The following is a 230,686-nucleotide window of genomic DNA, read 5'->3' as shown; positions in this document are numbered from 1 at the left end:
CGGGCGGCTATCCGGCGTAGGTCTCGAACTCGGCGACCTTGGGGGTACCGGTCGAGCCGACGATCTCGAAGGTGATCTTCTTCAGCGCGGTGCGGGGCACGGTGATGGCACCCGCTCCGCTGCCGGAGGTGAGCACCGCTCCGGTGTCGCCGTTGAGGACCCGCCAGGAGCCGATGGCGCCGGTCGAGCCCGCCGCCTCACGGATGGTGATCGCGGAGACGGTGGTCGCGGAGCCCCACTTGACGGAGACCGAGCCGGTCGACCCGGCCGGCGACCAGTAGGTGCCCAGGTCGCCGTCCCGGACGTTGCCGTAGCTCGTACCGTCGGCCTTGCTCGTACCGTCGGAACCGGCCCCGATGCTGAGGTTGGTCCCGCCGGGGGTGGTCGGTCCGGGTGTCGGGGTGGTGGGGGCCGGTGTGGTCGGCTGCGGGGTCGTGGGGGTCGGGGTGGGCGTCTGCGGCGAGCAGTTGCCGTTCGACACCTGAAGGCCCTTGCCGGCGCCCGCCGTACGGCCGACGACATCCGGCACGCAGCCGGCCGAGTCGAGGGTGAAGGCGTACGGGATGGCGATGGTGGTGTTGGACTGCGGGTCCGGCCCGGCCGGGTTGTTCTCGGAGCCGCGGGCTGACCAGGTCACGTTGTCGAAGACGTTGCCGCTGACCTGCCAGTAGCCGGCGGCGTCCGTGTAGAAGGTGCCCAGGACGTCCTTGGAGTCCTCGAAGTAGTTGTTGTCGACCTTGGCGTGGGCCCCGGCGCGGGAGTTGATGCCGGACTCGTTGATCCGCAGGTAGTGGTTGTTGTACATGTGGGCGGTACCGCCGCGCAGGAGGGGGGCGCGCGAGTCGATGTTCTCGTACAGGTTGTGGTGGTAGGTGATGAAGCCGTTGGAGAGTTCGGTCTCGCTGGACCCGACGAGGCCACCGCGTCCGGAGTTGCGCAGGATGCTGTACGACAGGGTCACGTACTGGGTGTTGTCCTTCATGTCGAAGAGGCCGTCGTAGCCCTCCGACTCGCCGCCCGAGGCCTCCAGGGTGACGTGGTCGACCCAGACGTTGCGGACGTCGCTCTCCATGCCGATGGCGTCGCCGCCGTTGGAGATCGGCGAGCCCGACTTCTTGACGTTCTTGACGGTCACGTTCTGGATGACGATGTTGCTGGACTCGCGTATGTGGATGCCGAGTTGGTCGAAGACGGCGCCGGCGCCGACCCCGACGATGGTGACGTTGCTGATCTGCTTGAGCTCGATCACGCCGGCGGCGGTGTTGCAGCTGGTGCCCGACACCTTGGCGGTGTTGGCGTGGTTGACGGTTCCCTCGACCTCGATGGTGATCGGGGTGCTGCTGCTGGCCCGTGCGCACAGGGCCGCGTGGATCGCGGTTCCCGTGGTGGCCCGTACCGTCTGCCCGCCCGCGCCGCCGGTGGTCCCGCCGTTCTGGGTCGCGTAACCGGTGGGGCCGCCGGTCGCCGCCGCCGAGGCCTGGGGCATCGACAGCACCACACCGGTCGCGGCCGCCAGGGCCAGGGTGGTCAGTGCCGCGTGGAGCCGAAGTGCGACTGGTCGTTTCATGCTCGCCGTCCTTTTCGTCTTCGAACGCTGGGAGTTGCTCGCGTAACGCCGTTCGGGCCAGAGGGAAAACACAGAAAGAAAGCGCTTTCTCGCCGGGAGAATAGGGTCACCCCGAGGGACTGGCAAGGCTCCGCGCAAGACCGCTCCCGGGCCGTACGGGCCCGCCCTCGCAAGGGTGTCGGGACGTTCGCCGGTCCGGTCGCACCCCGTGGGCGGCCTCACCAGGGGATGTTCCGCTCCCTTGCCACCGTGATGATGATCAAGTAGCGTTCTCCGACGTGAACACCGGACCGGCGATTCGACGCCATGCACAGACAGGCTATCCGGTGGACGACTGACCGCTCCGCGGGTGCGTCGAAAGCACCCCCACGGTTCGGCACGCGGACCCCCCAGTGCGCAAGCACTGCGAGTCCCCTTCGTGTCGAACCAACAGCGAGGTCATCCACATGGCAGTCACGTTCAACCACACCATCATCGCCGCCAAGGACAGCAACGAGTCGGCGCGCTTCTTCCGGGAGCTGCTGGAACTCCCCGAAGCGCCGTCCTGGGGCCCCTTCGTCAACGTCCAGCTCGCCGACGGCGTCCTCATCCAGTTCGCCGCGCCCCCGGTCGACATCCAGATGCAGCACTACGCCTTCCTCGTCGACGACGAGCTCTTCGAGCGGGCGTACGGGCGGCTCCGCGAGCAGGGGGTCGAGCACTGGGCCGACCCGCAGATGACGCGGCCCGGCGAGACCAACACCGAGCACGGCGGCCGCGGGGTCTACTTCAAGGACCCCGCCGGGCACGCCTTCGAACTGATCACGCGGCCGTACCTCTAGGGGTCCGGGCGTTCGGGCCGGTCAACGGCCGGTCGGGCACCCCGCTCGGGGTGCCCGACCGGCCGGGGGCGGGCTCAGTCGAGGAACTCGCCGTCGCGGGCCACGACGACACCGCCGTGCACCACCATGTCGCGCCGAGGCATGTCCACGACGACCTGCGGCAGGCACTCGCCCCGGACGAGCACGAAGTCGGCCGGGGCCCCGGCCTCGAAGTCGGCGTGCGCCAGACCCATCACATCCGCGCCCCCGTGCGCCGCGACGGTGTGGCAGTCCGTCAGCTCCTCGTCGAGGCGCACGTCCGTCACCCACCCGAGGATGTGCGCGCGGTGCATCATGTCGGCGTTGCCGAACGGGCTCCACGAGTCGCGCACACCGTCGGATCCGAGCCCGACCCGCACCCCGTACTCGCGCAGCCGGGCGATCGGAAGAACCAGCGAGTCCGACGGCGCGACCGTGGTCAGGGCGATGTCCTGATCCCCCAAGTCCTCGGCGATGGAACCGAGCTCACGGTCCGTCAGGCCGGGCAGGCAGAAGACATGGCTGACGGTGACCTTCCCGGCGAGGGAGAGGGCGCGCGTACGGTCGACGATGCCGCGCGCATGGCCTTCATGCCCTTCTCGCCGCGATCGTGCAGATGGATGTCCACCCCGACGCCGTAGCGGTCCGCGATGCCGAAGACGACGTCGAGCTGGTCGTCGAGAGCCTGGTCGAAGCCGATCGGGTCGATGCCGCCGATCATGTCGATGACACCCTCGCGCGCCGCCTTCTCGAGCAGCGCGGCCGTACCCGGAGTGCGGATGACACCGTGCTGCGGGAAGGCCACGATCTGGACGTCGAGCGCGTGCCGCAGCCGCTCGCGCGCCTCCGCCACCCCCTCCACCCCGGCCAGGCCGTAGGCAGGGGCGACATCGGCGTGGGCGCGCATCGCCCGCGTGCCCCGGGAGACGGCGTGGGACATCAGCCCGTACGCACGCTCCACGACGGGGCGGCGCCGGCTGTGGAACAGCTCCACGTCCTGGGCGACGTAGTCGGCGATGCCGCTCGCCGGCCGCCGCGACACCCAGGACCCTTCCCAGGTCGTCTTGTCGGGGTGGATGTGGGCGTCCACGAGCGACGGCAGCGCGATCCGGCCGCCTCCGTCGACGACCTTCGCTCCGCGCGGCGCGGGACGGTCCGAGACGCGTCCGTCGACGACCACGATGTCGGTGGCCTTCGCCGCGCCGAACGGGCGCACATCGCGGAACACCACGGTCCGCGAGCGGTGCCCCGGGGCGCGGGTCGACGCCTCGGTGGAGACGGACGCGGACGCCGTCGCGGCCTGGGCGGGCGCGGCGGTGGCGGCGGCCGTCGCCGTGGCACCCGCCAGCGCGGCGGCGCCGGCCACCATCGTGCGACGGGAGAGCGGGCCGGGGGAGGCCGGGGACGACTGCATGGGAACTCCTTCGGGAGACATGTCGGCAAGGGGAGGAGGCCAGGCGAAAGCGAGCCGCGGCGGAGCCGCGCGCGGCTCCGCGCTGTGTGCGGGGTGGGTTGCGGGGTGGGTTGCGTGGTGGGGGAGGGGAGCGGTGGGGCAGGAGCGGTGACGCCGAGGGCGAGATCCTTGGCGCGGGCCGGCCCCGGCCGCTGCGTGCTGTGGCGGGCTGCGGGCGACTGGTGCGCGGGTGGCGGGTGAGGTGCGACGGGTGAGGGGCGCGGCTCAGGGGTCCGAGGCCGCAACCTGAGGGCGCCCCGGTCCGTACGCGCTGCCGCTGCCGCTGCCGCTGCCGCTGCCGCTGCCGCTGCCGTCGCCGTGTCGCGTCCGCCTCGTGGCGTCCGCGCCCCGCTCAGACCCGGAGGCCCGCCCGTACCACTCCCACCGGCTGCCTCAGCACGCCGAGGTCGGTGAGCGGGTCGCCGTCCAGGAGGATCGCGTCGCCCGCGTAGCCGCGGGCGAGGCGGCCCGCCGTGCGGGCGAGGCCGAGGAGGCGGGCCGCGCCGGTGGTCGCCGTGCGGATGGCGTCGAGGGCCGACAGGCCGGCGGAGTGCATCAGCTCGACCTCTCCGCCGATCGGGTCCACCACGCCCCCGGACGAGTCCGTTCCGGCGGCGAGCGGGACGCCGAGTTCGTGGGCGGCGAGGACCGCCCTCTTGAGGACCGGGAGGTAGGTGCGTCCTCGCTCGGCGAGGACGGGGTCCGAGGACTCGGCGAGTCCGGCGATGGCGGTGAGGGTGGGCGTGAAGTAGGTGCCCCGGCGCCGCATTTCGCGCAGCGTGCGCTCGCCGACGAACGCTCCGTGCTCCAGCGAGCGGATGCCCGCCGTCACGGCGTCGTGGCAGCCCTGCTCGCTGTAGCTGTGGCAGAGCACGCCCTTGCCGCGTCGCCGGGCCGCCGCGACGATCTCGGCGAGCTGCTCGTGCGAGTAGACCTGGGCGAGCGGGTCCTGTTCCGGGAGCCCCGCGCGTTCGTTGACCCGGGTCTTGATCACGTCGGCGCCGCGGGCGAGGTTCACCTCCACCACACGGCGCAGGGCCTCGGCCGAACGCACTCCGTCCTTGAGGCGGGCGAGCGGGGTGAGGTCGGGGTCGGCGAGCACGGTGTCGCCGAGGTTCGGGGTGACGAAGACTCCGGCGGCCTTCAGCCGGGGCGCGAGGGCGGGGCTGTGCCGGGCGAGCTCGCGGACGGCGATGTCCTGGTAGAACGAGGTCGAGCCGCTGCGCGCGCTGGTCGCGCCCCCGCGGACGGCGTCGCGGGCCTCGGCGGCGGTGCTGAGGTGGATGTGCGCGTCCACCAGGCCCGGCAGGATCCAGCGGCCGTGGGCCTCCAGCACCTCGACGCCCCGCGGTACGGCGACGTCGTCCCGGCGGCCGGCGGCGCGGACGGTCCCGTCCTCGATGACGACGACGGCGTTCTCGGTGACCTCGCCGGTGGCGGGGTCGAGGAGGGTGCCGCCCCGGATCACGAGGTGGCCGGGGCGTGCGGGGGTGCCGGGGGCGGGGCGAGCCGAGGCGGCGGCTTCGTCACCGGCGGCCGCCGCCGGGCCGGCCGCGGCCAGGGTGCCGGCGAGGGCGGCCGCTCCGGCGAGGACGCCACGGCGGGTCAGCTTGCCGGAGGGCGGCGGGAGGGCTTCGACGCACATGGGGGTGCTCCTTGGGGAGTGGGCCGACGGCTTCCCCGTTTTGTATACCAAGCCGAAGGTGGTGGACAAGGGGAGTGATCACCTCATCCGGAAACACCCGTTCCGTACCGTCCTCGCTCGTCGGAGGGGTGCGCGATCGCTCGTCTTGGTATACGAATGACCTCAGGCGGCTCCGTCCTGCTCTCCGAAGAGGGAGCGCAGGGCGACGGCCCTGCTGTCCCGGACGTGCAGCAGCGTGCTCGCCGCCGCGGCCTCCGCGTCCCCGGCCGCGATGTGCCGGTACATCTCGGCGTGCTGGGCCCGCATGTGCGCGGGCTCCTCGCGCAGGCCGAACACCAGCCGCAGCTGCCAGCTCAGCTGCTCCATCGTGCGCGCCAGCAAGGGATTGCCCGCCATGGCCACGACGCTCTCGTGGAACGCCGTATGGGCGGCCACCTCACGGGTCCCCTCGTCCGCGGCGGCCGCCGACTCGGCCTGACGGAGGGTGGCCTCAAGGGTCGCGAGCCCCCCGGTGTCGCCCGCCGCGCGCGCTCGCGCCGCGAGCCGGGACGCCTGGACCGTGAGCGGTTCCCACACCTCGTACAGGTGCTCCACGTCGGTGCGTTCCAGGCGCCGTACGCGCACGCCGCTGTGCGGGAGCAGCTCAAGGAGCCCTTCGGTCACCAGGGCGCGCAGGGCTTCGCGTACCGGGACGCGGGACATGCCGAGCTCCTCGGCGACCTCGCGCTCGACGAGACGGGCGCCCTGCGCGTACCGCCGGTCGACGATGCGCTGGAGGACGGCCTCACGCGCGCGCGTGCTGAGTGGCGTCGGCGTCGTTGCCTCGGGCGGCGCCGATGCCGGAGCCGGGTCGGCTCCGCCCCCCTGCTTCGTCGCCGAGCCGGTCCTGTGTCTGTCCGCCACCTGTTCCGACCTCTTCCGTCGTGCGTTCGGGGTGCCCGGGCCGAGGATACGTCGGGCCGTCGGCGGTCACCGGTCAAGCCGTGGAGGTCTGTTGGTCCGCCGTGCGGGGCCTCGGCTGTGGTACTGCCTTACAGGGACATCGTCAGATGTGGGATGAAAAACCGCATTGCCGCGAAAGGTGCCATCTGTGTCGCAGGAAGAACAGAGACCGGACGGTCGCGGAGCAGGCGCCGATCGGGGCGGCCGGGAGGCGCTGCCGGTGACGGCGGACCTGCCCGGACGTCCCGACAGTCACCGTCGTGCCCGCACCGACCGGATCGTGTTCGGCGTCAGCGCCGTCCTCACCCTGGCCTTCGTCGTGTGGGGTGCCACGGCCACCGAGAGCCTGGAGGACGCGTCCAGCACCCTGCTCGACGGGCTGATCCGCAACGGCGGCTGGGCGTTCATGCTGGCCGCGTCCGGCTTCGTCGTGTTCGCGCTCTGGCTGGCCATCAGCCGCTACGGCCGGATCACGCTCGGCCAGGAGAGCGAGGGTCCGGAGTTCCGGACGGTGTCATGGATCGCCATGATGTTCAGCGCCGGTATGGGGATCGGTCTGATGTTCTACGGCGTGAGCGAGCCGCTCGCCCACTACGGCACCCCGCCGCCCGGCACCCACCCCGTCGACTCGGCCGAGCGGATGCAGACCGCCATGGCCACCACGCTCTTCCACTGGACGCTCCACCCGTGGGCGATCTACGCCGTCGTCGGACTCGCCATCGCGTACTCCACGTTCCGGCGGCGGCGCCGGCAGACCATCAGCGCCGTCTTCGTCCCGCTGATCGGTGAGCGGGCGGCGTACGGGGGGCCCGGCCGCGTCATCGACATCCTGGCCATCTTCGCCACCCTCTTCGGCTCCGCCGCCTCGCTCGGTCTCGGCGCGCTCCAGATCGGCAGCGGCTTCGAGGAGCTGGGCTGGATGGAGAAGACGGGCACCGGGCTGCTCGTCGCCATCATCGCCGTACTCACCGTGGCCTTCGTCCTCTCCGCCGTGTCCGGTGTGGAGAAGGGCATCCAGTGGCTCTCCAACATCAACATGGTGCTCGCGGGGGTGCTCGCCCTGTTCGTGTTCATCGCGGGCCCCACTATCATCGTGCTCGACCTGCTGCCCACCTCGATCGCCGCCTACATCGACGACCTGCCGCAGCTGGCCGGCCGGACCGAGGCGACCAGCGGTGCCGACATCCACGACTGGCTCGGCAGCTGGACGGTCTTCTACTGGGCCTGGTGGATCTCGTGGACGCCCTTCGTCGGCATGTTCATCGCCCGGATCAGCCGGGGCCGCACCATCCGCCAGTTCGTCGGCGGCGTCATCCTGGTGCCGAGCACCGTCAGCCTGGTGTGGTTCGCCATCTTCGGCGGTACGGCGATGAAGCTCAGCGAACAGGGCGAGCTGGCAGGGAAGACGACTCCGGAGGGACAGCTCTTCGGAGTGCTCCAGGAGTTCCCCCTGACCGGCACCATGAGTCTGCTCGTGATGATCCTCGTCGGCATCTTCTTCGTGTCGGGCGCGGACGCCGCCTCGATCGTCATGGGCACGCTCTCCCAGCGCGGCGCCTTCGACCCCACCCGCATGGTGGTGGTGTTCTGGGGCGTGGTGACCGGGGCGGTCGCCGCCGTCATGCTGCTCATCGGCGACGGCCAGGGCGACGCCCTCGCGGGTCTGCAGAACCTCACGATCCTGGTGGCGGCGCCGTTCGTCCTGGTGATGATCGGCATGTGCGTGGCGCTGATGCGGGACCTCCGCAAGGACCCGCTCATCGTCCGGGGCGAGGTGGGCGTGGAGGTCGTCGAACTCGCCGTCATCGCGGGTCACGCACAGTACGACGGCGACTTCGAACTGCGTATCGGCCCCGGCACCCAGGACTCCGACGGGAGCTGAGCGACGGCCGCAGCCGTGGCGGGTCCCCGCGTCAGGCCCTGCCCGCCGCCTTCTGGGTGCGGCGGGACAGGGAGTCGACCACCACGGCCGCCAGCAGGACCGAACCGGTGATCATGAACTGGACGGCGTTGCTGACGCCCATGATGTTCATGCCGGACTGGATGGACCCGATCACCAGCGCGCCCAGCAGCGCGGACCACACCGTGCCGCGGCCGCCGAACAGGCTGGTGCCGCCGATGACCGCGGCGGCGATCACGTTCATCAGGAGGTTGCCGCCGCCGGAGGTCTGGCTCGCGGACTGGATCTGGCCCGCGAGGAAGAGGCCGCCGATCGCCGCCATGGTCCCGGCGATCGAGAAGACGCTCATCCGGACGAACGGCACACTGATGCCGGCCCTGCGCGCGCCCTCGATGTTGCCGCCGACCGCGAAGACACGGCGGCCGTACGTGGTGCGCCGGAGCACGAAGTCCAGGACAACCAGCAGGATCAGGAAGATCAGCAGCGCCAGGGGCAGGCCCTGGTACTGGTTGAGGATGTACGCGGTGGCGAAGGCGATGGCCGCGATGACGACCGTACGCAGGACGATCTCGGTGACCGGCCGGAACGGCACCCGGGCCGCCCTGCGCCGCTGGGCGTCGAGCAGCGAGGCCGTGAGGAACAGCCCGACCCCGACCGCCGCCGCCACGTAGGCGGCCGCCGGGCTGTGGTAGATCGTCGAGTAGAGCTTGGAGACGATGCTCTCGCTGGGGATGTTGACCGTGCCGCTGCTGCCCAGCACCTGCAGCATCAGCCCGTTCCAGGCGAGGTTGCCCGCGAGGGTCACCACGAACGCCGGTACGCCGACTTTCGCGAAGAAGAAGCCCTGGATCAGCCCCACGGCGGCGCCGCCCGCGATGGCGACCAGCAGCGCCAGCCACTCGTTCATGCCGTTCAGCACGTTGAGTACGGCGAAGATCGCGGCGCACAGACCGCTGACCGACCCCACGGAGAGGTCGATCTCGCCGAGCAGCAGGACGAAGACGATGCCGACCGCGATCATGCCCGTGCCGACGATCTGCTGGCTGAGGTCGGAGAGGTTCTGGGCGGAGAGGAAGGTGCTGTTCAGACTGCCGAAGACCGTCCAGATGATGATCACGGCCAGGACGACGGGCAGCGACCCCAGCTCTCCGCTCCGCATCTTGCGCCGGAACTCGCCCACGTACCCCTTGAGCCCCTCCTCGCGGACGAGGAGACGGGTGTCGACGGCGGGCAGGGCGCCGGGTGCCGGTTCCTGCCCGTCACCGGCCCCGCCGGAGGGGCCGCGGCCCGAGTCGCGTCTCATCGCTCCTCCTCGCGCTTGCGGGACTGACGGCGGGTGACGGCGCTGTCGGTGGCCCCGGTGATCGCGGAGATGATCTCCTCGGTGGTCGTGGACCGCTTGTCGAAGAAGCCGTTGTTGCGGCCGAGGCGCATCACCGCGATCCGGTCGGCGACCGCCATCACGTCCACCATGTTGTGGCTGATCAGAATCGTGCCGAGGCCCTGCTCCCGGAGCCGTTCCACCAGGTCGAGGACCTCGGCGGTCTGCTCCACACCCAGGGCGGCGGTGGGCTCGTCCAGGATGACGACCTTCGGCGCGCCGATCAGCGAGCGGGCGATCGCCACCGTCTGGCGCTGACCGCCGGACAGCGAGGCGACGGGGATCCGGACGCTCGGGATGCGGATGGACAGGGTGTTGAGAAGCTCGCGCGCCCGCTGGTCCATGCGGACCTCGTCGAGGATGCCGAAACGGCGCAGCTCCCGGCCGAGGAACAGGTTGGCGACCACGTCGAGGTTGTCGCACAGGGCCAGGTCCTGGTAGACGGTGGCGATTCCGAGGTTCTGGGCGTCGTGCGGCCGGCTGATGGAGACCGGCTTCCCCTCCCAGGTGATGACGCCCTCGTCGGGCGGGTTCACCCCGGCGATCGACTTGACGGCGGTGGACTTGCCGGCGCCGTTGTCGCCGACCAGCGCGACCACCTCGCCGGGGTGGACGTCCAGGTCGAAGTCCTTCAGTGCCTGGACCGCGCCGAACCGTTTGGAGATGCCCCGGAGTGAGAGCACGGGTGACTCCGGCAAAGGAACCGCCTCCTCCGCTCGCCCGCTCGCGCGGGTCCGAGCCCCGCCGGGACGGCAGTCGTCCGGGCGGGACGTCCCGGGCGAAGCGCCCGGGACGGAAACGCCGTGCCGCTACTGGAGGCCGGCCTCCTTGCAGGCCGCGGCATACGTCGGGGTGCAGATCTCCTGGACCGTGTAGAGGCCGTCCTTCACGACGGTGTCCTTGATGTTGGTCTTGTCGACCACGACCGGCGTGAGCAGATTGGCCGGGACCTTCTGGCCACTGCCGCTGGTGACGGTGGTGGGCACCAGGTCGGCCGGCAGCTTCTTGCCCTCGGCGAAGTCGACCGCCATCGTGGCCGCGATGTCCGCCTCCGGCTTGTACGGCTTCATGATGGTGATCGTCTGGGTGCCGAGCAGGATCCGCTGGATCGCGTCGAGCTGGGCGTCCTGGCCGGTCAGCGGCACGTTGATGCCCGCCGACTTGAGTGCGGTGGCGATACCGGCGGCCAGTCCGTCATTGGCCGAGTAGACACCGACGATCTTGTCCTTGCCCAGGGCGCTGATCGCGCCGGACATCTGCTGGTTGGCGTTGTTCGGGTCCCAGTTCGGCGTGTCGTACTCCTTGCCGATCTTCACCTTGCCGTCCAGGACCGAGTGCGCGCCGGCCTTGAACTCCGCCGCGTTCGGGTCGGTCGGCGACCCGTTGTGCATCACGATCACGCCGCTTCCGGCCTTGTCGCCGAGCGCGTCGAGGAGCGCCTTGCCCTGCAGCTCACCCACCTTGCGGTTGTCGTACGAGACGTACGAGTCGACCGGGCCCTGCGCGAGTCGGTCGTACGCGACGACCTTCACACCCGCGTCATGGGCCTTCTGCACGGACGACTGGATCGACTTGGCGTCCACGGCGTCCAGGATGAGAACCTTGTCGCCCTTGGCGAGCGCCGTGTTCACCTGCTGTTGCTGGGTGGTGGCGCTCTCGGCGGCGTTGTAGTAATCGATCTGGGCGTCCGGCGCCAGTTCCTTGATCTTGGCCTCGATGTACGGCCGGTCGAACTTCTCGTACCGCGTGGTCTTGCTCTCCGGCAGCAGCAGGCCGATCTTCACGTCCTGTCGCGCCGCCGACGCCGCGTCCGGCTGGACGGCCCCGCTGGTCGCGACCGCGCCCAGACAGAGGGCCGTGGCTCCGGCCAGGGCTATCGCGCCCCGCAATGTACGGGTCATGGGAGGCTCCTTCCGTACTCCCGCCTTCCCGCCGCCTCGGGAAGGCGGGAGCAGGGATGCACATGTGGCCTATATATCGACATTAGCGGCAAGCTGGGGACCGGCAAGCGGGTGAACCGGCGACGGCACGCCCGGGCCGGGTGTGCCGTCGAGGGTCGGCCGGGCAGTGCGGCGCCACCCGGTGCGGCACGCTTGGCGGCATGCCGACCACGCGCACACTGCACTCCCGGGACCCGCTGGCCCTCGCCGTCACCGATTCCGTCGTCACCGGTGACCTCGACGCCCTGCGGGCCCTCCTCGCCGGGCATCCCGGGCTCGCGGGCGCCCGGGTGGTCGAGGACCGCGAGGGATGCGGCCCCGGTGGACGGAGCCTGCTGCATCTGGCCACGGACTGGCCCGGCCACCGGCCGAACGGCCCCGAGACCGTCGCCGTCCTGGTCGCGGCGGGCGCCGACCCGGACGCCCGCTTCACCGGCGCCCACCGCGAGACGCCCCTGCACTGGGCCGCGAGCAACGACGACGTCCCGATGATCGACGCGCTGGTCGCCGCCGGGGCCGACATCGAGGCCGACGGCGCCGTGATCGCGGGCGGTACACCGCTGGCCGACGCGCGGGCCTTCGGACAGTGGAACGCGGCCCGCCGGCTGCTCGAACTCGGCGCCCGCCCGACCTTCCAGGACGCCGCCACCCTCGGCTTGCTCGACCTGGTCGAGGCGCGTCTCGCCGCCGCCCCGCAGCCCTCGCCCGAGGAGATCACGCAGGCCTTCTGGGGCGCCTGCCAGGGCGGCCGACTCCCCACCGCCGCACGCCTGTTGGACTCCGGCGCGGACATCGACTGGATCGGCTGGGACCGGCTCACCCCGCTCGACATCGCCCGCGCGGAGCAGGCGGAGGAGGTCGTCGGGTGGCTGGAGGACCGGGGCGCACGGACCCGCGCCGAGCGCGAGGCGGCTGGCCGCACATGAGCCCCGCCGCCCGGGGCCTCGCACGTGAACTCCCGTGCGGGGCAACGCGCGTCAGGGCCCCCACCACCCCCGGGAGCCTCAGTACACGTCCCGGACGTACCGCTTGTCGGCGGCCAGCTGCTTGACGTACACCCCCGCCGCCTCCTCGTCGAGGCCGCCGTGGGCGACGGCGATGTCCCGCAGCGCCCGGTCGACGTCCTTCGCCATCCGGGCGGCGTCGCCGCAGACGTAGAAGTGGGCGCCGGACTGCAGCCACGACCACAGCTGCGGGCCGTGTTCCCGCATCCGGTCCTGGACGTAGACCTTGGCCCGCTGGTCACGCGAGAAGGCGGTGTCGAGGCGGTCCAGGGTGCCGTCGGCGACGAGCCCGGCCAGCTCCTCCTCGTAGTAAAAGTCCGTGGCGCGGTGCTGCTCGCCGAAGAAGAGCCAGTTCGGGGCCCGGTGGCCGAGCGCCCGGCGCTCGTCGAGGAAACCGACGAAGGGGGCCACGCCCGTGCCGGGGCCGACCATCACCATCGGAGTCGTGGGGTCGGCCGGGGGCCGGAAATGCGGGGCGCGCTGGACGAAGACCGGGACGGGGGCGCCGGGTTCGGCGTCGGCGAGGAACGGTGAGCAGACGCCCTTGCGGGCGCGACCGCGAAGGTTCTCGTAGCGGACCACCGAGACCGTGAGGGACACCTGGTGGGGGTCGGTGAGCGGGCTGGAGGAGATCGAGTACAGGCGTGGTCTGAGCCGGCCCAGCACATCGGCCCAGTCCTGCGCCGCGGCGCGGACGGAGTGCTCGGCGAGGACGTCCACGGCCTGCCGTCCCCAGGTCCACTGGGCGAGCCCGTCCTTGTTGTCGGGCCGGAGGAGCCGCTTCAGGTCCCGGTCGCCGGTCCGTTCGGTGACGAAGCCGAGGAGGGCGGGGGCGACCCGGGTGATGTCGAGGTGCCGGTGGAGGGCCTCGCCGAAGGCGACGGGGCCGAGGCCCGGGAGCTCCACGGGGGAGCCGGCGTCGAGACCGGTGACGGCCAGCCATTCGGCCACGAGCTCCGGGCAGTTGACGGGCTGGACCCCGAGGGCGTCGCCTGCCTCGTAGCCGAGCGGAGCCCCGCTACCGCTCTCGCTCGTGTCGAAGGTGAAGCGGCGTACCTCCTTGCCCGCGCCCGGCAGGCTGAGGAGCCGGTTGCCGACGAGCCGGGCGGGGGTGGTGGCGGGCCCGGAGCGGCGGGCGGGCGCCGGGGCGGGGGCGACGGACGGCGGTCCGGCCGACGGCGCCCGCGTCGTGTCGGACAGACCGGCCAGGACCTGGTCGAGCCAGGCGAGGGCGGAGGGCTCGTAGTCGGGTTCGCAGTCGGTACGGGGTGCCAGACGGACGCCCCCGAGCTCGTCCAGACGATCGTCCAGGCGCCGCCCGTGGCCGCAGAAGTCGCCGTACGAGGAGTCCCCGAGAGCGAGGACGGCATAGCGGCGCCCGTCGAGGCGCGGGGTGTCGGGCGCGGCGAGCGCGTCCCAGAAACCGGAACCGTTGTCCGGTGCGTCACCGTCCCCGAAGGTGCTGGTGATCAGCAGCAGATCGGCGGCGGGCGACAGCGCCGTCAGATCGGTCTCGTCCATGCCCGCGAGCGCGGCCCGGTGACCGGCCGACAGGAGCCGCTCGGCGGTGGCGGCGGCGAAGTCCTCGGCGTTGCCGGTCTGCGAGGCCCAGAGCACCACGACCTCGCGCCCCGCCGTGTCCGCCCCGCCGGTCGCGGGGGCCTGCGGAGCACGGGAGTACATGCCGGCCAGTACCCCGTTGACCCAACGGGCGTGGTCCTCGCGGAAGGGCGCGCCGGACGGCAGTACGGGGACACCCGGCGTACCCGTCTCCAGGCCGGCCAGGAACCCGACGAGATACTGCCGCTCCTCGGCGCTGAGGACGGGCGGCGGGGCCGGTTCCAGACCGAAGGCGGCGGCGGGGCCGGTCGGCAGCCCCCCACTGGGGATCACCATCCTCGGAACCACGGCCGAAGGCGCCATCGCCGTGACACTCGCGGGCGCCGCCACTGTGGGGACCACGGCGGAGGGCACGACGGCGGCCGGGACCGCCGACTTCGTCAACGCCACCGCGCACACCTTCAGCTCGGGCTGGAAGGAGAGCGGATCGACGGCGTCGCTGGTGACGGCGTTGACACACAGGTCCGCACCGAAGAGGTCGCTCCAGTGGAAGGGGGCGAAGCAGCTGCCCGGCGCGACCCGGTCGGTGACGACCGCGGGGAGCACGGCCCTCCCGCGCCGCGAGGCGATCTCCACGGGGTCGCCCTCCGCGATGCCGAGCCGCCCGGCGTCCTCGGGGTGCAGTTCGACGAACGGCGCCGGGTTGAGCTTGTTGAGCTTGGGGACCTTCCCGGTCTTGGTGAGGGTGTGCCACTGGTGCTGGAGACGGCCGGTGTTGAGGACGAACGGATAGGCGTCGTCGGGCATCTCGGCGGGGTCGATGTGCGGCCGCGCGTGGAAGACGGCCCGCCCGCTCGCCGTGGGGAAGACGGGCCCCTTCCCCTGCCCCTCCTCGTCGGTGCCGGTGCCGGCGTCGTGGCCGGCCACGTACCGGATCGGGTTCCGTGCGGGGCCGCCGCTCGCCGCGGGCCACTGGACCGGGGTGGTCCGCAGCCGCTCGTACGACACCCCGGTCAGGTCGTAGCCGGTCTTCGGGTTCCCGGCGCGCCTGATCTCCTCGAAGATCTCCTCGGCGCTGTCGTACGCGAAGGCCTTCTCGTACCCCATCGCACAGGCGACGCGGGCGATGATCCGCCAGTCCGCGAGGGCCTCGCCCGGCGGGTCCACGGCGGGCTGAGCAAGGGTGAGGGTGCGCTCGCTGTTGATCAGTACGCCCTCGGACTCGGTCCACAGGGCGGCGGGCAGCACGACGTCCGCGTACGCGTTGGTCTCGGTGTCGGCGAACGCGTCCTGGGTGATCACGAGGTCCGCGGCCCGCAGGCCCGCGACGACGGTGGCACGGTTGCCGACGGAGGCGACCGGGTTGGTGCAGATGATCCAGCACGCCTTGATCTCGCCGTCCGCCATGCGCCGGAAGAGATCGACGGTGCCCCGTCCCGAGCCGTCCTCGCGGATCGTGCCGGGCGGCAGGTCCCAGAGTTCCTCGGTGAAGGCCCGGTCCTCGGCGACCAGGACCGAGCGCTGTCCGGGAAGACCGGGGCCCATGTAGCCCATCTCGCGTCCGCCCATGGCGTTGGGCTGGCCGGTGAGGGAGAAGGGGCCCGAGCCGGGGCGGCAGATCGTGCCGGTCGCCAGATGCAGGTTGACCAGGGCGTTGGTGTTCCAGGTGCCGTGAGTGGACTGGTTGAGCCCCATGGTCCAGCAGCTGGTCCACTCGCCCGCCGTGCCGATCCACTCGGCGGCGGTACGGATGTCGGCCTCGGGTATGCCGGTGATACGGGCCACGGTGGCGGGCGGGTAGTCGGCGAGGAAGGGGGGCATCGCCTCCCAGCCCTCGGTGTGCGCGGCGACGAAGTCGGGGTCGGTGTGTCCGTTCTCGTGCAGCAGATGCAGCAGCCCGTTGAGGAGAGCGAGGTCCGTACCCGGCTTGATCCGCAGGAAGAGGTCCGCCTTGTCGGCGGTGGCGGTGCGGCGCGGGTCGACGACGATCAGCTTCGCCCCGGCCTTGACCCGCTCCATCATGCGGAGGAACAGGATGGGATGGCAGTCGGCCATGTTGGAGCCGATGACCAGGAAGACGTCCGCCGTGTCGAGGTCGTCGTAGGAGCCGGGCGGCCCGTCGGCTCCGAGGGAGAGCTTGTAGCCGGTACCGGCGCTCGCCATGCACAGCCGCGAGTTGGACTCGATCTGGTTGGTGCCGATGAAGCCCTTGGCGAGCTTGTTGGCGAGGTACTGCGCCTCCAGGCTCATCTGGCCGGAGACGTACAGGGCGAAGGCGTCGGGCCCGTGCTCGTCGACGATCGCCCGCAGACGGCGGGCCGTCTCGGCGACGGCCAGGTCGGTGGCGGTGGGCACGGGCTCGGCACCGCGCTCCTCCCGGACCAGCGCGGTGGCCAGGCGCCCGGGGGCGGCGAGCAGGTCGGCGGTGGTGGCGCCCTTGGTGCAGAGGCGGCCCCGGTTGGCCGGGTGGTCCTTGTCGCCCGTCGCCTTGAGGACCGTACGGCGTCCGTCGGGCCCCGCGCCGATGTCGAGGAGCATGCCGCACCCCACACCGCAGTACGAGCAGACGGTCCGCACCTGGTCGGGCGTACCGGCCCGGGGGGCCGGCGTGTCCTGTGGGGTCACCGGGGCGCCTCTCTGTGGAACCGTTCGAGCCCCGACCGTACGAAATGCCCGTTACACCTGTGTCAACCGCGCCGATCATGGTCCGTAACACCGGTCACACAGTGGTCCGAGGCCCGGTGTGAGAACCCCGGTACGCGCGCGTGCCGGGGCCTGTCGACCGGTGGCGCGGGAGCGGGAGCCGAGGGCACGAGCCGATGTCGCGAGGTGCTGCCCCGGCCGGTGTCGCGAGGGCGGGTCACGAGCCGGCGTGCCCGGCGGCGTCGGTGCCGTCGGTGGCACGCAGGAGTCTGAGGAAGGCCTTCAGGCCGGTGATGATCTCCTCGTTGTCGGTGAGGCGGTTCACCGTCGCCTCGAACTCCCGGGCCAGCGCGGCGATCTTCCGGTCGGTCTCGTCGGCTCGCTGGTGAGCGGAGAGGCCGACGGCGTCCACCGTACGGCGGAGCTCGGCGAGGGCCCGGTACTGCTCCTCGGCCTTGCCGTCGAGCACCGTCGCCCCGCTCTCCAGAGCGGCCACCCGCCCGGTCAGCGCCACCACGTCGTCACGCGGGAAGGTCACGTCCCGCAGCAGGACGCCGAGCCGGCGGCGCAGCTGCCCGAAGTACGCCCCGGCCGGCCTGAAGAACGTGCTGAGGAGGAAGAGACCGGCGAACCAGGAGCCCGCCTCGCGCCCGGTCGCGGCGGCGACGGCGAGGGCCACGCCGGCCGTCACCACATGTCCGGCGACGGCCACCCGCAGCATCACGCGCGCGATGCGCCGTGCCTCGGTGTCCCGCTCCTCGGAGACGTCGAGGCCCTTCTCCCGGCTGAGCGCGATCTCGGCCAGCACGGCATGGGCGCGGAAGTACAGGTTCCAGGGGGCCGTCAGGAGCAGCAGGAGCCAGAGCAGGCCGAGCGCTCCCGCGCCCACGGCCAGGACCGCGCCGGGCGGTGCCCCCAGCGCGTACGCCAGCACCAGCGCGCCGACCGCGAGCCCCGCCACCACGAACGCCCCCACGACCTTGCTCATGCCGCCCCCTCCGCACCGGTTCACACCCTGGCGACATGCTCCCGCCGGGCGCCGCTCCCGGCATGAGTACCGCTACTCAGATCTCCGCCGGGGCCCGGTCCGACGGTGGCGGGGCGCCGTGGCCCGTGGGACGATTTGTAGGAAGCACCATGAGCCCGCGCCGGGAACGCTTCGCGGGGCGCGCGGAGCATCACGCCGCCGGGAACACGAACCGGCGAGGACTCCTGTGGGACGAAGAGGGCGCCATGCCTGTCATCACGGAAACCATCGACATCTCCCGCAGGCCCGCGGAGGTCTTCTCCTACGTGACCGACCCGACGCATCTGCCGCAGTGGCAGGAGAGCGCCGTCTCGGTCCGCAGACTGGGGAGCGAGCCGTTCGCGGTCGGCTCCAAGGTGGCCGTCACGCGGCGGCTCGGGCGGCGGGAGTTCACCTCGACCATGCAGATCATCGAACTCGATCCGCCGCGGCACTGGCATGTGCACGGGATCGACGGTCCCGTACGCGGCGACATCCAGGGCACGATCGAGCCGCTGGACGACGGCGAGCGCTCACGGCTGACGCTCTCCCTCGACTTCGAGGGGCACGGCATCGGCAAGGCCCTCGTCCCCCTCGTCGTCCGGCCGCATGTGCGGAAGGAGATGCCGAAGGACGAGCGGACCCTCAAGGGCATCCTGGAGAGCGGCGCGGTCTCGTGAACCCGGGGCTCCGAGCGTCGGGGTCCGGTCAGCCGGCGGAGACCGGCCGTTCGAAGAAGGTCTCCAGGGAGACCGTCGCCTGCGTGCCGCTCACTCCCTCGATCGCGTACAACCGCCGCAGTACGTCCTGGAGTTGGACGGTGGTGGAGGTGCGCACCTTCACCAGGACCGAGGCGCTGCCGGCGATGACGTGGGCCTCCTGGACCTCGGGGATCGCGGCGAACGCGTCCGCGGAGTCCCCCATCCAGACGGTGGAGTCGACCATGACGAAGGCGAGCACGTCCCGTCCGAGCGCGGCAGGGTCGACGTCCACGGTGGTCCGTCGGATCACCCCGCGCTCACGCAGTTTCCGTACCCGCTCGTGCGTCGCTCCCGCCGACAGCCCGACCGCCTTGCCGAGCGCCGCGTAGGCCTGTGTGGCGTCGCGCTGGAGCTCGGCGATGAGCGCCCGGTCCGTCTCGTCGACGATCCCCTCCGTCATTCCCATGCCGAAACGATACCTCGTCCTGCCATGGCAAGATCATTCCATATGTCGTTCGGTGCATCGCGGACAGCGGTGAGGCTCCGGCGCCGAACGGCGCGGAGCCTCACCGCCGGGGACGGGCCCGGACCGGACGTCAGCTGATCGCCAGCGGGTCCCCCGGCGCGAGCGCGGCCGCGATCCGCTCGGCGACCACCTCCGCCTGGTTGCCCTCGGGCGTGGTCGCGGTCTTGGTCGCGTTGACCGCGATGGCGAGACGCTTGGAGGGGAGGTACGCCTGGATGGCCGCGTACCCCGAGAACGAGGGGTTCTGCAGGACCCAGCCGTTGACCACGATGACACCGAGACCGAAGTGCTTGGCCTCGGTCTGCTTCAGGCAGATCGTCTCGGGACAGGTCCTGGTCCCGCCGCCGAGGCCGACCGTGCCCGGGTTGAGCAGCGTCCGGTACGAGCGGGGGGAGAGCAGCTCGCCGCTGCCGATGGCCCGTGCCGACGTCGCCAGATCACAGATGTGGGTGGTGATGACCGCGCCGGGCGCGGTGGTCCACGACGGGTTCCAGAAGGTGGACTCCTCGTACAGGCCCCGGTCGGAGGTGAAGGCGTGCAGGGCCGGGCGCGGGATCTCGGGCGTGAAGTTGTTCTGTGTGTTCCGCAGCCCCAGCGGCCCCGTGACCTTCTCCTTCACGAGCCGGTCGATCCGCGTCCCGGTGATCTTCTCCAGCGCGGCGACGAGCAGCACGTAGTTGGCGTGGGAGTAGCTCCAGCTCTTGCCCGGCTCGTACCAGAAGGAGTGGCGGAGCGGGAAGGCGACCAGTTCCTCGGGCGTCCACGCCCGGAAGGGGTTCGCCACCAGTTCCTTGAGGAAGTCCGGGTCGGTGACGTAGTCGTGGAGTCCGGTGGTGTTGCTCGCCAGCATCCGCAGGGTGATCCGGTCGGCCTCGGGAAGGCCGGGCAGCCAGCGCTCCACGGTGTCGTCGAGCCGGACCCGCCGCTCCTCGACCAGCCTGAGGAGGGTCGTCGAGATATGGGCGAAGGCCACGGAACCGGCACGGAAGTGCATGTCCGGCTGGGCCGGGACACCGGTCATGGACTCGCCGAGCGCGTCGGTGAGGACCTCGCGACCGTCGATCGTCACCCGTACCTGCACGGACTTCAGAGCGAGGTCGGCCTTGGCCTTGCGGGTGATGTCCAGGACCTGGCGCGCCGTGCCGTCGAGGCGGCCCTCGGTCCGTACGCAGTCGGATCCGCCATGGCCGCCCGGTCCCTCGGCGAGCGCCGGTGCGACGGCGGTCGTCTGGACCGTGAGGGCGAGAAGGGCGGCGCAGAGCAGAGCCCTGCGGGACCGCGCACGCGGGCGCGTGCGCGGGGAGAGGGGGGTGTCTGTCATGCCCCGCACTATGGAGGGGAGAAGAGCGTCCCTGTCGCCGAACACTCCGCGAGTCGTGTCAGACCCGCCCACGTGGGGCAGACGGCAGGGCCATCGGGACGCGTCACGGGGCGGGCGCGCCGCGCGGGGGAGACGGGTCCTCCGCCCGTACGGCCGGGACGACCACCACGATCACACAGAACGCGATGAGCGTCTCGGCCCAGAAGAACGCCAGGTAGTCGAGCAGGCTGCCGATCGGCGGAGCGCCCGGGGCCGTGTTGCGGAAGGCCGCGAGGGCGAACAGCGTGGCCGCCATCCAGCCCAGGGCCGGCCAGGTCAGCCCCATTCGCCGCCGCACCAGGTGCCAGCCGCCCATGAGGACCGCGACGGCGAGCGCCCACATCGCCAGCATCATGAACACCGAGAAGACCAGGACGCTCCGGGAGCGCGCGACCTCCGCCGCGAAGACGGCGGTGCCGCGGATCTCCGAGGTGTCGACGGCCAGGGAGAACAGGGCGTCCCGGTTGACGAGCGTCATGCGCACGGGGACGCTCTCACCCCCCTGCACGGCCCCGAACTCCAGCTCCGTCTCGTAGGCGTCGAACGGATAGTCCGTGATCGCTCCGCCCGTCAGCGCGACGGGCACGTCGACGGTCGCGATACGGCTGTGGGCGGGGAACGTCAGGTCCCCGCGCACGGAGGACGAGGTCTGCAGCGTCAGATCCTCGGCGGGGGAGACCCCGCCGGCCTCCGCGAGCGAGCCGCGCGGGGTGACGAGGACGCGTAGGACCAGCTCCCGGCCTGCCGCGTCGACGCGCTGCACCGAGGCGTCGATGTCGATCCGGTCGGCAGCCCGGCCTCCGGCGGTGTGGCGGGTGTCCAGGTCCTGGCGTTCGCCGAACTGGAGCCAGAGCCCGCAGAGAGCGGCCGCCGCGACGGCGAGGAGCACGAGGGCGGTGCTCAGCGGGCCGCCGGGGGCCCGTGGGTGACGTCGCTTCAGGGACACGACCGCGCTCCGGGGTGGGGTAGGGGGTGAGGGGAAGGAGGAAGAGGTGGGGGAAGGGGAGAGCGCGGGTCAGGCGGCGGGCTTGCCGGGCTGCTCGTGGGTCGCGCAGTGGATGCCGCCGCCACCGGAGGCGATGGTGTCGATCTGGATCTGCACGACGTCCCGCTTCGGGAAGTGCTCCTGGAGGATGCCCCGTGCCCGGTCGTCGGCCGCCCGGTCACCGAACTTCGGCATGAAGACGGAGTCGTTGGCCACATAGAAGTTGGCGTACGTCGACACGAAGTCGTCGCCCTCGCCGGTGATCCGGTCGAGGTCGGGCTGAGGCAGATCGATGATCTCGAAGCGCCGGCCCCGCGCGTCCGTCGCCTTCTCCAGCACCGAGCGGGCCTGGTCCGCGGAGCGCGACCAGGAGTCCGGGGGCGAGCCGGGGAACGCCTGGTCCAGGAGCACCACGCCGGGCGCGGTGAACCGCACGAGGCTGTCCACGTGCGCGTCGGTGATGTCCTCGCCGCGCACACCGGCCAGCCAGACCACCTTCTCCACGCCGAGGGTCTCGATCAGCTCGTCCTCGATCTGGTCCCGGGTCTTTCCCCGGTTGCGGTTGTCGTTGACGATCGAGCTCTCGGTGACGAGGAGGGTGCCCTCGCCGTCGGTCTCGAAGGAGCCGCCCTCGGCGACGAGCGGGGCCTCCTCGCGGGGGATGCCGTACTTGCGCAGCAGCAGCCGGCCCACCTGGGCGTCGTTGGTGTGCTCCTGCTTGTTGCCCCAGCCGTTGAAGTTGAAGTCGACCCCGAGGAGCTCGCCGCCGTCCTCGACGAAGACGGGAACGGTGTCGCGGGCCCACAGGTCGTCGACCGGGAGAGGGATCACCTCGACCCGCGAGCCGCAGGCCCGCTGCGCCGCCGCGACCTGGTCGCGCCGGGCCATCATGACGACGGCCTCGTACTCGGCGACCGCGCGGGCGATACGGGCGATGTCCTCCCGTACGTAGGGCAGGTCGTCCCCCCAGACGGAGGCGAGCGCGGGCCACGACATGAACGTACGGGTGTGGCTGTCCCACTCGGCGCCGAAGTGGCGCTCACCGCTCTCGGATGCGGGCCGCGCCGAGCCGGTGGCCGGCCGGGTCGAGGAGCCGGACCCGGCCGGCGTGGATTCGCCGGGTCCGCAGGCCGCGGCGCCCAGGGCGAGGGCGCCGCCGATGCCTGCGAAGGCGCGCAGCGTCGCACGGCGGGAGGGAGGGAGGTGGGACACGTGTGCTCCGATCATGGGCTGGCGAGACTATCCAGCGGCCGCGGGCGGATCGAGATGACGCGCGCGGTGTGCCGGGATTCGCGGGCCTGGGCCTCACACGGGAGACCGGCGTACGGGGTGTGCGGAGCCGGGGTGCCCGAGACGTGAGTGGGGGTGGGCCGTGGCCTCACTCTGGCACTGACTGGATTTTCAGTCAAATGACGGCCTCGGTGCGGTGGGCCGCCCCCGCCCGATCGGCGCACGGACGCGACGAGCTCGGCGCCGGGGACCGCGGGGGCGGAAACGCGGGAGCGTTCGGCGGCAGGAGGGGCGTAAGCGGGGAAGGGCGGCCGTGGAGATCACCGCGCCCTGTCGTCCGGATAGGGTTCACCGCATGGCGTCTCGCAGTACACAGATCCTGGAAGCGGCCGCCCGGGTCATCGCCCGGCGCGGGGTCCGCGGGCTTCGCGTGGAGGAACTCGCCGCGGAGGCCGGGGTCTCCACCGGCCTGATCTACTACCACTTCAAGGACCGCACCGGGATCCTGCGGCACACCCTGGAGTTCATCAACGACCGCGCCGAGCGGTACACGACCGAACGGGATCCCGAGGCGGAGCCGCTCACGGCCCGCGAGGAGCTCGACGAGGTCCTCCTCCTGGAACTCCAGGACACCCCGGAGGTACGGGAGAACAGCTCGGCCTGGGGTGAACTGCGGGCGAGCGCCGTCTTCGACCCCGTCCTGCGCGAGGACCTGGCCCGGGCGACCCTGGTGTGGGTCCAGGAGGTGGCCGCGCTGCTGGGCCAGGTGCGGCCGATGGCGCCGGCCGCCACCCTCGCCGCCGCCGCGGAACGGCTCACCGCCCTCCTGGAGGGTCTGAGCATGCGCTGGCTGAGCGGCGGCCTGGCGATCGACCACGCCCGCGCCCTCCTGCGGGAGGCCGTCGACGTGGAGCTGACCGCCCTGCGGAAGCCGTAGGCCACCACCGGGACGGTGCGCTCTCGCGTCCACCGGCCGCAGCCGTGGGGACGCGCCCCCGCGCGCCGGACCACCTCTGTTACGCCCGTTGAGGCGAGCACGAGTCGCGACCCCGTACATATCGGGACAGGATGGCATCTCGTGGCCCCGGAGAGGCCGTCCGGGGCTCTCCGCAGGAAGGGAGACCGTGAGGATCCCTTCTCCGAGGAGGCGGGAATGGCTGAGCTCATCGTCATCGGATACGACGACCCCGAGGTGGCCGGGCGGGCCTTCGAGACGGTGCAGGACCTGCAGCGGGACTACGTCGTGCACCTGAACGGTCTCGCGGTCGTCTCCGTGGACGCCGAGGGCCGGACCCATGTCGACACCAGCAGCCGGATCGTCGGCGTCTCCGCCGCATCCGGGGCCCTGTGGGGAGCGATCTTCGGTCTTCTCTTCCTGCTGCCCGGGGTCGGGCTGCTGACCGGAGCGGCCCTCGGCGGCCTGGTCGGCAAACTCAGCAAGTCCGGGGTCGACGAGCGGTTCCGCCGGCAGGTGGCCGACCTCCTCACGCCCGGTTCGGCCGCCGTCGTGATCATGGCCTCGAAGCTCACGGACGACAAGTTCACCGTGGCCATGCAGCCGCACGGCGGCACCGTCCTCAAGACCTCGCTCAGCGACGAGGACGAGAAGGAACTGGCCGAGCAGCTCGCCGGCCCCCAGTAGCCGGCCCCCGTAGGGCGCCCCACCCCGCCCCACCCCCGGAATCCGCCAGGAAGGTACCGCCATGGAACCCGCGCTCAGCGGCGACGTACTCGCGAAGCTGCGCCAGCCCCGCCCGTACCCCGCCGTGTCCCTCGTGATGCCCACCCACCGCCGCGAGCCGGACAACGCCCAGGACCCCGTCCGCCTCCGGAACCTCGTGGCCGCGGCGGAGAAGGCGGTCAAGGACGACCCGGCGGTGACCCGCGAGCGGCGCGAGGACGTCCTGGACCAGCTGCGCCGGGCCGTGGCCGAGGTCGACCTCGCGCACGCCGAGGACGGTCTGGTGATCTTCGCCGCCCCGGGCGAGCACTACGTGTGGACGGTGGCCCGGACGGTCCCGGAACGCGTCGTCCTCGCCGACACCTTCCTCACCCGGAACCTCGTCGCGGCCCAGGCCGCCGAACAGCCCACCTGGGCGCTCGCGGTCGCGGCCGACCGGGTCTCGCTGTGGAGCTGCAGCCCCGAACGGGTCACCGAGCACACCGGGGACGGCTTCCCGCTCGTGCGCAGCCTCGAAGACCCCGACGCGGAGCGCGAGGAACGCGTCGGAGACCTGCCCAGCACCTTCCAGGACGAGGCCACCCGCCAGTTCCTGCGCGAGGCGCACACCGCGCTGAGCGCCGTCCTCGCCTCCGAGCCGCGCCCGCTGTACGTGATCGGCGAGCCACCCGCCCTCGCCCTGCTGGAGGAGACCGGGCCGCTCCGGCCGGGCGTGACGCCCGTCCACCACGGAGGGCTCGCGCGGGGACCGTCCGCGGCCGTCCGGGAGGCCGTCGAGCCCGCCAGGACCGCCCGCGAGGCCGCGGCGGCGACGACCGTCCTGGCCGAGCTGGACGCCGGCCGCGGCCGCCGTGAGTTCGCCGGAGGCATCGACGAGGTGTGGCAGGCCGTGAAGGAGGGCCGGATCCGGCTGCTCGCCGTCGAGGACCACTACCGGACCGTCGTACGGGACGAGGGCGGGCACCTGGAGCCCGCCGAGCCCGGCGAGGCCGAGACGCGGGACGACATGGTCGACGAGATCGTCGAAAGGGCCCTCGACACGGGGGCCGAGGTCCAGTTCGTCCGCGACGACACCCTCCTCGACATGGGCCGCGTCGCCGCCGTCCTGCGCTATTGACCCGCGACCCACACCCCACGACCAACGCCCCACGACCGCGATCGACGACCGACGATCACGACCGCACCACGGAGACGGAAGAGGACTCATCCTGTGAACCCCACATCGGCGAGGACGAGGCGGTCGGTGCGCGCACGGGCGGTGAGCGCGGCCGCCGCCGTCGTCGTCACGGCCCTCGGCGCGACGGCCCTCGTCTCCTGCGACACCGGGAACGACGACACCGGTGGCACCACCGTCAGCGAACGCCCCACCGCACCCGACACGGCCGGCTTCTCGGGCGAACTGCCCTCCTCCGTCGCCTCCTCGGCTTCCGAGGTCGTCGAGTCCGCCCGTGCCTCCGCCTCCTCGGCGGCGGCCTCGGCGTCCGCGCGGGAGGCCGAGCGCAAGGCGTCCATCGGTGCGGAGATCGAGCGCTCGCGCCGGCAGGCCGAGGAGGTCCTGAAGGACGTGCAGGGCCGCGGCAACGCGCTGGGCGAGGTCGGTATGACCGGCAAGCCCCGGGCCGACACCGGAGGTGTGCTGACCGTCGTCCTGACCATCACCAACAAGACGGACGAGGAGGCCTCCTACGCCGTACAGGTCGACTTCCTCGACCCCTCGGGCAAGGTCGTCGAGACGCAGTTCGTCGGCGTCGAGGACCTCGAACCGGGGAAGCGCGAACAGCCGTTGGTGATCAGCAGGCAGCCTCCCGAGCCGGTGCTCACCCCGAGGCTCACCAAGGCGCAGCGGTACTGACTCAGGAGGAGAGCGGTATGTCCGAACTCATCGTCCTCGGCTACGAGGATCGAGCCGTCGCGAACAGGGCCTTCGCCGCGGTGCAGAAGCTGGAGGACAGTGATGTGGTCGAGCTGACCGGCATCGCCGTCGTCACGGTGGACGCCGACGGGGAGACCCATGTGGACACCCCGGCCCGGAGGGAGGGGAGGGTCGCCCTCTCCGCCACCGCCGGTGCCCTCTGGGGCATGGTCCTCGGCATGATCATCCTCACCCCGGGGATCGGCGTGGTGGGCGCCGCCCTCGGCGGACTCATCGGCAAGCTGAGCCAGACGGGCGTCGACAACAAGTTCCGCGAGAAGGTCCAGTCGCTGCTGGCGCCCGGCTCCTCGGCCGTCGTGGTCATGGCCTCGAAGGTCACCGAGGACAAGTTCGCCGCGGCCGTGGAGCAGTTCGGCGGCACCGTGCTCAAGACGTCGCTGTCGGAGGAGAGCGAGCGGCAGCTCGCCGAGCAGCTGGCGGGCCCGGACCCGATGGACTGACCCCGCCGGCACGGAACTGGGCCACCCCGGGACGGGGTGGCCCAGTTCCGTGCCGTGCCGTCAGAACTCGACCGCGTCGCGGATCAGCGGGCAGGTCATGCAGTGGCCGCCGCCGCGGCCGCGGCCGAGTTCGGCGCCGACGATGGTGATGACCTCGACGCCCGCCTTGCGCAGCAGCGTGTTGGTCTGGGTGTTCCGGTCGTACGTGAAGACGACACCGGGTTCGAGGGCGACGGCGTTGTTGCCGCTGTCCCACTGCTGCCGCTCGGAGGCGTACACGTCCCCGCCGGTCTCGATCACCCGGAGCCGGGGCAGCCCGAGGCTCTTGGCGACCACGTCCACGAAGGGGGTGCCCCCCTCGTCGGTGATCTCGACCCCGGGAGCCTGGTCGCCGGGCCGCAGCGTGAAGGTGTGCACCGCGTCCATGATCTTCGGGTAGAGCGTGACGATGTCACGGTCGGCGAAGGTGAAGACGGTGTCCAGGTGCATGGCGGAGCGGAGCTTCGGCATGCCCGCGACGACGACCCGTTCGGCGGCGCCGTTCCTGAACAGGGAGGCCGCGACCTGGGTGATGGCCTGCCGGGAGGTGCGTTCGCTCATGCCCATGAGGACGACGCCGTTGCCGACGGGCATGATGTCGCCGCCCTCGAAGGTGGCCTGGCCCCAGTCCTGTTCGGGGTCGCCCCACCAGACCGCGGCGTCCCTGTAGCCGGGGTGGAAGGTGTAGATCGCCTTCATGAGGAGCGTCTCGCCGTGCCGGGCGGGCCAGTACAGCGGATTCAGGGTCACGCCGCCGTACAGCCAGCAGGTGGTGTCGCGGGTGTAGAGCGTGTTCGGCAGCGGCGGCATCAGGTACTCGCGGGCCCCGGTGGCCTCGCGGGCGAGGGCGACGTACCCCGAGCGGAACTCCTCGGGCAGGTCGGCCGTCGACAGACCGCCGATGAGGTACTCGGCCAGCTCGCGCGGCGGCAGGGCGTCCAGGAAGGCGCGGGTGTCCTCGATGAGACCGAGGCCGACCTCGTTGGCGATGATCTTCCGGTCGAGGAGCCAGGCCCGTCCCTCGGGGATCGCCATCGTCTCGGCGAGGAGTTCGTGCAGCTCCACGACCTCGACGCCCCGCTGGGTCAGCTTGTTGACGAAGTCGGCGTGGTCGCGCTGGGCGTTCTCCACCCACATCACGTCGTCGAAGAGCAGGTCGTCCGAGTTGGTCGGGGTGAGCCGGCGGTGGGCGAGCCCCGGGGAGCAGACAAGGACCTTACGGAGCCGTCCGACCTCGGAGTACACGCCGAGCGCGGGTTCGACGGAAGCGTCGTTGCTGGTCATGCGGGGCCTTTCGGTGCGGGTGGCGAAGGGGCGGAGGGCGAAGGGGCGGAGGGCGAAGGAGGGAGGGCGAAGGAGGGAGGGAGAGCCGGAGCAGGTCGAGGGAGGGGGATCAGAGGCTGATCCAGCCCGCCGCGAGCGCCACGATCCCCATCACGGCGCCGACGATCGAGACGGCGAGGATCACGAGCTCGCGCGGGGAGAAGAGCCGCCTGCCCTGCTCGCGCCGCGCCTTGACGAAGAGGAAGGTCGCGGGCGCGTAGAGGATGAAGGAGACCAGGACGAACTTGAGCCCGGCCGCGTACAGCAGGAACGCCGTGTACACCGTGGCGAGGACGCCGACGACCAGCTCCCGCCGGGTGCTCTCGCCCGCGACGTTCTCCTGCGCGGGTCGCAGGGCGATCTTCACCGCGAACGCGGCGGCGAGCAGGAACGGGATGAGGCTGAGCGCACTGGTCAGGTCGAGGGCGAAGTTGAACGCGTCGTCGGAGAAGGCCGTGACGACCAGCACGACCTGACTGAGGGCCGTGGTCATCAGCAGGGCCGGGACGGGTACGTCGTCGCCGCTGGAGCGGCTCAGGAAGCGCGGCATGTCCTCGTCCTTGGCCGCCACGAAGAGCACCTCCGCGGCCATCAGGGTCCAGGCGAGATAGGCGCCGAGGACGGAGACGATGAGGCCGACGCTGACGAAGACCTTGCCCCAGGTGCCGACGGCGGCCTCCAGGACGCCCGCCATGGAGGGCTGGCGCAGCTCGGCGATCTCGCTCATCGGCAGGATCCCGTACGACACGATGGTCACCGAGGCGAAGACGGAGAAGACGCTGAGGAAGCCCAGGATCGTCGCCCGGCCCACGTCCTCACGGCGCTTGGCGTGCCGGGAGTACACGCTCGCGCCCTCGACGCCGAGGAAGACGAAGACGGTGGCGAGCATGGTGCCGCGGACCTGGTTGAACAGTGAGCCGGCGTAGTCGGCGCCACCCCAGTTGTCGGCGAAGACGGACGGATCGAACGAGAACAGGGCCAGGATGACGAAGACGATGATGGGCACGACCTTGGCCACGGTCACGATCCGGTTGATCGCCGCGGCCTCCTTCACCCCGCGCCGGATGAGCAGGAAGAACGCCCACAGTCCGGCGGAGGACAGGATGATCGCGAGAGCGGTGTCGCCGTCGCCGAGCGCCGGCCAGATCGCGCCGATCGTCGACATGATGAGCACCCAGTACGTCACATTGCCGACGCAGGCGCTGGCCCAGTAGCCGAAGGCCGAGAAGAAGCCCAGGTACTCGCCGAAACCGGCCTTCGCGTACGCGTAGACACCGGCGTCCAGGTCCGGGCGGCGCACCGCGAGCGCCTGGAAGACGAACGCGAGCATCAGCATGCCGAAGCCGGCGATCGCCCAGGCGATCAGCGCGCCCGCGACGCCCGTCTCCTGTGCGAACCGCCGTGGCAGGGAGAACACGCCGGCGCCCACCATGGATCCGACGACCATCGCGGTGAGCGTGACGAGGGTCAGCTTGGCCGCGGGCGGTGCCCCGGCGGTGGCGGCGTCTTTGCTCGTATCGGCGTTCGACATGGCCTACCTCGATGGCGACTGGAGGGGTCCTCGGGCGACTTGCTGTTCCGAGCGGAATCTAGCCGTATTGGGCGCTTTTGTCGCAATAGTGGAATGCGTCCCCGTGTTGCGCCGGCGGGGCTGCGGCCGGGTATCAGCGGGCTCTCGGCCAGGCCGTCCGAATACAGGTGTTCGCCTGCTTAAACCTCCCGCGAAGCAAGATCGCCGTTTCGAGGTAATGCCCTCGGTCCGATGGGGTGTACCGGGTGTACGGACCGTTACTGTTCCCCGGGATCTGGACGGATTCCCAGAGATTTCTCCTCCCTTTTCCTCTTTCTCCTCTTCACCGACCGGGGCACCCGTGCGCCGGTCACCACCCCCTGCGAAGGAGAGCCCGCCCCATGACCGCAGACACGAGCCCGGACGCACAGCTGGACCGGCCGAAGCAGTCCAGCCTCAGCACCGCGGCTGCCCGGAACCTCGCCACGACCACCAAGTCCGCCCCGCAGATGCAGGAGATCAGCTCCCGCTGGCTGCTGCGGATGCTCCCCTGGGTGGAGACCAAGGGTGGCGCCTACCGGGTGAACCGCCGGCTCAGCTACACCGTCGGCGACGGGCGCATCGAGTTCGTCCAGGACGGTGCCCACGTCCGGGTGATCCCCCGTGAGCTCGGCGAACTCGCGCTGCTGCGCGGCTACGAGGACGAGGAGGTGCTGAACGTGCTGGCCGGCCGGTGCGTCCAGCGCGACTTCAGCGCCGGCGAGGTGCTGGTCGAACGCGGCACCCCCGCCGAGCAGATCCACCTGATCGCCCACGGCCGGATCAACCAGTCCTCCCTCGGCAAGTACGGCGACGACGTGGCCGTCGCGGTGCTCGCCGACGGTGACCGGTTCGGTGAGAACGCCCTACTGGACGCCGACGCCCGATGGGACTACACCGCCACCGCCGAGACCTCGGGCACCCTGCTCACCCTCTCGCGCGCCGAGTTCGCCGCCGTGCTGGCCTCGGCGCCGGGCCTCCAGGCCCACATCGAGGAGTTCAGCTCGCTCCCGCTCCAGCGGCAGAACCGGCACGGTGAGGCCGAGATCGCGATGTCGGCCGGCCACGTCGGCGAGGTCGCGCTGCCGGGCGCCTTCGTCGACTACGAGCTCAAGCCGCGCGAGTACGAGCTGTCCGTCGCGCAGACCGTCCTGCGGGTCCACACCAGGGTCGCCGACCTCTACAACGGGCCGATGAACCAGACCGAGGAGCAGCTCAGGCTCACCATCGAGGCGCTGCGCGAGCGCCAGGAGCACGAGCTGATCAACAACCGGGAGTTCGGCCTCCTCCACAACGCCGACTTCAAGCAGCGGATCCAGACCCACTCGGGCCCGCCGACCCCGGACGACCTCGACGAGCTGCTCTGCCGCCGACGCGGCACGAAGGTCCTCCTCGCCCACCCCAGGACGATCGCGGCGATCGGGCGCGAGTGGAACGCCCGCGGACTCAACCCCGGCACCGTCGACCTCGAAGGCCGGCAGGTCCTGAACTGGCGGGGCGTCCCGCTGCTGCCCTGCAACAAGATCCCCATCACCAAGGAGAACACCAGCTCGATCCTCGCCATGCGCCTCGGCGAGGACAACCAGGGCGTCATCGGTCTGCGTCAGACCGGTCTCCCGGAGGAGTACGAGCCCGGTCTCTCGGTCCGCTTCATGGGCATCAGCGAGCAGGCGATCATGTCGTACCTCGTCACCACGTACTACTCCGCCGCCATCCTCGTGCCCAACGCGCTGGGCGTCCTCGAGAACGTGGAGATCGCCCGCAGGCACTGAGGGGCGTCCTGCCTATCGGGCCGGGCTCGCGGCGTGATCGACAAGACACCCCCAGGCGCTGTCCCGCGGCCGCCACGGCGGCCACGAAGAGACCGGACCCTCCCGGGCCCGCCGAGTGTGCCCGGGACCCCGGTCGGCCCACCCCCTCACCAAGGAGTCACGGATGCCCGAACCCGGGCTTTCCCCTCTGCAGTCGAGCCTGCCCACCGCCGCCGCCCACTTCGGGACCCACGTCCTGGCGCGGGCCGCGGCTCCCGCGGACACCGTCCCGGCCGCAGACCCCGTCCCGGCCGCCGAGGCCGCCCCTGCCGCCGGGGCCGTGACGGCCGCCGTGGCCACGCCGCACCACGCCGATCTCGGATGGATCCCGCGCGGTCCCTCCGGTCTCGGCACGGCGGGCCTGTCCCTGGCCCGGCACGTGGAGGCCCCGGCCCCGCCGGAACCGACGGCGCCCGCCCCGGTGGAGGGCCGGCCGATCCCCGGCCTCTACTTCCACCCGGTACCCGAACCCGACCCGGTGCGGGTGGACGAGGTCAGCCGCAGGATCAAGTCCTGGGCGCTCGACGAGGTCCAGCTGTACCCCGACGACTGGGAGGGCGAGTTCGACGGCTTCTCCGTCGGGCGCTACATGGTGGCCTGCCACCCGGACGCGCCGACCGTCGAGCACGTGATGCTCGCGACGCGTCTGATGGTCGCCGAGAACGCCGTGGACGACTGCTACTGCGAGGACCACGGCGGTTCGCCCATCGGCCTCGGCGGACGCCTCCTCCTCGCCCACACCGCCCTCGACCCGCTGCACACGACGAAGGAGTACCAGCCGCTGTGGGCGGAGTCGCTGCACGCGGACGCCCCGCGGCGCGCCTACCGCTCCGCCATGGAGTACTTCGCCGGCCAGGCCACCCCCTCCCAGGCCGACCGGTTCCGGCACGACATGGCCCGGCTGCACCTGGGCTATCTCGCCGAGGCCGCCTGGGCCGAGACGGACCACGTGCCGGAGGTGTGGGAGTACCTGGCGATGCGGCAGTTCAACAACTTCCGCCCCTGCCCCACCATCACCGACTCCGTCGGCGGCTACGAACTGCCGGCGGACCTGCACGCCCAGCCGGCCATGCAGCGCGTCCTCGCGCTCGCCGGGAACGCCACCACCATCGTGAACGACCTGTACTCGTACACGAAGGAACTGGCCAGCCCCGGCAAGCACCTGAATCTGCCGGTGGTGATCGCCGAGCGTGAGGGCGTCTCCGACCGCGAGGGCTATCTGAAGGCGGTCGAGGTCCACAACGACCTCATGCGCGACTTCGAAGCCGAGGCCGCGGCCCTCGCCGCCGCCTGCCCCGTCCCGACCGTGCTGCGCTTCCTCAGGGGAGTGGCCGTGTGGGTCGACGGCAACCACTACTGGCACCAGACCAACACCTATCGCTACAGCCTGCCCGATTTCTGGTAAGAAATGGAATTATCTGTGACCAGCACCGAGTTCACCACCGTCAACGGCGCCTCCGCGTTCGTCCCCTCCCCGGCGACGCCGTACCAGGGTGACATCGCCCGTTATTGGAACAACGAGGCCAGGCCCGTGAACCTGCGCCTGGGCGATGTGGACGGGCTCTACCACCACCACTACGGCATCGGCGACGTCGACCACGCCGCCCTCGGGGACACCGAGGACAGCGCGTACGAGAAGAAGCTGATCGCCGAGCTGCACCGGCTGGAGTCCGCGCAGGCCGAGGTCCTCCTGGACAACCTCGGTGTGATCGGCCGTGACGACACGCTCGTGGACGCCGGCTGCGGCCGCGGCGGTTCGAGCGTCATGGCCCACCAGCGTTTCGGCTGCAAGGTCGAGGGCGTCACCCTTTCCTCCACGCAGGCCGCGTTCGGCAACAACCGCGCGAAGGAGCTCGGCATCGACGACCACGTCCATGCCCAGGTCTGCAACATGCTGGACACGCCGTTCGAGAAGGGCAGCATCGCCGGCTCGTGGAACAACGAGTCGAGCATGTACGTCGACCTGGACGACCTGTTCGCCGAGCACTCCCGCTTCCTCAAGGTCGGCGGCCGCTATGTGACCATCACCGGCTGCTGGAACCCGCGGTACGGCCAGCCCTCGAAGTGGGTCTCCCAGATCAACGCGCACTTCGAGTGCAACATCCACTCCCGCCGCGAGTACCTCCGGGCGATGGCCGACAACCGGCTCGTGCCGCAGGCCGTCATCGACCTGACGCCCGACACCCTGCCGTACTGGGAGCTGCGCGCCACCTCGTCCCTGGTCACCGGCATCGAGGAGGCGTTCATCAACTCCTACAAGGACGGCTCCTTCCAGTACGTGCTGATCGCGGCCGACCGCGTCTGAGCCGCCGCTGACGGCCGGCGGCCTACCGGCCGAGCGCAGGGCCGGGTCCGTCGTACGACGGACCCGGCCCTCCCGGTATCGGTGTCAGGCGGTCCGGCCGGCGTCCCGACGGCCGCCCACGCCGCCGAGGAACGCGGGGGCCAGGGCGGCCGCCGCCGTGGCCACGTCCCGCAGGGGGACGGCGTCCATCCCCGGTACGGAGGCGAGGAGCGTACTGGAGAGGCAGGCGTTCTCCGGCCGGGACGCGTAGCGGCCCGAGGCCCGGGGGACGGCCCGCACCAGTTCGGGAGAAACGCCCAGGGAGGCGGCGATCACCCGGGCCCACTCCGCTCGGGAGACGCGGTCCGGGCCGCCGAGATGCAGGACCGGGGGCAGGGCGCCGGGCTGAGCGAGGAGCATGGACGTCACCGCGGCGACGTCTTCGACGAGGACCGGGGTCGTCCACTGGTCGTCCGGTGCCTCCACCGTCTCGCCCCGCGCCAGCCGATGGGCGCAGGACGAGAAGAAGTTCAGCCACTTCTCGCCACCGGCCGGCTCGTGGCCGTAGACGAGGCTGACACGGAGGACGGTGGCCGGGGCGGCCGCACGGGAGAGCAGCAGCCGCTCGGCGTTCCGCTTGGCCGCCCCGTAGGCGTTCGCGGGGGCGACGGGCGTGGACTCGACGTTGTGCGGCGACGAGCCGTCGAACACGTTGTCCGTCGAGATCATGACGACACGGTCGAGGCCCGGCAGCGCGGCGATGTTCCCGGTCGCCGCCGCGTGGGCGGCGGCCGCCTCCTCGGGGTGCGCCTCGCACCAGGTGACGTCGGAGGGGCCGTGGACCAGGACGACCGCAATGGGTCCGACCGCCGGCACCACGCGCGCGCATGCCGAGGCGTCGGTGGCGTCGAGCGCGGTCCAGCGCGCGCCGTACGTCTCGGGAGCGACCGAGGGCCGCCCGCGGGAGGCGAGGGTCGCGGAGTGCCCCTCGGCGGCGAGCCGGCGGGCGATCTCCGTACCGACGAAACCACTGCCGACGACGAGGACGTCCAGCGGCGCGTCCGGCGCGGGCTCCGAGAGGGAGGTCAACGGACTGCCGCCTTCCACGGACGGACGGGATCCCCGAGCCGGCGGGACACGAGCCGCCCCATGCCGACGAGTCCGTGGTCGTCGTCCTCGGCGCCCAGGACCACCATGGCGTCCACCTCGTCCGCCGACAGGCCGAAGCAGCCCTGGCGCAGGAGTTCCTCCACGAGGAGCTCCCGGTAGCGTTCGCCGATCGCGAGCGCGAAACCGCCCATGAGGACGTAGCGGCGGACCCCGATCGCGGCGAACACCGCGCCGACGGCGGCGGCGAGAGGGACCAGGGTCGAGCGCAGCACCGAGGTGACGAACGGGTCGCCGTTCCGGACGGCGGCGGCGATCTCCGGATTGGTGAGGCTCGCCGGGTCGGCCGCTCCGGCGCGGGCCGGGGCCGAGTCCGCGTACGCCGGGGGATCGGCGACGGCCGCCCGCCGCACCGCGGCGAGGACCCCGCGTCCCGACGCGATCGCCCCCAGATGCCCGCGCCCGCCGCAGTCGCACAGCGGGGCGTCGGGCGAGCGGTCGTACGTCCAGTGGCCGAGCTCGCCCCCGTGGCCCTCGGCGTCGAGGAGGACGTCGCCGTCGCGGAACACCTTGTTCCCGATACCGGAGCTGACGGTCAGCAGACAGAACGGGGCGGACTCCTCCGTGCCGTACCGCCAGGCCGCAGCCGTGAGGTCGTTGACGACCACCACCGGCACGTCGAGGCGGGAACTCAGCAGGGCCTGGAGCGGCAGCGGCTCGCCGCCCTCGCCCCAGACCGTCGGCGCGCCGAGGACCGTTCCGTCGCGGCCGACCGGGCCGGCGAAGGCGATACCGAGCGCGGGGCCCGCGCCGGGACGCCCGTCCCGCGCCCGCCCGGCCTCGCGCACGATCTGCTCGATCACACGGTGCTGGAGCGCGGCGACGGACTCGCCGGGGTGCGCGGCCATGCCGTCCACCGGCATCCGCCGCACGTGCGTGAGACGTCCGTCGCCGAAGGCGCCGACGCGCAGGGTCGTGCCTCCGACATCCATGACGGTGATGTCACCCGTCAGCGGCGTCATGCAGGGCCTCCTCGAAGACGAGCAGGGCGAGGTCGGTGTCGGAGTCGTTGCTCAGACCGTGCTCGCCGAACGGTGCGTTCACGACGATGTCGCCCGCCTCGACGCGGAACTCCTCGCCGTCGCGGTACATGAGGCCGCCGCCGCTGAGGACGATGTACGTCTCGCGGTCACGGCCGTGGCGGTGGCGTCCGATCGAGGTCCCCGGGGGCAGGACTGCCAGGTCGACGAAGTCCGCGCCGGAACCGGCACCCCGGGCGAAGACGCGGTGGGCGAGGATCGTCCCCTCGCCGCCGTGGTCGTGCGGCTTGGCGGACAGGAGCTCGCGCAGATTGACCCGCTGCACGGTCACGGCCGGATCCCCTCCTCGGCGTGGCGGGCCCGCAGGGCGAGGTCGTCGAGCGCCCGGGCGAGGACCTCGCGCGGCACGTCCCCGAGCTCGTCGACGAACGTCGCCTTCCCCACGGCCGTGGGGACGACGAGATGCAGCTTGCGGCCCCGCCGCTCCCAGGACTCCTCCAGGGCGCGGGTCATCAACTCGGGTGTGCAGGTGGCGGCGTCGAAGACGGGCAGCCCGATGCGCGTCAGCAGCCCGATGATCCGGTCGCAGCCCTCCTCGTCGAGCAGCCCGAGCCGCAGGGCCAGGCACGCGGAGAGCGCCATGTCGACGGCGACGGCCTCACCGTGCTCCAGACGGTGGTCCCCGGCCGTCTCGACGACCGGACTGAAGGTGTGCCCGAAGTCCACGAGCCGGGCGAGCTGGTGCTCCCGCAGGTTCGGGCAGAGCTCCTCCATCATCAGCCGCATGGAGGTGCGCAGGACGTACGTCTCCACCTCAGGGGGCGTGGGCGGTGCGCCGGTCCGGCGGAAGGCCTCCGGATACCGCTCCAGCGTGCGGAACAGCTCCTCGTCCAGGATCACGGCCATCTTCACGATCTCCGCGAGACCGCACCGGATCTCCCGCACCGGCAGAGTGCCGAGGAACGCGGGATCGCTGAGCGAGGCGTGCGCCGGATGGTAGGCCCCGAACATGTTCTTCGTGTGGAGGGCGTTGACGCCCGTCTTCACCCCGACGCCCACGTCGACCTGCCCGACCAGGGTCGTGTTGACCCGGACGTAGCGGATGCCCCGCGCGTACATGGACGCGGCGAAGCCCACGACGTCCGAGACGATGCCACCGCCCAGGGCCAGCATCACACCGTGCCGGTCGAGCCCCGCGGCCTTGGCGAGCGAGCACACCCGCTCCGCCGTGGCCAGGGTCTTGTTCCGCTCGCCGGTGTCGATGGCGTGGACCGTCCAGGACCCCGGGGCCAGCGTCGCCTCCAGATAGCCGCGCAGCGCCGCCCCGTAGAGCCGGTCGACCGTCGGCCCGAGGAACGCGACCACCCGCCGCCCGCCCACCGCGCGCGCGAGCGCCGGATTGCCGGGGGAGAGCACCCCCGGGACGAGGTCCGCCCGGTACCCGGTGCCGTCCGGTGCGAGCAGACTGAAACCGTCGGCGTCCTCCCGTACACCCGAAAGCCGTTCGTGGTCAGCAAGAACCCGGCTTGCCATGTCTCTCCTCGGTAGTCACTCGGTGTGCTTCCGGCCGTTCCCCGAAGATCCGGGCCAGATGGTGGACGAGCGGCGCCCCGGTCAGCTCCTCCAGGGAGACCGGACGTCCGTGCTCGTCGGACATCGGCAGGCACCAGTTGGGGTGCGCCGCCGCGGTGCCCGGCAGGTTCTGCGGCCGGCGGTCGCCCGTCGTGTCCGGGAGCCAGACGCCGATCATGCGGGCCGGGGTCAGACACAGGTACGCGTGCAGCGCGGCGACCTCCCCGGCGGGATCGGGCAGCAGCCCCAACCGCCGCAATTCGGCGATCCAGCCGTCCCGCTCCTCCGCCGCCTCGGCCTTCTCCTGTTCCCGGGGACGGGTCAACAGGCCCAGCGAAGAACGCAGTTCGACATGCTCCCCGCTCAGCCACGCCGCGGTGCTCGGCAGATCGTGGGTGGTCAGCGTCGCCAGGCAGTTCTCCCGCCACCGCTCCGGAGGCAGGGGACCGAGCCTGCCCTCGGAACCGCCCTCGTACTCGAAGCGCTGCACCGCGGTCCCCACGACGCCGCGGCCGGCCAACTCCTCGCGTACACCCGGCTCGACCGTTCCCAGGTCCTCCCCGATGACGAACGCCCCGGCGGCCTCGGCCTCCGCCGTCAGGACCGCCAGCATCGCGTCACCGTCGTAACGGACGTACGTGCCCTCCGCGGGCGGCCGCCCCTCGGGCACCCACCACAGACGGAACAGCCCCATCACATGGTCGACGCGGAGCGCGCCCGAGTGCCGCAGCCCGGCCCGCAGCAGCCCGGCGAACGGCCGGTAGCCCTCGGCGGCCAGTGCGTCCGGGCGAAAGGGAGGCTGCCCCCAGTCCTGGCCCCGGGGGTTGAAGTCGTCGGGCGGGGCGCCCACCGACATACCGTCCGCGAGGCAGTGCCGCAGCGCCCAGGCGTCCGCCCCCTCCGGGGCCACGCCCACCGCGAGGTCGTGGACGAGCCCCACCTTCATGCCCGCCGCGCGCGCCTCGCGCTGCGCGCCGGCGAGCTGTTCGTCGGTGATCCAGGCCAGCCACAGGTGGAAGTCGACGGCGCCGGACAGCACGCGCCGGGCCTCGGCCACCGCGGCCGACCGCGGGTCGCGGAGCGCGGCGGGCCAGGAGCGCCAGGCCGGGCCGTGTACGTCGGCCAGGGCGCACCAGGTGGCGAAGTCCCCGAGGGCGTCGCCCTCCCTGGCGACGAACGCGGCGAACGCCGCCTCCCGCCCCGGGCCGCGGGGCACTTCGAACACCTCGCGCAGGGCGCGCCGCTTCAGCTCGCGCACCTCCTCCCGGCGGATGAGCGAGTCCCCGGCCAGGACGGCGGAGTTGAGGGCCGCCGCCCGGGACGCGAGCGCGCCGACCCGTCGGCGCGGTCCCTCGGGCAGGTACGCGAACTCCGGAACCGCTTCCACACGCACATGCATCGGGTCCGGGAAGCGCCGGCTGCTCGGCCGGTACGGCGACGGGTCCGGCAGGGGCCCCGGCTCCATCGCGTGCAGCGGCCCGAGCTGGACGAAGTCCGCCCCGAGGTCCCGGCCCGCCCAGGAGGCGAGCTCGCCGAGGTCCCCGAGGTCGCCCATTCCCCAGGACCTGCGGGAGAGCAGGAAGTACGACTGGACGAGGAAGCCCCAGGAGCGCGGCGGAACCGCCAGGCGCTCCGGCGCGACCAGCAGGACCGCGCTGTCCCGCCGCCCCGCGTGTTCGACGTGAAGGGTGTGGCGGCCCACGGGCAGCGGCTCGTCCAGGGCGCGGGCCCGGCCGTCGGCGCAGAGGACCTCGGCACGGGCCCCGGCGGGCAGGACCGGCCGGGGACCACCGGGGCCCCTCACCACGACGCACGGCGGTACGAGACGCCCCGCGCGCTCCGCCCGGCGCGCGTCGAGCGCGGCGTTGGCGGCGGCCGGCGTGGAGGCGTCGACACCGCAGGACGCGAGCACCGCCACCAGGGTGTCCCGGGGGACGGTGACCTCCCTCCCGCGGTCCGTGCGGTAGCCGGTCGCCACCCCGAGCTCCTCGGCCAGGCGGATCAACGGGTCGCTCACGAGGCGCCTCCCATCGGCGTCACGGCCGCGCCGAAGAGACGCTCGAGCACCGAGGCCACACCGTCCTCCTCGTTGGCGGGGGCGATCTCGTCCGCGACCGCCAGAAGCGCGGGATGGGCGTTCGCGACCGCCACCCCGTGACCGGCGAGCGCCAGGAGCGGGATGTCGTTGGGCATGTCGCCGAAGGACACCGTCTCCGCGGGCGAGCACCCCAGCAGGTCCAGGGCCAGCGCGACACCGGTGCCCTTGGTGATGCCGTACGGCAGCACCTCGACCATCCCCCGCACGGAATGCACGACCGTCACCTCGCCACCGCACAGACCCCGTGCCGTCTCGGCGAGTTCGTCGTCCCCCACGGTGCGGTGATGCAGGACGAGCTTGTCGATCGGCGCGTCCCACAGCAGGTCGCGGTCGGAGGTGACGTCCCAGCCGTGGCGGACGCGCTCGCCGAACCCCGGCGTGACCTTGAACCGGCTCTCGGGCGGCGAGGTGACCACACCGAGTTCCAGCCGGCCGAGGACGGCCTCGACACGCTCGACGACGGAACGCGCCAGGGCCGTGTCCAGCGTCGCCGAGGCGAGCAGCCGGTCCTCTCCGGCGTCGTACAGCTGACCGCCCTGTCCGCAGACGGCGATCCCCGTGTAGCCGAGGGACCCGAGGAGCTCCCGGCACGCGGCGGCCGGACGGCCGGTGACGACCAGATGCCGGGCCCCCGACGCGGCCACGAGAGCCAGCGCGCCCAGCGTCCGCTCCGAGACGGTCAGATCGCCCCGCAGCAGCGTCCCGTCGAGGTCCGTCGCCACCACACGGTAGGGAGGGTTCTCCGGCACCGCGACGTCGTCCCAGGTCACTCGGCCGTCGGCGAGGGTGAGCCGGAGGACGAGACCGCCCCGCGGGGAACCGGCCCGGACCTCGCCCCGGAAGACGCCGTCGGCATCGCGCCGCAGCGCGGCGAGCCCCGTCGACCCGCTTCCGGGCACGGGCTCGTCCGAGACGGCCGCCTCCGCCGCCGACTCGGCCGGGTCCGGGCGCCCGAGGCCGGCCGGCCGGTCCGGCGCGGCGGGCGGCAGCCCGTCGGCCTCGACCACCACATCGACCGCGACCAGCCCCGGATGGTGATACTCCACCCGGTGCGGCGCGCCCGCGGAGGCGGGGGAGACCCGGCAGCGGGTGCGGACCGGGGCCATCAGGTCGTCCCGGTCCGCCGCCCTGGCCAGTTGGGCGCAGCGGACGAAGTCGGCCCGCCGGTACGCCGCCGCGAACAGCCGCTCGTACACGGCCCCGTCGAGCTCCGCGCACCGCCCGTAGGCCGCGGCGTCACCGAGTTCCCCGGCCCGCCGCGCGATCGCGTCGCGGTGCGTGGTCCAGGACTCCTCGTCGAGCAGGTCGAACCAGCCGTACCGGACCGCGTCCCGGGCCGGCAGGCTCCGGGGGACGTCGTCCAGGAGCTCCCGGAAGACGTCCAGACGGCGCCGCGCGCTCTCGCTCCAGGTGAAGCCGCGGGCGGTCCGCGCGGCGGCGGCCGAGAGCCGGGCGTAGTCGGCCGGTGCCTCCCGGAACATCCGGGCCGCCTCCCGGATCCGGTCCGCGAGGAGACGGGCGAGCTCCCGGTCGTCGTCACGGAACGAGCCGCGTACGGCGAAGCCGGTCGCCCCGGGATCCTCCGGCGGCAGCGCGTGGCCGAAGTGGGCCGTGGTCCGCTGCGCCGTGGCGATCGGCACCGCGCCGCAGGCCATCGCCTCGGCCTGGGCGATGAGGAAGCCGTCGAGTTCGAACTTCGACGGATAGACGCAGAAGTCGGCACAGGCCGCCTCCTGGAAGAGCACGTCCTCGTCGACCAGCCGCCAGTCCAGACGCACCCGGTCCGGGTGGGCGTCGGCCACCCGCTGGAAGTACGCGTTCGCCGGCGGCGCCTCGGTCATGCCGCCCGCGCCCGTGGCGCAGCGCAGCACGAAGCTGACGTCGGCGCCGCCGTCGAGCACCTCCTCGACGGCCCGGACGAGCTCCAACTGACCCTTGTGATGCACCGCGTACCGTGCCGCGTGGTAGAAGACCGGCCGGGCGGGATCGAGTCCCATCGACCGCAGCACCGCGTCCCGGTCGACCGCCGAGGGGTCCCCGGCCAGCCAGTGGTCCGACACCCCGCAGCCGCCGTCGAACAGCTTGCCCGCGTGCTCGCGCAGCAGCCCGGAGACCGGCAGCGACCCGACGTACCGCTCCATGGGGGTGTCGGCGAAGGTGCTGTAGTAGTCGCGCTGGCCGGGTGAGACGAAGTCCACGAGGTCGGCGTGGGCGAGGATCTGCGGGAAGACGCCCACATGGTCCGGCCCGTACTCGGTGTGCAGCCGGGTCGCCGCGAGGGACCGGACCATGGCGGCGGCGGGGGAGTCCTCGGGCGGCGGCACGTCCTCCCACGCGTCCAGGCCCGGGGTCGGGCCGTCACCGCGGGCGGTGGTGTCGATGCCGAACGCGTCCAGCAGGGCTTCGAGTTGGGGCCGGTAGACCTTCTGGGTGATCGGCGCGTTGGCCGCCACCGTGCTGACGCACCGCCAGCGGGGGTCGTCGCGCAGCACCAGCGGGACCAGGTAGTGGTAGGAGGGTTCGAAGCCGTGGACGACGGCGGGCTCCGCACGAGATGCCGGGGTGTGGGCCCCGTCGCCGAACCACTCCCGCAGGAAGCGCAGCCCGGCCACCTGGAAGACCAGGGGCTTGAAGTACGACAGGTCCCGGCCCTCGGAGCCGGGCGGCGGATAGAGCCGGTCCGGCAGCAGGTCCAGCTGGGCGTCGGACAGGAGGTACACGTCCACGCCGTCGAGCCGCAGCCGGTGGGCCCGCGTCGTCAGCGCCAGTGGAACCTCGGACGGCCGGCCCGGCCAGGCCTTGGGGTCCAGCACCAGCGGCACCGTGTGGTCCCTGCGGTAGCCGAGGTCCTCGATCGGGTGCGTCTCGCGCAGCCGGTCGAGATGTCCGTGCGAGGGCGTGACGATCGAGACCCGGTGCCCCCGGGACGCGTACTCGCGCGAGAGGTTCCACACCAGCGGTGAGAGACCCCCGCGCATCAGCCGGGTGTCGAAACCACCGCACTCGTAGGAGAAGTTGATGATGTGCATGTCTGTGCTCCCTCAGCGTGCGGCGTTCGGCGCCGGCTCGACGCGCTGGACGAAGCCGTCCTCCAGGACGACCGCGGAGTCGACGTCGGCCCCGTCGGGCACGACGGCGCCGGGCAGCAGCACACTGCGCCGCACCCGCGCCCCCGCCCCGATCCGCACCCCCGGGAAGAGGACGCTGTCCTCGACCCGCCCGCGGCTGACCAGGTCGAAGGGGACGACGGAACGCTCGACGCCGGGAGCCCGCTCGACCCAGGAGCGGGCGAGGCGGGGCGAGACCGTCCAGGGAAGCGCGTCCACCGGCAGGGCGGCCCCGGGCCGCGTCATGGCGAGATGGGCGCGGTGGTAGCGCTCCACCGTCCCGATGTCCTCCCAGTGACCCTCGACCCGGTGTCCGAGGATCCGTTCGCCCGCCGCGAGCATCGCCGGGATGACGTCCCTGCTGATGTCGTGCTGCCAGTCCGTGCCGTCGAGCTCCCGGAGGAAGCGCTCCAGCACCTCCGCGTCGAAGACGCAGAAGGCGGCGAACACCAGGTCAGTGGTGGGGTGTTCGGGCTTCTCGACGAAGCCGGTCAGGTACCCGTCGGCATCGAAGTCGACCATGCCGAAGAGATGCACCCAGCGCGGGTCGATCCGCTGGTACGCGAGGGTGAGCGCCGCCCGCCCCTCGATGTGCCGCCTGATCAGCGGCCCGTAGTCGAAGCGGTAGACATGATCGGCGTGGAGCACCATCACATGCTTCGTCCCGGCACCGAAGATGTGGTCGCCCTTGCGGATCAGGGCGTCGGCCGTGCCGCGCTCCAGGGGCCAGGTGCGCTCCGGCAGCAGCGGGGGCAGCTCCCCGCCCGCCGCGCGGTAGGCCGCGTCGTACGGCCCGAAGTGGACCCGGAAGCCGGGCGAGACACCGTTCCAGGCGGTGCGCAGATCGTCCATGAGCCGGCGCTCCTCGTACTGCGAGAGGAGCAGCACCTCACCGATGCCCGAGTCCCGCGCGTTGGCCAGGCTGAAGTCGATGAGCCGGCACGCGCCGCCGTACGGCACGAGCGGCTTCAGCCGGCCGGTGCCGAGGCGGCCCATGCGCTCGCCGCGCCCACCGGCCAGCAGCACGGTGCGGACGGAGTCGTACTCAGCCATGACGCACCACGTCCCAGGCGACCCGGCCGTTCGACAGGGTCAGGAGCAGCCGGGCGTCGGAGCCCGCCGGCGGCCTGGGGCCCGAGAACTCGCCCTCGGCGGTACGCGTCCACCGGGTGACCTCGGCCTCCGCACGGCCGTCCGGAGCACGGGGGGCCGGTACGACCAGCTCGACCCGCTCCGCGTGAGGGAGCCGGTAGACGAGCCCCTCCCCCCGAGGCAGGCACCGGTCGCGCAGCGCCGCGCGCGGGCCCGGTGGCACCGCCTCCGGCCACCGCCGCAGCACCTCCTCGCAGAGCGCGAAGTCGGCGCGCTCCCACGCGGTGCCGAAGAGGCGGTGGGCGAGCGCGTCGCCGACGGGGCCGAGACGTTCGACGGCGGCGAGGTCCCCGGCCGTCACGGCGGCCGCGAGCACCTCGTCGGGCCGCTCCGACCAGACCCGGTCCGGCAGGAGATCGAACCAGCCGTGGCGCAGGGCGTCGTCGGCGGAGAGCTCGGGCGCCGTGCCCCGCCACAGCTCCTCGAACACCTCCAGGTGCAGATCGGCGCAGCGCTCCCAGGTGAAGGCGCTCGCCACCTCCCGCGAACGCGCCGACAGGGCGCGGTACTCCTCGGGCCGGTCGTGGAAGAGCCGTACGGCCTGGTGGAAGCGGTCCACGAGGGCGTCGGCGAGGAGCGAGTCCTCCTCGGCGAACGAGCGGTTGACCGAGAAACCGGTCCCGGTGTCCCGCGGAGCGGCATGCAGGAAGTGCGCCATGCCCCACTGCGCCGTGGCGACGGGCACGGCCCCGCAGGCCATGGCCTCGCCCTGGGCGATCAGGAACGTGTCCATCTCGAACTTGGAGGGGAACACACAGAAGTCGGCGGACGCCGCGTAGGCGAAGACCCCGCCCTCGTCGACGCGTTCCCACTCCAGGTGCACGCGCCCCCGATGCCTCTTCGCGACGTCGTGGACGTACGGGTCGGCGATGCCGGTCGGCGAGATGCAGCGCAGGACGAAGTTGGCGGCGAGGCCCTCGGAGAGGACCTGGTCGACGGCCCGGAACAGCTCCACCTGGCCCTTGTGGTGCACCGCGTACCGGGCGTTGTGGAAGAACGTGGGCAGCGCGGGGTCCAGGCCGAGCCCGGAGAGCACCTCGGCCCGGTCCACCGCCCCGGGGTCCCGAGCGAGCCAGGTGTCGGATATCGCGCAGCCGCCGACGAACTGCTTGTGCGCGTTGCGGCGGACCGTGCCGGCGACGGGGAGCGCGGCGAACAGCTCCTCGAACGGGGTGTCCCGGAAGGTGCTGTAGAAGTCCCGCTGTCCGGGGGAGAGGAAGTCGATGCGGTCCGAGTGGTCGGCGACCAGGTCGTAGACCGTGAGATGGCCGGGCCGGTACTCGTAGTGGAGATGGGTGCGCTCCTGGTACTGGCGCTGGGCCTCGTGCTCGCCGGCCGGCAGTGGTCCGGGCTCGTCCGGCAGGGGCGGGGCGCCGAGCTCGGCGAGGAGCCGGCGGACCTCGGGGGCGTACACCTTCTTCGTGATCGGCATGTTGCTCTGCACGGTGGTCACCACGCTCTTCAGCGGGTCGCCGCTCAGCGCGGGCGGCAGCAGGTAGTGGTAGTACGGCTCATGGGCGTGGACCACCGCGCGTTCGTCCGCGAACCAGCTGCGGAGGAAGCGCACGCTGTCGACCTGGAAGACGAGCGGCTTGAAGAAGGTGAGGTCGTTGCCCTTCGCCGCGTACGGCGGGTAGAAGGTGTCGGGCAGCCGGTCCAGGTACTCGTTGGACAGGAAGTAGAGGTCGACACCCTCCAGGCGGATGCGGTGGGCCGTGGTGCGCAGTTCCACGGGCACCTCGCCCGGAAACCCCTTCCACACCTCGGGGTCGAGGACGAGGGGAAGGGTGTACCGGTCGTCGTAGGGGAGGTCCTCGACCGTGTGCCGACCGCGCAGGTCGTCCAGGCGTCCGTGCGCGGGCGTCACGATGGACACGCGGTGGCCCCTGCGGGCGAACTCCCGGGAGAGGTTCCAGAGGTACACCGAGGTGCCGCCCTGGAGGAAGGTGTGGTCGAACCCGCAGCATTCGAAGTACGTCTCGATGATGTGCAGGGGTTCCGCGGTCGCGTCACTCACGTCAGTACCTCGTGGTGGCTAGGGGGCGTCTTGCCGACCGGGCCGAGCGCGAGCGCGTGGCGCAGGTCGATGGCGGCGTGGTACGGCCGGGCGTGCGCGAAGTTGTAGTCCAGCTCGTGCAGCAGTCGGCGCAGGTAGAGCAGCCGGCGCAGCGGCGCGTCGGACAGGACGGGGGGCCCGGCCGGGCCGGACGCCTCGGGCAGACCGGGGATCCCGGGCAGGTCGGGGAACTCGGGGAGGACGGGAGAGAGCAGCAGTTCGACGACTCTCCGGCGCCAGGTGTCCGCCGCCTCGAAGACGAGGAGGAGCACGGAGCGCTGCTCCGGAGGCAGTCCGGGGGCGCCGTCCAGGGCGCCGAGCATCGTCTCCGTCGAGTCGACGCCCAGGATCCGCGCGCTCTCGAACGCGGCCTCGTCGGCGCTGAAGTACTCCAGGGCGCGCTGCAGCGCGACGACGTCCTCGAGCGGCGACTGCTCGGCCCAGCCCGGATCGTCCGGACCCGTACCGGGGGTGGAGATGTCGATGAGCCGCGGCGGGTCCCACAGCAGATGGGACAGGTGGAGGTCCCCGTGGCACGGCCCGGCGGACCAGCGGGTGTCCGAGGTGTCGAAGGCCTCCCGCAGCCGCTCGATCTCCGAGGTGATCGAGCGGAACGCCCCGGCGAGCGTCGGCGAGGGCAGCCGTGGTTCGGTCCTCGCCCGCTCCGCCAGCGCGGCGGTCCGCTCCTCGGCGGCGCGCAGCGCGCGCCGCACGGGGTAGTCGGGCGGGGCGGTGCCCCCGCCGAGCCGAAGCCGCAGATCCTCGTGGAAGGCGCCGAGGAAGCGGCCGGCCGTGTGCAGCGGGTCGGCGAGGGGAGCCAGATGGCGGTGGACGAGGTCCTCGACGGACTCCTTCGGGCCGGTCCCCGGGAGGGGTTCCCCTTCGGTGCCCGGGAGGAGCTTCGGCCACAGCGAGCGGAGGTTCTCGCGGAGCGGCGCGTCGATGCCGCTGCCCGGGGCGTACGCGTAGATCACCCCGAGCGGGAGCCGCTCCTCCCCTCCCGGCGGCAGATAGCTGTAGTCGCCGAACCAGCGCGGGGTGCGGCCGCTGTCGTTCATCAGCCGCAGCAGCTCGGGTTCCCGTACGTCCGCCCCCAGCGTGCGGTACGTCTTGTGGAGGTGCGGAAGACCGTCGATGTCGATGAGCGAGAGCGAGTTCGAGGACCACCCCTGCTCGAAGGGCAGTGGTTCCACGCTGTCGACGGGGGTGCCGCGGCCGCGGAACTCCAGGTGTCCGCCGCGAACGGTCGGGAGCCGCCCGCCGGCCGCCACGAGCCGGACGCAGGCCCGGTCGAAGGCGGTCGTGCCCTGGGCCTCGCCGAGGCGGCCGGAGCCGTCCCCGCTCACGGGGACGAGGAGCCGCCTGCCGTGCGCGGGACCTCCGACGGGGGAGACGACGAGGAGCGTCGCCCCGGGGGCGAGGACGGCCTCGTCGACGCGCTCGTACCCGTCGGCCCGGCGTACGTCCTCCGGTATCCATGCGGCGCCGCGCAGCAGTTCGCGGAGCCGGGTGTCGCTGGTCACGCCGTTCGTCAACTCCCGGTCATCTCGTATCTGGAAAGCCCGCGCCGCCAGAGCGACAGCGCGGCGAGCAGGGCGAGACCGGTCACCACGGGAAGCCACCGGACCAGGCTCGTGTCACCGTCGAGGAGGTAGACGGCGGGCGCGTATGACGTGAAGGCGAACGGCAGGACCCAGGTGAGCAGCACGCGCAACGACGGGTGGTAGAGGTCGAGCGGATAGCCCGCGAACTCGGAGACCTGGGTGACCGTCTGCATGGCCGGCATGCTCGTCACGGTCCAGAAGGACAGCGAGGCGAAGAACAGCTTGACGGCGCTGTGGACGAGCGCACCGCACAGGATCATCACGGGGACCAGCGCCCATTGCAGCGGCGTCGGGTCGATCCCCAGATGGGAACCGGCCCACAGCACCAGAACGGCACCGACGACCACCTCGCCCAGACCGTCGGGGTGGAAGAAGCGCTCCGACAGGAGCGAGAACAGCGGATCCACCGGACGGATCAGATAGCGGTAGAACTCGCCCCGCTGGATCAGCTTGCGGCTCAGCTCCCACAGCTGGTCGGTGAACAGATGGTCGATGCCGCGCGGCAGCAGGGAGCAGCCGAGCAGGAACAGCACCTGAAGGTACGACCAGCCCGCGACGGCCGGAACATGGCTGAAGACCAGGGTCACCGCCACGGCCTGGAGCCCCACCCGGATCAGGAAGGCCCCCGAGCCCAGGACGAAGTCGAGCCGGTAGGCCGTGAGGCGGTGGAGGCCGACACCGCCGAGGAAGAGGGCGAGCCGCAGATATCTGTGCGCGGTCCCGGTCATCCGCCCAGCACCTCCAGCCGGGAGGCGGCGGACCGCCACAACGCGGCGCACAGCAGGACCAGCCCCGCGGACCAGCCGAGCTGATGGCCGAGGACCTCGGCCGCGCCGCCCACCCCCTCGTACCGCCCCAGGAGGAGCGTGAGCGGGCCGTCCGCCATGGCCCGGAAGGGCAGGATCATGGCCAGGGTGTGCAGCGGTCCGGGCATCAGCGCCAGGGGAACCATCTGGCCGGCGAAGAAGGCGACGACACCCTGCTTGACCATGCGCACCCCCCAGGTGTTCGTGGTGAGGAAACCGGCCATGCCCGTCAGGAGGTTCACGCAGAACGCGATCACGGCCGAGAGCACCGTGGAGCCGAGGAAGAGCGCCGCGTCCACCGGTCCGGGGGTGGTGAGGGGGACGAACGCGGCGAAGAGCGCGAGGAGCGGCACGCCGACCAGGACCGCGTTGGTGCCGACGACGGGAAGGCTGGCGGCGAAGCGGACCAGGGGGTAGCTCACGGGGCGGACCAGCATGACCGCGATGTCGCCGCGGTAGACCTCCGCCGCGACCTCGTCGTCGACGCGGTTGGCGTGGATCACGCTCAGGACCTGCGCCACCACGAGGTAGGTGGTGATGCTCTCCGGGGTGAAGCCGCCGGGCCCCGGGCCGGGCGACCCGGCGTACACCGCACGCCAGAGGAAGACGGTCACCGCGGCGCCCGCGGCGGCGGTGACTCCGGTGATCAGGAAGGTGGTGCGGTACTGGAGCAGGGTCTGGAGCCCGCTGGTGGCGAACGGCAGGTAGTGCCCGGCGCGCCGGGCTCCGGTGCGGAGCGGAAGCCTCACGGGGCACCGCCGTCCGAGACGGCCCGGGCGCGAAGGTCCGGGGCCGGATCGGCTCCGCCGTCCGAGGACGCCCGGGCGTGGCCGTCCTGGGCCGGATCGGCTCCGCCGTCCGACGGTGACCCGGTCTCGTCGTCCCTGACGGCGGGGACTCCGCCGTTCCGGTAGGTCTGGCGGAGCACGGTCTCCAGATCGGGTTCGGGGGCGTAGCAGTCGACGAGATCGAAGTGGTCGAGGAGGAAGGCGAGCACCTGCCGTGAGCCGAACGCCCCGGCCGGGTAGTCGACGCGGATGCGCCCCTCCCGGGTGACGCCGGCCGTCGCCCCGGGCAGCCCCGCCTCGATCCGGAGCGCCGCGGCCTCCACGGCCGGGCCGCCGCGGTGGTCGAAGACCACCGAGCGCCGGTCGGCCCGGCGCAGCAGTTCGTGCAGGGTGCCCTCGTGCACCACCCGGCCGCCGTCCACGACCAGGGCGTCGTCGCAGATCGCGGAGATGTCGGACAGGTCGTGGCTGGTGAGCATCACGGTCGTGCCGAGCTCCGCGTTGGCCCGGTTGATCAGCGTGCGGACGGCTTCCTTCAGGACCATGTCCAGACCGATGGTGGGCTCGTCCCAGAAGACGACCTTCGGGTCGTGCAGCAGGCTGGCCGCGATCTCGGCGCGCATCCGCTGACCGAGGCTCAACTGGCGTACGGGGGTGGTGCCGAGGGCGTCGATGTCGAGGAGGTCGCGGTAGAGGGCGAGATTGCGCCGGTAGACCGCGTCGGGGATCTCGTAGATCCGGCGGAGGATCTGGAAGGAGTCCGGCACGGAGAGGTCCCACCACAGCTGGCTCCGCTGGCCGAAGACCACCCCGATGTTCAGGGCGTTGCGCCGCCGGTGCCGGTACGGCTCGACGCCGTCCACCAGGCAGCGGCCGGAGGTGGGGGTCATGATGCCGGTGAGCATCTTGATGGTGGTGGACTTGCCGGCCCCGTTGGCCCCGATGTACGCGGTCTTGGAGCCCGCGCGGACGTGGAAGGAGATGCCGTCGACCGCGTGCACGGTGCGGAAGTCGCGGGTGAAGAGGGTCGAGAGGCTGCCGAGGAGTCCCGGCCGCCGTTCGACCAGGCGGAAGTCCTTGGTGAGGTTCTCGGCGACGATCACGAGGTCACCTCCTCGAGCGCGCGTCCGAGGAGACGCACGCCCTCGTCCAGGAGCGCCTCGTCCATCGTGAACGGGGGCGCCAGCCGGATGATGTGGCCGCCCACCGAGGTACGCAGTCCCAGATCGAGCGCGGTGGTGTAGACGGCGCGGGCGATCTCCGGGGCGGGCGTGCGCGAGGAACGGTCGCGGACGAACTCGAGCCCGTGCAGCAGCCCGATGCCCCGGACCTGCCCGAGGACGTCGAACCTCGCCTGCAGCGCTTCGAGTTGCTCGGTGAGGCGGTCTCCGAGGACACGGACCCGGTCGATCAGCCGGTCGCGCTCGACGATTTCGAGCGTCGCCCGTGCGGCGGCGATGCCCAGCGGATTGCCGGCGTAGGTCGAGGCGTACGCCCCCGGCGGAGAGGCGGCGGGCGCGCGGAGCAGCTCGCTCCGGCCGGCCAGCACGGCGAAGGGGAAGCCGTTCGCCATGCCCTTGGACATCGCGACGAGATCGGGCTCCACCCCGACGCGTTCGGAGGCGAGGAAGGCGCCGGTGCGGCCACCTCCGGTCAGCACCTCGTCGGCGACGAGGAGGACGCCGTTGTCCCGGCAGGCCTCGGAGATCCGCTCCCAGTAGCCGGCGGGCGGCACGACGACTCCGGCCGCGCCGAGGACCGGCTCGAAGACGAGGGCCGACACATTCGGCTTCGACGCGATGTGGCGGGTGACGAGGGTGGCGCAGCGGACGTCGCAGGAGGGGTATTCGAGCTCCAGCGGGCAGCGGTAGCAGTACGGCGAGTAGCCGAGGACGCTGTTGCCGGAGAAGGACTGGTGGCCGACGTCCCAGTGGACCAGCATGCGGACGCCCATGGTCTTGCCGTGGAAGCCGTGGCGCAGGGCGCCGACGCGGTTGCGGCCGGGCTCGGCGGTCGACTGGACGACGCGGAGCGCGGCCTCCACCACCTCGGCTCCGGTGGAGAACAGGGCGTAGGTGTCGAGGTGTTCGGGCAGGAGCCGGGCCAGCAGTTCGAAGAAGGCGGCCCGTTCGGGTGTCGAGCTGTCGTGCACGTTCCACAGCAGGTTCGCCTGGCGTGTCAGCGCCGCCACCACCTCGGGATGGCCGTGACCGAGGGACTGGGTGAGGGTGCCGGCGGCGAGGTCGACGTACTGGTTGCCGTCCAGGTCGGTGAGGACCGCCCCGCGTCCCTCGGCGAAGACGCGTCTCCCCAGCGCCGCCTCCTCGGAGGCGCCGGGAGCGAGGTGCCGTGCCTCTCTGGCCAGCTGTTCCTGCTGGTGACCTGACAACGGTGCCCCTCCGGAGTGGATGAACTGATGTGGATATCCGGTCAGTTGATCGATTCGCGGTGTGAGTGAAGCACTCCGGCGGGACTCGTAGCAAGCCATTGCAGAAAGTTTCAGAGAGAGCTTGCGATGCGTAGTCCGGCTCTGCTTGAGTTCGGCGGTAGGACCACAGACATATGCCTCGATCACGAGGAGGGACCGTGCACAGACACCCCCGTACCGCGCCCGACCGAAGGCAGACGATGTGAAAGCCCTGGTCCTGGCCGGTGGAACCGGCAGTCGACTGCGCCCGTTCACCCACTCCGGGACCAAACAGCTCCTGCCGATCGCCAACAAGCCCGTGCTCTTCTACGGCCTCGAGGCCATCGCGGCGGCCGGCATCCGCGAAGTGGGCCTCGTCGTCGGCGACTACGAGGACGACATCCGTCATGTGGTCGCCGACGGAACGGACTTCGGACTCGACATCACCTATGTGCGCCAGAGCCGGCCGCTCGGCCTCGCCCACGCGGTGGCCGTGGCAGGCGACTTCCTCGCCGACGACGACTTCCTCGTCTACCTCGGGGACAACTACCTCCAGGACGGCATCGCCGGCTTCGTCGCCCGCGCCGCCTCGCAACCCGCCGCGGCCCGGCTGCTCGTCACACCCGTCCCCGACCCGAGCGCCTTCGGAGTGGCCGAGGTCGACGAGGACGGACTCGTCACGGGCGTCGAGGAGAAGCCCCCGAGCCCGCGCGGAGACCTCGCGCTCATCGGCGTCTACGCCTTCACCCCGGCACTGCACGAGGCGGTGCGCGCGATCCGCCCGTCACCCCGGGGCGAACTGGAGATCACCTCCGCCATCCAGTGGCTCGTCGACCGCGGACACCAGGTACGGGCCGAGAGGACCACCTCCGTGTGGCGTGACACCGGAAGCGTCGACGACATGCTGGAGGTGAACCGGCACGTCCTGGACGGCCTCACCGGACGCCTCGACGGCAAGGTCGACCAGGACAGCGCCGTCGTGGGCCGGGTCAGCCTCGCCGAGGGCGCCGTGGTCCGGGGATCACGGATCACCGGGCCCGTCATCATCGGCCCCGGGAGCGTCATCAGCGACGCCGTCATCGGCCCGTACACCTCGATCGGCGCCAACTGCCGGGTGCGGGAGAGCTCCATCGAGGCCTCGGTCCTGCTCGACGGCGCCGACGTCGAATGCGCCGGCCGCATCGAACGCTCCTTCATCGGCCGCGGCGCCGTCGTCGCCGCACCCCGCTTCCCCTACGCCCATCGACTCGTCCTCGGCGACCACAGCAAGGTGCACCTCACCCCATGACGCGACGCATCCTCGTCACCGGCGGCGCCGGCTTCATCGGCTCGGCGTACGCCCTCCACATGCTCGGCCCCGCCGGACCGCCCGACGTGTCCCTGACCGTCCTCGACAAGCTCACCTACGCGGGCGACCCGACCCATCTGGAGCCGCTGCGGGACCACCCGCGATTCCGCTTCGTACGCGGCGGCGTCGAGAACGCGCCGCTGGTCGACCGGGTGGTGCCGGGGCACGACGAGATCGTGCACTTCGCCGCGGAGTCCCATGTCGACCGGTCCATCGAGGACGGCGCGCCCTTCGTCCGGACGAACGTCCTGGGCACCCAGACCCTCCTCGACGCCGCCCTGCGGCACGGCGTGGCGACCTTCCTGCAGATCTCCACGGACGAGGTCTACGGATCGATCGACACCGGCGCCGCGACGGAGGAGGACCCGCCCCGGCCCACCTCCCCGTACGCGGCCTCGAAGGCGGCCGCGGACCTCATGGCGCTGGCCTACCACCGGACCCACGGCCTGGACGTACGCGTCACCCGGTGCTCCAACAACTTCGGCCCGCGCCAGTACCCGGAGAAACTGATCCCGCGCTTCGTGACCGCCCTGCTCGCCGGGGGCGACGTCCCCCTGTACGGCGACGGCTCCCAGGTCCGCGACTGGCTCCACGTGGACGACCACGTGGCCGCGCTCGAACTCGTCCGCACCCGCGGCCGCGCCGGCCGGGTGTACAACATCGGCGGCGGCACGGCCCTCACCAACCTCGAACTCACCCGTCACCTGTTGGAGTTGTGCGGCGCCCCGGCCGACCGCGTCACCCGGGTGACGGACCGCAAGGGACACGACAGGCGGTACGCCGTCGACGACACCCGGATCCGGCGGGAACTCGGATACCGGCCCCGCGCCGACTTCGACCGCGCCCTCGCAGACACGGTGCGCTGGTACACACCGTGACCGGACGCGCCCGGCCCGCCGCCACGACCGTGGCGCACGCCCCGCCGGGAGCGACCGGCCCCGGCCGTGTGGACGCACCGACACCACCCCTACGGGAAGGGACCCCGCAGTGAATCGAGCACACGCCCCCGCACGGGCCGTGCGCACCCGCGGGCGACGCGCCGCCCGCGTCGCCCTCGCCACCACGGTCGCCCTCATGGCCACCGCGGTCACCGCACAACTCCCGGCGTCCGCCACCCACCGGACCCCGCCGCCGCCCTCCGACCGCGCGCTCGCCGCCCAGCCCGCGCGGCACGACCTCACCCGCGAGCAGTTCTACTTCGTGCTCCCCGACCGCTTCGCCAACGGGGACACCTCCAACGACCGGGGCGGTCTCACCGGCAGCCGTACACAGACCGGCTACGACCCCACCGACAAGGGCTTCTACCAGGGCGGCGACCTCAAGGGCCTCACGGGAAAGCTCGACTACATCAAGGGCCTCGGCACCACCGCGATCTGGATGGCGCCGATCTTCAAGAACAAGCCCGTCCAAGGCGTCGGAAAAGACGCGTCCGCCGGCTACCACGGCTACTGGATCACCGACTTCACCCAGGTCGACCCGCACTTCGGCACCAACGAGGACCTGCGGAAGCTCATCGCGGCCGCCCACCGCAAGGGCATGAAGGTCTTCTTCGACGTCATCACCAACCACACCGCCGACGTCATCAGGAGCGGTGAGAACGCGTACGGCTACCGCTCCACGGGCGCCTACCCTTACCTGGACAGCACCGGACGGCCCTTCGAGGACACGGCCGTGACACCGGAGGTGACCGGGGAGAGCTTCGCCTACACCCCCGTGGTCCCCGAGGCCGAGCGCGACGTGAAGAAGCCCGCCTGGCTCAACGACCCGGCGATGTACCACAACCGGGGCGACTCCACCTTCGTCGGTGAGAGCGGGCTGCACGGAGACCACACCGGCCTCGACGACCTGTGGACCGAGCGCCCCGAGGTCGTCCGCGGCCTCGCCGAGATCTACCAGAAGTGGGTCGAGGACTTCGACATCGACGGCTTCCGCGTCGACACCGTCAAGAACGTCGACATGGCGTTCTGGACCCGATGGGCCACCGCCCTCGACGCCTACGCCGCGAAGCGGGGCCGCGAGGACTTCCTCATCTTCGGCGAGGTCCTCTCCTCGGACCCCTCCGTGACAGCCCCCTACGTCACCAGGGGCAGGCTCGACGCCACCCTCGACTTCCCGCTCCAGCAGGCCGTCCGCGGCTTCGCGTCCCTGAGCGGCCCCGCGTCCGACCTCGGCGCCGTCCTCGCCCAGGACTACCGGTACACCACCGACAAGGCCAACGCCTACGAGCAGGTCACCTTCCTCGGCAACCACGACATGGGCCGCATGGGCGGCTACCTGCTCAAGGACAACCCGGACGCCGACGGCGGCGAACTCCTCGGCCGGGCCCGCCTCGCCAACGAGGTGATGTTCCTGACCCGCGGCAACCCCGTGGTCTACGCCGGCGACGAGCAGGGCTTCACCGGCGCCGGCGGCGACAAGGACGCCCGCCAGACCCTCTTCGCCTCGAAGGTCGCCGACTACCTCGACGACGACCAGCTCGGCACCGACCGCACCCACGCCACCGACGCGTACGACACCGGGCACCCGCTCTACCGCTCCATCACCCGCCTCTCGCGCCTCACGGAGGAGCACCCCGCGCTCCGTGACGGCGTCCAGATCGAGCGGTACGCGGACCGGGGCGCGGGCGTGTACGCGTACTCCCGGATCGACCCCCGGGAACGGACCGAACACCTCGTCGCGGTCAACAACGCCGCCGAACCGAGGACGGTCACCCTGACCACCGGCACCGCCCGCACCCTCTTCGCCCCCCTCTACGGCGACACGAAGGCGCTGCGCAGCGACGGCGACCGCCGGGTCACCGTCACCGTGCCGGCGCTCTCGGCCGTCGTCCTCAAGGCCCGCAACCCGATCGAACGCCCGCGCACCGCGCCCGCCGTCACCACGGTCGCCCCCGCCGCCGGAGCCACCGGCGACGTGGAGATCTCCGCCGAGATCAAGGCGGGAGCGGGATCGGAGGCCGCGGGGAGAGCGGGATCGGGAGCCGGCGAACTGAACCGCGTCGTCTTCGCCGCCCAGGTGGGCAACGGCCCCTGGCAGGTCCTCGGCTCCGCCGACCACGCCCCCTACAAGGTCACGCAGCACCTCTCCGACCAGGTGAGGGAGGGCACACCGCTCCGCTACAAGGCGGTTCTCGTGGACACCCGCGGACGGACCACGAGCGACCTCGCCTCCTCCACCGCCGGAGCCCCCGCCGCCCCGGGCCGCCCCAGCGCCGTCGACCGCGACCACGCGGTCGTGCACTACCGGCGCCCCGACGGCGACTACACCGGCTGGCGGCTCATCTCCGGGACGGCCACGGCCGGGTTCACCGGCCGGGACGCCTTCGGCGCCTTCGCGTGGGTCAAGGTCGACCCGACCACCGGAACAGTCCCGTACACCGTCGAGAAGGACGGGGTCACGGACGGACCCCCGCGCACCGTGGAGCTCGGCCGCACCGGGGAGGTGTGGATCGAACAGGGCGGTGCGGGCCAGTCCGAGACGGTCCCGGACGGGGTCTACCCACCGCAGGACGGCACGAAGGCCGTCATCCACTACTACCGGCCGGACGGCGACTACACGGGCTGGGGACTGCACACCTGGACCGGGGCCGCGACCCCCACCGACTGGGCGAAACCACTCGCGCCCGTGCGCCGGGACGCCTTCGGCGCGGTCTACGAAGTGCCCCTGGCCGACGGGGCGGCCTCGCTCAGCTACATCGTCCACCGGGGCGACGAGAAGGACGTTCCCGGTGACCGGTCGCTGGAGTTCGGCTCCCACGGCAAGGAGGTGTGGCTGCTCGGCGGCGCCACCGGCTACCTGCTGCCCGGCACCCGGACCGCCCCGGACCTCGACCTCTCCCGGTCGAAGGCCACCTGGCTCGACGGCACCACCCTCGTCTGGGACGTCAAGGCCACCGACTCCACCAGCCAGCAGCTCGTGTACGCCCCCGAGGGGAGCATCACCGTCGAGGACGGAGCCCTCTCGGACGAGGGACGGTGGCTCCGGCTCGTCCCGGCCGTCCTGACCGACGAACAGCGGGCCGGCCACCCGGACCTCGCACGCCACCAGGCCTTCACCGTCGATCCCCGGGACCGCGACCGGATACCGGAGGCCCTGCGGGGGCAGCTCGTCGCCACCCAGCGGAACACCGGGGGAGCGCTCCTGTCCGCGACCGGGGTGAGCACCGCCGACCCGCGCTGACACCGCGCACCGCACAGCACGGTGCCCCTCGGACCGCATCCGGTCCGAGGGGCACCGTGCTGTCGGTTCCCGCTCCCGTGGTGATCAGCCGCGCCGCAGCACCTCGCCCCGGGCACGCACGAGCCGCGGGGCGCGCAGCTCCCGTGCGAGCAGCCGGCCGGCCACCTCGTCGGGCGAGTGCTCCGCCGCGAGCGCGCGCACGCCGGCGATCAGCGCGGTCACCGACCGCTCGTCGAGCGGACCCGCTCCGTCGAGGAGAAGGTCGAGCGCGAGGTCGACGGGCCCCGCCGTCCCGCCCGCGGTCTCCTCCTCGGGAGCGTCCCCTTGGCCGGCCCGGCGCAGGGCCGCCGCCTCGGCGGGCGGGAGGAGCGCGGCGTACCCGTCGAGCTCCTCATCGGACGCGACGAGGAGAAGGTGCTTCGCCAGCAGCGCCGCCTCGGCGAAGGGCTCGTGGACCGCGAGGGGCGCGAGCGTCACCGCCGGGAGCCCGAGCACACAGCCCGCGTGCAGCAGGATCTGCCGGACGCGCGCGGACGCGGGATCGTCGGGCAGCAGCGCACCGGTCCGGGACAGGAACCGCGCCACGACGCCGAGCGCCGCCTCCGTGTCCAGGGTCTCGCCGCCGCGGAAGTACCGGCCGAGGTAAGCCCGCCACCAGGCCAGCTGCACCCCGTAGAGCTCCGCCACCAGCTGCTCGTAGGAGGACTCGGGCACCAACCCCTGCCCGGTCACCTCGCGGAGGGTCGGTACGAGTTCGCGGTACACCAGCCGCAGCCAGGTGTGCGGCGAGCGCTGTACGCCCCAGCACTGCTCCTGCGCGTGGTCGGCGAGGAGCTCCTCCACGCCCGTCGCGCCGGCGATCAGGTCGCGGCGGACACCCGACGCGGTGACCTCGAAGCCGTACAGGTGGTCCTCGGACAGCGGGGGACGCGGTACGGGCAGCACGTCGTCGACGAACCGCTCAAGGGCCGCGAAGTCACGGAGCAGGGCCTCGGAGGCCGGCGGCGCGATCCGGGGGTGGAGCGGGTCGACGAACCGCCCCTTGATCTTGGCGATCTCCTCGGACAGGGCCTGGTAGAGGAAGACCTTGTCGAAGCGGTAGCTGAAGGACAGCCCGATGTACGGGAAGACCGTGCACCCTCGGCACTCCGGACGGAAGCCGACCTCCTCGTCCCGGACCCGCAGGAACTCCTCGTCGCGGACCAGCTCCGCGAGGTCCCGGTCCCACAGGACGGAGTTGTCGAACGCGTGGTAGCAGGGGAGGACGAGGCGCCCGTCCGGGCCGACGGTCAGGATGCGCTTGTTGGCGGAGCAGTGCGTCGGAGCCGTCGGGTCCTGTGCCTCCACGTATTTGCGGAAGTGCAGGTTGATCAGCGAGAAGGGCTCGTAGAGCAGGCCGAGCAGCAGATCGGGTATCGAGCCGTCGGCCGGTCCCGGCACCTCCTCGGGACGGGCCGGCCCACAACCGCCGGCCCCGCCGGCGACCGGCTTGCCGTTCTGCTCGATCACCTTGAGCTTCCTGGCGGTACGCCGCACGTCGCGCACGGTGTCCTGCTCGTCGAAGTACTCGAACATGGTGGAGAGGTAGATGGTCACCCGGTTCTCCCGGGCGAAGCGCAGCAGCTCCGGCACCTCGTCCACGTTCTCTCGGGTGACCACGCAGATGAGCTTCAGATTGCCCGAGCCGGAGGCGACGACACCCCGGATCACGTCCAGTGCGCGGTCGAGGGTGGGCACCCCGCGGATCGCCCGGTACCGCTCGGGGCGGAGCGTGTCGAGCGACACGTTCATGGTGTCGACGTACGGCACGATCGCGTCGATGTGCTTGGCGAACCGGATGCCGTTGCTGGTGATCTCGACCGTCATGCCGAGGGACTTCGCGTGCTGGACGATGCCGTCGATGTGCGGGTGGAGCACCGGCTCGCCGCCGGTGAAGTCGACGTACCGCACACCGAGCGCGTGGAGTTCGTCCAGGATCCGGCGGCCGCCTTCGAGCGTGAGCTCCTCGTAGCCCTTGAACTTGTCGTCCTGCCAGACGTTGCAGTACCCGCACAGGGAGTTGCAGCGGAAGGTGATGTAGAACCGGGCCGACTCGAAGGAGCCCGCCACGGGCGGGGCGATGGTGGTCACGGGGTCTCTCCGTAGGGAAAGGCGGGAACGGGCGGCGGGAGGTCCCGGGCGCCCGGCGGGAGCGGAAGCGGGGGCGGGGGCGGGGGCGGTTCGGTCACGGCAGCGGGGCTCCCCGCGCGACGGTCCACAGCTCGTACCACTCCTCGTGGGTGAGCCCGGGCGCCCGGGTCACGGCGTCACGGCAGGCCCGGATGCGGCTGGGGCGGGTGGTCCCGATGACGGGCGCGATGCCGGCGGGGTGCTTCTGGAGCCACCACAGCAGGATCGTCTCCGGTGTGGTGCCCCGGCGTTCCGCGAGGCGGCTCACGAGCCGCCCGGCCGGTGTCGCCCCGGGGTCGCCGAACCGTCCTCCGGCGAGCGCCCCCCAGGCCTGGAGCCGGATGCCCCGCTCCCCGCAGTACTCGGTGGTGCCGGTGGGGAAGCCGACCCCGGCCGCCGCCGGGGTGTTCACCAGGACACCCTCCTCGACCCAGTCGCGGCGGTGGAGACTCATCTCCAGCTGGTTGACGGTCAGGGGCAGGCCGAGGTGGGACTGCAGCCGCGCGATCTGCGGCGCGCTCATGTTCGACACCCCGAAGCGGCGCACCAGACCCTGACGGTGCAGCGAGGTGAGGGTCTTCGCGATCTCCGCCGGGTCGGCGAGGGGGTCGGGCCGGTGGAGCAGGAGGACGTCGACGAAGTCGGTCCGCAGCCGGGTGAGGCTCTCCTCCACGCACCGGGCGATGGTCGGGCCCCGCAGGTCGTACAGCCCCGGACGGCCGTCCTCGGGGAGGCGGATGCCGCACTTGGTCTGCAGGGTGATCCGTTCGCGCAGCCCGGCCGCCCGGGACAGCACCTCGCCGAAGACCGCCTCGGACTTGCCGTACCGGTAGATGTCGGCGTGGTCGAACGCGGTGATCCCCGTGTCGAGCGCCGCCTCGACGGCTGCCTCCGCGTGGGCGATGTCCTCGGGGCCGTACGGGGTGGTGTCCCAGCCGCCGCCGAGACCCATGCATCCGTACAGGGGGCGGGTTTCGGTCAGGATCACGGGGTCGCTCCCGTCGTCATGGCCTCCGCGAGCAGCTCGGCGAGGGCGAGGACCGGGAGCTGGGTGTTGGCCGCCGGAACCGTCGGCAGGACGGACGCGTCCGCCACACGGAGGTTCTCCACCCCGTGGACACGGCCCTCGCCGTCCACCACCGCGGCGGGATCTCCGGCCGGCCCCATCGCACAGGTCCCGACGGGGTGCCAGTACGTGCCGAGCCGGGCGCGCAGCTCCGCCTCGGGAAGCTCGTGCGCGGGCGGGCCCGGGGGAAGCGAGGCGAGCTCCTTGAAGGGGGCGGACTCCGCGAGCCGGCGGGCGGATTCGAGGCCCGAGCGCAGCACCGCCAGATCGTGGCCGCCGGCGTCGGAGAGGAACCCCGGATCGATGAGGGGCGCCGCGGTGTGGTCGGCCGAAGCCAGCCGCACACTGCCCCGGGAGACCGGCTTCATGAGGAAGGCGGACACCCCGGCCTCGTACTCGCCCGGCGGCAGCGAACCGAAGAGCGGCGCGCCTGCGGAGGGAAGGACGTGCAGGTCCCACTCGCCGGCGGGGGAGAGGCCGCTCGCGATCCTGAGGAGGACCCGGCTGACGTACAGCTCACCGCGTGCGTCCTTCGCCGCCAGCGCCGCGTTCAGCTCGGGTGTCGGGACGAGCGGCAGGAACACCCCGGGCTGGTCGCTGAGGTTGGCCCCCACACCGGGAAGGTCCACGGCGGGGGTGACACCGGTGTCGCGCAGGTGGCCGGCGGGGCCGATGCCGCTGCGCAGGAGCAGGGCCGGTGAGCCGAAGGTCCCGCACGCCACCACGTACCGGCCGCCGGTCACCGTACGCGGACCGGCGCCGTCGTGGACGACGACCCCCTCCACCCGGCCGTGACGGACGATCATCCGGTCGGCGACGGCGTCGGCCAGCACGGAGAGGTTCGGACGACGGCGGGTGTCGGCGTCCAGATAGGCGAAGGCGGCGTTCCACCGCCGCCCGTCCACGGCGTTGATCAGCGGGGAGCCGTAGCCGGGGGAGCCGGGGCGAGCCATGTCGACCTCCCCGTATCCGAGTGCGCGCGCCCCTGCGAGGGCCGCGTGACTCCACGCCGAGAGCTCGTTCCCGGGCACCCGGCGCAGCCCCATCCGGTCCACCGCTCTGTCGCGGTACGGCTCCATCGCGGCGGCGGTCCAGCGGGGGCCGCCGGCCCGCGCCCACTCGTCGTGGTCGGCCGCCGAACCCCAGGTGTTCCAGCAGCCGTTGACGCAGGAGGAGCCGCCGAGGACTCGGCCGCGGATCCGGTGGGCGGGCGCGTGCTGTTCCCAGACGTCGTCCCGCGCGAGCGCGCGGGCGTTGAGCGTCTTCCGGGGCCAGTCGTCCGGGCGGGGGCCGTAGTCGGGGCCCGCCTCGACGAGGCAGACGGTGCGTCCGGGGTCCTCGCTGAGGCGTGAGGCCAGCACGCAGCCGGCCACGCCGCCGCCCAGGACGACGACGTCGTAGGAGGCGGCCGCGGGCGGGGCGGAGGTCATCGCACCGCCTCCGCCGGGCCAGGGCCACCGGCCCCGGCGCCGCCGGTCCCGGCGGAGCCCGTCAGTTCGGCGACCTCCTTGAGCAGCCCGGCGCGGTCGATGGCGTCGCTCCCGGTGGCGGGCACGGTGCACGCGTACGCTCCGGCCACCGCGCCGTAGAGGGCACAGCGGTCGAGGGCCTCGCCGTTCAGCCGGCCGAAGAGGAAACCGGAGGCGAACGCGTCGCCCGCGCCGTTGGAGTCGATCACCGGCTCGCGGGGCGCGACGGCCGGCACATGGACGAGCCCGTCGGCGGTCAGCACGTACGCGCCCTCGGCCCCCGCGGTGGCGACGACGACCTCGGCCCGGCCCCGTTCCAGGATCCGCCGCATGGTCCGCTCCGGGTCGGGCAGTGCCGTGGTCGAGACGAAGACGAGGTCCGAGCCGTAGGCGAAGGGCTCGTGGTACGGGTTCTCGCCGTCCCAGTTGTGGAGGTCCGTGGAGACGGTGAGGCCCGCTTCGCGCAGCTGCGGAAGGGTGAAGGCGCAGGGGTACGTGATGGAGACATGGGCGTGGCGGCTCGCCGACGCGAGGGAGCGGACCAGTTCCTCGGGCAGCCGGTCGGACTCCTGGGAGCGGCTGTCGTCGTAGAGCGAGAGCCGACGGCCGTCGGGGCCGACGAGGTTGACGGCCCGCTTCGTCCCGCCGGGCAGGGGCACCTCGGTGAACCCGATGCCACGGTCGCGGTGGAAGGCCCTGATGAGGTCGCCCGAGGGGTCGTCCCCGATCATGTCGAGGTGGTGCGTCCGCAGGCCGAGGGCGCTCAGGCCCAGTGCCACGAAGTCGCCGGTCTGTCCGGCGCGGGTCTCGATGCCCGGCCGGATCATGTAGCTGTCGGCGTACGGCAGGGGGAGTTCGGGCACGTACACGATCGTGTCGACGCCCGATCCTCCGAGGACGAGGACGTCGTACTGGCTGCTCATCAATGTTCCTCTCGTGCACGAGGGATGGCGGCCAGCCTCTGCGCGGGCTTCGCGGGCGGGCTGACAACTGCCTGTGACCGCTGGTGAGTTAAGCAGCCGGTGACGCTCTCAGCAAGATCTTGCAGAGTGTTTCAGCAAGCAATTGCGGACGTTCGCACGCCTCGGCCCTCCGGCCGGAAACTGTGTGCGTGGTATGGACCTGACAAGTGAGCTGTCGCTAACGTGACTCTCGCGTTCGCTTGAGAGCGCTCTCAACGCCTGCTCCCCCACTAGGAGGCACACTGTGAAACGCACTTCCGCCGTGCGCGCGGCCGTCGCGGCCCTCTTGCTCACCGTCGGACTCGGCGCCGGATACGTGGCCCCCGCGAGTGCGAGCCCCGCCGCCCCCGCGGCCTCGGACGGACTTCTCGACGCGATGCGCCAGGACTTCGGGCTCACGGCGCGGCAGGCCGAGGAGCGGCTCGCGGCCGAACGCACGGCGGCACGCGTGGAGTCCGAGGCGAAGAAGGCGGCGGGCGGCTCCTACGGCGGCTCCTGGTTCGACACGCGCACCGGACGGCTCGTCGTCGCGCTCACCGACCGCGCCGAGGAGGCGGACGTCCGGGCGCTGGGCGCCGACACCCGGATCGTCCGCCACAGCGCCGGCGAACTCGACCGCGCCAAGGCCCGGCTCGACACCCGCACCGCCCCCGCCGGTGTCGCCGGCTGGCACGTCGACTCCCGCACCAACAGCGTCGTCGTCACCGTCGTCGGCGCCGAGCGGAACGCGCCCGCCGTGCGCGCCTTCGTCGAGCGGGCGCGCGAGACCGGCCCCGTCACCGTCGCCGAGACGGCGACCGCACCCCGCACGTACGCCGCCGGAACCGTCGGCGGCGACCCGTACTACACCGGCAACGTCCGCTGTTCCATAGGCTTCTCCGTGCACGGCGGCTTCGTCACCGCCGGGCACTGCGGCCAGGCCGGAGCGGCGGTGCGGGGCTGGGACGGGTCCGCCATGGGCACTTTCCAGGGCTCCTCGTTCCCCGGCAACGACTACGCCTACGTGAGCATCCACAGCGGCTGGTGGACGGTCCCGGTCGTGCTGGGCTGGGGAGCGGTGCCGGACCGGCTCGTACGGGGCTCCGCCGAGGCTCCGGTGGGCGCGTCCATCTGCCGCTCCGGCTCCACGACCAAGTGGCACTGCGGCACCGTCCTCGCCAAGAACGAGACGGTGAACTACAGCCAGGGCGCCGTCTACCAGATGACGAAGACCAGCGTGTGCGCGGAGGGCGGTGACTCCGGTGGTGCCTTCATCAGCGGCGACCAGGCCCAGGGCGTCACGTCCGGCGGCTGGGGCAACTGCTCCTCCGGCGGCGAGACCTGGTTCCAGCCCATCAACGAGATCCTCGGCCGCTACGGGCTGACGCTCCACACGGCCTGATCCCGCGCGCGGCCCGGTGCGCACACCGCTCGGTGTCGCACGGGGGGCGTGAGGCCGGACGACCTCACAGGAAATGCACGTCGTACTGGTCCTGCAGTGGCAGAAGCTGATCGAAGGTCTCGAGGCCGTGCTGGATGCGGCCCAGGGACCGGAAGTAGCCGAAGCGGTCGACTCCCGGTGTCAGGACCACGAGCAGTTCCGTGGTCGAGCCGGGAGCGGCACCGAAGGAATGCGGCACCCTGGGCGGGACGGAGACCAGTCCGCCGACGGGCACGGTCGTCGTACGACCGTCCAGGGTGAACCGCGCGGAGCCTTCGAGCACGTAGAACAACTCGGTCGACCGTGCGTGGTAGTGCGACCTGGCGCCGGCCGCACCCTCGCCGAGGACGAGACGATTGGCCCCCAGCGCGCCCTCCGTGTCGCCCGCGTCGGCGAGGAGACGGAACCCGCCGCCGTGGGGGAGCCGTACCTCCTCGGCCTCCTCGGGGCGTACCACCAGCGCCTTCCCGGTCTCGGGCATCGTTCCTCACTCCTTCGTCATGGATCTCCGGTGCGGGTTCCATTCGAGCCCGGGAAGACGTTCCGCACCACAGGCGGTTGTCGACGACAGAAATCACCGTTCGTGATGAATGGGCCGGGCAGGGATCGAGAGGGACGGACAGCCTCATGGAGCTGCGCCAGCTGCGGTACTTCGTGGCCGTGGCGGAGGAGGGCGGCTTCGGGAAGGCCGCCGAACGCCTCGGCATCGTGCAGTCGGCGGTGAGTCAGCAGATCCGGCGGCTCGAACGCGAATGGGGCGTGGTGCTCTTCGAACGCACCACCCGGCGTGTCGGTCTCTCCGGCGCGGGTGAACGGCTCTTGCCCGAGGCCCGCGCCGTACTCGCGACCGCCGAGCACGCCGCGCGCGTGGCCGCCGACATCACGGCCGGCGACGACGGGATCCTGCGCCTCGCCGCCATCCACGGCCCGGGCGACCGCATCGACCGCGTCCTCGGTGAACTCGCCACCGGCGCACCGCGACTGCAGGTGCGCCTGTACCGGCTGCCGGTCGCCGGCAGACTGGCCGCGGTGCGTGCCGGAGAGCTGGACGCGGCCCTGGTCCGGGCGGTCCCGAGCGCGCCCGGGCTCGAACTGCTGCCGCTGTGGAGCGATCCGCTGTACGTCGCACTGCCGGAGAGTCATCCGCTCGCGGCCGAGCGGGAGCTCCGCCTGGAGCAGCTCGCCCGGCTCCCGCTGCGACTCTCACCCGGGGGCAACCCGCCCTTCCACGAGCTGGTCACCGGCGCCCTGCGCGCCGTCGGGTCCCGGCCCGTCCCGGGGCCGCCGTTCACCGATCTCCGGGCCACGCTCGCCGCGATCGGTACGGCGCGGGCGGCCTCGTGGACCCTCTTCTACGAGGTGCGCGGGGTGCCGTCGGCCCCTCGGGTGGCCGTCCGGCCGCTCGCCGGCCTCGCCGTGACCACGTCGCTCGCCGTACGGCCGGGTCCGCCGGGGCCCGCGCTGCGGCATCTGCTGCGATCCCTGCGTGCCGTCGAGCGGAAGCGGTTCAACACCCTTGTACGCGAGGGTGGTTGACGAAAGGTCTGGACCAACCTACGGTCTGCTGGAGCGCGCGCCATGCCCAGGACCATCCCCCCCACGTCCCCAGGAGCACGCATGCCAGGCTCTCGCATCGCCCGTGTCCTCGGAGCGGGCCTCGCCGCCCTGCTCGCGGCCGCCGCCCTCACCGCCCCCGCCACCGCGGCCTCCGCCGCCCCGTCCGCCGCGGCGGCGGACACCTGTGCCCTCAAGCCGAAGCCCACCGGCAAGGTGCTCCAGGGGTACTGGGAGAACTGGGACGGCGCGGCCAACGGCGTCCACCCGCCCTTCGGATGGGCGCCCATCGACGACCCGCGCTTCGCCGCCCACGGCTACAACGTCATCAACGCCGCCTTCCCGGTGATCCGCTCGGACGGCACGGTGCTGTGGGAGGACGGCATGGACAGCACCGTCCGTGTCGGCACCCCCGCGCAGATGTGCAACGCCAAGGCGGCCGGAGCCACCATCCTGCTGTCGATCGGCGGCGCCGCCGCGGGCATCGACCTGAGCTCCCGCGCCGTCGCCGACCGATTCGTCGAGACCGTCGTGCCCATCCTGAAGAAGTACAACTTCGACGGCATCGACATCGACATCGAGACCGGCCTGGTCGGCAGCGGCAGCATCGGCACCCTCTCCACCTCGCAGGCCAACCTCGTGCACATCATCGACGGCGTCCTCGCCCGCATGCCCGCCGGCTTCGGACTGACGATGGCGCCGGAGACCGCGTACGTCACCGGCGGCAGCGTGGCCTACGGGTCGATCTGGGGGTCGTACCTCCCGATCGTCAAGAAGTACGCCGACAACGGGCGCCTGTGGTGGCTCAACATGCAGTACTACAACGGCAGCATGTACGGATGCTCGGGCGACTCCTACTCCGCGGGAACCGTCGCCGGGTTCGTCGCGCAGACCGACTGTCTGAACCGGGGCCTCGTGATCCAGGGCACCACCATCCGGGTGCCGTACGACAAGCAGGTCCCCGGCCTGCCGGCCCAGCCGGGCGCGGGCGGCGGCCACATGGCGCCGTCGCTCGTGGCGCAGGCGTGGAACCACTACGGCGGTGCGCTCAAGGGCCTGATGACCTGGTCGGCGAACTGGGACGGGTCGAAGGGCTGGACCTTCGGAAACAACGTGAAGGCCCTCCAGGGCCGCTGAGTCCGGCCCCGGAACGAGCGCGTGCCGTGCCCCGGACCGAGGATCCCGCACCAGGGACCTCTGGCCCGGGGCACGGCAGTTGTGCTTTGCTGGCCCCATGACCCTGCTCGTGATGCGCCGCCACGTGGACTACGTGCGCGTCACGACCACGGCCTGTTCCGGCTGACCCGAGGCCCTCGTCCCGGCAGCCGGCCGTCGCCCGCGTGCGACCACCGTGCCCCCGTCCCACCCGAGCGCCACCCTTCGACGGCCCCCGTCCGGGCCCGTCGTCACGGGCGCGAGCGGCCTCCCTCGGCAGCCGATCACCAGACGCGCGCACCCGACTTCAGGAGGACCGATGAGCGTCCGCAACGTCCCCGACGCACCCGCCCCCGCACCCGCCCCTGCCGACGCCGACACCAAGTCCGCGACCGGACCCGGCGCCCCCGGCGCCCCGGACCCGGCCGCCTTCGCCGCCGAGTGGGAGGACTGGCACCGCACCAAGGACGCCCGGCTCGCCTCCGAGCACGGCTTCCTCGCCATCACCGGACTGCACTGGATCTCCGACGAACCGCAGCGCTTCCCCGGCGTCCCCGGGGCCTGGCGGACCGGACCCGACGGCGTCACCGTCGCACTCGACGAGGGGACCGAGTTCGTCGTCGACGGCACCGCGGTCCGGGGTCGGTACGACTTCGGGGTCATCCCGGAGCGCGGGGGCGTCGACGCGGTCTGGGGAGACACCGTGATCGAGGTCGCCAAGCGCGGCGGCCACGACGTGGTCCGGCCGAGGCACCCCGGCCACCCGCTGCGGGCGGACTTCGCCGGAACACCCGCGTACGCGCCCGATCGCCGCTGGGTGGTCACCGGCCGGTACGAGCCCTTCGCCGAGCCCCGTCCGACCACCGTCGGCGCCAGCGTCGAGGGGCTGCACCACGTCTACGACGCACCGGGCCGGGTCGTCTTCCGCCTCGACGGCCGGGAGCTGAGCCTGACCGCCTTCAACGGACACACCCCCGGCACCTTCACCGTGCTCTTCACCGACGCGACCTCGGGCGTCACCACGTACGCGGCCAACCGCAGCCTGCGGGTCGAGGCGCCCGGACCCGACGGCGAGGTGGTGCTCGACTTCAACCGCGCCACCAACCTGCCCTGCGCCTACACCGACTTCGCGACCTGCCCGCTGCCCCCTGCCGAGAACCGGATCCCGCTGGCCGTCGAGGCCGGGGAGAAGATCCCCCACGAGCGCCGTCCGGTCACCTTCTGAGCGCCGGGCCCCGGCCGGCCGGCTCCCCGCCCGGGGGAACGGCCAGCCGGTTCAGGGCCGCGGCGGTGAGGGCGGTGATCGCGGCCGGCAGGGCCGTGCGCACGTCGGGAGCGAACAGCGGGGAGTGGTTGGGCGGGAGGCGGCCGCCCGAGGCCGCCCACTGCCGTGGGCTCGCGGTGCCGACCATCCAGTAGACGAGCGGAACGTCCTTCTCGCCGTGGAGCGCGACGCCCGCCTCGCCGTACAACGGGAAGTCCTCCGAAGCCATGGACGGCGGCCAGTCGGCCACGCGCTCCGAGCCGAGGAGGACGGCATGGGCGTCGCGTACCGCCCCTGTCGCGGCCGGATCGCCCCACAGGGCCGGAGTGCGGGACACGGTCGTGATCTCGGGTTCGCGCGGACAGGCCGAGGCGGCGCACTCCGCCCGGCAGATGCGCTCCACCGCGCCGAGCGCACGGTCGAGGGAGGCGTCCGTCAGCGCCCGCACCCCGATGCCCAGCGCGGCCGTGTCCGGGACCACGTTCACCGCCGTGCCCGCCCTCAGGGTGCCGACGGTGAGGGTCAGCTGGTCCGCGGGGGCGCTCTCGCGGGACACGATCGTCTGGAGACGGGTGATCACGGCCGCGGCCGTCACCACGGGGTCCACGGCGAGGTGGGGGGTCCCGGCGTGCCCCCCGCGCCCGTGCAGGACGACGTCCAGGGCGGTGCTCGCGGCGGTCAGCGGACCGTACGGAGTGCCGTGCGCGACCATCCCGGCGGGCAGCGGTGCCGCGTGCTGGGCGAGGACGACGTCCGGTCGGCCGAAGCGTCCGTACAGTCCGTCCTCCAGCATCGCGCGGGCACCCGTGAGCGTCTCCTCGGCCGGCTGGCCGAGGACGACGACGGTCCCCCGCCAGTGGGCGGCCGTCCGGACCAGCAGGTCCGCCGTCCCCGCCGCGGCGGAGAGATGGAGGTCGTGGCCGCAGGCGTGCATGGCGCCGTTCCCGCTCGCGTACGGCAGTCCGGTCCGCTCCGTCAGGGGCAGGGCGTCCAGTTCGGCCCGCAGATAGACCCGGGGGCCCTCGCCGTTGCGCAGGACACCGGCCACACCGTGACCGCCGATGCCCCGGGAGACCTCCATTCCCACGGCCGCGAGCCGGTCCGCGAACAGCGCCGCCGTGCGGCGTTCCTCGCCGGACACCTCCGGTGAGCGGTGGACGTCCAGATAGAGGGTGAGGGCGGGACGCACCGCCGGCCCGGCCGAGGCGAGGGCGGGGTGAAGGGGTTCGGGCCGGTTCACACGGGGCTCCAGGGGGAGTGGGCGCGCCGCTGGCGTTCCGTGCCAGCGAAGTGCGTGCGGGAGACATGCCGAACGGTGAGCGGGGAGCGGTGGAATGAGGGATGTACACCCCCGGTCGGTCCCGTGCGGGACCGTGGTCATGAGGAGGCGCCATGAACAAGGACCTGAGCACGCTCGCCGACGAGATCCTCGAGCTCGAGGCCGAGACCTTCGAGATCTCCGACTACTCGGACGCCAGCGAGGTCGTGCTCGCCGGTTCCACCAGCACCAGCTCGACCTCGACCTGCAGCTCCACCACCAGCACCACCTCCTGCTCGGCCTGATCGACCGCCCCACGGCCGGATCGCGGCCGGAGACGCGCCCGGTGTCCGCTTCCTCGGACACCGGGCGCCTTCCGTCGCGCACGTTCCACGGTCCGCTCCGCTACGGGAACGGATGCGGGACCCCGCGGATCTCGTCGTCGGTGAGGTCCTTCGCGCGATGGCCCCCACGGCGCAGCGCCGTGCGCAGCCGCGGCATCAGCGGCGCCCGCTGCCGGTTCCAGCCGAAGTCGATCGGCAGCAGCCCCGGCACGAGGGTGCTGACCGTGCACAGCCCCATCCGCTCCTGCTCCGGGGTGGTCTGGTCGACGACGATCACGTCGTGTCCCGCCTCCGCGAGCAGCTGCGTCACGGCCCGGACATCGTCCCGCAGATCGCCGGTGCGAGGCCGTCCGGTCGCCTCCCAGTCCCGGTAGACCTCGTCGAAGGGGCGCACCGCGAGGGGATCCAGATAGCCGCGCGCGTGCTCCGCCATCCGCGGCAGCCCGTACAACTGGGCGTGGTCCTTGAGATGACGGACCCGGTGGAAGTCCTCGGCCATGGCCTCCAGTTCGGATCGGCGTTCCCGGGTCTGGCGGGAGAGGTGCGGGATGTAGGTGAGCACCTCCGACAGCGCTCCCTCCACGGCCGACCTGGGATCCAGGGAGGCCGCCGCGGCGAAGGAGAGGGTGCCGAGGCCCCCGTCGCGGCGGACGGCCACCGCGGTGACCACGGGCACGGGCAGATCGATGCGGTTGTCCAGGACGTGGACGTCGTACCCCTGGAGCGCCGCGCGTTCCGCCATGGCCGCGGCGGTCCGGCTCCCGACGGTGGCCAGGTCGATCTCGGTGAGCCGGGCGTCGCCGTACCAGGCGTTCAGGAAGGCGTCGCGTTCGACGAGTTCGAGGAGTCCGCCCAGGGCCGCCTCCTCGACGCTGCCGCCGATGGCGCAGCCGTTGGAGCACTCGAAGACGAAGTTGTCGGACGCGAGACCGGCGCTGTAGTACACCAGCCGGGAGGGCACCAGGACCGGGCGCTCGTCGCGGAGCGACCAGCCCCACTCCCAGGGGATCGCGCGGTCCGGGTCGAACGGGTCGACCAGCGGATCGTCCCGGTAGGTGCGCGGGTCGTAGAAGCCGCACACGGCCGGGTCGACGGCATCGTCCCGCAGCTCGTTCCACGACCCGGTCACGGGTGTGCGCGGACCGCGCCGATGCGTGCCGGCGTACCGCTCGAGACCCTCGAGGAAGGCCAGGGTGCGGCTGGTGGAGAAGGTGTTCTCCTGCCCGCTCCAGGTGACGTCGTTGAGACCGGCGTACCCGCGGACGAAGACGCTCCCGGCGACCGGAGCGGTCGTCGGGGAGGTGACGCTGATCCAGGTGCCGCCGCCGAGCGCGCCGCAGACCGGATTGGCCAGGGCCTCGCGCGGGAGGGGGTACGAGGACGCCGGCCGCAGCCGGTACGTACCCGGGTCGGGCTTCTGCCGCTGGACGAGGTCCATCGCGCGGGGCCCGGCCGGGACGGCCGCCGGGGCGCAGTCGGGGCAGAGCGGATCGGCGAGCAGCGGGTACGTACGGACCGCGAGCGTCGCCAGGTCGAGACGGGACACCTGGGGCAGCGCCCGGTCGGCGGGGTCCGCCGCCGCGGGCTCGGCGCCGGGACCGTCGAGGACCGCCCCGCAGAGCGCCGCGACCGCGTCGTACACATGGTCGGTGAACAGCGGCCACCTGCCGGCCGGGCGTGGACCCTCCGGACCGCCGGTCTCCAGCGCGTCCCGCTCGCTGCGGCTGCGCAGCCGCTGCCAGCGCAGCGCCAGACAGCGTCCGCAGGCGGGCGCCGTCCCGTCGCCGCCCCAGGGGCCGACGAGCACGGCGGACGCGGTGAGGTGGACACGGGCTCCGGCGCGTTCGGCCGCCCAGGGGTCCGGGGCTCCCCGGCCGCCGAGCGGGGCGGCGGCGTCCGTGGCGCCGACCGGGACGACGGGCAGGTCCCGGCCGAGGCGTCCGGCGAGCGCGGACCGGAGCCCGGCCCGCGCCTGCTCCATCGGCAGCGGCAGAGTGCGCTCCGCGGTGCTCATGACGACCTGGTCCAGCGGAAGGTCTTCACCGCGACCGCACCGAAGACCACGGCGAACACGAGGAGTCCGACGCAGCCCACCCACACGTCCGAGGCGTCGCCGCGGCCGGCCAGCGCGTGGGAGACGGCGTCGTTGAGGTAGCGCAGCGGCATGGCCAGGGAGACCTTCTGCAGCCAGGACGGCATGGAGTCCAGCGGGAAGAAGGACCCGGACAGGAACGCCATGGGCAGCATGAGGAAGTTGGCGACGGCCGCGACGGACTCGGGGGTGTTGGCGAAGGACCCGATGATCACCCCGAGCAGCAGGAAGGTGGTGATGCCCAGGATGAGGACCGGGATCAGCAGCGGCCAGCCGGAGGCCGGCCGCAGGCCGAACACCGGCAGCATCGCGACCCCGACGAAGAGCAGCGACTGGACGGCGCCGACGGCGAGGGCGATCGCGTAGCGGGAGCCGATGACGGCGGAGAGCGGGGCCGGGGACATCCGGATCAGCCGCAGGATGTCGTCGGTGCGCCACTGCATCAGGGTGAACGCGATACCGAAGACGGCGGCGTTCGCCACGCCCCAGGACAGCACGCCGGCCGCGGTGTACGAGAGGTAGGACAGACCGCTCTCCTCGACGGCCTGGCCGCGGAAGATCAGGCCGAAGACGACGAGGAAGAGGAGCGGGAAGGCGAACGTGAAGAAGAGGGTGGTCCTGTCGCGGACCTGGGCCCGGTAGCCCGCCCCGGTCAGTGCGGCGTAGGCGCTCATGATCACGGCTCCGTGGTCTCGGCGTTCGGGTGGCCGGAGCGTCCGGCACCCGAGAGGCGGGCGGTGAGATCGAGGTAGACGTCCTCGAGGCTGGCGGTGCGGGTCTGCACACCGTCGAGTCCGGCGATCCGGTCGACGGCGGCGAGGACCCGTCCGGCCGCGTGGGTCTCCAGGACGAGGGAGCCCCCCTCGACGGTGACCCGTTCGACGCCCTCGATGGCCGCCGCCCGCCCCTCGTCGAGCCGGCCCAGGGGAAGCATGAGGCGGCTCGGGGCGCGCGAGGCGCCGACCAGACTGTGCGGGGAGTCGGTCACGGCGATCCGGCCGTCCACCAGGATGGATATCCGGTCGCAGAGCGCCTCCGCCTCGTCGAGGTGATGGGTGGTGTAGACGATCGTGCGGCCCTCCGCCTTCAGCCCCCGCAGCACCTCCCACAGGGCGCGGCGGGCCTGCGGGTCGAGGGCGGCGGTCGGCTCGTCGAGGAAGATCAGCTCGGGGCCGTGGACGAGGGCGGAGGCGATCGCGAGGCGTTGCCGCTGCCCGCCGGAGAGGTTCTCGACCTGTACCTTGCGCTGCTCGGAGAGGCCCACGGATTCGAGGGTGGCGTCGACGGCGCTCCGGGGGGCTCCGTAGAGCGCGGCGACGGTGCGCAGATGCTCGACGGCGGTCTGCCGGACGAAGAACGCCGAGCTCTGGGTCTGCACGCCGAGCCGGGGCAGCAGCGCGGTGTTGCGGGGCCAGGGCGACTCGCCGAAGAGGGCGACCGTACCCGTGTCGGCCCGGCGCAGCCCCTCCATGATCTCGATGAGGGTGGACTTGCCCGCACCGTTGGGACCGAGCAGACCGAAGAACTCGCCCCGGCGGATCTCCAGGGAGACGTCGTCCACCACCCGGCGGTCTCCGTACCGTTTGGAGACCCCCTGGACCTGGACGGCGGCGGTCGGCGAACCGCCGACGGCGGATGTGGTTGGCATGGCCTGTACCTCACTCATGTGGTGCGTGGATCCTTCTGGTCGGGGAGTGGCGGGGGAGCGGACGGGAGAGGCGGGGAGCGGCGTCCCTGCGTCCGCCCGGTCAGCCGAACAGGGCGAGCACCAAGGCGCAGGTGGCCGTCGCGACGAGGAGCACCAGGACCGTCGAGCCGATCGCGTACGCCGTGTAGATCCGCCGGGCCCGCACCGGATAGTCCGCCGCCTCGGCCGCGCCGCCGCGCCGCAGCGCCAGATAGGTCCGGGTCTCGGGGGCGAGATGGGCGGTGCCGAGAGCGTGGCCGAGCATCCGGTAGCCGTCGAGCGGCGGCAGCGGTACCAGATTGCTCAGCGCCTGGACGGTGCCGAACACCAGCAGCCCGGCGAGCGGCGTCCGCTCCGGTGCGCCGGCGGGGAGCAGGAGCCACCAGACTCCGAAGGGCAGCAGGAGCACCATGTTGAGATGGGCGCCCGCCCCGGCGATCACCAGCTTCGCCCGACGGCCGGGCAGGAAGAGGTAGTTGTCGACCGTGCAGTAGAGCAGCGCGGCGGGGAACCGCCAGCGCAGGCCGATCTCGGCGACGTGGCCGCCGTAGTGCTGGGCGGCGACGCCGTGCGCCAGCTCGTGGAGGGTGATGCTCAGCCAGAGGAACAGGGCGACACCCATGAGCGCGGCGGGCTGCCGGACCAGCTCGGCGGTGTCGTCGAGCAGGACGTCCGACCGCCACGCGAGCGCTCCCAGGAGGACCGGCACGGCTGCGAGGAGGGGGAGCTGGACGGTGGGGCGGAGCACGGGACGCAGGACGCGGTGGAGCCGAGCGGTGGTCGCGTCGGCGTCGGCGACCATGGGCCGGGAGCCGCGCCACAGGGTGTCGGGGGGTTTCGGCGCGGCTGCCGGGGTGGGCGGATCGGGTGCGCCGGCCAGCAGCCCCCGCGTACCGAGGAGGCCGAGGAGCCGGTTCCAGTGCTCCTCGCCGAGCCGGCGGCCGAAACGGTCCGCGTACGCGGGCGCGACGTCGTCGAGGTTCCGTGTCCCGTCGAGGAGGGAGATGAGGAAGTACTCCTTGACCCCGACCTCGAACGCGGCCCCGGACAAGGGGTGTCTGACGAGATGCACGGTGCGGGGGCCGCGGAGCAGGGGCGGGCCGAGGAGCACGCCGGACCGGAGCGCCGGACGGTAGGCCCGCGCCGAGGTGGCGGTCATTCGTCGGCCGCCTTCGCCGCGAGGCCGTCCGGCGCGCTCACGGAGACGTCCGCCGCCTCCACCGCGAGGCCGTCCGGCGCCCCGGCGTGCGGGTCCCTGAGGACCTGGCCGAGGACGAAGGCCAGATAGGCCTCGTCGCGGATCGTCACATGCAGCCGGTTGTTGGTCATGTGCATGTACGGGGAGAGCAGCCGGGGCAGCACCGCCGGCACATGGGTGAGCGGCTCCATCGGCACGGCGTCGGCCGGCTCCGCGCGCACCTGCCCGGTGTCCTCACGGGCGGGGCCCTCCCGGACCGGGAAGACCAGCTCGCCCCTGATGGCCAACTCTTCAATACGGCCTCGAAGCTGAAGGCAGTGTTCCGCCCAGCCACGCAGGAAGGAGGGGAGCCGCCCCAGCTCGCCGGTCGCGACCGCGGCCCGGACGGCGGCGAAGCGGCGGCCCAGGGCGGGCGCCATCTCCGTGTAGTTCCGCTCGTACTCCTTCGAGCCGATGAACCCGGTCCCGGGGAAGGCGCGGTGCCAGAACTCGTAGTATCCGTCCAGGTAGTCGGCGAGCCGGTCCTCCTCCGGCAGGAAGCAGCTCGCCATCACCATCATCAGCTGGGCGGAGGTGCCGAGCAGGACCGTGCGCAGGTGCAGGTTCATGGTGCGGAAGGCGTCGACGACCAGTTCGCTGGAGTGGCGGAAGTGCCACTCGGCGAGCTCGACACCGGCCGGACCGCCGTACTTGGCGTACTCGGGGGCGTACGGCTCCTCGCTGAAGGTGTTGTTCGGCCGCAGTCTCATCCTGCCGTCGTCACCCATGAAGCGCCCTCGGTCCTCCCCGGGGAACTCTATGTCGAACAGGGCGTTGTAGAAGTCCTTGAGGAAGCCGGCGTCGACCTCGTACAGGGCGGGACGGCTCCTGAGGAAGGCGGTGAGCGCCTCCTCCGCCCGGCGTCGGACCTCGGGGGCCGCCGCCTGGCTCGCGGGCCGCAGCCGCAGCCGCACGTGCGGGCCCTCCAGCCAGTAGTTGATGAAGAAGTGGCCGGTGATCAGCCCCTCCTCGGTGAGCCGCGCGACCAGCGGGCGGACGCAGTCCACCAGCATCGGCCGGGGACTGGCGGCGTAGAAGACGTGCAGTGCGATCCACGCCCCCGGCTCCCGGGGCGCGGAGCCGGGGTGGGCGGAGGAGGACGCGAAGGAGTGCGGAGGGGTGGAGGAGGGGGCGGGGGCGGACGCGGGGGAGGAGCGGGGGGAGATCAGTTCCGGCATGTCGGGCCGTCCTCGGTGCGGTGGCGGGAAGTGAAGGTCTCGACGGCCAGTTCGGCCACGTGCCGGCCCTGCGCGGACGTCAGGTGCAGGGCGTCCTCGGCCGGGAGCATCTCGCGCAGCGTCACCCCGGTACCCGGCTCCCGGTCCACCAGGGCGTCGAACGCGGTCAGTGACAAGGGGCTGTCGAAGTCCACGTACACGGGCTTGGCGCCCGGCGCCCGCCGGCCGTCGCGCAGCACCGTGGCGAAGACCTGGTCGGGCAGGCCGTGCGCGCGCCGCCAGCGCCGCCACTCCAGATACCAGGAGGCCTCGTCCGTACCCGGGCGGCGGACCGGCAGCACCGTGGCGTCCGCCGTCCAGCTGCGGCGGCTGAGGACGATGTCGCCGTGCACCACCCGGGGTCTGCGGGTGACCCCGTCGACGGCCGGCCCTTCGGGCACCCCGCCCCACACGTCGGTCGGCGTCATGGTGCTCGGCGACAGGAGCAGCAGGGTGCGGGGGATCTCGGGCAGGGCCACCGGCACCAGATAGCCGAGGTAGACGGGCACGACCTCGCGGTCCAGTCGGCGCGACCGCAGAACGAGCCGGTCGGCCCGCTCGTCGTGCTCCAGATACAGATCGTCCAGCTGCAGCCTGGCGTCCTCCGGCACCGTGGCCGTCTCGCCGGGACAGACGATCTGATGGTCCGTCATTCTGCCGTGCAGATTGAGGTTGCTGGTGACCGGACCCCCGGTCAGCTCGGCGAAGACCGCCCCTTCGGGCTGTCGAGCACGCAACTCCGCACGCAACTGCGCAGAGAGATCCGCCCCTTCGGGGACCCCGGGGCCCGTCACCTCGTCGTACACATGGGTGAAGCGGCTGAAGGGGAAAGCGAGTCCGCCGTAGGAACGGTTGAGCACCACTCGGCGCCGGGGCTCCGCGCCGCCCGGGGAGGGAGGCGGGGAGGGCAGGGCGATCTGGAGGTGATGACTCTGCGGCACGAAGTCGCCGAGGAGCGAGTCCAGTTCCGCCGACACGGCGGCGAGCAGGTCGTCGGGCAGGTGCAGTTCGTCGTCGGTGCCGTGACCCTCCCACAACGCCCGCATCCCGGCGACGAATCGACGCCGCGCCTCGTCCAGACTCCGCAGCTCGGGGCGGCCCAGCCAGTTCTCCTCGGGAACGTACTCGCCGTGCTCGTCGAACGCCGTGCGCTTCCCCGTGAACGAGACGTACTGGTCGAAGACGTCCTCGTGGAAGTCGTGCACGAGGCCCAGCAGATCGTCGCAGCGCCCGCCCCGCCCGTAGCGGGCCACGAAGAAGCCGTGCAGGGTGATGCGGTGGGGCAGGGTGAGGTCGAACATCGGCAGCACACCCTCGACCGCGCGCAGCGCCCGGCCCGTGGCGCCCGCGAGGAGCCCCGCGTCGCAGCGCAGATCCCGGCCCGCGCCGACGTCCTCGTAGAGCAGGGTCCGCGGCAGGGTGGGCTCGGCAGACCCCAACTCCCTCTGGACATCGAGCAGTCGTGCGCGCAGATCGCGCAGCAGGACGCGCCGTTCGGCGAGTCCCGCGGCCGGGTACGCGGCAAGGAGGCCGACCGGACCGTCCAGGGCGTCCGCGACGGAGTCGGCCCACGGCGCCGCCAGGTCGCGCAGGGCCCACTGGAAGGAGCGCAGCGGGTCGGGGCTGTGCACATCGGTGCGCAGACACGGCACCTGGACCATGCCGAGCTGGAGCAGTGCGGCGGCGTACCGCTCGCACTCGGCGGCGTCGGCGCCGTGCTCGGACCGGAGCCAGGCGACCAGATCGCGGTGCCGCAGCCCCGTACGGTTCCCCAGGAACGCGAGCAGCCGCTCCAGGGTGCCGCTGCCCCGCAGGTAGAACAGCCGGTCGCGGACGGAGTCGAAGGTGACGGAGGCGTCGTCGTCGCCGCTCGTCACCCACTGCCGTACGTAACGGATCCGGTCCTCGTCGCGCCCCCAGCCCGGGGACAGGACGACGGGCAGGTCCTGACGGCGCACGGGATCGGCGAGGATCAGCTCGGCGAGACGCCCCAGGGCGACGACATTGAGTCGCACATGACCCGTCCACTCCTCCCCGATGCGCACGGAGGCGCCGCCTTCGTCCGGGCCGCCGTGGAAGACCCCGGTCGCGACCGGGGTGAACGTGCTGAACGGGCTGGTCTTGCAGGCCGTGCGGTACAGATACGTGAGCGCCGACCGCTCGATCTTGCGCATCCGCCTGCCCGGCTCGACGCCCGTGACGGAGCCGGTGCCGGGGTTCGTCCCGATGCTCGTACCGGCGGTCGTACCGGCGCTCGTACCGGCGCTCGCGGTGGCGAGATAGGCGTCGAGCCTGCCGTCGAGCGTGGGCGAGGCGAGGAGCAGCCCGCGGCGGAACCGCTCCTGGGACAGTGCCGAGCGCAACTCGGAACGTGCCGAGCGGAGTTCCTCCGCGAGGACGACGGGGCCCCGGGCGAGGAGGTCGCGATGCCGGACACGCTCGTCCAGCCACGCGGAGACGCGGGCACCGGCCGACGCATCGAGACCCGTCACCAGCCGTACGGAGGCTCCGGGGTCGGCCGGCAGCCGGTTGTTGAAGATCTGGCGACGCAGGGAGAGGAGCGCCCGGCGAGCCTCGTCGCCGTCGGCGTCGGCGGCCTCGACCAGGGAGTGCAGCGTGTCGCTCAGGGCGGCGCCCCCGGCGCCGAGCCGTTCCTCCCCGGCCAGGACCTCGTCGGCCCAGGCACGGGTACGCGGGCAGCGCAGCCCGTGCACGGTCTCCACGGGAAGACCGGCGGCCCGCAGCAGGAAACGCCGGCCCACCTCCCACGAGGCGGGGCGCGGGCGTGCCGTTTCGGTGGTCGTCAGTGTCATCGCGGATCTCCCCTCAGGCGATCTCGTGGCGGAAGTCGGCGGGCCCCGGGCGCTCGTTGCCCAGCGGCATGATGAGCAGGGGAGCCTCGGCGGTGTCGCGCAGACCGAGCCTCTCGACGAACGACACGTTGTCGAAGCCCAGAGCCACCCCCGCTCCGAGCGACAGGGCGGACGCCGCGAGGTAGAACGTCTGCGCCACCGCGCCCGCCGTGCCGACCGCCAGCCGGTAGCCACGGTCCCCGACCGCGTCGAGGACCGCCGAGGTCCGCACCGTCGGCACCAGGACGACGCCCGCCTGCTCCAGGTTGTAGTTGGCCAGGAAGTAGTTCTCCTGGAGGAACACCCCCTGCGGGCCCGGGACGACGAGCGAGAGATCGCCCGCGTCCGGGTCGTAGACGTACGCGCCGGGCGGGATGCCCGCGACATGGTTCACGAAGGCGTACAGGCGGACCTGCCGCGGCGCGCCGTCGGGAGCGGCCTCCCCGCCCAGCGAGGTGGCCGCACAGGCCGCCAGCACGGCGGACAGCTGACCGGGCGTCACCGGTCGCGCCGCGTCGAAGCGGCCGAAGCTGCTGCGCCGGCTCCGCAGGACGTGGCGGACCGGCACGTCGGGGAGGACGGGAGCGGGCAGCGCGACCCGGGTGCCGCCCTCGGGGACGGGGCGGGCGGCCGCCGCGGCGAGGGCCCCGGGCGCGGGCCGGTCGCCCGCCCCGGCCACCGTCGCCGCGTGCATCGCGAGCACCGTGGGGAACCGGACGACGGTACGGGACCGCTCGACGTCACGGTGCCGCACCGCCGGGTCGGGGCCGGTCACCTCCGCCGTGCGCGGCGCGGCAGCGCCCTCCCAGCGCAGCGGTACGACGGCGAAGACGCTCTCCTCCTCGCCGACGGCGCCGAGCAGCCCGTTCAGCCGGGGCTCGTCGAACCACAGCACGGGCGCGGTGCGCAGCCCGTGCGCGGCGGCCCAGATCCGCCAGGTCTGGACGAGCGTCCCCACGTCGGTGCAGACCACGTGATAGCCGAAGCTGTTGTACTTGAACGCGGTCTGCCAGTACTTCACGCCGAGGAGCAGGTACTGGTCGGTCTCCCGCGCCTCGGCGGGCGCGTCCGCGCCCAGCGCCTCCCGCACCCTGTCCGTCACGTCCCCGGTCAACAGCCGCTGTACGGCATGTCGCTGGACGTCGTAGTAGTGGATGCCGGGGGTGAGCGGTCCGGACGGACCCGACACCCAGTGGACACCCACCGGATAGAGTCCGCCACCGCCCGCCGTACCGCGGGACCAGTTGGCATGGGTGTGGAACGGCAGCCCGGACAGGTCGCTGTTGGCCTGGACGCCCAGTCGGCGGCCGGTCAGGCCGTACGAGTCCTTGAGCATCGCGGACAGCAGCGGCAGCGTGAAGCCGCGCTCCCCACCGGACCCGCGCTCCCCGGACCCGTCGGCCTCCGCGGTCGTGGGGAGGAGACCGGTACGGGCGGGCGCGGCGGCGAGATCGTCCCCGTCGGGCAGGGCGTAGGACTCGGCATCCGGGTAGAACTTCCCCCTGCGTGGGCCGTCGGGCCAGTCGGGGACGAAGTCGGCGGGTTCCATCGGGACGCGGCCGCGGTGCAGCACGGCCTCGGCGTACTCGTGGGCGTACCCCATGGGGGTCGTCTCCTTTCGGACGGCGTGCGGGAGGTGCGCCGCTACGGGAAGGGGTGGGGTGCGGGGTTGAGACCGGCGGCGCCCAGGGCCGCACGCATCCGGGGCATGTGCCGGGCGCGCTGCCGGGACCAGCCGAAGTCGATGGGAAGCAGTCCGGGCACGAGCACCTTCACGGTGTGCAGCCCCAGGGCGCGCTGTTCGGGCAGCGTCTGGTCGACGACCACCACGTCGAAGCCGGCGGCCGTCACCGCGCCGACCGCGCGCAGCAGGTCCTCGCGCAGATCCGGGGCCACGGCGGCGCCGCGGGAGTCCGGCCACACGATGTCGGAGACGGCCAGCGGCGGACGGGGCTCCGGCTGCCGCAGCAGGAAGTCGGCGTGCCGCCCCATCTCCGGGACGCCGTAGACCAGGGGATGGTCGTGGAGGGTGGTGACCCGGCTGAAGTCCGCGGCCATCACCCGCAGTCGGGTCTCGTCGCGCCGGGTCCGGCCGACGAGGTTGACGGCGTCGGTGGCGATCTCGCAGAGCGCCGAGTCCAGGGCCGACTCGGGGTCGAGTCCGGCTCCGGCCCCGAAGCACATCCGGCCCACACCGCCGTCGACGCGCTCGGCACACGCGGTGACCACCGGCACGGGAAGATCGCTCCGGGTGTCGAAGAAACGGGCCCGGTAGCCGTACATGGCCAGCCGGTCCACCATGTGCCGGGTGCTCGCCCGGACGCTGGTGGACGGGTCGATCTCGCGCAGCGGGACCTGCCCGTACCAGGCGAGCAGGAAGGCGTCGCGCTCGATGACCTCCATCAGCCCGAAGTAGACGGCCTCCTCCGTACCGCCGCCCGACGCGCAGCCGTTGGAGCTCTCCTGCACGAACCGGTTCTCCAGACCCGGCGCGTGGTAGTACGCGAGGATCTCCGGCACCGCGCGGGGCTCGGAGTCCCGCAGCGACCAGCCCCACACCCAGGGGATCTCCCGGTCCGTGGCGAACGGCCGCACCCGCGGGTTGTCGCGGTGGAACGCGTCCGCGTACAGACCGGTCTCGCGAGGGTCCACGGCAGCCGGTCCGAGCGCGTCGAGGGACGCCGTGAGACGGGCGGTCCGGGTCCGGGCGCGCATTCCCGCGTACCGTTCGAGCCCTTCGAGGACCCCGATGCGCTGGCTGCGGGCGAAGGTGTCGGAGTGGCCGCCCCAGAAGGTCTCGCGCAGGTACTCACCGGAGCGGGAGGAGAAGCAGCCGACGGTGGCCGACGTGGTGGTGGAGGCCACGTCGCAGACGACGGAGGGGCCGATCGCCCCCCAGTGCGGGTTGGCGAAGGCGTCCACGGGCAGCCGGTAGTCCTCGATCCGGCGGACCCGGAAGACCCCGGGCCGGTACTTGGGCGCCGGCCGCAGCGTCAGGGCGGCCGCCTCGGCGGTGTCCGCGTCGGGCGTCCCGCACGAGGGGCACTCCGGGTCGGGCACGAGCGGATGGCTCCGTACGGTCATCGCGTCCAGGTCGAGGAGATGGACCACGGGATACGGACCGGGCCGCGGCCCCCGCTCCGCGAGCCCCGCCACCAGGGCGGCCACGGCGGTGGCGGCGAAGGCGACGCCGTACGGCCAGTCGCCCGCCGCCCGGGTCTCGGCCCCGAGCTCGAGGCCCTCGCGCAGCGGCACGGAACGCACCCCCTGCCAGCGTCGCTCCAGACAGGTCGAGCAGCCGCTCGTGCCGTCGGCCGCGGGCCACGGACCGATGAGGACCTGATGGCCGTAGAGATGTACGGGGAGGGGGCGTTCCGGCGCGCCGGTCGACGAGCGGCGGGACCCCGGCCCGTCCGGCGCGACCGTTTCCGCGTACGCGTCGCCGACACCGAGGGGGGTGACGGTCGGGTCCGGCTCCAGGCCGCCCGATGCGGACCCGATCTCGTCCAGCGCCGCGCGGAGGGCGGCCTCGAACCGCAGGGAGTCCCCGGCCCGCGCGGACGCGGCGGCCCGTGCGGAGGCCTCGGGCTCGGTGGTGGTCGCGGCTTCCGGCGGAGCCGCGGCGGTGCCGTCCTGCGGAGCCGCGGCCGCCGCTCTCGGTGGGGCCGTGCCCTCAGCTCTCATCGGAGGCCGCCCGGGTGAGCAGCACGCGCACGGTGTGGATGCCCGCGGACGGCAGGTCGGCGGCGTGCGTCGGGACGACCAGGGCGTCCCGGCCCGCGGCGGCGAGGCGCTCCAGGACCCGGGTCCACTCCACGGGCGCGTCCGGCCCCGGAGCCGCCTCGCTTCGCGTGACCGGTACGAGCGCCGCGTCCAGATCCCGGAGCACCGGATCGCCGTCGTCGGTCTCCACGCCCTCCGCGGCCAGTTGAGCCGCCCCGAGGAGGTCCCGCACCGCGTCGACGGCGGCCGAGGTCAGGTCCAGGGCGGCGCCGACCGCCCAGCGGCCGGCGCCGTCGCCCGTCGTCCTCGCCAGCACGACGGAAGCTCCGGAACGTGCCCGCTCGCCGAGGTCGAGAAGCTCGGCGGTGAGGCCGAGCAGGCGCGTGGACCGGAGCAGGAACGTCGTCTCGGGGTCCTCGCCGAAGACCTCGGGCGCGATCGCGGCGACCTCCGCGGAGCCCCGGACGGCGCGGCGCAGGGCGTCGTGGGCGAGCGCCGACAGCAGACCGGCCGCCGCCGCCTCCGGCAGGTCCGTCCCGGCGCCCGACCCGGCCCGGGTCGGTTCGAAGCGACGGTCGGCGTTGTCCTGCCCGAAGGGACGCACGGCGCCGGAGGGCACCCGTACGGCCTCCTTGGTGATCAGGGACACGGCCGGGGTCCAGGAGGCACCACCACCGGTGCCGCCCGTTCCCGACGCGACGGTGAGCAGATCAGGGGCCACGGCCGGGAGGGCGTCGAGCGGGCCGGTCCGGGCGGCGGCCGGCACCACGTGTTCGGCGTAGACCACCGCCGCCGCGTTCAGTGCCCGCAGCCGGGCCCCGGCGGTGTGGTGCACGTCGAAGGCGGTGATCGTACGGGTGCCCCGCGCGCCCAGCCCGAGGACGACCGAACCCACCTTGAGGGGAGTCTGGGTGAGCGGCTCGTCGGCGTACGACGTGAAGACGCCGGTGAACGGGCGGACGAGCGCCGAGCGCCGCTCCAGTGCGGCGAGCGGCCCCTGGGCGGCATCGTCGTCGGGGGCCGTGGCCACCGTCGGCAGGAACGCCGGGCGTGCCGGAGCCGACGCGAGGTCGACCGGTTCGGGAAGGCCCGCGGGGGAGGAGCAGAACGGGCAGCGCGGGTGGGGGAGCAGCGGCTCTGACGCGACGTCTAGGCTCGCCATCGACTGGACGAGCACCCGGTCCCGGGTCTCGGCCGGCAGCGCCCCGGTGACCAGGCGGAACACCTCGTATCCCAGCAGGTTCCCGAGCATCGCGGCGAGCGGGCCGGCCGGCTGGGCCCCGGGCGTGCCGGTGCCGAGCGCCAGGGCGCTCCACAGGGCGGCGGCGTCCGAGGCGGCCGTGCCGCCGGCGCCGAGCCGAAGGGCGGCGCAGGACCAGCAGGACGCCGAGTCGGGGGTCATCGTCGGGCCGACCACGGCCGAGCCGCCGAACGTCCAGGCGGGCAGCAGCATGCGGCCGCGCGGCACGCCCTCCCGCAGCAGCGGCAGCACGACGCCCGGCACGCCGGGCCCGGCGGCGGCCACCACCACGTCGTACCCCTCGTACGCCGCCCAGCCCTCACGGTCCCCGCTTCGGCCCGCGTCCGGCCCCGCCAGCAGGGGCAGCGCGACGGGGCAGCCCTCCTCGGACAGCGCGGCCGCCTCGCCTCGGACGGCCGCGAACTCCTCGCGCGTCACTCCGCCGCCGCCCTCCCCGAGGGAGCGCTCGACACCGACGGTGGCGCAGCCGTTCCGGATCAGGGACAGCACGCACCACCGCGCCACCGGACCGTCGCCGACGACCGCGACCCGGGTGGCCCGGAAGCGGGCGAAGCGGGTCTCGGGGGCGTCGCCGTAGTGGTCGATGTAGGCGATCTGCCGGGCGAACCGGTCCGAGACGGCCGGAGGGACCGCCGGTGGGGCGGCCGGCTCCTCCGGCGCCGGGACGGGACGGGCGAATCCGCGCGCGTAGAGCGCCTGCACCAGCTCGCCCACCATCGCCTTCTGGAGGTCGCCGAACCCCCGGCATATCTCCTCGACCGCTCTGCTTCCGTCCAGATACGGCACGAGGAGGGTGGCGAACCGGTAGCCGGACTTGGCGGTGAGCTGGAAGCCGCCTTCGGCGTTGTGGAAGATCACGCCGCCGGGGGTCTGGGTGAACAGGACATCGCGACGGACTCGGGGCCGGGTCGCGGCGATCTCCGCGTACGACGTAAGGGTCATGCGTGCGTCACACCTCTCGTTGCGGGCGAGATGGAGCCCGGGGTGGTGGGCCTGCTGCTCGGGATGGTGCGGGGGTGGTGCGTGCGCCGAGCCGGTCGGCGTGCGGGGGCCGGGGGTCGGTGCGGGGTCGGGCCGGTGGGCGGTCGGGGTGCGGGGTCGGGCCGGTGGCCGGTGCGGGCGGGGCCCCGCCGTCAGCGCAGAGCGGCCGGCCTCGTAGCGCCCGGCTGCGGGAACTCCCCGTGTCGGGGCGGGCGCAGGAGGGCGGGGGTGTGTCCTGACGCGGAGCCCGCCGCGCGGCGCGCGTGCGCGCGCAGCAGGTCGTGCGTCCAGAAGGCGCCGGGCTGGCCCTCCTCCAGGAGACCCGCGTCGAGGAGCTGCTCGATGACCTGTTCCGCCGTCTCCTCCGGAAGCCCGAGGGCGGCCGCGCCCCGCGCCGTGGTGAGCGCTTCGTGGGGCGAGGCGGCGAGGCGCAGATGCGCTTCGGCGAGCGCCGGCGGGAGCCGTCTCAGGGCCTCGTCCAGCCGTTGCGGCACGGACATCCGGGGGTCGTCGGCGAGGCTGAGCCGGCCGACGGGGTCGTGCCGGAGCCAGGCGGCGTAGTCGGCGAGCCGCAGCCGGGGCCGGGTGAGCAGCCGGGCGGCGGCGATCCGCAGGGCGAGCGGATGATGCCCGCACGCGGCCGCGAGGGGCAGCGCCGCCTCGGGCTCGGCGGCGATCCGTTCCCGGCCGAGGACCGTGGTGAGCAGCGCCTGCGACTGCTCGGGGTCGAGGGCGCCGAGCCGGTGAACGGTGCCGCCGTGCGTGGCGACCAGCGCGGCGAGTCCCCTCCGGCTGGTGACGATCGCGGCACCGCACGGGTACGCGGTCAGCAGGGGGCGTACCTGATCGGGGTGGACGACGTCGTCCAGGACGAGGAGGACACGGCCGCCGCCGGTGCCCGGTCCGCCGGGCAGTGTGCGACGGAGCTGGTCGGCGGCCTCCTCCGCCCCGCGGGGGGTGCCGTCGGGGTGGGTGAGCGGCACCAGGGCGCAGCCGTCCGGAAAGTGACCGCTCACCAGATGGGCGACGTGCAGCGCGAGGGCGGTCTTGCCGATGCCGGGTGCGCCGGAGAGTACGGCGAACGGCGCCCGCTCGGAGCTCACGCCCATGTCGCAGGAGGTCAACAGGCTTGCCAGGGAGTCGACTTCGTGTCTTCGGCCGATGAAACCCGGCACGGTGGGAAGCGTCCCGGACCCCGGTACGGGCGCGGGCACGGGAGCCGCGGGGAGAGCGACCGATGACGGCGGGGGCGTGGTCGGGGACGGCGGGAGCCGGTCGGGTGCCGGAGGGGGCGCGGCCGGGGCCGGTAAGAGGGCGACGGGCGGCGCGGCGAATGCCGGCGCGCCCCGGCTCCCGCGTGTCCCGTCCTCGGGGCCGAGGTCCTCGCCGCGGAGGATCGCCAGCTCCAGCCGCTGGAGTTCGGCCCGCGGATCCACTCCGAGCCGCTCCCGCAGATGACCCTTGACCCTGTGGTACTCCGTCAGGGCCTCGGTCTGCCGTCCCGTTCGGTACAGGGCCACGATCAGCTGCTCCGCGAACCGCTCGTGGGCCGGGTATACGCGCGTAACCTCCCACAGATCAACGAGGGCTTCGCGACATCGGCCGTACTCCAGCTCGATGTCGCAGACCCGCTCCAGGACCCTGAGCCGCTCTTCCGCGAGGCGCGGTACCTCGTCCCGGTGCAGCAGGTCGGAGGGGACGTTGGAGAGCAGGGCTCCCTGCCACAGGGCGAGGGCGGTCCGCAGGGTGTAGAGCTCGGACTCGGCGTCCGACGCGGCGGCCCGCTCGACGAGTCGGCGGAAGTGGAGCAGGTCCAGCGTCTCGGCGTCGGCGTCGACGCGGTACCCGCCGGCCACCGCGACCACGGCCTGGTTCTCGACGCCGTATTTGGCGAAGAGCCGCCGCAGCCGCAGGACACAGCTCTGCAGCGCGGTCTTGGCCGTCGTGGGGTGTTCCTCGCCCCAGACGACGTCGCGCAGCCGGTCGGCGGAGACGATGGAACCCGGGCGGAGGAGCAGCGCGGCGAGGAGCGCCGTCGGCTTGGAGGGCGGGAGCACCACCACGTCCCGCCCGTCGGTGACGCTCAGGGGCCCGAGCAGTTGGAATCGCACCGTCGTGTTCTCGCCTTCCTCGTCCACTCGTGCCGGATGGAGTCGTGCGGCCGTGGCCGGGGGCGAGGTGTCGGGGGCCGGGCGGGTGCAGCGGGCATGGCGAACCACCGGGGGAAGGCAGAGGGGAGGGGCGACGCGCTGGGCGGCTGCGGCCGGGAGGGCGGCCTGGGCGGGGGGTGCGAGCGTGGGGCGACCCCGGTCGGGGGCGAGGTCAGGAGGAAGGTACAGGGGGCGCGCCGGAGAGGGGATGGGGCCTGCGTCCTTCCGGACATCCGCCGTCGCGTGGTTGACGGTCCGGTACACCGCGTGCAGCGCTCCGTGGGGGAGGAGAGGCAGGGGAGACGGTGGTGAGGTCATGGCGCCCTCCGTCCCTTATCCGGAACCGGGGGCGGGAACGAGCCGCCACCACCGGAAGATCGACGAGGAGGTGCACCCGGGGCGAAGAATGGCCGCTTTCCGACCGTCCGGGGTGCGCCACGGTGGCCGGGAGGGGCGGTGCCGCCCCGGACCCGTACCCCTGGGGGGTTTCGCTCGCTCCGGATCGTCGCATGGCGTCCGGCCGTGACCAGCGTGAACGACACGTCTCACCGGAGCGGCCCCCGCGCGAACAGGCGGCGAAGCCAATGAGTTCAGGCCAACAGCGGGCGGGCAGGAGCGGGAAGCGGCCGTCCCGCACGAGAGTCCCCGCGCCCGGCCGACGAGGCGGAGCATGAGGACTCTCTGTGAGGTGCCCGAGGGAGAACCCTCGGCAGCGTTGCCGGCCCGCGTCAGCGGTAGGCGTCGAAGAACGGACGCTCCACCTCGCGCCACGGAGAAGGGGCGGAACTCCCGGTCCACGCCACGATCGGCCATTCCTCCGGGCTCCGCGTCGTGTCGGCCAGCCAGTGGTACGAGGCCTCCGTCACCGACTCCCCCAGAGGAGGAAAGAGATCGAGGGGGCGTCAACCTTATGCGGAATAAGGGTATTTGACGCTTCTTCAGTTATTCGCGAGAAAACCCTGTGATCGGCGTCACGCACTCCGGCCGTGATGAATCCGGGCCCGATTCCGCTTGATCACCCGGCGATACACGCCGTTTCGAAGGGGAAGGGTGATCAGGAATGGACCGCGAAAACCTGACGCTGTCCGCGGCCGACATGGGGCGTCACGCGTCCGCGTTCGTGGAGCGCGCCACCGCGCAGGCACGGCTGCCGCTGGACTACACCGCGGCGAGCCTGCGCCTCGTCGACCGCCTCGTCGACGGGCTGCGGCGGGGCGGCGCCGGACGGGAGGACGTGGCCGGGCCGCTGCTGGGCATCGGCGCCTACGTCGGCGAGGTTCTGGCGCGCGAGGGCGGGGCGGTCTGGGTGGACATCCCCCCGGGGCACCTGCTGTGGACCGTCTTCGACCACCCCGTCGGTTCGCGGATGCCGGACGGCCGGGTGTGGAACCCGCTCGGCCGGACCGTGAACCGCTTCGAGGTCGGACCGCGGGAATCCCTGCAGACCTACTTCCTCACCCTGCACGGACGCAGACCGCCACGCACCCGCAGACGGGGTGTCCGCGCCCCCGACGGACTGGCCGGGGAGCGATGCTGACGGTCTGACAGGATGACGGTAATCCGGTATACGGCGGCGACCGGAGGTTCGCGAAGGTACGGGCTGTGAAGAGGATCGTGTGGACGAGGGGACGGGGCACACGCCCACCACGGCACGCGACGCGGAACTCGGCTCGGCCGTCGCACGGGCCCAGCGGGGCGACGAGGAGGCCTTCGCCCACGCGTACCGCACGGTGTACCCCGGCCTGCTCGGCTATCTGAGGGGCATCGTCGGCGAGGACGCCGAGGATGTCGCCTCCGAGGCCTGGCTGGAGATCGCCCGCGACCTCGGGCGCTTCCGCGGCGACGGAGCCGGCTTCCGCGGCTGGACCGCGACCATAGCCCGGCACCGGGCACTCGACCATCTGCGACGGGTACGGTCCCGCCCCCGCCCCGCCCTGTTCGACCAGGACGTGATCGAACTGCCCGCATCCGCGGACACCGCGGGGGAGGCCCTGGAGACCCTCTCGACGGAGCGGGCCCTCGCGCTCGTCAGGGGACTGCCGCGCGAGCAGGCCGAAGCCGTGCTGCTCCGGGTCGTCGTCGGCCTCGACGGGCCGGCGGCCGCCCGGGTACTGGGCAAGAGACCCGGTGCGGTACGGTCCGCCGCGCACCGGGGCCTGAAACGACTGGCGCGGGAACTCGACGGAAGAGGGAGGTGACGGGATGTCCGACGAGCATCGGCACGAGGCCCTGGAGGAGTCTCTGCGGGCCGCGCTGCGCGGCGGCCGGGCAGTGACGGGCGGCGGAAGGTCCGGGGACACGGCGTGCGGAGAGGCCGAGAGGAACACCCTCGCCGCCTTCCGGGCGGCGCGCGACGCCGGGCTGCACGCGTCCCGTCGCACGCGCCGCCGCGACGACTGGACTCCCGGCGCGGCGCGCCGACTTCGCCGGCGTTCCCTGAGGACGGCCCTCGCCGCGCTCCTCGCGAGCGTGACCCTGGGCGGGGTGGCCATCGCGGCCGTGGACCTCCCCGCCCCCTTCGGGGACGACCCGGTCCCGACCACGCCCGCCCCCGCCACCACCGGGACCACCGCCCCGCCGGGCGCCGGCACGACGCCACCCGGCCCGACTCCCGCACCCGCAACCCCGCCGGAACGGCCCGCGACACACCCGGGCCACGCCGGGAGCGGGGAGCCCACAGCGAAGCACGGGTCCGGAAACGGCCCGAAGAAGGAGCCGCGGCACGGACCCGAACACGGATCGGCGAACGGACTGAAGAAGGGGCTGAAGAACACGGCGAAGAACGCGCCCGAGAAGGGGCCCGAGAAGGGGCCCGAGAAGGGGCCCGAGAACGGGCCGGAGAACGGTGCGGGCCACTCCAAGCCCTGACGCCCTGACGCCCTGACGCCCTGACGCCCTGACACCGTGGCGAGCCCGGCGCCGCGAGGGCGCCGGGGTGATGCCGATGACGTCGTGACCCCCGGGCCGCCCCGCGCGCTCAGGCGGGAGCGAAGAGGTCCTCGGACGTGTCGTGGAGGACGAATCCGTTGTCGAGCCGGACGCGGACCCGTACCGGGATCCGCCCGTCCCGATAGGCGATCCAGGCGGGCTCCAGCGCGCCGACCTGTTCCTCCAGCTGCGTCCTGCTCCCCGGGGGCATCTGATGGCCGAAATCGTCGAGGAGGGACTTGAGCCGCAGGTACTCGCGGACCTCATGGCTCTCCTGCCGGTCGTCGCGCACCTCCTCGACCGTGCCCGAGGTGCCCGCGGCCAGGCTCAGGAACCCCACGACGGCACCGGACTCGCCCGGGGACTCCGCGGCCGCCGTGAGCTGTCCCGCCAGTTCGAGTTCCACCGTCAGCGTGACCCGCTGACCCTCTTTCAGCGTCACCGGCTCCGCACCTCCTCACCGACACGACCCGTGAGGCCCGCGAGGGCGAGGGCCCTGGCGACCGCCGGCAGATCCCGCGGCTCGTGGTCGGGGTCGACGGGGAGCAGCCGTTCCAGCAGGAGCTCAGGGTCCAGCCGGTGCGCCTCGGCGGCGGCCAGCAGGCTGTCCGCGTCCGGCCCGCCGAGGGCGTCGTCGAGATGGTCCGACAGCTCTCCCCGCACCTGGCTCCGGTCGACGAAGCCGCTCATGCCGCAGTCCAGGCCGTCGTCGTCGAGGTCCCCGGGGTACGGCGCACGGGACCAGACCCCGTTCTCGTACCAGTACACGCAGCCCAGTTCGTTGCCCTGGAGCCGGTCGCGGAGCTCGTCGTACGGGAGCCAGTCGGGGCCGCCCGCCAGCATGTCGATCGGCGGCTCGTGCCACTTCACGCCGCTCGACTCGTCCTCGCCGTAGAGCACGAACCTGCCCTCGCCCATCCGGGACATGGTCCACCAGGTGCAGCCGCAGTCGTCGTAGTGGAGCCCCTCGCCGTCGATCCAGCGGCCGGTGCGGTAGCCGCTGGTGCGCTGCTCCTCCGCGGTGGTCGCCCCGATCGCGGCGAGCAGCGCCCAGCGCGCCCAGAGCGCCTCGCCGGAGGGAAGGTCCGCCGGCGTTCCCGGACGGTGAATGGTCATGCGTGCCCCGTGTGTCGTCGTGCGGAGGGTGATCGCGGCAACCCTACGGCCTGCGGCCGCTCCGGCCTCCCGTGACGCCGGTGGCCGACGGCGTGCGCCGGGCCGCCGCCGCTCGACGGGAGCATCCGGGCGAACTGCGGCGACGGCCGGACGCCGAGCTCCTCGTGGAGCAGCCGGCGGAAGGCGCGGTAGTGCCGTACCGCCTCGCTCACGTTGCCCTCCGCGAGATGACCGGAGACGACCGCGCGGTGGGCGCTCTCGCGCAGGGGTTCGCTCCGTACGCTCGTCAGGGCGGCCTCCAGGGCGAGGGCGTGCAGTCCCTCCCGGGCCAGTCGCTGGGCCAGCGCGTCGAGGGCGTGGAGGCGCAACTGCCGCAGCCGTTCCCGTTCGAACACCACCCAGTCCTCGTCCCAGCCGGCCAGCAGCTCGCCCTCGCCGAGCAGCACCGTCGGGACGGGGCCGTTACCCGGCGCCCCCGACGCGCGCACGACACGCAGCGCGGTCTCCGCCAGGACATGGGCGTGCACCGTCACGGTGGACGCCAGCGCGATCGAGTCCCGGCCGCAGACGACGAGGGTCCGGTCGCCCCGGGGCAGCTTGCACAGAGTGCTCCGCAGGCTGCCCCGCGCGTGCTCCTCGGTGGCGTCCGGCCAGAGGCTCTCCGCGAGCACCGTCCGGCTGACACACGAGTGGAGGCCGACCAGGGCCAGCAGACGTCGCGCGTTCACGCACACGTCCACGGCATCGGAGCCGTACATGAGACGGAACCGGCCGAGCAGCTTGAGACAGGGGGGAGAGACTGATTCCGAGCGGTACATCTGCCCTCTCAGAGGGTGTGTACGAGAACGTGGGGAACCCGAGCAGTCATCTCCATCGTACGTCTTCGGGCGCCGCGTGCCTCAGGGAGCCACGTAGCGGAATTCCGGCCCGTAGGTCTTGCCACTGCCGTCGGGAAGCGGCCGCCGCATCAGATCCCGCGCGGGGTCCTGCAGGGTGCCCATCTCGCGCACGGCCGATTTCAGCAGTTGTCTCGCCGTGGTCGGATCGTCCTGCCGCCACGCCTGTTCCAGGAAGCGGAGCATGCCGCTGTAGGAGCGGTTGAACGTGTCGAGGAGTTCTGCCGTCGCGGAATCCGGCGCGGACGGACCGGTGCGCGGCCAGCCCCCAAGAGGAACGACGCCCATGGGGAGGGTGCCGGGCATCGGTATCGCCGCCCCCTGGAAATCCCACGTGCCGGGACAGCCGGGCATCTCGATCAGCCTGCGTCCGTGGAAGAGCTCCAGGAAGGCGTAGTAGTGGGCGAGCTCACCGTCCTCCGCCGGGTGCGGATTCTCGGGCGACGCCGACGTGCCCTCGCCCTGTTCCTTGATGACGGCGACGGCCGACTCGACGGTGGCCGGTGAGTCGAGGGCCACGAGGCTGTTCCCGGAACCGTGATGAGCCATGTTCCGCGTCAGCTGCCGGGCGCCGGTGATCATTTCAGGGTGGGCCCGGAAGGCGTCCAGAATCGCCGAGTAGAACGCCCCGATCGACGTGTACGTGACCTTGGCCTCCACGATCGGGTCGTCCGGCTCCTCGATGCGCGCGTACATCTTCAGGGAGTCCTTCGTCAGCCCGCCGAGGAACACGGAGAGTTCGGGCCGCACGCCGCCCGGCAGCGGACCCGGGTACGCCGGCACCACCGCCGCGTCGGCGAGCACGGGGACACCGCCGATCGTGGTGAGCAGATTGCACGCCAGGCCGAGATGCGACATCTCGTCGAAGACGATCGCGTGCAGGGTGTCGAAGGCCTGACCGTCCCCGCCGGTGTCGTCGATCGACCACATGCCGCACAGATACGGGGGGAGGGTGGCGAGTTCCAGCAGAATCGCCTGCTGCACCGCGTCCCGCGACCAGTCGACGTCGCGACGTTCCGCGGGCAGGTCCATCAGTTCGACGATCCGGTTGCTCCGGTCGGACAGAAGCGGGTTCACCACATGACTCCCTTCGGACGAGTCCCCTCCACCTTGAGCGTGGACATCGTGCGTCACCCCACCGTCATCGCCGCGACCGGGACATCATCCGGGCGAAGCCGGCGGACGGCTCGGCGCCGAGTTCCGCGCGCAACAGACGCCGAAACGCCTGGTAGTGCCGGAGCGCCTCGATCAGATTGCCCTCGGCGAGATGCGCGGAGACCACTGTCCGGTGGGGGCTCTCGCGGAGGGGTTCGATGCGGATGCTCGCCAGCGCGGCTTCGAGGCCGAGGGCCGGCACACCCTGCCGCACCAACCGCTCCGAGAGCGTGTCGAGGGCCCGCAGCCGAAGGTGGCGCAGCCATTCCCGTTCGAGGACGACCCAGCCGTCGTCCCAGTCGGGAAGGAGGTCTCCGCGGTTCAGCAGTCCCATCAGGACGGGGTCGTCGCGGAGGGGCCCCTGGGCCCGCACGACACCGAGCGCGGTTTCCGCGAGCGCGTGGGCGTCCACATGCACGCCCTCGGCGACGGCGACCGAGTCCGCGGTGCAGCGAAGCAGCGTGTGATCGTCCCGGGTCAGCTTCCAGAGAGCCGTGCGCAGGCTGCCCCGCGCACGTGTCTCGGGGACGTCCGGCCAGAGGGTCTCCGCGACGACCGAGCGACAGACCTGCCGCCGCAGTCCGACGAAGGCCAGGAGACGCTGCGCGCTTCCGCAGAGGGGGACGGGCTCTCCGTGGAATTCGAGCCGGAACCGACCGAGCAGCCGCACGTGGGACATCTCCACCGCTATCACCCAGCACCCATGGTAGGTCGGAGGACCGCCCGCGGCTCGCCGATCGCCGGACGGAAGGGGGCACGAAAGGGGAGGATCGGGCGGGGGGCCGCCCGCCGCTCCGTACACGTGCTGCATCACCGCTCGGAAGGGAACGACCATGCCCGACCTCCGCCTCGGCGTCCTCGGCTACGGACTGCGCGGCTCGCTCGCCCGTACGGCGCACCGCCCCGGCGCCGGATCACGGGTCACCGCCCTCGCGGACCCCGACGCCCGGGCCCGTGCGGACGCGGCCCCGGCCTTTCCCGACGCACGGATCTCCGCCGACCACCGCCGGGTCGTCGAGGATCCCGACATCGACGCCGTCCTCGTCCTCACCCCCGACCACACCCACGCCGACCTGGCCCGCGAGGCCCTGAAAGCGGGCAGGCCCGTCTTCGTCGAGAAGCCCCTCGCCGTCGACATCGACAGCTGCGACAGCGTCCTGCGCACCGCCTACGAGACGGGCACCCGCCTCTACGTCGGACACAACATGCGCCACATGCCCGTGGTGCGGCTGATGCGGGACATCATCCGACGGGGCGAGATCGGCACGGTCAAGACGATCTGGGTCCGCCACTTCGTCGGCTACGGCGGCGACTGGTACTTCAAGGACTGGCACGCCGAACAGCGCTGCACCAACGGACTGCTGCTCCAGAAGGCCGCCCACGACATCGACGTCCTGCACTGGCTCGCCGACGGGTACACCCAGCGGGTGCAGGCGCTCGGCGACCTCATGGTCTACGGCGACAACCCGCACCGCCGCGCCCCCGGCGCACCCAAGACGGACGACTGGTACACGAAGGACGGCCACTGGCCGCCGCACACCCAGCGCGGGCTCAACCCGGTGATCGACGTCGAGGACGTCTCCCTGGTCAACATGCGCCTGGACAACGGCGTACTGGCCGCCTACCAGCAGTGCCATTTCACCCCCGACTACTGGCGCAACTACACCGTCATCGGCGACGCCGGCCGTCTGGAGAACTTCGGCGACGGCCCCGGCGCGGCGGTCAGGGTGTGGAACTCCCGCCGCTCGGGCTACCGGGCCGAGCCGGACGCCGAGTACCTCGTACCCACCCTTGAGGACAACGCCGGACACGGCGGCGCGGACCCCCTCCTCATCGACGAGTTCGTCCGCTTCGCCCGCGAAGGCGGCCGCACCGACACCTCGCCCGTGGCCGCCCGGATGTCCGTGGCGGCGGGTGTCCGCGCGACCGAATCCCTGCGTACGGGCGGCACGCCGCACGCGGTGCCGCCCCTCGACCCGGAGCTGGCCGCGTACTTCGCGCGCGGCCAGACCGGCCGCCGAGAAGCACGGCCGGGGCGCCGATGACGGCGTAGCGAAGCCGTTGTCAGACCCGTTCCCCAGGCTCGGCCCATGAGCGTCTCTCTATTGCTCCGCACGCCGGACGACACCCCTGACCGCTGCCGAGCCGGCCGCCCTCTGACCTGTCCGCCGAGCACGCGCACCTCGGGTGCGTGACCCACATCACTTTCATCGTTCTCGGCTTTCCGTTATCGACCGCGCGCATCAGGCTCTCCCAAGCGCAAACATCTCCAAGGACGGGACGGTCGGCGTGCGGCAGAGCACAGGAATCGAGCGGGACACAGAGCTGGTCCTGGCGGCACGGAACGGTGACCCCTGGGCGCGGGACCAGTTGGTCGCCGCCCACCTGCCCCTGATCCACACCACCGTGGCACTCGCCATGAACGGCCGCCACGGTGTCGAGCACGTCGAGCACGTCGTACGGGAGACGATGGCGCGCGCCCTCGACGGCCTGCCCACCCTGACCGACCCCGGAGTGTTCCGCACCTGGCTGGTCGCGATCGCCGTGGACGGGATACGTCGGCACCGGCACGCGCAGCCGGCCGGCTACACGTCCGGGGACGCCATGACCGCCGGGTCCCCGCAGGCGACGGGGCACGCGTACGAGATCACCGAGGCGGCCCGCTGGCTCGACCCGGACGACGGCGAACTGCTGGCCCTGTGGTCGTTGGAGTGCTCGGGCGAACTGTCCCGCTACGAGACGGCGGCCGCGTTGCGGTGGCCGGCCGAGGAGACGGCGGCCCGGTTCGAGGGGGTACGGGCCCGGCTCGACGCCGCGCGGGTCGTGGCCGGCGCCCTGGACGGGGGGAACCCGTCCTGCCGCTCGCTCGGACAGCAGGCGGCGGGCTGGGACGGCCGTCCCTCCGCCCCGTGGCGCGATCACCTGGCCCACCACACCCTCGGCTGCGCGCACTGCTCCGCGCGCTGGAACGGACTGGTCCCGGCGGAGGTGCTCCTGGCGGTCACGTCGCCCGAGGCTTCGGCCCAGGCGGCGGAGCCCTCGTGGGGGTCCGTCACGCCGACGCCCGCGCCCCCGTACACCACCGGCCGGCGCGGCATGTACATACCCGCCCAGCCCGGCGCCCCGGAGCCGTACGAGACCACCGGTCACTCGGACGCGTACGCGCCTTCCGGTCACTCGGACCCGTACGAGACTTCCGCTCACTCGGACGCGTACGAGACTTCCGGTCACTCGGACCCGTACGCGACCTCCGACCCCTCGGACCCGTACCGCACGTCCGACCCCACCGAGATGCTCGACGCCGTCGCGCCGGCCACGTACGCCCCGGCGGCAGACATGACGGAGCCGTACCTGCTGGCCGGAGCGTCGTCGGATCACGCCCGCCCCCACATGTCCCGGCACGCTCCCGCCTCCCCGGCGCCCGGACGGCACGGCTCCCGCGCCGCCCTTCGGCGCCGGCGCCAGACGCAGGAGCGGGGCCGGCGTCGGGCCGTCATCGCTGCCGGGGTCGTGGTCATGGCGGTGACGGGTGGGGCGTTCTCGCTGCACGCGGGCCGAGGTGGGGACGACGAGAGCCTCGAAGCGAGCCGTCTGACGGCCCCCGGCCTGGACCTGCCCCTCGCCCACGACCCGTCCACCCACTCCGGGTCCCCGTCGGCGGCGCCGACGGACCCCACCGCCTCACCCGCTGCCTCCAAGTCCGCCGCCGCACGTGCCTCCGCGTCGGCGTCGCCCGGCGCGCGGGCCACCACCGCGAAGCCCCGCCCGGCCCGCACCACCGCGCCCGCCCGGGTGAAGACGACCCCGCCCCGCACCACCGCGCCCACGCAGGGCCCGCCGTCGACCGGTACGGGCAACGGGAACAACGGCGGCACGGGTTCGGACACCGGCTCGGGTACGGGCGCCGGACCGCAGAACGACCAGGGCCAGAGCTCCGCCGTCGACCAGGTCATCGCTCTGGTCAACGCGGAGCGGGCCAAGGCGGGCTGCGGCCCGCTGACCGCCAACGCGACCCTGACGAGGGCGGCCCAGGGCCACTCCGACGACATGGCCGCGCGCGACTTCTTCGACCACACCAACCCCGACGGCGCCGGTCCCGGGGAGCGGGTGACGGCCGCCGGATACCCGTGGTCGACCTACGGCGAGAACATCGCCATGGGGCAGAGCAGCCCCGAACAGGTCATGGAGTCGTGGATGAACAGCCCGGGCCACCGCGCGAACATCCTCAACTGCTCCTTCAAGGAGATCGGCGTCGGCATCCACTCCGAGGGCGGCCCCTACTGGACCCAGGTCTTCGGCGCCCGCTGACCCCGCCGCCCGACCGTTCCACCGCCCCACCACACTGCCCCGCCGCCATGGCGGTTCGGTACCCGCCGCCCCTGCCGGACACCCGGCAGGGGCGGCGCCATGAGGCGAGCGGGAAGGCTCGCGGTCCGGTCCGGGTCACCAGGCGACGGGGCCCGCGAGTTCGGTGACGGGTTGCCGTCGGGCGGCGGGGAGGCCGAGGCGGGCGCGGGCCCGGTGCACCGCGGCGAGTTGGTCGCCGGCGGACGGGCCCCAGTCGAAGAGTTCCAGGGCCTGCTCCGGCGTGGCCAGGACCCGGATGTGGGTACGGCCGGTGGCCGGATCCACGGGCGGCGGGCCGAGGCGGGTGAGGACGGAGGCGTAGCGGACGCGGGCGCACGGCTCCTCGGGATCCGAGAGGTACCCGACATACCCGAGGTCGCCCAGCTCTGCCGCCGCCTCCTCGGCCGCCTCGCGGCGCAGCGTGGCCTCGGGGTCGTCGTGGTCCTCGGCCTCGGGCGTACCGCCGGGAAGGCAGGCGGCGCCGGTGTCGGGTTCGAGGAGGACCAGGACCCGACCGTCCGGGGCGAAGGCCCAGGCCCAGGACTGGCGGACGGCGAGATGCTCCGGCACGGGAGCGGCATGGAAGGGGTAGTGGTGCCGGGCACGGGAGGTCCGCAGGATGCCGGCGGTGTCGAGGACGGTCGGGGCGATCGGGTGGCCGTCCTCGAGGAGCACCGCGCCGCCGGCGTTGATACGGGCGCGGAGCGCCGCGAGGGCGCGGCGGGCGTCGCGCGGCGCGAGCAGCCCGGGCAGGCCGGCGGGCTCGACGAACTCGATGCCCGTGATCTCGTGATCGGGCAGCCGCACCGCGGCGATCCGCTCGTCGCTCCATGTGCCGCCGTCGAAGACGTGCAGGAGCTCGCCGGGAAACCGCATGGACGCCGGTGCGCCGACGCTGCCGACGGAGACCCAGTCGACGGCGAGGCCGCGGTCGACGGTCAGGGTGACACCGAGCTCCTCCTGGAGTTCACGCGCGGCGGCGCGAGCCGGCGGTTCGCCCTTGTCGACGGCGCCACCCGGAAGCAGACAGGTGTCGAGGTAGTCGACGTGCTGTACCAGGACATGGCCGCGCTGGTCGGTGATCAGCACCGAGCAGCCTGCCCAGAGAGCACCCGAAGCACGGAGGGTTCCGTACTCCTCGTCGGTCAGCGTAGGTCCCGCCGACTCGTCGGGCGTGGAGGTGGTCGTCATCTTTCTCCGATCAGTGAGTGTCAGGGAGTGGGAGTGGCATTGGGCGTGGGCGTGGGCGTGGGCACGGGGGTGCCGGTGAGTTCCTCGGCCCGGCGGGCCAGCAGCGGGGCGAGACGGGGATGGACGCCCCGGCCGCACACCTGGAGGAGTCGGCCGAGCGCCACGAGCTCGCCCGCCCGCCCGGCGGGCGTGTCGAGGACGTGGGCGAACTCCCACCGGATGCGCGCCGCGGTGGCGGGTGCGGCGAGGGAGTAGGCATGGAGGAGGCCGAGGTCGTAACCGACGGGCAGCCGTCCCCATTCCTCCCAGTCCAGGATGACCAGCGGGGGGTCGGTGAGGTTCGCCCAGTGCACATCGGAGTGGCCGGTCGTGTAGTCGTGGATCCGGAGGGGGTCGATGCCGAGGAAACGGCGGAAGTTGTGGTCGATCCACCGCTGCTGTACGGATTCCCGGAAGGTCGGCACCGTCGCGAGCGTCGCCAGCGCGGTCCGAAGGTCGGCCCACCAGGCGTCCGGAAGGACGACGTCCCGGTCGAGCGCGGGGCCGCCTCCGGTGACCGCCGGCGCGGTGACGTACTCGGTGAGCTCGGCACGGTACGCGTGGTCGCCGCTGGTCCGGTCGCACAGGTCGCGCAGCCGGGGCCGAGGCACCGAGCGGGGCACCAGCGTGTCCGCGAGCGCCGTGCCCTCCCACGTCCTGCCGCCCTGCTTCGCCACCGGAGTGGAGACGACCCGCAGCCAGCTGTTCCCGGCCCGGTGACCGAGGGCGCGCCCCCGTCGGACCCACACCTCCGGTCCGGACGCCGTCACCAGCAGAGCGCGGGCCGCCGACGCGTGGGCGCGCCGCATCCGTACCTGCTTGTCTCGGCCCGACGGCGCCGCGAACACCGCCTCGTACTGTGCCTGTCCGACGTTCCTCACCTGCCCTCCTCGGAGACGACGTGAGCCGGGCCCCGTTCGGCCGGAGTGGGAAGAAGCGCGTCACGTCCCGGCCACTGCACCACAAGACGGCAGTGTTCCTTCTCGACGACATCGCCAGGAGGCAGACGGTGGAAGGGAGTTCCTGCCGGGTGCACGGTCAGGACGGGGTCGCCGCCCGGGCCGCCGTCACCGCGTACGTCCCGGTCCCAGTTCCTCACCGCGTCCGCCAACCGCGCGGCGAGGGTGGGGTCTTCGTCGCCGAAGGCGTGGACGAACCACTCCCATGCGCGTTCCTCCGGCACGATCGCGTCGAACCCGCCGCGCGGGACCAGATGGGCGGGAGCCCCGAGGGCGGCGTCGCCCTGGAAGACCGTGACCCGCCCGTCGCCGGCCTCCGCGAGAAACCGGCGGGTGCGGCGCACCACGTACGCGTCGATGTCGCTGGTGAGGACCCGACCGCCCGGGCCGACGACCCGGGCGATCGTCGTCGTACGCGGCCTTGAGGCTCGTCTCGGGCGAGAACCGGTGCCGGGGCACCGACCGCAGCGCCTCTCGTACGGCAGGGGAGGGGGCCCAGCCACCGGCGATCACCCTCTCCGCCATGGCGTGCCGCCGGCGGACCGCTTCCGCCGGCTCGCCCGGCACCGGCGGCCGGACGGTGTCGAGCGGGTACTCGTGGACGGGTGGCAGACCGGGCAGAACCCCGGGCCACACCGCGTCGAGCGCCTGGGCGGAGGGGACCAGGACATCTCCCAGGCATCGATCACGACCGCGCTCCGGGTGAGTTGACCGGGCAGGGCCGAGCGGTCGGTCGGATCGGCTTCGGTGTCCTGGGCGGCGAGCAGCCCGGCCGGAGTCGCCCGTTCGCCGGGGTGCTGGTCGAGGTGGGCGGTGACGAGGGCAGGGATGTGGGGGAGGGAAGGCGGCATGTCAGGACCTCGCAAGCTTGTGGCGTGACTTCGGGGTCGGGCCGGGCCGGGCCGGGGCGGACGCGGGCGGGTGGGTCGCGTCCTCGTGGTCGTCACGGCAGGGGGAATCACCGGTCATGCGCGTGCCTGCCCCTCGTCGAGCCGGTCGCCCGGTTCGCTCGTGTCCCCCTTGGTCTGGGGCGGGACCGAGGGAGCCGCGAACTGGCGGGCCTGCAGCTCGTAGGCCTCCCGGAACGCCCCGGTACCGACGGCGGGATCCATGAGCGCGGAGAAGCTCCCGTGCTCGATGACCCGGCCCTCATCGAGGACGTAGATCAGGTCGGCGTGGCGCACACTGTGGAGGCGATGGGTGATCAGGACCACCGTCTGGCCCGAGCCGGCCAGCTCGTGGATCTGGTCGAAGACCCGTTGCTCGGCAGCGGGGTCGAGCGCGCTGGTGGGCTCGTCGACGATCAGGACGGCGCCGTCGCGGTACCGGGCGCGGGCGAGACCGATCTTCTGCCACTGCCCTCCGGAGATCTCCTGGCCGCCCTTGTACCCGCGGGCGAGCAGGGTGTTCAGACCGCGCGGAAGTCCGCCGACGACCTCGTCGGCGCCCGCGTACGCGGCGGCGGCCTCGACGCCTCTGCCGTTGAGCTCGCCCGGCCGGCCGATGCCGATGTTCACGCGGGCGGTGAAGGGCCAGCGGTAGAAGTCCTGGGCGACCATCGCGACCCGGTCGAAGATCTGGGCGCGATCGGCCTCGGCGGTGCTCACGCCTCCCCACAGGACCCGGCCCGCGTCGGGGAGGCGGGCTCCGCTCAGCAGACGTACCAGCGTCGACTTGCCACTGCCGTTGCGGCCCACGAGTGCGACGGTCCTGCCTCGGGGGATGACGAGGTCGACCTCCCGGAGGGACGGCTCGTCGGCGCCGGGGTAGGTGAAGGTCACCTTCTCGAACCGGATCTCGTCGGGCCGACCGGGCAGGTCGAGCCCTCCGGTGGGGATGGCGCGGCGCACGGCCTCGTCGCACAGGGTCTCCAGGTCGGCGACGAACAGGGCCTCCTCCTGGACGTCGGTGACCCGCAGGACGAGATCGGTGATGCTCGCCGAACCGGTACGGATCGCCAGGACGGCGGTACCGGCCACGGCGAGGTCCATCTGCTCCTTCCACAGCAGCAGCCCGAGGACGCCGTAGGCGGCGACGGTGGCGATCCCGCGTGCCGCGTCGGCGAACAGGCCGGTGCGGGCGCCGATCCAGGCGAGCCGGGTCTGCTCGCGCTCGCTGGTCTCCGCCATCTGCCGGAAGTGCTGCAGAAGGAAGGGCGCGACGTCGTGGACCCGGACCTCGGCGGCGGCCTGCTGGTCGATCAGGAGCCGGCTGATCAGCTGGGCCGCCCGTACGTGCTGGACGAAGCGGTGCCAGCTGACGTACCGGTGGCGGGCCATGGTCAGCGATCCCCACGCACTCGGCAGCGCCATGCCGATCAGGAGCGGGAGGAGCGCCGGGTGCAGCACGGTCAGGACGCCTGCCGCGGCGATCAGGGAGATCGCGGAGGCGACCACGGCGGTGCAGTAGACGACCATCCGCCGGGCCGACTCGGCGCCCCACTGGGCGGAGTCCATCAGCTTGTGGAAGGCGTCGTCCTCGATCGCCTCCAGCTCCACCCGTGCGACCAGGCCGAGATAGCGCTCGGTGGCCGCCCTCTGGACCTTCGGCTCCAGGATTCCCGTCGCCGCCGTCGAGGCCGACCTGCACGCCGAACCGAGTACGGCGAGGACGGCGACCAGCGTGAGCGACGGCAGCGCCGCCCTCAGCCGGCCCGTGATGTCGCCCGGCGCTAGGAGCTCGACCAGCAGGGCGTTGACCGCGATCAGGGAGACGGCCTGGGTGATCCCGCGGGCGATCTCGCCGACGGCGACCGTGGTGAGCGCCCGCGGGTCGGCCTGTCGGGCCAGCCGGACGGCGACGGCGACCTGCCGGGGCAGGGAGAGCGCCATCGCCCGCAGGCTGAGCCTGAGCCAGGCACCGTTGTGGGTGCCCCATCCGTAGTCGTAGGTGAGTTCTCCGCCGAAGAGCAGTTGCTCCGAGGGCGAGGGACCGTCGGAGGCGGTCGACGTCGGGGCGCCGGCGGCGGAGTCGGTCCCGGAGTCGATGTCGGGGCCGGTGCCGGCACCGGACCCGGGGTCGGTGCCGGTCATGCCCCCCACCTCGTATCCGGACCTGCGGCACGGAACGCGCCTGCGGCGCGACGGCCGGGCGGCGCAGTGACCGGGAGCCGTTCGGGGCGGGGCCGGACGGCAGGGGGAAGGGGAGCCAGAGGGGTGGGGAGGGAAGTGGGCAGGGGGTACACGAAGGCCTCCGGTGACGAGGAGTGGGGGTGTCGTGAGGCTCAACGACGATGCCCGGCGTGTCGAACACATGTGTTTCGGACGCGACGTGAATCCCGTGGCCAGGCGAATGCCCGTTCGTGCCGGGTACACCGACCCCCGCGAACCCGGGTCCGTGCCCACCGACGCGCTTGGCCGAAAACAGGGCTGTTTGTGCCGGGGTTCTCTGCTGCCCGGCCGGTGCTTCCGCCGGGTGGCGGCGGCACCGGGCGGCCAGGGCTGAGCGTCAGGGGGCGAGGGTGGCCACCGGCTCCAGGCCGTAGGTGCGGGCGTAGCCGTTCTCGATGCCCACCGGCAGGTCCACGACGTCGAAGTAGCGCTCCCAGAAGGGGGTTTCGCGCAACTTTCACCACTCGGCGACGCGGCGCACGCGCTCGGACTGCGCCTGCTGGAGATCCCGCTGCCGCTGCCCCCGGTGACGATCGGGATGGTCTGGAGAAATAGCCCTGCCGGGCCGGATGCCGCTGCCGCTCGACGTAGATCCCGGGTGCGGGCGCTGCCGTGTACGAGCGTGGGACGCTCCCGCGTACGAGCGTGAGACACCCCCGCGCACGAGCGTGGGACCCTCCCGTCAGTGCCCCGCGCTCACCTTCACCAGCGCGATGGCCACGCCGAGCACCGCGTCGACGAGCCCCGCGAGCACCGCGAGGATCCGACCGCCGCCCATGCGCAGTCCGCCGACGAAGCCCCACGCGAACAGCGAGGCGACGGCCAGGAAGACCGCCGTCCGGAGCGCCGCAGAGAGACTCATGGCGCCGAGCGCGGAGAGGGCGATCATCACACCCGGGGCCACCGCGCAGGTCAGGAGCGGACTGCTGACGTACAGCATCCGGCGGAGTTCACGGCCCGTGGCGAAGCCGCGGTGCACCGTGCGGTGGGCCTGCTGGTCCGCGGCGAACGCGGCCAGCCACAGCGCGAGGGCCGTGGTCAGCACCGTCGCGGCCGCCCCGGCAGGCCCGGCGTCACCGAAGGAAAGGCCCACGATGACGGCGATCATCGTGATCGTCGCGTAGATGCGTTCCTTGAGCCGTTCCGCCAGCGCTCCGGCCTCCGCCTCCGATGGTTCCCCCGACCTCGTCTGGTCCGCCACTCGGTCCCCTTGCTCCGCCACGTCGCCCTGCCCCGCCGTTCTGCCACGGAACGGGCCACCAGAATGCCGTCCGGCACCGGCCGAATCCGGTAGCCACCCCGCGCGGTCCGAAGCGTCGGCCGCGCCTGATGCTGCACTCCGAAGCAACAGCCGCACCCCGCACCGTCCGGGAGCATCGGCCGCGGCCCGGGCCGCGCCCGTCCGGGGCGCGGCCGGGCAGCCGTCAGTGACCGCGCCGGCGCAGCTCCGGTGCGGTGAGCGACGGCGGGGCGTAACCCGCGTCCCTCGCGGCGAAGTTGGTGCCCGGCGGCACGATCTTGTCGATCCGGTCGAGGACGTCGCGGCTCAGCCGGATCTCGTCCGCGCCGAGCTGGCTCTCCAGCTGCTCGAACGTGCGGGGGCCGATGATGGCCGAGGTGACCGCCGGGTGTTCGAGGACGAAGGCGAGGGCGAGCTGGATCAGGGTCAGGCCGGCCTCCTCGGCGAGCTGGGCCAGGGCCTCCGCCGCGTCGAGCTTGGCCGCGTTCTCCGCGGACCCGATGTCGAAGCGCTCGGCCTGGCGGTCCGCGCGGCTGGAGCGGGGCTGGTCCGCCCCCTTGCGGTAGCGGCCGGAGAGCCAGCCGCCGGCCAGCGGGCTCCAGGCGAGCACACCGAGTCCGTACCGCTGCGCGACCGGCAGGACCTCGCGCTCGATGCCCCGGGCGAGCAGCGAGTACGGCGGCTGCTCGGTGACCACGCGTTCGCGACCGCGGCGCTCGGCGAGCCACTGGCCCTCGACGATGGCGGACGGCTCGAACGTCGACGTCCCGATGGAGCGGATCTTCCCCTGGCGTACCAGGTCCGTCAGGGCACCGAGCGTCTCGTCGAAGTCGGTGTCCGGCTCGGGCCGGTGGACCTGGTAGAGGTCGATCCAGTCGGTGCCCAGGCGGCGCAGGCTGTTCTCGACCTCCCGGATGATCCAGCGGCGCGAGTTGCCCTGTTCGTTGGGATCGTCGCCGAGGCTGCCGTGGAACTTGGTGGCGAGGACGACATTGTCCCGGCGGCCGCCGGTCAGGGCCTTGCCGACGATCGTCTCGGACTCGCCGGCGGAGTAGACGTCGGCGGTGTCCACGAAGTTGATGCCCGCGTCGAGGGCGCGGTGGATGATCCGTACGGAGTCCTGGTGGTCGCTGTTGCCCCGGGCGCCGAACATCATCGTTCCCAGGCACAGCGGGCTGACCTTCACGCCCGTACGGCCCAGATTGCGGTACTGCGTCATCGTGCACTCTCCTGCATGAGGTGATCGGTGGGTCGGGGATCGGCGGGGTCCCGATCGGTGGGGTGGGGGTCGGCGGTGTCCGGGTCGGTGGGGTGGGGCTCGGTGGTGACGGGGTGCGCGGCCCCGTCCCGGAAGGCGTCCCACAGCCGGCGGTACGGGCCGTCGGCGGCGAGCAGCTCCTCGTGCGTGCCGGTCTCGGCGATCCTGCCCCCGTCGAGGACCACCACACGGTCGGCGCGCGCGGCGGTGGTGAGCCGGTGGGCCACCACGACGGTCGTACGACGACGGGTCAGCGCGGTCGTCGCCGCGGTCACCCGACGTTCGGTGGCCAGGTCGAGCGAGGCTGTGGCCTCGTCCAGCAACAGCACGTCGGGGTCGACGAGTTCGGCCCGCGCCAGGGCGATGAGCTGACGCTGGCCGGCGGACAGGTTCCGGCCCCGTTCACCGACCTGCTGGAGATAGCCCCGGGGCAGCGCGGCGACCATGTCGTGCGCCCCGACGGCCCGAGCCGCGGCCTCGACGTCGCGGTCCGAGGCGTCCGGACGGCCGTACGCGATGGCGTCGCGCACGGTTCCGCTGAAGAGGTGGGGCTCCTGGGGCACGACCCCCAGCCGGCGGCGGTACGCCGTCAGGTCGAGCTCGCGCAGGTCGTCCCCGTCCACCCGGACGTGCCCCGATGAGGGGTCGTAGAAGCGGGCGAGGAGTTTGACGACTGTCGACTTCCCCGCTCCCGTCGTGCCGACCAGTGCGACGGTCTCTCCCGGAGCGACCCGCAGGCGCAGGTCGCTCAGCACCTCGCGGCCTCCCGGGTAGGCGAAGGAGACGCCGTCGAACTCGATCGCGCCGCGCAGCCGGCCGACCCCGCGCGGCCGGTCCGCACCGGGGGTCCCGGCCGGGGTCCGCATGAGCGTCCGCAGCCGGGAGAGGCCGATGACGGCCTGCTGGTAGCCGTCGAACACCTGGGACAGCTGCTGGACGGGGGCGAAGAACAGCTCCACGTACAGCAGGAACGCGATGAGCGTGCCCGCCGTGAGCTCGCCGGCCGTCACCCTGCCCGCTCCGACTGCGAGGACGGTGGCCGCGGCGAGCGTGCCGAGGAACTCCACGAACGGGAAGAAGATCCCCATGTACCGCTGGGCGCGGAGCCGGGAGTCCCGGAAATCGCCCGCGAGCCGGGCGAAGTGCCGTGCGTTGTGCTCCTCACGGCGGAAGGCCTGGGTGACCCGGATCGCGGCGACGTTCTCCTGGAGGGCGGCGTTGACGATGCTGACGCGCTCCCGTGCCTCCCGGTAGGCCGGTACGGAGTGATGGCGGAACACGGCGGTCGCGACGGCCAGTACCGGGACCGCGGTGACCAGGACGAGGGCCAGGCCGGCGTCGATCACGAGCAGGGCCGTGAGCACGCCCACCACGGTGAGACCGCTGACCACGGCCGTGATGAGCCCCGTCTGCATGAACGTGGACAGGGCGTCCACGTCCGTCGTCATCCGGGTCATGATCCGGCCGCCCGGCTCGCGCTCGTAGTAGTCGAGGCCGAGCCGCTGGAGCTGAGCGAACGTCTTGACCCGCAGCGTGTAGAGCAGACGCTCGCCGGTCCGGCCCGTCGTCCGGACCTGGAGGACGCCCACGGCCCAGTTCGCCGCCACCACGACCGCGGCACCGGCCGCGGCCGTCAGCAGAGCGCCCCCGGCGCCCTGGGCCACACCGCCGTCGACCCCGTGCCTGACCAGCACGGGTACGGCGATCTGGGCCAGCGCGTCCAGCGCGACCAGAAGCAGTCCGAGGAGCAGCGGTGCCCGGAAGGGGCGCAGCAGCCGTCCGAGACCGAGCTCCGGTTCGGCCGCGGCGACCATGTCCACGGGCAGCCCGGGATCCGCCTTCGGCAGGGGCAGCCGGGCGAGTCCGGCCAGCACCTCCGGATTCGGCGGCGCGGAGCCGAGCAGCCCGCCCCCACCCGGAGCGCCCCGGCCCGGTCCGGCCGTCGCCGCGGCCTCCGCGAACGCCTGGGCCGCGCGGACCGAGGCCTCGCCGCCCTCGTCGTCGGACGCGTCGTCCTCGTCCCGCCGCCAGAGCGCGGCCGTGACCGGCGCCGCGGCCCCGGCGACGGTCGGGGACCCGGCGGAGCCGGAGGCGGTGGCGGCCTCCTCCACCGTCCCGGAGGGATGCTCCGGAGCGGCGGACAGCAGGGAGCGCAAAAGCGGTGAGCGAGAGCGCAGTTCGTCCAGTGTGCCGGTGTCGACGACCCGGCCTTCGTCCAGGACGGCGATCCGGTCCGCCAGCTCCAGGGTGGAGCGGCGGTGCGCCACGATCAGCGTCGTGGGCCGGTGCGCCGCCGTCCGCAGGGCGTCGTGGATCTCCGCCTCCACCCGGGTGTCGATCGCCGACGTGGCGTCGTCGAGGACCAGCACGGCCGGCTCGCGGAGCAGCGCCCTGGCGAGGGCGATCCGCTGCCGCTGACCGCCGGAGAGCGTGAGTCCCTGTTCGCCGACGACCGTGTCGTAGCCGTGCGGCAGCCGTTCGACGAACTCGTCGGCGCGGGCCAGCCGTGCCGCCGCGCGGATCCGGTCCTCCGCGGCGTCCGGCAGGCCGTACGCGATGTTGGCCCTGATGGTGTCGGAGAGCAGGAACGACTCCTCGAACACGAAGCCGATCCGGGAGCGCAGGGCGTCCAGGGACAGGGCGCGCACGTCGTGGCCGCCGACCCGGACCCGGCCGCCGCCCACGTCGTAGAAGCGGGGGAGCAGGGCAGCCGCCGTCGACTTGCCGGAGCCCGCGAGGCCGATGAGGGCGACGGTCTCGCCCGGCCGGACGTCCAGGGAGAAGCCCCGCAGGAGCGGCTTCCCGCCGCCGTACGCGAAGGTGACGTCCTCCCAGGAGACGGCCGGCGGGTCGGCGGGCGGCTCCACCGGGTCCGGTGCCTCGGCCAGACCCGGCGTCTCGTAGATGACCTCCATGACACGGACGGCGCCCGCCCGGGCCGGCTGCCACACGGTGAGCAGGGTGGCCAGCTGCCGCACGGGCGTGACGAAGGAGCCGAGATACGTGGTGAAGGCGAGGAACGTGCCCAGCGAGATCCGGCCGTCCAGCGCCATCCAGCCGCCGAGCGCGAGCACGGCGACCTGCCCCAGGGCCGGAACGGCCTGGAGGGCGGGGTTGTACCGGCTGGTGTAGCGCACGACTCGCATACGGGAGGCGAACAGCCGGCGCGCGCGACCGTCCAGACCGGCCAGCTCGCGCTCCTCCTGACCGAACCCCTTCACCACCCGCACGCCGGTGACCGTGGCCTCCACGGCGGACGCGACCTCCGCGGCCTCCTGCTGGGCGTGCCAGTTCGCCGGGAAGAGGTCCCGACGGCTGCGGAAGGCGATCATCCAGAGCAACGGTCCGACGACCAGGGCCACGGCGGTCAGCAGCGGAGACAGCAGCGCCATGAGGACCACGGAGGCCAGGAACATGAGGACGTTGCCCGTGAGGTTCGGCAGGAACTGCAGCAAGGTCTGGATCAGGGTGATGTCCGAGATGGAGCGGCTCACCGCCTGACCGGTCCGCAGTTCGTCCTGCTTGGACCCGCCGAGCCGTACGAGTGAGGCGAAGGCGTCGTTGCGGAGGTCGTACTGGACCCCGAGCGACACCCGGCCCGAGCGGTAGCGCCGGGTGAAGCTCGCACCGAACCGGACGGCGCCGAGCGAGATCAGCAGGACGAGCCACGGCGTCAGCGACCCGGCCGTGCCGGCGGAGACCGCGTCGACTATATGGCGCAGGACGAGCGGCAGCGTGGCCGTCGCCAGGGCGGCGACCACCGCGGCGCCGTACGCGAGGGCGAGATCACGGCGGTGGCGCAGGCAGTAGCCGAGGAGCCGCCGTGCCCAGCCGGGCGGCCGGGGCCCCTCGGGGCCGGCCGCCGTGGCGGCGACCGGCTCCGACGGGGGCCGAGCCGACGGGCGGTCCTCCTGCGGACGTTGCTCCGACGAGGGCCGCTCCGGCGGGGCCGGTGGGGGACAACCGGTCACCGTGCGTCCACCAGCGCGACGGCGTCACGACCGGCGTCGGCACCCTCGCCCGGGGCGACCCCGGCCTCGGACGCCGGCGCGTCGAAGTACTGGTTGGCCGGGCGGGCCAGACCGTAGTGCTCGCGCAGGGTCGTCCCCTCGTACTCGGTACGGAAGAGACCGCGCTCCCGGAGGATCGGCACCACCCGGTCGACGAACCGCTCCAGACCGGACGGCAGCACCGCCGGCATGATGTTGAAGCCGTCCGCGGCACCGCTCTCGTACCAGTGCTCGATCGTGTCGGCGACCTGCTCGGCGGTTCCGGCGAAGGTACGGTGCCCGCGCCCGCCGCCCAGCCGTCCGATCAGCTGGCGTACCGTCAGGCGCTCACGCCGGGCGAGATCCAGGATGAGGGTGTAGCGGCTCTTGGCGCCCTCGATCTCGTCCTCGGTGGGAACCTCGGCGGGCAGCTCGCTGTCGAGGTCGAGATCCTCCGGAGGGATCCGCAGCCGCTGCGCGAGCTGGCGCTTGGCGTACTCGGGCGAGATCAGCCGGTCCAGCTCCGCGTCGAGCTCCCGCGCCTCGGCCTCCGTGTCGCCGATGACCGGAACGATCCCCGGCAGGATCTTGATCCCGTCCGGGTCGCGGCCGAAGGCCACGGCACGCCGCTTGACGTCCTGGTAGAACGCGATGCCGTCCTCCAGGGTCTGCTGCGCGGTGAACACGGCCTCCGCGTACCGCGCGGCGAACTCCTTCCCGTCCTCGCTCGACCCGGCCTGCACGAGCAGCGGATAGCCCTGGGGCGACCGCTGTACGTTCAGCGGTCCGTCGACGCGGAAGTACGCGCCGCGGTGGTCGACGCGCCGCACCCGGTCGGCCAGGGTGTGCACACCGCGGTCCTTGTCGGCGATCACGGCGTCGTCCGACCAGCTGTCCCAGAGCTTGGTGGCCACCTCGACGAACTCGGCCGCGCGCTCGTAGCGTTCGTGGTGCGGGGGAGTGTCGTCGAGGCCGAAGTTGCGGGCCGCCTCCGCCCCCGCCGTGGTGACGATGTTCCAGCCGGCCCGGCCGCCCGACACATGGTCCAGCGAAGCGAACCGCCGGGCGAGGTTGAAGGGCTCGTTGTAGCTGGTCGAGGCGGTGGCGATCAGCCCGATCCGGTCGGTGACCGCGGCCAGCGCGGTCAGCAGGACGGTCGGCTCCAGCTTGCTCGACGGACGCCGCCCCGGGTCCCCGAAGAGGACCGGGCTGTCGGCGAGGAACACCGAGTCCAGCTTGCCCCGTTCGGCGATCCTGGCCAGATTCTGGTAATGCGCGATGTCGGTACCGCCCCGGGCCGGGCTCTCGGGCAGCCGCCACGCCGCCTCGTGATGGCCCACCGACATCAGGAACGCGTTGAGATGGAGGTGCTTGCGGACGCGCGCACCGTCCTGAGTGCGGCCGGAGGCGTGCTCAGACGTTCGGGACATGGGACTTCTCCTCCTGGGATTCGTTCGGGTCGGCGGACGGCGTCGTCACACCGAGCGCGTTGAGCAGGGCGTCCCGGTACCCCTGGAACCGGGGATCGCGCCGGCTGCGGGGCGTGGGCAGGTCGATCGGGATGTCCAGCGAGATCACGCCGTCCTCCAGGACGAGCACCCGGTCGGCCAGCTCGACGGCCTCGTCGACGTCATGGGTGACCAGCAGCACCGCAGGCCGGTGGCGCTCGTAGAGTTCGCGCAGCAGACCGTGCATCTTGATCCGGGTCAGCGCGTCGAGCGCGCCGAACGGCTCGTCCGCGAGCAGCAGTTCGGGATCGTGGACCAGTGCCCGTGCGAGAGCGGCCCGTTGCTGCTCTCCGCCGGAGAGCTCGTGCGGCCAGGACCTGTCGCGTCCCGCGAGCCCGACCTCCGCCAGGGCGGTCAGCCCCCGCTCGCGGGCGCCGGGGCCGCGCAGCCCGAGCACCACGTTGTCCAGCACGCGCAGCCAGGGCAGCAGACGCGAGTCCTGGAAGGACAGCGACACCCGCTCGGGTACGACGAGTTCTCCCGTCCCCTCCACCCCGTGGTCCAGCCGGGCCACCGCGCGCAGCAGCGTCGACTTGCCGGACCCACTGCGCCCGAGCAGCGCGGTGAACTCGCCCGGCGCGAGGTCCAGATCGATGTCCTTGAGTACGGCACGCTCGCCGAAGCGGCGGACGAGTCGCCGCGCGCGGACGGCCGGTGGGGCCTTGGTCAGCCCGCCAGGGTGCGTCGCCACGAGAGGGCCCTCCTCTCGACGGCGCGGACGAGGGCGTCGGAGGCGAAGCCGAAGACTCCGTACGCCACCAGGCCCACGATGATCACGTCGGACTGGGCGTACTGCTGGGCCTGGAACATCATGTAGCCGATGCCGCTGGTCGCGTTGATCTGCTCCACCACGATCAGGCCGAGCCACGAGGAGGTCACCCCGAGGCGCAGGCCCACGAAGAACCCCGGCAGCGAACCCGGGACGACGACCTTGCGTACGAACCGCCACCGGCTCAGCCGCAGGATCTCGGCCAGCTCCACATGGCGGCTGTCGATGCCGGTGAGCGAGGCGTAGGTGTTGATGTACATGTTCACGGCCACGCCGAGGGCGATCACCGTGACCTTCATGTCCTCGCCGATGCCGAGCCAGAGGATCAGCAACGGCAGCATCGCCAGGGAAGGGATGGCCCGTTTGATCTGCAGAGGCCCGTCGACCAGGTACTCCCCCGTGCGGCTGAGACCCGCCACGACGGCCAGCGTGACTCCGGCGACGACGCCGAAGAGGAGTCCGAGCCCCGCGCGCTGGAGGGAGATGAGCACGTTCCCCTGGAGCCGGCCGTCCGCCACCAGCTCGACAGCGGTGGAGACCACGGTCCACGGGTGGGAGAGGATGCGGGGGTCGAGTACCCCGGCGGTCGAGGCGGCCCACCAGGCGGCGATGAGCAGGGCCGGTCCCAGGAGTCGGCCGAAGGGCACCGGCCGGCCGGGACCCAGCCGTCGCCTTCGGCCGGCACCGCCCCTGCCCGGCTTGCCGCCGGTGGCGGTCCCGGACCCCGGGTGGGCGCCGGGCGGCAGGCATCCGCTCGGCTCCGGAGAGGTGAACGGTGTGGCCAGGGGCGCCGTGCGGGGGGCGTGGGCCAGGTCGAGCCCGCGGGAGGTACGCGCGGGGGTCAGCGCCTCGGTCATGTCCCCTCCCGGTACCGGGCGTCGACGGCCTGGGCCGCCAGGCCCTCGAAGCGTCGGTCGAAGAGCTGCGTCACGTCGAAGCGGGGGACGAAGCCGCCCTCGGCCAGCAGATCCGCCGTCTCCTGCTCCCAGGCGATCGCCTCGTCCCAACGCGCCGGGAAATAGGGTCTGTTGAGCGAGGTCACGATGCGCTTGCCGTCCTCGCGGCTGACGCCCTGGTCCTTGACGTAGTACGCGTCGATCCAGCGGTTGGTGTTCTCCCACGCCCACACCGACCCCCGCGCCCAGAGCGGAACGAAGCTGCGGACCGCCGCGGCCTTCGCGGGATCGTCCAGCACCTCGGCGGGAGCCCACAGCACCGTCAGCAGGTCGACGACGTCGGTGCGCACGTCCCGTGCGCCGTCCTTGCGGTACTGCGCCAGGTACTTGGTCAGCGTCGGTTCGCCCAGCGGGGCGACGTCGACCTGCCGGGACTGGAGAGCGGTCAGGAACTGCGTACTCGGCAGCGCCACCAACCGGACGTCCTTCGTGGACAGTCCGGCCTCCTTCAGGGCGCGCAGCACGACCACGCCTTGGGCCTGGCCCTGCGAGAACGCCACCTTCCTGCCCCGGAAGTCCTCCACCCGTCCGATGGGGGAACCGGGGGCCGTGGCGAAGACATACGTCGGCTTCCTGCGCAGCTGCACCGCCACGATGCGGGCCTCCACCCCGATGGCATGGGCCTGGATCGGGGGAATTCCGGCATTGGTCGCCAGGTCGATGGAACGCGCCCGGAATCCCTGGATGATGTCCGGACCCGCGGACAGGTTCGGCCATTCGGACACCGCGAACGGGAGTTCCTTCAGCAGACCGGACTCGGCGAACTGGATGCGCGAGGTGCGTACGGCCACGGAAAGCGACGTACCCGAAGGCGGGGGAGCGGTGGAAAGCGCTTTGACGGAAGCGGAATGGACGGCGGGGCCGGGCGGTGGCGCGCATCCGGCGACGCCGAGAGCCGCCCCGCCGGCCAGGGCGAGGAACCCTCTGCGGCCCAGACGGGGATGGGCGGGGATGGATGACATGGTGATCCTGTTCCGAAGAAGTGCGGGCGGGGGGAGAAGGAAATCGGGCGGGGCGTGGTTCAGATGGAGAGATAGCCGCCGTCGTGGAAGAGCAGAGGGCGCCGACCCGGCTCCTGCCACGATGCGAGGACCCGTGCCACGACGATCCGGTGGTCGCCCGCGGGCACCAGGTCCTCGACGCGGACCCGGAGCCAGCCGGCGACGTCCGAGAGGACCGGCTCCCCCTCGGGGAGGCGCCGCCAGGCGGTGGGTTCGGCGAAACGGTCGATGCCGCTGGTCGCGAAGCGCCTGGCCAGATCCTCCTGGTCGGAGCCGAGGAAGTGGATGACGGCGGTACGGGCCTGCTCGACGTGCGGCCAGGACGACGACGACGTGGCGACGCCGAAGGAGACGAGCGGAGGAGTCAGGGACAGAGAGGTGAGTGATGTCGCGGTGAAGCCGACGGGCCCGTGACCGGCGTCGGTGGCGATCACGACGACGCCGGCCGGGTAGGCGCGGAACGCCTGCTTGAAACGGTCGGGGGCGAGATCCGCCGCGGGGTGCGAGGACAGGGAGACGGACACATTTCCTCCATGACGAAGAAGGGCATGGCGGGGCGGCGGTGAGAGACGGCGGGGAAAGAGGCCGTCGGGCCGACCGGCCTCACATGGGCAGGGAGTGGCGACGGCGCGAAGGAAGACGGAAAAGAGCGCACGTGAGTCCGCGACGGCGGATCAGGCCCTTTTCACAGGAAGGTGCGGGAGAGCGTCAACAACGCTTTCCGGCGCGCTGCGCGGCGGACTGTCCGGCAGGCCTTTCGGCCCGAACGGCGTCGGCACGGTCGGCACAGCCGGATCCCGGAACGGAGAGCGGCAGGGGGCGACAGCATCGTGCCGTGTGGGGCACGATCCCTGAAATCCCTCGCCGGCTGCTCATGAATCCATTTTCCGTTCTGGGCTCGGGCCCGGTCAACAATGCAACTCTCTGAATTAAGTCGGACTTCCAGCTGCGGGGGCCGTGCCCCCGCCGAATTCCGCCCGCCCCCGTCAGGAGACGGCGGGCAGCGCCGGCCAGGGCCCGAGCGGATCGTCGTAGAGCGCGCCCAGGGCCACGGCCGGCCCCGCCGTCGCCAGTACGGACCCGGTGAACGAGCTCGGTACGACGCGGTGTTCGGGGTCGTCGCACACCCACGACCGGTCGGCCACCTCGGCCCGGAGAGCGGCGAGGCACTCCGGCAGCCGCCCCGCGCCCGGCTCGACCACGACGAGCACCTCCGGGTCCAGCATGTCCAGGAGGACGGCCGCGGCCCGCCCCACGAGCCGAGCGCGACGCAGGAACAGCTCCCGCGCCGTCGCGTCCCCCGCCACCGCCCGGTCCAGCAGCGCGGGGAAGGACGCCACCGGAAGCCCCGCCGCCACGGCCCTCCGCACCATCTCGGGCTCCGACACCTCGGCCTGGAGGCATCCCGGGACGCCGCACACGCAGGACGACGAGCCGCCGCCACCGGCGCCGACGGGGAGATGCGCGACGTTCCCCGCTCCCGAACGCGGCCCCTGATGCACGGCGCCCGCGGACACGAACGCCGCGTCCACCACCGCCCCCACGAAGAGCAGCACCGCACTCTTGCGCGTTCCGGCCTGCCCCACCAGCTGCTCCGCCCGGGCCAACGCCCGGGCGTGGCTGTCGACATGCACGGGAAGCCCGGTCGCCTCGGCGAGCACACTCCGTACCGCCACATCGCGCCAGCCCAGTTGCGGGTGCCGCACCACCACGCCCGCCTCCGGATCGACCCACTGCCCGGTCGCCGCCCCCAGGGCGAGCACCGTCCTGCCCGCGCCGTGCGCCGCCACCAGGCCGGGCAGGCGCTCCGCCAGACCGCCCAGTACCCGCCCGGGATCCGTCACATCGTGCGGATGCCGCTCCTCGGCCACGATCCGGCCGCTCAGATCCATCAGCGACAAGGTCGCGTGAGTGACGGCGATATGGGCTCCCGCGACCAGATACCGGCCGGCGTCGACCTCCACCGGAACATGCGGACGGCCCAGGCCGCGCGGCCCCGTGGTCTCCTGGCGCTCGCGGATCAGCCCGCGGCTCAGCAGCACGCCGCAGTGGCCGCTGACCGCGGCGGGGGAGAGCCCGGTCAGCCGGGCCACGGTGCTCCGTGCCACCGGCCCGTGGTCCAGGATGGCCCCCATCACCGCCCCGGCACCCGACGCGCGGCGTGCGGCCGGGGCCGCGGGCGGGATCTCCGAGCGCCGCAGTGGCGCGGAACGTCGGACTGCGGTGGGTGGTGAACTCTCCACGGGGGGCCTTCCCGGTCCTGTGCGGCGGCGCGGACGGACGGATCCGGAGGCCGGAACGGCAGGCCGGAGCCGTCGGGGGCGCTCCGCCGGGGACCGGCGGGAACGCCACTTCAGGGGGTGCGCGGCGGCGTGGGGCCGAGAGAGGTGGAGGTGCCGTCCGGAGCGGGGCTCCGGACGGAGACGGGAATCAGATCCCGGTCGGAGAGGGGGCACCCGGCTCCGTGTCCACGCCGTGGTTCACGACCACTGACACGCGGCGGAGCACACACGCTTCAGGTCGACATGACCTCGAGTGGTGAGAAGCGCGGATCGGTGCATGGCGCGCAACATAACCGTGAGCGCGCGGGCCGGTCAAACCTTTGCCCGGATGGTGGACGACTCGTCCCGAGGAGTGGGCATACCGCGCTGCGGGTGCGCGGAGAAGCGCCCCTCCGTCCGTACGGCACCGACCCGCGCTCGCCCTGTGGCAGGTGGCAGGTGGCAGGTGGCGGGCGTACGCGCCATGGCGTGCGTGCGTCCGCCCGCCGCTCAGCGTGGTGTCGGGTCCAGCAGGGCGAGTTGTTCGGCGGCGCTCCTCTCGATGGTGCCGGCCAGGTCCTTCGCGTCGTCGGACGTGCCGGAGGCGCGTTCCCCGGCGCAGAGCGACCGGGTCTGGGTCAGGTGGGCGCGCATGCTCTCCCCGAAGAGCCGGTCGAGCTCCTCCCCGGTGCTCCTGGAAGCCCTTTCAAGGGTGTCGAGGGGGACCATCCCCGGCATGTTGTGCCCCTCGTGGGGGCGTGTGTCGGGGACCCCCGAACGCTCCAGGAGGCCGCGCAGACGCGCCAGTTCGCCCTTCAGCCTCGCTCCCGACGCCGTCGCGAGCCCGGCCAGGGCCAGGTCGGCGGTCCGGGCCGACGCGAGGTCGGCGAGACGCTGGGCCCGCTCGTCCATGGGGATCATCAACTGGATCCAGGCGGTGTCGGTGGCGTTGAAGGCCACTACGCGCGGCGGACCGGCCACCGGCTGCTGGACGCAGCCGGTGGCCAGCAGGGCGGCGAGCAGGGCCGTCCGCGGGATCAGAACGTACCGGCGGAGTTGCACTTGGCGCTCTGCACGATGCAGTTCCTCACCCGGTGTCCCAGGGCCGCGTCGTCCCAGGCGTTGAAGAAGTCGCCGTGGATGGAGGACGCCAGGCCCGAGGAGAGCGAGAAGCCGGCCGCGCTGCCGCTCGTGGGGTAGCCGATGACGAAGGAGACGGAGGGGATGGCGATCGGATGGTCTCCGCCGCACGTGCCGTTGTAGGTGAACGCGACGTGCGACTTGTGGTCGGGGCTGTCGAGGTGCTTGCCGTCCCAGCAGTCCGGGAAGAGCAGTTGGTACACGAGCTTGGCGGTCGGTGCGCAGACCGGCCAGTTGCCGTCGGCGCTGCGGCCGATCTCGCCGCCCTCACCGGCGCAGAAGAACTGGTTGGCCGAGCCCGCCGGGGTGGGCACCTGCGACTTGGCGTTGCCGGCGATCATGCGGAAGCCCTGGGGGAAGGGGACCGTCGCCGAGGGGTCGGGGAGCCGGGAGCCGTAGTAGACGATGACGCCCTCGGGTTCGACGGCCCTGCCTCCCTCGTAGAGGGTGGGGATCCAGTACGCGGAGAGGTCCTCCGGCGGGGTGCAGCTCGTGCCGGTGTGGGCCCGCAGGCTCTGCGGCGTGGTGAAGGCGTCGGTGCTCCTGTTTCCGAAGAAGCTGTGCATGTGGGACGCGCCGGGCAGGCCGGGGACGACGATCGGGTCGTCCGGCGCGGAGTGGCTGTAGGTGCAGGTGGCGTTGAACTCGGGGACGCGGACCGCGCCGGCCGGGACGGCGGCGGGTGTCATCGCCCGGAACTGTGCGAGCTGGGCGTTCCACGCGGTCTGGTCGACGGCCACCCACCCGGGCGCCGCGCCTCCTCCTCCGCTGCCGAAGGAGAACCAGTTGATGTTGACGAAGTCGCCGGGGGTGGAGCTGCGGAGTACGGCGAACACCGTCTGCGGGCCCGCGGGGTGCGTGGTGACGTCGGCCGTCCGGGTGGCCCAGTTCTGCCAGCCTCCGGTCGAGCTGATGGGGAACGAGGTGAGGAGCGGTCCGGCCGGCGCTCCGGTGCGCAGCTCCACGGTGCCGGTCCCGGTGGCGGATGCCACGCGGGCCGAGACCGTCAGGGGGCCGGCGGCGCCGAGGTCGACGCCGTCGAAGCGCATCCAGTCGCCGTCGGCGAGGAAGGCGGCGTTCTGTCCGCCGCCGGTGTCGGCGGTCGCCTCCACGGCGACGCCGGACTGGGCGGCGTAGGACTCGGCCTGGACGACGACGGTCGCGGCCCAGGCGGGCCGGGTGGAGAGGGTGATGCTGAGGGCGGCGGCCAGGACGACCGCCAGCGCCCCCGCCAGGAGGGTGTACAGGGGTACGGCGTGTCTGCGCATGTCACTTCCTTACGGACGTGGGGTGCGGGGTGGAGGGGCCGGCTACTGGTAGACGCGCACGTAGTCGACGAGCATCTTCGAGGGGAACGGCGTCGTGGAGTCGGTCGGGCCGGGCCAGTCGCCGCCGATCGCGAGGTTCAGGATCATGTAGTGCGGGTGGTCGAAGATCCACGGCCCGCGGGTCCGCTCCACCTGCTCCTTGTCGAGCGTGAAGACGGTCCGTCCGTCGAGGCTGTAGACGATCCCCTTGCTGTTCCAGTCGGCGGTCCAGGTGTGGAAGTCGTCGGAGAAGTCGGCGTCCTGGGGCAGCCGGTACGGCGCGCCGATCCCTCCGCCGCCGTTGTAGGCGGGGGCGTGGACGGTGGAGTAGGCGGTCTTCACGTCCTTGCCGAGGATCTCCATGATGTCGATCTCCCCGTTGTACGGCCACGGCCGGCCGGTCAGGAAGTCGCCGCCCATCATCCAGAAGGCGGGCCAAAGACCTTTGCCCTTGGGCACCTTGACGCGCGCCTCGACCCGTCCGTAGGTGAACTGGAAGGTGGCGCCCGTGTTCATCCGGGCCGAGGTGTACTGGCAGGTGGTGCTCCCGGTCAGCGGGTCGGGCGGGCACCCCTGACCCGGGGTCGCCTCCTGGCGCGCCTCCATGACGAGGTGGCCGGCGCCGTCCAGTGCGGCGTTGCGGTGGTCGGTGTAGTACTGCAGCTCGGCGTTCTGGCCGGTGCCCGGGTCGGCCCGCCACTTGGCGGGGTCGGGCCGGCCCCCGGCCGCGCCGTCGAACTCGTCGCTCCACACGAGCCGCGGCGGGTTCGCCGGATCGGCGGGCAGCGGCGGGGCGGGGATCGGCGCGCCGCCGGAGCCGTACACCTGGAACTCCCACAGGGAGTAGCCGTAGGCGGTGGCGCGTTCGGTCCCGTACATCCGGACGTGACGGCCGGTGCCGGAGACGGACAGGGTCTGCTTGAAGCCGGTGCCGGTGGTGGTCGAGTAGACCGGTGTCCAGTTGGTCCCGTCCGGGGAGACCTGGATCTGGAAGGACTTGGCGTAGGCCGGGTCCCATTGGAGGACGACCTTGTGGATCTGGGCGGTCGCGCCCAGGTCGACGGAGATCCAGCCGGGGTCGGTCCAGCCGGTGGTGGGGCTGGTGGCCCACCGTGAGGCGGGGTCGCGGTCGAACGCCCGGGCCGGGGTGCACTCCCAGCAGTTGGAGTCGGCCTGCGAGGAGGAGGCCGCGCCGGGCCGGCCGTACGAGAGCAGGGTGTCCCCGCCGCCGGGCTGGTCGCCCTCGGTGGTCCGTACGGCGAAGGACCAGAGGGAGTAGCCGTAGGCGGTGGCGCGCTGGGTCGCGGCCAGCCGGACGTAGCGGCCGGTGCCGGCCACGGTCAGGTCCTGGGCGCCGCCCGTGCCCGTGGTCGTGTCGTAGACCGTGGACCAGGTGGCGGCGTCGTTCGACAGCTGGATCCGGAAGGCCTTGCCGTACGCGGCCTCCCAGGCGAGCGCGACTCCGCAGACGTTCTTGGCGGAGCCGAGGTCGATCTGGATCCACTGGGAGTCCGAGAACTCGCTGGACCAGCGGGTGCCGGGATCGCCGTCGACGGCGTTCTGCGCGCCGAACGGGCCTTCGGTGCTGGACGCGGTGGCGGGCCTGCCGCGTGCGGCGTCCACAGTGCCGCAGCCGGCCGCGGCGTGGGCGGGTGGGTCGGGAAGTGCGGTGAGGCTGAGCAGGGTGGCCGCGACGGCGACGAGTAAACCGAGGCGGCGGAACAGTGGAGGCACGGCAGCTCCTCAGGAGGGGGAAAGTCGGGGGAGCGCTCCCTGAGGGGTGAGAATGGGCCGGTCCGGAACGACTGTCAAGGGCTTGGTTCACGGGCCTGAAACGCTGTGGACTCCGCCGTGTTGCTCGATGGAACGGTTTCTCGGAGGGTCGGCCCACAGCCGTCTGGTCGGCCGGGACGGGCCCTGCCTGGGAAAAGAACTCCGTTCCGTGCGGCGGGCGTTCACCGTGATGCGGTGCAACAGCGTGTCTCGAAGGTGGCGTTGACACGAGAGTCGTCCGGACGTCATCCTCGTCGGAAAACGCTCCCCGAAGCCCCTGGGGTACCGCCGACCGAACGGACCGGGATGAAACGACCCACGCTGGAAGTGGTCGCCGCGCGCGCGGGGGTGTCCAAGTCGAGCGTCTCCCGTGTCGTCAACGGCGAGGCGACGGTGGCGCCGGAGATCCGCGACGTCGTCATGCGGGCCGTACGCGAGCTCGGGTACGTGCCCAACGCGGCCGCCCGGAACCTGGTGACGCGCAGGACCGACGCCGTGGCCGTGGTCGTCTCCGATCCCCCGCAGGGCGTGGTCTCCGACGATCCCCTCTTCGCCACCGTCGTGCGTGCCGTCAGCAGGGAACTGGAGGCCGCGGGCAAGCAGGTCGTGCTCATGCTGGCCGAGTCCGACCGGAGCCGCGCCCGGGTGGAGCAGTACGTCGCAGGCGGCCATGTGGACGGCGTCCTGCTGATCGCCCTGCACGGGACGGATCCGCTGCCGGCCGCGCTGGCCAGGACGGGCCTGCCCACGGCCTCGTTCAACCGCACCAACGCGCCGGACGTCCCGTACGTGGGGCTGGACAACGCGAACGGCGCGGCTCTGGCGGTCCGCCACCTGCTGGAGCGGGGCCGGCGCCGGATCGCCGTCATCACCGGCCCGCTGGAGCTCTACGAGTCCCGGGAGCGCCTGGACGGCTACCGGGCCACCCTGCACGGCACCGGACGCCGGTCGATCGTCGCGCTGGGCGACTTCACCCGAGTCTCCGGCGCGGAGGCCATGCGGCAACTCCTGGACGACGACCTGGCGTTGGACGCGGTGTTCGCGAGCAACGACCTGATGGCGATCGGAGCCCTGCGCACCCTGCGGGAGGCGGGGCGCCGGGTCCCCGAGGACGTCGCCGTCGTCGGCTTCGACGACATAGAGGCCGCCGCGTACACCACGCCGGCGCTGACCTCCGTGCGCAGCCCGATGGCCGACCAGGCCCGGGCGACGGTCCGGCTGCTCCTGGGGCTCATCGAGGGCGGTCCGAGGGAGCCGGTGATCATGCCGAACGAACTCGTGGTCCGCGAGTCGACCTGACCGCGACGGTCAGCCGGCATCCCCGGAGAGTGTCCGGTGCAGCGCGGCCAGGCCGTCCCGGTAGATGCCGTGGAACAGATCGACGGCCTCGTCGTCGGTGATGCCGTTCGGGGTGAACGAGCCCGACCACTCCACGCGGGCCGTGTCCTGCCCGGGTACCGCGTGGACGGTGAGGGTGGAGAGGTAGCCGGTGACGGGGAACGGGGCCCGGAGGATGGAGTAGCTGTAGCTCCGTGCCTCGTGGTCGAAGGACTCCAGGCGCTCGACGATGACGCCGCCGTCCTCGTTCACGAGGGTGCGGACGCGTCCGCCCTCGCCGAGTGCGCTGGTGGGGATGTACGGCAGCCAGTCGGGCAGCGAGTCGAAGCCGCCGATGAGCCGCCAGACGCGGTCGGGTGTCGCGGGAATGCCGAGGGACGCGGTCGTGGTGGCCACGGAGATCTCCTGGGGAGTTGTCGGGGCGGGTTGTCGGGGGAGTGAGTGAGGGAGCGTGGGCGGAGGCGGGGCTCAGACGGTGGGGACGGGAGCGTTCCGCGCGATGAGACCCTCCGTGCGCAGGTCGTTCCAGAACGCCCCGGGGACCGTCTCTACGAGCGCCGCGACGTCCTCGGCGATACGGCTGGGCTTCGTGGCGCCCGGGATCGCGGCGACGGTGGCCGGGTGGGCGAGGGAGAACTGCAGCGCGGCGGCCTTGATGCCCACCCCGTGCCGCTCGGCGACGGCCTTGATCCGCCCGACCCGGTCGATGACGGCGGCGGGGGCCTTCTGGTACTCGAAGTGCGTTCCCCCGGCGAGGATCCCCGAGCTGTACGGGCCGCCGACGACGATGTCGACGCCCTGGGCGGCGGCGGCCGGAAGCAGGCGCTGCAGGGCCCGTTCGTGGTCGAGGAGCGTGTAGCGGCCGGCCAGGAGGAAGGCGTCGGGCTTCGGCTCGTCCAGGTCGAGGGTGAGCTCCAGCGGTTCCACCCGGTTGACGCCCAGGCCCCATGCCTTGATGACGCCCTCCTCGCGCAGTCGCTGGAGGACGCGGAAGGCTCCGGTGCGCGCCGTCTCGTAGGCGGCCAGCCACTCGTCCCCGTAGAAGTCCTGGGCGACGTCGTGCACCCACACGATGTCGAGCCGATCGGTCCCGAGGCGCTTCAGGCTGTCCTCGACGGAACGCAGTGTGGCGTCGGCGCTGTAGTCGTTGACCATCTTGTTGGGGCGGCCGTGCTCGAAGAGGCCGCCCTTCTCGCCGAGGTCGCGGGAGGCGGGGTCCTCGGTCTCGTCGAGGACGAGGCGGCCGACCTTGCTGCTGAGGACGAAGGCGTCGCGGGGGTGCCGGGAGAGGATCTCGCCCAGTCGGATCTCGGAGAGGCCGGCGCCGTAGAAGGGGGCGGTGTCGAAGTAGCGGACGCCCTGGTCCCAGGCCGCTTCGACGGTGGCGGCGGCCTCCTCGTCGGGGATGGCGCGGAACATGTTGCCGAGGGGAGCGGTGCCGAAGCCGAGAGTGCCGGGGAGGAGGGACGAGAGGGTCACGGAAGATCCTTTTCATGGTGATGGGCGAGTTTCGACCACTGAACAGCCGATCCGTCGGCTGAACGGCTGATCCGTCCGCCTTGTGTCTCCGAGGCTAGGATCTCCACATGAGACTGTCCAAGACTCACTCGGACTCACTTCAGACCTTTGAGGTCCCACATGCTTGACCTGCGACAACTCCGCTATTTCGTGATCGTCGCCGAGACCGAACACGTCGGGCGCGCCGCCGAGCGACTCCACATCTCCCAGTCGCCCCTCAGCCGGCAGATCGCCCAGCTCGAGAAGAACCTGGGCCTCACCCTCTTCGAGCGCAGTCAGCAGCGCATCAGGCTGACCTCGGACGGTCATGTCTTCCTGACCGAGGCCCGCGCCCTGCTGCGTCACGCGGACCGGCTGGAGAACCTCGGCCGACGGCTCGGCCGGGGCGAGGAGGGCGGGCTCTGCATCGGGTACGTTGCCGACGCCATGCACACGGGTGTCCTGCCCACGGCCCTGCGCACCCTGCGTGAGGAGCGCCCGGGGATTCACGTGGCGCTGTACGGCCAGGAGTCGGCCGAGCAGTTCGAGGGCCTGCGCCAGCGCAGCCTGGACATCGCCCTGGTGCGCACGCCCCCGCCCGAGGACGATCCGGACCTCGACACCTCGCCCCTGCTGCGGGACCCGCTGCTGCTCGCCCTGCCCGCGGACCACCCCCTCGCGGGCCGGGCGGAGGTGACGCCCGAGGAGCTGGACGGTGAGCCGTGGATCGCGGTGGGCGACCCCCAGGAGCCCGGCCGGCGCGACTCGTTCGTCGCGTCGTGCGCCTCGTACGGCTTCACTCCCGACATCCGTCTCGACGCTGCCGATCCGCTCACCGCACTGGGGCTGGTCGCCTCGGGCCTCGGCCTCGCGCTGATCCAGCGGAGCATGATGCGCGGGACGACCGAAGGCGTCGTGGTCCGCGAACTTCCCTGGTACGGGGGATCGGTGCGGCTCTGGGCGGCCTGGCACCGGGTCGACCTGCGCCCCGTGGTGGCGTCGTTCCGCGAGACGGTGCTCACCGGACGCGAGGACGTCACCGGCCGGGACACTGCCTCCTGAACGGGCGCACCCGTACGTGTGAGGCCGGGGTCACGGAGTCACGATCGGGAATTCGGGTTCAGGGGTTTCGAGGACCCCGAGCAGATGGAGGCTGCCGCGGCGCCCATCGCGGTGGCGGCCGCGACGAAGCCGCGCCGGTTCATCGGAGTCATGGCAGGGTGACGCCCTTCTCGGTCGGGGCGCCCACTATTGCAGTTCGACTGCAATACGAGTCAAGGGGTGTGCGGCCCGAAGCCGAGGAGCGCCCGCAGCGTGCGGCCGATCGCCGCACGGGCCGCCGCCTCGTCCAGCCCCCGGCGGGACCGCAGATGGTCCCAGACCGCCCACGACGAAGAGGCCTCCAGCGCGTCGAGCAGCCCCCCGGCCGCTTCGGCGTCCGGCACCCGGCCCAGCTCCGGCGCGAACATCACGGCCAGGTCCGCGCGGAACCAGGCGTCGCCCTCCGCCATCACCCCGCGGAGGCCGGGCGAGTGCGGTTCCAGGCCGAGACCGATCTTCCGGATCGGTGTCATCACCTCGTACATCCGGCTCCGCTGCGCCAGGAGCGCGCCCACCTTGCGCTCCGCCTCCCACGCGGGCGGCACCGGTTCGGCATGGGCGAGCCATCGCTCGGCCTGCCGCCGGGCGGCCGCCACGTACAGCGCCTCGCGGTCGGCGAAGTGCACGAACACCGTGCGCTCGGACACTCCCGCACGCTCGGCGATCGCCTTCCGGGTGGGCTCCTGGGCGGCCTCCGAGAGCAGCCCGAGCAGCGCGTCGAGCAGCGCAGCGGACGTCCACTCCGGGTCCCGCCGACGCCGCCCCCGCGCGCCGCCGTCCGCAGGTCCGGTGCTCTTTCCCGCCTCTGTGTCGCTCACCGGCCCATCGTGGCAGAAGGCGGGAAGGCGATGCTCTCCGTCCGGGACCACGCCGGTGTCCGTCCCGCTCGCGCGCGGCTCCTCCGGCCGGGCATCGACACCGCCGGCGCTGCGCCAGGGGTGCCGTCCTGGCGTCGGTCCGTCAGGGCCCTCGTGTCCCGGCGCGGACGTGCAGCGTGGTCGTACTCGTGCCGTGCGTGTCGTCCCCTCCGTACGCGACGACGATCACCCGGTCGCCCTTCGGCGGGACCGGCGTGCGCAGGGTCGCCAGGCCCAGCTCGTCCAGGGGGACCGTGCCGAGGGACACCCCGTCCGCGGTGAAGGTCACCGTGCCCCGGGGCGGGGGCCCGCCGGGGACGGTCGGTGCGATGCGGACCGTCAGGTCCGTGAAGCCGTCGACCGGGGTGGACGCGGCGGCCGCGGGGGAGTCCTTCCGGCGCGAGGAGTACGAGCGGACGCCCGCCGGGGCCACGACGAGCGTGCCGTCGCGGGTGACACGGAAGCCGCTGCACACGCCGTGCGCGGTCCGTGGCTGGTAGTCCCTCGCGGGAGTGAGGACGGCGGTCAGCTGGCGGGGGCCGCGGGCCGTGCCGTCGAGGGCCGCGATACCGAGGAGGTCGCTGTCCGCGTCGGCCGCGCCGAGCGCCACGGCGAACCCGCCCACGACGAGGGTCCGTGTGCCGCGCCCCGTCAGGAACCGGTCGCAGGACCCGTCGTAGCCGACGGTCCCGTCGGCGTGGACCGTGTACGAGAAGTCGGCGGCCAGGCCGGGGGCCGCGTGGAACGCGTACCCGGCGGCCGGAAGGAGCGTGAGCCGGTGCACGGTGCCGGGGGACAGGAAGGAGCCCGAACCGGCGTCCGACACGCCGACCGGCAGCAGTCCGTGGGAGAGGGACCGGCCGTCGACGGTGACCGTGCGCCCCTGGATCGTGAGGGTGTTCCCGGTGGCCTCGGCGACACCGGCTTCCGCCGCCTCCAGGGCGAGCCCGACCCGCCCGTCGGGCGCGACGGAGAAGCCGAGGCCACCCTCGGCCGTGCCCGCCTCGACCAGCAGCCGGTAGGTCGCGGAGGGCAGCAGAAGCACCTCGTGGACCCGTTCCGATGACAGCGGCGCGGCGCCCGGCAGAGCCGGGGTGAGCGCGTGGTCCAGGGCCCGGGCGTCCACGGTGACCCGCACTCCCCGCACGGTCAGCCGGCGCCCGCCGCGACCTTCGAGGAAGGCGTCGTACTCGGGCGCGAAATCGAGGGTGCCGTCCTCGCGGACGTCGAAGGAGAGGGCGGCCGTCGTGCCGTCGCCCAGGCGCAGCCCGTAGCCCGTGCCCGCGGGCAGCGGCACCTCGGGCGGCGGTTCGGCGGCCCCGTCGACGAAGGCCTTCCAGGCGGTGTCCCCGTCCCTGTGACCGGCCCCGTAAGCGTCCCCGCCCCCGTCCCGGAAGACCGCGACGACGGGGAACGTCAGCTGTGAGGTGTCGAGGGTGATGAGCGGCATCGGCTCTCCCGGGGAGGGGCGGACGGGGCGTCGGACATCGGCTCAGAACGGCGTGGGGCCCTGGATCTCCAGGCGTGGGACGGTCTCGATCCGGGTCGGCGTCCGGGCGGGCCGCAGCGGCACCCCGGTGACCCGCTCCCACCGCAGGAGCCGCCGGTCCCAGCCCGCCGACAGGAGCTCGGACTCGTCCTTGGTCGTCGTCATGGACCAGATGCCCGTCGTGTGCGCGGGCAGGACCGCCCCGATACGCTGCCCGGTCCGGTCCCAGCGGTGCAGCGTGCCGTTCGCGCAGGCCGCGGTGATCTCGCCGTCGCCGGTGAGCAGCACGCACCGCACCGGCGCCCCCGCCACGAGCGGCCCCCCGAGGGGCCGGTCCGCGCCGCGGCCCCACCGGCGCACCGTGCCGTCCAGGCCGCCGGACGCGAACTCCCGCCCGTCCGGGCCCACCGCGAGCGCCTGCACCGGACCGTCGTGTCCGCGGAGCGGTTCGCCGAGCGGCCTGGCTGATTCACGGTTCCAGCGCCGTACGGTGCCGTCCTGACCGGCCGTCACGATCAGGTCCTGGTCGGGTGTGAGTGCCACCGCCCGCACCGCGCCGAAGTGCCCGCGCAGCGGTTCGCCCAGCGGGCTCCAGGTCGTCCGCTCCCAGCGGCGGACCGTGCCGTCCCGGGACGCGGTGAGCAGCTCGTGGCCGTCGCCGGTGAGGGCCAGACCGAGGATCGGTCCCGCGTGGGCCGCGAAGCGTTCGGCGAGGGGTTCGCCGGTCGTCCGGTCCCAGCGCCCCACCGTGCCGTCGGCGCCCGCGGACACGACCTCCCGGTCGTCGGCCGTCAGCACCATGCCCCAGACGGTCCGCTCGGCGTGCAGCGTCAGGGGCCCGGCCAGCTGCAGCCCGGTCAGCCGCTCCCAGCGGAACAACTTCCCGTAGGCGTCCACGCCGACGACCTCCGCCTCGTCGGAGGTGAGGGCGATCACCGTCACATCCGTGCGGATGGTGAACCCCGATCCCTCGGACCCGGCCCGTTCGACATCGAGCAGGGCCGTCCCGGATCCGCCGGTGCCGGTGGCCTCGGTACGGATCCGTCCCGGCCGGCGGCGCGGGCTGCCCGCTCCCGCGTTCACCGCTGCCCCCTCGGCGGAACCGCTCCGTCGAACGCGAGGGCGCTGGAGGCCTCGCCCCGCCCGGCGCGCACGCGCCGCCCCGTCCACTGGAAGACCCGGCCGTCCTCACCGCGGGCCACCACCGGCACCCGGGTGACCGTCACCCCCGAGCGGGGGATCTCCTCGTCGCGGAACGACACGCGCTTCACCTCGGGCTCCAGGATCCGTCCGGCCGCCTTGACCTGCGGCAGCCGCGTGCCGTCCGCCGCGAAGCGGGGGATCTGCCCGCGCCGCAGGCAGACGGCACCCGAACCGGCTTCGAGCGGTACCGGCACCAGCGGGATCCAGTGCGCCGGCACGGGCGTGAGCAGCCGGTAGGCGAGCGCCGCCGGGTCGGTCGGTGGCACCTGTGGCTCCGTGTCCGGTGGTTCGTCGGCCCGCACCCGGGGCCGTCCGGTGGCGCTCTGCACGATCCGCTCGATCGCGAAGCCCAGGTTGGCCATCTCGTCGCGGGCGAACAGCACCTCCTCGACGGCGGTGCCCTCCAGCCGTGCCGAGGCGGTCGGCAGCAGGGGCAGCAACGGCGGCCCGGGGTTTCCGGTCCGGGCGTCCGTCAGCCGGAACACCGACCACGCCTCGTGCTCGGCCGGTTCGATCACCGTCGTCTCCTCGAAGGTGTCGACGACCGAGAGCCGGGCGATCCGGTGGAGCGCGCTCGCGGCCAGGTCCAGCGGGATCATCCAGTGGTCGTTGCCGTAGATGTTCGCGAACTCGACGACGAGGAGCCGGGCCAGGTCCGGCACCCCCGCCCCGACGGCGGGCAGATTGACCCGAGCGTCCTCGAACTCCCACCAGCGGTCCGCGGGCATGCCCGGATACGTGACGCGGGTGGGCAGCACGCCCTTGACGGTCCCACCGGTCGGCGCGGGCAGCGGCGTCGTACCCGCGTCGAGGTCGAAGTGGTACGCGTCGGCGGCGCCCCCGGTGAACTCGGGCGCCGTCAGCGTCACGGGCCGGCCGGCCGGCTCGGCCGTGACCGCGAACCGGTGCTCCAGCCGCTCCCGCGCCCAACTCGAAGGCGCCGGCGGCCCGTACCGCTCCGCGAACCACGCGAGCCAGAGCTCGGCCGCCCGGTCGAACGCGGCCTGCTGCGCCCCGGAGAGCCCCGAAGGCCGCCAACCGCCGTCCAGGTGTCCGGCGAGCGCGACCCCGTCGGGCGCCCGGCCCGCGAGGACCTCGCGCAGGGCCCGCCCGCCGGGGTCGCGGCGGAGCGGATCCTCATCGGGCCGCGCCGGCGGCCGGGGCAGCGGCGCCTTCGCCAGCACGGCGGCGTCGATGCTCTCCAGGGCGGCGTCCGACAGGCTCTGGGTGCGCAGGGTGTCGAGGAAGCGTCGGCCGGCCCGGGCCGAGGCCCGCAGGGGCAGCGCCGTCACGGCCTCGCCCGGTGCGGCCCCCGCCTCCGTGAGGAACTCCAGCGGCACCCCCTTCGGCAGGGGTACGTCCGTGCCGGTACCCGAAGGCCGGAACGCGTCCAGCGGGGTGCTCTCGGTGGAGATCTCGCACCACACCGGCGAGCCGCCGTCCTCGCCCGCGAACTCCGCGAGCTGCCACTGCCGGGCGAGCAGGAACAGCGGGTCGGCGACCCGGGCGGCCAGCGACTCGTCGAGCTGCCCGCCGGTGCCGCTCGGCCGTACCACCGGCTCCAGGCGGTGGTACTGGTCGAAGGCCATGACGTCGAACATCGTCAGGACTCCTTCTTGATCAGCTGTGCCACGATGGCAGCCAGCTCCGGCCGTTTCATCACGCTGAGCAGATTCACCGAGGGCTGTGTCCCCATGGCACCTTCGGGCAGGTAAGCGGCCGGGAGGTACCGCCCGAGCCAGCCCAGCGCGTCCAGGTCCACGAGCCGCAGTTTCGCCAGGTCGAGCGCCTCGTCGACGGTGGCGGCCAGCACGTCCGGAGTCCATGGCACCCCGACCGCGGGCGGCACCGCCAGCAGTACGGCCTGCGGAGCCCGCGCCCCGGGCGCGTCGTAGTGGAACGTGGCACCCGCCGTGTGCCGTTGAGCGGGGATCAGCTCCGACCACGCGTCGACCACGAGCACGGCCGCCTTGTCCGTCCCGAGCGGCCGGTCCGGGCCGTGCACCACCAGACCGGTGGCCGGAGCGTCCTCGTCCTCCGGCCTGCGCAGCGCGCCCACCCACCGGTCGCCCGGCGCGAAGGGCACCTGCCCGATCCGGGGGGCGTGTCCGGTACCCGTCGCGGCGGCACCGGTGTGCAGCAGGAGATCCGCCAGGGCGCCGGTCCCCGGCCGTACCGTGCCCATCAGTTCCACCCAGTCGCCCGGCACCAGCCGGGAGTCGCCCCCGCGGTCGAGCCCGGAGCCGAACGAGGCGTCCAGCGTGCCGGCGGCGGGCGCCGCCGACCTGCCCACCGCCCGGAACCCTGGTCCGAACACCGCCTCCAGGACCGCGGCCGGGGCCCCGGGGCCGCCCGCCGCCGTCGCCTGACCGGCGAGCAGCAGCCGCTCCTCCGCCTCGCGCACTGCGGCTGCCAGCTGGTCGGCCCGCTCCCCGGCCGGTCCGGCCGGCGGCCCGGTCACCCCGTAGGCGGCGAGCTGCTCCAGGTCCTTCGCGTCCGCCGCCGCCCGCAGTCCGGTCAGGGCCTTCTGCGCGCGAGCCGTGAACTCCGCGTCCGCGGCCGGGGGAGGGGGGTTGTCCGCCGGCGCCAGATCGGCCGGGGTACCGGGCCGGGAGGCCGAGAGCACGGCGGCGACCGTCGAGCCGAGGGCCTCCACCTGGGCGATGTCCAAGGTGGTACGGGCCCACCCCGAGTCCCGGCCGGAGCGGAGGACCGGAACGGCGTCGACGGGCACGCTCGACGGCCGCTGCGCCAGGAGCGCCCCTTCCAGCACGATGCGCAGCCGGCCCGCGGCGGCGAGCGCGACCACGTCCAGGGCGCAGTGCCGGGCGAGCGGCCAGGCGTGCTCGGTGACCGTCGCGGGGCCCGTCCCCGCCTCCTGGCCCGGCCGCAGCCACTCCGCGCGCAGCCTGATCCGTTGGGTGGCCCCCAGCTGGTGCCCCGCCCAGGTGTCGAGCAGGGGCTCGGCCTCGGCCCTCGGCCGGGCGGTCTGCTGTGCGCCGTCCCAGCCGGCCGCCCGGGGCGAGCCCTCCGGAACGACCACGAGCACCCGGTGACCCACCGAGATGCCGCGCCGCGGAGTGTCGAGGACCTGGGGCCGCGGCGGCGCCTGCCCACCCGCGGCCAGCGACTCCACCGTGGCGCCGGCCCGGTCCGGATTGCCCTGGGTCAACTGGTGGACGCTCTCGGCGAGCAGCAGGTCCCCGACCGCGTCTAGGTCGTCGTCGAGCGAGGCCAGGTGGCGCCGTACGGCTCCCTCCTCGGCGTGGGTCATCGGCGGTCCGCCCGCGTGCGCCTTCAGATGGGTGACGACCTCGTTCACGGGCACCCCGGCGAGCCGGGCGCCGTCCGTGACGTCGTGGGCGCCGATGAACTCCTGCGCCTGCGCGCCCGGGTGCTGCACGTTCTGCACCGACCACTTGGCCCGCAGCGGCGCGATGAACCGGTCCAGCTCCAGCGGTGCGTCGGGCAGTTCCCGTTCGTCGTGCAGTCGCCGTTCGAGCCGGTAGCCGAGCAGCGCCCCCAGCGGCTGGCCCTGGGCGACCCCGTCGAGGACGGTCATGGCCACCCGCATCCGCCGCGAGGAGAGGTCGACCGCGAAGGCGCCGGCGTCGCCGGGGTGCGACAGATTGCCGCTGTGCAGCACGGCGGCGGTGGCCGCCTGCGGGAGCGAGGGGGCCAGCACCCAGCCCCGGCTGCGCGGCACGTCGAGCGGCGACAGGTTCTCCACCCAGCCGTACGCGCCCAGCTGCACCCCCGTCGGACGTCGGCCGCGCAGCGCGCGGAGCCGGGCGGTGGGGAGGGATCCGATCCAGGCGTCGAGCCGGTGGGAGACGAGGTCGAGGCACTCGCCGAGCAGCCGCTCCATGGCGGCGAAGGGATCCTCCTCGCGCTCCCGCCAGGTGTTCACCCGGCGGGCCAGGTACTGCAGGGCGGCGTCGATCTCCGCGAGCCGTACGCTCCAGGGCCGCTCCGTCCCCAGCAGGGTGAGGACGCCGTTGCGCCGGTTCGCCGCGTCGAGGACCTGCCCGGCCATGGAGGCGCGGGCCGCGAGGACGGTCCGGTACACGGTCATGTCCCGGTCCGCCCCGCCGTCCGTCCCGGTCGTGGGCGCGGGCAGCGCCATGATCTTGCCCAGGGTGAAGGTGCGGCCGAGCAGTTTGGCGCCGCTGAGGGTGTTCAGTTCGTGCGCGGGGTTGAGCAGGGTGTCGGCGGACCGCAGCCGGGGCCAGAGCGTCTCCGGGTCGCGGACGCCCGAGGCGGCCCGCCCGTACTCCAGGTTCGCGGTGTGCCGCAGCAGCGCCTCCAGAAGGGTGCGGGCCTCCTCCTTGCGGACCGTGAGCTTGAGCAGTTCGAAGCGCTCGACGACGGCGTCGAGGAAACCGATCAGCTCGTCCGCCGGGTCGGTGCCCTCGGGCAGCTGCGCCGGACGGACGTACGGCAGCCACAGCCGGGTGGCCGCGCCGTTGATCTGGTGGCTGATCCGCGGCCGGTAGCCGATGCCGAGCGCCGTGTTGAGGGCCTGGGAGTGCCGGTCCTCCGGGGTGTCACCGACGCAGAACCCGGTGCCCGCGAAGCTGATGCCGCTCATGCCGAGCGAGAGGTCCTTGAAGCAGGCCAGCAACCCGCCCTGGACGGAACGCACCGACACCGTCCGTGACACCGGCGCCATTCCCAGGGCGCGCAGCACGTCACGCTCGGGCTTGGGCAGCTGGAGGGTCTCCCCTGCCTGGTCGCGGCCGCCGACCCGGGGCAGGGAGCGGACGCCGACCTCCCAGAACGGGCGCAGCACGCCGAGGACGCGGTGCAGCCCCTTCAGGCCCGGCGGCTCGTGCTCGTCCGGCTGCCAGCGCGCCGTGGCCGTGACCGGGAGCAGCCCGTACGGCTGTCTGCCGAGCCGCAGCACCGGCAGCGGGCCCCGGGCCCGTACGTTCTCGAAGTAGTGCCGGCGCAGCCAGGCCCGGTCGACGGTGAGCTCCACACCGCCGCGGTCCTTCTCCAGGAGTTCGTCGAGGTAGAAGTCCCCGGTCGCGCTCCACACCGCCATCTGCAGGGCCCGTGCGTCGGCCTGCTCCGGCTCGTCGGCCCCGGGCAGGGCCGTGAGCGCGGACACCGGAACGCCGAACGCCGTCGCGACTCGCGCTGAGTTCGCCCACTCGTCGGGCGCTGCGGCGGGGCCGGCGGCACCGAGCAGCCGGTCCACGTCCGGGGGCGCCGGCGTGGAGCCGACGCCGTCCCGGGTGTTGTTGGTCGCCGTGCCCTGCCGTACGAACTCCGCCTCTCCGTCGCCGTCCCGGCCGGACAACAGCCGGGTGAGCCGTTCCGCCGAGGCCTCGGGACCGAGGGAACCGGACACACCGAACGCCACCACCCGGGTCAGCAGCGGTTCCCTGGCCGGCGCGTACCCCTCCCGGTCCAGCGGCACGGTGACGGCGAGCCCCTTCCTCTCCGCCTCGGAGAACTTCGTCAGCCACAGCAGCTCCGGGTCGAGGTGCGGTCCGTCCGGCGCGGGCACCGCGTCCGGATCGGGCCCGATCTGCACCACGTCGGGGACCGGCTCGCCCTCCTTCTCACCCACCAGCACATCGCCCTGGTACGCCCGTACGACGAAGAGGTCCGGCAGTGTCGAGGCGGTCGCCGCCCGGTTCCAGCCGCGCCCGCGGACCGGCACCACGGGCCAGGCCGGCTCCGGCTCCGGAGCGGAGTCGGGCAGCGGCGACGGCGGCCGGGTGTCCGACACGGGGGTGAGCAGCCGTACGAGCCAGCGGGCCCGCCGCGCGCCGAGCGCGCCCGACAGCTGCCCCCAGGCGGCGAGGAGCAGCCGGGCCCGGTCCCCGTCCGCGTTCTCGCTGCGGCCGGCCCGCCACACCGTCCGCCAGTAGCGGCGGCCCTGCTGCACCTCGCCCGCCGTGGGGTGCGGCTCGTGGGACTCGACGTGGATGTCGTCGGGGAAGATCCGTACGAGCAGCCTGTCCCGGCCCTCCTCCCTCCGCACCCGGGTCTCCAGCCGTACGGGCAGGAGCAGCAGGGGCACTTCGGGATCCAGGTCCGCCAGCAGCGGGGCGAAACCCCTCCCGGCGAAGGCGCGCATGCCCTCGTCCAGGTCACCGCGGGCGGTGCCGAGGCGGGTGAAGGCGGTCCGCCGGTCGGTGGCGGTGGCCCGGGCACCGAGGAGCGCGCGGTGCTCCTCGGCCTCGGCCACGGCCCGGCGCAGTGCGCCGAGATCGGTCATGTGTCGTTCTCCTCAGGGGGACAGGAGGCGCTCGGCCGGCAGGACGACCCTGACGGGTTGCTGGAAACACTGGCGGGCGGTCCCGGCGGCGCTCGCGCCCCACACGAGACCCTCGTGGGCGACGTTGGGCCGCAGGCCCCCCGGGGCGTGGGACGCGGCCAGATACGCCTCCTTGGAGTCGAAGAGATGACTCCAGTCGAGGTTGTTCCAGTCGTCCGCCGTGCTGGGGGTGCTGGGCGGCGGGGCGTAGGCGCGGCCCCAGATCCCGGGTGTCGGGGGGTCGGTGAGCGCGCCGTCGGGCACCTCGTCGAGCCCGAAGCGGGGCTCGGTGGGCTGCTCCGCGATCACGAAACACCAGGGTGAGGCGAGGAGTTCGGTCTTGGTGAGATCGAAACCGATCATGGCCGTGTCCGGATCCAGGCCGCCCCGGAAGATCGGATGACGGGCGGCGGCCTCGTTCGGCTCGGTGCCGAGCAGCGGAGCGGCGTAGATGATCGCACCGGGGTAGCGGCGCAGCAGCGCACTGCGCAGCAGCAGGACGACCCGGTCGGGCGGCGCCGTGAGATGCGCCCCCAGCGCCAGGTCGCGCTTCCACTGGTGCAGCGGCGGCAGATCCGTGCCGCGGCCCCAGAACGAGGCGAAGTACGTACCGCGCTGGTCGGTCGGGTACTCGCGCCAGCGGAGCTCGCGCGCGAACTCGTGGTTGGCACCGACCATGTACGCGGCGACGAACGGGGCGTTGGTGAGGGCGAGCACGGCCGTGTCGGCCGGAATGTGTTCGAGACCGGCGAAGACCCACTCGTTGGACTGAGCGGAGAGCGGCGGCCACATCGCGTCGGTGAAGACCGGCGCCCACTGCACCGGAACCTCCGGATCGGCGCCCGCGGGCCGCTCGACGAGGGTGTCGACCACGGCGGGCACGGTGACCGCCGGGTCCGTCAGATCCACGATCTTCTGCTGCGCCTGCTGAGCGGGGAACGTGTCCCGCGGCGGGATCTGCGGCGCCTGCGACGGCCCGAGCACCCGGTCGTGCGCCTGGACCACCATGTCCCTGACGTCCTCGGGGTGGGTGTCGAGCACGGCCGGGGCGGGCAGCAGATCGCCCTGCTTGCCCAGCGGGCCCGGGTGGGTGAAGAGGTCCAGGCCGAGGCCGCCGGTCTCGTGCCACGTGGCGACGAGGTTCTTGAGGCCCTCGGCCGTCCACGGCTCCTGCTCGGGACCGGGTCCCTCACCGGTGACCCGCAGCTCGCCGGAGCAGTCCGCCCACCAGAGCTCGGTGGTCGGCACGGCGTTGCACCAGTCCCAGCTGCCCGGGCAGCTGCCCCGGAACGTGCCGTGGTGGTCGGCGGACTGCCAGGTGCCGGTGAACACTCCGTCGGAGCTGATGTTCTCCGGGCTCCAGGAACCGGTGCACACACCGCGCCAGGTGCCCCGATCCGCACCGGACTCCCAGCTGCCGGTGTACAGGGCGACCCAGGTGGGGTCGCCGCCGTCCTGGCCGGGGCTGTTGCTCCAGGTGCCCTCGAAGTCGCCGTCCCACCGGCCCGACCGCCCGCGGCCCATGTCCCAGGTACCGGCGCACTTTCCCCGCCAGTGGCCCGCGGGCTCGCCGGCCTCCACCCCGTCCCAGAGCCCGTCGATCGCGCCGGTGAACCGGCCCGGGGCCGGGACGGCGTCGGCCGCGTCGGAGAACAGCCCGAGCCCGGCCGGGCCGCTGCGGCCGCTGGGGAAGACCAGATCGCCGTGCGGGGTGACCTTCGTCCGCGCCAGGAAGTCCTCGGGGACCCCGACCTCGGGCAGCGCCGAGAGCCGGAAGGCACGGTTGAGGGCGGCCGCGGCGAGCGGGCGGGTGGCGGCGAGCTGCTCGGAGGTGACCGTCCGCTGCACGGAGCGCCGGGCCGCCTCCACAGCCACCTGGCGCCAGGCGTCCGGCGCCCCGTCCTCGGGCTCGAACACCTTCCGTACCGCCGCGAGCCGCTCCGGGGCCACGACCTGCTCCGGCGCGACGGAGAAGGCCACCGCCCCGTCCGGATCGCGCCGGGGCACCGCCAGGCCGGTGGGAGACCCGGCGACGGAGGCGAGCACCGTGGCGAACGGCAGCTGAGGCGCGTTCACCGCCCGCCCGGCGATGAGGCCCACCCGCCGGCTGAGCACGCCCATCGGGCGCACCGCCCGGTGGAACTCCGTGGTGGCCATGGCGTTCGGCAGCAGACTGGTCCGGATCGTCGACCACAGCGTGGTGTCCGCCGTCAGCGCGAGACGGCTCTGCAGCGGCGTGGCCAGGCGCAGGACCTCGTCGGTGGAGAGCGGCCGGACGTGCCGCAGGTGCAGCCGGCCGCCGACCAGCCGGGCCAGCCGGGCCAGATCGAGCAGCCGGTTGGCGGCCCGTACATCGGCGAGCTGCCGCCACGCCGAGGCCATGAGCTGCTCCTGCTCGGCCTGTACGGCCCGGGCGCCGAGCCCGGCGGCGACCCGCCACCGGGGGTCGAGGTTCAGGGTGTCGAGCCAGCCGGACGACGCCGGGTCCGCCCCCTTCATCAGCGCGTGGAAGCCTCCGTACAGCGGAGGAAGGACGTCGGGGTCCTCGTCGCCCGTGCCGTCCGCCAGGGGCACCAGCGCCTTCGCGAGCCGCTGCTGCCAGCGGCCGCTCTGCTCGCCGACCGGCCACGGGTCGCTCGCCGGGGCGTTCGGGTCGCGCAGGGCGCTCTCCACGTCCTGGACGACCGGCCCTGGACCGGTCGCGAAGAGCCCGGGTCGGCTCACGTCGAGCGGCCGGCGGCCGGCGTGCGGCGGCAGCGGGCGGGCCCGCAGCCGGTCGGCCAGCGACTCGAAGTCGCCGCCCTCGCCGGTGGAGAACGTCCAGGAGAAGTAGACCGGCAGCTCGCACCGGGCCCCCGGAGTCCAGGAGGGTGCGAGATTCCCGCCGGCGGTGTCCTTGTTGAGCCCGGCCAGGCGTCCCACCTCGAAGGAGGGGACCACACAGGCGGTGTAGCCGGTGTGCGGCAGCAGCCGGCGGGGCGCGAGCAGCCGGGAGACCGACCGGCGGGGGTCGGTCTCGTGTCCGGGCAGCGTCTGGGCGTGGGCCCACAGGTGCCCCGTGGCCGGATCGGGCAGTTCGGTTCCGTCGACCCGCAGCACGGGCAGCGGGACACCCGGCTCCCGCTGCGGCCGGCCCGCCGCGAACGGCACGCAGACCAGGGCGAGCCAGGGCCGCAGGGCACCCGACGGCCCCGGAGCCAACGGCGTGAACAGCCACGGCAGTTCGGCCCGCTCGAACTCGACCATGGGGAACTTGGTGGTCTCCGCGTCCGGTGTGCCGGGCAGCGGGAAGAGCCGCACGATCTCCTTGGGGTCGACCGCCCGCACATCGCCCGGCCCGTACAGCTGCAGCGGCGGCACCGGCACCGGCTGCGCGGGACGGCCGTTCACCGACGCGGTGGCCGCGAGCGCGCCCCGTACGGGCAGGGTGCCGACCAGGTTGTCGGGGTCGGCGAGGGAGGCCGCGGCCCCGGCCCGCTCCCAGGACGCGAAGGTGTACGTGGTCATGGCCTCACCTCGTGTGCGGGCACGACCTGGTACAGCGAGGACCGGCCCGACACGGTCTTCAGCTGGGCGGTGGCCTCGGTGAAGGTGGCCGTCCGGCGGAAGCCGCCGGCCTCCTTGAGCGTGCCGGTGTCCACGATCGCGAACGTCCGGTCCTTCAGGACGCCCTTGATCGGCGGAGTCATGTACCGGCTGCGCAGTTCGTGCACGAGGCTGCGGCCGACGGCCCCCAAGGGCAGTGCGGCCGTCAGCGCGGCGTCGGAGATCTCCCAGCGCGCGCCCGGGGTGATGCCGGTGCCGCCGAGCCATTTGGTCTCGTACTCCACCGGCACCGAGTGGCGCGGGGCCGTCGCAGCGGCGGCGGGGGGCGTCAACTCGCTGCCCGAGCGCAGCCGTTCGAAGGCCGGCTGGGTCAGCTTCTCGTCGTCGGTGAGATCGAAGAAGTCGGCACGGGCGAAATCCTCCTCGACCGCCTTCACGTCGCCCGCCCCGGCGGAGAAACCGACCGTCACACCGAACGAGGTCGGAGCCGGGAGCCGCCCCGGCCCGAACCGGACCACCTTGGTGTCCAGCGGCACCGTGCGCTGGCTGAAGCGGATCCGGCCGAGCGGATGCAGCAGACGTCCCCCGACGGCATCGTCCGAACGCAGCGACACCATCGTGCGCGCCCCCTCCGGGAGAACCGGTTCCCAGCTCCGGGGGTCCTTCAGGGTCTGCTCCAGAAGCCGGGCGACGTCCGGGGGCGGCGGTGCCACGGCCGTGCCGGTGCAGTTCCAGCGCTCGTCGAAGGGGAAGCTGACGTCGAAGAAGAGGAAGGACATGCTGGCCCGGCCCGCGATCTGCCAGCAGGGCGTCGGACCCTCCACGTGCACGCGCAGCCCGAGCGAGCAGAGGGTCTCCCCGGCGAAGCGCAGCGCGAAGGAGCCGGCGAGGTCGAGCATGACCCCGAAGCTGGGCTCCCAGCGCACCAGGGCGTCGAAGGAGAGCCGCCCGGACACGCCGGTGCTTCGGGAACCGATGACGGCGGAGAGCTCGGCGCCCGCCTGGACGGTGCCGGGAGTGAGAGCGAAGTAGCCGGTGAAGACGATCCGCAGCAGCGAGCTGTCCGCGATCGGGATCGTGAGGCGCTTGGGCGTCGGGAAGCCCGGGGGCGGGGTGAACCGGGGGTGGAAGCCGCCGGCGCTCAGGATGAACGTCGCGTCCTGCCCGCTCTTCACACGCAGGGCGAGACCGCCCTCGATCGAGGAGGTGAGCAGCTTGGAACCGGCCAGGTTGGCATTGATCTCGACCAGCCCGTTCGCGGCGTCGACGACACCCGCGACCGAGGCCCGCAGATCGAGGATCGGAGCCTGCGGGGCGGGCAGCGCGACCCTGAGCCGGCCGAGGATGCCCACCACACCGCTGGGCAGCTCGAGCACCACACCGATGTCCGCGGTCAGGAAGGAGACCGGACGGCCCCAGCCGACGCGGAACATCGGACCCACGACCGTGCTTCCGGGCCGGGCGGGGAACACCGCGCCCAGCGAGGCCAGGATGCGCGGCGCCGCGGCGGCCGCGTCCGCGGGGAAGAGCAGATCGTCCAGATGCCCGGACTGGACGACCTCCGCGAGCCCCGTCCGGTCGAGCGCGCGACCGATGCCGAGAAGGCCACCGACGGCGTTCAGGGTGAAGGCCAGGCCCAGTTCGAAGGCCGGAGTGAACTCGGCGCTCATCGTGACGAGCACCGACACCGGCCGGGTGTCCAGGATGCCGAAGGCCCTTACCTCGACGACGCCGAGGCTCAGCGACAGCGCCCCGCGGTACTGGCCGTCCTGCTCGGCCAGGAACCCGCCGCCCCTGGCAGGCCCGATGGCGAGGGCGAGCCCGAGGCCCGTCGGCAGCACCGGGGCCACCGTGTAACCCGCGCCCGCCGGACGGACCTCGATGCCCGCGCCGTCGACCGTCGCGTCCGCGAGGCCGAGCAGGGACGCCCCGAAGGACACGTCGAGCCGCAGCCCGCCGTCCCGGGCGGACACGTACAGCGAGGGCGCGCGCAGCCCGGACGGCGACCCGCTCAGGGGGATCGCGATCCCCTTGCCCTTGCCGCCGCCCTCCAGGCGCAGTCCGTCCTTGCCGAGCGTGGCTCCCAGACGGCCCTTGAAGGCGAGGCCGCCGGGGACGAGGAGCTTCAGCAGCGCGTTGTCGGCGAGCGCGAAGTCGATGCCGTCGGCCCGGAAGGTCAGCGAGGCGGTGTCGGGCGCGGCGGTCGGCAGGGAGAGCACGAGGCTGATCCCGTCGCGCACCGACAGGCCGGGGACGAGGGGGAGCGCGCCGGTCAGGGTGAGGGAGAGGTCGATCTTCGGGGGCAGGGTCCCCGCGAGCGGATCCTGCACGGCCGTGGGGCCCGCCGTGAGGACGTTGTCGATGGCCAGCGTCCATGCCGGCGGGGTCTGCCGGGCGGCCACCCGCAGCAGGTCGACGAGGACCGGCCAGACGTCGCCCGGGGCCGCCGCGTGCGGCAGGGCGAACCGTACGAGCAGCGCGTCCACGGTCAGCGCGTCTCCCGGAAGTCCGAGCGCCTGGGCGAGGCGTTGCCTGCGGACGTCCTGGGGGAGGCCGGAGAGGAGCGGGAGCACCGGATCGAGCCCGGCGCGGAGTTCGGCCGCCAACTGGGGCAGGGGGCTTGCCATCAGCGGGCCGTGGGGAGACGGGGGACGTTCATCTGATCGGCACCGTTCTCCGCCCGCGGGTCACCGGGGGACGCTGGCGCCGGGGCGGATGGGGATCGGGAACGCCACGACGCTATCCCCGGCGGACGGCCGCCGCGCGCTCACGCACCGCCGGACGGCTCCGGTCCGGCAGGGATTTCACCCGACCAGCAGAGGCCTCGGTCCCCACCCGAGGCGCTCCGGTGCCGACGCGCCCCGTCGGAGGAAACGCCGCCGCCCGTGAAGGGCGTGGGGCATCACTCCGCAGTGCCCTCGTCCTCTTCCCGGTCGCCGCCGGGTTCGTAGTCGTCCAGTTCGCTCCGCAGCGAGGCGGGGCCGGAGGCGGGTCCCTCCCGGAGGAGGGTGAGGAAGTCGCTGAGGGGATGGTGCTGGGGACGGGCGTCGTAGTCGATGCCCTCGGGATCCCGGTACTCGTCCAGGCGCGCGAAGGGCACGATGACATAGGGGCGCCAAGACCAGGGGTGACTGTCGGCGGGGTCGGGGTCCATGCGCCAGCGGGTGCCGCGGGTGCGGTTGTGTACCTCGCCGACGTACCAGCAGGCGACCTGGACCAGCGGGGTGTGCTCGCGGACGAACAGGTCGTCGACGGATGTGACGTGCTCGCGGATCAGGGCTTCCACGCGGTCCAGGGAGCGTTCGCCGAAGTCCCATCCGCCGCCGTGGCGGCGGCTCCAGTCGTCGAAGCGGCTCTCCTGCTCGCCCAGCCACGCCGTGAGGCGGGGGTTGTCGGCGTGCGCCGTGTCGATGCGCTCGGCGACGGCATGCTCGTCCTCGTACTCCCAGATTTCATCACTCACAGCAGCTAAGCCTAGCTCGCGATGTAACGACAAGAATCTTCGATCTGCACGGATTTAACACACGCCGCACCGCTCAAACAGCATTGCGCCGGCAAAGTGAGGCCCTAGGATCGGACCGCTTGTGCGGCGCCCACATGAGCATCGGGGGCCCTGGCGCCGTACAGCCGGTATCGGACCCGTGGGGCTCCCGGGGGAAAGCACTGTGAAGCCAGCACGAATAGCGCGCCGCTGGCGTGCGCTCAGGAACAGCCTGCTAGCACTCGCCTGTGCCACCGTCATCACCGTCACCGGGCAGCCCGTCGGCGGGGTCGCCGACGCCGCGCCGGCGCCGAAGCTCAAGCCGGGCAAGCGCTGTGACCAGATGTACGGGGTGAAGAACGTGCCCACCGGTGGCCTGCCCCAGGGGGACGCCTCCCGCGCGGTCGACCGTTGGGACACCTACGACTACACCAACCCCGGCCTCCAGTTCGACGGACTCAACCCCACCCCGGCCGAGCTCAACGCGGCGGGCACCGACTACAAGAAGTACGACCACAGCGACCCGAGGCGCATCTACGCCCGGTTCAACGCGCAGAAGCGGTGGACCGACTTCGGCGACTACCTGAAGAAGGTCTACATCCCGAACCAGGGCTACGACGCCCGCGGCAAGGCCTTCATGACCAAGGTCGTGCGCGAGATGGGGCTGACCGGCCCCGACTGGATCTGCGAGAAGGAGTTCTACTTCACCGACCCCGACACCGGCGAACGCCACCTGCGCAGGCTGGACGCCTACAACAAGCGCACCCGGGAGATCGTCGAGGTCAAGTCCAACGGCAGCCCCGACGGCCGCGAGAAGCCCGCGGACCGGGCCTGGGCCAAGAACAGCGGCTGGCGCTCCTACAAGTACACCTACGTGTTCGCCGAGAACCAGACGCGCGACGCCAAGAACTTCATGAAGGAGCTCAAGGACAGCGCGGGCAAGGACACCCTCGGCCGCGACCGCGTCCGCTCCTACGACTACCAGTCCCACCACAAGGGTGTGCCGCCCAAGGGCACCGAGAACGGCCCGTACCGCGCCAACGGTACGACGATGTCGCCGGGCAACGGCAACTCCACCGGCTCCCGCGGCTCCGGCAACCAGATCATCAACCAGTCCCCGGCGAACCCGCAGACCCTCAAGGAACAGCTCGACCGGCTGGGCAGGACCGGCCAGCGCTCCTTGATGAACCGCGGCCTCGGGGGCATCGACTTCACCACCCTCGACCTCCGGTACATCGGCAAGGGCAAGGGCGGCAAGGGACTGGACTACGCGTTCTCCGCCAAGTCCGTGGAGGACGAGTACGCGGCCGGATGGGGAGGCCAGGAGAAGGGCAACCTGATCTCCGACGCCTTCTTCACCTGGCTCGCCCTGGACCCCTCCACGTTCTGGGTGAATCTCAACCCGGACGAGCCGAACCGCATCATCGACGCGAACTTCGGCAGGACCGACGCGGGCCGGGTGCTCCTGGAGGCCGACCTGGAGCTGAAGCACGACATCTTCAAGGCCATGGACCCGGAGACGGACGCGGGCCGCGACTTCATGAACGCCCTGCCCAAGCGGAACGGATTCCCCTGCTGGGCCGGATTCCGCTACTGGATCGAGCCGGAGACCGCGGTCGTGCGTGAGCAGGACGGCGGCATCCACATCCTCGACACCCCGCTGAAGCTGTCCACGGTGCCGCAGGAGACCACCACCCAGCCGCCCGGCGGCAAGGGCTGCGACCTCACCGAGGCGGAGACGCAGCAGTCCGACCGCGTACTCGACCGCTACATCACCCCGCTGGTCGCCGAGAAGGTCAACAACGGCGACTACTACGCCGACCTGCGCCGCGTCTACACCGCCCGCGTCGCCGCCGAGTGGGTTCGGCAGAACGCCGCCGACATGCCCACCGAGTACCGCAAGATCATCAACAGCAACGACGTGAAGCGCTGGCAGCTGCGCGCCCCCCACCAGGACTGGACCGGCAGGCAGGTCTGGGAGCGCTACTACAAGGCCTTCACCGAAGGCACCTTCAAGTACAAGTGGTCCAACGGCGAGGACGTCTACGTCTACACCGTGGGCGGGGTCGACTTCTCCAAGCAGCCCAAGGCCAACATGAACCCGGTGCGATTCCGCACCGAGCAGCGCTACAAGCCCCGCACGGTCGGCTACGCCGTCGACACGCTCGCCGACGATCCGAACAAGCAGGGCTATCTGATGTTCGGCGGGAACAGCGCCGGCCACTCCGAGAGCGGCACCCCCAGCCCCACCCCCACCCCCACGGACACCGGAGAGCCGACCCCGACCCCGACCGCCACCACTACGGGGAACCCGGGCCCGACCCCGTCGGATCCTGCCCCCACGGGCAGCCAGTCCCCCGGGGCCACCACCCCGCCCGGTCCGAAGGACCCCGACGGCGACCTCGCCGACACCGGCAGCAGCGCCCCCGTCGGCCTGATCGGCGGTATCGCGGCCGCCGCGATCGTCGCGGGCGGCGCACTCGTCTGGTGGCGCCGCCGCCGGTCGAACACCGGGAGCTGACCGCTGACCGGCTGACCGGCTGACCGCACCACGAGAGCAGGAGAGGGGCCTTTCCCGTACCAGGGGAGGGCCCCTCTCGCGCACTCCCGGGTCCGGCCCCGCGCGGGGGAAGAACCCTCCCGGGCGCGTCCGCCGTCAGGCACCCGCCGCGGCACGCCGGATCGCGTCGAGTGTGCGCTCCACGTCGTCGTCGGTGGTCGACCAGTTGCTGACCGAGATCCGCATGACACGCCTCCCGTGCCAGGTGGACCCGCTGATCCACGCCGTGCCGTCGTCGAGCAGCCGGGCGAGTACCCGGTCCGTCCGCTCGTCGCCGCCGAACTCGGCGCAGACCTGCGTGAACGCGACATCGTTGAGAACCGTAGCGCCCTCGATCCCGTCGATGCCGGCGGCGAACACGGAGGCATGACGGCACAGCCGCTCGACGAGCTCGCCGACGCCTGTACGGCCGAGGGACCTGAGCGCGGCCCACACGGTGAAGGCCCTGCCGCGGCGCGAGAGCTCGGGCACCTTGTCGATGGGGTCGCCGTGCTCGTGCTGGATGAGGTAGTCGCCACGCTGGCCCATCGCCGCCCGGAGCGCGGAGCCGTCGCGCACGATCGCGAGCCCGCAGTCGTAGGGGACATTGAGCGTCTTGTGGGCGTCCGTCGCCCAGGAGTCCGCGTCCGCGCAGCCCACCGTCAGACGGTCGTAGCGGGGTGAGACGGCCGCCCACAGCCCGAACGCGCCGTCGACGTGGACCCAGGCGCCCGCCTCGCGCGCGGCACGCACGCACTCGACGAAGGGATCGAAGGCGCCGGAATGGATGTCGCCGGCCTGGAGGATCACGACGGTGGGGAGCCGCCCGCCGACCGCCAGCGCCTTCCGCAGCGCGTCGGGCTCCATGCGCCCTTGATCGTCCGCCTTCACCAGGCCGGGCCTGCCGAGCCCGAGGTAGCGCAGCGCCATGTCGATGGCCATGTGCCGGGACTCGCCTGCGACGACACGCACCGGCGGGCCACCCTGGAGACCCTCGCGCGCGACATCCCGGCCCGCGCGCCGCAGCACCGCGTCACGCGCCGCGCAGAGGCACGTGAAGTTCGCCATCGTCGCACCCGTGGTGAAACCGACGGAGCTGTCCCCGGGCAGGCCGAGCAGATCGAGCAACCAGGCGCCGGCGATCTCCTCGGCCGCCGTGTACGCGGGGGAGGCGGCGCGCATCACACAGTTCTGGTCCCAGGCGCTGACCAGCCAGTCAGTGGCCAGCGCGGCGGGTTCGGTGCCGCCGACGACGAACCCGTAGAAGCGGCCGCCGGGGAAGGCGGTGAGCCCCGGCTCACAGGCCGTGGCCAGCAGATCGACGACGTCGGAGGGCTCGCTGGGCCCGTCGGGCAGCGCGGCGCCGAGCGCGCGCACGATCTCGTCGACCGAAGCGCGGGCGGGAACCGGGCGGTCGGACAGACTCGCCAGCCACGAGAGAGCATGGCCGTACGCCTGCCGGAGCGCGGCCTCACGCGCCTCCATACCTCGGACTATGCGACGGGTGCCATCACCGCGCAAGCCCGGGCCGGGGCGAGGGTACGCGCGCAGGCCGAGGCCGGGGCGTGGGTACGCGCGCGGTCCGCGGCGCGGTCACACGCCGTCACTGAGGGGGCGGCACCCTCGCCGGAGCCCTGCGCGGGACCTCCGGGGCCGTGGGAGCCCCCTTGAGGCCCGTCCCGCTCCTGGAGGCCGCCGCGTGCAGCGCCCGCAGGGCGACCAGGAGCACGCCGATGTCGTCCAGGTAGACCGGGTCCGGGATCAGGTCGATCGGCGAGACCGTGTAGATCACCGCTGCCCAGAACAGAGCCTTGGACTGCAAGGGGACACCGGCGTCCGTCAGCAGTCTCCGAGCCCGGAAGACACGTACGAGCAGAACGGCCGCGAATCCCGCGATCACGAGCACGAGAACCGCGACCACGACGAGCCAGACGGTGCTGTCCATGCTGCCCTCCTACCCCGTAACGTCCCGGCCGCGCCGATTGTCCGCGGAAATGCCAAGGCTACGACGCCGCACGGGCGACACCGACGTGCTTCGGGTTTGACCGCCCGAGAAGCGGCAAGCCGAACGACAGGCGCCCAGCAAGCAGCGACGAACAGCAAGCCAGGAGTCATCACCCAGGAAGGCAGCCATGTCGACCCTGACCGCAGTTCTCATCATCGCGGCGATGGTCGCCGCGCTACTGGCGGCCGGTGTCCTGCTCAAGGTCCGCAAGGGCACGGGCAGCGGCACGAGCTCCCTCAAGCGGCGCTTCGGCCCCGAGTACGACCGCACCCTCCAGAGGTACGGCGGCGACAGCGAGTCCGCCCACCGCGACCTGCGCGAGCGGGTCGAGCGGCACGGCGGCATCCGCCCGCTGCCGCTGGCGACGGCGGCCCGCGAGCACTACACCGCTCAGTGGACCATGATCCAGGAGCGCTTCGTCGACGCGCCGCGGCAGGCCGTCGCCGACGCCGACGAGCTCCTCTGCCGGATCGCCGCGACCCGGGGATTCCCGGATCCGGATCGGCGCGAGGAACAGCTCGCCGCTCTGTCGGTGCACCATCCGCACCATGTGGAGGGCATGCGCACCCTGGGCCGTGCGGCGCACTCCGAGTCCGCCTCCACCGAGGAACTGCGGGAGGCGCTGGTTCGGGCACGTGCCCTGTTCGAGGACCTGACGGCGGCCGGAAGCCCGACCGGAGACGAGGCCGCCCGAACACGCCCGGTGCCCGGGCGACACCACAAGCATCTCCTCAAGCCGAAGGGAAGTGGCGTCTGATGGCGCGCGAGAACCGGGACAGGCGGCCGGCGGACGGGTCCGACGGAGAGACGCGGCGCGCATCCGCGCCCCCGAGCGCGGCGGGCGGTGCCCACGGACCGGTACCCGCCGGAAGCGGGCGAGCCCCTTCGGCGGCCGTACCCGCCCAGCGCACCGGTAGTCCCACGACACCGTCCACCACGACACCGTCCACCGCACCGCCGCCCGTCCCGCCCGCGCCCACCCCGGCTCCGCCCCTCCCGCCTCCGGTGATGCCGCCGCCCCAGTCCGCCGTCCCGTCCGAGGACCCCAGCGCCACGGGCCGGAGCGGCGGGAGCCGCACCCACGCTCCCGCCCCGACCCCCGCCGCGCCGCGCGGACGGGACACGACGGACAGCCCGGGCGACGGCCACGCTTCCGGCGACGGCCGCGGTCCGGGCCACGGAGGCCGCGACCAGCGCGACGTCAGCGGTGTGGGCGGCCCCGGGTCCGGCACGGGTACGGAGCACGGGCCCGCCCCCGACGGCGGAGGCCCGGCCGGACAGCTGCTCGGCGACGACGAGCGCGACCTTCTCGGACAGCGCCTGCACCAGGCCCTCGCGGGGTTCGTCGACTCGCCCCAGGACTCGGTCGCCGAGGCGGCCGAGGTCCTCGCCGCGGTGGAGCAGCAGCTCATCGCCTCCCTGAGGGACCGCCGCACCGCGTTGCGGGCCGGCTGGCAGGAGAACGGCGACCCGGCGGGGCCGGGCCCCGACACCGAGCAGCTCCGGCTCACCCTGCGGACCTACCGCGAGGTGACGGAACGGCTGCTCCGGGCGTGACCCGGCACCACCCACCGCAGAGCACAGAAGCCCCCGGATTCCCGGGGGGCTTCTGTCGTGCCGGACCGAGGCGTGGGAGCGCTCTCGCGCTCGGCTCCGCCGCGTCGGGCTTCATCTGCCCCTGCAGTCGCAACCCGTCACAGAACCAGGTGAGTTGAGACTGTCGACCCGGTCTCGGGGCACCAGCAATCCATGCGACAAGACACAGAAGACCCGCCTCGGCGCAGAGCGCCGATTCGTGAAAGGGCCCCGCGCAGGTGGCCTGCCGCCGCCCTCGTGCTCGTCGTGCTCGCCGTACTGTCCCTGATCCTCTTCCTCCTGGGGCGGTTCCTCCATGTCCCGGGACTGGACGACGTGTTCGGCGTCGACACGAAGGACCGTTCCGGCCCGGCGGTGCTGAAGTCCATCCAGGACATGCACCGGTACGAGGGCGCCGTCGGGAACTACCAGGTCGTGGTCGACCTGGAGAACGACGCCCGGCTCCTGCCCGACTCGATCCGCGGCACGCGGACGCTCTTCGTCGCGAGCGGCAGCGTGGCCGCGTACGTCGACTTCGGCGGCATCGGCCAGGGCAGCGTGACCGTCGACGAGGAGCGCAGCACGGCCACCCTCCGCCTGCCGCACGCGCGGCTCGCCGAGCCGGCCGTGGACCCCGAGCGCTCCTACACCGTCTCGAAGCAGCGCGGCCTGATCGACCGCCTGGGGGACCTGTTCTCCGACAACCCGGCCGACGAGCGCGCCGTCCACGTCCTCGCCGCCGACCGCATCGGCGACGCGGCCGAGGAGAGCGATCTGACGCTGCGCGCCGAGAAGAACACCACGTCGATGCTCCAAGGCCTGCTCCGAGCCCTCGGATTCGAACAGGTCACCGTCGCGTACGCGGCATAGCCGGAACTCACAGTCTTCCTCGAGAACAACGGAGTTGGGGTCCCATGACGTCCCGCATCGGATGGAGCCGCGCCACGACCGAGCGGCAGCGGAAGCGCAAGCAGGAGCAGGAACAGGAGCGGGAGGAGAAGCAGGAGCAGAAGCGGAAGGAGGAGCAGAGGCGGAGAGAGGAGGAGAGACAGAGGGAGAAGGCTCCCAAAGCGGGTCCCGGACGCTGGATCCGCGTCGGCGTCACCGTGCTGGCCCTCGCGGCGATGGTGGTCTTCGGTGTCGTCCTCGCCCGGCTGACCCTCCAGCCGTCGCCGGCCTCGGAGCTGCTCACCCACACCAACCTCCGGCCCGGGGACTCGATCCGCGCCTACCTCGGGCAGCCCGCCTTCCGGGACACCGTCAAGCAGCTCGGCGGCAACGTCCTTCTGGGCGTGCCGTTCGGCCTGCTGCTGCCGGTCGTGTCCCCCCGTACCCGTGGGTTCGTACGGATCGCCCTGCTGACGGTGGCGACGATGCTCCTGGTCGAACTGGTCCAGGGGGCCCTGATCACCGGGCGCGCCTTCGACATCGACGACGTGCTGCTCAACACCGCGGGCGCGCTGCTCGGCTACGCCCTGGTGGGGCGCCGCCTGAGCAGGGCGGTGTATCCGCGGCGTCGGCGCCGATGGTGGTCGCGGAGCCGGACCTGACCAAGGGAGGCGCCGGGCCTGATGACGAGAGGCGCCGGACCTGATGAAGAGAGGGACAGGCGATCCCGTTCCTGCCGCGGCGCGCTGCCGGTACGGTTGGCGCGCCCGTACGCGCTCGTGTGCGACCGGGCCCCGGTCCGTCGCGTTCGTCGGTTCTTCCGGCCGCATCCGTACTTGTCGGGTGTGCCCGGTGTGGGACGGCCGCTGAGGGGAACTCGGACGGAGAAAGCGGCAAGGGCGACAGGTACGTGAGGGAGGACGAGCGATGGGTGAGGTGATCACCAGGCGAAGCGCGGTGCGTCAGCCGTCGCTGTCGGCGAGCGTGTTCTACGAAGACGCCGACACGGGGAGCGGGATCATCGCGGCCGCCCGCGACTTCACGGCCGACTTCCTCACCGCCGCGTCGGCCGCCGGAGGCGGTCCGGTGTCCGGCGAACGCGTCGATCTGGCGCGGCTGGTGGTCAGCGAACTGGTGACCAACGCGGTGCGGCACGCGCCGGGGCCCTGTCGGGTGCTTCTCGAATGGTTCGAGGACGCGCTGGACATCTCGGTGTCCGACCGGCACGACGCCGCGCCCGTGGCCCGGCCCCACGATCCCCGGCGCATGGGACAGCATGGTCTCGAGATCGTGGTGGCGGTCTGCGAGCGGGTGACCGTGGAGCCGCAGCCGTCCGGGAAGCGCGTCAGGGCCCGTCTTTCCCTCGTGTGACGCGTCGGCACGAACCCGCTCGGGCGCGGATTTCCGCCCTCCGGGAATTCGTTGACATGTCCTGCGGAAGCGGGGGTAGGCGTAGCCCCCACGGCGGCAACCGTCGCCCACGGACGAGAGAAGGTCATCAGAGTGCCGACTGAGGTGACGACGGAGACGAGGGCCGGTGTCGCGACGGGTACGGAGGACCTTCCCGTACTCGAATCTCCCCGCAAGGTCGCTCCGAAGGACGCGCGCGAGCTGTCGAAGGTGTTCTTCGACAAGTTGGCGGTGCTGGAGGAGGGGACGCACGCGTACCAGTACACGCGCAACACGCTGATCGAGATGAACATGTCGCTCGTCCGCTACGCGGCCGGCCGGTTCCGGGGGGCCCACGGCGACGAGATGGAGGACATCGTCCAGGTCGGCACCATCGGTCTGATCAAGGCCATCGACCGGTTCGACCTCTCCCGCGAGGTGGAGTTCACCACCTTCGCCATTCCCTACATCGTCGGTGAGATCAAGCGCTTCTTCCGTGACACCTCCTGGGCGGTCCATGTACCGCGCCGGTTGCAGGAAGCCCGGCTGGAGCTGGCCAAGGCGACCGAGGAGCTGAGTTCCCGGCTCGGACGCGCACCGAGCGTGGCGGAGCTGGCGAGTCTGATGAACCTCTCCGAGAACGAGGTGATCGAGGCGCGGATCGCCTCCAACGGGTACAACTCCGCCTCGCTCGACGCCGCCATCGGCCCGGAGGGCGAGGACGACGGCTCGGCGCTCGCCGAGTTCATCGGAGTGGAGGATCCGGCGCTCGAGCTCTTCGAGGACTTCCACACGCTGGCGCCGCTGCTCGTCGGACTCGACGACCGCAGCCGCCGGATCCTGCACATGCGTTTCGTCGAGGAGCGGACGCAGTCGGACATCGGCGATGAGCTCGGCATCTCGCAGATGCACGTGTCCCGCCTGCTCTCCCGCAATCTGTCGGCCCTGCGCAAGGGCATGCTCGATCAGTCGTAGGAACGGATCGACGCCCGCGCCGCCCACTGCGGAACGGCCTCACCGACCCCCTTCCGGTGAGGCCGTTCCGTGCTGCGACGGCAGGACGGCGCCTATGTGCCCATGCGATGCGCCACCAGCCGGAAATGGGCACACCGCGTGAAGTCCTCGTGATCGCAGCCGAGGACGCATTCGATGAGCGCGAGTGATGCCTGCGCCGCCGCGATGCGGGAGCGCAGTGCCTCGGCCTCCTCGTGCAGGATGCTCCGCCGCCTCGCGGCACCGGAGGTGGTGAGCAGCGAGCGGATGGTGTCGAGGGGGAGCCCCGCCTCCTTGGCGCGCAGGATGACGGCGACGCGGGTGAGGTCGGAGGTCCGGTAGCGGCGGCGGTCGGCGGCGTCGCGGGCGGGCGCGAGGAGCCCCATCGTCTCCAGTGGCGCAGGACGTGCGTGGCCAGACCGAAGTGTTCGGCGAGGGCGCCGATGCTCATCGAGCCGTTCCCCTCGCCGGCGGGTGTCCGGTGCTCGCTTGACTTCATGCCGACATTAAGTCCCAACCTGGGGCGCATGACCAGGGAGACGGAACGGACACACCACCTGACCGGCGGCCTCGTGGCGCGGTTGGACGAGGCCGATCGCCTGCCGGGCGCCGCGGAACTACGGACTGCCCCTGCCGGACGCTTCCGTGGACGGCTACCGGGCCGACAAGGTCTTCCACGAACTGGCCCAGCCGGAGCGGGCGTTGGCCGAGGCGGTCAGGGTCCTGACGCCCGGAGGGCGGATCGCGCTGGTCGGCCAGGACTGGGACACCCTGGTCGTCGACTCGGACGATCCGGCCTTCACCCGTACCCTCGTGCACGTCCGCGCCGACCTGACCGTCGGCCCGCGCGCGGCTCGCCGCTACCGCAGCCTGCTGCTGGACGCCCGCTTCCGCGACGTGACGGTCACGGTGCACACCGGCGTGTACACCGGTTCGGCGGCGCTGCCTCTCCTCGCCGGACTGGCCGAGGCGGCCTGCTCCACCGGCGCCGTCGCACGCGCCCGAGCGGACGGCTGGATCGCCGATCAACGCGCACGGGCCGAAGCCGACCGGGTCTTCCTGGCCGTGCCGATGTTCCTGGCCGCGGCGACCGCGCCCCGGTGAGGCGGTGGCCACCGGCTCGGTTCACCGGTCCGGCTGGGTCACGTCCCGGGCCTGCTGGGCGATGTTCTCCAGCACGGCCTTCGGGTCGGCGGAGGGAGCGACGGCCTTGCCGATGTTCCGCTTGATGGTGTTGCTGACCTGGAGCCAGGACGGGTCCTCCACCGGGTAGAGCTGGGCGGTGCGCAGCGCCGTCAGGAACTGCTCGGCGCTGGGGTCCGCCGCCGCGTAGCGCGACGCCTGTGTGGCGGACACCGTCGAGGGCAGCAGGTGGTAACGCCCGGCGAATTCGGTGAGGTTCTTGTCCTCGTAGACGAAGTTCAGGAACGAGCCCACCAGCTCGCGATTGCCGTCGCGCCTGAAGGCCATCATCCAGTCGGCGACACCCGCCGCCGGCGGGGTCTTCTCGTCGTCCAGTGTGTCCGACACCGGCATGGGCAGCGTGCCGACCTTCACGCCCTTCGCCCTGGCCTCGTGCAGGAGCGAGGGATAGCCGTTGACCATGCCGACGTCGCCGCGGAGGAAGGCGGCGAAGGCGTCCTGCCGGTTGAGCTCGGCCGGCGGGACCGGACCGGTCAGGGCCGGCGCGACCAGGTTGTCCTTGATCCAGCGGAACGTCTCTGTGTTCTGCTCGGACGCGATGCTGTACGCACCGCTGTCGTCGGTGTACCCGCCGCCGTTGCTCAGTTCCCAGATCAGGGCCTCGGCGTGTGCCTCCTCGGGGCCGAGCGGCAGGGCGTACGGGTAGAGCACGCCCTCCTTCTTCAGCGCCTCGGCCGCGTCCTTCAGCTCCGACCAGGTTTTCGGAGGCTTCGCTCCGGCCTCGTCGAACAGCTCCTCGTTGTAGAAGAGCAGGCGGCTGCTGGCCACGAAGGGCAGGCCGTAGAGGGTGCCGTCGACGGTGCCCGCGTCCGCGAGCGGCAGCAGGAAATTCGCCTCCGCCCGGATCGACATCACCTCGTCGGCGGCGTAAAGGCGGCCCTGCGCCGCGAAATCGGAGTACGCGCCCATCAAAGCCACGTCCGGGGAGTTGTTCTCCTGAACCATGCGAGTGACTTCGCGGTCGACGTCGGCCCACGGAAGGAGCGTCACCTCGACCTTCTTGCCGGGATGGGCGGCGGTGAAGGCTGCGGCGATCCTGTCCCAGTAGGCCCGGGAGCTGGTCGCCGGGCCGTCGCCGTACTCCGGGACCACCAGGCGCAACGTGGTCCCGGCACTCCCGGACGAGCCGCAGGCGGTGACGAGGGAGCCCAGCAGTCCGATCGCGGCCAGGGAGGCGGTCATGCCGGAGATTCTTCGTCGCATGGAACGTTCCTTTTATCTTTTTAGAGGGTTCGTTCGAAATTCTCTCCTGGTCAGGGCCATATCGAGCCACCTACTGAACGGTTCTGGTCATAAATCCAAGGGGGAGGATTCCGCATGGTGTCTTCCGATATGCGGGTGCCTCTGTCGGTGCCTCGGTGGACGCGCGTAGAACCGGCCGCCGACGGTGCCCGGGGTGCCGGGCACCCCGGGCCTCAGCCGCGGCGCCGCCGCCGCACGTCAGCGCACCTGGGCGGTACGTTCCAGGGCGTCCCGGGCCGCCCCTTCGGCTGCGGAGCGGTCCTCCGGCACCAGGCCGATGCGGGTGCGGCGGTCGAGGAGGTCGGAGACGTCGAGCGCGCCCTCGTGGCGGACGGCCCACAACAGCTCGGCGCCCGTGACCGGGTGGCCGGGGACGACGGGCCGGGCGAGCGCGGGGTCCTCGAGGCCGAGCGCCTGAACGGCGGGTGCCTCGGAGCCGTAGCGGTGCACGAGCCGGGGCGCGACATCGAGCCCGGCGAGAACCTGTGGCCGGGCGGCGCCGACGAGGGGGACGGAGGCGGTACGGCACGGGCCGGCGGTCAGGTCCCCGGTGGCCACGGCGGCGTCGACGGCGTCCTGCGCCATGCGACGGTACGTGGTCAGCTTGCCGCCGACGACGGTGACGACGCCGGAGGGGGAGGTGAGCACGGCGTGCTTGCGCGAGATGTCGGCGGTGCGGCCCGCCTCGTCCCGGGTGTCGAGCAGGGGACGCAGGCCCGCGAACGCCCCCACCACGTCGGAGCGTTGGACCGTGACGTCCAGTGCGGAGCCGAGGACGTCGAGGAGGAAGCCGATGTCGGTCTCGGGGACCTCCGGCACGTCGGGGATGTCGCCGTCGACCGGTTCGTCGGTGAGGCCCACGTACACCCGGCCGTCGCCCTGGGGCAGGACCAGGACGAAGCGGTTCGTCTCGCCGGGGATCGGGATGTGCAGGCCGGCGGAGAGCCGGCCGAGGTCCTCGGAGCGCAGGACGAGATGGGTGCCGCGCGAAGGCCGCAGGCGTATGTCGTCGACGAGGCCGCCCGCCCAGACGCCGGTCGCGTTGACGACCGTGCGCGCGCGGATCCGCAGCTCCTGGCCGGTGGTCTCGTCGCGGACCAGCGCGCCGTCGCGGTGGAGTTCCAGCGCCCGGGTGCGGGTGAGGACCCGGGCGCCGTAGGCCGCCGCCGTGCGGGCGATCGCGGTCACCAGCCGTGCGTCGTCGGAGAGCTTCCCGTCCCAGGAGAGGAGTCCGCCACGCAGCCCGGTGGGCCGCAGGGCCGGGGCGAGATGGCGGGTCTCGACGGCGGACAGCGTGCGCGGTCGGGGCAGCGTGCCGCGTGAGGTGCGGGCGCCGACGCGCAGCAGGTCGCCCGCGAGGAATCCGGCGCGGGCGAGGGAGGCCTGGCCGCGGCTGACGAGCGGGGTGAGGGGCAGGACGAAGGGCTGGGCGCGCACGAGGTGGGGGGCGGTGCGCTCCATGAGGATGCCGCGCTCGACCGCGCTCTCGTGGGCGACGTCGAGCTGTCCGGACGCGAGATAGCGCAGTCCGCCGTGGATCAGCTTGGAGCTCCAGCGGGACGTGCCGAACGCGAGGTCGTGGGCGTCGATCGCGGCGACGGTGAGCCCACGGGTGGCCGCGTCGAGCGCGGCTCCGGCTCCGGTGGCGCCGAGGCCGACGACAAGGACATCGACCACCGCGTCGGCGCCGCCCTCGGCGAGCAGGTCCAGTTCGCGCAGGCGTCGCCGGGCGTTGAGGGAGGAACCGGGCAGGGCGGGGCTGCTCGTGGGGTTCATGGGGCGATGGTCCTCTCCAGCAGGGTGCGCAGCTCGTCGAGGAAGGCGGCTTCGCTCAGTTGGGGATCGGTCTCGTCGGTCATGGTGCGCAGCGAGAGCGTGAAGGACTGGACGACGAGCAGCAGGGACCGGGCCTGCAGGTCCGGCCGGACACGGCGAACGGAGCCGTCCTCCTGCCCGTCCTCGAGCGCCGTGTGGAGGAGCCCGAGCAGGGCGTCCTGGCTGGCGCCCCGGCGGTCGAGGATGTAGGGCAGCAGCAGCTCGGGGTCGACATCGAGGATCTTGTGGAAGAGCGGGTGGGCCCGGAACGCGGCGGCTCCGGCGACGAGCCCCTCGACGATCCGGTCCCGTTCGGGCCGGTCGTCGGCGGACTCCGGCATGGCGCCGGCGGCGACGGCGATCCACTCACGGGTCATCAGGTCACCCACCAGGCTGCGCACGTCGGGCCAGCGCCGGTAGATCGTCATCCGGGACACGCCCGCGCGCCGGGCCACGTCGGTGAGGGTGGTTCGCCGCACGCCGACGGCGAGCACGCAGTCGCGTGCGGCGTCGAGCACGGGATCTGCGTCTACATGGTTGTGACGAATGGGCGTCATCTGTCACAGTGTAATGCCAGCGTCGGCCGAGTGGCAGCGCTCCGTGAAACAGACCGTTAGGAACCCCTTCGAAGTGGACATGTTGTGGAGCGGTTGGGGCGACCCGGCCAAGGCGGCGCCCCTGCCCGAATCGGTGACCGGCCTGCTGCGTGACCTGCTCGGTGTCACACCCCGCGAGAGCGGCCCCTCGGCACTCACCGACATCGAACCGCCCGCCCCGGCGCTGACCGACGAGGCCCGCACCGCGCTGCGCACGGCCGTCGGTGGGCCCGACGGCCTGCGGGAGGACGCCGAGAGCCGCATCCGGCACACCCGCGGAAAGTCGACCCCCGACCTGCTGCGCATCCGGGCCGGCGAGGTCGACGACATCCCCGCCGCCGTCGTGCTGCCGGGCGACCACGACGAGGTCCTCGCCGTGCTGCGCGCCTGCGCCGACCACGGCGTCGCCGCCGTGCCCTTCGGCGGCGGCACCTCCGTCGTCGGCGGCCTCGCGCCCACCACGAAGCGGCCGTTCGTCGCACTCGACCTGCGGCGCCTCGACGGGCTGCTCGCCGTCGACGAGGTGTCCCGAACCGCGACACTGCAGCCCGGTCTGCGCGGCCCGCAGTGCGAGGCGCTGCTCAACGAGCGGGGCTGGACCCTCGGACACTTCCCGCAGTCCTTCGAATGGGCGACCGTCGGAGGCTTCGCCGCGGCCCGCTCCAGCGGCCAGGCGTCGGCCGGATACGGCCGCTTCGACGAGATGGTCCTCGGACTGACGGTCGCCACCCCCGAAGGCACCCTGGAGACCGGCCGGGCCCCGCGCTCGGCGGCCGGCCCCGACCTGCGCCAGCTGATCCTCGGCTCCGAGGGCGCCCTCGGAGTGATCACCGCGGTGACCGTGCGCATCCGCCCGCTCCCCACGAAGCGGATCTACGAAGGCTGGCGCTTCGCCTCCTTCGAGGCCGGCACGGCGGCACTGCGCCGACTCGCCCAGGACGGCCCGCGGCCCACGGTGCTGCGACTGTCGGACGAGTCGGAGACCTTCATCGGTCTCGCGCAGCCGGACGCCATCGGCAGCGCCGAAGTCCCGCAGAACCCGGGCTGCATGGCCATCGTCGGCTTCGAGGGCACCGAGGAGGAGACGACCGTACGCCGCGCCACCGCCCGCGAGGTCCTGCTCGCCTGCGACGGCGAGTTCATCGGCGAGGAGCCCGGCGACCGGTGGGAGCACGGCCGGTACAACGCCCCCTATCTGCGCGACGCGCTGCTCGACGCCGGCGCGTTCGCCGAGACGCTGGAGACGGCGGCCTTCTGGTCCGCCCTTCCCGGCCTCTACACGGCGGTGCGGGACGCGCTGACGCGTACCCTCACCGAGGCCGGCACGCCGCCGCTGGTCATGTGCCACATCTCGCACACGTACGAGAACGGCGCTTCCCTGTACTTCACCGTCGTCTCCGCGCAGGGCGAGGACGCCGTCGCGCACTGGGAACCGGTGAAGCGGGCGGCCAACGACGCGATCCTCGCCGCGGGCGGCACGATCAGCCACCACCACGGCGTCGGCACCGACCACCGCGACTGGTACGCCCGCGAGATCGGCCCCCTCGGCATTCGTATGCTGCAGGCGGTCAAGGCCGAGGTCGACCCCTCCGGTGTGCTCAGCCCCGGAGTCCTCGTCCCCGTCCGTTGAACCCCACTTCTGCCGCCCGGAGGCCAGAGCCATGCGACAGTTCACCGCCGTCGTCAACCCCACCGCAGGGGGTTCCAGCGGCACGGCGGGCCTGCTCCCGCTGGCCCGTCTGCTGCGGGAAGCGGGTGCGAGGCTCGACACCGTCTACAGCCGCAGCCTGGAACACGCGCGCGAGCTCGCCCAGGAGGCCGGAGCACAGGGGCACGTCGTGCTCGCCGTCGGCGGTGACGGGATGGCCGGCTGCGTAGGCGGTGCGCTCAGCGGTACGGACACGGTCTTCGGCCTGGTCCCGGCGGGCCGCGGCAACGACTTCGCCCGCGCCCTCGGCCTTCCCACCGACGCCCCGCGGCTCGCCGAGGTACTGCTCCACGCCGAGCCGCGGGCCGTCGACACGATCGAGGTGGAGTCCGCCGCGCACGCGCGGACCTGTGTCCTCGGCAGCGTGTACGCGGGCGTCGACGCGGTGGCCAACCGCCATGCCAACGCCTCCCGGGTGCTGCGCGGCGCGGCGTCGTACTACGCGGGCGGCCTGCGGGCGGTCCTCGCCTGGAAGCCCGCGGCGTACCGCGTCACGATCGACGGGGTGAGGCACCAGCGCACCGGCTACACCGTGGTCGTGGCGAACTCGGGCTTCTACGGCTTCGGGAGGAACGTCGCACCGGGGGCGCGGATCGACGACGGGCTGCTCGACGTCGTGGTCATCAAGCAGGCGCCGAAACGCCTCTTCTTCGCCATGATGAACGAGCTGAAGACGGGTGCGCACGTGAACCGGCCCGAGGTCGAGATTCTGCGCGGCAAGGAGGTCCGCATCGAAGCGGACCGACCGCTTCCGTACGGGGCGGACGGGGAGGTCGACGCGACCCTGCCGGTGACCCTCAGGGTGCGGCCCGCCGCTCTGAAGGTCCTTGCCCGACCTTGACGACGGGGAACGAACGAGCCCGCTCTCGCGTACGAGAGCGGGCTCGCTGCCGCAGGTCAGTGAGCGCCGAGGTAGGCGAGCTCCGCGCCCTGCTCCCAACCGCTCTCCGAGCACGAACCGGTGAAGATCGTTCCGTACACGGACGGAACGCCGGTCAGCGCACAGTGGGACGCGTAGCCGGCGCCACCCTCGGAGAAGCTCCCGATTCCGACGCCGTCGTGGGCGATCGCGGCACCGGCGCCGCCCAGGAGGATGCCGACGGCCAGGACAGAGGCGGCCAGAGAACGCATAACTACTCCTCAATGTCTCCGAAATGACGTGCCAGAAGGAGCCCGTCGCGCGGTCAAACGCCGGGTGGTGACAACGAGACACGGCGTCTCACTCCAATGCCGGACAGCGGATCACGGGGTCCCGCACCTGCAGAAACGATGTCCTCCAACGGCCCCTTGGAGAGCGTCCTCACCTCGTTGACCTGGCCCGCGCACCCATGTGGGTGCCCGGTGTCCGCCGCCGGCCCGGCCGCCGTCGAGTGGCCCCTGTCCGAAGAACGGGAAGGCCCCTCCCTGTTCTTCGGAGAGGGGCCTCGTGAGCTCGGACGCGTCAGCTGTGGATCAGCCACCAGTCGTCGGCCTGGTTCGTCGCGACGGTGTCCTGCCTCTCGCTGACGGTGACGGATCCGGTGCAGCCGGAGTTCGAGTAGCCGACCCAGTGCAGATCCCCCTTCCACCACCAGCCGCCGATGCGGTTGTCCTTGACAGGGGTGTTGAAGCAGGCGGCGGTGTATTCGCCGGCCTGGTTCCATCCGGCGACCTGGATGGAGTAGGTCTCACCCACGGTGTCGTAGAAGCGAAGCTGCTGGCCGTTGCTCCCGGCGAACGCGGAGCCGGAGCCGAGTACCGCGAGGGCCGCGCCGGTGGCGGCCACGGTGCCGATCCTGGCGAGCTTGGTCATGATGGTCATGGGAGTTCCTTTCAGGGGTGGCCGTACGACAGACGGAATCGCCGGCCTGGGACGTGTGGCTTCCGCGTCGCCGAGAAGACGACGGAGGAGCCGCGGCTGAGGGATCGGGCGGAGGCGGATCAGATGCCGATCTGGACGTAGTCGTCGCTGCCCATGTTCCAGGGGAACCAGGCGGAGTGGCTTCCGAGGTTGGCGCCGGAGCAGTCGCTGCTGAAGTAGGGGGTGTAGCGGACGTCGCCCCACCACCACCAGCCGTCGAGTTCGTTCACCGACTGGGGAGTCTGGAAGCAGTGTCCGATCCACTCGTCGTTCTGGTTCTGGCCGTAGATCAGGACGGAGTAGACGTCGCCGCGTCCGTCGACGTACTTGGCCTGCTGGCCCGAGGTTCCGGCCGAGGCGGGGGTGACGGCGAGGGAAGTGGCCGCGGCGGCGGCCGCGACGGCGAGCACGGTCTTCTTGAGGAGTCTCACGCGGGTCTCTCCTTTGGGGAAGCGAGGGCACGCCCCCTGGCAGAGGTGCACCGGAGCGATGGAGCCGATCTTTCCCGCGGTCCTTAACAGCCTTCTAACGCACGGCGTTAGACGCCGCTGACCTGGGAGAACACCCCACCCTTGGCGGGTTCCCCGCCGCCGGAGCCGCCCGGCTCCGGAGATCGCGCCGCTACGATGGCGGCGGGGGATCGTCCCCGCGTTCGCACGGGGGTGGGTATGCGGTTCGGGCTCCTTGGGTCACTCGCCGTGCACGACGAAGAGGGAGTGGACCGGGCTCCCCGTTCCCCCATGTCTAGGGCCTTGCTGGCCGCCTTGCTCCTGGACCCGAACCGGGCCCTGTCGTACGACCGGCTCGAGGCGCTCCTGTGGGTCGGGCGGCCCCCGGCCAGGTCACGGGCCTCGCTGCACAACCACCTGATGCGGCTGAGGCGTTCGTTGGGTGACGCCTCGCGCATACGCAGCCAGGCGGGCGCTCTGGTCCTGGGCGTCGAGGACGGAGAGCTGGACCACGTGCTGTTCACCCGGCAGGTGGAGGCGGCGCACACCTCTCGGCTCACGGGGGACTGGCCGAGCGCGGCCCGCAGCGCGGACGCGGCGTTGTCGCTCTGGCGCGGCGAGCCGTTGGCGGAGTTCCCGACCCTGGCCCTCGACGCCGTGGCCCGGGTGGCGGAGTGGCAGGAGGCCCGTCTGCAGGCCGTCGAGCTGCGTGCCGAAGCCGCGCTGCACCAGGGCCATCACGTCGAGCTGCTGACCGAACTCACCGGCCTGGCACAGGAGTTCCCCCTCCGGGAGTCCTTCCACGCCCAACTGCTCCAGGTGCTGCACCGCATGGGCAGAAGAGCCGAGGCCCTGGAGGTCTATCACCGCCTGCGTCGCACGCTCGTCGACACCATGGGTGTCGAGCCCGGACCGGCGGTCCGCACCGCCTATCACGAGGCACTCGACGACGAACCCGCACCCGAGCCGGCCGGCACCGCGGCGGTACGGTCCCCGGCAGGCGCGTTCGAGTTCGCCGTGCCGAACGCCCTTCCCCGGGACGTGGCCGCGTTCACGGGCCGGATCTCGGAGATCGACCGCCTGCTGACCGCCGCCGAGACCGATCCTGGAACCCTTCCCGGCGTGGTGGGCATCCACGCGATCGACGGCATGCCGGGCGTCGGCAAGACGGCACTGGCCGTCCATGTCGCGCACCGGCTCAAGGACGCGTTCCCCGACGGCCAGATCTTCCTGCCCCTGCACGCCCACACCCCGGGAACGTCACCCGTGGACTCGGCCGACGCGCTCACCACCCTGCTGCTCGCCGTCGGCGAGAACCCCCAGCGCATTCCGACCGACCCGACCGCGCTGGCCGGCCTCTGGCGCAGCCGCCTGGCGGGCCGTCGCGTCCTGGTCCTGCTCGATGACGCCCGCGGCAGCGCCCAGGTCGAACCGCTGTTGCCGGGAACCCCGGGCTCGATGGTGCTCGTCACCAGCCGCCGCCGGCTCGAGTCCCTGACCGACGCGACACCCCTGAGCCTGGGCGTGCTCACTCCCGACGAGGCCGTCCACCTGATCGTCACCAAGGCGGCTCGCCCGGACGTCACGGCCGACGACCCGACGGTCCGCGACCTCGCCGCCCTGTGCGGTCACCTGCCGCTCGCTCTGCAGCTGGTGGCCGCACGGCTGCGCCACCGCCCCACGTGGTCCCCGGGAGACCTCGTACGCGATCTCGGCGCCGCTCACGGCGGGCTCGACGCCCTGGCCTCGGAGAACGCCTCCGTCGCCGCGGCCTTCGACCTCTCCTTCCAGGACCTCTCCCCTCAGAGCCGACAACTCTTCCAGAGACTCGGCCTCGTGCCGGGGGACTGCTTCGACGCCCACGCGGCCGCGGCCATCGAGGGCATCTCCGTCGATTCCGCGCGCGCACTCCTGGAGGACCTGGAGAACCGTCACCTCGTGGAGGAACGCGCCCGCGGCCGCTATCGCATGCACGACCTGGTGCGCGCCTACGCGCGAGCCCGGGCCACCGAGGACACGGCGGCCCCCGTGGAGCGCCTGCTCGACTACTACCTGCACGCCACGACCGCGGCCGACCGTCGTCTGGCACGCTTCGACGCCCCGTACCCCGTCCCTACGGAGCGCCGCGCCCCGGCTGTGCCCGTGTTCCGCGACGCCGAGGACGCGACGGCCTGGATGCGCGTCGAGCGGGAGAACCTGCGGGCGGCGGTGGAGTACGCCGCCGACCACCGGCACCCGGTCCACACGGCGTACCTGCCCGCCGCGATGGCCGAGTTCCTCCGGGCGAACGGCCCCTGGCCCGACGCTCTGGCGCTCCACCGGACGGCCCTGGACGCGGCCGTGCTGACCGGGGACCTCACCATGCGGGCCGTGGCCCATCACAACAAGGCGACGATCGAGTGCTTGCGCGGCCACTACGAGCCGGCCGAAGAGGGGTTCCAGCGGGCCCTCGCACTCGTTCGCGAAGCGCGGGACCGTCATTGGGAGGGGATCGTGCTGAGCGGCCTCGGGAGGGTCCAGCGTCTGACCGGACGGTTCGACGACGCCATCAGCACCTTCCGTGACGCGCTCGCGTGCTGTACCGAAGCGGGGGATATGCACGGGCAGGCCGGCATCCTGACCGAACTCGGCCATGTCCAGCAGCTCACGGGAGACTTCGCACAGGCGGAGGCGAGCGTGGTGCGCTCCCTGCGACTGCGGCGGGGCAGAGAGGACATCGTCCGGGCCAACGCCCTGACCGGCCTCGGCGACATCCTCAAATCCACCGGCCGGTACGCCGAGTCCGTCGCCCGCCATCGCGAGGCCCTCGCGCTCTTCGAGCGACTGGACGTCCCGCTGGGAGTCGCGAACTCCCTCATCGATCTCGGTGACGTGCTCAGACTGCTCGGCGCCTACGACGAGGCGGTCCGCACCATAGCGCGGGCCCTGGGGCTGGCCCGGGAGATCGGAGGCAGAATGGGCCTGGCGCAGGCCCTCACGTTTCTGGCCCGGGTGCAACTGCGCCTCGGGCAGCACACGGAGGCCGCGCGGGGGCTGCGCGAGGCCCTCGCCATCTGCGAGGAACTGGGCAGCCCCTTCGCGCGTGCCTACGCGACGATGCATCTGGCCGAGGCCGAATCCGCTCTCGGCGAGCACGCGGAGGCCCTCGAACTCGCCCTGGAGAGCGTGGAACTCTGCAGGCGGACACAGGACCGCGGAGGCAGGGCGAACGCCCTCGTCATCCTGGGCGGCGTCCGGCTCACCGCGGAGGACCCGGAAGAGGCTCTGCGCTGCTACGAGGAAGCCCTCGCCCTGGCCCGTGACATCCGAGCCCCGTACGACGAGGCTCGCGCACTCGAAGGCGCCGGGCGAGCCCTGGCACGCCTCGGCTCCGTCCCGGAGAGCCGCGCCCGATTCTGCCGGGCCCTGACCATCGACGAACGGCTCCGGGTCCCCGACGCCGCCCGCCTGCGGGCACTGCTGTCCGACGTGGGCGCCGGATCACCTCGCGCGGCGGGGCAGGGACGCGCGGTGGCGGCCTCGCACGACCTTCCCCGGACGTGACGAACCCCCGGACGTGACGAACCCCCGGACCTCGGGCCCGCGCCCGGGGTCCGGGGATCCCGGGGTCGCGCGGGCTCTCCCACGCGTCCCCGGGCCTCGCCCTAAGGCTTCTCGGCCGCGTGCAGTGCGGCCACCTCCTCGGTGGAGAGCGCCTTGTCGAAGGCGTGCACCTGGTCGATCGAGCCCTGCCAGAAGTCGACGTTCCCGCCGCTCCACTTGGCGCGCCCGACCGCGAGCGGGCCGGTGCTCACGTCCGCCGGACCCGGGACCGCCGTGGCGACCAGGGCGCCGTCCACGTACAGCCGGATCTCGTTCTTCGTGACGTCCCGGACCCCCACCAGGTGGTACCAGCGGCCGAGTTCGGGTGTCGTGGCATAGCGGGCGCGGTTGCCGCCCGGGGTGCTGAAGGCGAAGGCGCCCTGGCCGTACTGCAGATAGAAGGGGTTCTCCTGGCGCCGGCCGTCCTGGCTGACCACGGTCGCGTAGTTGCCCGGCAGGGAGTCCAGCGTCGCCCACGCCGACACGGAGTAGCTCGTGGTGGTGTCGACGACGGGTCCGTCGGTCTGGGCGAAGTGGCCCTGCCCGTCGAACTTCAGCGCGCCGCCCCCCACTCCGGTGGTCCAGCCGGTCCCCTCGTTGAGGGTGAGCGTCCGGCCGCCGGGGCCGGAGTCCCGGGCCGTCGTGCCGGAGCCCTCGTCGAACGACCAGGAGGCACCGCCCTTGAGCGGACCGTGCTGCCCGGCCGCGGCGCCGGCCGCGACGACCTTCAGGTTGATCTCGCGCACCCGGGCCGGGTCGACCTTGATCTCCCGGCGGTCGTACGTGTAGAGGCCGTTGAGCTCGTTCTCCAGGTCGGAGATCTGGGTGTAGACGGAGCCGGACAGCTCGGCGCCCGCCGCCTCCAGATAGAACTTCTCGGTGTTCTCGACGTACTTGCGGGTCAGCGCCTCCTTGTCGGCGACCCCGCTGTAGATCACCGTCGGCGCGCCCGGCCACATGTGGCCCGGGACGCGCAGGGTGAAACCGCCGTGCTCGCCGTCCAGCGCCGCCCGGTGGTCCGGGTAGGCGGGGTCGGTGTTGTTGTAGTCGTGGTGGTCGATGATGTCGCCCTTGCCGGAGTCACCCTTGGAGTTGCAGCAGTTGACCCCGCTGTGGGCGTTGACGATGCGGGACGGGTCGGCCGCCTTGACCGAATCGGCGATCCGGCCCGTCTCCTCGCGGTTCCACTCGCCCCAGCCCTCGTTGAAGACCGTCCAGCCGATGACGGACGGAGAGTCGTGGTGCTGCCGCATCATCTCCCGGCCCTGGTCCACGAACGCCTGGTGGCCGGAGTCGTCCCTGAGGTCGCCCGAGACGAAGTCCTGCCAGACGAGCAGGCCCAGCCGGTCCGCGTGGTAGAACCAGCGGTCCGACTCCACCTTGATGTGCTTGCGCACGGCGTTGAAGCCCAGCTTCTTGTGCGCCTCCAGGTCGAACGCCAGCGCCTTGTCGCTCGGCTGGGTGTACAGCCCGTCCGGCCAGAAGCCCTGGTCCAGCGTGGCCAGCGAGAAGATCGGCTTCCCGTTGAGCACCAGCTTCTGGAAGCCGCCGACCTTCTCGACCGCGATCTTCCGCATGCCGAAGTAGCTGTCGACACGGTCGGCCGACCCGCCGTCCGTGAGGCGTACCTCCAGGTCGTAGAGATACGGGTCGTCCGGGCTCCACAGGTGCTGCTTGGCGACCGGGAGGCGCAGCGTGCCGGAGGCGGGTCCGGAGACCCGGCCGACGACCTTGCCGCGGGCGTCGCGGGCGACGGCCTCCACGCGCGCTCCGGCCGACGCGCGGGCGGATGTGACCTTCACGGCCAGGGTGCCGGTGTCGATGTCGGGGGTGGTGACGACGTCGTCGATGCCCACGGGCGCGACGGGCTCCATCCACACCGTCTGCCAGATGCCCGACGACTGCGTGTAGAAGATGCCGCCCGGGTTGGTGGACTGCTTGCCCGTCGGCTGGTTCGGGCCGCCCGTGTCGGTGACCGCGACGACCACCTCCTGCGGGCCCTTGGCCGTGAGGGCCTCGGTGACGTCGGCGCTGAAGGCGTTGTAGCCACCGGTGTGCTCGGCCACCCGCCTGCCGTTGACCCAGACGGTGGCGCTGTAGTCGACGGCGCCGAAGTTGAGCATCAGACGGTTGCTCTTGCCGGCCGCGCCCACCTTCCAGTCCTTGGGCACCTCCACCAGCCGGCGGTAGAACATGTGGTCCTGGTGCCGCTCGATGCCGGACAGCTGGGACTCCACCGGGAAGGGAACGACGATCTTCTCGTCCAGGTCCTTGCCGAAGACCGGCTGTTCACCGGCGTCGGCCGAGGAGAACTGCCAGGAGCCGTTGAGGTTCTTCCAGCGGGCGCGCACCTGCTGCGGGCGCGGGTACTCCGGCAGCGGCTTCTTCCGGTCCAGCGTGTCGCCCCACACCGTGGTCAGCCGGTGGGTGGAGGCGTTGGCCGCCGTGCGCAGGAGCCGGGGGACGGTCTCGTCCCCGTTCTTCAGTCCGCCGGCGCCGTCGTAGTCGATCCGTACCTGCTGGTTCTTCTGGACGGCCTCGGTCAACTCGACGACCGCGGTGTTCGGGTCGTCCCCGGCGACGGAGACGGACCGGATCGGCATGGGCGTGGTGTCCGCCTCGACCGTGAGGTGCCCGGCGACCGACGAGAGGCCGGACACCGGGTGCTCGAACCGCAGACGCAGTTGCCGGCCGCTCGCGGGGACCGTCGGCTCCACCGGGTAGACCTGGAAGCCCCTGGGCGGGGTGAAGGCCGACTCGGGGACCAGCTGCTTGGGCATGGTCGGGGTCGACCAGCGCAGGAACATGTTGGCCCCGCCGACGTCCTGGAACATCTCCAGCCGGAAGTCGTGCTTCTCGCCCGCCGTGAGCCGGATCGGGGCGCCGGTCTGCTCGCGGTCCCAGTCCGGCACCCAGTGGTCGATGACCGGCTCGCCGTCGATGAACAGCCGGAAGCCGTTGTCCCCGATCCCGTAGAAGGTGTAGTCGCCGGTGGTCGGTGCCTCGATCCGGCCGGTCCAGCGGGCGGTGGTGTGCTCGGTCCTTCCGGTCAGCGACTGGAAGGTGCCGGTGAGACCCGAGAAGTCGATCCGCGGGTCGAGAGAGGTGCCGCCCAGGCGGTCGAAGTCCCGGGCCCCGGGCGCGGACATGCTGAAGTACTCGCCCTTGAGGCCGTGCACTTCGATCGCCGCGTCCCGGGCGGACGCGGAGGCGGGGGAGGCGGCGGTGGAGGAGGTGGCGCCGTTCGGCTGTGCGGCCGAGGCGGTCGGGTTCAGGGCGCCGACGGTCAGCACCAGGGTGGCGGCGGTCAGCAGCGCCCATATTCCGGTTCGGGGGCGGGTGTTGCGTGGTGTCATCGAATCGTTCCTCTTGGAGAGGGGATCGGAGCGGGACCCGGGGAACACGTATCGGCGGAACCGCCCCTGCGAGGTGCGGTGTCCACCTCGGGGGCGCGGGCGCCCGGCGGTTGCCGCACAGTCGCGTCGGCAGGCGGCGGCCGGCGCCCCGCAGCCCGCCCGGACATCGCCTCGGCGGTGTCGGGAGGGGTGGGCATCGGTCATTCCAACGTTGGAAAACTGTGCGCAGCGGAATGACAGCACGCGGTGCGGAGGCTGTCCAGACCCTGCGCACCCTTCATCCCGACGGGCCGTCAACTTACTTACGACGAGCTCGGGTTCCTGCGGTGGAGACATTCGGGAAACGTTGTCCCCGCCCCTTGCAGAGCTCGCCGAGGCGCGGTTATAACGTTGTAAAGCCGAAGCCGCCGACTCGTCGGAAGGCGACTCCGAGCCTGCATCCGCCCAGTTCACGGGCGGGGCGCAGGCTGATCGAGGCTGCGCATCAAAGGTCTGCCCGCACATCGCGGCAGACCGGCCCCGCTTCCCTGCCCCGAGCGACCGCACGCCACTCGGCGGCGCTGTCCCCCGCCAAGGAGTGTCCTCTCCATGTCCCTTCCGCAGAGATCCCGCACGCTCTCCGTCGCCTGTCTCGTCGCCGCCACCGCCGCGCTCGCCCTCTCCGGCTGCGCCAAGTCGGAGACCACGGACAACGCGGGCGGCGACAGCGGCCAGGGCGCCCAGACCGTCCAGACGCCCACCGCGTCCGCCGGCCCGGGCTGCACCCTCACCACCTACGGCGCCCCCAAGCTCGACCTCAAGGACGCGGTCGTCGGCTTCTCCCAGTCGGAGAAGGAGGCCAACCCGTTCCGGATCGCCGAGACGCGGTCCATCAAGGACGAGGCCGCCAAGGTCGGCGTCAAGAAGCTCCTCACCACCAACGCCCAGTCGCAGCTGTCCAAGCAGATCAGCGACATCCAGGACATGCTCGCCCAGGGCGCGCAGTTCCTCATCGTGGCCCCGCTCAACTCCGACGGCCTGGAGCCCGCCTTCCAGGCCGCCGCCGCCAAGAAGGTCCCCGTCCTCACCATCGACCGCAAGGTCAACGCCACGGCCTGCGAGGACTATCTGGCCTTTCTCGGCTCCGACTTCGTCGAGCAGGGCAAGCGCGCGGCCGACGCGATGATCAAGGCCACCGGCGGCAAGGGCAAGGTCGCCATCCTGCTCGGCTCCTCCGGCAACAGCGTGACCACCGACCGCACCAAGGGCTTCGTCGACCAGGTGAAGGCGTCGGCCCCCGGCCTGGAGATCGTCGCCCAGCAGACCGGCGAGTTCGCCCGAGACAAGGGCCAGCAGGTCATGGAGCAGCTGATCCAGTCCAAGCCCGACATCACCGCCGTCTACGCCGAGAACGACGAGATGGCGCTCGGCGCCGTCACCGCGCTCAAGGCGGCCGGCAAGGCCCCCGGCAAGGACGTCAAGATCGTGTCGATCGACGGCACCCGCAACGCCGTACAGGCCCTGACCAACGGCGAGCTGAACGCCGTCATCGAGTCCAACCCGCGCTTCGGCCCGCTGGCCTTCGCCACCGCGGCGAAGTTCTACAGCGGGGAGAGCATCCCCGAGGACGTCATCATCGCGGACCGCGCCTACGACCCGGCCAACGCCAAGGAGTCCATCGGCGGCGCGTACTGACCCACGACCCGCCCGGTCCCGGCTCCGCGTCTCGGCGGGATCCGGGTATCCGGTCCGTGATCCAGCTGTCCGGTCCGGGACGCACATACCCGGTCCGGGAGCCCGTCCCGGCCGCGGGGCCGTTGCCGGCCTCCCCGCTCACGGCGGCCCCGCGCTCGTCCGACGCCGCCACGGTCGTCGTACACCCCCTGTTCGTTCGACGCCGCCACGGTCGGCGTCCACCCCGCCCGCGGGCGGGGTGGACGGGTGCGCCCCCCGGGGTCCGCACCCGCTCCACGTTCCCTCTCCGGAAGGCCACGTTCATGGCACCCCCCGAAGCGGCGCCTCCCGAAGCCGCGACGTCCGAAACCGTGACGCCCGCGACGAGCGGCGCCGCGCTCCCGGAAGCGCCGACGGTGGTCGAGGCCCGCGGCGTCGGGAAACGCTTTCCCGGCGTGGTCGCCCTCGACGACGTCTCGTTCACCCTCCGCGCCGGTGAGATCCACGCGCTCGTCGGCGAGAACGGCGCCGGAAAATCCACCCTCATCAAGGTGCTCACCGGCGTCCACCGCCCGGACAGCGGCGAACTGCTCCTGTCGGGACGGCCGGTGCGGTTCGCCCGCCCCTCCGAGGCGCAGGCCGCCGGCATCTCCACGATCTACCAGGAGGTGAACCTGGTCCCGCTGATGAGCGTGGCCCGGAACATCTTCCTCGGCCGCGAGCCCGAGAACCGCTTCGGGCTCATCGACTTCCCGCGGATGCACGCCGAAGCCGCGGCGCTCCTCGGCGGCTTCGGCGTGACCGTCGACCCGCGACGCCCCCTGAACACCCTCGGCATCGGCACCCAGCAGATGGTCGCCCTCGCGCGGGCCGTCTCCGTCGAGGCCCATGTCGTCGTGATGGACGAGCCCACCTCGTCCCTGGAACCGCGTGAGGTCGAGACGCTCTTCCGGATCATCGACGACCTTCGCCGGCGGGACATCGCCGTCGTGTACGTGAGCCACCGCATGGACGAGCTCTACCGGATCTGTGACCGGGTCACCGTGCTCCGCGACGGCCGGCACATCCACACCGGCCCGCTCGCCGGACTCGACCGCATGCGGCTGGTGTCCATGATGCTGGGCCGGGAGATCGCCGAAGTCCGCAGGCACGGCATGACGAGCTTCGGCGCGGGGGGCCACGACGTCGCGCGCAAGCCCGTCCTCACCGCCACCGGCCTGGTCCGCCGTCACCAACTGGACGACGTCTCGCTGGAGCTCCACCCCGGCGAGGTGCTCGGGCTGGGAGGACTGCTCGGCTCCGGCCGCAGTGAGCTCGCCAAGGCCCTGGCCGGCGCCCTGCCGCTGGACTCGGGCGAGGTCCGTGTCGACGGCGCGCCGCCGGGCCGCTCCTCCTCCGCCGGCGCCATCCGGGCCGGGATCAGCCTGCTGCCCGAGGACCGCAAGGCCGAGGGGATCGTCCCGGGCCTTTCGGTCCGGGAGAACATCGTCCTGGCCGCCCTTCCCCGGCTCTCCCGGGCGGGCATCGTCTCCCGGGCGAGGCAGGACCGTGTCGTCGACATCTTCATGAAACGGCTGCGGATCAAGGCGTCGAGCCCCGAGCAGAAGGTCGGCGAACTGTCCGGAGGCAACCAGCAGAAGGTCCTGCTGGCGCGCTGGCTCTGCCTGGAACCGAAGGTCCTCCTCCTCGACGAGCCCACCCGCGGCATCGACGTCGGGGCCAAGGCCGAGGTCCAGGCCCTTATCGACGAGCTCGCCCAGGAAGGCCTCGCGGTCCTGCTGATCTCCTCCGACATCGAGGAGCTCGTCGAGGGCTCCGACCGGATCGTCGTCCTCAGGAGCGGCGGCACCGTGGGCGAACTCGTCGGCGAGAACGTGTCCGAGGACGCCCTGCTCACGGCCTTGGCCGACCACACGGCGCCCGCCCGGGACGCCACGGCCCCCACGGACACGGCGGCCGGTACGGCGGAGGAGCCGTCCGACGCCGACCCCGCGCCGGCCACCGCGGGCCGCGCCCCCGCAGCCGTACCCCCGACCGAGCCCGCCGGGCCCGGCTCCGCGCCGGACCCGTCTCCCGCAGCCCGCCCACCGCACCGGGCCCCGGTCGCGGCCGCCGAGGAGGACCCCCGATGACCGTCCACGCCACCGCGGCACCCGTCCGCGGCGCCGGCACCCGGCGGAGCACCGCCGCGTGGCTCCAGGAGTACGGCGTCTACGCCGCCGTGGCCGCGCTGCTGCTCTTCAACGCCTTCTTCACCGAGTACTTCCTCACCGCCGACAACCTCCGCACCCAGCTGATCCAGGTCGCCCCGATCGTCATCGTGGCGCTCGGCATGGCGCTGGTGATCGGGACCGAGGGCGTCGACCTGTCCGTGGGCTCCGCCATGGCACTCGCCGCGGCGCTGCTGCCGCTCTACCTCGGCTACGGCCTCGTGCCCGCCCTGCTCGTCGCGCTGCTCGCCGGGGCCGTCGTCGGCCTCGTCAACGGCGCCCTCGTCTCGGTGGTGGGACTGCAACCGATCGTGGCGACCCTGGCCCTGTTCGTCGGCGGCCGCGGCCTGGCGCTCGTGCTGGCCGACGGGCAGCTCAAGCAGATCGTCAATCCCGACCTGCTGGCCCTGGGCACCGGCAGCCTCCTGGGCGTCCCCCTGGTCGTCCTGATCGCCGGGGCGCTGGCGCTCGCCGTCGCCTTCGTCGTCCACCGCACCACCTTCGGGCGCCAGGTCGTCGCCATCGGCGGCAACCGCAGGGCCGCCGCGCTCGCCGGACTTCCCGTGAAGCGGGTGCTCACCGGCGTGTACGTGCTCTGCGGCGTGCTCGCCGCGCTCGCCGGCGTCCTCGCCACCGCGCGCCTCACCGCGAGCGACCCGTCCTCCCTCGGCACCCTGATGGAACTGTCCGCCATCACCGCCGTCGTGGTGGGCGGCACCCCGCTGAGCGGCGGATCGGTCCGCGTGCTCGGCACCGTGGCGGGCGCCCTGCTCATGCAGCTGCTGCGCGCCACCCTGGTCAAGCACGACCTGCCCGACTCCACCGCCCAGATCGCCCAGGCGGCCATCATCATCGCCGCCGTCTACGTCGCACGGGAGCGCCGATCCCGATGAACCCCACCCCGCCCCTCACCGCCCCGGCGGCCGGTATCAAGGGCTCCGCGCCGGGCGTCGAGGCCACCGCCCACCGCCCCGCGAGCGGCCCCACCGCGGCGGAACGCCTCCTCTCCCTGGTCCAGCGCCAGGGCGTGCTGGCCGTCCTGCTCCTCGTCGTGGTCATCGCGTCGTTCGCCTACCCCACCTTCGCCACCCTCGACAACGCCCGCGGCGTGCTGGTCCAGGCGTCGTTCCTCGCCGTCGTGGCGCTCGGGATGACCATGGTGATCATCACCGGTGGCATCGATCTGTCCGTCGGCTCCGTCTTCGCCCTCGGCGGCGTCCTCGCCGCCTGGGCCTCGCAATGGGGCCTGCTCCCGGCGCTGCTGGTGCCGCTCGTGGTGTGCGGGGCGATCGGCACGCTGAACGGTCTGCTCATCGCCCGTACCGGCATGGCGCCCTTCATCGTCACCCTGGCCTCACTGCTGGGCGCGCGCGGACTCCTGCTCGCCTTCACCGACGAGGGCGCGACGACCTACCTGGTACCGAAGGGCTCGGCCTTCGCCGAGCTGGGCCAGGGCAGCGTCGCTGGTTTCGGATACCCGATCCTCGTCGCCCTCGTCCTCCTCGCCGTCGGCGGCCTGGTGCTGCAACGCACGTCCTTCGGCCAGACGCTGTTCGCGGTCGGCGGCAGCGGCGACGCCGCGACCCTCATGGGGCTGCCCGTCGCCCGGGCCAAGGTGACGGTGTACTTGCTGAGCGGCCTGCTGGCCGGCTTCGCGGGGGCACTCAACGCCGCCCGGCTCTCCTCCGGCGTCACCATCATCGGCACCGGCATGGAACTCGACGCCATCGCCGCCGTCGTCATCGGCGGAACGCTGCTGGCCGGAGGCGCCGGCTCGGTCAGCGGCACCCTCTGGGGCGTCCTGCTGCTCGCCGTCATCCAGAACCTGATCAACCAGATCGGCTCGCTGAACTCCAGCTACCAGTCGGTGGTCAGCGGAGGATTCCTGATCCTCGTCGTCGTGGCACAGCGGTACGTTTCACGCAGCAGAAGGACGCTCTGACGCCGGAACCACCCTTTCCGGCCCCGTCGTCCGGGGCCCGGAGGGCGCCCGCGCCCCCAGGGGGACGGGCCCGCGCCGGCCCCGGTCCACCGGCGGCCGACCGATCAGAGCCGAACCAGAGGGAGTTCCGTGGGCGTCAGCCTCAAGGACGTCGCGCAGCGGGCCGGCGTGTCGATCAAGACCGTGTCCAACGTGGTCAACAACTATCCCCATGTCACCCCCCAGATGCGCGCCAAGGTGCAGCGGGCCATCGACGAGCTCGGCTACCGTCCGAACCTCACCGCCCGTCATCTGCGCAAGGGCCGCACCGGCATCATCGCCTTCGCCGTTCCCGAACTCGGCAACCCCTACTTCGCGGAACTCGCCGGAGCCGTCATCGACGCCGCGGCCCAGCACGACTACACGGTGCTCGTCGACCACACCGCGGGACTGCGCGAGCGCGAGCTGCTGGTGTGCCAGGAGTTCCGCTCCCATGTCATCGACGGGCTGATTCTCAGCCCCATCCACCTGGAGAACGACGACCTGCTCGCCCGGCAGGAGACCTCACCGCTGGTCCTGCTGGGCGAGCGCGAGTACGAGGCACCGTACGACCAGATCGCCATCGACAACGTGGCCGCGGCCCGCAGCGCCGTCCGGCACCTTCTGGACCTCGGCCGCCGGCGCATCGCCTTCCTCGGCTCACGCACCGGCCGCGAACGCCAGCCCGCCCATCTGCGCCTGCGGGGCTGGCGCGAGGAGCTCACCGCGGCCGGTCTCGAACCCGACGAGACCCTGGTCGTCGCCACCGACGGCTACGGCAGGGGCGACGGCGCCGCCGCCATGACGGCCCTCCTCGACCGGGAGGTCGTCCCGGACGCGGTCTTCGCCTACAACGACCTCATCGCCCACGGCGCCCTGCGCACCCTCACCGAACGCGGCCTGAGAGTCCCCGAGGACGTCGCCGTCGTGGGCTTCGACGACATCGAGGAGAGCCGTTACGGTGCGATCAGCCTGACCACGGTCGCCCCGGACAAGCAGGCCATCGCCCGGCACGCCGTCGACCGGCTGGTGGAACGCCTCGCCGGCGGGCCCGTGTCCGAGCCGCGCCGGATCAGACCCGGATACCGGCTCGTCGTACGGGAGTCGACGGGGCGAGTGGACCCGGTCGCCCCGGCGGAACGACCGGAGACGGAACCCGGGGACTGACCCGCGGCGGGCGCCCCGCCCCCGAGCCCGCCGGCGCCCGCGAAACCCAACACACCGGCGGGCGCGCCGCCGGCGCCCGCGAACCCCACACATCGGCCGGCGCGCCGCTCCCGGGCCGCCGTCACCCGCGAACCCGCACGCCGAGTCCCTGCCCTTCCGCCGCCTCCACTCGTGACGAGGACACCCATGCGCCGACCCACCGTCCGCAACCGGCCGTTCGGTACCACTCCGGCAGGGGAGGAGATCGTGCTGTGGCGACTCGAGTCGCCGTCCGGCGCCTACGCGGAGATCCTCACGTACGGCGGCATCCTGCACGCCCTCGGCGTTCCCGACACCACCGGACGCGTCGGGAACGTGGTCCTTTCCCTGCCCTCGCTCGACCAGTACGCGGAGAAGAGCCCGTACCTGGGAGCCCTGATCGGCCGGTACGCCAACCGCATCGCGCACGGGCGCTTCACGCTCGACGGCACGGAGCACGCGATACCGGTCAACGACCGGGGCCACGCCCTGCACGGCGGCCACGAGGGCTTCGACACCAGGGTGTGGGAGGCGACGGCGCACACCGACGGCGAGACGGCGGCGCTCCGGCTGCGGCTGCGCAGCCCCGACGGCGACATGGGGTTCCCCGGAACGCTCGACGTCACGGCCACCTACTCGCTGGACGCCCACGGCACCCTCGCCCTCGACTGCGCGGTCACCACCGACCGCCCGACCGTCGTCAGTCTCAGCAACCACGCGTACTTCAACCTGGCGGCGGACGGCGGACACATCCTCGACCACACGCTCCAGGTCGAAGGCGACGGATACCTGCCGGTCGATCCGGCGGGCATCCCCCTCGGACCGGTCGCGGCCGTGACGGGCACTCCATTCGACCTCACCGCGCCCCGCCGCCTGCGCGTCGGCGTCCTCGCGGACGACGACGAGATCCGCGTCGCCGGCGGGTACGACCACTGCTGGGTGCTGACCCGCGGCGTGTCCGGCGTGCCGCGCCGGGCGGCCCGCCTGGCCTCGCCGGACGGCGGCAGGGTGATGGAGGTGTGGACGACGGCCCCCGGCCTGCAGGTCTACACGGCCAACCAGCTCGACGGCACGCTCACCGACCCGGCCGGCCGGCCCCTGCACCGCCACGGCGCGGTGTGCCTGGAGACGCAGCACCTCCCCGATGCCCCCAACCGGCCCGCGTACCCGAGTCCGGTGCTGCGCCCGGGTGTGACCGGACGCAGCCGCACGGAGTTCCGTTTCCCCAGGCCTCCGGCCGGGGACTCGGTGCGCTGACGGGGCCCGGGCACACCACGGGCCCGGGCAGAGCCTGTGCCCTGCCCGGGCCCGTGGTGTGCCCGGGGGAGTGTCAGATGGCGCCCGTGCCGCCCGAGAACGGTCCGCCGGTGCGGTAGTACTGCCCGATCTCCTCGCGGTACTGCCGGTCGGCGAGGTGCTTGTCCGAGTGGAACTCGGGCGCGTCCTTGACCTGTTCTCTCGCCAGGGCGAGGTGGACCGCGTGTTCCTCCAGATCGACGCGGGTCACCGCGCTTGCCGGGATCAGCACCTCCTTGCCGAAGATCCAGACACCCGTGTCCACGACCAGAAAGGCGTCGCCCACCTCGTCGGAGTACTTGTCCACCGTGCCGATGTGGCCGTCGGACGCCTCGACCCGCCATCCGGTGAGGTCGGTGCCCGCGAGGTGGCCGGACCCCGTGCCATAGGCCCATGTGCGGTCGGTCATCGGTGCCGCTCCTCTGTCGCTGTACGTCGTGTACGTCGTGCATGTCTCCCGCAGGACGGTGCGGACCGTCTCAGAGCAGGTCGCGCCGCTCCTGGTCCGTGACCGTGGGGGCCACGGGCGGGACCACCATCCGGCGACGGCGAAGAACGCTGGTGTAGACGGCGGTTCCGAAGATGCCGACCGCCATCAGGATCAGACCGACCACATCGAGGTTGACCGCTTCGAGCTCCCAGTCGGAGGCGAACGTGAGGATGGCTCCGACGGCGATCATGATGATGAACAGGCCCAGACGCATGATTGCTCCCTCCCAGGCGGTTGGATAGCCACCGCGTACCCGGGCCTCCGGGGATCATGCCGACGTCTCCGGGGCCGGTCGCGGGAGCAGGGCCCGCCCCCGAGGGGGTGGGCCCTGCTCCCGGCGGAATGGTTCAGTGTTCGTCGCGCTTGGTACGCAGGGCGTCCTTGGCGTCGGACGCGGCTTCCTTCGCCTTGCCCTTGGCCTGGTCCATCCGTCCCTCGGCCTTCATCCGGTCGTCGCCGGTCACCTTGCCGACCGCTTCCTTCGCCTTGCCCTTGACCTTGTCCGTGCGGCCCTTGTCAGCCATGACCTGTCCTTCGGGGGTGGGAAAATTCAGTGACGATGACAACCTAGGACGTATGGGGACGTTCCGCTCGTCGAGTCCGGAGCCGCCCTGCTGTCCCACGCCGCACGGCCTCCACTCGCCGGCCCGAACGGGGGGCCGCCTCGCGGCCAGGCCTCTTTGCGGGGTTTAGGGTGGAAGCGTCCCGTACCGCATGAGTGATCCGAGGATGACGGCCGTGTCGACATCGAGCCAAGAGATCGCGGGCGCCCCGTGCTGGGTCAGTCTGCCCGCGCGCGACCTGGCCGCCGCGCAGCACTTCTACGCCGGTGTCCTCGGATGGCAATTCCGGGCCAGCGGTCTCGGGGACGGCTTCTCGGTCGCTCTCCGTGACGGGCTGCCCGTCGCGGGCATCGGCGCACCGGCCGAGCGACCCGACATGCCGGTGGCGTGGACGCCGTACTTCGCCGTCGCGGACGCCGACGTCACGGCGGCGCGGATCCGTGAACGCGGTGCGACCATGGCCGTGGGCCCCCTCGCGTTCGTCACCGGCCGGGCCGGTCTGGCCGCCGATCCCGCCGGGGCGGTCTTCGGGTTCTGGGAGGGGACGGTCGTACCGGACTGGTCGACGGGCCGCGGCAGTGCCCCGGCCCGGCTGGAGCTGCACACCCGCGACGCGGTCGAGGCCTCGGTCTTCTACGGGGAGGTCCTGGACTGGACCGGGGGAGGGCCCGGTCGTTGCGTGGCGTCGTACGAGCACGACCACGTCGTCCTGCGCCAGGGCCACGACACCGTGGCGCGGATCAGCGGCGGTGCGGTCGGCGAGGCGCCGGACCCCGGCATCCGCCCGCGCTGGCACGTCCACTTCCCCGTACAGGACCTGGAGAAGGCGATCGAGGCCACGCAGCGCACGGGAGGCGCGGTCGTCGCCCCTGTGGGGACGTCCAGGACGAGCCGGTGGGTGGACCTCGCCGACCCCGACGGGGCGCGCTTCAGGGTGGTCGCCCCCCAGACCGTCTTCTGAGGGGCGGACCGCCGCAGGCGCGCCGGCCGGGTCAGGACGGCAGTGCGAAGAGCTGGGAGGTCTCGGCCGCCCAGTCGATCCGCGCGGCCTCTCCTCCCTCGGGCACGGCGACGTACGTCTCCGCCAGCCAGTTCCGCAGGCCCGCCCGGTCGACGTCGACCACCGCGAACGCTCCGGCCGTGCCAAGCCGCATCCGGACGCGTCCTTCCAGCCCGCCGCCGCGCAGCAGACAAAGCCGGACGTCGCCCTCGCCGCTCAGGACGCGGGTGCCGGAGCGCAGCAGCTCCCGGGAGAGGGTCCAGTCGACGATCGTGCCCGGCGGGAGACGGAAGGTGATGCGTACCGCCCAGGGGTCGTCGGGGTCGTAGTGCAACGTGGCCTCGACGGGCAGGCCGATTCTTCCTCGGACCTGACGAGCGGTGGTGTGCCACGACCGCACGGGGAGTACCGGGGGCGGCTGGGTGGCCTCGTGCCGGCTCGCTTCAGACATCGTCACCAGTTCCGTCGGGACATCGCGCCGCTGCCCGAGCGGCGCCGTACTCCCGCTCATAACCCCGGAGAAGGATTTCACGCGTGATCTCCGCGACGGAGCGCGCGAGCGAAGGTGAACTCCCTTGCGTGGACGGGCCGCAGCGGCAGGGGGAGGCAAGAGCGGCCGCGCGACGCCACCCGCCGTGGACGCCGTCGCTACAGGGCGGCGTCCGCCCGCGTCTCCTGTCCGGGTGGGTTCGCGCCCGCTTCCGGCTTCCGCCGCTCGGCGCCGCCCGCGGGGACGCGCACCGTCGCGAAGACGACCAGTGAGGCCACCGCCCCCAGCGCCGCCGCCACGACCAGCACCGCGTTCAGGCCGGACGCGAACGCCTCACGCACCAGGTCCGCCATCTCGGCGCGTTCGCCCTCCGGCCAGCCGGCGACGATCGGCCGGGCTTGTCCGCCGCTCAGGGCGACGGCCGTCTCGTGCGGGTCCGGGACACTGCCGTCGGCCTTCAGCACGCGCTCGATCCGCGCCTGGAAGATCACGCCGAACATGGCGATCCCCAGGGCGAAGCCCAACTGGCGGAAGGTGTTGACCGCGCCGCCCACCATGCCTCCGCGCTCCGGCGGCACCGTCGCCAGCGCCGCGGCCGACAGACTCGGTGTCACGAGCCCGACCCCCAGACCGGAGACGACGAGCCCCGCCACGAGGCTGCCGCCCGAGGACCCCGCGTCGAGGGTGGCCTGCATCCCGGAGCCCAGGGCGATGAGCGCCAGCCCTCCTCCGATGGTCGACCGCGGGGGCCAGGGGCCGAAGCGGCCCGCGAGCGCGGACACGACGAACGCGGCGGCACACATGGGCAGGATGTACAGACCCGCTTCGACGGGCTCGTACCCCAGGACGGACTGCATCCACAGGGACTCGTACAACAGATAGGCGAACGCGGCGCCCTGCATGAACAGGGCGCCGATCATGATGCCGGTGAACGACGGTCTGCGGAACAGCGACAGGTCGAGGACGGGGTGCTCGTGCCTGGTCTCGACGACGACGAAGAGGGCGAGCGCGACGGCCGCCGTGACGAACAGGCCGACCGTGAAGGGTGACCCCCAGCCCTCGGAGTGAGCCCGGATCAGTCCGAAGGTGAGGGCCCCGCTCGCCACCGTGAAGGTGACCATGCCGAGCACGTCCGCACGCCGACGGCCCTGCCCCTTGGCCTCGCGCACCGAACGCAGCGTCATCACGACGGCGGCCAGACAGACCGGCAGGTTGACGAAGAAGATCCATCGCCAGTCCAGGTACTGGGTGAGGAGACCGCCGGCCATCGGGCCGGCCGCCGCGGCGACCGAGTTGGTGGCGCCCCACACGGCGAAGGCCACCCCCCGGTCCCGGCCGCTGTAGTGCGTGCCGAGCAGGGCGATCGTCGTACCGAACATCCCGGCGGCGCCCATCCCCTGCACCGCCCGGGCGCCGATCAGCACACCCGCGTTCGGGGCGACCGCGCACACCACCGACGCCGCGGTGAAGACGATCAGCCCGACCAGAGACACCTTCCTGCGGCCGACCCTGTCGGCGCCGGAGCCGACGCCGAGCAGCAGCGCCGCCAGCGCCAGCGCGTAGGCGTCGACCACCCACTCCAGGTCGGAGAGCGTGGTGCCGAGGTCCGCCGCCATGGCGGGCAGCGCCACGGTCACGATCGTGACGTCCAGCAGGAGCATGAACGTGCCCAGACAGATCGCCGTCAAGGGCCACCACTTGCGCATTCGAACCCCTTCGCCGCCCGACGCACCGAAGAGACGCCCCCGGCGGCCCCCCATGATCCACGGAGGAGCGGCGTTCTCCCCCAGGACCCGCGCGCCACGCCCAAGCGTGGACCGCAGGGAGGTATGCCTAGGTCCGCCTGGAGGATCAGCGGTGGCAGGCCGCAATACGCGCTCATAGCTTCGGCACATGACCAAACGACAGATCGCCCTCCTGGCATGCACCGTGGCCGTCGCGGCCTCGGGGCTGGGTGCGGCCGCCCCGAGGGCCGAGAGCCGGACGGCGCACCTGGTGAAGCCGGGCGAATCGATCCAGAAGGCCGTGGACGCCGCGAAGCCGGGGGACACCATCGTCCTGGCACCCGGCACCTACCGTGAGAGCGTCCGCATCACCACCGCGGGCCTGACCCTGCTCGGCTCGGGCTCCACCTCCACCGTCCTCGTGCCCGGCGACGCCACCGCCGGCGACGCGTGCGCCAAGGCCGGTCACGGCATCTGCGTGACCGGGACGGAGAGCCGCCCGGTCCAGGGCGTCACCGTGCGCTCGCTCACGCTCAGGGGCTTCACGGGCAACGGCCTGTGGGCGTCCAGGACCGACCGGCTCACGGTCCGCAAGGTGCTCGCCGACAAGAACGGGAAGTGGGGCATCGCCCAGGAGAGATCCACCCGGGGCGTCTTCAGCCACAACATCGCCCGCAACAACGCCGACGCCGGACTCTTCCTGGCCAACACCACCGACGAGGAGCACGGCGCCACGGACGCCGAGGGGACGGTGATCACGCACAACAGCCTGTCGGGCAACCGGATCGGCATCACGGTGCGGCGCCTGCGGAACGTGACCGTCGACCACAACGAGGCGACCGGGAACTGCGCCGCGGTGTTCGTGGTGGGCGACGAGTCCACGCCGCGCGCCGGGGCGATGACCCTGCGCCGGAACAACATCCACGCCAACAACAAGTACTGCCCGAAGACCCCCCGGCTGCCCTTCCTGCAAGGCTCGGGCATCGTCCTCACCGGTACCGAGGAGACGGTGGTCGAGAAGAACAGGGTCGTCGACAACAGGGGCGCCTCGCCGCTCTCGGGCGGCATCGTGCTGTTCAAGAGCTTCGTGGGCGCCCTGAACGAGCAGAACGAGATCCGCGACAACGTGGTGATGCGCAACAGCACCGCCGATCTGGCCAACCGGGACACCGGCCGCGGAAACACCTTCACCCGCAACACGTGCACGCTCTCGGAACCCGCCGGAATGTGCTGACCCCAACGGGTTCCCCGACACCACCCTCGGCACGACAGCAAGGACAAGGCGAACAGATGACAACGGTTGATCCGGCTCCCGCCCCGCCGATGCGGCTGAGGGAGCTCGTCTTCGGGGCGGCGTGCGCCGCCGCTGTACGTGCGGCCGCCCGCCTCGGCGTGGCCGACGCCCTGGGCGACACGCCCATGACCGTGGAAGACCTGGCGGCGGCGGTGAAGACCCAGCCGCGGACACTGCGCCGACTGCTGCGCGCACTGTCCTGCCAAGGGGTCTTCACCGAGCAGCCCGACGGCACCTTCGCCCACACGGAGATGTCCCGGCTGCTGCGCGAGGACGATCCCCACAGCCTGCGGTACATCGCACTCTGGTGCACCGAGCCGTGGACGTGGGACGTCTGGCCGAAGCTCGACGAGGCGGTGCGCTCCGGACGCAACGTCTTCGAGGACGTGTACGAACGGGAGTTCTTCGCGTACCTCAACGAGGACGCGCCCGAGTCCGCCTACGTCTTCAACCGGGCCATGACGACGTCGAGCAAGCAGTCGGCACAGGACGTCGCCGACCTCCTCGACCTCGGCGACGTGTCCTGCGTCGCGGACATCGGCGGTGGACAGGGGCACGTCCTGGCGAGCCTGCTGGAGAAGCACCCCTCCCTGAACGGCGCGCTGCTCGACCTGCCGGGAGTGGTGGAGAACGCCGACCCGCGCCTGCGGGACGGCGGCGCGCTCAGCCCCCGGGTGCGTGTGGTGGCCGGCGACTGCCGCGAGGACATCCCGATCCAGGCGGATGTGTACATCATCAAGAACATCCTGGAGTGGGACGACGACAGCACCCGCAGGGCGCTCGCCAACGTCCGCAGGGCGGCGCGACCCGGCGCCCGGGTCGTCGTGATCGAGAACCTCGTGGACGACACGCCCTCGATGAGGTTCACGACGGCCATGGACCTGCTGCTGCTCCTCAACGTCGGCGGTGCGAAGCACACCCGGCAGAGCATGGTCGACCGGCTGACGGACGCGGGACTCGTCATCGGTGAGATCCGCCCGGTCAACGCGTACCTCCACGCGTTCGAGTGCACCGTTCCCGTCTGACGGGCGCGAAGGAGGGAAACCCGAGGCCGCCCGCTCCGCGTCGTTCGCGGGGCGGGCGGCCTCGGGTTTCCTGTGTGCCTCCGGGGTCAGGAGCGCGCGTCGCGCTCCCAGCGGTAGAAGCACTGCGCCATGGCGTCCTTGGGGCTCCGCCAGGTCTGCGGGTCGTACGCGCTGACGTACGCCGACAGCTTCTCGCTGGCGTCCCGGAACTCCGGGTGGCCGGTCAGCTTCGCGATGGCCGGCCCCGGGTCCTGGTCCGACTCGATGAGGTGCAGGTACACGTCGCCGAACTGGAACAGACGACGCCGGGTGACGCCGACCAGATGGGGGAGTTCCCCGCGGTCGGAGGCGGCGAACACATCGGCGATCGCCGGCGCCGAATCGGGAGCCATGCGGGCGACGATCAGAGCGTGGTGCATCGAGCGTCCTTCCTCGGTGTGGAGGTGTGGGGGTGTGGGGGTGTGCGGAGGCCGTGCGCGTGCGCGCGGCCCGGTGCGGCCGTGCCCGGCCGCGTGCGGTCAGCGGGGCAGGACCGGGGCGCTCCGCCGCTCGCGGGCGACCTGCTCGATGCGGTCCCGGATCAGGGCCATCTGCGTGCGGGAGTTGCGGTTGATGTTGTCGGTCATCCAGGCGTCGTCGACCGGAGCGTCGGGCTTCATCGCGAAGTCCTGCACCCAGCGCATGTGGACACCGGCCGGCGTCTCCTCGTACTCCCACCGGATGTTCATGTGGTCGAACGGGCCGGTCTCGACCCGGCGGGCGCGAACGGTCCGCCCGGGTCGGTCCACGGTCCGCTCCGACACCCAGCTCCAGACCTTCCCGGACTCGTCCGGGTGCATGGTCAGGCGGAAGGTGGTGGAGTCGCCCTCGCGGGAGAGGACGTCGAGGGAGGCGTACTCGCTGAAGAGATCGGGCCACTTCTCGATGTCGTTGGTGATGTCCCAGACGAGGTCGAGCGGGGCGTCGACCGTGATGCTGTTGTCGGTGTGGCCGGCCACGTCAGACTCCCGTCTTGAGAGCGCTGTTGACCAGGTCGAGGAACTCGGCGGGCGTCTTGGAGCGCTCGGCGTCGGTGGGCAGCGCCACGCTGTACCGGTTCTCCAGCTCGCCGACGATGCCGAGCAGGCCGAGCGAGTCGAGGCCGAGAGTGGTGAAGGGCGCGTCCGGCGACTTCTCCAGCTCCCGGGCGTCGACGGTGACGCCCGCCGCCTGCTTCATCAGCGTGGAGAGTTCGTCGAAGGTCAGTGCGGTGGTGATCATGTGTGCTCTCCTTCCCGCCCGGTCCTACCGGGCGGAGTCGTCGTCGCCGCGGCGCACGACCAGCGCCGCGTTGGATCCCATGAGTCCCCGGCTGAGGACGAGGGCCGTGCGCAGCTCGGCGGGGCGAGCGCGGGACATCACCAGATCGAGGTCGTGGCAGATGTCGAACACGTTGGGGGTGGGGGGCACCACGCCGTGTTCCATCGCGAAGACCGCGGCGGCGGTGTCCAGGACGGGTGCTCCGCAGTAGGCGCGGCCGATGCCCGTCTTGGGCGCCGTGACGGGTACGCGGGTGGCGTGCCCTCCGAGGGCGTCGGCGATCGCCAGCGCCTCGGCGCGGTCCGCCTCCGGTACGCCCAGGGCGTCGGCGAACACGACGTCGATCTCCTCCGGGGCGCACCCGGCCTCGTCGAGGGCGACACGGATGGCACGGGCGAGCCCCTCCCGGGACTCCTCCCAGCGGGAGGCGCCGGTGAACGTGGCGCCGTGGCCGGCCACGACGGCCCGGACGGCGGCTCCCCGGTCGCGGGCGCGGGACTCGTCCTCCACGACGAGCATCGCGCCGCCCTCCGCCGGGACGAAGCCGCAGGCTCCGGCCGTGAAGGGCCGGTAGGCGCGGTCCGGGTCCTCGACGGTGCTGAGCTCGGGGTATCCGAGCTGGCACACCACCGAGTACGGGGCGAGGGGCGCCTCCGCGGCGCCGACGAGCACCGCGCCCGTGCCGCGCCGCACGGCCCGGGCGGCGTGGGCGACGGCGTCCAGACCACCCGCCTCGTCGCTCGCGACCACGCCGCACGGCCCCTTGAGACCGCTCCGGATGGAGATCTGGCCGGTGCTCGCGGCGTAGAACCAGGCGATGGACTGGTACGGGCCGACGAACTTGGACCCCTGTCCCCAGAGCTTCTGGAGCTCGCGCTGGCCGAACTCGCCGCCTCCGGAACCGGCCGCGGTGACCACGCCGATCGAGAAGGGCTCCTCCGGGTCGTCCCGGGCGAGGCCGGCGTCGTCGAGGGCGAGTTGGGCCGCGGCCATGGCGTAGTGGCTGAAGCGGTCGGTCTGGACGAGGAAACGGTCCTCGATCAGGTCGGAGGCATCGAAGCCGCGGACCTCGCCCGCGACCTTGAGAGGCAGGTCCTCGCATCCCTCACGGGTGATCCGGTCCAGTACGCCGAGCCCTTCCCGGACGGACTTCCAGTACGCGTCGGCGCGCAGTCCGTTGGGGGCGATCACGCCGACCCCGGTGACGACCGCGCGCCGTGGGCGCTCAGTGCTCATCGTGTCCTCCCACCCGTCTCCGTCAGGAGGACCGCGGACTGGAAGCCGCCGAATCCGCTGCCCACGGAGAGCACGTTCCTGAGCTTCCGGGAGCGGGCGGTGCGCGGTACGTAGTCCAGGTCGCACTCGGGGTCGGGGGTCTCGTAGTTCGCCGTCGGAGGTACCACCTGGTGCTTCAGCGCGAGGACACAGGCGGCCACCTCGATGGCGCCGATCGCGCCGAGCGAGTGCCCCACCATGGATTTGATGGAGCTCATGGGCGTCGCGTAGGCGTGCGCGCCCAGCGACCGCTTCACGGCGGCGGTCTCGTGGCGGTCGTTCTGCCGCGTGCCCGAGCCGTGCGCGTTGACGTAGTCGATCAGCGTGGGGTCGAGCCGGGCCTGGTCGAGCGTGGAGTCGATCGCCCGGGACATCTCCAGTCCCTCGCCGGTCAGACCGGTCATGTGGTACGCGTTGCCGAAGGTGGCGTATCCGCCGATCTCGCAGTAGATGTGCGCACCGCGGGCCCTGGCGTGCTCGTACTCCTCCAGGACGAGGACGGCCGCGCCTTCGCCCATGACGAAACCGTTGCGGTTGTTGTCGAAGGGCCTGGAGGCGTGCTCCGGGTCGTCGTTGTCGGGCGACGTGGCCTTGATGGCGTCGAAGCAGGCCATGGTGATCGGGGAGATCGGGGAGTCCGACGCGCCCGCGATGCAGACGTCCGCCCGGCCCTCCTCGATGGTGTGGAAGGCGTAGCCGACGGCGTCGAGGCCGGAGGTGCATCCGGTGGAGACGGTCTGCACCGGGCCCCGGGCGCCGAACTGTTCGGCCACGACGGAGGCGAGCGTGCTCGGCGAGAACGCCATGTGCAGCTTGGGGGCGGCCGCGCGGTGGTCCACGTCCCACCGCCGTCCGCCTTCGCTGACCAGGACGTAGTCGTGTTCGAGCCGGGTGGTGCCGCCGACGGCGCTGCCCAGGGAGACGGCGACGCGCCAGGGGTCCTCGGCGTCGGTGTCGAGTCCGGAGTCGCGGACTGCTTCCCCGGCGGCGACGACGGCGAACTGGATGTACCGGTCGGCGTGGCTGCTCAGCTCCGGGTCCAGTCCGTGGTCCGCCGGGTCGAAGTCGCACTCGGCGGCTATGCGGGAGCGCAGCCCGACCGGGTCGAACAGGGTGATGCCGCGGGTCGCGGTACGGCCGGCGGCGAGGAGGTCCCAGAACGCCTTCGCTCCGGTGCCGCCCGGAGCGACCACACCGATACCGGTGACGGCCACTCGCCGGGTCACTCGATGGCCCCGCTGCGCTCGGACACCCGTCCCGGGTCGTGCACGGTCAGGTGCGGGCCCGCGGCGGCGAGCTCGGCCTCGTCGGTGTCCTCGGTGTCGACGTGGCCGAGGCTCGGCCGGGGGGCGAGCGGGCCCAGGTGGAAGACCATGCGGGCCTCCACGTCGCCCACGTTGCGGAAGCGGTGCCGCACGTCGATCGGGATCAGGAGGCCCTGGTCGGGCTGGAGCGCGTACGTGTCGCCGTCCAGGTCCACCTCCAGCGCGCCCGAGACCACGTACACGAACTCCTCGGAGTACGGGTGGTAGTGCTCGCCGATGCGCTCGCCCGGCTGGACGATGGCCAGGCCCATGAAGCCGCTGGTGGAACCCACGGTGGCCGGCGTGAGCATGGCTCGCAGGTCACCTCCGCGCCTGCGGTTGGGTTCCGTCTCGCTCAGGGTCACGATGCGTGGACGCTGCTTGAGCATGGTTGATACCTCCAGATGTGGCAGTGACGTGCTGGGCAGCGGCCGCGGCGGGAGCCGCGGCCGGCCGTCAGGAGTTCGCCGAGCGGTCCGTGACGGGCAGCATGTCGGCGTGCGACAGAAGGCGGTTGATGTTGCGCTCCGTCTCCAGGGATCCCTCGACGCCGATCGCGGCGCCGTCGAGGAGGCGTTCCAGCTCCGCGGCCTTCCCGGTGCCCTTGAGCCCGAGGGAGGCGACGGGGTCGAGGTCGAGCTCGCCCGTGACGTCGACGAGGCGCACCACGATGTCGTCGCGCTGGAACACGGTGCTGCCGTGCACCGGGCTGTTCGGGTCGTCCGCCGCGGCCCGGTCCTGATGGGCGAGCAGCCGGGCGAGCTCCATCCCCTGGCCTTCCTTGGCCGGGTAGTACAGCGCGTGCCGTCGCAGGCCGGCCGGGGCGGGCCGGTCGGACACCACGTGGTGGACGGCCGGGAGCGCGGCCCGCGTGAAGAACACACGTGCCGACTCGGGGTCGGTGAGGTCCCGGTCCTGCTCCAGGTACGGGTTGATGGCCTCCTCGACCGCCCGCACCTCGGGCTGACGGGCGACGTGCCGCAGTGCCACGAGCAGGTCGCCCTCCACCTCCACGGCGCGCACGACGCGGTTGCCGTGCATGAAGAGGGAGGTGCGGCGCAGCCGGGTGGTCTCGTCGACCTGGGCCTGCGGCGACTGGTACCCGGCGAGGATCTCGGCCACCTTCGACTCGGAGCCCGGCTTGACGGTGAAGGTGAGGGCGTGGCGCGCCACACCGTCGCCCACGCGGGCCTCCACCTGCACGCCGGCCGATGCCGCGGTCCGCGAGGCCGGCTGAGCGGGGTTGGTCTCCCGCAGGATGCTGTAGCGCATCGAGCGGGTGTCCCGGACGCAGCTGTGCATCGGCTTGACGGTTTCGACGTGCTCCTCGCTGTTCACCCACGCGAGGAACGGCGGCGCGCTCTCCCACTCGCTGGTGATGAGCCACTGCGAGGGGTTCTCGATGGACTGGCAGAGCTGGTCACTGATGTGACCGGGAACCGAGGCGACCTGCCTGCGCATGAGTTCGTACGCGTCCAGGAACTGCTCCTGAGCTCCCTCGTACAGGTCGAGCAGCAGGATCACCCGCAGCCTGGAGCCGTCGAACACGGACTGCGAGATGCGTCCCGAGGGGGCCATCCGGCACACCTCTTCTCTTCTGAGTGGGGGGGAGGGGGACGACCTGTACGGCGAAACGCCGGGGCCGTCATGTGTTGATCCTTGACAGGAGCGCCGACAGCGCGCGAGCCCCATGGAGCGGACGAGTGAACCGCGTGTCATCCGGGTGCCCCGGGCACGCGGACCCGTCCCCGAAGGGCATGAATCTGCATCCCATCCCCAACTCGCGTCGCAGGTGACGCCGGAGACGAGCAATGAACCGATTCGACGCGGCCGGTGGAGCAACCGGTCACCGCACGCCCGTACTCATCGTCGGCGGCTCGCTGGTGGGCCTGTCCACCTCGCTGTTCCTCGGGCGTCTCGGAGTGCCGCACACACTCGTCGAGCGCCACACGGGCACGTCGATCCACCCGCGTGGCCGCGGCAACAACGTGCGCACCATGGAGCTGTTCCGCGGAGCCGGGGTCGCGCAGCCCATCGAGGAGGCCGCGTCGGTCCTGGCACGCAACAACGGCATCCTGCAGACGCCGAGCCTGGTGGGCGATGCCGGCGAGTGGCTGTTCAAGGAGATCGACCCCGGCGGCGGCGTCGCCCGCTTCAGCCCCGCCGGGTGGTGCCTGTGCAGCCAGAACGATCTCGAACCGGTGCTGCGCGAGCGCGCCGGCGAGCTGGGCGGAGATCTGCGGTTCGCGACCGAGCTGATGTCCATCGAGCAGGACGGCGAAGGAGTGACCGCGCAGGTCAAGAACCGCGACACCGGTGAGCACACCACCATCCGCGCGGACTATCTCGTCGCGGCGGACGGCCCCCGCAGCCCGGTTCGCGAGCAGCTCGGCATCGGACAGAACGGTCCGGGCGACCTCTTCCACAACGTGAGCATCACCTTCGTCTCCCGCGGCCTCGCGGACGTCGTCGGCGACCGGCCCTTCATCGTCTGCTACCTGACGAACCCGGAGGCCGACGGCGCCCTGCTGCCGGTCGACAACCGGGAGCGCTGGGTGTTCCACGCCCCTTGGCACCCCGAACACGGCGAGACACTGGAGGAGTTCACCGACGAGCGGTGCAGGGAGCACATCCGGCGGGCCGTGGGAGTGCCGGACCTCGATGTGGAGATCACAGGTCGAGCTCCCTGGCACGCGGCCGAGAGGATCGCCGAACGGTACGCGGACGGAAGGGTGTTCCTCGTCGGCGACTCCGCCCACGAGATGCCGCCCACCGGGGCGTTCGGCTCCAACACCGGTATCCAGGACGCGCACAACCTCGCGTGGAAGCTCGCCGCCGTACTGGGCGGCTGGGCCGGACCCGGCCTGCTCGCGTCCTACGACGCGGAGCGCCGGCCGGTCGCGGAGACGACGAGCGCCCGTGCTTCGGCCCGGTCGGTCGAACACAGCCACCCCGGGTACACCCCCGGCCCCGGAGCCGGCGGCCCCGCGGGAAAGAAGGGCGGCATCCTCAACGCGGTGCTCGGCTACCGCTATCCGCAGGGCGCCGTCCTGGGCACCGACCCGACGATGCCGGTCGTCCCCGACGGACTGCGGCTGACGGGTGAACCCGGAAGCCGGGCACCCCACATGTGGATGAACCGCGCCGGTGCCCGGGTCTCCACCCTCGACCTGTACGAGCGGTCCCTGGTACTCCTCAGTGCCGAAGACGGCGCCGGCGGCTGGCACACCGCGGCGACCCGCGTCGGGCAGGAGCTGACGATGCCGCTCGACTCGTACCGGATCGGCGACGGTCCCGAAGCGGAGCTCTCCCCGGCGGGCGACACGGACTGGGCGGAGGCTCACGGCGTCACCGGGGACGGCGCGGTGCTGGTCCGCCCCGACGGGTTCGTCGCGTGGCGCTCCGAAGGCGCGTCGGCGGATCCCGGAGCGGCCTTGCGAGAGGCCCTCACGGCGATCCTGGGCCGGGACTGACGCCTTATCGTCACGGCGGCGATGTCCCGGGCGCCCGGCCACGAGGGCCGACCACACGCGTGGCCGAGGCGCCTAACCCATTCGCGCGCAGAGCGCCATTCGTTCCCGAACACCGCCCCGGCCGCTGTGACCTGCGGCGGTGATCACCGGGCAGGACGATCAAGACCCCAACCGGGGGACATCGCGGGCGATGCTCCCGTTGCGGTGATCACCGGGCGGGGATCTGCTCGTGCACGGAGCACAGCACAGGAGCCGCGCGGCCCAGCCGGCCAGGAAAGCTCCACCGAAGGAGAACAGAAGCATGCGTCTCGCACGTACGGGCCCCCAGCTCGCCCTGGTCCTCGGCGCCCTCGTCCTGTCCGCACCCTCCGCCGTCGCGGCGCCCTCCGGTGAGGCCCAGGTCAATCCGGGGAAGGCGGCCCCCGGCACCACCGTCACCGTCAGCACCACCGCCTGCGGCAAGGAGACATACGGCAAGGGCGAGTCGGAGGCGGGCGGGAAGTTCCACCTCCTGCCCGGCGACCGCAAGGGCGTCCTGGTGGGTGAGTTCACGCTCCCGCTGGACGCCGTCTCCGGCACGGACACGGTGACCCTCAAGTGCCCGCCCCGCATCAAGCAGACCGTCACCTACCAGATCTCCGGGCGGCCGGTCGGAGCCGTGGAAGCCGGCTTCGGCTGGGCCGCCGGCGCAGGCGCGGACGGGGGCGACGACGGCAGCCCGTACGCCCTCGGCGCGCTGCTCCTCGGCGGCGCCGCCGCGGGCGTGGTGATCAGGATGCGCCGTCGCGCCACCGCCGCCCGGAACTCCGTCTGAACCCACGCCCCACGCCCCACCGCCAGGCCCCGGCTCCGCGAGGAGATCCGGGGCCGGCATCCAGCGGAGACACGATCCACATGAAGAACGGCTCCGGGCCGAAGCCCGGCGGAGCGCCGTCCCGGAGCGTCCCCTCGGTCAGGTCCCTGGTCTGGACGACGCTCGTCGGCATCGTCCTGCTCGCCCACGTCCCGGACGGCGACGGCCCGCGGCCGCCGGCGACGGCGCAGGCCTCGTCGCTGCTCGCGCGGCCCGCCGCCGGGGCCGACCGGGACCGCTCCGCGCCCCGGCCGCTGCCCGCGTCCGACGCGGTGCGGATCAGGATTCCGGCCATCGGGGTCGACGTCGCCCTCGTCCCCCTGGAACTGGACGGTGCCGGAGCACTGCGCCCCCCGCCCGCGTCGGCCCCCACCGTGGCGGGCTGGTACGCGGACGGCACCGCCCCCGGGGCGCCGGGCACGGCCGTCGTGACGGGACACCTGGACACCCCGCTCGGCCCCGCCGTCTTCCACCGGCTCGACACCCTCTCCCGGGGCGCCGGGATCGAGATCGACCGAGAAGACGGCCGTACGGCCGTCTTCACCGTCGACGCCGTGGAGGCCCATCCCAAGGACGGGTTCCCCGACGACAAGGTCTACGGCGCTTCGGGCCGTCCCGAGCTGCGGCTGATCACCTGCGGCGGCGACTGGGCGAGCGACACCGGCTACCGGGCCAACACGGTGGTCTACGCGACCCTGACCGGGACGAAATAGCGACGGAGGCATCGGTGCGCGCCCTTGTCCGATGACCAGCGGCCGCCGGCCGCCGGGCGGGCGAACGACCAGGGCCGGGACCGGTGGCAGGACCACCGGCCCCGGCCGTCCCCGGGTACGGCGCGTTACATCGGCTCGGGGAAGATGTCGCTGATGCTCCAGGCGACGCTGAAGCAGGGGGGCAGGGAGTAGGCCTCCTGCTCGGTTTCCAGTGCCTGGAGCGCGAGGATCTGGGTCATGGATGCTCTCCGCGTTTCTTCTCGGGTTGTGTGGATCGGTCACTGCGTACCTGGGCACGGAGGTGCTCGCCGCCGGGCCCAGGCGTTCATGGGACGCCCGCCGGATGCCGTCAGCCGGCCGCCGGGATCAGCGGACGCGCGTGGTGGGGCTCTGCCAGGAGCAGGCTGCTCAGCAGGCGGTGGAGGACCAGCAGCACACCGGCCCCGCCACTGGACAAATCAGCGGTGAACCGCTGCGAACCCGCTCCGAGGAAGCGGACACCGCGCCGGTACGGGACCGCGTACTTCACCAAACCGGTCGCGGCGCGCACGGCGTCCCGGCGGGCGGCCTCCGTGCCGGTGAGCTCGGCGTACTCGGTGAGGAACCAGGCCAGCCCGGCGAGCCCCCGGTACAGGCCCACCTCCTTCGTGGCGCAGGAGACCCGGACGCCGGCGGCCAGCCCCGGCAGCGCCGCCGCGCAGCGTTCGTCCGGCGCGGTGGCCACATAGCGGGTGAGCACCGTCGCGACACCGGCCGCGCCCGTGGCCAGGTACGGCATGGCACGGGTGAACCGCGCGTCGTCGGAGACGGACAGCGCGCCGTCGTCCAGCGGAAAGGTCCGCTCCAGCTCCTGGTGAAGCAGCGTGCGGCCCGCCTCCAGGTAGCGGGCCTCGTCGGTCTCGTGGGCCAGGCGGTGGAGGAAGAGGGCGAGACCCGAGCGTCCGTGCAGCAGGCCGCGGGCGTCGTGCTCGCCGAGGGCGGCCGACAGGTCGGAGGTGCGCAGCAGACCCTCCCCTGCCGCGGCGGCCCGCTCCAGATGGCTGTTCTCCCCGGTCAACCGGTACAGGGCGAGCCGGCTCAGGCCGACCCCGGCCCGCCCGCCGGCCAGGGTGCCGCAGGTGGCGGTGAGCGAGTGGTCGTCGGCGTCACGGATCAGGTCCTCGGCCTCGTCCAGCAGGCCGAGGCCGGCCAGTACCCGGGCGATGCCGGCCGAGCCGACGAGCAGTCCTGGGGGCAGCGTGTCGCGCTGCGCCATCGTGTCGCGACGCAGCCGTTCGCGGATCTCCTCCGGCACCGCGGCCCCGGCGCGACGCAGGGCGTGCACCACCCCTGCCGTGCCGTAGGCCAGGCACACGTTGTTGGTCCGGAACGCCTCGGGCGAGGGAGGGAAGGCCCATTCCGGCCGTTCGGCGTCAGCCGTCTCCAGCAGTCCCGCGGCCACCTCCTCGGCCAGCCTGACCAGGCATCCTCGCGGATCGGTGTCCAGCTCGGCGGGGGAGGGCAGGCGGTCGGGACCGCCCCGGTCCCGCGCCTCCTCCTCCGTGGGGTGGAAGGCGACCGCCCGCTGCCACAGGTCCTGCGGCGGAGCCACGTCCGCCAGGTCGCGGCGCAGCAGCGAGAGGTTGCCCGGCGCGTGTTCGGCGATCTCGTTGAACGGCGCCAGGAAGGCGAACGCGACCGCCGACATGCCGTAGCGGTCCTGCAGCAGCGAGTCGGAGCCGGCCCGGAGCAGCAGGCCGGGCGGCGGAGTGAACCCCGGAGTGCCCATCCCGGAGGATGCCGCGGACAGCTCCGAGGCGGTCTCGAAGTCCACCAGCCGGACCCCGCCCGACGGTGTGACCATGACATTGCCCAGGCTGAGGTCACCGAACCGGTAGCCGGCGGCGTGCAGCCGCTCCAGCGAGGCGTCCAGCGCGGCCAGCAGACGCCGGCACGCCTCGTAGTACGCGGCGACGGACGCGTCCGTGCGGTCGGCGCGTCCCAGCGGGGAGGACCGGCTGAGCCAGCCCACAAGAGGCTGCCCGGCGACGTACTCGGTGACGAGGAAGTCGTGCTCCCACTCCGTGAAGTGGTCCAGCGGCTCCGGGCCCACCCCGGGGACGGCCGCGTGCAGCTCGCCCAGCACGCGGTACTCGTGCCGCAGCCGCTGCCGCGCGTCGGTCCCGTCGAAGACCAGGCCGTTGTGGGCACGGGCCTCCTTGACGAAGACGGTGCGGCCGGTACGCCGGTCCCGGGCCTCGTAGGTGCCCCCGGCGTTGCTCAGGCGCACCGCGCGGGTCACCTCGTAGTCGCGGATCAGGATCGGGCCCGAATGCGGCTGTTCCTCCCGCTCGACGAACGGATCGGCGATCCCCGCGGGCAGGTGAAAGGCGGGCAGCCGCAGGTCCACGACCTCGCGGCCGGAACCGTCCTTGACCAGCCCCTCCCGGGTGCCGTCGGCCCGCAGCCGGCTGAGGTCGCCGAAGGCGCCGTAGCGGTAGTGGACCGTCCGCGAGTCGCGGAAGCGCCGGTCGGTGAGGACGTACGGCCCCTCCTCCCCGTCGAGCGCGTCGCGCAGGCGTTCAAGGAGCCGTCGGGCGGTCGCCGTGTCCGGCGGGTAGACGGCGCAGAACTTGCCCGCCTGGGCCCGCGCGGCGTGTTTGTGATGGAGGAACAGGAAGAAGAGCCGGGCGCTCAGGTGCTTGAACGGCACGCCTTCGGAGAAACAGATCCCGGCGACCGTGTCGAGGACGTGCTGCGCCCGGTCCAGCCGCGCCGACACGTGGATCTTCCAGCCCTGCTCGGCGCGTCCGGTCCCCGGACCGCCCCAGACCGTCCAGATGCCCCGGGCGGCACCGTGCAGGCCCTGCGGCACCTCGGTGGGAGCGAATCGCGGCCCGGGATCGGCCACGCTGGGCAGCGGCAGGTAGTACTCCCGGTCCGCGAGCGCTTCGCCGAAGCCTTCGAGCACGGAATCTCCTCGCGGGGTGAAGATGAGCGGCCACAAACGGCTGTGCCGGACGCTAGGACCGCCAGGTATGGAAACGGTTCGGCGGCGGCATGCGGCCGGTAACAGGGCGGTGTCCGAGGGACCGCGCCGGGCGTGGAGACCGGCGGAACCCTACGGGCGCTCGAAGTACTGCAGGACACCGCCGACGGAGAAGCACAGGGCGCCGGTGAGGGTGCCCCAGTTGGCGATGTCGATGTTCACCGGGCTGCCGGTGGCCGGCCGGGTGTACGCGGCGAGGGCCGAGACCATGAACAGGACGGACCCGAGCTGGTTCACCGCGACGATCCACCAGCCGAGGCTGCGCGGGAGCAGGCGGGGCCCGCCGTGGCAGACCTCGACCAGGGCGAGGTGCCCGGAGGTCAGGAACAGCACGCAGCCCACCAGGTCGGGTACCCAGATCAGCCGGTTGATCTGGTGGACGTTCAGTCCTTCGACGAAGGAGTTCAGCAGGCTGACGCCGAACACCAGGGTGCCGGCGAACAGGAGGAAGACGCTCAGCCAGTCCACGCGCGTCGGCTCGTAGCTCCACCACCGCCAGCGGTGGGTGACCAGTGTCCGGCCGCCGACCACGTGGCGGGGCGCGTTGATCACCTGCAGCAGCGAGGCGTAACCGCCGGTGTTGAAGAACAGGCCGCCGGCGAAGTAGATCGAGGCGATCTCGGTGGCGTCTCCGGAGCCGAACTGGGCGACGCCTGCACCGGCCGCGAACAAGGCCCCGCCGATGACGAAGGCCGTCGCGGCCACGGAGTTGAGCCTGCGCAGACGGCGTACCGCCACCTCGTCGGCCCGGGCATGGTGGCCGGCCTCCGAGCCCGGCGCCCGGACGGCGAGGACTCCTCGGCGCCGCGCGAGCCGCGACTCCCAGACCGCCTCCCTGTCACCGGGCAGCCGCCAGGTGACCCGGGTGGTGAACGGTCCCGCGCCTTCGGCGCGCTGCTCGGCATGCCTCACGAGCCGAGACTAGAACGCCCACCCGGCCTCCTCCCGGTGCAACGCCGATCCGCTCCCCACCCGGATGCACGTCCCCGGGGTGCGTTCCGCTCGCGCGGTAGCCGGTGAGGATCACGGCGACGAGCGCGGGAGCGGGATCCGGGGCTGACGCAGCCATCACCTGGTGGTGCCACGATGGAGGGAAGAGGTTGCCAGGTGTTCCAAGGAGGCGATCATGAGCCGGGAGTACCACTTTCACTGCGAGCACGCCGGCTGCTCGGTCACCGTGGGCCTGCGGATGGGCGGGACGCGGGAGCTGGAGCTCCTCGTGGACGGGAAACAGGTCGCCGCCGCCAGCGCCCATGGCCACCACGCCCAGACGGCTGTGATGACCGCCGTCCTGCCCACCGACCCGCCTCGCGCCATCGAGGTCGAGGTGAAGCTCCCGGGCACTCTCGGCGGCGATCCGGCAAGCACCCTGCTCGCGGGTGGCGAACGAACGCCCATGCCCGCCCGGGACGTGCCCCGACGGGCGCGGCCGGCGGAGGCCGACTGGTACGCCTGACCGCGCCGGAAGCCCAGCACTGGGGAATCCCCGACCGGCTGGCGTGTGTGCACCGCCCCGCACGTGACGTCACCGCGCCCTCGGGACTTCGGGTGCGGGAGCCTGCGCCTCACCGGTCGGCGCCGGGCTGAGTCGCTTCGACACGACATAGGCGACCACGACCGTGACGATGACGAGCGGCATGACGGTGAGGCCCTGCGATCCCAGCATCAGGGTGGCCAGCATCACCGAGGTCAGCGGGAGCCCGAGCATGGTGACCGACATGGCACCGATCCCCATCGCGAACGCGGGGGTGAGCTCCAGCCCCGGTAGGTGGGACAGCGCGATCCCACCCGTCGCCCCCAGGAACATCGCCGGGAAGATCGGGCCTCCTCTGAACGCGCTCAGCGAGGCGCAGTACGCCAGTCCCTTGCACACGACGAGCAGGGTCAACGTACCGACGGAGTACTCGGCGCTGTTCGCGAGCAGCGGGCCGAGGGCGGCCTGCCCCGAGTACAGCACCTCGGTCGCGGCTCTCCCCGTGCCCTCGGCGAAGGCGATGGCGAGCCCCGCGACCACCAGACCCATCAGCACGGTGACGGTTACCCGGCGCCGCTCGACATGGGGCTGTACGAGAAGGGCGAGGCGCCGGATGCCCGTGCCGACGAGGGCCGCCACCAGCCCGATGACGAGCGCCCAGCCGAACTCGGCGACATCGGGCGTGTCGGCATGCGGGACCTCCGGAAGCGCCAGGGAGTACGTGCCGAGACCGGTCCAGCCGTCCAGGCCGATGAAGACGAGCGAGCCGACGCCCGCGGCGAGCAGGCCCGGCACCAGGACGACCCCGAGCATCGGCCCGCCGATTCCCGACGCCTCCATGAGGAGGAACGCCCCCGTGAGGGGCGACCCGAGCAGGGTGCTGACCGCGGCGAAGCTTCCGGCGGCGCCGACCACGGCCCTCACCTGCTGCGGCAGGTCCGGCTTGAGCAGGCGTACGAGCCAGATGGCCGTGCCGCTGCCGAGGGCGATGAGCGGGGCCTCGGGACCGAGGACGGCACCGAGGGCCAGCGTGGCGACGGCGGCGACGAGGATGCCGGGAAGTTCGCGCGGCTCCGGCGCGCCTGCCGTCGACAGCCCCTCGGCGGGCTTGTGGCCGCCGGTTCCGGGGAGGTGGCGGATGGCCGCTCCGACCAGCAGGCCCGCGACGCCGAGCAGCGGCAGGGGCCACCAGGGAGGGGTTGCCTGGAAGCCCAGCGCCTTGGGCAGGTCGGTGTAGGTCCACGGCTGGAGCTCGTTGACCAGAGCGAGGAAGCCGTACGCAGCCGCGGAGATCGGCACTCCGAGCGCCGCGGCCATGATGAGAAGCCCGACGTAGCCGCGGGTCCTGACCAGGGCGAAGGGATCCGGCGGCGGCGCGCCAGGTGCTCCGACGGGACTGTCGGCCGACATGCGCATCAGCTCCTTGGCTCGACATTCGTCGGGATCGCGGCGGTTCGGCGGCGTCGTCCTGACGTGGTATCACGTGTCGGTCGCCGCACAGGGCCGGGCTCACCGCCTTGGTGCGGCGGTGGAGTGACGGTCATTCAGGCGGGCCAAAGGACTCGTCGGGCGGCTCACCCGATTGGGTCTGCGCCGTCAGCGAGCGAGCAGGCACCGCTTCCGCCGGCCGGGACCGCCGGCGGCGGGCGGAGGCTCGCGGTGCTCATCACGTCCCGTGTTCTCTTGAGCGCCGCCGAGGGGCCCGCTCGTCAGGTGAGGACGTTGACGGCACGGGCGACCACGAGCCCGAGAATGAGCAGGGAGACGAGGGACTGAATGCCCATGGCGATCTTGGCCCAAGGGGCCAGCGGCATGACGTCGGTGGGGCTGAAGGCGGTGGCGTTGGTGAGCGCCAGGTAGAGGTAGTCGACGAAGCGGGGCCGCCAGCCGGCGCCGCTCAGCCGGGGCTCGATCTGTTGGGGGAAGGCGAGTGCGGGCGTGGAGGGCATGCGGTGGGCGCGGGCGGCGGCCCCACCGCTGTCGAGTTCGAAGTACAGCAGCGAGAAGGCGAGGACGGTGCCCGCCCACACCGTGCCGCCGGTCTGCAGCAGATCGACGGCGGAGCTGGTCTCCTTCCCGGCATGGAGGATGTCGTCGACCAGTTGAACGGTCGACCAGACGGCGCTGAGGGCCAGAACCCCCACCAGGGCGATCGACATGCCCCGCAGGGCGGCCGAGCGCCGGTCGATCCGGCCCGGATCGCCGGCGATGAGCGCCAGCAGCAGCAGTCCCTCGACGACGGGGATGACCCAGCGAGGCGCCAGACGGAGATCGTCGGGGAGCAGAAGGGTCAGCCCCATGGCGGCGACGACGGCCGCCGCCATCGGCCATCGGGCCTCGCCGACGACCTCGTCCGGCCTCGGGCTCTCGGTTGGCTCGGCGGTGCGTCCGGTCACGATGGCGGCCCTTACGGTCGAGTGTGGAGCGCATGGCGCTGTCCTGCCCTCGGAAGGTATAGCTGGCCGGCGGTCGGATGTCGGATCTCACGCGCGGCGCACGACAGCCCCGGCCCCGCCCGGCTGCCCGCGCGCAGGAGAGAGGCGCCTGACCGGGGCACCAGCCCAGGTCAGACGCCCCTTCTCAGGTCCCTGGAAGAAGCCGGGCTCCTTCCGGCGCGGTGTGTCATTCCGGACGGTTGAAGCGGCGCGCGGCCCAGAGCAGGGCGACGGTGCCGAGGGCGAGGAGGAGTCCGGCCTCAAGGAGGAGGGGCGGCTGCCGGCCGGCCCACTCGATGCCGGTGGCGGCCTGCTGGTCGGGTACGCGGGAGGTGACGCACCGACGCAACAGGTCCACCGCCAGGGCCAGGGGGTTGGCGCCGGCGAGCGCGTGTGCCCAGCCGGGCAGGGACTGCAGCGGGAAGAAGCCGCCGGAGAGGAACAGCAGCGGCATCATGATCAGACCGAGGAGGGTGTGGAACGTCTCCGCCCTGCGCAGGGACACGGCCAGGACCAGGGCCAGGGCCGTGATGGTGAACGAGGCCAGGATCATCCCGCCGAGGAGCATGACCAGGAGCAGCGGGTCGTAGGGCAGACCGACCGTGCCGACGAGGCCGAGCAGGACGGCGCCTTGCGCCGTCGCGGTCAGGGTGCCGCCGGCGCAATGCCCCAGGAGGAGCGTGGCGCGACTGACGGGAGCCATGAGGAGCTCCCGCACGTAGCCGCTCTGCCGGTCGGTGATCAGACGGATGCCGACCATGATGGCCGGTGTCTGCACCGTCATCATCAGGATGCCGGGGAAGAGATACGTCTGGTAGCCGACGCCCAGGGAGGAGCGGGGGATGAGGGCGGCCAGCCCGCCTCCCAGGATGAGGAGGTAGAGCATCGGGTGGAGCAGCATCAGCGCGGTGTGGGTGCGCTGGCCCGCCAGGCGCAGCAGGTCACGGTGGACCAGGGCGTGGATCGCGCGCAGTTCGCGCCGGAGACGGGACGCGCGCCCCCTGTCGTGGCTGCGGAAGTCGTCGGAGGAGCAGGAGTCGCCGGGTGCGCCGGGTGTGCCCAGGGCGCCCGCGCCGTCCGGAGCGTCCGGGGCCTTCACACTGAGTTCGGTCATCGGCTGCCGCCGGTTTCGGACGTGGTCGCGCTCGGGGTGGGGCCGGCCGGCGCGCGGCCGGCCTTGCTGGCGTCGAGGCTGCGGCCGGTGTGGTGGAAGAAGACGTCGTCAAGGGTGGGCGGGGCGGCGGAAGCGGCGTGTACGGCGATGGCATGGCCTTGCAGCGCCGCGCACAGGCGCGGAATCCAGCCGCTGCCGCCCGGCACCCGCAGGGAGACGCCGTCGGCGTCCACCGTGACGGTGCGGTCGGGTGGCACGAGGGCGCGCACGATCCGCTGTGCCGCCGGGTCGTCGCCGGTACGCAGGACGACCCGGTCGTCCCCGATCGCGGCCTTCAGCGCGAGGGGCGTGCCCTGCGCCACCACCTGGCCGTGGTCGATGATGGCGATGCGATCACAGTGCTCCGCCTCCTCCAGGTAATGGGTGGTGACGAAGAGGGTGCTGCCGTCCCGGTCGCGCAGCGCCCGCAGATGCTCCCAGACCTGGGCGCGGGCATGCGGGTCGAGTCCGGTGGTCGGCTCGTCCAGGAACAGCACGCGTGGGGAGTGCAGCAGGGCCCGCGAGATCTCCAGGCGCCGCCGCATGCCGCCGGACAGGGTGCGTACCGGGGAGCGCCGCCGCTCCGTCAGCCCGGCCGTCTCGATCACCTCCGCAGCGCGTGAGCGGGCACGGCGGCGGGGCAGCCCGTAGAGGCGCGCGTGGATGTGGAGGTTCTGCTCGACCGTCAGGTCCACATCCAGAGCGCTGTGCTGGAAGAGCAGGCCGACACGTCGCCGTACCTCGTGGGGCGCACTGAGCACGTCGGCACCGGCGACGGTGGCGTGACCGGCGGTGGGACGGGCCAGGCCGCACAGCACCGTGATGGTGGTGGACTTCCCCGCGCCGTTGGGCCCGAGGAAGGCGAACGTCTCCCCCTGCCGCACGTCCAGGTCCAGGCCGCGAACCGCGTGGGTGGTGGTGCCCTGCGGGCCCGGGTAGCTCTTGACCAGGCCGCGCATGCTGATGGCGCTGACGGGCTCGGGACCGGGGCGGACCGTGGGCGGGGTGGTGCCGGCGGCTGTCATGAGGGTCGCCGGGGCGAGGTCGTCGACACCGGAGGGTGGTTGCATGTGGTCTCGTCCTCATCACCGGCTGGGGGCTGCTTGCGGTCGGGGTCCTCGTCCGCGGCTGTCGTCGGCGAGGAGGGAGACGGGTGGTTCCGGGGACGACATCCGGCCGGCGGTTTCCCGGGTGGCCGCCGGCCGGATGTCGGGCGCCGGTGCTACGCGCAGCTGATGCCGATACAGACCGTGTTGAGGAGGGTCAGCAGGCCGACGCACTCACACGTCGCGGCGAAGGGCGCTCCGTCGACACCGACGGGGTCGGTCTCCGGAAGGGCGTGGAGGTGGGCCAGCAGTTCGATGTCGTTGTTCTCCATGGTTCTCTCCTTCGTTTTCGTGTTACGAGCCGGCGACAGACTTGCTGCCGCTCAGACCGGCTGCTGGACCATCCAGTGCCGGGGGTCTGCGTGACGGATCCGCGTGAGGAAGGCCAGGATTCCCGCGGATCCGTCGCTCCAGCTGGTCGAGACGTCCCCGTACTCGTTGGGGAAGACCACCTGGGCATGGCGGTGGGCGCTCTCACTGAGGATGAGGCGGCCCAAGTCGTCGGCCATGGTCCGGTACACGGGGTCACCCGTGGCGTCGGCCATGTCGAGGAGGAAGTCACCGTTGCCCGCCAGACCGTGGCACTGGGCCAGGGCGGCGCGGGAGGCGCGTTCGACGACGGCGTGCGTACTGCAGCGGGCGAGTTCGCCGAACCTGTCGTCCCCGGTGGCCTGCCACAGCCGGACGAGGAAGGATCCGATGCCCGCCGCGCCGTGGCACCAGTACGGGGCCGTGGGCAGGTCCGCGGACTGGGCGGGCCATTGGGCGGCCTCGCCGATGTGCACGGCGCAGGCCGACAGGTGCTCGCCGGCCTCCACCGCGAGGTCCAGGTGCTCCGGGCGCCGCGAGACGGTGAAGGCGGCGAGGAGGAAGCAGCCGATCCCGGCCGTTCCATGGGCGAAGCCGAGGTAGCGTTTGCCGCCCTCGGAGGAGGCGGCTTCCCCGGGTACCGGCCAGCTCACCCCGTCCCGACCGCGCTGCGCCGCGGCGGCCAGCCGGTCGGCCGCGTCGACGACCAGTTCGGCGAAGCGCGGATCCCCGGTGCGGTGCCACAGGTGGGCGGCGGCCAGCCCGCTTCCCGCACTGCCGTGGGTGATGTCGTGATGGGGAGTCACCTGCTGCGGGGCCAGAGCCAGAGCCACCGCGTGGTCCACGAGTCCCCGGTCGTCCACGGCGCGCCCGGCGTCGTACAGCGCCCACGCGGTTCCGCGTCCGCCGAAGTGCAGGCCGGGGCGTGTGGAGCGGAGATCGGTGCGGCCCGCGATCCAGTGGCCCGCGGTGGAGATCAGCGCGGGCAGACGGTCGTCACCGGTCAGTTCCCAGTACCGCGTCAGGACGGCCAGGACTCCGGCCGCACCCTGCTGCACGGTGCAGGGGTCGGTCTCCCCGGCCATGGTGGACACGGGCCACAGCCGACGTTCGTCCGCCGGGGTCATCGCATCGACGAGATGGTCCACGATCCCGGTCACCGCGTCGCGCGGACCCTCACTCGTGCCGTCGTTCCGGTCGTCGTGCCGAGGGTCGCTCAGTCGGTCGTTCCGCAGGACGTGTCGAGCGTGTGGGGCAGCCCGGTTCAGCGGCCGCTCGGCGTCCGCCCTCCGGAGAGCCTCGCGCGCCCGGGTCGGGTCCCATCGCTCGGCCGGGTCGTCCTTCATCAGCCCGAGGATCATCTCCACGAGGGCCCCCGGCAGTCGAAGCGGCCCCGTGCAGGCGGCCAGCCATGCGGCGAGCCGCTGCTCCGTCGCCCTTGTGGCGGGCTCCTCGGGCAGCAGGTTCGGTACCTTTCCGGCCAGCACGAGGCACGCGGTGGCACCGAGGCTGTAGTAGTCGCCCGTCGGGCTGACGGGCGCGTCGGACAGGCGTTCCGGGGGGCTGAAGCCGGGGGTTCCCACGCGGGTCGGGAGGGCGGTCTCGTCTTCCAGGACCGCGAGTTCGAGGTCGATGAGGCGCAGCTCGCCGTCCGGACGGACCATGACGTTGCCGGGTGTGAAGTCCCGCAGGACACAGCCCCGCGCGTGCGCCGCGGCGACCAGGTCCACCAGACGCCCGACCTGCGCCCGCGCGTCGGCGCGGTAGCGTTCCGCTCCGACGTCGCGGAAGTGCTCGGCGACCCAGGTACGCAGGGTGACGCCCGGTACTTCGGCCTGGGCCAGGAAGAGGTGCCCGGCGTGCTCGAACAACCCCAGCGGCTCCGGAGCCAGGCCCGTGCCCTCGAGCTTCTCCAACGTCCGGGCCTCGGCGCGCAGCCAGTCGCGGACGTCACAGCCGGAGGCGTCGGCCTCCACGTGCGGCCGGGCTTCCTTGATCACCACGAGGGCGCCCGTACGGACGTCGCTGCCCCGGTAGACGCCGCCCTTGTTCGTGTGCCGGATCGCCTCCCGTACCGCGAAACGACCACCGAGCAGCACCGGAGCACTCGCCCCGTCCGCCCCCTCCGCCGCGCGCGGCACGACGGGACCCGGGGCGGGGAAGGGGGAGACCGCCCAAGGCGGCGGAGAGTACTGGCCGGTGCGCTTGTCCTCCACGGGATTGCCGTCGGGGTCCTCGATGAACCACACGAGCAGGCCGTCGTCCGAGAGCCGCCTCCGGCCGACGAACGAGCCGTACCGGTAGTGCACCAGTGAGTGGACGGCGTACGCCTGGTCGGACAGGATCCGAGGGCCGGCCAGGCCCGCAGTGGCCCCGTGCAGCTCGTGGGCGAGCCGGGCCGCCTCGTCGTCGGAGCGGGGATAGACGGTGATGAACTTGCCGGAGCTTCCCCGTGGTGTGGCACGGGAGTTGAGCGCACTCACCTGGTCGAGCGACCGGGCGAACTTGAACGCCGATTCCTCCCGCAGCAGCACCTCCAGGGCCTTCTCGAGGACAGCCGGCGCGGAGGCGGCCGTCGCCGACACGTGCAGCTTCCACCCCTGCTCGCGCCGTGTGCCGGACTCCGGCGTGACACGGCACCACATCTCGTCCGAGTCGGTCGCCCAACGCTCCGTACCCGTGGCGTCCAGCGCCGTGCGGAGAAGGCCTTCCAGTTCTACTTCGGTAACCTGGCTCGTCATTCGTGTCCCTGTTCGTGTCCTTCTCGACGGTGAGGTCCGCTGACCGGAAGGTGCCCGTGCACATCACCGGACCAACACACCAACACCCGCATTCACTTGATCCGGCGAGCGCACTCAGCGCGATGGCGCGGCCCAAAGGTGCGCCCAGCGCAGAAGCAGGCTCACGAGCCCCCGCAACGCGAACCCCGCACGTCATCCGGGGCAGGGCAGGGCAGGGCAGGGCAGACCAGGGCAGGCCAGGGCATGGCGCAGCCAGGGCAAAGCGAGGCGAGGAAAGGTTGGGACAGTGGCAGACGCAGGCGCAGGCGCAGCCCAGACTCACGCCCCGGCATGGCGGGGGACCCGTGTCCGGCGGCGCCACGTCACGGATGTCGCAGGCCGACGCCTCTCACCCGCTGTGACAGCGCAGACCGGCGGAGAGCGCCGGAGCCGACAGGTGGCGCGGCGTGTGAAGGGCAGCTCGCCGCGCGGCTGCGGGCATCTCCGCTACGGCAGGATGGAGTCGACGTACCCGCCGTCCACGCGCAGCGCGCCGCCGGTCGTGGCGGACGCCTGGTCGGAGGCGAGGTAGACCACCATGTTGGCGATCTCCGCGGGTTCGATGAGCCGCCGCAGCAGGGATTGCGGACGGTACTCGCGCATGAAGACGCGTTGCGCTTCGTCCCACGGCAGAGCACGGTCCACCAGCTCGTACACGAACTCCTCCACGCCCCCCGTGTGCGTGGGGCCGGCGATGACGGAATTGACGGTGACACCGGTCCCCGCCGCCTGCTTGGCGAAGCCGCGCGTGACCGCCAGAAGGGCTGTCTTGGACATGCCGTAGTGGATCATCTCGGCGGGAATCGCCACCGCCGAGTCGCTCGCGATGTTCTGGATCCGTCCCCAGCCGCGCTCGTTCATGCCAGGCAGGTACTGACGGATGAGCCGGACCGCCGCCAGGACGTTCACCTCGAAGTAGCGCCGCCACTCGTCGTCGCTGATCTTCAGCGGGTCGGCCTCGCCGAAGACGCCGAGGTTGTTCACCAGGATGTCCATGTGCGGCAGCACGTCGGCGGCCACCTGTGCTCCTCGCTCGGTGGCGACGTCGGCGACCACCGGAACCAGGTCGGCCTCGGGGGCCTCGGCCCGCATGCGTGCGACGGCCTGCTCGACGCGTTCCTCGGTCCGCCCGTTGACGCCGACACGGGCTCCGGCCCGGGCGAGTCCGGTGGCGATGGCGGCGCCGATCCCCTGGGTGGAGCCGGTGACCAGTGCGGTACGTCGTCTCAGGTCGATGAGCATGGTCGGACGTACTCCTCACAGAACTCGACGAGTCCCTCGGTCACCGCTACCCGTTCCTTTTACCCGCCCGGTGACGGAGCGCATCAGAAACCCGGTGCCACCCTTCGTACGGCCCACACGGCGGAGCGCGCCCGGAGAGGCGTGCCCCGCCGCGCGGGCCGTCGGGGCTCAGTAGCGGAGCAGTCCCGCGTCGATCCGCTCCCAGACGGCCCGCAGCTCGGCGAGTCGGGACGGCTCGAAGGGTGCCCGGTCCGCCTGTTCGCGTGAGTCCTCGGACAGCTGGAAGAGCTGGTCGCGGCCGGACTTGCCCCGGTAGTACTTCCAGTCGCCCCGGCGCAGCGCCCGCTCGCCCCGCACCCGCCAGAAGAGGTCCCGCTCGGGCACGTCGGCGCCGCGGAGCAGATGTCCCGCGAGGCTGGTGCCGTCGAGGGGGTACGCGGGATGGGGGCGGGCTCCGGCCAGCTCCAGCAGTGTCGCCGTCCAGTCGGGCGAGAACACCGGCAGGTCGCTGACCTGCCCGCCGTCGATCCTGGCGGGCCAGCGGAGGATCGAGGGGACGCGGATGCCGCCCTCCTGAAGCGAGCCCTTGTTCCCGGCGAGCGGCCAGTTGTAGGAGAAGCGCTCGCCGCCGTTGTCGCTGGCGAAGAAGACGAGGGTGTCCTGCTCCTGGCCGGAGCGCTTCAGGGCCTTGAGGACCTGCCCGATCGAACGGTCGAGGTCCTCGACCATCTCCTTGTACTTCTCGACGGAGCCGCCGTCCTGGTGCCAGAGGGCGGAGCGGTCGCCGGCCTTGATGCGCCGGACGATCTCGTCGCTCGCCCCCTTGTCGCCGTCGGCGATCCAAGGCCAGTGCGGGGTGGTGAAGTTCAGGTTGAGCAGCCAGGGCTTGTCGTGCTCGCGGCCGACGTACTCGCTCGCCCGCTCGGTGAGGATCCGAGTGTAGTAGCGCAGGTCCTTGTACTCGGCATCGCCCTCGTAGAGGTCGTACTCGCCGCCGAGCCCGAGCTTGGAGTAGTACTCCAGGGCCCCGCCGAAGTTGCCGAAGAACTCGTCCCAGCCGGATCGCGTGGGGGAGTAGTCGGGCAGGTGGCCGCAATGCCACTTCCCGATGAGGGCGGTGGCGTAGCCGGAGTCCCGGAGGAGCGAGGCGAGCGTCGGATGGGTGGGTTCCAGGCCGACGGACTTGTCGGCTATCGGCTCGGCGAGCCCGCCCTTCGTACGGCCCGGGTAGCGGCCGGTGTAGAGGCTGAAGCGGGTGGGGGAGCAGGTCGCGGAGCCGGAGTAGGCATCGGTGAAGCGGACACCGTCGCGTGCGAGGCGGTCCAGGTGGGGGGTGCGGATGTGCGGGGAGCCGTACGAGGAGAGGTCGGCCCAGCCGAGGTCGTCGCCCAGGATGAAGAGGATGTTGGGTCGCCGGGAGTGGCGGCGGGGGTGCGCGGCCCGGAAGGGCCGCTCCCGCGGGTCGGCCGCGGGGGCCGCCTGTGCGGCGGACGCGGTGGCTCCGATGGCGGCGGCAGCCGCGGCACCGGCGGCGACCCCGCCGAGGGCTCGGCGGGACAGGGGCGTGGACATACGGGTCTCCAGGAGGGCGTGCGTGCAGGCCTCCGAGGCCCGGCGGACGGGGCGGGCGCGGGAGGCGTGGGTGCGGGGTGAGCCGGAAGGCGGCCGGTCAGGTGCAGCGACAGACAGCGCTCGCGACACGGACGAGGTCCACGTGTCGGCGCTGGAAGGTGGTGACCGAGCGGTCACGCGGGGGCTGCATGAGCCAGGAGTCTCGTCGAGGCGGATGGGGCCGTCAACGGCGTACGGGCTGGTCGACGCGCGTAGTTCGCATGATCGAAACGCGGGCGGGCGACGGGAGGTGAGCTCCGCTCCTCGCCTCGGACGGGGACGACGCACGAGGAGTGTGTCACCGCATGACCACGAAGATGTGTGCCGGTCGATGAACGACAACGCATGACGACGCGTCGGGCCGAGCGGTCGTACCGCTCTCGCCCGACGTCGCCGCCCGGTGGGCGCACGGCGCGCCCGTGAGGTGAGTCCCGGTCAGCCGACCGGCGCAGCCGTGCCGTCGGCCTCGGTGACGACCGGGTGGACGGTCTCGGCGGGCGGGTCGGCCGTGCGCCGCACCCACAGCCAGTACAGCGCCGCGGTGACCACGAGCCCGACGATCCACGAGATGTCGGCGCCGTCGAGCCTCTTGGTGATCGCGCCGGTGTACAGCTTGGTGGCCAGGAACGGGATCTGGACGGCGACCCCCACGACGTAGCAGGTCAGGGCGGTGGCGTTCCAGCGGCCGTAGCGGCCGTTCGGGTCGTACAGGGCGGGGATGTCGACGCGTTCGCGGGAGACCAGGTAGTAGTCGACCAGGTTGATCGCACTCCACGGGGTGAACACCATCAGGATCAGGAGCACGAAGTTCTTGAAGTTGTTCAGGAAGTCGTCGCTGGCGGCCAGCGCGATGGCCATCGATACGGCGGTGAAGCCGACGATGTAGGTGGCACGGGCGGCGGCAGAGACGCGAGAGCGGCCGTCGAACGCCGTGACGGTGGTCAGGATCGACATGAAGCCGCCGTAGGCGTTGAGACAGTTGACCGTCAGCTTGCCGACCACGATCACCAGGTAGATCAGGAAGGCGAGGGCCGCGGGCCCGGCGAGGTCACCGAGGAAGCCCACCTGGTCGCTGAGGAAGGTCTTGCCGGCGACGGCGGCGGTCAGCGCCCCCAGCGTCATGGCCCACTGGGAGCCGATGACGGAGCCGGCGAAGGTGGACCAGAACGTCGCACGCGTGCTGGTGTCGCGCGGCAGGTAGCGCGAGTAGTCGGCGACGTACGGGCCGAAGGTCAGCTGCCATCCGGCGCCGAGGCCCACGGCGAGGAGGAAGGTCGCCGCGTCGAAGCCCTTGTTCCCGATGTGCGCGCCGACGTCGTACTGCGTGAACAGCCGCACCAGCAGGTAGCCGAGACCGAGTACGCCGACGACGGTGGCGATCCGGCCGGCGATGTGGATGAGCCGGTAGCCGGTGACCGCGACCACGGCGGTCAGAGCGCCGAAGACGAGGATGCCGGCGTCCGTGTTGTCGATGTGCAGCAACTCGGACAGCGCCTGGCCCGCCAGGACACTGCCGGTCGCGGCGAAGCCGAGGTACATGAGGATCACCAACAGCAGCGGCAGGACCGCCCCGTGGACGCCGAACTGGGCGCGGCTGGAGATCATCTGCGGGACGCCGAGCCGTGGTCCCTGCGCGGAGTGCAGTGCCATCACGATGCCACCGAGCAGGTTGCCGATCAGCAGAGCGGGTATCGCCCACAGCGCGTCGGCGCCGAAGACGACGGACAGCGCGCCGTCGACGATCGCGGTGATCTGCATGTTGGCGCCGAACCACAGCGTGAACTGGCTGCGCGGCGTGCCGTGGCGCTCGGCGTCCGGGATGACCTCGATGGTGCGAGTCTCCATCGAGAGTCGCTCCCCGGGGGTGTGCTGGACCGGCATGGTGAAGACCTCTCCCGCAGCGATTCCGGTGTGTCCGGACGGTGCGCAGCCGTTGGCACGTGCTGCGTGCGCCGAATCTCGCATAGGGTTAAACAGGTATCAAGATTCTGAATGGATAATTTCAAAACCGTTGTCCGGGTGCGGGACCCACACCCCGCACATCACCTCTCCCTTTTGCCGGACCGGCAAAACGCGCGGCACGAGGGGGACAGGAGGAGCGATGGTGGGTCCGTGACCGAAGACATCGCAGCGGGACCGCCCGCGCCCGAAGCTCCCTCTCCCATCGACAGCTACGAGGGAGACCCCGCGGTACGAGCGGAATGGGACAACCGCTACGCCGACCGGCAGCAACTCTGGAGCGGCCGGCCCAACGGCGCGCTCGTCGCGGAGACTGCCGGGCTCACCCCCGGGCGGGTGCTCGACGTCGGCTGCGGAGAGGGCGCGGACGCCATCTGGCTGGCGCACCGCGGCTGGGACGTGACCGCGCTCGAGGTCTCGGGCGTGGCCCTGGAACGGGCGGTCGGGCACGCACGGGACGCGGGCGCCGCCGTTCACTGGGTCCACGCCGCACTCACGGACGCGGCGCTCCCGCCGGCCTCCTTCGACCTGGTCTCCGCGCAGTACCCGGCCCTGCTGCGCACCTCCGACGCCGCCGCCGAGCGGGCGTTGATCGAGGCCGTCGCGGTCGGCGGTGTCCTGCTGCTCGTCCATCACGCGGGAATGGACACCCGCCCGCCGGACGAAAGCGGCTTCGACCCGGCCGACTACGTCTGGCCCTCCATGGTCACGGCCCTCCTCGGCGACGACTGGGTGGTCGAGGTCGACGAGCAGCGCGCCCGCGTGGCACCCGACGGAGGAGCCGGCGCGCACCACACCGATGACCTGGTGCTACGCGCCCGCCGATTGAGCTGATCTTGAACCGGGAAGCGGCGGGTCGAACTAGTCTTCGTATCATGGCTTTGCGACCTGACGAGTTCTACGACCACGCGCTCGCCGCCTCCGACGCCGAGCGGCGCCTCCCGCTCGCGCGCATGACGGGGTGGAGCATCAGCCCCTTCGAAGCGGACGGATTGCGCGTCTCACCCCTGCGTCCTCCCGTGCTGCCCGAGCCCCCGCGACACGGTGAGGACCCGGCGGACTGCGACGCGTGCCGTGACCGAGGAGACGGGATCTGGTTCAACGACAGGTGGCGGCTCACTCGGATCGAGGGAGTCGGAGTGCCGCTGGTGCTCATGCTGCATCCGATCGAGCACTACGACATGGCAGACCTGCCCGACGAGCTGGCGGCCGAGTTGGGGGTCCTGACCACTCACCTCGTCCGCCACGTGCAGGCCCTGCCCCACATCTCGCGCGCCCACGTCTACCGCATCGGGGACGGAGGCGCCCACCTGCACATCTGGTTCTTCGCCCGGCCCGAGGGACAGTCCCAGCTGTACGGATCATGGATGCCCGTCTGGGACGATCTGCTGCCGGAGTACCCGGCGGACGTCGCCGAGGCGGACGCGGCGATCGTGGCGGCCGCGTTGGTCGCCTCCGCCGGGGGCCGCCGCCCGGCCGCCGGTGAAGCGCCGAACAACTGATTCAACGGACTGCCGCCCGTCCCGGGGCCGGACGCCGCACGCCGAGCGCCGGTCCGGCACCCGGTACGAGCGGCATCGGCTCTCCCGCGCGTGAGGAGCCCACCGAGCCACGCCGACGACTCCAGGACTCCACCACTCCACGACTTCACCGTCACGAACACGGAACGCCGCGCCGCTCAGTCGCTCTGTCGCCATGCCGGGGGTGCCGGACTCCCGCGAGGGCTCCAGAGTGGGCCCATGAAGCAGATCGCGGTAGGAGTGAACGGATCCGACGGGAGCCTGGCGGCGGTCGCCTGGGCAGCGGGGGAGGCAGTGTCGCGAGGAGCCGGGCTCCAGCTGGTGAACGCGTCGCTGTGGCCCGAACACCAGGTCGTCGCCGTACGGGAGTCACGGGACGTGCGTACGGAGCGGGCGAGGGCCCTGCTGGCGGAGGCCAGTGAGCGCGCCCGCGCGAGTCACCCGGATGTCGTCACCGCGGCCGAGGAGACCGAGGACGCGCCCGCCCGGCTTCTGCTGGCCCGTGCGGCCGATGCCGAGCTGCTGGTCCTGGGCTCGCATCGCGCGGGCAACGGCTCCGGATACGTCTCCGGCCATGTGGCCCAGGAGGTCCTGGCCGCGGCGGAACGCCCCGTCGTGCTGGTACGGGAAGGCACCGCCCCGGGCGGCGACCAGCGGGTCGTCGTCGGTCTGGACGTACAGCACCCCGCGGACGAGCTGCTGGGCTTCGCCTTCGACTTCGCGGCCCGCCGCGGGGTCCCCCTGCACATCGTCTCGGCCTGGCACTCCGCCCTGCCGCACCACCGCGACGGCAGGGACGGATCCGAGGCGGCCGCTCGGCTGCGAACGGCGCTGACGGCCGCCGCCGAACGCCACAGGAAGCAGTTCGGACAGGTCGATGTGACCGAGGAAGTCGTCCACGACAGGCCCGGCAACAGCCTTCTCGAAGCAGCCTCCGGCGCCGGACTGCTGGTGGTGGGCCGACGGAAGCGGCGGGCCATGCCGGGGACGCACATCGGCGCCGTGACCCAGACGGCGCTCCATCACGTCGCCTGCCCCGTGGCCGTCGTGTCCCACGCCTGAGGCGCCGCCCCCGTCCGCCGCTCCCGCGCGCCCGGGAGTCCGGGCCGGAAGAGCACCGGGGCGGTGCCGTGTCCAGGGGGCTCCGATCAACAGTTCGTCGAAACCGGGCCGTCCCGCAGCGGGTGCACCGACGCGACGCCCACCGGCAGCCCCCACCGCGACGCACGGCGAGTGCGACGGCCGTGCCGAAAGGAAGATCTGACGTGGCCACACCCCAGAGCCCCACCGGGCCCACCCCCGAGGACCACGTCATCGTCATCTCCGGTGCCACCGGCGACCTCGCCCGCCGCAAGCTCCTGCCCGGTCTGTACCACCTGGCCAGAGCGGGACTGCTGCCCGACCGCTACCGGATCATCGGATCGGCCCCCGCAGCCGTCGCCCTCGGCGACGACGCGTTCCGCGCACACGCGCACGAGGCCGTCACCGAGTTCGGCCGGGCCACGCCAGAGGGCCAGGAGTGGCGGGACTTCGAGAGCCGGCTGACCTTCGGCGCCGCCGACCCGGAAGACCCCGGCCCGCTCCTCGCCGCCGTACAGGAGGCCCAGCGGGCGATCGGCGGCAGTCCACGGCTCCTCCACCACCTCGCCGTACCCCCTCAGGCCTGCGCCTCGGTCGTGCGGACGCTCGGTGACGCGGGGCTCGCCCGGGACGCCCGCGTGATCGTGGAGAAGCCGTTCGGTACGGACCTCGCCTCCGCCCGTGCCCTCAACCAGGCCATCCACGCCGTCTTCGACGAGTCCCGCGTCTTCCGCATCGACCACTTCCTGGGCAAGGAGTCCGTCGACAACATCCTCGCCCTGCGCTTCGCCAACGGACTCCTCGAGCCGGTCTGGAACCGCGACCACATCAGCCACGTACAGATCGACGTCCCCGAACACATCGACATCCAGGGCCGCGCCCACTTCTTCGAAGGCACCGGCACCTTCCGCGACATGATCGTCACGCACCTCTTCCAGCTCCTCGGCTTCATCGCCATGGAACCGCCGGTCACCCTGGACGCGAACGCGCTGCGCGCGGAGAAGGACAAGGTCTTCCAGAGCCTGCGCCCCCTCGATCCGGCCCACGTGGTCCGTGGACAGTACGACGGCTACCGGGACGAGTCCGGAGTCGACCCGGCCTCCGACACCGAGACCCTCGCGGCGCTGCGCCTCGAGATCGACAACTGGCGGTGGGCGGGCGTCCCCTTCTACCTGCGCTCCGGCAAGGCCCTCGCCGAGAGCCGGCACGTGATCACCCTCGGCTTCCGCGAGCCACCTCTGCGCATGTTCCCGCTGGCTGCCCAGGAATCCGCAGACGGTCGCCACAACGAGCTGGTCATCGACTTCGAGGACCCCGGCACCATCACGGCGCGCTTCCTCGCGAAGCAGCCCGGCCCCGAGATGCGCCTGGCCCAGGCCGAGATGGTCTTCGACTACGCCGGTTCGTTCAACGAGGACCACGCCCTGGAGGGTTACGAGCGCCTCATCCTGGACGCGATGCTGGGCGACCAGTCCCTCTTCACCGACGCCGCAGGAATCGAACGCCTCTGGGAGGTGGCCGCTCCCCTCCTGCAGTCCCCACCGCCGGTCGAGCCGTACGCCCGGGGATCCTGGGGACCGGACAGCCTGCGCCGGCTCATCGGGCCCCACCGCTGGTATCTGCCCGAGGGCGCCTGACACCGCGACCACGGCCCTTCGCGACTCACCGGGGCAGACCCGACCACAGGCCCCCTCCGGGGAGGGGCCGGAGGTCGTGCGCGGCGCCCGACACCGCGCCCCCCCTGAGCGTCAGGAGCGGCGCGCGATCTCGCACCTCACCGGACGATTCCCCCCTCCAGCAAGGCCATCAGCGCGCGGGCCGCCGGGCTGGTGGCCTGCGGCGGTGGCAGCAGGGCCACCGTCTCGTAGACGGCCTCGCCGGTGTCGGCAAGAGGGACGGCGTGCAGGGAATCCCGCTTGTGCCGGAAGTGCCGCGGTACGGCAGCGACACCGAGGTCCTCCTCCACCAGGTCCAGGAGGCTGTGTACGTCGTTCACCTCCAGGCTCACGGTGCGCGGTACGCCCGCGGTGGCGAAGGTCGCGTCCGTGGCCCGACGCGGTCCCCAGCCGGGGTGGAAGTCGACGAACTCCTCCCCGGTGAGGTCGCGCAGCGCGAGGCCCGGCCCGGCCGTGGCGAGCGGGTGCCCGGGGTGGCACAGAAGAGTCATCGGCTCGGCCGCCAGCGGCACCGAGCGCAGCTGGTCGGAGTCCGCCCGGGTCCGGTACGCGAAGGCCAGGTCGAGACGCCCCCCGGCGACGTCCTCGGCCAGAGCCAGTCCGCCCTCCTGGCGGAGCCGTATCTCCACCTCCGGGTGCCGTCGTCTGAACGTGGCCAGCAGCCCTGCCACGTGCACTCCCGCGACACACTGCTCGGACCCGAGGGAGAGCGTGCCGCGCACCACGCCCTGCACGGCCGCCACCGCCTCGTGCGCGGCCCGTACCTGCGTCAGGATGCGTTCCGCCTCGACCAGCAGCGCCCGCCCGGCCTCCGTCAGGGTCACCCGGCGGGTGCTGCGCACGAACAGCGGAGCCCTCAGATCCCGCTCCAGGGCCCGGATCGACGCGGAGAGACCTGACTGGGAGACCATGAGCCGCTCCGCCGCCCGAGTGAAGTGCCGGGCCTCGGCGACGGCGACGAAGTGCTGGAGATGTCGCAGTTCCATGATTCAGAAGGCTACGCGCTGAATCGCATCGGATTCTCCTGTTGGATCCATACCCATGGGTCGAGGGAGATTGGTGACGGCACCACCACCTCCCCGCCGCACCCCGGTCACCGGGGCCGCCCCCATGCCATGGAGTCGCGTTGTACACCGCACATTCCGACCGTTATGCCGACATGCTGTACCGACGTACCGGGCGCAGCGGCCTGAAGCTCCCCGCTCTCTCCCTGGGGCTGTGGCACAACTTCGGTCCGGATCGCCCGGCGGAGCTCCAGCGCGCGATCCTGCGCCGCGCCTTCGACCTCGGGATCACCCACTTCGACCTGGCGAACAACTACGGCCCCCCGCCCGGCGCGGCGGAGTCCGCCCTCGGCGACTTCCTGCGCACGGATTTCGCGCCCTACCGCGACGAACTGATCGTCTCCACCAAGGCCGGATACCTGATGTGGCCCGGCCCGTACGGCGAATGGGGCTCCCGCAAGTACCTCCTGTCGTCGCTCGACCAGAGCCTGCGCCGGCTCGGCCTCGACCACGTCGACATCTTCTACTCGCACCGCTTCGACCCGGAGACGCCCCTGGAGGAGACCATGGGCGCCTTGCACTCCGCGGTCCAGCAGGGCAAGGCGCTGTACGTCGGCGTCTCCAACTACTCGGCCGAGCAGACCCGAGAGGCCGCCCGCATCCTCGGCGAGCTGGGCACCCCCCTCACCCTTCACCAGCCCCGTTACTCGATGCTCGACCGACGCCCGGAGGACGAGGGCCTGCTCGACGCCCTCGACGATCTGCGGACCGGTTCCATCGCCTACTCCCCGCTGGAACAGGGACTGCTGACCGGACGCTACCTGGACGGCATTCCCGAGGACTCCCGCGCCGCGAGCGACAGCCCCTTCCTGAACAGGGACTCCGTCACCGAGGACCTCGTGACCCGATTGCGCGCCCTGAACGACCTCGCCGCGTCCCGTGGCCAGACCCTGGCCCAGCTCGCCCTGGCCTGGGTGCTGCGCGGCGGCCGTGTCACCTCGGCCCTGGTGGGAGCGAGCAGCACACGACAACTGGAGGACAGTGTTGCCGCCCTCCACCACCTCGACTTCGGCACCGAGGAACTGGACCTCGTCGACACCCTCACGCGTTCCTGACACGGCGCGAGCACCGCTCCTCGGGACTGATGCGGTCCTCGACTGTCGGCCAGTCCTGCCGATGTGGGGCTAGGCTCCGTGAAATGGAGCGGGCTGAGGTTCTGAAGCGTGTGATCGGCATCCTGACGGAGGCTCAGGAGATCCGCCGGGCGGTGGAGGAGGAGAGCGACGGCGAGGAGGCCTTCGAGGTCGCGTCCGAGGTCGAGCCGCGGGTGTTCACCCAGATGCTGAACGAGATGCTGCCCCGCATCAGCGTGCCGGCCGACGCCGCGCCGCAGGAAGTCGCCCACCTGCTCGCCACGGCACTCGGGCCCGCGCTCCACACGATGGTCTCCGGGTTCACTCTGGCCTTCACGAGTCTCGCCGTGGCGCACGACGAGGGCCGGACCGACATCTCCTCCGCCGAGGTGCTGCAGTCCCTCGCTCTCCAGGTGGAGTCAGGACGCTTCGACGAGGGCGCCTGACCGGCTCACGCGTGGGTGTGCGGAGGGCCATGGCCGTGGAGTCGCCCCGGCCCCCGCGAGGTGCTGAGGCGGGCCCGAGCCCGTGCTCACAGGCCCCGGCCCGGTGCCGCGAGGCTCAGGTTCAGCGCAGCGCGAGCGCGACGAACTGAGTGACCGCGTCCTTGTCGAAGTTGTCGTCGCTGACGAGGATCAGCGATCGCTCACCCGACGGCAGGGTGGGGCCCCAGGTCATGCCCTCGGTGTTGTCGACGGTGGACAGGCCGAGGGTGTGGAAGTCGGCGACGAGCCTCTTCCGCATGGCCACGACGGGCTGTCCGGCCAAGGAGTCGATGGCCCGTACGTCGGTGGCGCCCCGCGTGGTGGTGTCGTACAGGCGGATCTTGTAGCCGGAGCCGGCGACCCAGGTTCGTTCGATCACGAGGTAGCGCTCGGGGTCGTCGGGGAAGGCCAGGATGGACGGTACGCCGGTGTCGGGGCCCCAGGGGCTGGTCGGGTCGGACTCGGCGAAGATCTTCTCGACGGGGTACGCGAACTGTCCGAGCACCCGACCGCCGCGGGACTGCCGCGTGACACGCACGAGCGCGCCGTGCGTCAGGTCGGGCACCGGGCCGTCCTGGAGCAGCGGGCCTTCGACCGCGCTGGTCACGACGGTGCCGCGGGCGCCGAAGGTGAGCGCCTCGACGGCCTGGTTCCGGCGCGGCCCGCGCTCCGCGGTGATCATGTAGTTCTCCGGCAGCCGCAGCCGGCCGCGGTGGGTGCCGTCGGGGTCGGAGATCTCGATGGACGGCTGGATCACCGGCGCGCCGGCGACGGCGGGCCGGTCGCCCTCCTGCCCCCACCAGTAGCGGCAGTAGCGCGGGTCGACGCGGATCTCCTCCGGGTCGATCGCCTTGCCGTCGCCGAGGGCGGGGGACGGGTACACCGAGCCGTCCGGCCGGCGGAGGGGGTGGGTCGAGGTGAAGTCGACGGCGTGCACGCCGCCGGCGTCGATGTCGAGCTTCGCGGTGTAGACGCGCGCGGGCTGGAGGAAGGAGCGGTCGTCGCTGATGAGGACGTACTCGCCGGTGCATCGGTCGCGGTCGATCCCGGAGAGGCCGCCGACCGTGGTCCCCAGGAAGTCGAGCTTGTGCGGGACGGTCTTCTCGCCGAGCAGCCGGGCCTGCACCGCACGCTTCGACTCCGGTGCGGGCGCACCGGGTTGGGGTGCGGCGGCGACGGCGGGGGCGAGGGTGGACGTGACGAGCAGGGCCGCGGCGCAGGCGCGGCGGATCAGGGAGGCACTCATACCGATGATCATGTACCGGCTCCCACCCGCCCCACAGTCACCCAGGCGAGTGTTCCTTCCGCCCGCCGGACCGACTGTCGGACGATAGGCGCGACCGGGTCGTCCTCGGATCCTCGAAGGGGAGCACCGGGGGGCACCGCGTACGAACCGTGCCGGTCAGGTCGATTCGCGGACCACGAGTGCGCCGGGGACGACGACCGGCTCTCCGTGTCCGCTTCCGATCTCCTTTCCCGATGGATCGAGGAAAACCCTTGGACGGCGCGAGTGTCCGCGCGGAACACTGCGAACCCTGTCCAGTTCGATCCGACAAATTAGGGTTGGGATGGGAAAGCCTGAATCGCGCAAGAGTTCGCCGGGCGGGGGCCCTGTGCTCCTCGCACTTCGTTACTACGGAAAGGAGTTGGTCCGGCTCAAGGGGCTGACAGTGCCCGCGATGCTGCTCCCGGCGTTGGGCAACATCGGCATCTTCTACATCGCGCCGCTCGTGGTCGCGAAGCTCGTCGGCCGCATCGCGGGGGGCGCCGACAGCGGCATCGGCCCGATGCTGCCCTACGTCCTGGGCTTCGCCGGCGTCCTCCTGCTCGCCGAGACGCTCTGGCGCGTCGGACTGCACTGCCTGAACCGCCTCGACGCCCTCGGCATCGAGCACCTGTACGTCATCGGCATGGACGAGCTGTTCGCCAAGGACGCCACCTTCTTCCACGACAACTTCGCCGGCTCGCTGACCAAACGGGTGTTGAGCTTCGCCTCCCGCTTCGAGGAGTTCGTCGACACGCTCACCTTCTCGGTCATGGGCAAGCTCGTCCCCCTCGTGTTCGCGTCGGTGGTGCTGTGGACGTACGAACCCCTGCTCGTCGTCGGGCTCCTGATGATGATCGCGGTGACGGCCCTGTGCGTGCGGCCCCTGATCCGCCGCCGGCAGGCGCTCGTCGACCAGCGCGAGGAGGCCATCGCCCGGGTCTCCGGCCACGTCGCCGACTCCCTGATGAACATGGACACCGTGCGGTCCTTCGCCGCCGAACACCGCGAGGCCGCCGAACACCGCTCCCGCGTCGCCGAATCGCGGCGGCTCAGCCTGCGTTCGTGGGACTACGGCAATCTGCGCATCGACACCGTGGTCGCACCGATGTCCGTAGTGACGAACGCCCTCGGACTGCTGCTCGCCCTCTCGCTCGGCGCGGGAGAGCACGGCGTCGAGGCGGTCGTCGTCGCCTTCACCTACTACTCCAACGCCACACGGATCATGTTCGAGTTCAACCAGATCTACCGCCGCCTGGAAAGCTCGATGACCGAGGCCGCGCAGTTCACCGAATTGCTGCAGACCCCGCCGACCGTACGGGACCCGGCCGTGCCGGAACCGCTTCTCTTCAAGGGCGCCGACGTGCGCTTCGAGAAGGTGAACTTCGCCCACGCGGGCGCGAAGCCGCTCTTCGAGGACCTCGACCTGGCCGTGCCCAGCGGGGCGAAGGTCGGGTTCGTCGGCAGGTCCGGCGGCGGTAAGACCACACTGACCCGGCTGCTGCTGCGGATGACGGACATCAACGGCGGCCGCATCACGATCGGCGGACAGGACATCAGCAGGCTGCGACAGACCGAACTGCGCAGCCTGATCGCCTATGTGCCGCAGGACCCGGCGATGTTCCACCGCACCCTGCGGGAGAACATCGCGTTCGCCCGGCCGGACGCCACCGACGCCGAGATCCGCCGTGCGGCCGAGGCGGCGCATGTCACGGAGTTCGTCCACGCGCTCCCCGACGGCTTCGACACGATGGTGGGCGAGCGCGGGGTGAAGCTCTCCGGCGGGCAGCGCCAGAGAGTCGCCCTCGCGCGGGCGATTCTGCGCGACGCGCCGATCCTGCTGCTCGACGAGGCGACCAGCGCCCTGGACTCCGAGAGCGAGGTCCTCGTCCAGGACGCGCTCTGGCGCCTCATGGAAGGGCGGACCGCGCTGGTGGTGGCCCACCGGCTGAGCACGGTCGCCACCATGGACCAGCTCGTCGTCCTCGACCGCGGACGGATCGCCGAGCAGGGCACACATCACGAGCTGCTCGCCGCGGAGGGCGCGTACGCGAGACTCTGGCAGCACCAGTCGGGCGGCTTCCTCGACGGCGACCCTGCCGGGGCCGGCCTGACGTAGGACCCGGCAGGGGCGCGGGCGTGTCCCGGCGACGGCGGTGAGGGATGCGGGCAGGGATGCTGGCAGGCCTCACCGCCGAGGGAGGGGTATCCGTTCGTCGACGACGAAGTCGACGTTGTGGAACCGAGTCGTCCCATGACGCCGTGCGGAATCCGGGATCGCCACCCGCACTCGCCACGAAGGGCCGTCGGCAAGCTGATGGGGTCTCAGGAACGATCGAGGCCTACAGTGGAGAATCCATGTAGCTTCCAACGATTCGGTTGCTCCCGATCCGTTGGATGTACGAAAGGGAAACTCTTGTTCCGCCGATTAATCACTGCCGTGGTGGTGATGGCCGGGCTGGCAGCGTCACTTGTCGTTCCGGCCTCCGCCACCGAATTCCCCGCGGCCACCACGCCCCTGGTCAGTTGGAACATGCAAGGGGCCAACAACAAGGCGAAGAACGGCAGCAAGTGGACCAACACCGTTCAGCGGCTGGCCTGGCAGGTGCCGATCCTGATGCTTCAGGAGGTCGGCCCGCACCCCCCTGAGAACAGTGCCCCCCAGCCCAGCCAGACCTTCACCACGGTCGACAGCCAGGGCGTCACGCATCAGCACACCGTGCTGCACCGGACCTGGGTCGTCGGCAGCGGTATCCGCAACACCATCCCGACCCGTGAGGTCTACTTCCTCCAGACCGACGACGACGCGACGAACCCGCGGCGGATCGGCGGCCGGGTCAACACGGCGCTCGTCCTGACCGAGGCGCCCGACGAGCTGATCGTCGTCGGCAACCCGGTCGACGCCGGCCGGAACGCGCTCGGCGCGCGCTTCGGCACCGAGTGGTACTTCACCCTGCACGGCCTGTCCGGTGGTGGCGGTGACTCCGGGGCGATGCTGGACGCCATCGACGACCGGATCGAGAGCCTCGGGAGCCAGCGTAACGTCACCTACAACGCGACGGTCGGTGGCGACTTCAACGTCGACCCGAGGGTCCTCGCCGAGCGGACGAGCTTCCCGCCGACCATGCGGATCCACAGCTCGGGGCAGGCGACCCACCAGCACAGCGGTGAACTGGACTACTTCGTCACCACCCACTTCAACCAGACGCTGACGGTCTCGGTCCGGTCCGAGGGCGACTCCGACCACCGGCCGACCCAGTCCGGCCGGCTCGCCGCAGGCGGCATCAACCCGCCGCCGGGTCCCAGTCCGTCCCCCGGCGCCGGCCCGCCGATCGAGGAGCTCCGGGTGATGCCGACCGGTGACGGGATCACGGCCGGGGTGCACAGCACCGACGACGGTGGCTTCCGGGACTACCTGAAGTCCATCCTGAAGGGCCTGACGACCATCGCGGTGATCGGTGGCACGACGGCCAGTCTCGTCTTCAAGCGCACGGACTTCGTCGGTGACCTGAAGAACGGCAAGCGGGGCGACCCCGACCACATGGGCTTCGACGGCAAGGGCATCGACGCCATCAAGGCCGAGTCGGTCCCCGCGCTGCGGACGCTGCGGCCGAACATGATGACCCTGGTCGCGGGCACGGCCGACCTGGCCGGCGGTGCCGACGGTACGGCGACGGCCGGGAAGATGCGGACGTTCCTGGACGAGATCTACCGGGCCTCGCCGACGACCACGGTCCTGCTCGGGACCCTGCCGCCGTCGACGAACCCGACCTACCAGGCCCGGATCGACGCGTACAACAGCGAGCTCCGCACGATCGCCTACGCCAAGATCAAGGACGGCGCACGGCTGGTGCTGGTCGACCTGGGCGCTGTTACCCCGGAGGACATCACCAACGAGATCTACCCGACCGACGCCGGCTACCAGAAGATCGCGGACGCCTTCGGCGAAGGCGCTCGGATCGCGGTCCTGCAGCGCATGATCAGCGGCCGTTCGTACGTCTGGGAGCCGATCGGCAAGATCCGGGACGCCGCCCCGGCCGGTTCGAAGATCGCGTTCCCCGACCTGAACGGCGACGGCAAGGACGACTACGCGGTGGTCGGTACGGACGGCAAAGTCACCGGCTGGCGCAACGACGACCCGCGCAAGGCCGGGGTCTCGCTGGGCGACATCAGCCCGGCCGACCGCGGGAACGACCCGGACCGGGTCTACTTCGCCGACCTGGACGGTGACGGCAAGGACGACTACATCCGGATCCTGTACCCGCCCGACTCGCCGACCGGCTTCCCCGCGATGCGGATGGCGCGGAACACCAGCAGTGGCGGCAAGATCAGTTGGGACAGCCCGACGATCGTCGCGAACAATCTCGTCTACGAGCCGGAGCTGTACTTCACCGACCTCGACGGCGACGGCCGCGACGACCTGATCACGCTGGACCGGATGAGCTTCCCGACCGCCTGGCAGAACAAGGGCAAGGGAATGCCGACTCCGGGCGGCTGGGAGAAGGTCGAGGGATTCGCCACGCCGGGGGAGGCGCGCGGGGCGCAGGTGGCCTTCGCCGACATCACCGGTGACGGCAAGGCCGACACGGTCCGGGTCGAGTTCTCCAGCGGTGAGGTCCGGGCCTGGCAGAACACCGGCGCACCGTGGAGCCTCACCAAGGGCTGGAAGTCGCTGGGCGTGGTCCGCTCCGACGATCCGTTCCAGGGCACCGTCGGGACCTTCGCCGACCTGGACGGCGACGGGATCGAGGACTTCGCCATGATTCGCTCCGCTACGACCGGCTCCCGGTCGGCGAGGACCGCCGCCCAGGCGGCCGTGGCGAGTGGTTCCGGTGACATCGAGGGCTGGCTGGTGCCGAGCTACGGCGACGGCAGCCGCAGCGACGGCGGTGCCGGTGATCTCGGTGTCAACGGTGGTGCCGGTGACCCGATGGAGTCGCACCCCGGTGGCGACGACGGCGGTCCGCGGCCGAGTGCGTCCGGCGACTGCCGGCCGGACGGGCTGGCGACCACGCCGGGTGTGGCGACGCCGTACTGCAAGGTCTATCAGAGTGACGGCCGGGAATGGCTCGGTCAGGGCCGGGACCGCCGGGTCGTGGGCTACTTCAACGGTGGCCGCACGGGCGCCGACGGCACGCCGCACTACCTGGTGAAGAACATCCCGTGGTCGAAGGTGACCCACCTCAACTACGCGTTCGCGTCGGTGGAGAACAACCAGATCAAGGTCGACTCGAATGCCACCCAGAAGGAGTGGCCCGGCGAGGTCGGCGCCGAGATGGATCCCTCGCTGCCCTACAAGGGACACTTCAACCTGCTGACGAAGTACAAACGCCTGCATCCGCGGGTGAAGACGCTGATCTCGGTCGGCGGCTGGGCCGGTTCCGGTGGCTTCTACGCGATGACCACCAACGCCGACGGCTCCGTCAACCAGGGCGGGATCGACACGTTCTCGCGCTCGGTCGTGGACTTCCTGCGGACCTACGGGTTCGACGGCGCCGACATCGACTTCGAGTACCCCACGGTCCTCGAGGACACCGGAAATCCGACCGACTGGGCGGTGTCGAACCCGCGCCGCAAGGGTCTGCCCACGGCGTACGCCGCGTTGATGAAGACACTGCGGGACGCGCTGAACCGGGCTTCGGTCGCGGACGGCAAGTACTATCTGCTCACCTCGGCGTCGTCGGCCTCCGGCTACCTGGCCCGCGGGATGGCGAACCAGACCGCGCTGGACCACCAGGACTTCACCAACCTGATGGCCTACGACTACCACGGCACCTGGAACGACGTCGTGGGTCCGAACGCGGCACTGTTCGACGACGGCAAGGACCCGGAACTGGCCGACCAGTACGCCACCCCGGAGTACGGGAAGATCGGGTACTTCAACACCGACTGGGCGATGAAGTACATGCGTGGCGCGATGCAGGCCGGGCGCGTCAACATCGGTGTGCCCTACTACACGCGCGGCTGGCAGAACGTCACCGGCGGTACGAACGGTCTGTGGGGCACGTCGCGGAAGCCGAGCGGGTGCGAGCCGGGTACGGGCCTCAAGCGGCCCTGTGGTGACGGTGCCTTCGGCATCGACAACATCTGGCACGACGAGACCAACAACGGCAGCGAGCTCGGCTCCGGGACGAACCCGCTGTGGCACACCAAGAACCTGGAGAAGAACATCACGCCGGTCTATGCGCGCAGCGTCGGACTCGAGCCGGAGACCGACATCACCGACCGGCGCACGGGCCAGTACACCCGGTACTGGGACGACACCACGAAGACGTCGTGGCTGTGGAACGCCGAGAAGAAGGTGTTCCTGTCGACCGAGGACGAACAGGGCGTCGACGCGGTCACCGATCTGGTCAAGTCGACCGGAGCGGGCGGCGTGATGATGTGGGAGCTCGGCGGCGACTACTCCTGCCCGGCGGACATCCAGCCGGACACCCCGTGCGGGATGGGGTACACGCTGACCACCCGGCTGAACGAGAAGCTGGGCAATATCGGCGCCTATGACAACAACCTGCGCACCGGCAGCAGCGGTACCGCGCCGACGGTGACCGCCAACCTGAGCGTCGAGATGGTCAACTACCCGACCGCCACGGCGAACCTGTGGCCGTTGCAGCCGACCGTCCGGATCACCAACAACACCGGGCGCACGCTCGGCGGTGGCAAGGACACGAAGCTGTCGTTCGACATTCCGGCCTCGACGTCACCACTGGTCAAGGACGCCAACTGGCAGACGGGCGTCCAAGGTGGCCAGTGGAAGCTGGCGCCCGGTACGACGTTCCACCGGGTCAGCACGACACTGGACTACTGCCAGATCATCCCGGCCGGGAAGTCGCTCGACGTGCCGATCATCTACTTCCTCCCGATCACCGGTCCGGTGAACACGAGTCTGTCGATCGGCGGTACGGCGTACGCGCCCGCGAACGACAACCTCAAGGGGCTCGGTACGGCAACCCCGCCGGCTGGTGGCTGCAGCGCCGGGAACTGGGATGCGACCAAGATCTACTCCCCGGCGAGCCAGCCGATCGAGCAGACCACGGTCAAGTACAACGGCAAGGTCTGGAAGGCCAAGTGGGAGACGAAGGGGAGCGCACCGGGCACCGGGGCCGACGCCGACCACGAGCCCTGGAAGCTGATCGGCAGCGCCGGCTGACCGTTCTGACCCGCCGATCCTGACACTCCACGTCTTGATCGAATAGGCGGAGAGTGCTTCTGAAACGCAACGATGGGACTTGTCCAGGGTCCTATGGGCTGCACGGCGGGCAGCACTCTCCAGGCCCGGGCGGCGGCCGCCGACGAGTACACCCGTGAGCATGCCTGGGAACTCGCGGCGGCCGCCGTCGTGGTCTTCTGCGGGGCGGACCCCGGTGCGTCAACCAGCGACGGTGGCCAAGTCGCCGGGTGCGTAGGATCCACCCCGGTTGTCGAGGATCACGCCGAGCCGGTTGGTCGCGTTGATCATGGCGACGAGGGAGACGAGAGCGATGACCTGCTCCTCGTCGTAGTGCTTGCGCACCCGGGCCCAGGTCTCGTCGGTGACCCCTCCGTATCCGTCGATGATGCGGGTGCCCTCCTCGGTGAGGGCCAGCGCGGCCCGCTCGGCGTCGGTGAACACGGTGGAGTGCCGCCAGGTGGCGACGAGGCTGAGCCGGGCCACGTCCTCGCCGGCCGCCGCGGCGTCCTTGCTGTGGATGTCGACGCAGAAGCCGCAGCCGTTGATCTGGCTGGCTCGCAGCTGCACCAGTTCCTGGGTGGACCGGGACAGTGCCGACTCCTGGATGACCTGACTGACGGCGTACATCCGCTTGCCGACCTTCGTGCCGAGCTCGGTGTCGAACAGGTTCATACGGGCTTCCATGGGGCTTCCTCACTCGTGGAACCGTGTGGTTGATGCCCATGAGGCGCCGGTGGCCGCGCTCCTGTGACACGGCGCGGATGTGACGTGGACCACGGGGGGCGGCTGTCACAGAACCGGGGTGAGCGGCGTCCCGTGTACGACACGCACCACCCGTAGCGCGACGGAAGCCGGGAGCTGACGATGACGGACGCGAACAGGGATGCCGGCACCGACGCGGCCACGGCCACGGAGAGCTTCGTCGCCCACCGCAATCTGTTGTTCACGGTGGCCTACGAGATGCTGGGCTCGGCGGCCGACGCCGAGGACGTCCTCCAGGAGACGTGGCTGCGCTGGTCGGGCGTCGAGCACACCACCGTCCGCGACCCGCGTGCCTTCCTGGTCCGCATCACCACCCGCCAGTCCCTGACCCGCCTTCGCACACTCCGCCGCCGCAAGGAGTCCTACGTCGGCCCGTGGCTGCCCGAGCCGCTGCTCACCGCTCCCGACGTGGCCGAAGACGTCGAGCTCGCGGACAGCGTCTCCATGGCGATGCTCCTCGTACTGGAGACCCTCACACCGACCGAGCGCGCCGTGTTCGTGCTGCGGGACGTCTTCGACCTGGACTACGACGAGATCGCGCAGGCCGTCGACAAGTCCACGCCCGCCGTCCGCCAGATCGCGCACCGCGCCCGCACCCACGTCGCCGCGCGCCGCCCTCGTGAGACGGTCTCCCCGTCCCAGACCCGCGACGCGCTCGCCGCCTTCCAACAGGCGGTGGAGACAGGCGATTTGACCCGGCTCCTCAACATGATCGCCCCGGAAGTCGTTCTCCTGACGGACGGCGGCGGAGTTGTCCGGGCCGCCGTGGAACCGGTGGTGGGCGTGGCCGAGGTGATGGAGGTTCTGGCCAGGCTCAGGGGCGCCCTGCTGCAACCGACCCTGGTCAACGGCCATTCGGCCCTGATCATCCGCCGCGAAGGCCGGATCGACACGATCGTGGCGCTCCGCCTGGACGCCGGCCTCATCACCGGTCTCTACGCCGTCCGCAATCCCGAGAAGCTGTCACGCATGAACCGCGAGACGGCGATGGGCCGCTGACGCCGGGACGGCTGCCCGGGCCGGCACCGCAACAGGCGTGTCACCCACGGGAACCGGAGGCCTTGGCCGTCGGTACGCCCATGGGACGGCATCAGCCCGTCCGCGTCGGCCTCGGCCTGCAGTGCGGTCAGGACGTGCTTCGGTGATCAGTGCGGGGACTGGATCGTCACGCATTCCTTTGAAGGGGGCGGGAGCGTCCCTCGAAGGAAATTGGCGAAGGGCCTGGAGCGGCGTCGCGCAAGGGTGGTGTGCCCACGGTCGGGCCCTCCGGTCCTTGAAGGCGATGGCCCCGCCGGGAACCCACGCCCAGGCGGAGGTCGCCGCGAGAACTACCGACTGACGAGGACGCAGCACGGCCGATCGTCTGCTGCTCCGCCGGTGGCGGGAGTCCGACCTCGAGCCATGGGCGGCGATGAACGCTGATCCCGAGGGCCGGGACACCTCGGTGAGCTGCTGACCCGGGAACAGAGCGATGCCGCGGTGACGGAGATGCAGGCCGTATTCGACGAGCGAGGTTATGGGTGGTGGGCGCTGGAAGCACGGGAGACCGGCGAGTTCATCGGCCGCGCCGGCCTGGATGAGGTGGCGAGGCCATGCCCTTCGCGGGGGTGGATATCGGCTGGCGGTTGGTCCGTGCGGCGTTCCGTGTTCCTTCGGACGGGGGTGACGGATTCGCCCCGGCCCCACGACCTCAGGGCCCCTCGACCTGCCGCTGTGGGCTGAGGTGTGGCGTACAGCAACGTGGGTCCGCAGCCGCCACGTGAGAGTCCGGCCGAGATCAGCCCTCCAGTCCGTGGAGACCCCAGACGTGGAGGGCGTCACGAGTCTCGGACAGCGTCGACCAGACACCGCTTCCCAGCGCGGTCGGCTCGGAGGGGACCGGCGAGGGGTAGTCGATCGGCACGAAATCGTTCCTGCCCGTCGTGTCCACCAGCCAGTGCCGGCCCTGCCCCCACTCCTCGTCGCACTCGACAGTCGAGGCGACAAGGGTCGTCTCGTCGAGGAAACCGCCGGCCCAGTCCCAGCAGACGTCCAGTTCGTCCTCGTCCTCGGCGGCGTCAGAGTCCGTGGCGGTGGGAGCGTCGGGGTGACGGGGAATCGCTGCCTCGGCGTTCCAGTCCAGCGCCTCTACGATGGCGCCGCGAGAGTCTCGTACGGCGAGGGAGTCCTGGTCGTGGGAGACGGTCATGAGCCGGTCACCCGAGGGGCTGAGGCTCAGCAGGCACAGATCGCCGTCCAGGCAGTCCACGGTCAGTTCCCTCCCGTCCCAGCGGCCCCATCGCAGCGGTGCGCCGTCCTGCCCTTCGCCGATGCTCAGCCCCATCTGGTGAGGATCGGTCGGGTGGGGAAGGTGAACGCTGCCGGCGGCTGCCGCTTCGGCGTCGGCCCGCGCGAGCACGCGACCGTTCTCGGCGTCGATGACCAGCCACTCGTCGGCCGTATCGGGGCTCAGCTCGCCCTCGGACAACGGGCCGCGTACGTGCGCCCAGACGAGCCTGCCGTCCGCCGAGAAACCAACCGAGCCGCTCTCGGGGTACCGATGGTCCTGCCGATCCGCGTACTCGTCGTACGCCTCGTGCATCTCGCGGCACGCGCCGTACCAGCACCCATGGCGGACCTCCCAACACGTCGCTCCCGACGGATCCACCGCGCGCACGGCATGGACCCCGGCGAAGACGGCCAGACTCGCGTCCGGCGCCACTTCCCACGTTCCGCGACTCCGGGGCCAGGGCGCGGGGAAGTGAACACTCGCCCCAGCGCGTGCGACGAAGGCGTCGTCCAGGGGCTGGGCCACGATCTCGTCGTCGCTCCGCTGGACGAGCAACCTGCGCCCGGGCAGCCCCGCGATCTCCGGCGGACCGGCCTGCGAGGAGGGCATGAGAGCGGGGACGGTGGCACGGAGCCGAGCGTGAACGGACAAGCGGATCTCCCGGGGTAGTCGAACTCGGGGAAGAGTACGACGGGCCTCGGACATCGGCCGTGAAGGGGGTGCGGTCGGCCTCACGGTGCCAAGCCACTGCGGCACCCGTGGCGCGCGGGGTGACGGCTGATCAGTGGGGCCGCCGCCTTCGCGGCAGCCCTCGTGATCGGTGGGGGCCTTCGTGGTCCGTCGACAGCTGAGGGTCTACGGCCTGAGTGAGCCGCGGCGGGTCCCCTCCAGGCGTGCGCCGTCCAGGATCGCGCCCGCCGTCCTGGCCGCGACCATCACGGCGTCCGACAGGTCCGCGTCCGAGAAGTCCGCGTCGCCCAGTTCGGCCGCGACGAACTTCACCCGGCGCAGGGAGGCGCCGGACAGCCGGGTGCCGACGAGGCGGGCGCGGGAGAACACGGCGTCGTCCGCGTTCGCGCCGCTGAGGTCGGCCCCGCTGAGGTCGCAGAGCCCGGCGTTCACGCGGGTGAGGGTCGCGTTCACCAGCGTGGCCTCGCGCAGGTCGGTGCCCGTCAGGAACGCGTCGGTGAGGTCGCAGCCGCGCAGGTCGCAGCCGCGAAGGTCGGCGTAGCTGAGGATGACGTCCGTCAGGTCCACGCCGCCGAGGCTCACACCGGCGAGCGGAATGCCGGCCAGATCGTTCTCGGTGTCCCAGGGCAGGGTCCACTCGCGCACGAGCGCACGCCAGTCGCCACCGCCGGCGAGGGCGGCGCGGATGCCGTCGAGGGCGGGGGCGTTCTCCGGGCGGGCCCACCGCTCGCGTACCTCGGTGGCGTGGCTGTTCTCGTCGGTCATGGGCGCTCTGTTCCGTTTCTGGGGTCGGTCATGGCTGCTGCTTGATCTGGTGCAGGAAGACTTTCACACGGTCCAGGTGGTAGACGGTGTCATCGTGCTTCTTGAGGAGCACTTCGAGCCCGCGCTCGGTCATGCCGTCCGGTAGCTTCCCCATCTCCTTCCACAGGGCCTTGCGTACGTTCTCCAGTCCGTTCGCGGGCCTGTGTGAGGTCCTGGACGTGGTCGCAGGGGGTGCCGTCCGGCTTGCGGGCCTGGCGGCGGAGCCTTTGCGGCGTCAGATGCGGCCGGTCTCGTGGGCCCACATGGCGACCTCGACGCGGTTTCGGGCGCCGAGCTTTCGCATGAGGTTGGCGAGGTGGGCTTTGACGGTGCTAGGGGTGATATGGAGCTCGTCGGCGATCTCATTGTTGGTGCGGCCTTGCGCTACAGGCACGAGGACTTCCTCCTCGCGGGCGGTGAGCGGTTCTATCGGCTGCCTCGGTGGTGAGGTGTGTGCGTGGGCGAATGCTGCGAGCAGTCGGACAGTCACGCTGGGTGTGATCAGTGCGTCGCCGTCGGCGGCGGCGTGGATGGCCTGGGTCAGCAGGGCGGGTCCGGCGTCCTTGAGCAGGAACCCGCGGGCGCCGGCTTTGAGCGCGCCGTGGACATACTCGTCGAGGTCAAAGGTGGTGATGACCACGATCGGCAGCGGATCGGTGACGTCGGGGCCTGCGAGGCGTCGGGTGGCTTCGATGCCGTCCATCAGCGGCATTCGGATGTCGAACAGGCCGACGTCGGGGCGCAGCTGGAGCGCCAGGCGGACTGCCTCGCGCCCGTCGGCGGCCGCCCCGACCACTTGGATGTCGGGTTGGGCGTCGAGCAGCATGGTCAGCCCGGTGCGCACGATGGGCTGGTCGTCGGCGACCAGGACCCTGATGCTCATCGTGGCGTCCCGGTGCGAGGCAGGACCGCCTCCACCCGCCAGCCCCGCTCGGCGGCGGGGCCCGCGTGGAAGGTGCCTCCGAGCAGTGAGGCGCGTTCCCGCATGCCCACCAGGCCGTAGCCTGCTGGGGCGCGGCCGCCGGCGGCGGAGCCGTCATCGTCGATGGTCAGCCGTACCTGGTCGGTGTCGCCTGTGACGGCGACGGTGACCTGGGTCGCGTGGCGGGCGTGCCGTCGAGCGTTGGTGATGGACTCCTGGGCTATGCGGTAGACCGCGGCCCCGACCGCCGGGCTGAGGCCGTCGAACTCGCCGAATAGCGTCACCTCGACGCAGGGGCGCGTCCGGCCGTCGGTGGCGAGCTGCTCGACCTCGGCCACGCCGGGCTGCGGCGCGAACTCGGTGTTCTGCGTGACGCGGAGCACGCCGACGATGGCGCGCAGCTCGGTGAGGGTGCGGGTCGCCGCGTCCTCGATGATGGCCAGGGCCTCGATGGCACGCTCGGGGTGGGAGGCCGCGATCGCACGTCCTGCTTGGGCCTGGATGGCGATGCCCGAGACATGGTGGGCGACGGTGTCGTGGAGTTCACGAGCGAGCTGTTCGCGTTCGCGGGCCTTGGCTTGTTCGATGTCGCCGATGCGAATCTTCGCGCGATAGCGGATCGTGGCGCCGAGCGCGGCGGCGAACAGGAAGAACGCGTACCCTCCGACCGTCTCCCACAGGCTCATGGGGTCGGCGACGTAGGTGATGGCCAGCCAGAGCAGGATGATGCCGAGGCCGCTTGCCGCTTCCCGGCCGGAGCCCCACCGGAACAGGGCGTAGGCCAGGATCAGCGCCGCGCCGATGCTGTTCAGCGGGGCGCCTTGCGACCCGGTGAGGATTCTGACGATGTCGACGATCGTCATCGCGCCGAAGGAGACCGCAACCGCGACGAGCGGGTGCGTGCGTCGCCACAGCAGGGGGCCGAGGACCGCGAGCACCGCGAGAAGCAGCAGTGGGCGTGGCGCCAGGGCCTGGCGAAGCACCACTTCCACCAGGGACCAGCAGATCAGCACTGCCACCAGGGCCCAGTCCCGCGGCCTCCGGTCCGGGGCATTCGCGGGTCGAGGTTCGACCCACAGCGAGCGGAGTGCGTTGGTGGCCATCCGACCAGCCTAGGCGGCCCGCGTGCTCGGTGTATCCGTCGAAAGTACAAGAGCTTGGCTGTACCAACGGCCAGGTCGAATCAGGCTCCGCGGCCGATGCGCCCGCCGCCGGTATCCGTGAAGGTGGAAGCACTCACCCGATCAAGCCAGGGAGGATTGTGATGAGAACGCCTCAATCCCACACCGCGGAGAATCCGCCGTCCCAGAGCACGCTGGAAGATCTGCGCATGCCCGTGCGGGCCAAGCTCGCAGCAGCATGGACCAGCTTCATGTTCCTCTACATCTACGTCGACTACCTCGCCCTGTACAAGCCCGGATTTGTCGACGACATCCAGGCCGGCATCGTCCACGAGTTCGACACCGGCCCCACCTTTGTCGCCATTGCGCTCACGCTCATGGCCATCCCGATCCTCATGATCCTGCTCTCCGCGACACTGCCCGCCCGTGTCAACCGCACCCTCAACCTCGTCGTGGCAACGCTCTACATCCCCGTCTCGATGTTCAACGCGGTAGGGGAGTCTTGGACCTACTCCTACTTCTACGGCCTCTCCATCGGACTCGAGGTACTGCTCCTCGCCTTCATCCTGCGCTCCGCCTGGACCTGGCCACGCCGCGTCGCATCACCGGCGACCCCGGCAGCCAGCCTCGACAACTAGGAGCTGTCCGGCCGATCATGTGACTACTCAGTGCCCGAGTCGTTCTTGTGGGCATGGGGCGGGGTGATCTGAGTGATGCCGAGTGGTAACGGCTGCGTCCGTTCCTGCCTGTGAGCAACGGGCGTTGTGGCAGGTGGCGGGATCACCGGCAGGTGATCGACGGGATTCTGCACCGGGTGCGGACTGGGGTGCAGTGGCGTGACCTGCCCGAACGATTCGGGCCGTGGAAGACCGTCTACGAACGCCACCGCCTGTGGTCGGCCGACGGAACCTGGGAACGTCTGCTCCAGCAGGTCCAGGCCGCGGCCGACGCCGCAGGCGAGATCGACTGGGACATCTCGGTCGACTCCACCATCGTCCGTGCGCATCAGCACGCGGCCGGCGCCCGCACCGACCCGCCTCCGGCCCCGGGACAAAAGGGGGCCGAAGAGGTGGAACGCCAGGCCGAGACGCCGTGGCAGAGTCTCGTCGCCCGCCTGGTGGAGGTGGTGCTGGAGGTGAGGGCCTGGGCCGCTCGCGGGGCGGGTTCACCAGCAAGCTTCACCTGAGCGCGGACGGCCGCTGCCGCCCGCTTTCCCTGATCGTCACGCCAGGTCAGCGGGCGGACTGCACCCAGTTCAGGGTGGTCCTGGAGAAGATCCGAGTGCCCAGAACTGGCCTGGGCCGGCCGCGCAAGAAGCCGGACAGCGTCGCTGCCGACAAGGCCTACAGCAACGGCCCCATCCGCGAGTACATGCGGCAGCGGGGAATCCGCCACACGATCCCGGAGAAGACCGACAGTCAGGCCACCCGCCTGCGCAAGGGCTCACGCGGCGGACGGCCACCCGGCTTCGATGAGGAGCGGTACAAGAAGCGCAACACCGTCGAGCGGGCGATCAACCGCCTGAAGCAGTTTCGGGCAGTCGCGACTCGCTACGACAAGCGCGGCTACGTCTTTCTTGGCACCGCCACTGCGGGATCCGTCGTGATCTGGCTACGAACGTGATTGCGGAGACGAGGCCTTGGTGTCGTTGCAGCCGTGGTCGGCCCACTCGGTGAGGAGCTCGGCCAGGCTTGCAAGCGACGTTGTCATCGGCCAGGGCACACGTTCTTCGCGGCCTGTCCACGTCAGGTGAACCACAGCCCAGGGGAACGGCCGGTTCGCGACCCTGAACAGGACGTCGTCACATCCTTCGCATCGCGCCGCAGCGGTGACCTCTGCTTCTTGCAGTGGGTGCCCAAGGGAAAGCTCGCGACGCAGTTCCAGCTCGAAGTCGTGCATGCCACCATCGGGCACCCACCACGGAGGGGGCAGGAACGATGGGTCATCCGGCATGTGCTGCATCCCAGCATCCTTGCAGAACCTCTTGGGTCGACCTTGATCGGCCGGACAGGTCCTAGCCTCGCGCTTTCATGAAGCGGGCTGTCCGACGGGTGGTCAGGTAAGCGAAAAGTGCCTCTGACCAGCAAGAATGAGGATTGTCGAGGTCC

179 protein-coding genes and 6 pseudogenes are annotated in these 230,686 nt (G+C 72.2%); 63 read left to right on the top strand and 122 right to left on the bottom strand.

The window, feature by feature from the left end; all coding sequences use genetic code 11:
- Positions 1 to 7: 7 nt before the first annotated feature.
- Positions 8 to 1,567, bottom strand: coding sequence for a polysaccharide lyase family 1 protein (locus ACH4MY_RS11770; protein ID WP_398001041.1), 1,560 nt, complete (start codon positions 1,565 to 1,567; stop codon positions 8 to 10).
- A 446-nt stretch (positions 1,568 to 2,013) separates the two neighbouring features.
- On the opposite strand from ACH4MY_RS11770, the gene ACH4MY_RS11765 reads away from it, so the two are divergent.
- Positions 2,014 to 2,388: a VOC family protein gene (locus tag ACH4MY_RS11765; protein ID WP_398001038.1), complete on the top strand. Its 375-nt coding sequence runs from the start codon at positions 2,014 to 2,016 to the stop codon at positions 2,386 to 2,388.
- Between the two features lie 74 nt (positions 2,389 to 2,462).
- Here the strand turns inward: ACH4MY_RS11765 and ACH4MY_RS11760 are convergent.
- From ACH4MY_RS11760 to ACH4MY_RS11750, 3 genes and pseudogenes are all read right to left on the bottom strand, one after another.
- A pseudogene (locus tag ACH4MY_RS11760) lies at positions 2,463 to 3,820 on the bottom strand (amidohydrolase).
- A gap of 391 nt (positions 3,821 to 4,211) precedes the next feature.
- On the bottom strand, positions 4,212 to 5,504 hold the full coding sequence (locus tag ACH4MY_RS11755; RefSeq protein WP_398001036.1) for an amidohydrolase family protein: 1,293 nt from the start codon (positions 5,502 to 5,504) through the stop codon (positions 4,212 to 4,214).
- Between the two features lie 162 nt (positions 5,505 to 5,666).
- Complete coding sequence (locus ACH4MY_RS11750) at positions 5,667 to 6,407, bottom strand: GntR family transcriptional regulator (RefSeq protein ID WP_398001033.1); 741 nt, start codon at positions 6,405 to 6,407, stop codon at positions 5,667 to 5,669.
- Positions 6,408 to 6,594: 187 nt separating this feature from the next.
- Here ACH4MY_RS11750 and ACH4MY_RS11745 point away from each other — a divergent pair, with 187 nt between their 5' ends.
- Positions 6,595 to 8,328, top strand: a complete 1,734-nt coding sequence (locus ACH4MY_RS11745; RefSeq protein ID WP_398001029.1) for a BCCT family transporter — start codon at positions 6,595 to 6,597, stop codon at positions 8,326 to 8,328.
- A 31-nt stretch (positions 8,329 to 8,359) separates the two neighbouring features.
- On the opposite strand, the gene ACH4MY_RS11740 is transcribed toward ACH4MY_RS11745, so the two are convergent.
- The 3 genes from ACH4MY_RS11740 to ACH4MY_RS11730 all read right to left on the bottom strand — a co-directional run bounded on the left by ACH4MY_RS11740 (position 8,360) and on the right by ACH4MY_RS11730 (position 11,628).
- The gene (locus ACH4MY_RS11740; protein WP_398001026.1) at positions 8,360 to 9,649 is read right to left on the bottom strand and encodes a sugar ABC transporter permease; all 1,290 of its coding nucleotides are present in this window, start codon (positions 9,647 to 9,649) and stop codon (positions 8,360 to 8,362) included.
- The gene (locus tag ACH4MY_RS11735) at positions 9,646 to 10,425 is read right to left on the bottom strand and encodes an ATP-binding cassette domain-containing protein (protein WP_398001023.1); all 780 of its coding nucleotides are present in this window, start codon (positions 10,423 to 10,425) and stop codon (positions 9,646 to 9,648) included. The genes ACH4MY_RS11740 and ACH4MY_RS11735 overlap by 4 nt, the downstream gene beginning before the upstream one ends.
- Positions 10,426 to 10,536: 111 nt before the next feature.
- Positions 10,537 to 11,628 carry a substrate-binding domain-containing protein gene (locus ACH4MY_RS11730; RefSeq protein WP_398001021.1) on the bottom strand — a complete coding sequence of 364 codons (1,092 nt, stop codon included), beginning with the start codon at positions 11,626 to 11,628 and terminating at the stop codon, positions 10,537 to 10,539.
- A 200-nt stretch (positions 11,629 to 11,828) separates the two neighbouring features.
- On the opposite strand from ACH4MY_RS11730, the gene ACH4MY_RS11725 reads away from it, so the two are divergent.
- Positions 11,829 to 12,593, top strand: a complete 765-nt coding sequence (locus tag ACH4MY_RS11725) for an ankyrin repeat domain-containing protein (protein ID WP_398001019.1) — start codon at positions 11,829 to 11,831, stop codon at positions 12,591 to 12,593.
- Positions 12,594 to 12,671: 78 nt separating this feature from the next.
- Here the strand turns inward: ACH4MY_RS11725 and ACH4MY_RS11720 are convergent, their stop codons facing one another.
- Both ACH4MY_RS11720 and ACH4MY_RS11715 read right to left on the bottom strand, forming a co-directional pair.
- A complete protein-coding gene (locus ACH4MY_RS11720; protein WP_398001663.1) occupies positions 12,672 to 16,769 on the bottom strand; it encodes a molybdopterin-dependent oxidoreductase in 4,098 nt (1,365 codons plus the stop codon).
- Positions 16,770 to 17,091: 322 nt separating this feature from the next.
- Positions 17,092 to 17,862, bottom strand: coding sequence for a hypothetical protein (locus ACH4MY_RS11715; RefSeq protein ID WP_398001016.1), 771 nt, complete (start codon positions 17,860 to 17,862; stop codon positions 17,092 to 17,094).
- A 245-nt stretch (positions 17,863 to 18,107) separates the two neighbouring features.
- On the opposite strand from ACH4MY_RS11715, the gene ACH4MY_RS11710 reads away from it, so the two are divergent.
- The gene (locus tag ACH4MY_RS11710; RefSeq protein WP_398001013.1) at positions 18,108 to 18,560 is read left to right on the top strand and encodes an SRPBCC family protein; all 453 of its coding nucleotides are present in this window, start codon (positions 18,108 to 18,110) and stop codon (positions 18,558 to 18,560) included.
- A 28-nt stretch (positions 18,561 to 18,588) separates the two neighbouring features.
- On the opposite strand, the gene ACH4MY_RS11705 is transcribed toward ACH4MY_RS11710, so the two are convergent.
- The 4 genes from ACH4MY_RS11705 to ACH4MY_RS11690 form a co-directional block, all read right to left on the bottom strand.
- Positions 18,589 to 19,047 (bottom strand): Lrp/AsnC family transcriptional regulator, encoded by a 459-nt coding sequence (locus ACH4MY_RS11705; RefSeq protein ID WP_398001010.1) that lies wholly within the window; start codon positions 19,045 to 19,047, stop codon positions 18,589 to 18,591.
- Positions 19,048 to 19,177: 130 nt separating this feature from the next.
- Positions 19,178 to 20,428, bottom strand: coding sequence for a serine hydrolase domain-containing protein (locus tag ACH4MY_RS11700; RefSeq protein WP_398001007.1), 1,251 nt, complete (start codon positions 20,426 to 20,428; stop codon positions 19,178 to 19,180).
- Positions 20,429 to 20,531: 103 nt separating this feature from the next.
- Positions 20,532 to 21,413, bottom strand: coding sequence for a DUF4436 domain-containing protein (locus ACH4MY_RS11695; protein ID WP_398001005.1), 882 nt, complete (start codon positions 21,411 to 21,413; stop codon positions 20,532 to 20,534).
- A 69-nt stretch (positions 21,414 to 21,482) separates the two neighbouring features.
- Entirely contained in the window at positions 21,483 to 22,664 is a 1,182-nt protein-coding gene (locus tag ACH4MY_RS11690; protein ID WP_398001002.1) for an agmatine/peptidylarginine deiminase, read from the bottom strand.
- A gap of 373 nt (positions 22,665 to 23,037) precedes the next feature.
- Between ACH4MY_RS11690 and ACH4MY_RS11685 the strand changes: the two genes are divergently transcribed.
- From ACH4MY_RS11685 to ACH4MY_RS11665, 5 genes are all read left to right on the top strand, one after another.
- Entirely contained in the window at positions 23,038 to 23,619 is a 582-nt protein-coding gene (locus tag ACH4MY_RS11685) for a TetR/AcrR family transcriptional regulator (RefSeq protein ID WP_398001000.1), read from the top strand.
- A gap of 216 nt (positions 23,620 to 23,835) precedes the next feature.
- Positions 23,836 to 24,324, top strand: coding sequence for a DUF1269 domain-containing protein (locus ACH4MY_RS11680; protein ID WP_398000997.1), 489 nt, complete (start codon positions 23,836 to 23,838; stop codon positions 24,322 to 24,324).
- A 61-nt stretch (positions 24,325 to 24,385) separates the two neighbouring features.
- Positions 24,386 to 25,480: a chemotaxis protein gene (locus ACH4MY_RS11675; protein WP_398000995.1), complete on the top strand. Its 1,095-nt coding sequence runs from the start codon at positions 24,386 to 24,388 to the stop codon at positions 25,478 to 25,480.
- A gap of 126 nt (positions 25,481 to 25,606) precedes the next feature.
- Positions 25,607 to 26,215: an FxLYD domain-containing protein gene (locus tag ACH4MY_RS11670; protein ID WP_398000993.1), complete on the top strand. Its 609-nt coding sequence runs from the start codon at positions 25,607 to 25,609 to the stop codon at positions 26,213 to 26,215.
- A gap of 17 nt (positions 26,216 to 26,232) precedes the next feature.
- Positions 26,233 to 26,736 (top strand): DUF1269 domain-containing protein, encoded by a 504-nt coding sequence (locus ACH4MY_RS11665; protein ID WP_398000990.1) that lies wholly within the window; start codon positions 26,233 to 26,235, stop codon positions 26,734 to 26,736.
- Between the two features lie 60 nt (positions 26,737 to 26,796).
- Here ACH4MY_RS11665 and ACH4MY_RS11660 read toward each other — a convergent pair whose 3' ends face one another.
- Positions 26,797 to 28,059: an arginine deiminase gene (locus ACH4MY_RS11660; protein ID WP_398000987.1), complete on the bottom strand. Its 1,263-nt coding sequence runs from the start codon at positions 28,057 to 28,059 to the stop codon at positions 26,797 to 26,799.
- Between the two features lie 109 nt (positions 28,060 to 28,168).
- Positions 28,169 to 29,629, bottom strand: a complete 1,461-nt coding sequence (locus ACH4MY_RS11655) for a basic amino acid/polyamine antiporter (RefSeq protein WP_398000985.1) — start codon at positions 29,627 to 29,629, stop codon at positions 28,169 to 28,171.
- A 380-nt stretch (positions 29,630 to 30,009) separates the two neighbouring features.
- On the opposite strand from ACH4MY_RS11655, the gene ACH4MY_RS11650 reads away from it, so the two are divergent.
- The 3 genes from ACH4MY_RS11650 to ACH4MY_RS11640 all read left to right on the top strand — a co-directional run bounded on the left by ACH4MY_RS11650 (position 30,010) and on the right by ACH4MY_RS11640 (position 33,763).
- Positions 30,010 to 31,419 carry a family 2B encapsulin nanocompartment shell protein gene (locus tag ACH4MY_RS11650; RefSeq protein WP_398000982.1) on the top strand — a complete coding sequence of 470 codons (1,410 nt, stop codon included), beginning with the start codon at positions 30,010 to 30,012 and terminating at the stop codon, positions 31,417 to 31,419.
- Positions 31,420 to 31,582: 163 nt separating this feature from the next.
- Positions 31,583 to 32,863: a family 2 encapsulin nanocompartment cargo protein terpene cyclase gene (locus ACH4MY_RS11645; protein WP_398000980.1), complete on the top strand. Its 1,281-nt coding sequence runs from the start codon at positions 31,583 to 31,585 to the stop codon at positions 32,861 to 32,863.
- Between the two features lie 3 nt (positions 32,864 to 32,866).
- Positions 32,867 to 33,763, top strand: a complete 897-nt coding sequence (locus tag ACH4MY_RS11640) for a geranyl diphosphate 2-C-methyltransferase (protein WP_398000977.1) — start codon at positions 32,867 to 32,869, stop codon at positions 33,761 to 33,763.
- A gap of 84 nt (positions 33,764 to 33,847) precedes the next feature.
- On the opposite strand, the gene ACH4MY_RS11635 is transcribed toward ACH4MY_RS11640, so the two are convergent.
- Genes ACH4MY_RS11635 through ACH4MY_RS11575 form a run of 13 tightly spaced genes read right to left on the bottom strand, consistent with a single transcriptional unit; the run spans position 33,848 to position 51,461 of the window.
- Positions 33,848 to 34,831, bottom strand: a complete 984-nt coding sequence (locus ACH4MY_RS11635) for an SDR family oxidoreductase (protein ID WP_398000975.1) — start codon at positions 34,829 to 34,831, stop codon at positions 33,848 to 33,850.
- A complete protein-coding gene (locus ACH4MY_RS11630; protein ID WP_398000973.1) occupies positions 34,828 to 35,871 on the bottom strand; it encodes an ROK family protein in 1,044 nt (347 codons plus the stop codon). The genes ACH4MY_RS11635 and ACH4MY_RS11630 overlap by 4 nt, the downstream gene beginning before the upstream one ends.
- Complete coding sequence (locus ACH4MY_RS11625) at positions 35,852 to 36,220, bottom strand: cupin domain-containing protein (protein ID WP_398000971.1); 369 nt, start codon at positions 36,218 to 36,220, stop codon at positions 35,852 to 35,854. The genes ACH4MY_RS11630 and ACH4MY_RS11625 overlap by 20 nt, the downstream gene beginning before the upstream one ends.
- Complete coding sequence (locus ACH4MY_RS11620) at positions 36,217 to 37,422, bottom strand: sedoheptulose 7-phosphate cyclase (protein WP_398000969.1); 1,206 nt, start codon at positions 37,420 to 37,422, stop codon at positions 36,217 to 36,219. The genes ACH4MY_RS11625 and ACH4MY_RS11620 overlap by 4 nt, the downstream gene beginning before the upstream one ends.
- Complete coding sequence (malQ, locus tag ACH4MY_RS11615) at positions 37,400 to 39,478, bottom strand: 4-alpha-glucanotransferase (RefSeq protein WP_398000966.1); 2,079 nt, start codon at positions 39,476 to 39,478, stop codon at positions 37,400 to 37,402. The genes ACH4MY_RS11620 and malQ overlap by 23 nt, the downstream gene beginning before the upstream one ends.
- Entirely contained in the window at positions 39,475 to 42,588 is a 3,114-nt protein-coding gene (locus ACH4MY_RS11610) for an HAD-IIB family hydrolase (protein WP_398000963.1), read from the bottom strand. Before ACH4MY_RS11610 ends, malQ begins: the two co-directional genes overlap by 4 nt.
- Before the next feature lie 12 nt (positions 42,589 to 42,600).
- Positions 42,601 to 43,719, bottom strand: coding sequence for a sugar phosphate nucleotidyltransferase (locus ACH4MY_RS11605; RefSeq protein ID WP_398000961.1), 1,119 nt, complete (start codon positions 43,717 to 43,719; stop codon positions 42,601 to 42,603).
- Entirely contained in the window at positions 43,712 to 45,835 is a 2,124-nt protein-coding gene (locus ACH4MY_RS11600) for a glycosyltransferase (protein WP_398000958.1), read from the bottom strand. Before ACH4MY_RS11600 ends, ACH4MY_RS11605 begins: the two co-directional genes overlap by 8 nt.
- Positions 45,832 to 47,397, bottom strand: a complete 1,566-nt coding sequence (locus ACH4MY_RS11595) for a phosphotransferase (protein WP_398000955.1) — start codon at positions 47,395 to 47,397, stop codon at positions 45,832 to 45,834. Before ACH4MY_RS11595 ends, ACH4MY_RS11600 begins: the two co-directional genes overlap by 4 nt.
- A gap of 8 nt (positions 47,398 to 47,405) precedes the next feature.
- Complete coding sequence (locus ACH4MY_RS11590) at positions 47,406 to 48,206, bottom strand: ABC transporter permease (RefSeq protein WP_398000952.1); 801 nt, start codon at positions 48,204 to 48,206, stop codon at positions 47,406 to 47,408.
- Positions 48,203 to 49,033 carry an ABC transporter permease gene (locus tag ACH4MY_RS11585; RefSeq protein ID WP_398000950.1) on the bottom strand — a complete coding sequence of 277 codons (831 nt, stop codon included), beginning with the start codon at positions 49,031 to 49,033 and terminating at the stop codon, positions 48,203 to 48,205. Before ACH4MY_RS11585 ends, ACH4MY_RS11590 begins: the two co-directional genes overlap by 4 nt.
- On the bottom strand, positions 49,030 to 50,175 hold the full coding sequence (locus ACH4MY_RS11580) for an ATP-binding cassette domain-containing protein (protein ID WP_398000947.1): 1,146 nt from the start codon (positions 50,173 to 50,175) through the stop codon (positions 49,030 to 49,032). The genes ACH4MY_RS11585 and ACH4MY_RS11580 overlap by 4 nt, the downstream gene beginning before the upstream one ends.
- Positions 50,172 to 51,461 carry an aspartate aminotransferase family protein gene (locus tag ACH4MY_RS11575; RefSeq protein ID WP_398000944.1) on the bottom strand — a complete coding sequence of 430 codons (1,290 nt, stop codon included), beginning with the start codon at positions 51,459 to 51,461 and terminating at the stop codon, positions 50,172 to 50,174. Before ACH4MY_RS11575 ends, ACH4MY_RS11580 begins: the two co-directional genes overlap by 4 nt.
- A 241-nt stretch (positions 51,462 to 51,702) precedes the next feature.
- On the opposite strand from ACH4MY_RS11575, the gene ACH4MY_RS11570 reads away from it, so the two are divergent.
- The 3 genes from ACH4MY_RS11570 to ACH4MY_RS11560 all read left to right on the top strand — a co-directional run bounded on the left by ACH4MY_RS11570 (position 51,703) and on the right by ACH4MY_RS11560 (position 57,006).
- Positions 51,703 to 52,767 carry a glucose-1-phosphate thymidylyltransferase gene (locus ACH4MY_RS11570; protein WP_398000942.1) on the top strand — a complete coding sequence of 355 codons (1,065 nt, stop codon included), beginning with the start codon at positions 51,703 to 51,705 and terminating at the stop codon, positions 52,765 to 52,767.
- The gene (gene rfbB / locus ACH4MY_RS11565) at positions 52,764 to 53,705 is read left to right on the top strand and encodes a dTDP-glucose 4,6-dehydratase (RefSeq protein ID WP_398000940.1); all 942 of its coding nucleotides are present in this window, start codon (positions 52,764 to 52,766) and stop codon (positions 53,703 to 53,705) included. The genes ACH4MY_RS11570 and rfbB overlap by 4 nt, the downstream gene beginning before the upstream one ends.
- 196 nt (positions 53,706 to 53,901) lie before the next feature.
- Positions 53,902 to 57,006, top strand: a complete 3,105-nt coding sequence (locus ACH4MY_RS11560; protein ID WP_398001661.1) for an alpha-amylase family glycosyl hydrolase — start codon at positions 53,902 to 53,904, stop codon at positions 57,004 to 57,006.
- A gap of 84 nt (positions 57,007 to 57,090) precedes the next feature.
- On the opposite strand, the gene ACH4MY_RS11555 is transcribed toward ACH4MY_RS11560, so the two are convergent.
- The 4 genes from ACH4MY_RS11555 to ACH4MY_RS11540 form a co-directional block, all read right to left on the bottom strand.
- Entirely contained in the window at positions 57,091 to 59,136 is a 2,046-nt protein-coding gene (locus ACH4MY_RS11555; RefSeq protein WP_398000938.1) for a radical SAM protein, read from the bottom strand.
- Positions 59,137 to 59,230: 94 nt separating this feature from the next.
- Positions 59,231 to 60,163: an aldo/keto reductase family oxidoreductase gene (locus tag ACH4MY_RS11550; RefSeq protein WP_398000936.1), complete on the bottom strand. Its 933-nt coding sequence runs from the start codon at positions 60,161 to 60,163 to the stop codon at positions 59,231 to 59,233.
- Positions 60,160 to 61,671 (bottom strand): GMC family oxidoreductase, encoded by a 1,512-nt coding sequence (locus ACH4MY_RS11545; protein ID WP_398000934.1) that lies wholly within the window; start codon positions 61,669 to 61,671, stop codon positions 60,160 to 60,162. The genes ACH4MY_RS11550 and ACH4MY_RS11545 overlap by 4 nt, the downstream gene beginning before the upstream one ends.
- Positions 61,668 to 62,633 (bottom strand): adenosine kinase, encoded by a 966-nt coding sequence (locus tag ACH4MY_RS11540; RefSeq protein ID WP_398000931.1) that lies wholly within the window; start codon positions 62,631 to 62,633, stop codon positions 61,668 to 61,670. The genes ACH4MY_RS11545 and ACH4MY_RS11540 overlap by 4 nt, the downstream gene beginning before the upstream one ends.
- A gap of 283 nt (positions 62,634 to 62,916) precedes the next feature.
- On the opposite strand from ACH4MY_RS11540, the gene ACH4MY_RS11535 reads away from it, so the two are divergent.
- Positions 62,917 to 64,053, top strand: a complete 1,137-nt coding sequence (locus ACH4MY_RS11535) for a S1 family peptidase (protein WP_398000928.1) — start codon at positions 62,917 to 62,919, stop codon at positions 64,051 to 64,053.
- Between the two features lie 64 nt (positions 64,054 to 64,117).
- Here ACH4MY_RS11535 and ACH4MY_RS11530 read toward each other — a convergent pair whose 3' ends face one another.
- Positions 64,118 to 64,573 carry a cupin domain-containing protein gene (locus ACH4MY_RS11530; protein WP_398000925.1) on the bottom strand — a complete coding sequence of 152 codons (456 nt, stop codon included), beginning with the start codon at positions 64,571 to 64,573 and terminating at the stop codon, positions 64,118 to 64,120.
- A gap of 146 nt (positions 64,574 to 64,719) precedes the next feature.
- On the opposite strand from ACH4MY_RS11530, the gene ACH4MY_RS11525 reads away from it, so the two are divergent.
- From ACH4MY_RS11525 to ACH4MY_RS11515, 3 genes are all read left to right on the top strand, one after another.
- A complete protein-coding gene (locus ACH4MY_RS11525; protein WP_398000923.1) occupies positions 64,720 to 65,628 on the top strand; it encodes a LysR family transcriptional regulator in 909 nt (302 codons plus the stop codon).
- Positions 65,629 to 65,709: 81 nt separating this feature from the next.
- Positions 65,710 to 66,783: a chitinase gene (locus ACH4MY_RS11520; RefSeq protein ID WP_398000920.1), complete on the top strand. Its 1,074-nt coding sequence runs from the start codon at positions 65,710 to 65,712 to the stop codon at positions 66,781 to 66,783.
- Positions 66,784 to 67,120: 337 nt separating this feature from the next.
- Positions 67,121 to 68,026: a DUF1684 domain-containing protein gene (locus ACH4MY_RS11515; protein ID WP_398000918.1), complete on the top strand. Its 906-nt coding sequence runs from the start codon at positions 67,121 to 67,123 to the stop codon at positions 68,024 to 68,026.
- Here ACH4MY_RS11515 and ACH4MY_RS11510 read toward each other — a convergent pair.
- Complete coding sequence (locus ACH4MY_RS11510) at positions 68,016 to 69,305, bottom strand: amidohydrolase (RefSeq protein ID WP_398000915.1); 1,290 nt, start codon at positions 69,303 to 69,305, stop codon at positions 68,016 to 68,018. The genes ACH4MY_RS11515 and ACH4MY_RS11510 overlap by 11 nt on opposite strands.
- A gap of 152 nt (positions 69,306 to 69,457) precedes the next feature.
- Between ACH4MY_RS11510 and ACH4MY_RS11505 the strand changes: the two genes are divergently transcribed.
- Complete coding sequence (locus ACH4MY_RS11505) at positions 69,458 to 69,628, top strand: thiazolylpeptide-type bacteriocin (RefSeq protein WP_030757923.1); 171 nt, start codon at positions 69,458 to 69,460, stop codon at positions 69,626 to 69,628.
- Between the two features lie 100 nt (positions 69,629 to 69,728).
- Here the strand turns inward: ACH4MY_RS11505 and ACH4MY_RS11500 are convergent, their stop codons facing one another.
- The 11 genes from ACH4MY_RS11500 to ACH4MY_RS11450 form a co-directional block, all read right to left on the bottom strand.
- On the bottom strand, positions 69,729 to 71,681 hold the full coding sequence (locus tag ACH4MY_RS11500; protein WP_398000912.1) for a TOMM precursor leader peptide-binding protein: 1,953 nt from the start codon (positions 71,679 to 71,681) through the stop codon (positions 69,729 to 69,731).
- Positions 71,678 to 72,433, bottom strand: a complete 756-nt coding sequence (locus ACH4MY_RS11495; RefSeq protein ID WP_398000910.1) for an ABC transporter permease — start codon at positions 72,431 to 72,433, stop codon at positions 71,678 to 71,680. The genes ACH4MY_RS11500 and ACH4MY_RS11495 overlap by 4 nt, the downstream gene beginning before the upstream one ends.
- A 2-nt stretch (positions 72,434 to 72,435) precedes the next feature.
- Entirely contained in the window at positions 72,436 to 73,425 is a 990-nt protein-coding gene (locus ACH4MY_RS11490) for an ABC transporter ATP-binding protein (RefSeq protein WP_398000908.1), read from the bottom strand.
- A gap of 82 nt (positions 73,426 to 73,507) precedes the next feature.
- On the bottom strand, positions 73,508 to 74,605 hold the full coding sequence (locus ACH4MY_RS11485; protein ID WP_398000905.1) for a metalloprotease: 1,098 nt from the start codon (positions 74,603 to 74,605) through the stop codon (positions 73,508 to 73,510).
- Complete coding sequence (locus ACH4MY_RS11480) at positions 74,602 to 75,696, bottom strand: lantibiotic dehydratase C-terminal domain-containing protein (RefSeq protein ID WP_398001659.1); 1,095 nt, start codon at positions 75,694 to 75,696, stop codon at positions 74,602 to 74,604. Before ACH4MY_RS11480 ends, ACH4MY_RS11485 begins: the two co-directional genes overlap by 4 nt.
- A gap of 152 nt (positions 75,697 to 75,848) precedes the next feature.
- Complete coding sequence (locus ACH4MY_RS11475; RefSeq protein ID WP_398000903.1) at positions 75,849 to 78,713, bottom strand: lantibiotic dehydratase; 2,865 nt, start codon at positions 78,711 to 78,713, stop codon at positions 75,849 to 75,851.
- Between the two features lie 13 nt (positions 78,714 to 78,726).
- Entirely contained in the window at positions 78,727 to 80,355 is a 1,629-nt protein-coding gene (locus ACH4MY_RS11470) for a nitroreductase family protein (RefSeq protein WP_398000900.1), read from the bottom strand.
- A 41-nt stretch (positions 80,356 to 80,396) separates the two neighbouring features.
- The gene (locus ACH4MY_RS11465; RefSeq protein ID WP_398000897.1) at positions 80,397 to 82,436 is read right to left on the bottom strand and encodes a TOMM precursor leader peptide-binding protein; all 2,040 of its coding nucleotides are present in this window, start codon (positions 82,434 to 82,436) and stop codon (positions 80,397 to 80,399) included.
- Entirely contained in the window at positions 82,426 to 84,678 is a 2,253-nt protein-coding gene (locus ACH4MY_RS11460; protein WP_398000894.1) for a TOMM precursor leader peptide-binding protein, read from the bottom strand. Before ACH4MY_RS11460 ends, ACH4MY_RS11465 begins: the two co-directional genes overlap by 11 nt.
- Positions 84,679 to 84,869: 191 nt before the next feature.
- Positions 84,870 to 86,828, bottom strand: coding sequence for a BTAD domain-containing putative transcriptional regulator (locus tag ACH4MY_RS11455; RefSeq protein WP_398000892.1), 1,959 nt, complete (start codon positions 86,826 to 86,828; stop codon positions 84,870 to 84,872).
- A 767-nt stretch (positions 86,829 to 87,595) separates the two neighbouring features.
- Positions 87,596 to 87,733 (bottom strand): hypothetical protein, encoded by a 138-nt coding sequence (locus ACH4MY_RS11450; RefSeq protein ID WP_398000890.1) that lies wholly within the window; start codon positions 87,731 to 87,733, stop codon positions 87,596 to 87,598.
- A 194-nt stretch (positions 87,734 to 87,927) separates the two neighbouring features.
- Here ACH4MY_RS11450 and ACH4MY_RS11445 point away from each other — a divergent pair, with 194 nt between their 5' ends.
- The 3 genes from ACH4MY_RS11445 to ACH4MY_RS11435 all read left to right on the top strand — a co-directional run bounded on the left by ACH4MY_RS11445 (position 87,928) and on the right by ACH4MY_RS11435 (position 89,735).
- Positions 87,928 to 88,404, top strand: coding sequence for a hypothetical protein (locus ACH4MY_RS11445; RefSeq protein WP_398000888.1), 477 nt, complete (start codon positions 87,928 to 87,930; stop codon positions 88,402 to 88,404).
- Positions 88,405 to 88,483: 79 nt separating this feature from the next.
- The gene (locus ACH4MY_RS11440; protein WP_398000886.1) at positions 88,484 to 89,065 is read left to right on the top strand and encodes an RNA polymerase sigma factor; all 582 of its coding nucleotides are present in this window, start codon (positions 88,484 to 88,486) and stop codon (positions 89,063 to 89,065) included.
- A gap of 4 nt (positions 89,066 to 89,069) precedes the next feature.
- On the top strand, positions 89,070 to 89,735 hold the full coding sequence (locus ACH4MY_RS11435) for a hypothetical protein (RefSeq protein ID WP_398000883.1): 666 nt from the start codon (positions 89,070 to 89,072) through the stop codon (positions 89,733 to 89,735).
- Between the two features lie 109 nt (positions 89,736 to 89,844).
- Here the strand turns inward: ACH4MY_RS11435 and ACH4MY_RS11430 are convergent, their stop codons facing one another.
- From ACH4MY_RS11430 to ACH4MY_RS11410, 5 genes are all read right to left on the bottom strand, one after another.
- Entirely contained in the window at positions 89,845 to 90,237 is a 393-nt protein-coding gene (locus ACH4MY_RS11430) for a hypothetical protein (protein WP_398000881.1), read from the bottom strand.
- Entirely contained in the window at positions 90,234 to 90,911 is a 678-nt protein-coding gene (locus tag ACH4MY_RS11425) for a hypothetical protein (RefSeq protein WP_398000879.1), read from the bottom strand. Before ACH4MY_RS11425 ends, ACH4MY_RS11430 begins: the two co-directional genes overlap by 4 nt.
- Positions 90,908 to 91,729 carry a BTAD domain-containing putative transcriptional regulator gene (locus ACH4MY_RS11420; RefSeq protein WP_398000876.1) on the bottom strand — a complete coding sequence of 274 codons (822 nt, stop codon included), beginning with the start codon at positions 91,727 to 91,729 and terminating at the stop codon, positions 90,908 to 90,910. The genes ACH4MY_RS11425 and ACH4MY_RS11420 overlap by 4 nt, the downstream gene beginning before the upstream one ends.
- An 81-nt stretch (positions 91,730 to 91,810) precedes the next feature.
- Entirely contained in the window at positions 91,811 to 92,884 is a 1,074-nt protein-coding gene (locus ACH4MY_RS11415) for a ferritin-like protein (RefSeq protein WP_398000873.1), read from the bottom strand.
- 64 nt (positions 92,885 to 92,948) lie between these two features.
- On the bottom strand, positions 92,949 to 93,641 hold the full coding sequence (locus ACH4MY_RS11410) for a BTAD domain-containing putative transcriptional regulator (RefSeq protein WP_398001656.1): 693 nt from the start codon (positions 93,639 to 93,641) through the stop codon (positions 92,949 to 92,951).
- 154 nt (positions 93,642 to 93,795) lie between these two features.
- On the opposite strand from ACH4MY_RS11410, the gene ACH4MY_RS11405 reads away from it, so the two are divergent.
- Together ACH4MY_RS11405 and ACH4MY_RS11400 are read left to right on the top strand one after the other, a co-directional pair.
- Positions 93,796 to 95,007 carry a Gfo/Idh/MocA family protein gene (locus tag ACH4MY_RS11405; protein ID WP_398000871.1) on the top strand — a complete coding sequence of 404 codons (1,212 nt, stop codon included), beginning with the start codon at positions 93,796 to 93,798 and terminating at the stop codon, positions 95,005 to 95,007.
- A 244-nt stretch (positions 95,008 to 95,251) separates the two neighbouring features.
- The gene (locus tag ACH4MY_RS11400) at positions 95,252 to 97,270 is read left to right on the top strand and encodes a CAP domain-containing protein (RefSeq protein ID WP_398000869.1); all 2,019 of its coding nucleotides are present in this window, start codon (positions 95,252 to 95,254) and stop codon (positions 97,268 to 97,270) included.
- 135 nt (positions 97,271 to 97,405) lie between these two features.
- Here the strand turns inward: ACH4MY_RS11400 and ACH4MY_RS11395 are convergent, their stop codons facing one another.
- The 17 genes and pseudogenes from ACH4MY_RS11395 to ACH4MY_RS11315 all read right to left on the bottom strand — a co-directional run bounded on the left by ACH4MY_RS11395 (position 97,406) and on the right by ACH4MY_RS11315 (position 119,771).
- Positions 97,406 to 98,500, bottom strand: a complete 1,095-nt coding sequence (locus ACH4MY_RS11395; RefSeq protein WP_398000867.1) for an NUDIX domain-containing protein — start codon at positions 98,498 to 98,500, stop codon at positions 97,406 to 97,408.
- A gap of 20 nt (positions 98,501 to 98,520) precedes the next feature.
- Complete coding sequence (locus tag ACH4MY_RS11390) at positions 98,521 to 99,420, bottom strand: hypothetical protein (protein ID WP_398000864.1); 900 nt, start codon at positions 99,418 to 99,420, stop codon at positions 98,521 to 98,523.
- Positions 99,417 to 99,845 carry a hypothetical protein gene (locus ACH4MY_RS11385; RefSeq protein ID WP_398000862.1) on the bottom strand — a complete coding sequence of 143 codons (429 nt, stop codon included), beginning with the start codon at positions 99,843 to 99,845 and terminating at the stop codon, positions 99,417 to 99,419. The genes ACH4MY_RS11390 and ACH4MY_RS11385 overlap by 4 nt, the downstream gene beginning before the upstream one ends.
- A gap of 618 nt (positions 99,846 to 100,463) precedes the next feature.
- Positions 100,464 to 102,530, bottom strand: a complete 2,067-nt coding sequence (locus ACH4MY_RS11380) for an ABC transporter ATP-binding protein (RefSeq protein WP_398000859.1) — start codon at positions 102,528 to 102,530, stop codon at positions 100,464 to 100,466.
- Positions 102,531 to 102,945: 415 nt separating this feature from the next.
- Positions 102,946 to 103,062 (bottom strand): annotated as a pseudogene (locus tag ACH4MY_RS11375) (darcynin family protein); the annotation flags it as partial.
- Positions 103,063 to 103,290: 228 nt separating this feature from the next.
- Positions 103,291 to 103,809 carry a hypothetical protein gene (locus ACH4MY_RS11370; RefSeq protein ID WP_398000857.1) on the bottom strand — a complete coding sequence of 173 codons (519 nt, stop codon included), beginning with the start codon at positions 103,807 to 103,809 and terminating at the stop codon, positions 103,291 to 103,293.
- 223 nt (positions 103,810 to 104,032) lie between these two features.
- Positions 104,033 to 105,067 (bottom strand): aldo/keto reductase, encoded by a 1,035-nt coding sequence (locus ACH4MY_RS11365; RefSeq protein WP_398000854.1) that lies wholly within the window; start codon positions 105,065 to 105,067, stop codon positions 104,033 to 104,035.
- The gene (locus ACH4MY_RS11360) at positions 105,064 to 108,909 is read right to left on the bottom strand and encodes an ABC transporter ATP-binding protein (protein WP_398001653.1); all 3,846 of its coding nucleotides are present in this window, start codon (positions 108,907 to 108,909) and stop codon (positions 105,064 to 105,066) included. The genes ACH4MY_RS11365 and ACH4MY_RS11360 overlap by 4 nt, the downstream gene beginning before the upstream one ends.
- Before the next feature lie 164 nt (positions 108,910 to 109,073).
- The gene (locus ACH4MY_RS11355) at positions 109,074 to 110,525 is read right to left on the bottom strand and encodes an LLM class flavin-dependent oxidoreductase (RefSeq protein WP_398000851.1); all 1,452 of its coding nucleotides are present in this window, start codon (positions 110,523 to 110,525) and stop codon (positions 109,074 to 109,076) included.
- Positions 110,509 to 111,294 carry an ABC transporter ATP-binding protein gene (locus ACH4MY_RS11350; RefSeq protein ID WP_398000848.1) on the bottom strand — a complete coding sequence of 262 codons (786 nt, stop codon included), beginning with the start codon at positions 111,292 to 111,294 and terminating at the stop codon, positions 110,509 to 110,511. The genes ACH4MY_RS11355 and ACH4MY_RS11350 overlap by 17 nt, the downstream gene beginning before the upstream one ends.
- Entirely contained in the window at positions 111,270 to 112,229 is a 960-nt protein-coding gene (locus ACH4MY_RS11345) for an ABC transporter permease (protein ID WP_398000845.1), read from the bottom strand. The genes ACH4MY_RS11350 and ACH4MY_RS11345 overlap by 25 nt, the downstream gene beginning before the upstream one ends.
- Positions 112,226 to 113,290, bottom strand: a complete 1,065-nt coding sequence (locus ACH4MY_RS11340) for an ABC transporter substrate-binding protein (RefSeq protein ID WP_398000842.1) — start codon at positions 113,288 to 113,290, stop codon at positions 112,226 to 112,228. Before ACH4MY_RS11340 ends, ACH4MY_RS11345 begins: the two co-directional genes overlap by 4 nt.
- Before the next feature lie 59 nt (positions 113,291 to 113,349).
- Entirely contained in the window at positions 113,350 to 113,853 is a 504-nt protein-coding gene (locus ACH4MY_RS11335; protein WP_398000840.1) for a flavin reductase family protein, read from the bottom strand.
- A 462-nt stretch (positions 113,854 to 114,315) separates the two neighbouring features.
- The gene (locus ACH4MY_RS11330; RefSeq protein WP_398000837.1) at positions 114,316 to 115,437 is read right to left on the bottom strand and encodes an ROK family protein; all 1,122 of its coding nucleotides are present in this window, start codon (positions 115,435 to 115,437) and stop codon (positions 114,316 to 114,318) included.
- A 663-nt stretch (positions 115,438 to 116,100) separates the two neighbouring features.
- Positions 116,101 to 116,652 (bottom strand): DUF305 domain-containing protein, encoded by a 552-nt coding sequence (locus ACH4MY_RS11325; RefSeq protein ID WP_398000835.1) that lies wholly within the window; start codon positions 116,650 to 116,652, stop codon positions 116,101 to 116,103.
- Positions 116,628 to 117,998, bottom strand: coding sequence for a DUF1996 domain-containing protein (locus ACH4MY_RS11320; RefSeq protein WP_398000833.1), 1,371 nt, complete (start codon positions 117,996 to 117,998; stop codon positions 116,628 to 116,630). Before ACH4MY_RS11320 ends, ACH4MY_RS11325 begins: the two co-directional genes overlap by 25 nt.
- A 42-nt stretch (positions 117,999 to 118,040) precedes the next feature.
- Positions 118,041 to 119,771 (bottom strand): discoidin domain-containing protein, encoded by a 1,731-nt coding sequence (locus ACH4MY_RS11315; RefSeq protein WP_398000830.1) that lies wholly within the window; start codon positions 119,769 to 119,771, stop codon positions 118,041 to 118,043.
- Positions 119,772 to 120,116: 345 nt separating this feature from the next.
- Between ACH4MY_RS11315 and ACH4MY_RS11310 the strand changes: the two genes are divergently transcribed.
- A complete protein-coding gene (locus ACH4MY_RS11310) occupies positions 120,117 to 121,109 on the top strand; it encodes a LacI family DNA-binding transcriptional regulator (protein ID WP_398000827.1) in 993 nt (330 codons plus the stop codon).
- Between the two features lie 9 nt (positions 121,110 to 121,118).
- Here ACH4MY_RS11310 and ACH4MY_RS11305 read toward each other — a convergent pair whose 3' ends face one another.
- Positions 121,119 to 121,544 (bottom strand): SRPBCC family protein, encoded by a 426-nt coding sequence (locus ACH4MY_RS11305; protein ID WP_398000824.1) that lies wholly within the window; start codon positions 121,542 to 121,544, stop codon positions 121,119 to 121,121.
- 72 nt (positions 121,545 to 121,616) lie between these two features.
- On the bottom strand, positions 121,617 to 122,627 hold the full coding sequence (locus ACH4MY_RS11300) for an aldo/keto reductase (RefSeq protein ID WP_398000822.1): 1,011 nt from the start codon (positions 122,625 to 122,627) through the stop codon (positions 121,617 to 121,619).
- Positions 122,628 to 122,786: 159 nt separating this feature from the next.
- Between ACH4MY_RS11300 and ACH4MY_RS11295 the strand changes: the two genes are divergently transcribed.
- Positions 122,787 to 123,707 (top strand): LysR substrate-binding domain-containing protein, encoded by a 921-nt coding sequence (locus ACH4MY_RS11295; RefSeq protein ID WP_398000820.1) that lies wholly within the window; start codon positions 122,787 to 122,789, stop codon positions 123,705 to 123,707.
- Positions 123,708 to 123,745: 38 nt separating this feature from the next.
- Here the strand turns inward: ACH4MY_RS11295 and ACH4MY_RS11290 are convergent, their stop codons facing one another.
- The 9 genes from ACH4MY_RS11290 to ACH4MY_RS11250 form a co-directional block, all read right to left on the bottom strand.
- The gene (locus ACH4MY_RS11290) at positions 123,746 to 123,850 is read right to left on the bottom strand and encodes a twin-arginine translocation signal domain-containing protein (RefSeq protein WP_398001650.1); all 105 of its coding nucleotides are present in this window, start codon (positions 123,848 to 123,850) and stop codon (positions 123,746 to 123,748) included.
- 69 nt (positions 123,851 to 123,919) lie between these two features.
- Positions 123,920 to 124,564: a TetR/AcrR family transcriptional regulator gene (locus tag ACH4MY_RS11285; RefSeq protein WP_398000818.1), complete on the bottom strand. Its 645-nt coding sequence runs from the start codon at positions 124,562 to 124,564 to the stop codon at positions 123,920 to 123,922.
- A 142-nt stretch (positions 124,565 to 124,706) separates the two neighbouring features.
- Complete coding sequence (locus ACH4MY_RS11280; RefSeq protein WP_398000815.1) at positions 124,707 to 126,053, bottom strand: Ig-like domain-containing protein; 1,347 nt, start codon at positions 126,051 to 126,053, stop codon at positions 124,707 to 124,709.
- A gap of 42 nt (positions 126,054 to 126,095) precedes the next feature.
- A complete protein-coding gene (locus ACH4MY_RS11275) occupies positions 126,096 to 127,175 on the bottom strand; it encodes a WD40 repeat domain-containing protein (protein WP_398000813.1) in 1,080 nt (359 codons plus the stop codon).
- Entirely contained in the window at positions 127,172 to 128,896 is a 1,725-nt protein-coding gene (locus tag ACH4MY_RS11270) for a hypothetical protein (RefSeq protein ID WP_398000810.1), read from the bottom strand. Before ACH4MY_RS11270 ends, ACH4MY_RS11275 begins: the two co-directional genes overlap by 4 nt.
- Before the next feature lie 2 nt (positions 128,897 to 128,898).
- The gene (locus tag ACH4MY_RS11265) at positions 128,899 to 133,527 is read right to left on the bottom strand and encodes a hypothetical protein (protein WP_398000807.1); all 4,629 of its coding nucleotides are present in this window, start codon (positions 133,525 to 133,527) and stop codon (positions 128,899 to 128,901) included.
- A gap of 12 nt (positions 133,528 to 133,539) precedes the next feature.
- Positions 133,540 to 137,073 carry a hypothetical protein gene (locus ACH4MY_RS11260; RefSeq protein ID WP_398000804.1) on the bottom strand — a complete coding sequence of 1,178 codons (3,534 nt, stop codon included), beginning with the start codon at positions 137,071 to 137,073 and terminating at the stop codon, positions 133,540 to 133,542.
- Positions 137,070 to 139,739, bottom strand: coding sequence for a DUF6603 domain-containing protein (locus tag ACH4MY_RS11255; RefSeq protein ID WP_398000801.1), 2,670 nt, complete (start codon positions 139,737 to 139,739; stop codon positions 137,070 to 137,072). The genes ACH4MY_RS11260 and ACH4MY_RS11255 overlap by 4 nt, the downstream gene beginning before the upstream one ends.
- A gap of 275 nt (positions 139,740 to 140,014) precedes the next feature.
- Entirely contained in the window at positions 140,015 to 140,575 is a 561-nt protein-coding gene (locus ACH4MY_RS11250) for a hypothetical protein (RefSeq protein WP_398000798.1), read from the bottom strand.
- A gap of 202 nt (positions 140,576 to 140,777) precedes the next feature.
- Between ACH4MY_RS11250 and ACH4MY_RS11245 the strand changes: the two genes are divergently transcribed.
- Positions 140,778 to 143,114 carry an LPXTG cell wall anchor domain-containing protein gene (locus ACH4MY_RS11245; protein WP_398000796.1) on the top strand — a complete coding sequence of 779 codons (2,337 nt, stop codon included), beginning with the start codon at positions 140,778 to 140,780 and terminating at the stop codon, positions 143,112 to 143,114.
- 135 nt (positions 143,115 to 143,249) lie between these two features.
- On the opposite strand, the gene ACH4MY_RS11240 is transcribed toward ACH4MY_RS11245, so the two are convergent.
- Entirely contained in the window at positions 143,250 to 144,617 is a 1,368-nt protein-coding gene (locus ACH4MY_RS11240; RefSeq protein WP_398000793.1) for a pyridoxal phosphate-dependent decarboxylase family protein, read from the bottom strand.
- Positions 144,618 to 144,735: 118 nt separating this feature from the next.
- A complete protein-coding gene (locus ACH4MY_RS11235; protein ID WP_398000791.1) occupies positions 144,736 to 145,077 on the bottom strand; it encodes a YkvA family protein in 342 nt (113 codons plus the stop codon).
- A 187-nt stretch (positions 145,078 to 145,264) separates the two neighbouring features.
- Between ACH4MY_RS11235 and ACH4MY_RS11230 the strand changes: the two genes are divergently transcribed.
- From ACH4MY_RS11230 to ACH4MY_RS11205, 6 genes are all read left to right on the top strand, one after another.
- Positions 145,265 to 145,894: a hypothetical protein gene (locus ACH4MY_RS11230; RefSeq protein WP_398000788.1), complete on the top strand. Its 630-nt coding sequence runs from the start codon at positions 145,265 to 145,267 to the stop codon at positions 145,892 to 145,894.
- Between the two features lie 251 nt (positions 145,895 to 146,145).
- A complete protein-coding gene (locus ACH4MY_RS11225) occupies positions 146,146 to 146,694 on the top strand; it encodes a hypothetical protein (protein ID WP_398000785.1) in 549 nt (182 codons plus the stop codon).
- 192 nt (positions 146,695 to 146,886) lie between these two features.
- Positions 146,887 to 147,582 carry a DUF4230 domain-containing protein gene (locus ACH4MY_RS11220; protein WP_398000782.1) on the top strand — a complete coding sequence of 232 codons (696 nt, stop codon included), beginning with the start codon at positions 146,887 to 146,889 and terminating at the stop codon, positions 147,580 to 147,582.
- A gap of 44 nt (positions 147,583 to 147,626) precedes the next feature.
- Positions 147,627 to 148,262, top strand: a complete 636-nt coding sequence (locus tag ACH4MY_RS11215; RefSeq protein ID WP_398000779.1) for a VanZ family protein — start codon at positions 147,627 to 147,629, stop codon at positions 148,260 to 148,262.
- Between the two features lie 265 nt (positions 148,263 to 148,527).
- Entirely contained in the window at positions 148,528 to 148,971 is a 444-nt protein-coding gene (locus tag ACH4MY_RS11210) for an ATP-binding protein (RefSeq protein ID WP_398000777.1), read from the top strand.
- A 132-nt stretch (positions 148,972 to 149,103) separates the two neighbouring features.
- On the top strand, positions 149,104 to 149,964 hold the full coding sequence (locus tag ACH4MY_RS11205) for an RNA polymerase sigma factor SigF (protein WP_398000774.1): 861 nt from the start codon (positions 149,104 to 149,106) through the stop codon (positions 149,962 to 149,964).
- A gap of 92 nt (positions 149,965 to 150,056) precedes the next feature.
- Here ACH4MY_RS11205 and ACH4MY_RS11200 read toward each other — a convergent pair.
- Positions 150,057 to 150,481 (bottom strand): annotated as a pseudogene (locus ACH4MY_RS11200) (MerR family transcriptional regulator).
- 95 nt (positions 150,482 to 150,576) lie between these two features.
- Between ACH4MY_RS11200 and ACH4MY_RS11195 the strand changes: the two are divergent.
- On the top strand, positions 150,577 to 151,086 hold the full coding sequence (locus ACH4MY_RS11195) for a methyltransferase domain-containing protein (RefSeq protein ID WP_398001647.1): 510 nt from the start codon (positions 150,577 to 150,579) through the stop codon (positions 151,084 to 151,086).
- Positions 151,087 to 151,107: 21 nt separating this feature from the next.
- On the opposite strand, the gene ACH4MY_RS11190 is transcribed toward ACH4MY_RS11195, so the two are convergent.
- The 3 genes from ACH4MY_RS11190 to ACH4MY_RS11180 all read right to left on the bottom strand — a co-directional run bounded on the left by ACH4MY_RS11190 (position 151,108) and on the right by ACH4MY_RS11180 (position 154,799).
- A complete protein-coding gene (locus tag ACH4MY_RS11190) occupies positions 151,108 to 152,388 on the bottom strand; it encodes an extracellular solute-binding protein (protein ID WP_398000772.1) in 1,281 nt (426 codons plus the stop codon).
- Positions 152,389 to 152,625: 237 nt separating this feature from the next.
- The gene (locus ACH4MY_RS11185; protein ID WP_398000770.1) at positions 152,626 to 154,203 is read right to left on the bottom strand and encodes a glycerol-3-phosphate dehydrogenase/oxidase; all 1,578 of its coding nucleotides are present in this window, start codon (positions 154,201 to 154,203) and stop codon (positions 152,626 to 152,628) included.
- The gene (locus ACH4MY_RS11180) at positions 154,200 to 154,799 is read right to left on the bottom strand and encodes a TetR/AcrR family transcriptional regulator (RefSeq protein ID WP_398000768.1); all 600 of its coding nucleotides are present in this window, start codon (positions 154,797 to 154,799) and stop codon (positions 154,200 to 154,202) included. Before ACH4MY_RS11180 ends, ACH4MY_RS11185 begins: the two co-directional genes overlap by 4 nt.
- A 73-nt stretch (positions 154,800 to 154,872) precedes the next feature.
- On the opposite strand from ACH4MY_RS11180, the gene ACH4MY_RS11175 reads away from it, so the two are divergent.
- Complete coding sequence (locus ACH4MY_RS11175) at positions 154,873 to 156,468, top strand: FAD-binding oxidoreductase (protein ID WP_398000767.1); 1,596 nt, start codon at positions 154,873 to 154,875, stop codon at positions 156,466 to 156,468.
- Positions 156,469 to 156,499: 31 nt separating this feature from the next.
- Positions 156,500 to 157,387, top strand: a complete 888-nt coding sequence (locus ACH4MY_RS11170; protein ID WP_398000765.1) for a diacylglycerol/lipid kinase family protein — start codon at positions 156,500 to 156,502, stop codon at positions 157,385 to 157,387.
- 56 nt (positions 157,388 to 157,443) lie between these two features.
- On the opposite strand, the gene ACH4MY_RS11165 is transcribed toward ACH4MY_RS11170, so the two are convergent.
- The 3 genes from ACH4MY_RS11165 to ACH4MY_RS11155 all read right to left on the bottom strand — a co-directional run bounded on the left by ACH4MY_RS11165 (position 157,444) and on the right by ACH4MY_RS11155 (position 158,817).
- Positions 157,444 to 157,677 carry a hypothetical protein gene (locus ACH4MY_RS11165; RefSeq protein ID WP_398000763.1) on the bottom strand — a complete coding sequence of 78 codons (234 nt, stop codon included), beginning with the start codon at positions 157,675 to 157,677 and terminating at the stop codon, positions 157,444 to 157,446.
- A gap of 310 nt (positions 157,678 to 157,987) precedes the next feature.
- Entirely contained in the window at positions 157,988 to 158,347 is a 360-nt protein-coding gene (locus ACH4MY_RS11160) for a hypothetical protein (protein ID WP_398000761.1), read from the bottom strand.
- 119 nt (positions 158,348 to 158,466) lie between these two features.
- Positions 158,467 to 158,817: a hypothetical protein gene (locus tag ACH4MY_RS11155; RefSeq protein ID WP_398000759.1), complete on the bottom strand. Its 351-nt coding sequence runs from the start codon at positions 158,815 to 158,817 to the stop codon at positions 158,467 to 158,469.
- A 309-nt stretch (positions 158,818 to 159,126) separates the two neighbouring features.
- Between ACH4MY_RS11155 and ACH4MY_RS11150 the strand changes: the two genes are divergently transcribed.
- Positions 159,127 to 162,378 carry an ATP-binding protein gene (locus ACH4MY_RS11150; protein ID WP_398000756.1) on the top strand — a complete coding sequence of 1,084 codons (3,252 nt, stop codon included), beginning with the start codon at positions 159,127 to 159,129 and terminating at the stop codon, positions 162,376 to 162,378.
- 101 nt (positions 162,379 to 162,479) lie between these two features.
- On the opposite strand, the gene ACH4MY_RS11145 is transcribed toward ACH4MY_RS11150, so the two are convergent.
- Complete coding sequence (locus ACH4MY_RS11145; protein ID WP_398000754.1) at positions 162,480 to 165,773, bottom strand: LamG-like jellyroll fold domain-containing protein; 3,294 nt, start codon at positions 165,771 to 165,773, stop codon at positions 162,480 to 162,482.
- A gap of 588 nt (positions 165,774 to 166,361) precedes the next feature.
- Here ACH4MY_RS11145 and ACH4MY_RS11140 point away from each other — a divergent pair.
- The 6 genes from ACH4MY_RS11140 to ACH4MY_RS11115 all read left to right on the top strand — a co-directional run bounded on the left by ACH4MY_RS11140 (position 166,362) and on the right by ACH4MY_RS11115 (position 174,038).
- Complete coding sequence (locus ACH4MY_RS11140; RefSeq protein WP_398000752.1) at positions 166,362 to 167,447, top strand: ABC transporter substrate-binding protein; 1,086 nt, start codon at positions 166,362 to 166,364, stop codon at positions 167,445 to 167,447.
- Between the two features lie 302 nt (positions 167,448 to 167,749).
- On the top strand, positions 167,750 to 169,558 hold the full coding sequence (locus ACH4MY_RS11135) for an ATP-binding cassette domain-containing protein (protein WP_398000750.1): 1,809 nt from the start codon (positions 167,750 to 167,752) through the stop codon (positions 169,556 to 169,558).
- Entirely contained in the window at positions 169,555 to 170,529 is a 975-nt protein-coding gene (locus tag ACH4MY_RS11130; protein ID WP_398000747.1) for an ABC transporter permease, read from the top strand. The genes ACH4MY_RS11135 and ACH4MY_RS11130 overlap by 4 nt, the downstream gene beginning before the upstream one ends.
- Positions 170,526 to 171,578, top strand: coding sequence for an ABC transporter permease (locus ACH4MY_RS11125; protein ID WP_398000745.1), 1,053 nt, complete (start codon positions 170,526 to 170,528; stop codon positions 171,576 to 171,578). Before ACH4MY_RS11130 ends, ACH4MY_RS11125 begins: the two co-directional genes overlap by 4 nt.
- A 129-nt stretch (positions 171,579 to 171,707) precedes the next feature.
- Complete coding sequence (locus tag ACH4MY_RS11120) at positions 171,708 to 172,763, top strand: LacI family DNA-binding transcriptional regulator (RefSeq protein ID WP_398000742.1); 1,056 nt, start codon at positions 171,708 to 171,710, stop codon at positions 172,761 to 172,763.
- Between the two features lie 186 nt (positions 172,764 to 172,949).
- The gene (locus ACH4MY_RS11115; RefSeq protein WP_398000740.1) at positions 172,950 to 174,038 is read left to right on the top strand and encodes an aldose epimerase family protein; all 1,089 of its coding nucleotides are present in this window, start codon (positions 172,950 to 172,952) and stop codon (positions 174,036 to 174,038) included.
- Between the two features lie 73 nt (positions 174,039 to 174,111).
- Here the strand turns inward: ACH4MY_RS11115 and ACH4MY_RS11110 are convergent, their stop codons facing one another.
- The 3 genes from ACH4MY_RS11110 to ACH4MY_RS11100 form a co-directional block, all read right to left on the bottom strand.
- Positions 174,112 to 174,486 (bottom strand): PRC-barrel domain containing protein, encoded by a 375-nt coding sequence (locus ACH4MY_RS11110; RefSeq protein ID WP_398000737.1) that lies wholly within the window; start codon positions 174,484 to 174,486, stop codon positions 174,112 to 174,114.
- Positions 174,487 to 174,556: 70 nt separating this feature from the next.
- Positions 174,557 to 174,781 carry a DUF6458 family protein gene (locus tag ACH4MY_RS11105; protein WP_398000734.1) on the bottom strand — a complete coding sequence of 75 codons (225 nt, stop codon included), beginning with the start codon at positions 174,779 to 174,781 and terminating at the stop codon, positions 174,557 to 174,559.
- Between the two features lie 133 nt (positions 174,782 to 174,914).
- Entirely contained in the window at positions 174,915 to 175,091 is a 177-nt protein-coding gene (locus ACH4MY_RS11100) for a CsbD family protein (protein ID WP_398000732.1), read from the bottom strand.
- Between the two features lie 205 nt (positions 175,092 to 175,296).
- Between ACH4MY_RS11100 and ACH4MY_RS11095 the strand changes: the two genes are divergently transcribed.
- A complete protein-coding gene (locus ACH4MY_RS11095) occupies positions 175,297 to 176,091 on the top strand; it encodes a VOC family protein (RefSeq protein WP_398001644.1) in 795 nt (264 codons plus the stop codon).
- Positions 176,092 to 176,122: 31 nt separating this feature from the next.
- On the opposite strand, the gene ACH4MY_RS11090 is transcribed toward ACH4MY_RS11095, so the two are convergent.
- On the bottom strand, positions 176,123 to 176,581 hold the full coding sequence (locus ACH4MY_RS11090; protein WP_398000729.1) for an SsgA family sporulation/cell division regulator: 459 nt from the start codon (positions 176,579 to 176,581) through the stop codon (positions 176,123 to 176,125).
- A gap of 197 nt (positions 176,582 to 176,778) precedes the next feature.
- A complete protein-coding gene (locus ACH4MY_RS11085) occupies positions 176,779 to 178,326 on the bottom strand; it encodes an MFS transporter (protein ID WP_398000727.1) in 1,548 nt (515 codons plus the stop codon).
- 187 nt (positions 178,327 to 178,513) lie between these two features.
- Between ACH4MY_RS11085 and ACH4MY_RS11080 the strand changes: the two genes are divergently transcribed.
- Together ACH4MY_RS11080 and ACH4MY_RS11075 are read left to right on the top strand one after the other, a co-directional pair.
- Entirely contained in the window at positions 178,514 to 179,578 is a 1,065-nt protein-coding gene (locus ACH4MY_RS11080) for a nitrous oxide reductase family maturation protein NosD (protein WP_398000724.1), read from the top strand.
- A gap of 56 nt (positions 179,579 to 179,634) precedes the next feature.
- A complete protein-coding gene (locus ACH4MY_RS11075) occupies positions 179,635 to 180,663 on the top strand; it encodes a methyltransferase (protein ID WP_398000721.1) in 1,029 nt (342 codons plus the stop codon).
- Between the two features lie 86 nt (positions 180,664 to 180,749).
- On the opposite strand, the gene ACH4MY_RS11070 is transcribed toward ACH4MY_RS11075, so the two are convergent.
- From ACH4MY_RS11070 to ACH4MY_RS11040, 7 genes are all read right to left on the bottom strand, one after another.
- Positions 180,750 to 181,082, bottom strand: coding sequence for a TcmI family type II polyketide cyclase (locus ACH4MY_RS11070; RefSeq protein ID WP_398000719.1), 333 nt, complete (start codon positions 181,080 to 181,082; stop codon positions 180,750 to 180,752).
- 99 nt (positions 181,083 to 181,181) lie between these two features.
- Complete coding sequence (locus ACH4MY_RS11065) at positions 181,182 to 181,661, bottom strand: SRPBCC family protein (protein WP_398000716.1); 480 nt, start codon at positions 181,659 to 181,661, stop codon at positions 181,182 to 181,184.
- A 1-nt stretch (position 181,662) separates the two neighbouring features.
- Complete coding sequence (locus tag ACH4MY_RS11060) at positions 181,663 to 181,923, bottom strand: phosphopantetheine-binding protein (protein ID WP_398000713.1); 261 nt, start codon at positions 181,921 to 181,923, stop codon at positions 181,663 to 181,665.
- Between the two features lie 24 nt (positions 181,924 to 181,947).
- The gene (locus tag ACH4MY_RS11055) at positions 181,948 to 183,198 is read right to left on the bottom strand and encodes a ketosynthase chain-length factor (protein WP_398000710.1); all 1,251 of its coding nucleotides are present in this window, start codon (positions 183,196 to 183,198) and stop codon (positions 181,948 to 181,950) included.
- Entirely contained in the window at positions 183,195 to 184,463 is a 1,269-nt protein-coding gene (locus tag ACH4MY_RS11050; RefSeq protein WP_398000708.1) for a beta-ketoacyl-[acyl-carrier-protein] synthase family protein, read from the bottom strand. Before ACH4MY_RS11050 ends, ACH4MY_RS11055 begins: the two co-directional genes overlap by 4 nt.
- Positions 184,460 to 184,930, bottom strand: coding sequence for a cupin domain-containing protein (locus tag ACH4MY_RS11045; RefSeq protein ID WP_398000706.1), 471 nt, complete (start codon positions 184,928 to 184,930; stop codon positions 184,460 to 184,462). Before ACH4MY_RS11045 ends, ACH4MY_RS11050 begins: the two co-directional genes overlap by 4 nt.
- Before the next feature lie 67 nt (positions 184,931 to 184,997).
- Positions 184,998 to 186,119 carry a SchA/CurD-like domain-containing protein gene (locus tag ACH4MY_RS11040; RefSeq protein ID WP_398000703.1) on the bottom strand — a complete coding sequence of 374 codons (1,122 nt, stop codon included), beginning with the start codon at positions 186,117 to 186,119 and terminating at the stop codon, positions 184,998 to 185,000.
- Between the two features lie 233 nt (positions 186,120 to 186,352).
- Here ACH4MY_RS11040 and ACH4MY_RS11035 point away from each other — a divergent pair, with 233 nt between their 5' ends.
- From ACH4MY_RS11035 to ACH4MY_RS11025, 3 genes are all read left to right on the top strand, one after another.
- Complete coding sequence (locus tag ACH4MY_RS11035; protein WP_398000700.1) at positions 186,353 to 188,014, top strand: FAD-dependent oxidoreductase; 1,662 nt, start codon at positions 186,353 to 186,355, stop codon at positions 188,012 to 188,014.
- 301 nt (positions 188,015 to 188,315) lie between these two features.
- Complete coding sequence (locus ACH4MY_RS11030; protein ID WP_398000698.1) at positions 188,316 to 188,828, top strand: sortase; 513 nt, start codon at positions 188,316 to 188,318, stop codon at positions 188,826 to 188,828.
- Positions 188,829 to 188,908: 80 nt separating this feature from the next.
- Complete coding sequence (locus ACH4MY_RS11025; RefSeq protein ID WP_398000695.1) at positions 188,909 to 189,580, top strand: class F sortase; 672 nt, start codon at positions 188,909 to 188,911, stop codon at positions 189,578 to 189,580.
- 349 nt (positions 189,581 to 189,929) lie between these two features.
- On the opposite strand, the gene lanKC is transcribed toward ACH4MY_RS11025, so the two are convergent.
- Together lanKC and ACH4MY_RS11015 are read right to left on the bottom strand one after the other, a co-directional pair.
- Complete coding sequence (gene lanKC, locus ACH4MY_RS11020) at positions 189,930 to 192,530, bottom strand: class III lanthionine synthetase LanKC (protein ID WP_398000692.1); 2,601 nt, start codon at positions 192,528 to 192,530, stop codon at positions 189,930 to 189,932.
- Between the two features lie 150 nt (positions 192,531 to 192,680).
- Positions 192,681 to 193,520 (bottom strand): hypothetical protein, encoded by an 840-nt coding sequence (locus tag ACH4MY_RS11015; protein WP_398000689.1) that lies wholly within the window; start codon positions 193,518 to 193,520, stop codon positions 192,681 to 192,683.
- 214 nt (positions 193,521 to 193,734) lie between these two features.
- Here ACH4MY_RS11015 and ACH4MY_RS11010 point away from each other — a divergent pair, with 214 nt between their 5' ends.
- On the top strand, positions 193,735 to 194,064 hold the full coding sequence (locus tag ACH4MY_RS11010; protein WP_398000686.1) for a hypothetical protein: 330 nt from the start codon (positions 193,735 to 193,737) through the stop codon (positions 194,062 to 194,064).
- Between the two features lie 69 nt (positions 194,065 to 194,133).
- Here the strand turns inward: ACH4MY_RS11010 and ACH4MY_RS11005 are convergent, their stop codons facing one another.
- The 10 genes from ACH4MY_RS11005 to ACH4MY_RS10960 form a co-directional block, all read right to left on the bottom strand.
- Complete coding sequence (locus tag ACH4MY_RS11005) at positions 194,134 to 195,492, bottom strand: chloride channel protein (RefSeq protein WP_398000684.1); 1,359 nt, start codon at positions 195,490 to 195,492, stop codon at positions 194,134 to 194,136.
- 299 nt (positions 195,493 to 195,791) lie between these two features.
- Positions 195,792 to 196,478: a hypothetical protein gene (locus tag ACH4MY_RS11000; protein ID WP_398000681.1), complete on the bottom strand. Its 687-nt coding sequence runs from the start codon at positions 196,476 to 196,478 to the stop codon at positions 195,792 to 195,794.
- Positions 196,479 to 196,704: 226 nt separating this feature from the next.
- The gene (locus tag ACH4MY_RS10995; protein WP_398000678.1) at positions 196,705 to 197,631 is read right to left on the bottom strand and encodes an ABC transporter permease; all 927 of its coding nucleotides are present in this window, start codon (positions 197,629 to 197,631) and stop codon (positions 196,705 to 196,707) included.
- Positions 197,628 to 198,740, bottom strand: coding sequence for an ABC transporter ATP-binding protein (locus tag ACH4MY_RS10990; protein WP_398000676.1), 1,113 nt, complete (start codon positions 198,738 to 198,740; stop codon positions 197,628 to 197,630). Before ACH4MY_RS10990 ends, ACH4MY_RS10995 begins: the two co-directional genes overlap by 4 nt.
- A gap of 152 nt (positions 198,741 to 198,892) precedes the next feature.
- Complete coding sequence (locus ACH4MY_RS10985) at positions 198,893 to 199,048, bottom strand: VenA family class IV lanthipeptide (protein WP_266972807.1); 156 nt, start codon at positions 199,046 to 199,048, stop codon at positions 198,893 to 198,895.
- A 51-nt stretch (positions 199,049 to 199,099) separates the two neighbouring features.
- The gene (lanL, locus tag ACH4MY_RS10980; RefSeq protein ID WP_398000673.1) at positions 199,100 to 201,826 is read right to left on the bottom strand and encodes a class IV lanthionine synthetase LanL; all 2,727 of its coding nucleotides are present in this window, start codon (positions 201,824 to 201,826) and stop codon (positions 199,100 to 199,102) included.
- Positions 201,827 to 202,312: 486 nt separating this feature from the next.
- A complete protein-coding gene (locus ACH4MY_RS10975) occupies positions 202,313 to 203,107 on the bottom strand; it encodes an SDR family NAD(P)-dependent oxidoreductase (RefSeq protein WP_398000670.1) in 795 nt (264 codons plus the stop codon).
- A gap of 168 nt (positions 203,108 to 203,275) precedes the next feature.
- On the bottom strand, positions 203,276 to 204,679 hold the full coding sequence (locus ACH4MY_RS10970) for a sulfatase (protein ID WP_398000667.1): 1,404 nt from the start codon (positions 204,677 to 204,679) through the stop codon (positions 203,276 to 203,278).
- A gap of 97 nt (positions 204,680 to 204,776) precedes the next feature.
- A complete protein-coding gene (locus tag ACH4MY_RS10965) occupies positions 204,777 to 204,869 on the bottom strand; it encodes a putative leader peptide (protein WP_398000664.1) in 93 nt (30 codons plus the stop codon).
- A 284-nt stretch (positions 204,870 to 205,153) separates the two neighbouring features.
- Positions 205,154 to 206,599 (bottom strand): purine-cytosine permease family protein, encoded by a 1,446-nt coding sequence (locus ACH4MY_RS10960; RefSeq protein ID WP_398000661.1) that lies wholly within the window; start codon positions 206,597 to 206,599, stop codon positions 205,154 to 205,156.
- Between the two features lie 231 nt (positions 206,600 to 206,830).
- Here ACH4MY_RS10960 and ACH4MY_RS10955 point away from each other — a divergent pair, with 231 nt between their 5' ends.
- From ACH4MY_RS10955 to zwf, 4 genes are all read left to right on the top strand, one after another.
- Entirely contained in the window at positions 206,831 to 207,511 is a 681-nt protein-coding gene (locus tag ACH4MY_RS10955; RefSeq protein ID WP_398000658.1) for a class I SAM-dependent methyltransferase, read from the top strand.
- Positions 207,512 to 207,552: 41 nt separating this feature from the next.
- On the top strand, positions 207,553 to 208,179 hold the full coding sequence (locus ACH4MY_RS10950) for a hypothetical protein (RefSeq protein ID WP_398000656.1): 627 nt from the start codon (positions 207,553 to 207,555) through the stop codon (positions 208,177 to 208,179).
- Between the two features lie 237 nt (positions 208,180 to 208,416).
- Positions 208,417 to 209,259 (top strand): universal stress protein, encoded by an 843-nt coding sequence (locus ACH4MY_RS10945; RefSeq protein WP_398000653.1) that lies wholly within the window; start codon positions 208,417 to 208,419, stop codon positions 209,257 to 209,259.
- Between the two features lie 203 nt (positions 209,260 to 209,462).
- Positions 209,463 to 210,914, top strand: coding sequence for a glucose-6-phosphate dehydrogenase (gene zwf / locus ACH4MY_RS10940; RefSeq protein WP_398000650.1), 1,452 nt, complete (start codon positions 209,463 to 209,465; stop codon positions 210,912 to 210,914).
- A 137-nt stretch (positions 210,915 to 211,051) separates the two neighbouring features.
- Here zwf and ACH4MY_RS10935 read toward each other — a convergent pair whose 3' ends face one another.
- Positions 211,052 to 211,939 (bottom strand): LysR family transcriptional regulator, encoded by an 888-nt coding sequence (locus ACH4MY_RS10935; protein WP_398000647.1) that lies wholly within the window; start codon positions 211,937 to 211,939, stop codon positions 211,052 to 211,054.
- A 140-nt stretch (positions 211,940 to 212,079) separates the two neighbouring features.
- Between ACH4MY_RS10935 and ACH4MY_RS10930 the strand changes: the two genes are divergently transcribed.
- Complete coding sequence (locus ACH4MY_RS10930; protein WP_398000644.1) at positions 212,080 to 213,072, top strand: aldo/keto reductase; 993 nt, start codon at positions 212,080 to 212,082, stop codon at positions 213,070 to 213,072.
- A gap of 83 nt (positions 213,073 to 213,155) precedes the next feature.
- Positions 213,156 to 213,536, top strand: a complete 381-nt coding sequence (locus tag ACH4MY_RS10925) for a hypothetical protein (RefSeq protein WP_398000641.1) — start codon at positions 213,156 to 213,158, stop codon at positions 213,534 to 213,536.
- 121 nt (positions 213,537 to 213,657) lie between these two features.
- On the opposite strand, the gene ACH4MY_RS10920 is transcribed toward ACH4MY_RS10925, so the two are convergent.
- On the bottom strand, positions 213,658 to 214,821 hold the full coding sequence (locus ACH4MY_RS10920) for an esterase-like activity of phytase family protein (protein WP_398000638.1): 1,164 nt from the start codon (positions 214,819 to 214,821) through the stop codon (positions 213,658 to 213,660).
- Positions 214,822 to 215,143: 322 nt separating this feature from the next.
- Between ACH4MY_RS10920 and ACH4MY_RS10915 the strand changes: the two genes are divergently transcribed.
- Together ACH4MY_RS10915 and ACH4MY_RS10910 are read left to right on the top strand one after the other, a co-directional pair.
- Positions 215,144 to 216,958 (top strand): ABC transporter ATP-binding protein, encoded by a 1,815-nt coding sequence (locus tag ACH4MY_RS10915; RefSeq protein ID WP_398000635.1) that lies wholly within the window; start codon positions 215,144 to 215,146, stop codon positions 216,956 to 216,958.
- A gap of 330 nt (positions 216,959 to 217,288) precedes the next feature.
- Positions 217,289 to 221,989 carry a glycosyl hydrolase family 18 protein gene (locus tag ACH4MY_RS10910; RefSeq protein WP_398000633.1) on the top strand — a complete coding sequence of 1,567 codons (4,701 nt, stop codon included), beginning with the start codon at positions 217,289 to 217,291 and terminating at the stop codon, positions 221,987 to 221,989.
- A gap of 219 nt (positions 221,990 to 222,208) precedes the next feature.
- On the opposite strand, the gene ACH4MY_RS10905 is transcribed toward ACH4MY_RS10910, so the two are convergent.
- The gene (locus ACH4MY_RS10905) at positions 222,209 to 222,694 is read right to left on the bottom strand and encodes a carboxymuconolactone decarboxylase family protein (protein ID WP_398000630.1); all 486 of its coding nucleotides are present in this window, start codon (positions 222,692 to 222,694) and stop codon (positions 222,209 to 222,211) included.
- 180 nt (positions 222,695 to 222,874) lie between these two features.
- Here ACH4MY_RS10905 and ACH4MY_RS10900 point away from each other — a divergent pair, with 180 nt between their 5' ends.
- Entirely contained in the window at positions 222,875 to 223,771 is an 897-nt protein-coding gene (locus ACH4MY_RS10900; protein ID WP_398000628.1) for an RNA polymerase sigma-70 factor, read from the top strand.
- Positions 223,772 to 224,183: 412 nt separating this feature from the next.
- Positions 224,184 to 224,448: pseudogene (locus tag ACH4MY_RS10895) on the top strand (GNAT family N-acetyltransferase); the annotation flags it as partial.
- Positions 224,449 to 224,549: 101 nt separating this feature from the next.
- Here the strand turns inward: ACH4MY_RS10895 and ACH4MY_RS10890 are convergent.
- The 6 genes and pseudogenes from ACH4MY_RS10890 to ACH4MY_RS10865 form a co-directional block, all read right to left on the bottom strand.
- Positions 224,550 to 225,692: a hypothetical protein gene (locus tag ACH4MY_RS10890; protein WP_398000625.1), complete on the bottom strand. Its 1,143-nt coding sequence runs from the start codon at positions 225,690 to 225,692 to the stop codon at positions 224,550 to 224,552.
- A gap of 204 nt (positions 225,693 to 225,896) precedes the next feature.
- Entirely contained in the window at positions 225,897 to 226,496 is a 600-nt protein-coding gene (locus tag ACH4MY_RS10885; protein ID WP_398000622.1) for a pentapeptide repeat-containing protein, read from the bottom strand.
- A 28-nt stretch (positions 226,497 to 226,524) separates the two neighbouring features.
- Positions 226,525 to 226,650, bottom strand: a complete 126-nt coding sequence (locus ACH4MY_RS10880; RefSeq protein WP_398000619.1) for a polymorphic toxin type 28 domain-containing protein — start codon at positions 226,648 to 226,650, stop codon at positions 226,525 to 226,527.
- Positions 226,651 to 226,717: 67 nt separating this feature from the next.
- Positions 226,718 to 226,798, bottom strand: a pseudogene (locus ACH4MY_RS10875) (hypothetical protein); the annotation flags it as partial.
- The gene (locus ACH4MY_RS10870; RefSeq protein WP_398000616.1) at positions 226,771 to 227,418 is read right to left on the bottom strand and encodes a response regulator; all 648 of its coding nucleotides are present in this window, start codon (positions 227,416 to 227,418) and stop codon (positions 226,771 to 226,773) included. The gene ACH4MY_RS10870 and the pseudogene ACH4MY_RS10875, both read right to left, overlap by 28 nt.
- Entirely contained in the window at positions 227,415 to 228,560 is a 1,146-nt protein-coding gene (locus ACH4MY_RS10865; protein ID WP_398000613.1) for a sensor histidine kinase, read from the bottom strand. The genes ACH4MY_RS10870 and ACH4MY_RS10865 overlap by 4 nt, the downstream gene beginning before the upstream one ends.
- A 161-nt stretch (positions 228,561 to 228,721) precedes the next feature.
- Between ACH4MY_RS10865 and ACH4MY_RS10860 the strand changes: the two genes are divergently transcribed.
- Entirely contained in the window at positions 228,722 to 229,216 is a 495-nt protein-coding gene (locus ACH4MY_RS10860; RefSeq protein WP_398000610.1) for a DUF6326 family protein, read from the top strand.
- Positions 229,217 to 229,308: 92 nt separating this feature from the next.
- Positions 229,309 to 230,201, top strand: a pseudogene (locus ACH4MY_RS10855) (IS5 family transposase).
- Here ACH4MY_RS10855 and ACH4MY_RS10850 read toward each other — a convergent pair.
- Positions 230,190 to 230,540, bottom strand: coding sequence for a hypothetical protein (locus ACH4MY_RS10850; protein ID WP_398000607.1), 351 nt, complete (start codon positions 230,538 to 230,540; stop codon positions 230,190 to 230,192). The pseudogene ACH4MY_RS10855 and the gene ACH4MY_RS10850 overlap by 12 nt on opposite strands.
- Between the last annotated feature and the right edge of the window lie 146 nt (positions 230,541 to 230,686).

This window comes from Streptomyces sp. NPDC017246 (assembly GCF_044331325.1).
GTDB lineage: Bacteria > Actinomycetota > Actinomycetes > Streptomycetales > Streptomycetaceae > Streptomyces.
Note: the sequence above shows the minus strand (reverse complement) of the source record. Positions and strands in the feature narration are given on the sequence as shown.

What these genes read in the sequence shown, in the direction of transcription:
- ACH4MY_RS11210 (WP_398000777.1), top strand. Translation starts at nt 148,528, where the DNA reads ATGGGTGAGGTGATCACCAGGCGAAGCGCGGTGCGTCAGCCGTCGCTG.
- ACH4MY_RS10915 (WP_398000635.1), top strand. Translation starts at nt 215,144, where the DNA reads ATGGGAAAGCCTGAATCGCGCAAGAGTTCGCCGGGCGGGGGCCCTGTG.
- ACH4MY_RS11605 (WP_398000961.1), bottom strand. Translation starts at nt 43,719, where the DNA reads ATGGCTGAGTACGACTCCGTCCGCACCGTGCTGCTGGCCGGTGGGCGC.
- ACH4MY_RS11730 (WP_398001021.1), bottom strand. Translation starts at nt 11,628, where the DNA reads ATGACCCGTACATTGCGGGGCGCGATAGCCCTGGCCGGAGCCACGGCC.
- ACH4MY_RS10910 (WP_398000633.1), top strand. Translation starts at nt 217,289, where the DNA reads ATGGCCGGGCTGGCAGCGTCACTTGTCGTTCCGGCCTCCGCCACCGAA.
- ACH4MY_RS11490 (WP_398000908.1), bottom strand. Translation starts at nt 73,425, where the DNA reads ATGAGTGAGGTACAGGCCATGCCAACCACATCCGCCGTCGGCGGTTCG.
- ACH4MY_RS10900 (WP_398000628.1), top strand. Translation starts at nt 222,875, where the DNA reads ATGACGGACGCGAACAGGGATGCCGGCACCGACGCGGCCACGGCCACG.
- ACH4MY_RS10885 (WP_398000622.1), bottom strand. Translation starts at nt 226,496, where the DNA reads ATGACCGACGAGAACAGCCACGCCACCGAGGTACGCGAGCGGTGGGCC.
- ACH4MY_RS11030 (WP_398000698.1), top strand. Translation starts at nt 188,316, where the DNA reads ATGCGTCTCGCACGTACGGGCCCCCAGCTCGCCCTGGTCCTCGGCGCC.
- ACH4MY_RS11610 (WP_398000963.1), bottom strand. Translation starts at nt 42,588, where the DNA reads ATGCACATCATCAACTTCTCCTACGAGTGCGGTGGTTTCGACACCCGG.
- ACH4MY_RS11435 (WP_398000883.1), top strand. Translation starts at nt 89,070, where the DNA reads ATGTCCGACGAGCATCGGCACGAGGCCCTGGAGGAGTCTCTGCGGGCC.
- ACH4MY_RS10860 (WP_398000610.1), top strand. Translation starts at nt 228,722, where the DNA reads ATGAGAACGCCTCAATCCCACACCGCGGAGAATCCGCCGTCCCAGAGC.
- ACH4MY_RS10945 (WP_398000653.1), top strand. Translation starts at nt 208,417, where the DNA reads ATGAAGCAGATCGCGGTAGGAGTGAACGGATCCGACGGGAGCCTGGCG.
- ACH4MY_RS11525 (WP_398000923.1), top strand. Translation starts at nt 64,720, where the DNA reads ATGGAGCTGCGCCAGCTGCGGTACTTCGTGGCCGTGGCGGAGGAGGGC.
- ACH4MY_RS11180 (WP_398000768.1), bottom strand. Translation starts at nt 154,799, where the DNA reads ATGACGCCCATTCGTCACAACCATGTAGACGCAGATCCCGTGCTCGAC.
- ACH4MY_RS11100 (WP_398000732.1), bottom strand. Translation starts at nt 175,091, where the DNA reads ATGGCTGACAAGGGCCGCACGGACAAGGTCAAGGGCAAGGCGAAGGAA.
- ACH4MY_RS10935 (WP_398000647.1), bottom strand. Translation starts at nt 211,939, where the DNA reads ATGGAACTGCGACATCTCCAGCACTTCGTCGCCGTCGCCGAGGCCCGG.
- ACH4MY_RS11645 (WP_398000980.1), top strand. Translation starts at nt 31,583, where the DNA reads ATGCCCGAACCCGGGCTTTCCCCTCTGCAGTCGAGCCTGCCCACCGCC.
- ACH4MY_RS11765 (WP_398001038.1), top strand. Translation starts at nt 2,014, where the DNA reads ATGGCAGTCACGTTCAACCACACCATCATCGCCGCCAAGGACAGCAAC.
- ACH4MY_RS11770 (WP_398001041.1), bottom strand. Translation starts at nt 1,567, where the DNA reads ATGAAACGACCAGTCGCACTTCGGCTCCACGCGGCACTGACCACCCTG.
- ACH4MY_RS11740 (WP_398001026.1), bottom strand. Translation starts at nt 9,649, where the DNA reads ATGAGACGCGACTCGGGCCGCGGCCCCTCCGGCGGGGCCGGTGACGGG.
- ACH4MY_RS11090 (WP_398000729.1), bottom strand. Translation starts at nt 176,581, where the DNA reads ATGTCTGAAGCGAGCCGGCACGAGGCCACCCAGCCGCCCCCGGTACTC.
- ACH4MY_RS11260 (WP_398000804.1), bottom strand. Translation starts at nt 137,073, where the DNA reads ATGACCACGTACACCTTCGCGTCCTGGGAGCGGGCCGGGGCCGCGGCC.
- ACH4MY_RS11025 (WP_398000695.1), top strand. Translation starts at nt 188,909, where the DNA reads ATGAAGAACGGCTCCGGGCCGAAGCCCGGCGGAGCGCCGTCCCGGAGC.
- ACH4MY_RS10990 (WP_398000676.1), bottom strand. Translation starts at nt 198,740, where the DNA reads ATGCAACCACCCTCCGGTGTCGACGACCTCGCCCCGGCGACCCTCATG.
- ACH4MY_RS11240 (WP_398000793.1), bottom strand. Translation starts at nt 144,617, where the DNA reads ATGGAGGCGCGTGAGGCCGCGCTCCGGCAGGCGTACGGCCATGCTCTC.
- ACH4MY_RS11075 (WP_398000721.1), top strand. Translation starts at nt 179,635, where the DNA reads ATGACAACGGTTGATCCGGCTCCCGCCCCGCCGATGCGGCTGAGGGAG.
- ACH4MY_RS10920 (WP_398000638.1), bottom strand. Translation starts at nt 214,821, where the DNA reads ATGAGTGCCTCCCTGATCCGCCGCGCCTGCGCCGCGGCCCTGCTCGTC.
- ACH4MY_RS11115 (WP_398000740.1), top strand. Translation starts at nt 172,950, where the DNA reads ATGCGCCGACCCACCGTCCGCAACCGGCCGTTCGGTACCACTCCGGCA.
- ACH4MY_RS11425 (WP_398000879.1), bottom strand. Translation starts at nt 90,911, where the DNA reads ATGACCATTCACCGTCCGGGAACGCCGGCGGACCTTCCCTCCGGCGAG.
- ACH4MY_RS11590 (WP_398000952.1), bottom strand. Translation starts at nt 48,206, where the DNA reads ATGACCGGGACCGCGCACAGATATCTGCGGCTCGCCCTCTTCCTCGGC.
- ACH4MY_RS11110 (WP_398000737.1), bottom strand. Translation starts at nt 174,486, where the DNA reads ATGACCGACCGCACATGGGCCTATGGCACGGGGTCCGGCCACCTCGCG.
- ACH4MY_RS11725 (WP_398001019.1), top strand. Translation starts at nt 11,829, where the DNA reads ATGCCGACCACGCGCACACTGCACTCCCGGGACCCGCTGGCCCTCGCC.
- ACH4MY_RS11560 (WP_398001661.1), top strand. Translation starts at nt 53,902, where the DNA reads ATGGCCACCGCGGTCACCGCACAACTCCCGGCGTCCGCCACCCACCGG.
- ACH4MY_RS10965 (WP_398000664.1), bottom strand. Translation starts at nt 204,869, where the DNA reads ATGCAGCCCCCGCGTGACCGCTCGGTCACCACCTTCCAGCGCCGACAC.
- ACH4MY_RS11310 (WP_398000827.1), top strand. Translation starts at nt 120,117, where the DNA reads ATGAAACGACCCACGCTGGAAGTGGTCGCCGCGCGCGCGGGGGTGTCC.
- ACH4MY_RS11095 (WP_398001644.1), top strand. Translation starts at nt 175,297, where the DNA reads ATGACGGCCGTGTCGACATCGAGCCAAGAGATCGCGGGCGCCCCGTGC.
- lanL (WP_398000673.1), bottom strand. Translation starts at nt 201,826, where the DNA reads ATGACGAGCCAGGTTACCGAAGTAGAACTGGAAGGCCTTCTCCGCACG.
- ACH4MY_RS11515 (WP_398000918.1), top strand. Translation starts at nt 67,121, where the DNA reads ATGAGCGTCCGCAACGTCCCCGACGCACCCGCCCCCGCACCCGCCCCT.
- ACH4MY_RS11530 (WP_398000925.1), bottom strand. Translation starts at nt 64,573, where the DNA reads ATGCCCGAGACCGGGAAGGCGCTGGTGGTACGCCCCGAGGAGGCCGAG.
- ACH4MY_RS10970 (WP_398000667.1), bottom strand. Translation starts at nt 204,679, where the DNA reads ATGTCCACGCCCCTGTCCCGCCGAGCCCTCGGCGGGGTCGCCGCCGGT.
- ACH4MY_RS11470 (WP_398000900.1), bottom strand. Translation starts at nt 80,355, where the DNA reads ATGGGGTACGCCCACGAGTACGCCGAGGCCGTGCTGCACCGCGGCCGC.
- ACH4MY_RS11270 (WP_398000810.1), bottom strand. Translation starts at nt 128,896, where the DNA reads ATGTTCGACGTCATGGCCTTCGACCAGTACCACCGCCTGGAGCCGGTG.
- ACH4MY_RS11055 (WP_398000710.1), bottom strand. Translation starts at nt 183,198, where the DNA reads ATGAGCACTGAGCGCCCACGGCGCGCGGTCGTCACCGGGGTCGGCGTG.
- rfbB (WP_398000940.1), top strand. Translation starts at nt 52,764, where the DNA reads ATGACGCGACGCATCCTCGTCACCGGCGGCGCCGGCTTCATCGGCTCG.
- ACH4MY_RS11675 (WP_398000995.1), top strand. Translation starts at nt 24,386, where the DNA reads ATGGAACCCGCGCTCAGCGGCGACGTACTCGCGAAGCTGCGCCAGCCC.
- ACH4MY_RS11190 (WP_398000772.1), bottom strand. Translation starts at nt 152,388, where the DNA reads ATGCGACGAAGAATCTCCGGCATGACCGCCTCCCTGGCCGCGATCGGA.
- ACH4MY_RS11545 (WP_398000934.1), bottom strand. Translation starts at nt 61,671, where the DNA reads ATGACCTCCGCCCCGCCCGCGGCCGCCTCCTACGACGTCGTCGTCCTG.
- ACH4MY_RS10850 (WP_398000607.1), bottom strand. Translation starts at nt 230,540, where the DNA reads ATGCAGCACATGCCGGATGACCCATCGTTCCTGCCCCCTCCGTGGTGG.
- ACH4MY_RS11630 (WP_398000973.1), bottom strand. Translation starts at nt 35,871, where the DNA reads ATGACGCCGCTGACGGGTGACATCACCGTCATGGATGTCGGAGGCACG.
- ACH4MY_RS11345 (WP_398000845.1), bottom strand. Translation starts at nt 112,229, where the DNA reads ATGACCGAGGCGCTGACCCCCGCGCGTACCTCCCGCGGGCTCGACCTG.
- ACH4MY_RS11445 (WP_398000888.1), top strand. Translation starts at nt 87,928, where the DNA reads ATGGACCGCGAAAACCTGACGCTGTCCGCGGCCGACATGGGGCGTCAC.
- ACH4MY_RS11395 (WP_398000867.1), bottom strand. Translation starts at nt 98,500, where the DNA reads ATGACGACCACCTCCACGCCCGACGAGTCGGCGGGACCTACGCTGACC.
- ACH4MY_RS11160 (WP_398000761.1), bottom strand. Translation starts at nt 158,347, where the DNA reads ATGACCATCATGACCAAGCTCGCCAGGATCGGCACCGTGGCCGCCACC.
- ACH4MY_RS11045 (WP_398000706.1), bottom strand. Translation starts at nt 184,930, where the DNA reads ATGCTCAAGCAGCGTCCACGCATCGTGACCCTGAGCGAGACGGAACCC.
- ACH4MY_RS11105 (WP_398000734.1), bottom strand. Translation starts at nt 174,781, where the DNA reads ATGCGTCTGGGCCTGTTCATCATCATGATCGCCGTCGGAGCCATCCTC.
- ACH4MY_RS11235 (WP_398000791.1), bottom strand. Translation starts at nt 145,077, where the DNA reads ATGGACAGCACCGTCTGGCTCGTCGTGGTCGCGGTTCTCGTGCTCGTG.
- ACH4MY_RS11480 (WP_398001659.1), bottom strand. Translation starts at nt 75,696, where the DNA reads ATGCTGGTGGACTGCGTCCGCCCGCTGGTCGCGCGGCTCACCGAGGAG.
- ACH4MY_RS11060 (WP_398000713.1), bottom strand. Translation starts at nt 181,923, where the DNA reads ATGATCACCACCGCACTGACCTTCGACGAACTCTCCACGCTGATGAAG.
- ACH4MY_RS11355 (WP_398000851.1), bottom strand. Translation starts at nt 110,525, where the DNA reads ATGTCCCGAACGTCTGAGCACGCCTCCGGCCGCACTCAGGACGGTGCG.
- ACH4MY_RS11230 (WP_398000788.1), top strand. Translation starts at nt 145,265, where the DNA reads ATGTCGACCCTGACCGCAGTTCTCATCATCGCGGCGATGGTCGCCGCG.
- ACH4MY_RS11320 (WP_398000833.1), bottom strand. Translation starts at nt 117,998, where the DNA reads ATGCGCAGACACGCCGTACCCCTGTACACCCTCCTGGCGGGGGCGCTG.
- ACH4MY_RS11255 (WP_398000801.1), bottom strand. Translation starts at nt 139,739, where the DNA reads ATGGCAAGCCCCCTGCCCCAGTTGGCGGCCGAACTCCGCGCCGGGCTC.
- ACH4MY_RS10865 (WP_398000613.1), bottom strand. Translation starts at nt 228,560, where the DNA reads ATGGCCACCAACGCACTCCGCTCGCTGTGGGTCGAACCTCGACCCGCG.
- ACH4MY_RS11705 (WP_398001010.1), bottom strand. Translation starts at nt 19,047, where the DNA reads ATGGGAATGACGGAGGGGATCGTCGACGAGACGGACCGGGCGCTCATC.
- ACH4MY_RS11005 (WP_398000684.1), bottom strand. Translation starts at nt 195,492, where the DNA reads ATGTCGGCCGACAGTCCCGTCGGAGCACCTGGCGCGCCGCCGCCGGAT.
- ACH4MY_RS11420 (WP_398000876.1), bottom strand. Translation starts at nt 91,729, where the DNA reads ATGTACCGCTCGGAATCAGTCTCTCCCCCCTGTCTCAAGCTGCTCGGC.
- ACH4MY_RS11475 (WP_398000903.1), bottom strand. Translation starts at nt 78,713, where the DNA reads ATGACACTGACGACCACCGAAACGGCACGCCCGCGCCCCGCCTCGTGG.
- ACH4MY_RS11135 (WP_398000750.1), top strand. Translation starts at nt 167,750, where the DNA reads ATGGCACCCCCCGAAGCGGCGCCTCCCGAAGCCGCGACGTCCGAAACC.
- ACH4MY_RS10880 (WP_398000619.1), bottom strand. Translation starts at nt 226,650, where the DNA reads ATGGGGAAGCTACCGGACGGCATGACCGAGCGCGGGCTCGAAGTGCTC.
- ACH4MY_RS11265 (WP_398000807.1), bottom strand. Translation starts at nt 133,527, where the DNA reads ATGACCGATCTCGGCGCACTGCGCCGGGCCGTGGCCGAGGCCGAGGAG.
- ACH4MY_RS11130 (WP_398000747.1), top strand. Translation starts at nt 169,555, where the DNA reads ATGACCGTCCACGCCACCGCGGCACCCGTCCGCGGCGCCGGCACCCGG.
- ACH4MY_RS11665 (WP_398000990.1), top strand. Translation starts at nt 26,233, where the DNA reads ATGTCCGAACTCATCGTCCTCGGCTACGAGGATCGAGCCGTCGCGAAC.
- ACH4MY_RS11380 (WP_398000859.1), bottom strand. Translation starts at nt 102,530, where the DNA reads ATGACCGGCACCGACCCCGGGTCCGGTGCCGGCACCGGCCCCGACATC.
- ACH4MY_RS11505 (WP_030757923.1), top strand. Translation starts at nt 69,458, where the DNA reads ATGAACAAGGACCTGAGCACGCTCGCCGACGAGATCCTCGAGCTCGAG.
- ACH4MY_RS10870 (WP_398000616.1), bottom strand. Translation starts at nt 227,418, where the DNA reads ATGAGCATCAGGGTCCTGGTCGCCGACGACCAGCCCATCGTGCGCACC.
- ACH4MY_RS11620 (WP_398000969.1), bottom strand. Translation starts at nt 37,422, where the DNA reads ATGGCAAGCCGGGTTCTTGCTGACCACGAACGGCTTTCGGGTGTACGG.
- ACH4MY_RS11500 (WP_398000912.1), bottom strand. Translation starts at nt 71,681, where the DNA reads ATGAGCACCGCGGAGCGCACTCTGCCGCTGCCGATGGAGCAGGCGCGG.
- ACH4MY_RS11185 (WP_398000770.1), bottom strand. Translation starts at nt 154,203, where the DNA reads ATGAACCCCACGAGCAGCCCCGCCCTGCCCGGTTCCTCCCTCAACGCC.
- ACH4MY_RS10960 (WP_398000661.1), bottom strand. Translation starts at nt 206,599, where the DNA reads ATGCCGGTCCAGCACACCCCCGGGGAGCGACTCTCGATGGAGACTCGC.
- ACH4MY_RS11125 (WP_398000745.1), top strand. Translation starts at nt 170,526, where the DNA reads ATGAACCCCACCCCGCCCCTCACCGCCCCGGCGGCCGGTATCAAGGGC.
- ACH4MY_RS11720 (WP_398001663.1), bottom strand. Translation starts at nt 16,769, where the DNA reads ATGCTCCTCGACATCGGCGCGGGGCCCGACGGACGCCGTACGGTCCTC.
- ACH4MY_RS11035 (WP_398000700.1), top strand. Translation starts at nt 186,353, where the DNA reads ATGAACCGATTCGACGCGGCCGGTGGAGCAACCGGTCACCGCACGCCC.
- ACH4MY_RS11140 (WP_398000752.1), top strand. Translation starts at nt 166,362, where the DNA reads ATGTCCCTTCCGCAGAGATCCCGCACGCTCTCCGTCGCCTGTCTCGTC.
- ACH4MY_RS10995 (WP_398000678.1), bottom strand. Translation starts at nt 197,631, where the DNA reads ATGACCGAACTCAGTGTGAAGGCCCCGGACGCTCCGGACGGCGCGGGC.
- ACH4MY_RS11540 (WP_398000931.1), bottom strand. Translation starts at nt 62,633, where the DNA reads ATGAGCAGCCAGTACGACGTCCTCGTCCTCGGAGGATCGGGCGTCGAC.
- ACH4MY_RS10925 (WP_398000641.1), top strand. Translation starts at nt 213,156, where the DNA reads ATGGAGCGGGCTGAGGTTCTGAAGCGTGTGATCGGCATCCTGACGGAG.
- ACH4MY_RS11145 (WP_398000754.1), bottom strand. Translation starts at nt 165,773, where the DNA reads ATGACACCACGCAACACCCGCCCCCGAACCGGAATATGGGCGCTGCTG.
- ACH4MY_RS11715 (WP_398001016.1), bottom strand. Translation starts at nt 17,862, where the DNA reads ATGAGCAAGGTCGTGGGGGCGTTCGTGGTGGCGGGGCTCGCGGTCGGC.
- ACH4MY_RS11710 (WP_398001013.1), top strand. Translation starts at nt 18,108, where the DNA reads ATGCCTGTCATCACGGAAACCATCGACATCTCCCGCAGGCCCGCGGAG.
- ACH4MY_RS10905 (WP_398000630.1), bottom strand. Translation starts at nt 222,694, where the DNA reads ATGGAAGCCCGTATGAACCTGTTCGACACCGAGCTCGGCACGAAGGTC.
- ACH4MY_RS10975 (WP_398000670.1), bottom strand. Translation starts at nt 203,107, where the DNA reads ATGCTCATCGACCTGAGACGACGTACCGCACTGGTCACCGGCTCCACC.
- ACH4MY_RS10985 (WP_266972807.1), bottom strand. Translation starts at nt 199,048, where the DNA reads ATGGAGAACAACGACATCGAACTGCTGGCCCACCTCCACGCCCTTCCG.
- ACH4MY_RS11340 (WP_398000842.1), bottom strand. Translation starts at nt 113,290, where the DNA reads ATGTCATCCATCCCCGCCCATCCCCGTCTGGGCCGCAGAGGGTTCCTC.
- ACH4MY_RS11290 (WP_398001650.1), bottom strand. Translation starts at nt 123,850, where the DNA reads ATGAACCGGCGCGGCTTCGTCGCGGCCGCCACCGCGATGGGCGCCGCG.
- ACH4MY_RS11225 (WP_398000785.1), top strand. Translation starts at nt 146,146, where the DNA reads ATGCCGCCGCCCCAGTCCGCCGTCCCGTCCGAGGACCCCAGCGCCACG.
- ACH4MY_RS11405 (WP_398000871.1), top strand. Translation starts at nt 93,796, where the DNA reads ATGCCCGACCTCCGCCTCGGCGTCCTCGGCTACGGACTGCGCGGCTCG.
- ACH4MY_RS11495 (WP_398000910.1), bottom strand. Translation starts at nt 72,433, where the DNA reads ATGAGCGCCTACGCCGCACTGACCGGGGCGGGCTACCGGGCCCAGGTC.
- ACH4MY_RS11655 (WP_398000985.1), bottom strand. Translation starts at nt 29,629, where the DNA reads ATGTCGAACGCCGATACGAGCAAAGACGCCGCCACCGCCGGGGCACCG.
- ACH4MY_RS11295 (WP_398000820.1), top strand. Translation starts at nt 122,787, where the DNA reads ATGCTTGACCTGCGACAACTCCGCTATTTCGTGATCGTCGCCGAGACC.
- ACH4MY_RS11410 (WP_398001656.1), bottom strand. Translation starts at nt 93,641, where the DNA reads ATGTCCCACGTGCGGCTGCTCGGTCGGTTCCGGCTCGAATTCCACGGA.
- ACH4MY_RS11165 (WP_398000763.1), bottom strand. Translation starts at nt 157,677, where the DNA reads ATGCGTTCTCTGGCCGCCTCTGTCCTGGCCGTCGGCATCCTCCTGGGC.
- ACH4MY_RS11465 (WP_398000897.1), bottom strand. Translation starts at nt 82,436, where the DNA reads ATGAGAGCTGAGGGCACGGCCCCACCGAGAGCGGCGGCCGCGGCTCCG.
- ACH4MY_RS11520 (WP_398000920.1), top strand. Translation starts at nt 65,710, where the DNA reads ATGCCAGGCTCTCGCATCGCCCGTGTCCTCGGAGCGGGCCTCGCCGCC.
- ACH4MY_RS11365 (WP_398000854.1), bottom strand. Translation starts at nt 105,067, where the DNA reads ATGACGCAGTACCGCAATCTGGGCCGTACGGGCGTGAAGGTCAGCCCG.
- ACH4MY_RS11685 (WP_398001000.1), top strand. Translation starts at nt 23,038, where the DNA reads ATGGCGTCTCGCAGTACACAGATCCTGGAAGCGGCCGCCCGGGTCATC.
- ACH4MY_RS11755 (WP_398001036.1), bottom strand. Translation starts at nt 5,504, where the DNA reads ATGTGCGTCGAAGCCCTCCCGCCGCCCTCCGGCAAGCTGACCCGCCGT.
- ACH4MY_RS11680 (WP_398000997.1), top strand. Translation starts at nt 23,836, where the DNA reads ATGGCTGAGCTCATCGTCATCGGATACGACGACCCCGAGGTGGCCGGG.
- ACH4MY_RS11010 (WP_398000686.1), top strand. Translation starts at nt 193,735, where the DNA reads ATGAGCCGGGAGTACCACTTTCACTGCGAGCACGCCGGCTGCTCGGTC.
- ACH4MY_RS11485 (WP_398000905.1), bottom strand. Translation starts at nt 74,605, where the DNA reads ATGACCGCCACCTCGGCGCGGGCCTACCGTCCGGCGCTCCGGTCCGGC.
- ACH4MY_RS11660 (WP_398000987.1), bottom strand. Translation starts at nt 28,059, where the DNA reads ATGACCAGCAACGACGCTTCCGTCGAACCCGCGCTCGGCGTGTACTCC.
- ACH4MY_RS11640 (WP_398000977.1), top strand. Translation starts at nt 32,867, where the DNA reads ATGGAATTATCTGTGACCAGCACCGAGTTCACCACCGTCAACGGCGCC.
- ACH4MY_RS11460 (WP_398000894.1), bottom strand. Translation starts at nt 84,678, where the DNA reads ATGACCCTTACGTCGTACGCGGAGATCGCCGCGACCCGGCCCCGAGTC.
- ACH4MY_RS11220 (WP_398000782.1), top strand. Translation starts at nt 146,887, where the DNA reads ATGCGACAAGACACAGAAGACCCGCCTCGGCGCAGAGCGCCGATTCGT.
- ACH4MY_RS11070 (WP_398000719.1), bottom strand. Translation starts at nt 181,082, where the DNA reads ATGCACCACGCTCTGATCGTCGCCCGCATGGCTCCCGATTCGGCGCCG.
- ACH4MY_RS11085 (WP_398000727.1), bottom strand. Translation starts at nt 178,326, where the DNA reads ATGCGCAAGTGGTGGCCCTTGACGGCGATCTGTCTGGGCACGTTCATG.
- ACH4MY_RS11170 (WP_398000765.1), top strand. Translation starts at nt 156,500, where the DNA reads ATGCGACAGTTCACCGCCGTCGTCAACCCCACCGCAGGGGGTTCCAGC.
- ACH4MY_RS11215 (WP_398000779.1), top strand. Translation starts at nt 147,627, where the DNA reads ATGACGTCCCGCATCGGATGGAGCCGCGCCACGACCGAGCGGCAGCGG.
- ACH4MY_RS11150 (WP_398000756.1), top strand. Translation starts at nt 159,127, where the DNA reads ATGTCTAGGGCCTTGCTGGCCGCCTTGCTCCTGGACCCGAACCGGGCC.
- ACH4MY_RS11080 (WP_398000724.1), top strand. Translation starts at nt 178,514, where the DNA reads ATGACCAAACGACAGATCGCCCTCCTGGCATGCACCGTGGCCGTCGCG.
- ACH4MY_RS11650 (WP_398000982.1), top strand. Translation starts at nt 30,010, where the DNA reads ATGACCGCAGACACGAGCCCGGACGCACAGCTGGACCGGCCGAAGCAG.
- ACH4MY_RS11280 (WP_398000815.1), bottom strand. Translation starts at nt 126,053, where the DNA reads ATGCCGCTCATCACCCTCGACACCTCACAGCTGACGTTCCCCGTCGTC.
- ACH4MY_RS10950 (WP_398000656.1), top strand. Translation starts at nt 207,553, where the DNA reads ATGGCTTTGCGACCTGACGAGTTCTACGACCACGCGCTCGCCGCCTCC.
- ACH4MY_RS11700 (WP_398001007.1), bottom strand. Translation starts at nt 20,428, where the DNA reads ATGACAGACACCCCCCTCTCCCCGCGCACGCGCCCGCGTGCGCGGTCC.
- ACH4MY_RS11040 (WP_398000703.1), bottom strand. Translation starts at nt 186,119, where the DNA reads ATGGCCCCCTCGGGACGCATCTCGCAGTCCGTGTTCGACGGCTCCAGG.